Below are 230,686 nucleotides of genomic sequence, written 5' to 3'. Positions count from 1 at the left end.
GCTCGGCTATTGCCAATTGCATTTGGGTGGGTTCTCCTACAATCGCAAAATTCAAAGATCCCAAACGCGGTAAAATTCGCTCCAGTCCGTCTTGTCCCGAGATCTCCTCTTCTGCGGTCGCAGCTAAACACAAATTATATTTTAAATCCGTCTGTTCATAAAAAAAACAAAAGGTCGCAATCAAAGACACCAAACAGCCACCAGCATCATTACTGCCCAAACCATACAGTTTACCATCGAGTAGCTCTGGAGTAAAAGGATCTTTGGTGTAATCGCTATTGGGACGCACGGTATCGTGATGAGAATTCAATAAAATCGTTGGTTTTTCAACATCAAAATGTTTATTAAATGCCCAAATATTATTAAGTTCTCTATGAGTTTTAATTCCTTTTTGCTGCAAGTGTTTTTCAATAATATCAGCCGTTTGATCTTCCTCCTTACTAAAGGAAGGTGTTGCGATCAACTGACCTAACAATTCGATGCTTTCGCCAAATAAAGTTGTTATCATGAGTGAAATTGTATTTGTGTACCAGCATTTACATCTAATAAATCGGTACTTTTCTTTATAATTACGGATTGTACGCCACGTTCTGATGCCAACCAAGCATTGTCTAACTTCGGAATCATCCCTTTAGAAATCACAGACTTTGCAATTAATTCCTCCTTGTCTGTTGCAAGAATGACAGGAATTACAGCATGATCGTCATGAACATCACTTAAGACTCCCTTTTTCTCAAAACAATAAATCAATGAAACGCAATGAGATTTCGACAGAGCAATTGCTAAAGCCGATGCAATACCATCTGCGTTGGTATTCAACAACTGTCCTTGATCATCGTAAGTAATTGCGGAAAAAACGGGGCAAAGTCCCAACTCTAACAATTGGATGATTCGCTTGTCGTTAATCGACGATGCTGTTAAATCACCTACATATCCAAAGTCTATGGGATCCGTTGCTCTCTTCACGGTCTGTATCAAATGGGCATCCGCCCCACTCAAACCCAAAGCATCACACTGATGCTGTTGCAATTCAGCAACTAGATTTTTGTTGATCAAACCAGCATAAACCATCGTAGCCAAGCGCATACTTGCCTGATCGGTAATTCTCCTTCCGTCGACGAACTGTGGTTCAATTCCCAGTTGTAAAGCCAACTCACTAAGGGTCTTACCACCACCATGAACCAATATTTTCTGTCCCTCAATTTGTGCAAAAAGTTGTACAAACTCCGTTAATGCCGCAGCATCATCCAAAACTTGTCCTCCTATTTTAACGATTGTTAGTTTATTCATCTTACCAACTATAAATCTTTCAGTATTCTCTTTAAAACCAATTGTGCTGCACATACTCTATTCGCGGCTTGCTCAATCACTAAGGAATGACTTCCGTCCAAAATATCAGCGCCCAATTCCAAGTCACGACGCACAGGTAAACAATGCATTACCTTGGCTTGATTGGTGCTTTTTAAACGTTGTTCATCAAGCATCCATCCATCTCCGTCTGTAAGCACTTGACCATAGTCTGCATAACTCGACCAATTTTTTACATAAACGAAATCTGCCGCTGATAAGGCTTGATCTTGGTCGGTGGTAATGACTGCTCCATCGGTGAAACTTTCTTTTAACTGGTAACCATCTGGATGTGTGATAACAAATTCCACCAACCCCTCTTTTTGAGCCTGACACATCCATTCTGAAAAGGAATTGGCCACTGCCTGCGGTAGGGGCTTAACATGTGGTGCCCAAGTCAAAACCACTTTCGGTTTTTTATCTTTTGAAGCTTGTTCCATTATCGTTATGATATCCGCCAAACTCTGTAACGGATGCAGCGTAGCGCTTTCCAAACTAACCACAGGCTTTTTGCTGTATGCTTGAAATTTTTTAAACAACTCCTCGCTATAATCCTGTTCAACTTGTTTCAAAGCTGGAAAAGATCGCAAACCCAAAACATCACAATATTCACCCATAACTGCAGCAGCTTCACGAATGTGTTCGACACTTGAACCGTTCATCACCACTCCATCTTGGGTTTCCAAAGCCCAACCCTCCTGATTTAGATTCATTACCATCACCTGCATCCCCAACTGCATCGCTGCTTTTTGCGTACTCATTCTGGTTCGTAAACTCGGGTTGAGGAATACCAGTCCCAAAGTCTTGTGTTTACCTAATTGCTCCTCCGAAAACGGATTGGCTTTTAATTCTAAGGCTTCCTCTACTGCGGAACTTATAGAATCGATATCTTTTACTGAAAAAAATTGTTTCATTTTAAATGCGTTTAATATGCTTTGTTTTTACTTGGAGTAAGGCTCCAATCCTCGCTAACTTATCAGATTAATACTTCTGAATCCGCTTTGAAAAACACTCCAAAAATTGATCTGCATGCTGATAACTCAAATTCAAGGCAGGTAGTAATCGAATCACTTTAGGCCCTGCATTTCCTGTGAAAATCTGATCCTCTATCAACAGGTCTTTTTGCACATTACTCCACTCACTAGGCAGTTCTATTCCAATCATCAAACCCTTACCTCTTACTTCAACAATACGCGGCAGCTTCTTTAATTCGGCTATGATATAGTTTCCTACAGTCTCAGCATGCTGCATGAGTTGTTCTTGCTCCATGACTTCTAAAACCGAAATAGCTGCCACACAGGCTAAATGGTTTCCACCAAAAGTAGTCCCGAGTTGTCCGTGCCACGGTTTTATCTTATCACTTATCGATAGTGCACCAATTGGAAAACCATTACCCATTCCCTTGGCCATGGTATAGATATCCGCTTCTACTCCCGCTTGATCTACGGCGTAAAAAGTTCCGCTACGTCCATAACCACACTGTACCTCATCAGCGATAAACAAGGCGTCATATTGCAGGGTCAAACTTCTTATTTTTTTTAGGAAATCGTCAGTCGCCACACGAATACCACCCACACCTTGAATGCCCTCCACGATTACTGCTGCTATAGTAGGTCCACAGTCAGCAAATTCCTTTTCCAAGGCAGCTACATCATTAAATGGCAGAAAAGTTACCGCTGCATTGTCGTTGATCGGTGCTTGAATTTTCGGATTATCCGTTACTGCTACCGCCAAAGACGTGCGTCCGTGAAAAGCCGCTTTAAAAGCGATGATTTTTTTTCTGCCATTATAAAAAGAAGCCAATTTCAAAGCATTTTCATTGGCTTCAGCACCAGAATTGCATAAAAAGAGCTGGTTGTTCCCCTTCGCTGACAGCACCCCCAGTTTTTCTGCTAGTTGTGACTGAAGCGGAATTTCAATAGAATTGGAGTAAAACCCAATTTTATTCAATTGATCTGCAACGCTCTTTATATAATGTGGATGACTGTGACCTATCGAAATCACAGCATGACCTCCATACATATCCAAATATTTTTTCCCCTCTTTATCATACACGTGAGAACCTTTAGCACTTACGATTTCGATAGGATTTAATGGGTATACATCGTATAATTTCATCTGTCTTTATAATTTGTGATGACTAATTCTAACTTTTTATTTAAAGCAAACAAGTACTTTCTTTAAAAACCAACAGCTTTTAAATTCAATCCAGCGCGCTCATCAAATCCAAACATCAGATTCATATTTTGAACGGCCTGCCCACTTGCCCCTTTAAGCAGATTATCAATAATCGAGATAATCAGTAAATTGTCGTTGTTCTTCTCGAGATAAACCAAAGCCTTATTGGTATTAACAACTTGTTTTAAATCAATCGCGCTTGTGGAAATATGTGTAAAAGGATGTGTTGCGTAATAATCGGTATACAACTGATTGAGCTCCTGTTCGGACAGTGCTGTGGTTACCGTTAGCGCAGAAAATATACCTCTGGTAAATGCTCCTCTCTGCGGAATAAACGTGATTGGCGCTGTAAAATCGGATTGTAAAAAACTTAAACTCTGACTTATTTCACCCAAATGTTGGTGTTCAAATGCTTTATAAACCGATAAATTATTGGCTCTCCAGCTGTGTTGTGTCGTTGTAGACAAACTTTGTCCTGCACCAGTAGAACCGGTCGTTGCCGAAATATGAATCGGACTATGCAGTTGTTGTTGCTGTGCTAAAGGCAGTAAGGCCAATTGAATTGCCGTTGCAAAACACCCCGGGTTAGCAATATACTGAGCTTGCTCGATGTTTTTCTTTTGCAATTCTGGCAATCCATATACAAATGATTGCTCGGTATCCTGCCAACGAAAATCCTGACTTAAATCAATGATTTTCACTTGAGAACCCATTGGATTTTCCGCTAAAAAAACCTTGGAGTCTCCGTGTCCCAAACACAGAAACACCACATCAATATCCGTGGATAAAACAGCGCTAAATTTCAAATTGGTCTCTCCAAACAGGTCGGTATGCACTGCTGATACGGCTTTAGATATTTGACTTTTACTGTGAACAAATGCAATATTTACCAACGGGTGAAAAATCAAAATTCTCAACAATTCTCCGCCAGTGTATCCCGCACCGCCAACAATTCCTACATTGATCTTATTCATCCTTCATGGTTTTTTGGTTTAATGAATACCAGATTTTCATCTGATTACCCAATATTTTAGAGAAACCTTTAACATCATCACCACTCCATCCGTCATTCATTTCTCCATAACTAGCCAATTGATTGTTCATCATATCAAAGGGTGATTCGATTCCAAGTACTACAAAACGGTAAGCGTGTAATTCTAAAAACACCGTTCCGGTAACCGATTGTTGACTGCTGTTTAAAAAGGCCTCTAAATCACGCATAATCGGATCGTGAAATTGACCTTCGTGTAAATTGTTTCCATAAAAAAGCGCTAGTTGTTCTTTCCAACTCAACTGCCACTTAGTCAACGTATGTTTTTCTAAGGCATGATGTGCCTTGATTAGAATAATTGGTGCTGCCGCTTCAAAACCCACTCTACCTTTAATTCCTATAATGGTGTCTCCCACATGTATATCTCTGCCAATTCCAAAGGGTTGCGCTAGTTCTTGTAATTGTTGAATCACTTCAACAGCACTCATTTTCACCTCATTCAAAGCAACGGCTTGTCCCTTTAGAAAGCTAATACTAATTTTCTCAGGGGTAGTCTTGCTAACAGGTGTAGGCCATGCCTCCTCAGGTAAATAGGTATTCGAGCTTAAAGTTTCCTTCCCTCCAACCGAAGTACCCCAAATGCCTTTATTAATCGAATAAACCGCTTTTTCCGCATTGATGATTACCCCATTTTGAGCTAGGTAATCAATCTCTGATTGTCTGCTTAGCTTTAGATCTCTGATTGGAGTAATGATCTTTACCTCAGGAATTAGAATATTAAAAATCAGATCAAAACGAACTTGATCATTGCCCGCTCCCGTACTGCCATGTGCTACTGCTTTTGCGCCAATTTTTTTTACGTATTCGGCTATCGCTGTTGCTTGACATACACGTTCGGCACTTACCGACAAGGGATAGGTGTTGTTTTTCAATACATTACCGAAAATTAAATATTTTATCGTATCTTGATAGAAGGCTGCAGTTTGATCTAAAGCCGTATGAGAACTAACACCTAAGGCATAGGCTTTCTGTTCTATTTCCTTTAACTCTCCTTCTGAAAAACCTCCGGTATTGACTACTACAGTATGGACTTCTAATCCCAATTCTTTTGAAAGATATATGCTGCAAAACGTGGTATCTAAACCACCACTAAAGGCTAAAACTACTTTGTTGTTCATTTTTTTAAATTGTAAGTGTGAAACGTGAATATGATGATGGAAGACCGGCAGTTTATTTTTTAATCAAAGCATCTTGCTTGATCTTAAAAATGGATAACTTGGCTTTCAGTTGTTTAAATCGATCTGGCGATTTACCTACTTGATCTCGTTGCTGCCGAAGTTCTCTTTCTTTCTCTTCCGGATTCCACAGTAAAGCCGTACACAAACAGTTCTTTTTGTCTTTGCTCTGTAGGATGGCAAAATTGACACAGCTTTCACATCCTTTCCAAAAGGTTTCATCTTGGGTTAACTCCGAATACGGTACCGGTCTATATCCCAAATCGGAATTGATTTTCATAACGGCAAAACCCGTGGTTAGTCCGAATATTTTGGCTGTTGGATAAAGCGTTCTAGACAGTTCAAAAATCTTGTTTTTGATTTCCTTAGCCAGACCTTCATTACGAAAGATCGGGTTGACAATTAAGCCTGAATTGGCCACGTAATTTCCGTGACTCCAAGTCTCTATGTAACAAAATCCCGCCCAGGTACCATCGATATGCAAAGCGATAACCGCCTTACCCTCAAGCATCTTTTGGGCAATATACTCGGGGTTTCTACGGGCAATACCCGTACCTCTAGCTTGGGCAGATGCTGCCATTTCTTCGCAAATCTGCAAAGCATATTCTATTTGTGAAGCCTGAGCTTGCGCAACAGTAAAGAGAGCTGAATTCATCTAATAAAAGAATAAGTCGCTAGAATTCAAGAATATAATCGATTAGAATAGATTCTTTTTTTCTAAAAAATAAACAATAAGTTGTATGGATAGTGGTGAAATTTCAATCCAATGAAATTTCTGTAATATGCCGGTAAATCTAGACGATTATGCCCGGTGCCGCAGTGTCCGCGAAATAGAAGAAACCGTTTGTCCCATAGCAGTAGTAGCAACAAAAGAGCTGTTGCTTAACATAGGGTTACGATATAGATGTAGTTTCTTCATAGGGTAATCTCCTTAATCGGAGAACACAAAGTTTTGTAATAAATTTTGAATAAAACTAACAAACAATTGTTAAAAATTTTTAACCGTTTAAAACTCACCACTCAAAACGCTTTAAATCAAGTCGTTGTACAACAAAAATAATTTTCAATCTCTTGGGAAATCCGGCTCTAAATCCGTGTTTTTTAGCAATTTAATAGGACTAAAATCCTTTATTCAAAAAAAACAGGGCCATCGGGCCCTGTTTTTACAAGTATAAATCTACGTTTCTCAACTGAATAATTCTCTAATTTCATTGACATCGAAGGACTTTTTGTCTTCATCTACAGAGATAATACTCGAAGCCACCTTAGTCTTTTTATTTTGTAACATCACTATTTTTTCTTCAATCGTATCCTTACAAATCATTCGGTATGCCATAACATTTTTGGTTTGACCGATTCGATAACAACGGTCAATAGCTTGATTCTCTACTGCTGGATTCCACCAAGGATCGACTATAAAAACATAATCTGCCTCGGTTAAATTTAATCCAGTTCCCCCAGCTTTAAGACTGATTAAGAACACGCGAACATCATCGTTATTTTGAAAATTCTCGACGTTTTCCTGACGATTTCTCGTCTGTCCGTCTAGATACTCATAAGTGATCTGCTCCTCTTCCAAGCGGGTTTTTACAATCTGCAACATTTTGACAAATTGTGAAAAAACCAATATCTTGTGTTTACCCGTTTTTTCTTTGATATTTTCGATAAGGATCTCCAATTTAGCAGAGTAGTTTCCATAATCCTCCTCGTTGTTAATCAACGCGGTGGAGTTACAGATCTGACGTAACTTGGTCAAACCTTCCAACACATACATCTGCGATTTCTCGACTCCATTTTCATCGATTTTATTCAATAAATAGTCGCGATATCTGTTTTTAAAGGAATCGTAAACTTGACGTTGTTCCTTACCCATCTCACAAAAGATCACACTCTCCGTTTTATCTGGTAGCTCTTTAGCGACCTGTTCCTTCGTTCTTCTCAGTATGAAAGGTGAAATGATTTTATTCAATAAATGCGCGGTTTCCACATTTTTTTCCTTATCAATATGATCCGAAAATTGGTTTCTGAAGTGATTCATATTCCCCAATAGTCCAGGATTCAAGAAATTTAACTGAGCATATAAATCAAAGGTATTGTTTTCAATAGGAGTACCGGTCAAGACCAAACGATTGTTGGACTGGAGCAATCTCACTGCTTTATAACGTTTGGAATTAGGATTTTTAATCGCCTGACTCTCATCGAGTATCACGTAATTAAATTTAAATTCTTTAAGCGATTCCACATCGTTTAACAAAGATCCATAAGTCGAGATGATCAAATCGTATTGATTAAAATTCTCTCGGTGTTCCATTCGACTGACACCTGTAAAATTAAGTGCTTTTAACGAAGGACAGAACTTTGCGATTTCATTATTCCAGTTAAAAACCAAAGAAGTAGGCGCAATAATCAACGACGGTAAGGTATTTTTATCCTTTCTTTTCAAATATTCTAAAAAGGCTATGGTTTGCAGGGTTTTACCCAATCCCATATCATCGGCTAAACAGCCACCTATTTGATTTTTATCCAGAAAAGCCAACCAATTAAGCCCGTGTTGTTGGTAGTCTCTCAACGTGGCCTTGATCGTTTTAGGTACGGGTATGACATCGATAGATTCAATGTGCTGTAACCTTCTTTTTTTCTGATATAGTTCCTCGAGAAATTCCGGTTTGGTATGCATTTCCTCATAGAGTTCGTCTATAATTCCAAATTGGAAATTAGACATCTGAATGCTGTTTTTCTTAACATCACCTGTTTTAAAGTAAATGGCGAATTTTTTCATCCATTCTTCTGGTAAGACACCTAGAGTACCATCGCCCAAAACGACATAATTGCTTTTCTTTAGAAATGCTTTTTGCAATTCCTTTAAATCGACTTTTTGATCGCCAAATGAAATTTTGATCTCCATATCAAACCAATCGATATCCGACTTCAAACTGATCGAGATAGACGGTTTATGAATGTTAAACTTAAATGAAGACAATTGATTGGCTCCAAAAACGGCTGCCCCTTGCTGTTTCATTCTATCGATAGCATGTAACATCCAATAGTTTTCAAACAGTTGTTCTGGTTCGAGAAAATAGGGTCCCTCTTGTTTAGCAAATGCCGGATGAAGTCCTACAAAATCTTCTTTAAAATTGTCTTCAAAAGATTGGTTCCTGTCTTTATAGGAACGATTCTCCAAATCACTTTCATTCCAAAGCAATTCTGGGCTATAAATCGGTATCAGTTGCTCCCCGTATTTTACGACGGGTTTAAACACGATATGTTGGCCTCCAACATCGGTAATATAAACTTGTCGCTCGAGAGTTTCTTCGTTTGTTAATGTATTTTCTTTTCTGAAAATCTTCGTCTGAATCTCGTACTTTCTCGACATCGGTTTAATGATGTTTTGATAGACCTGATCCCAATCCTTTTTTAAGTAATTGGCTTCACCATCCGCGGCATAATGCTCTAGTGCCAACGACAAATCAGCCGTATCAATCGGATAAAGCTTGTTTTCTATTTTAACAAATGTCGGTGAAAGCACCACTTTTGATGCGGTGATATTGTATTTTTTATCTTCGACCTCGATCATGGGTTTCAGGTTGTAAAACCACTCACTCTCAGTCAGTTTAAAGAATAACTTAATCGGTTTTTCCTCTACAGTCAAAGGTTCCAAGTTCTTGCGAACTAAGGTGCGTCTGCTATCGGAAAAATAGATATAAGATTGCTGTAAATCGGCAATAATTGTTTTTTGTAGTTCTATAGCACGACCCAAACTCTGCAAGCTGGGCTCTTCCCTATGGTTTTGCAAAAGACGATTGATTTGAAGCACCTTAATCATCAAATTCTGCCTCTTTTCCTCTGGAAAAGTAAGCCAAATTTTATCGATATCGAAAGTATCAATCTGTTCAAAAGAAGAAGATAAATCGGTTTGCGCTTTATTCATTTTAGCCTTTACCGGCACAAAAGCTTCAAAATCCTTCCTTCTTGCTATAAAACAAAAACCCAGCCCTTGATTAGTAACATCAACAGCTTTATAGGGAATCTGTGCTTGAAATTCTGCGATTTCATTTTCGTGAATCGACGCATCGATACTGACCGCAGATTTTATATTTTTAAACTTGGAGGTGACTTTAAGCCCCTCTAAAGTAAGTTCATATTGAAAAATCGACTCGTAATCATCTTTTAAACTCAAACTAAATTGAGCCAGATGCTCTGCAATCTTACTCTGCAAAAAGTTTTTTGCGAAGTAATTGATTCCAAACGTACGTATAATCTTTTTTAAAGCATTGATTCGATGCTCACACATCTTATTGGAAATACTACAAGTACATTCCGTCGTTAGTAATTCTGTTTTAGGATTGTAAGTAAATTGTTGTTTATGTGACTGCCACATCGAAACCTGAGTGATGATTTCCACATCAGTCATCTCTATGATTTTCACCGTATAAAAAGATTCCGCCTCTGGTCCAGATTTTTTTATGGTTTCCCAATTCATGATTCCCTTTGGTAAAACCAATACATTTTTGTTATTGGTAACAGGACCTAAACCATCTTTTCCATCTACACGCAAAATCTCCTTATTGTCTAATCCTGTCTTCAAATCTCTGATTACAGCAATAATGTGCTTACAAAGCCCATTATAATCAAAGGGACAATTGCACGATACATTGGCTATTTTATCTCTAACCAACTCTACAGATACTACATAACGATTCTCATAAGATCCCGTACAACCAAATTCAAAGTAATCCTTTGTATTTGAAATCAACTCGGTATCTAAAAAACGAGCGCGATCTCTTGATGTTACTGTACTATTATTCTTAACGTAAGTATCAAAACTTTCTAAATTCATTTCTTTTTATCCATATCTAATCGCCAACAATGTTCTTAAAAACACTACCGACCATTAATATTGTTAAACCACTGCATATCTAGGCTTTTGATCCCTTTAAATCGAGTATTAAAACTCAAAACCCAACTAGCCTATAAAGTTATTACTAAAGATGGCTGTATACTACTTCCTTCTCAGAGTTTTTGTATCCAGCTTATACCTCTATTATTTATTGTTTCTGTCGACACAAGCCTCATCGAAAATCTTCAATACTTTCGAATTAACTTTCTTCGGTGACTTAATATTTTAACAGGCTCATGACCTGATGGTTTTTTAATTTTTCCCTACCATTTAAGAAAGTAAGTTCCATAAGAAAATTGAATTGTACAATATTGCCCCCCATTTTCTCGACCATCTTACACACGGCTTCTGCTGTGCCTCCCGTTGCTAATACATCATCATGTATCAAAATGTTTTGACCGGGAAGAATTGCATCTGCGTGAATTTCAAGAATATCAGAGCCGTATTCTAAGGCATACTCTTGACTCACTTTATCATACGGTAATTTCCCTGGTTTTCTTACGGGAATAAAACCGGCATTTAGTTCTTGGGCAATAACTGTTCCAAAGAAAAAACCGCGGCTTTCCATTCCCACTACCTTATCAATTTTCTGATTCCCTACCAATTTCAACAATTGCTCCGTGGCGTATCTCATCGCTTGGGGATCATTGAGTAAGGGTGTAATATCTTTAAAAATCACCCCCTTTTTCGGGAAATCGGCTATATTTCGTATATATTTCTCTATATCCATATCATTTCTATTTTAGGCTTTCGGTTAGCTGCTTTTCTATTTCCTACTTAATTAAATAAGGCCAAACCACTTTAAAACCTTCATTTATATCTAAGCGTTCTTCGTTGTAAGAACGGAGTTTATCTTTGATATCACCGTTTCGGGTAAAATAGTTCTCATCACATCTTCATATCCTGGTATCACTTTATTGCCATATACGGATAAGGGTAATAGCGGGTATTGGTTTCTATCGGCTGTTAGGGCATAATCAGCAGGCTGGTTAAAGGGAGCAAAACCGGCATAAGGGTGTGTTCCGCCCCATAAGGTAATTACTTTTTTACCCAACATGGCCGCCAAATGAGCATTTCCAGAATCCATGGATAACATAACATCCAAATGCTGAATTAGCGCTAATTCATCTTGAAGTTTAACCTTACCTACCATGACAATCACTTGTGGGTTGTCTCGCTTTAATTGATTTAAAAGAGCCTGTTCCTTTTCACCTCCGCCAAAAAGAAAAATCTTATTGTCTTCTTTTTCTGCCAAACCATCAATGACCTGTTGCATCAAGTCCAAAGGATACACCTTGGTTGCATATTGAGCAAAGGGAGCAATACCAATCCAGTGTTCCTGTTTTGACCCCGTAATGTTTTTTAAAACTGGACTCATGTGCTCAACGCTTGGAAATTTTGGATTTGTTAAATCAATGGGGAAACCCAATTTACTCAAAGTGATTGCATGATTCTCAAACATGGTTGGCAGCGGTTCAAACACTTTATTCTCTACTCTTGTCAAGGCTTTTTTTCCAGCCCTACCTTTGTCTAGAGCCGCCATTTTAACGCCGGAAATCGCAAAAAGTTTACGTACAATTTGAGAGCGTAAAACGTTGTGAAAATCTGCAAAATAATTGATTTCTAACGCCTTCAAATCGCTATAAAGTCTTAATAAACCCAAAAAGCCTTTATGATGTTTTTTAACATCAACGGCAAAAAAATCTACTCTCGGTATTGATTTAAAAAAAGGTTTAAAAAAAGGTCTTGATACCACGGTCACACGAACTTCGGGATATTGTGCGACTAACGCACGAATCACTGGAACGGTCATAGCAACATCGCCCATGGCCGATAATCTAAAAATAAGAATGTGAGATTTTTTCTTGTTAGTCATGGCTTGATCTTTATTTCTAAAAAAGAAAAGCGTGAAATAAAATCACGCTTTGATATATGGATTACTTCAGTAATTTTATTTTTTATTCTGATACAAAACCGGATTTAGTTCTTCATCATTGTACATTTTCATTTGCTTATACACCTTCATGTACTTTGCACCGCTTTCTATATCCTTTAATAAGTCATCAATTGCAGTGGTCAAGTCTTGTTTTTGTTCTAAAAGCGTATTCAATTTCTCTTGACATTTTGCTCTGTGTTCTTCAGAAGCTTCTACTCTTGTTGCCTCTTCATTCATATGATAAATTTTCAAAGCCAAAATAGAAAGTCTATCTAAAGCCCATGCCGGACTTTCAGAATTGATTTTAGCGCCTTCTTGAACTTTTACATCTTTAAATTTCTGCAAGAAATAACTGTCGATATATTCCACCATATCCGTTCTTTCTTGGTTGGAGGCATCAATCCTTCTTTTTAATGCCAAAGCCGCTACAGGATCGATATTCGGATCTCTAATAATGTCTTCAAAATGCCACTGAACGGTATCAATCCAGTTTTTTAAATATAAAAGATGTTCAATTTTATCCTTAGGATAAGGATTGCTAATTGGTTGATCTACATTGTCGAACTGGTGATAATCACGGATACTTTCTTCGAAAATTGGAAACGCTAATTCTGAAAACATACTAATTATTTTATTTACAAATATAGTTTTTATACTTTTATCGAACTAATACATTTTTAAAGTTATGAAAATTCACTACATCTCAGAGGAAAACAGTCTATTAAATCATTTTCTAGGACAATTAAGAGACGTCGAAACTCAGAAAGATAGTATGCGTTTTCGCAAAAACATAGAACGCATTGGTGAAATCACGGCCTATGAATTAAGTAAAACCCTTCCCTATAAAAACATTGCAATTCAAACACCCTTAGGTATCAAACACACCACTTGTATAGAAGACAATGTCGTATTGTGTTCGATACTCAGAGCGGGTTTAGCCCTACACACGGGTTTTATGAATTTCTTTGACGACGCAGAGAACGGTTTTGTTTCTGCCTACCGCAAACACGCTCAAGGGGGAGAGTCGAGTGAAATTCTAGTCGAATATCAAGCGGCGCCGTCGTTTCAGGATAAAATTTTGATTTTAATCGATCCGATGTTGGCTACCGGTCAATCCTTGGTTGCTGTTTACAACAAACTCCTGACAGAACAAACTCCAAAAGAAATTCATATCGCTGTAGTTATCGCTGCTCCAGAAGGCATAGCATACTTGGAAAAGAGTTTACCTGACCATTGTCACTTATGGGTAGCTACTTTAGACGATCACTTAGACCAAGACAACTATATAGTACCGGGATTGGGTGATGCAGGAGATCTGGCTTACGGTCAGAAACTATAACTGACAGAAAAAGAATATTAACGAAATTACTGCAATACTGGATAAAACCACCTCTTTAAACCAGCGATTGGGGATGCTTTCAATATAATTAGCACCTAAGATCGACAAGGGAAAGAAAGTAAATATCAAAACGCCCTGATTTTTATCGGCAGACAAAACGTATACCGCTACTCCAATTAAGAAAGCAACTAATACTTTCTTATAGGTAGCCTGCATATTAAATGGTTTATTGGTCACCTCTAAGGCTTGAGATATAAAAAACAAAACTGCAATGGAACTAAATATGGCCAAAGCAATGTTTTGATATATATTATCAAAGGTGGTAAAATCAAAATTAAACTCTGTTCGCTGATCTATAAACCTTAATATATCGGTATCCGAAGCCAATATATAAATACTAAAAAATATGGCGACGGTTATAAAAGCGATCACGGGAATAATCCAATTTCGGTAGTCACTTGACACAAAAAACAGGATTGCAAACACCAATAAAATCACGTACAATATACTCCAAAAGTGAAATATAGTAGCGATAAATATCCATAGAGAAGCATCGAAGATCTTGACTTTAGGATCCTTTAAGGAATGCAGTGAGAACAGTTTTCGCAGTGCTAATAAGATGCAATAATTCGCGATAATTAAATTGGTATTGACCAATACTGATGGAAAAAGCACCAGAAAAAGCACAAATAGCAGTGGTGCGTAATTATTATCTTTAGTAAGTCGGTTTTTTTGAGTGATAAAGTGGGTCCAAAAAGTAGACATCAATAAAAGCCCTAGCAACATCACTTTTTTAAAATACTCATATCCAGTCCAATCCAAATTATATTCCGTTCTTTGAAACAGTATATAGAACAAAAATAGAAATATGCCAATTATAAAATAATTAATTGGTTTTGTTTTGCTAAAAAGGCTTGCTAACATGTGGATATTTTATATTTTTGTATTTTACAATTTGCAATTGAAGTTTATTCAAAACCGAAATTACAATTTTTAGAAACTCGAAAGAACATATATTTAATTTAAACGAAATAAAGATGACCTCATTTTTCAACGGAATCGCTTATTTATTCGAAAAAATTCTTTTTATCCCGATGGATTTTTTTAGAGAATTAGAGTTAACCAATTGGTGGACTGCAAATATCATTACTTGGATGTTTATCCTTATTTGTACGGGATCTTTTATTTTTTGGATCAAACAATTAAACTTGTTTCAAAAATCAAAAGAAGACGAACAAGATACTACAGCCCACTCTTTTTTAAAATAAACTAGAGATCGAATCCGATATCTTTTCTATAATACATTTTATCAAAATGTAGCTTGTCTATGTTTTGGTAAGATGTTTTTAGTGCTTGGTCAAAGTCTTCTCCAAAAGAGGTTACCGCCAAGACTCTTCCTCCGTTGCTAACAATTTGCGACTCCTTAAGAGCAGTTCCAGCGTGAAAAACCAACGAATTAGCTACCTGATCCAATCCCGTTATAACCATTCCCTTTTGATATTCTTCTGGATACCCTCCAGAAACCAACATCACAGTTGTTGCAGTACGTGGATCAACCTTCAAAGTTTCTTGTTCTAAAGTCTGATTCGCAACAGCGGTAAATAGTTGTACCAAATCAGATTCGATACGTGGAATAACAACTTCCGTCTCTGGATCACCCATTCTTACGTTATATTCGATAACAAAAGGTTCATTATTCACATTAATCAATCCGATAAATACAAAACCTTTATAATCGATTTGATCCTTTACAAAACCTTCTATCGTCGGTTTTACGATGCGTTCTTCAATTTTCTGTAACAAGACATCATCAGCAAAAGGAACTGGTGAAACAGCACCCATTCCGCCTGTATTCAAACCTTGGTCTCCTTCACCTATACGTTTATAATCTTTTGCAGTTGGTAAAATCTTATACGATTTTCCATCTGTTAAAACGAAGCAACTCAACTCAATACCGTCCAAAAATTCTTCGATAACAACCTTAGTGCTTGCAGCACCAAATTTTGCATCGACTAACATGTTTTTAAGTTCCAATTTAGCCTCCTCTAAGTCAGTCAGAATTAACACACCTTTACCAGCTGCTAATCCATCTGCTTTTAAAACATAAGGAGCCTTTAAGGTTTCTAAAAATGCATAGCCCGCTTCCACATTAGCTGCAGTAAAACTTTGATATGCCGCTGTTGGAATCTGATGTCTAATTAAAAACTCTTTGGCAAATTCTTTACTCCCCTCTAATTGCGCCCCTCGTTGAGATGGTCCAATCACTGGGATATTTTTTAATTCAGCATCATTTTTAAAAAAGTCATAGATACCATTAACCAATGGATCTTCAGGTCCTACCACCACCATTTGGATCTCATTTGCTAAAACCGCCTTTTTTAAAACATCAAAATCATTGGGATTCAAATCCAGGTTATTTGCTATAGCTGCCGTACCAGCATTACCTGGCGCAACAAATAGCTTAGAGCAATTTTTACTCTGAAGCATTTTCCATGCTAAGGCATGTTCTCTACCTCCAGATCCTAACAGTAAAATATTCATGGGTTATGTTGTTTGTAATTAGAGTTCAAAAATAGGTATAAATTAGGGAAATCTAAAAAGTATTGCCACTTACTATCAAGTTTAATAAGCTTTTTTATCACCACTAAATGTATTGATTAGGGTAATAAATATGATTTTCACATCCAATAATAAGGTCCAATTCTGGATATAGAAAATATCGTACTTCACCCGATTTACGATATCGCGTTTATTTTCTACCTCACCGCGGTATCCGTGGGTTTGAGCCATACCCGTAATTCCGGGTTTAATCAAATGACGCATCATAAAGTTTTTGACCTTTTTGGTGTATTCTTGATTGTAGATTAGCGCATGAGGTCGAGGTCCTACTACAGACATGTTTCCAATCAGTACGTTGAAAAATTGAGGTAATTCGTCCAGACTGGTACTCCTTAAAAAACCGCCGACTAGAGTCACCCGACGATCTTTTTTAGTAACGGGTTTATATTCTTCTTCTGTATCTTTCACATAAAGAGAGCGAAATTTATAACAATAAAATTCCCGGTAGTTTAGTCCGTTTCTCTTCTGCTTAAAAAAGATCGGTCCCTTGGAATCCATTCGAATACAAATCGCAATAATGGGAAACAACCACGAAAACACAAACAAGATCATAGATAAAGAAAAAAACACGTCAAATAACCTTTTGCTCATAGCGTTGGATAAGTTATCTAATGGGCTCTGATTCACAGTCATCAGCGGCAAAATTCCATAGAATTGCAAATCCATTTTCCGCAACAGCAGTTCATGATTGTCTGGAATGAACTTGATGGTTTTAAAATTATTATTTGCCAGAGTGAACAACGTTGAAATCTGTTTGGAATCCAAACTCTTTAACGAGCAATAAATTTCATCGATCCCTTTTTGTTGCACATACTTTTGAACTACTTCCAAGTTGATACGATTGGTTACAGCATCGGGAACAATGACCTCTTTTAAATAATAACCGTATTCGGGATTGAACTTAAAAAAATCTACCAATTCAAAACTGGCTTTAGAATTTCCAACGACAATGACATGTCTTTTGTTTCCTCCATAGTGGAGTCTGTATTCTTTTAGTACATGAAAAATCAGCAGCTTGATTCCAAAAAGAGTAAAGCCCAATACTATAAAATAGGTAAAAACAGTCCACTTTTGAAAGGGTATTTCAAAAACCCCAAAAAGGGCAAAGAAACACACTAAGTAAATAAAGTATTGTTTAAAAAAAACTTGAATAATCGAAATAACACTCGTAAATCGATATATTTTATAAAAGGCTGTTTGTCTTGCAATTACAAACCAGCATACTAGTAATAATAGGTATAAATAGGCATCAAGATAAAATTTTAGAAAACCAAAGGAAAAGATAAATATCGTCAAGAAATCCATCGCTATTACGATATACTTGATCCAATGTGAATATCTTCCAATTTTCTTATTCATCGACTTTTACAATTAATAAGCCTTGTCCTCTCCCTTAAAAACGTTATATATCGTTAGATAAATAATTTTTAAATCTAAAAAAACAGACCAATTTTCAATGTAGAAGATATCGTATTTTACGCGATTGATAATATCGCGGTCGTTTTCTACTTCTCCTCTATATCCGTGAGTTTGCGCCATCCCTGTAATTCCTGGTTTTATCAGATGTCTCACCATGAATTTATTTATTTTCTTAGCATACATTTGGGTATGCATCACCATGTGTGGGCGGGGTCCAACCACCGACATATCGCCTAAAAATACATTAAAAAACTGAGGTAATTCATCAATACTTGTTTTTCTAATAAACTTACCCAAACGAGTGATACGCGCATCACCTTTAGAGGCTTGCTGATCGTCGCAGGCTTCATTTCTATACATCGATCGAAATTTATAACAGGTAAATTCTGAGTTGTTCATACCGTTTCTCAATTGTTTGAAGAATACAGGACCGCGAGACTCCAATTTGATCAAAATCGAAATCAACGGAATTAACCACGACAATAGAAAAACAATCACAATACTAGAAAACACTAAATCAAAAGTTCGTTTCACCAATCGATTGTATTGACTATCCAGTGGTATCTTACGCCTCGGAATAATCGGAATCAAATCATAATACTCTGTATTATAATTATCACCAATCAGCTCATCGTCTTTGGGAATGTATTTCAGAACCTTTAAGTTATTGTCGGCAAAATCGACAATTTTGCCAAACGATTTGGTGCTTACCAAATACAGACTGATATAGATTTCATCAATTTTTTCTTGTTCCACATAGTCTAATATATCTTGTATATCAACGGCTTCATCTTTAAAAGTACCTACTAAATGGTAACCGTATTCCGTTTTTTTATTAAAGAAATCTTGTAATTGCTTGACTTCTTTACCCTTCCCAATGATGACTACTCTTCTATAGTTACCGCCATACTGGCTACGGAAAATTTTTAACGAATAGAAGATACTGATTTTAATTACCGAAATCGTAATCATGGTAAACACACCATACAGAATCAGATCCTTAGGCTCTGCAAAACGAGAAAAAAACCCGTTATATGCCGAATATAAAACGAATTGCAATACAAATTGTTTAAAGATTTTTTCAAAAATCTTGACAATTCGAGTAAAACGAAACACATCGTAATACATGGTCACCCAAGAACTTAAAAGCCAACTTAGCGATATGAAAAGGTGAAACCAAATCTTGCCTGAGAATTCAGGCAATAAGTAGTAAGCAAACAGATTTAATATCGTTATATCTATTAGAAGCGTAATCGGCCTAATGAATTTGGAGTATCTTCCTCTAATTTTCTTCACTTAATTTATATATTTTGAAAAATCTTTATGTTCTTCTTTTAATAACTCCTCCTCGCTAAAGGATTTAAAATACTGGTAGGTTCGTCTCATACCTTCTGCACGATCAATCTTGGGCTCCCAACCCAAAATATTTTTCGCTTTAGTAATATCGGGTTGACGTTGCAAGGGATCATTTAAAGGAAGGTCTTTAAAAACCACTTTTTGATTGCGCCCAGTCAACTTCAAAATCTCATCTGCGAAATCCTTTATTGTGATCTCATCCGGATTGCCAATATTAATCGGCAACGCATAATCCGCATGCAAAAGTCTATAAATTCCTTCAACTTGATCATCTATATAACAAAACGATCTGGTTTGCAAACCGTCGCCAAAGATAGTCAAATCTTCTCCTCTTAACGCTTGTCCTATAAATGCTGGAATCACACGGCCATCATTTAAGCGCATTCGCGGTCCATAAGTATTAAAAATTCGAACGATTCTGGTTTCTAAACCGTGAAAAGTGTGGTAGGCCATTGTAATCGATTCCTGAAAACGCTTGGCTTCATCATACACCCCTCTCGGTCCAATGGTATTAACGTTACCATAGTATTCCTCGGTCTGTGGATGCACTAAAGGATCCCCATATACTTCAGAGGTAGAAGCAATTAAAATTCGCGCTTTTTTTACTCGAGCCAAACCCAACAAATTGTGGGTGCCCAAGGAACCTACTTTTAATGTCTGAATCGGTATTTTCAAATAATCAATTGGGCTAGCTGGTGAAGCGAAATGTAATATATAATCCAATTTCCCCGGTACGTTTACAAACTTGGTTACATCGTGGTGATAAAACTCAAAATGCTCCAACTTAAAGAGGTGTTCAATATTTTTTAGATCGCCTGTAATCAGGTTATCCATACCAATTACATGGTACCCTTCTAAGATAAACCGATCGCATAAATGCGACCCCAAAAAACCTGCGGCTCCAGTGATTAAAATTCGTTTCATTTTGTAAAAATAATACTGATTATTAGTAAAAAAAATTATAAGTACTTATTTATTTTAATTTTAGCATTCCTAAAGCAAGTTTAATAAAGAATCTCTAATTTTGTAAAAAAATTAAAATGAGAGTAGTCCATATCGTCGAAGCACTTGGCGGAGGTGTTTATACCTATTTCAAAGACCTTACCAATTTTTTTGGAAACGAGGCGGAAAACCGGAACTTAAAAACTACGGTGATTTACAGCGCCAAAAGAAAGGAAATAGATCCCAACAATATTGCACGCGATTTCTCATCAAAAGTGGACCTTGTTGAAGTGGATATGGAAAAGGAGTTATCGCTATTTAAAGATTTAAAAGCGACTCTACAGCTTCGAAAAGTTTTAAAAGAACTCAATCCCGATGTGATTCATCTGCATTCATCCAAAGCAGGTGTTATTGGAAGATGGGCCAATTTTTTACTCTTTTCAAACAAAAAAGTATTTTATACCCCTCACGGATATTCGTTTATTAGACAAGATATTTCAACAACAAAACAAAAGGTATTTTGGATTATCGAGAAATATACTCAACTTTTGTTTGGCGGTACTACAATCGCCTGTGGAGATACAGAATACGAGATCGCTAAAAGAATGGGGAAAGCTGAATTGGTACGAAATGGAGTAAACTTCAGTGTTTTGGAACCCTTTTACAAAACCATAGAAAATCCTCGCTTAAAAATTGGAATCGTCGGTAGAATCACTGCTCCGAAAAACCCAAAACTTTTTAATGAAATTGCCTTACGATATCCTCAACATGACTTTATCTGGATCGGTGACGGAGAACTTCGTCCCTTACTAACGGCAAAAAATATTCATATATCGGGTTGGTTTTCAGACAATGTAGATTGTTTGCCGCTGTTAAACGAATTAGATATCTATCTACAACCCTCACTTTGGGAAGGACTGCCTATAGCTGTCTTAGAAGCTATGGCTTTGAGAAAACCCATACTTGCCACTAATGTTTTTGGAAATAAAGATGTCGTAGTTCATGGCGTTTCTGGATTCCTATTCGACCAACTTGACGATTTAGATCCTTTTATAAAACAATTAGAAAATGCGGATTTCCGAAAAAAAATCGGTACACAAGCCTATGAACAATGCAAACGTGATTTTGATAAAGACAAAAACTTTCAAAAACTGATTCCTATTTACGAGAAATAGTATGGGAGCCTTGTAAGTAATAGACCACAAAAAGAGACAACCAGAATCCACTAAAAACAATTCCATCGAAGCGAATTAGAAAATCGTCCACTAAGTTCGAGGTAAAAAAGTTAAAGAAGAAGGCCAACATAATTCCACTATGTGTTTTAAATCCCAAATAAGCACTGAGAAAAATATAACAACTTATTGAAAATAGACCTAAAACTCCAAATTTCAATAGGGAATCCAAAAATTGATTGTGTGTAGGGAAAGCATATTTGGCTAAAAATTGCTGATCTGTTTGCTCGTAATAACGTGCCAATTCAGTTTTGGAATCAGACGAACCATATCCGGTTAACAAACTCTTTTGTGACAACTCCCATGCTGCCTTCCAAATAGATAGTCTAGTTACTAAAGCATTAAAAACATTTTTTTCAGGATCCTCAATTTCATCCAGTTTTCCTATTTTATCTATATGAGCAAAGGTTGCCGACGAGTATTTCTCCTTCATATACGGATTAAGTTTTACGAAAAAGAATAGAATTAAGAACATACTAGCAAAAAAAGTCAGACTGCCCATAATTACCTTCTTTGTAGAGTAATACTTAAAAGCTTCTACTATTATTACTATTCCAAAACCTATTACCACATTAAGAAGTGACATTCTGGTGTTGACAATTAATATGAGAAGAATTGAAGTAATCAGGGTCATCCCTTGTAAAACCAGCCACTTCATCGCCGTTTTTTGTTGCAGATATTGTATTAAGAAATAAAAATTAATCACCGCTACAAAGGTTAGGTGCATATTAACTGCTGGAGCATGATTTTTGAAACTGTCTGCAAATTGATAACCCAACTCCCATAAATCGATATGCGCTACATATTTCTGAATCAACTCGGGTTCTATAATTATAAACCGTACTAACAACAGTACGATAATAACTGTAGTCGTTTTTGCATAAGCATTAAGCAGTTTTAAAAAGGGAATGTGTTTGTAATTGGAAACGATGAAGTAGGCAAAAAACAAAAGTGAAATCGATTTTTCAGCTGCTTTCCAACCCAGACGAAACGAATCATTCTTCCAGAAGAATAGAATTTCCAATAAGAAGGGACATGCAACAATAAGACTCAAAACAATGGCCTGTTTTGGAAATCGATTCCGGCGAATAAAAATCAAATTATATACGGCGAAAACAATAATAAGCCAGGTACACAGCTTGCTAAAGAAAAAAGTAGAAGCAATTAATAGCAGTAATAGATTAAAGCCTTTCTGATAATTTTCGTCTGAAATCTTCATAGTATAGGGAAAAATATATTAGAGGGAAAATACCAATTTTATGTCGAACAGCCGATCCTAAATCGGGTTCAAACATACCTTGCGCAATAAAAAAAGCAAATACAAAAAACAACACCCATAGTGCTTCTTTATATTTTTGAGGTTCTTGAAGGCATTTTGATAAGCGCAACATCAACAAAACAGACAAGGTTAACTGCCAAAGAACAAAAGCAATAATCTGTGGTGACTTAATAAATTTTAAACCGTTAACAGGAAGATTCACTGTAAAGAAACCATAAAACATACTGACTACCTCTCCATACCAAGTATCTGGATATATCGGAGACATGATAATACTATTGGTATCGGTATCGCCCGAATTGATTCGCACAAGGTTAACGTTCTCTCGAGAGATCATAGAGAGATAGTCCCCTTTTAGCACTCCGTATGTCAATGAAATAAAGATGATAACTAAAACCCCGTTAAAAATGGCTAAAAACACCTTGTTAGGTATCTTAATAAAAGTGATCGCATACATGCCTATCGAAATAAAGGGGATGAAAATATAATACGGTCTATAAATAATCCCGAATGCGAAAAACGCGCCAAAAGCTAAGGCCAGCAACAACTTAAAACTTATTCCTCTTTGAACTAATATAAAGAGTACCAAAGTAATAAACAGATAAGTGATAAATTCTTTTGATGGTTGTGATATAAATACGGCAATCATCAAAAAAGCCAGATATACTATGACATTCCTAACTGTAAAAACATGGAATTTTTCAGGAATTCCAATTTTCTTTAAAATATAAAATAAAATAGGTAACTGTACTAAAGCTACTATACTATAAGAAACATACGATAAACGCGTAAGATGATAGAACATCATCGTTACGGGATAACTCTCGATCCAACCACGCTGCTTTAATGGATCTGAAACAATTAAATTAGCATCATAATAATATTTACCCGGTAAGATAAAAGGTCCAATAAAACCAATTAGAATACACAAGCCTACTAATAGATAAAAAGTTAGTTTGTTTTTAGTGATATAATACATTTAGTTTTCTTTTAGTCCCGCTATAAGTTCTTTTTCAATTTTACTTATGTTGTATGAATCATCGTAATAATTCTCGAAATTTTGTTGGCAAATATCATAGAACTCCCCGTAATTTATTGGAGCTTGGTTATGAGCATGGATGGTATTTGCCATCGCTTCTAAAGAAGCATCACTGTTAAACTTAATGCTGTACGGCGACAGGTTTAAATTTTCCTCAAAAGAATCAATAACATCCGTATATATAGGCATCAATCCAACGGAAAGATACGAATTCATTTTAGTCGGAGTAGAAACTCGATTTATTATATGCTTTTCTCTAAGGATAAAACCGTATTTGAATTTACTTAATTCTTGTTCCAACTCCTCCAGACTTACATACTTGATCTCATAGTTTTTGATGGCATATTTCCTCAAAACTTCTAATGCCTCCTCTTTCTCTCTAGTAAAAATAGTTAAAGATGCTTGAGGGTTCTTGGTCTCAATCTTTTGATATAAAGCCACTGTTTTCTCAAAACATTGCCAACTAAATAAGGTTCCAGCATATACATAACTCGATTCTTTTTTCAGGTCCGCATTAAAACACATCGGTTTTAGATTCTTGTTGTAACACGGTATGATAAGATGGTTATCTACTGGAATATTATACTTCTCCCTATAATGCTTCCACATACTATCAGAAACCAAGAAATTATAATAACTTTTTCGTAAAACCCATTTTTCTGCCCTGCTAAATGCCCAACTTATAGCCCTTGCACGTAAGGAATAATGGTTTAACATCGCAAACTCTTCTGGCCCAATTCCCTGTTGCCAACTGATTATGGGTATTTTACTATTCTTGAAGTAAACCTTGACAAAATCCCTTACTCTTATTGTCACTATCAGATCAAATTCATTAACATGCTCCACCGTTTGATGCGTGGATACTTCATATCCATTATTTACAAAGGCTCTTTTTATAAGATCCGTATAATAAATAGTTGCGTCGTTAACCGCCTTAGAAGGTAAATAGAACAATATTTTCATTAAAAAAGGATTTTTTTATTAAGTGTTTGTTATTTATTATGCTCAATGCGACAAATTTACTACTAACTTCTATAAGTATGCTTCGCAAACATCCAATTAAATGGATTGCTCTATCGAATTTTAATTAAATCTGCTTTCCTTTATAAAAAGAACAGATTAATTCCGTCTTTACGATAAACATATATAAACACAATTAAATTCCAAAACACCACTGAAAAAGTAAAAGTAATCGCCGCGCCTATGGTTCCATAAAGCGGGATTAGAATTATATTCAGTATAACATTGATGATTAATGTTATAATCAGAATAAACTGAAAAACCAGTGATCTACCAGTCATATTTAAGTACACTGGAACGACCCCAAAAGCAGAGGTAACCAATTGAGATATTATTAATATGTAAAAAGTATCTTGGATCACTACATATTGTTCGCCAAAGAAAGTCAAGATCGTTTTAATAAAGACAATCAGAAAAAATCCAACCACCATATTGGCTTTAAAAGTAAAATTAGCTGTTTTTTTACACAATAATTGTAGGTTTACCTTATCTGACTTAGAGAAAAGCTCACTGATTCGCGGAGAGCAATTGATGTTGATACTCAATATAACCATCGAGAGTATGGTGATTAATTTGATGGCAACGGCATAATAAGCAATCCAATTATCATCATAATATTTTTTCAGCAAAAAGACATCAACCCCCATAAACAGAAAAAGCACTATACTACTAATTCCCATAGGTAAGGAATGTTTTATAATTTCTTTATTGCTGAAAATTAGATTTGCCTGGTCCTGGTGGTCAACTTTCCTAAAACAATACCAAATACTCCATTGACTAACGCAGAATAAAAACAAGAAACCATAGATATAATATTCTGCTATTGAATAAGACAAATCAGTAGTTAAAGCAACGATTAAACCGACAGCTAATGGGCAATATTTAAAAATATTTCTAAAAAGCTCCGATAAAACAGGCCTTTCCAAAGCTCTTAATGTTTCGGTATTTAACAAGGTGATAATATAAAAGGGTAGAAAAAATACAGCCTTTTGAATGATACTGTAAACATCTTGTTGAAAATAGAGATTGACACTGTCCTCTTTTATAAAAATAAAAAAAATTAAATTAAGAGCAACTGCTATAAACAGCACCATCTTAACCATCGAATAATAGGTTTTTTTTAAGGAACTAAAAGAATTATTGCCTCGCAGTTTTCCAGCAAAGTAAATAATAGATACATCGGTACCTACCAAAGAAACGCTACCTAAAATAAGTAAAAATACCCGGATAAATTCATATTGCCCAACGGCTTCTGGAGCAAAACTTCGCGTCATTAAAATGGTGATCGCAAATAAAAATGCCACACCCATGCCGCGTAAACCAAAAGTCACGATACTCTGTTGTAAAAACTTATTTTGAAGACCTTTCTTAATTAGATTAAGCATTCTCAAGCGATTTTATAAAATCTAATATCCGTTTTGTTGCCAGTCCATCTCCATATGGGTTATGCAATTGGCTCATACGCTCCATTTTTAAAGGATTATCAATTAATTCTTGAGTTTCTGCGATTATTTTATCCTTAGCTGTTCCCACCAAAATTACAGTTCCTGCTTCCACTGCTTCAGGTCTTTCGGTAGTTTCTCGCATAACCAATACCGGTTTACCCAGACTCGGAGCTTCCTCTTGAACTCCACCACTATCTGTAATGATGATTTTAGAACGGTTCATCAACCAAATAAACGCTGGATAAGACAAAGGGTGTATCAATTTAATGTTTGATATTTGCCCTAAAATACTGTTTACTGGTACCTGAACATTTGGATTGAGATGAACGGGATAAATCAAAACCATCTTCGGGTTTTTAAGTGCAATTTCTTTTAATGCCTCACAGATTTGTATAAAACCTTCCCCGTGATTTTCTCTGCGGTGGCCTGTGATTAAAATCACTTGCTGTGCTGGTTCGATCAAACCTTTTAACTGTTCAATCTCCGGGTGCTTTAAATCCTTAACAATTTCAACGCTTTCCAAAAGCGCATCAATCACGGTATTCCCTGTTATAATGATCGTTTCTTCCGCTATATTTTCTCTCAACAAATTTTCCTTAGAGGTTGTCGTCGGAGCAAAATGATAATCACTAACAACACTAGTAATTTGTCTGTTGGTCTCTTCTGGAAAAGGCAATCTCTTATTAAACGTTCGCAATCCTGCCTCAACATGAGCTACCTTAGCACCCGAATAAAAAGCGGCTATACTTGCAGCCATAGTTGTCGTGGTGTCGCCATGCACAAATACTATATCGGGTTTAAAAACATCTAAAACCGGCTTCATCTCCAACAATATCTTTGCTGTAATGCTATTTAAGGTTTGGTTGGGTTCCATAATATCCAAATCGAAATCGGGAACGATATTAAAAAAATCCAAAACTTGATCCAACATTTCACGGTGTTGAGCAGTGACACATACTTTGGTATCAAATAACATTTCTGCCTGAAAAGCTTTAACTAAAGGCGCCATTTTAATGGCTTCTGGACGTGTTCCAAAAACAAAAAGTACTTTTTTATTCATAGGGTGTTTTTATATTTCAAAAGTGTTCAAAACACTCTTAAAATTTGGGAATTGATCTTTGCCAACTGTTGGGCACAATTTCAAATATATTTTTTATCTTCTGTTTATCTAATACACTGTAATGGGGTCGTATAGCTAGGGTCGGGAATTCAGAACTAGCAATGGGATCCACTTTAATATCAACGTTATTAACCCGAAATATTTCTAACGCAAATTCATACCAACTGCATTGGCCTTCATTGCTAAAATTATAAATTCCGTAATTTTCACATTTTTTCTTAATCATATCAATAACCACGCCAGCGAGCTCTACCGCATTTGTAGGCGTTCCAATCTGATCATCCACCACTCTGAGTTCTTGACGATTCTGTGCTAACTGCAACATGGTCTTCATGAAATTATGCCCAAATTCCGAATATACCCAAGAGGTTCTTATTATATAAAAATCTTTTAGAAGTCTTATAATGACCTGTTCACCCTCCAATTTGGTTTGTCCATAAATGGATCTCGGATTGGGCTTATCATCTTCTCGATAAGGTCTGTCACTAATTCCGTCAAAGATAAAATCTGTAGACAAATGAACCAAAACAGTCTGGGTTTCCAAGCACACTTCAGCTAAATTTTTAACCCCAATAACATTCACCAAATAAGCCTTTTCAGCTTCTTTCTCAGCCTGGTCGACGGCTGTGTAAGCAGCGGTATTGATGCAGTAGTCTGGTTGATATTGCTTAAAAATTCGCTCGCAATTGGCTTTATCGGTTATATCCAATGTGGCAGAGTCGCAAAAAACAAAATCGATTTCCGTCTGTTTTACTGAAATGGATTGTATGGCTTGCCCCAGTTGTCCCGCAGATCCTGTGACTAATATTACCATATTTTTTTAGCTTGCTGTATTCCTGGTAATTTTAAATCCTTTTCAGAAACTATCAAATCTTTCTCAGGAAGTTGCCAATCAATATTTAAAAAAGCATCGTTGTATAGGATTCCACCCTCGGATTCTGCACAGTAATACTGATCACACTTATAAAAAAATAGTGCTGTATCACTCAAAACCAAAAATCCATGTGCAAAACCTTTAGGAATAAACAGCTGTTTGTGATTGATATCGTTAAGTATTTCAGCATGATATTGTCCATAGGTCTTAGATTCTGGCCGAATATCTACCGCAATATCCAATACACTGCCCTGAAGTACTTGAACCAATTTAGATTGACTGTGTTCTCCTATTTGATAATGTAAGCCTCTTAAAACACCCTTGCTCGAAAATGACTGGTTGTCTTGAACAAATTTAATTTCTAGGCCGCTGATTTCATTAAAGTCTCTTTGGTTAAAAGTCTCCATAAAATATCCTCTAGAATCAAAGAAAACCTTAGGTTCATAAACAAAACATCCTGCTAATCGGGTTGGAGTAATCATCATATTACTGCTGTCTATTTTCTTTAACTACCTTAAATTTCTTCATAAAATTCCTAAGCAATAATGCCGACAAAAAAATCACTAAAAACAAAAAAGGTAAGGTTATCTTTTTCATCTCCCAGAAATTTTCATCAATATTATTCATCATTCTACCAGCGATATATACCACTTGCTCCTGCTCCAATATTTCTTCATCCAACATCACCAAATCATCCATAATGTTGTTTTTGCGATAAAAAAGATTTTCGATTTCCGGAAATTGGGTGATTGTAACACCCTTAGCGTCTAGGGTGCCCTTTTCTGGATTTCCCATACCAATCAAAATCTGATTCATTTGTTGCAACGACAATTCTGTTTCTCGTTTTTTGATCTGATTTTGCACTTTCGCAATCGCCAATTTCTTCAAGTAATACTCTTGTGAGTTCAGCTGCTCAAAGACCTCCTCAACGACACTATCCGTATTTTGATTTCCACTAGTATAGATGCTCAATAAATGATACTTATAGTTTTTACGAGTTGATTTATTGGTTATAAAACTGTTGATATCTCCTCCTTTTTCGCCTAAAGTTTCAAACAGTTCCAAAGCTTGCTTGTTGTTTTTCAACAAGGTATAAATATCCTCAACCGGCTCTATCTTTATTCTTTTTACCTCTTTCAAATTCATCCATTCTTTTGTATCCAACTTGGTCGTAATAAAGGAATTTTTATCAAAAGCCTCATACAGATAATCGGCACTGCCGAAATTGGGAACTACAATAAAATCATGACGTAGTATTCTTCCGTGTTTGCTATCTATATAATAACCCAATGCGATTCCTATGGCTAGTAAAACCACTATTGCGATGATATACTTTTTTATGAGCATTAAAAAATCATAAAAAAACAAGCCGACATTAGTCAAAAATCGACCAAAGGCATGATATATATATACTAAATCAATCTCTTGATTGTGTTGATTTGGATGATTATCCATATTAAATAATATTGAAAATTTGTTCTAATATTTTTATTGTAATCAAATACGTCGGTTTCACCCCAGTAGAACCTAATCCACCTGATGCCAAGGTACTTCCCGTTTCTAAAGGATTATCAGATGCATAATAAGCATATCTGACCTTTACATTTGGTGGAATACTTTTTCTGATCTTTGACGCAGATTGAATCGCTTTCTGATAATGCGCTCCCTCCATTTCTAGACCGATAACACCCCAAGTAGAATCATGGAAAAACTTTAGTAAATCCTTATTCTGTAAAGAGGTTCCCAAAACCGTAACCATAGTACCGGCTACTACAGCTATGTCGTGACCTTCAAACATCGCTGCAGTCAATTCGTTTTCTAAAGGATAATTATCTCCGGTGCCCTCGTTGATATGTGCGAAAGGAATCATGATATCCCCTTTTCCTCCTGTAAGAATTCCAGCTTTTCCCATTATAGAAACGGATTCTACATTCAAAAAAGTATGTTTATGAAACGGTTTTAACAATTCGTCTATGGTTTCGTAGGCTTGTTCTCCAAAAGCATAATCCATCACGATAATCACCGGTTTCTGATCGGCTAACTTCTCCGAAGAAAATGCGGTGTTGGGGAAATCAATTAAAGCAGTATCAAAAATCTGTACATCGATGTTGGTTCCTGAAGTATCTGGCAAAAAGGTCATTCCCTCCATTAGGGCACGTTCATAAACCAATTTACGCAGCTCGCCATTTTCCGATTTACTCAATTCTTCGTATACCTGTAGTTCTGATTGACCCTTTAAATGTGATTTTAGCACGGTACTAGCAAAGATGGAATTCATCACACTGTGCATATTAGCACTGATAATATGAATAGGACGCTCTAGAAGCCCTTGTTTTTTAAGGTGATTCTTGATGTTATCCGACCACATTTCACCATAGATGTGGTGACCTAAACGTTCGCGAAGTATTGGACTAAAAGTTATGGTTCTCTTATTGTTATCCACTACCTCCTCTATGGCAAGTTTACCTAACCAATAGATGACATCTAAAAAGCGATCTGGATTCTCAGCTGTAGCAAATCCATCATACACGGTCAATACTTCAGCAAAAGATCGTCCCAAAACATTCGATAAATGCGAAATAGCAATCTCTTTTTCAACTAGAGACAACGGTTCTTCTGTATTAACCGCATGCTCTATTTTTAACCAATCACGCGTTACCTTTCCATCTTCACCAATCAATACTCGATTCATGATTTTATGCGATTCGACAAAAATAAAAGTCAAATGCGTTAAGACATCATAGATGTCTGATCGCCCACGGGTAATTTCAATATTCATCTGTTCATCGTCTATACGATAACAGTTTCTTCTTCTTTTTGGTGGCACTATCGCTTCAAAGTGAGAGATCGAGTATCCCTCGTCTGAAGTTAAATTGATATACCTACATTGTTCAATGCCTATAGGCAAGCGTTCAATAACATATAACAAACCGTTTAACTCTACTTTCTCTTCTGCAATAGATCCATAAATTTCTGGTCTCAATTCCAATAAAGCCTCTCTTAAAGTGTCTCCCGAAATTCCCATCGGCTTATAAAAACCTCTATTAAACAAGTGGCGCATGGTAATATACATACGCTCCACTGCTGCAGAGGATACCTGTGCTCTTGTTCTAGATATGTTTTTTATCTCTTTCATCTGATTATAATTTTATATGGCGTTTAAATGCTGTTCTTGATGCTCAAAATCATCTGTTTATCAAACCTCCTTTGTCACGGGTATCATAATACCCGATCTATGGTATGTAACAGTATCCTCAAACCAGCTAGATCACCGTTTCTAAACGCTATTTTAAACAATATTTATTATTTAACTCGCAAAGATAACTATTCCTTTGTTATTAGTCGATCAACAATAGCCCGATCGTTACTGAGTCTTGGCAATTTATTTTGTCCGCCCAATTTTCCAATCGATTTCATATAAACCTGAAACCCGTCTTTAGTAACTGTACGAATCTTTAGTCGTTGCAATACATGTCCTTTAATAAGGTCATCATAGTACACATTTTGTTCGCGCATAGCCTGATCTATTTTTTGTGCAAACATTTCTAAATCTTCTGGTTCTTCGCCAAATTCGATAAACCACTCGTGAAAAGGTAGCCCTGAAACGGGAGTAATTTGCGGTGCTACAGTGAATTCATTGACTTGAATTTTCGTGCCTTGCATGGCCAGTTGTAAAGCAGTCTCTACTTCCTTCCCTATGACGTGTTCTCCAAAAGCGGAGATGAAGTGTTTAATTCGCCCGGAAACTATCAATCGATACGGTTTTACAGACGTGAATTGAACGGTATCACCCATATTGTAAGCCCATAATCCGGCATTGGTAGATATAATCATCACGTAATTGACTCCTATTTCAACATGCCCAATGGTCAACCTTGTCGGTTTGACTTCAAAAAACGCATCTGCACGAACAAATTCATAAAAAATTCCAGCATCTAATAACAGCAATAACCCCTTCTCCGATTGAGAATCTTGATAAGCGAAAAAACCTTCAGAAGCCGGAAACAATTCGATAGAAGGCACCTTACGGCCGATTAATTGTTCAAATTTGGCTCGATACGGCTCATAATTAACACCCCCATAGATAAAGAGCTCAAAATGTTTAAAGATATCCCCTACTGCTTTACCTTCTCTTTGATATAACTTCTCAAAATACATCTGCACCCAACTCGGAATTCCCGAAATCACACTTAGATCTTGATCAACCGTCTCTTCAACTATACGATCTACCTTAGTCTCCCAATCTTCTATGCAGTTGGTTTCCCAACTCGGTAGTCTATTGTTTTGCAAATACTTAGGTACATAATGTGCAACGATACCTGAAAGTCTTCCAAAATTAATATTATTTTTAAGTTCTAATACAGGGCTTCCCTGTAAAAAAATCATTTTACCGTCGACAAAATCCGCCTTACCCGTTTCATATATATACTCTAAGATAGCATTGCGTGCCGCTCGAATATGATAAGGCAAGGAATCCTTAGTTAGCGGAATGTATTTAGCACCCGAAGTCGTTCCCGAAGTCTTAGCGAAGTACAAGGGCTTTCCAGGCCATAACACATCAGATTCACCATCTACAACGCGATCAACATAAGTTTTGAGGTCTTCATAGTCTCTAATCGGAACACGCTGTAAAAAATCGTGGTGGTTTTGAATCTCAGCAAACTGATGATCGATACCAAAAGCAGTATTCTTTGCCTTCTGAATTAGTTGGTTAAAAACCCTTTCCTGAGTTTCAATGGGATTCATCACCCATTTTTGGGTTTTATGATGGATGATATTCGCGAATATCTTAGCGGCAAAGGATTTTATAGACATATCTTTTTAATCAAAATCAATAAACATGGTTGGATCAATCGCATAACTGTCTTTCCACAATTCAAAATGTAAATTATTTGAGGCGGTAGCATTACTACTTCCTCCTCCAGCAAGACCAATCGCTTCACCACTTTTAACCGAATCTCCTTGGTTTTTGGTTAACGATGCTGCGTGTTTATACACGGAAACAAGGCCTTCTGCGTGACGTATAATAATGATATAACCGCTCTGGGGTGTCCATTCAGCAAATAACACGGTTCCCGCTGATATAGCTTTAATCGGTGTATTGTTGGGCACCGCAATAGAAACAGCATAATATTTTTGCTTGGGATCGTATTTCTTGACCAGAGTTCCTTTTACTGGAGGAAATAAAACCGTAGCTACTTTGGGTTTTGCTTCCTGAAATACATTGTATTTATCTTCCTGTAATACCAACTCTCTGAGTTTTAAATCCTGCTCACTGACCTTTAAATCACTGCTTTCCAAAAGTGCCGTCTCAATTTTTGTTAACGAATCAATGTTGATTTTAACGGCGTCTACCTCCCCTTTTAAAACTTTTTTCACGGATTGAATATAAGCGTCATTTCGAATAGCCAGCTGTTCTAAAGAATCTGTTTTTAAGGTCAACTCTATGGCTTTTCTCTTCAATTCTGACGAAGAATAACCGGGAATTAATTCTTTCAATGGTGTGAAAACGATCAGTAAAGTAGTCGATATGATCAAAAATAAAAACATCGAAAAACTCGCCCCTATTACGTTGATTAGGTTAATCTTCATCGAAAAGATCTCTTCGAAAGTGTTTTCATTAAAAAGCACTATTCGATTTTTATTGAGAAACCTTTTCTTTAAATGTTGGCGTTTCAGTCCTTTCTTAGACATAACTTCAAAGTTTTTCTCTACAAATATAACAATTAAACCAAAGTTTGAAATTCAATTAGGCTTTTATTCACATCCCCAAGTTGGTGACTGTTAATGTTTTTATCTCGAAGTTAAATAATTCATTTCTATTGAACTGATATCGTTTATTTTATTATATCTTTGCTTTATCTATTGAAAATAAATTATATTATGTATTCATTATCAGTGTTTCTAGGATTAGTTGGACCGTGGCAAATTATTTTAATTGTTGCCATCGTTTTATTGATGTTTGGTGGTAAGAAAATTCCGGAATTAATGAAAGGTCTTGGTTCTGGTATCAAAGAGTTTAAAGATGCCACAAAAGAAGATGACAAATCAACTTCTAAAAAAGATCCTTCCACAGAAGACAAATCTAAAACAGAATAAAAAACTGTTTTTCAATACTTTATATATGCACCAATTTATGTGGTGCATTTTTTTTACAAAAAAATACCTGTTTGTAACAAACAGGTATTTTTCCTCACATAAAACATAATAAAAAACACTACTCTATTTTTGACTTCTATTTAAGGGGTTCCTTTTTTGGACCTTTAGAAGGAATTTCTTTTTTAATAACTTCCGCTTTCGGAGTTTTTTCTTTCTTTACCGGTTCAATCTCCATCTGTTGTGGAGTGATTTTAACCGGAGTTTCACACTGTTTTGTCGTGTCCTGAGGCTCACTTGGAGTAGTTGGAGGCTTTTGTGCAAAACCCCAATTCACCGTAAAAAACAGGACCAATAATAGAACACTTTTCATAGTTTGGCTATTTTTTGCGAACTCCATTTTTTAAGAGTCGTTATTCTACATAAAATAAAGCTGCAAAAAGGAGTCCAAAAAGGAATCAATAGAGTAGGAGTTTTAAAAAAAAGAAATAACACAATAATAATCAACAGTTTAAACAAACAAAGAGCCATAAATAGCTCTTCGGTTGTTTTGGGGAATTGGGGAATTCCCAATAAAATTCTGCCAAAAGTGTGGAATTTTACAGCATAAATTGGTTTATCCCTCCAAAATCATCGACAGTTGAATCCGTTTTTTCAACACATCAATCTCGACCACTCGCACTTCAACATGCTGATGGAGTTTAACTACTTCATTGACATCGGAAACAAAACCAGCCTTTAATTGTGATATATGAACCAAACCACTTTCTTTAATTCCCAGATCGACGAAACAACCAAAATTGGTAATATTGTTGACAATACCCGGAACAATTTTACCAACGCTTAAATCGTTTATAGAAAAAACCGTTGGATCAAATTCAAAAACCTTGGCGGCCTTACGAGGATCCAGACCCGGTTTTTCCAATTCTTTTAAAATATCTTCCAACGAAAATTTCCCGATTGTATCCGTAATATAGTTGTCCAAATTTATCTTTTGAATAGCGGTCTTATTGGAGATCAATTCTTGCACTGAAATACCCAAATCCTTTGCCATACGTTCTACTAGTTTATAGGATTCAGGATGTACAGCCGAATTGTCTAAAGGATTTTTCGCCTGTTGAATACGTACAAAAGCAACGGCTTGTTGATAGGCTTTTTCACCGAAACGGGGCACCTTTTTAAGTTGTTTTCTATCGGTAAATGCTCCATTTTCAGCACGATAACTAACGATATTCTCGGCTAATTTCTCACCGATTCCCGACACGTAACTCAAAAGGGATTTACTAGCTGTATTCAAATTAATTCCAACTGAATTTACACAACGCATTACCACGGTGTCTAATTCCGTCTTGAGCAAAGTCTGATCTACATCGTGTTGATACTGTCCGACACCAATCGATTTGGGATCAATTTTAACCAATTCTGCCAACGGATCCGACAAGCGTCTACCGATCGAAACAGCTCCACGAACCGTAACATCATAATTGGAAAACTCCTCTCTAGCAATTTTAGAAGCAGAGTAAACCGATGCACCGGCTTCGCTGACAATAAATACTTGTACGGGTTTGTCAAAAGCTATTTTTTTAATAAAAAATTCCGTCTCTCGAGATGCCGTTCCATTACCAATAGAAATGGCCTCAATTTTATAGGAATTAACCATCGATCTGATCTTTTTCATTCCCATAGCCGCATCTTTTTGTGGGGGATGAGGAAAAATGGTCTCGTTGTACAAGAGATTGCCATTTTCATCCAAACACACAACTTTACAACCCGATTTATAACCGGGATCTATAGCCAAGATTCTTTTTTCTCCTAATGGAGGTGCTAACAGTAATTGAGATAAATTGTCCGCAAAAACACCGATCGAATTGAGATCCGCTTTGAGTTTTGCCTCTTGTAGTACTTCATTGGATAAAGCGGGTTCCAATAATCTTTTATAACTATCTGCAACCGCTTTCTTTAAATGCTCAGTACTCTCCGTATTATGTTTGATCAGATGATGCTCCATCATCGAGATCAATTCTTCCTTATCTACCTGTACATTTAATTTGATAAACCCTTCATTTACAGCTCTACATATCGCTAAAAGACGATGGGAAGGTATTTTATATAAGGGCTCTGACCATTCGAAATATTGTTCGAATTTTTGTGCCTTTTCCTCGTCTTTCTGTGACTTTATCACTTTGGTATCTAAAGTCGATTTGGTTTGAAATTGCCTTCTTAGACTCTTTCGTATATACATATTCTCATTGATCCATTCTGCAATAATATCTCGAGCACCTTGAAAAGCCTCTTCCGAAGTCGTGATCTTTCCATTGATAAAACGCGTTGCTACAACAGCTAGATCGTTAGCATTCTGAGCCATGATTTGCTTGGCCAAAGGTTCTAAGCCCTGCTCACGAGCAACATCTGCTCTTGTTTTTCGCTTCTTTTTATACGGCAAATACAAATCTTCTAAATCTATCAAATCAAAACTTGCCTTGATTTTTTTAGACAGTTCCTCTGTCAAAGCACCTTGAGCTTCAATTGTACTTAATATCGACTCCTTTCTCTTTACAATTTGGAGATACAATTCATGGTATTTTGCAATTTTTTCAATATACACTTCATCCAGATTCCCCGTTTGATCCTTACGGTATCTAGCGATAAATGGAATAGTACAATCTTCTCCTAATAGAGAAAGCGTATTTTGAATATTTTTAGGGGTCGTATCAACAGCCTGTTGTATAAATTCAAGAGCAGTCATAAGTATTATGCTAAATTAGAAAGGCTAAAATACTACCTTTGACGCAATATTGAAACCCTTATTACATCGGATTGACGCCTTTTTTAAGTCACTTCATTCAAGGACATGTCCTTGAATTATAGAAATTCCAAACTAATTTCGGCTCCTAATCTTTTTGTTGTTAATTTTACCGATCAAGAAATTTTAGATTAAAAAAGACAATTGCTGAGTAATTTTCATATACTGTAACGCACAGCGTGCTACTGTAGACCCATATTATCCCATGAAATATTTATTTTTTTACCTTTTAGTGGTCAATTATCTCGCTTTCGCTTTATTTGCTTATGACAAAGAGAAAGCTCAGAAAAAGGGTAGGAGAGTGCCCGAAAAAAACTTGTTGATGTTGTGTTTTATTGGCGGTTCTTTCGGTGGGTGGGTTGCGATGAATAAATTGAGACATAAGACATCCAAATCCTCTTTTAAAATGCAATTTTACGCGATTATTATCGTGCAACTGCTGTTGTTGGTCTTTGTATTCAGAAGATAAAAAAAGCCATCAAATAGACGGCTGTTTCTGGTATACCAATGAATTAGAAGGTTTTTAAAAGCCTAAATTCATCGTTGAAAATATCTTTATCTAACAACTTATTTTATCTACTCTAGTAGCATGTCTACCCCCTTCAAAAGCGGTTTCTAAAAAGGTTTTTACCATTTCTACGGCCTGTTCTATAGAAGTAAAACGCGCTGGAATACTAATAATATTGGCGTTGTTATGCTGACGCGATAGAGAAGCTATCTCTTTTGTCCAACACAACGCACAACGCACACCCTGATGTTTGTTTGCTGTCATTGCAATACCGTTACCGCTTCCACAAATCAAAATTCCGAAATCCGCTTTTTTCAATTCAACATCTGCGGCTACTTGATGACCAAAGTCTGGATAATCCACAGAGGCAAAATCATCGGTTCCATAATTGGTTACCTCATGACCTTGATCTTCTAAAAATTGAACGATCGCCTTTTTATATGCTGGACCTGCATGGTCGTTACCAATGGATAGTTTCATAATTTGCTTTTATCGGTTATTACTTGACAAAGGTATGACAAAGTATGAAAAATAAAAAAACAGCCCGAACTAAGTTTAGGATTTTTAAACTGTTTCCTACAAATATTTACCGATACTCACTGCACGGACAACCCAAAAATATGAATTTGTCAAACAACAACCCCAATGCGGATTCGCTATTAGATAAATCCAGTTTCTTTTAGCCAAGGCTTATCCAAAAAAGGCTTTATTTATATTTTTACCAGAAAAGTATTATATTTGTACTATAATTTACTTCATAAATAATTGTAATAGTTTCTAATTACATGGACTTGATATCTTAACCTTCTGATTAAAAAAGTCTTAAATTAATCCTTCACCAACAAAGAAATAATTATAAACGTTATATTTTATTTAATTTTTTAAAATACAAAATCTCTTCTCCTACTATTTTGTACATTTAAACCAGTTAAGTGAAATTTCGTTAAAAAATAGTTTAGAACTTAATCTAAAAACAAGATTATAATGCGTAAAAAAATAAATCAAAAAAAAAATAAACTTCAAGATTTTTCAGCAAAAATCCTGAAACTACTATCTAATAATTCTTCCAAGACCTATAATTACAAACAAATAGCAGCATCAATGGATATCATTGATACTCAAGGAAGAAATGATATAATCAAAGAATTAAAATATCTTTTATCCAAAGAAAAAATCAAAGAAATAGAACCGGGTAAATTTCAAATCATTCCTACGATGGATTACTTCGAAGGAACTATTGACATGACCAGTAGAAAGACGGCTTATTTCGTATGCAGTGAATTGGAAGAAGACGTTTTTATTCCAACCAACAACTTGAATAAAGCTTTAGACAAAGACTTAGTAAAAGTTTATATCTACAACAAACGTAAAGGTAAAAAACCGGAGGGTGAGGTTGTCGAAATTATTAAAAGGCATAAAACGGAATTTGTTGGAGTTATCGAGATTCAAAAGAATTTTGCTTTCGTTACAAGTGCCAATGCCAAAATGTATACCGATATTTTTATTTCAAAAGACAAAATCGGAAATGCTAAAGACGGCGATGTCGTTTTAGTAAATATTGAAGATTGGCCAGATCGAGCCGACAGTCCATTTGGTCGTATACTTAAAGTTTTGGGTAAACAAGGCGAACACAATACGGAAATGCATGCTATATTGGCCGAATACGGTTTACCGAATGATTTCCCCGTTGAAGTAGAAGCTTTTGCGCAAAAAATAGATACGAGTATACAGCAAAGTGAAATTGACAAACGTCGCGATATGCGCGATGTATTGACCTTTACTATAGATCCAAAGGATGCCAAGGATTTTGATGATGCCCTTTCGTTTAGACAACTCGAAAACGGTCGTTACGAAATAGGTGTTCACATAGCCGACGTTTCCCATTATGTTCAAGAGGGAACCATTTTAGATGCGGAAGCCTATCAAAGAGCTACCTCGGTATATTTGGTAGATCGAGTAGTACCGATGCTGCCCGAAGTCTTATCTAACTTTGCGTGTTCCTTAAGACCAAACGAAGAAAAATATACGTTTTCAGCTGTTTTTCAATTAAATGAAAAAGCAGAGATCGTCGATCAGTGGTTTGGAAGAACCGTAACCTATTCCGATAAGAGAATGGCTTATGAAGAGGCCCAACAAATCATCGAAACCGGCAAAGGATTTATTCCAGAAAACATTTCAATAAGTGGTGTTGTACAAGAAATTGAGCAACCTATAGTTGATGGAGTACTTAAAATGAATGAATTAGCTAAAATCATGCGTCAAAAGAGAATGAGCGATGGTGCCATTTCATTTGACAAAGTAGAGGTGAAGTTTCACTTAAACGAAAACGACGAACCGGTTGGAGTGTATTTTAAAGTTTCCAAAGATGCCAACCACTTGATTGAAGAATTTATGTTGTTGGCCAATAAAAAAGTATCTGAATACGTCGGTAAACAGAAAAAAACCTTTGTATACCGTATACACGATGAGCCCGATCAAGACAAATTATTTAACCTTCAAGGTATCATTTCAAAATTTGGCTATTCGATTAACTTTAAATCCAAAGCCTCCATTTCGAGTTCCTTAAATACGTTACTTTCACAAGTACAAGGTAAAAAAGAGCAAAATTTGGTAGATACCTTAACCATCAGAAGTATGAGTAAAGCCAGTTATTCCACGGAAAATATTGGACATTACGGATTGGCTTTTGAATATTACTCGCATTTTACATCGCCAATACGTCGATATCCAGATATAATGGCCCATCGTTTGCTACAGCATTATTTGGATCAAGGTGCATCGGTTAATGAAGAGGAGATGGAAGTTAAATGTTTGCACTGTTCACAGATGGAGAGTTTAGCAGCCAATGCAGAAAGAGACAGTGTGAAATACATGCAAGTCAAATTTATGCAAGATCAAAAAGGCAAAGAATTTGTCGGTGTTATTTCCGGTGTTACCGAGTGGGGGATCTACGTTGAACTCGTGGATAACAAATGTGAAGGAATGGTTCGAATTCGCGAAATTAAGGATGACTATTACATCTTCGACGACAAACAATACGCTTTGGTAGGACAGTCGACAAACAACGTGATTCAGTTAGGAGATGAAGTGATTGTAACGGTTAAAAACGCCGATTTGATTAAAAAACAATTGGATTTCAACTATATAAGAAAAAACCAACAATAGCCTTATAAAGGAGTTATCACCGGGTTTTAAACTATGAATTCCCTTTAATAACTCCCTATTATTAAACTATAAAAGCAACAAATAGAAACTATGCGAAAAATAATTTTAGTGACCTTTATTTTGGTGGCTCAATTGGGAATAGCTCAAACGATCAAACAAGTTGGTGAGTTTACTTCTCTAAAAGTGTTTGATAAAATCAATGCCACTTTAGTTCCTTCGGACGAATACAAAGTAGAACTGAGTGGAACTGATGCTGGTAATGTCGAGATTGTCAACAAAAATGGTAGTCTTCGAATTAAAATGGCTTTGAGTAAAACCTTACAAGGTGACGATGTAAAAGCCATCGTATACTATAAAAACCTTGATGCAATTGAAGTAAATGAAGGAGCTAGTGTCAAATCAGACGCGACCTTAGATGATGTGTCTTTAACTATAAATGTTAAAACGGGTGGAAAGATCCACCTAAAGGTCCAGGTGGAACGATTGAATGTCAAAGCCAACACTGGGGGTATAACAACGATCAAGGGTAAAGCTAAAATGCAAGATATCATTGCAAATTCAGGAGCTATGGTCTATCACAAAGACTTGGAATCAGAACAAACTGATGTAACGGTAAATGCAGGAGGAGAAGCAGAAGTACGAGCAACAAAGTTAGTAGATGCTAAAACAAGGGCAGGAGGTAAAATTACCGTCTATGGGGAACCAAAAACGCTGAACGAAAAAATAATTGCGGGGGGAACCATCAAAAAAGTAAAAAAATAAAGCTATTATATTGGCTTATTATTTTTTAACTTGCAAAACATTTCAATAAATGCCAATTCTTTCTATTGGCATTTTTATTTTACTACAATGATTGACAACTTATTAACAGGAATTTCGTTAGGATTTTTTCTGAGTTTTATGATTGGGCCTGTTTTTTTTATTTTAATTGAAACAAGTATCACCAAAGGCTTTCGCGCTGCGATGTCGTTTGATTTTGGAGTAATTTTAGCTGATATTGTATTCATTGCTATCGCGTATTTCAGTAGTTTTAGACTGATTAACAGCATTAAAGACGAACCGGCATTATACCTTTTTGGAGGTGTAATCATGATTACCTATGGGGTCATTTCATTCCTTAAACTCAAAAAAACATCTATAGAAGTCATAAAATTAGAATCCCTTAAAATAAAAAGAGACTATTTTAATCTCTTTGTCAAAGGTTTTCTATTGAATTTTATCAATGTCGGGGTACTGGGATTTTGGTTGGCAATCATCATCACCTTAGGTCCTGAAATGGAAATGGAACCCAATCGGATGTTGTTCTTTTTTAGTTGTGTAATCGTAGCTTATTTTATTACCGACTTATTTAAAATATTACTAGCCAAACAACTGCGAAAAAAACTGATCCCGGAAAACATCTTAAAAATTAAAAAGGTCAGTAGTATATTGTTGATTGTTTTTGGATTGGTGATTATGTCTAGGGGAGTATTCCCTAAGGAAGAAAAGTTACTTGAAAACAGTTTTATATTTTCGAATAAAAAATAAAAAAGGAGATCTAATAGATCTCCTTTTTGTTGAGGCATCGAGCGGATTCGAACCGCTGTTGACGGTTTTGCAGACCGCTGCCTAGCCACTCGGCCACGATGCCCTCTGTGTTATGGATGGCAAACTTACTAATAATTTTTGAAAATCAAAGCGATTCAAATCTTCTTTTTGAAAATAAAAAAGACATTACGCTCTAAATTCCTCCATTTCAACCGTTACCATTTCTACATCACCGCCAATCGGAGGGTTTATTTTTGATACACCAACCGTAACGTGGACGATTACCGGAATTTCATGCAATACTCGATTGAGAATTCGTTGACACACATGTTCCAAAAGTTTGGATCGGATATCCATTTCTTCTACCACAATTTTATTCAAATGCACATAATCTACAGCCATAGCCAAATCATCCGATTCTGCTGCTTTTAAAAAATCCGCTTTTGCCGTTAAATCGATACGGTAATCCGAACCGATCTTTCCTTCCTCTTCTAAACATCCGTGAAAAGAAAAAGTTCTAATATTTTTTAATTTGATAAGTCCCATAAAGCGAGTTTAATTAGTAAAAGAAGTTAAAAATACAACATTTTTAGTCTTATTGGGCGTTTCAAAAGCAAATAAAAAATCAAACCATTAAAGGGAATGTCTAACTTTTTGATACCTTTGCTTATATAATAATATATCTATGTCAACAAAAGAAAAATCATTGAATTTTATTGAACAAATCATTGAAGAAGATTTAAAAAATGGTTTGCCAAATGATAAATTACATTTTCGTTTTCCACCAGAGCCCAATGGATATCTTCACATTGGACATGCGAGTTCGATTTGTTTAAATTTTGGTTTAGGTATAGATTACAACGCACCGGTAAACTTGCGTTTTGACGATACCAATCCAGCAAAAGAAGAACAAGAATTTGTAGATGCCATCAAAAATGATGTGGAATGGTTGGGTTATAAATGGAGCGAAGAAGTATATGCCTCAGATTATTTTCAGCAATTATATGATTGGGCGGTAGCCTTGATCAAAAATGGCAAAGCCTATGTAGACAATCAGTCTTCCGAAGAAATGGCTAAGCAAAAAGGAACTCCAACCCAACCCGGTGTTGAAGGACCAAATAGAAATAGAAGTGTCGAAGAGAATCTCGATTTGTTTGAGCGTATGAAAAATGGCGAATTCGAAGAGGGTTCCCATATCTTACGAGCAAAAATTGACATGACCTCTTCCAATATGTTGATGCGTGATCCTATTATTTATAGAATCATCAAGAAATCACATCATAGAACAGGGACGGATTGGTGTATCTTTCCAATGTATGACTGGGCACATGGAGAAAGCGATTATATCGAACAAATCTCTCACTCTTTCTGTACTTTAGAATTCTTACCTCACCGCGAATTATACGATTGGTTTTTAGATCAAATTGTAGATCCTACTAAAATTAGACCTAAACAACGCGAATTTGCACGTCGAAATTTGTCACATACTGTAGTTAGTAAGCGAAAATTATTGCAATTGGTTCAGGATGGACACGTAACGGCATGGGATGATCCAAGAATGTCTACGATTTCTGGAATGAGAAGAAGAGGGTATACTCCAACTGCGATTCGCAATTTTGCCAATACCATAGGAATAGCCAAACGCGATAACCTTATTGATGTCTCTTTATTGGAATTCTGCGTAAGGGAAGACCTCAATAAAATCACGCCAAGAGTAATGGCTGTGTTAGATCCGGTTAAACTGATTATTACCAATTATCCGGAAAATGAAGTAGAATGGTTGGAAGCTGAAAACAATCCGGAAGAAGAAGTCATGACTTTTAGAAAAGTGCCGTTCTCCAGAGAACTGTATATCGAAAGAGACGACTTTATGGAAAATGCCAACAGCAAATATTTCCGTCTGACCTTAGGCAAAGAAGTTCGTTTAAAGAATGGCTATATCATACAAGGCGAAAGCGTGGTCAAAGATGAGAATGGTAACATTCTTGAAATTCACGCCACTTATGACCCGGAAACGCGTAGCGGAAGTGGAAGTGAAGCTAGTAAACGCAAAGTAAAAGGTACGATTCATTGGGTTTCTGTTCCTCATGCCATTGAAGCGGAAATCAGAATTTACGATCGTTTATTTACCCATGAAAACCCCGATGGTAATAAAGAGGTTGATTTTAAAGACTATATCAATCCAGATTCACTAAATGTAATCAAAGGGTATCTGGAACCGAGTTTGGCAGCAGCTCAAGCTGGTGATAAATTCCAATTTCAACGTTTGGGATATTTCTGTGTAGATCAGGATTCGACTGAAAACCGTTTGGTAATCAATAAAACTGTAGGGCTTCGAGATACTTGGGCAAAATTAGATAGTAAATAAATACAATCGTATTTTAAGTATTTTACCGTTGAATTCGTTCTTTAACCAATATGTTTTGTTTTTTTAACTAGTAGTTAACACTAAAATTGAAAGATTCTGTTTAGATTTATAATATTATTAATCAAAAAAACAAATTGTTATGTCAAATCAATTAGGAAATACATTTATTGCAGTACTAGCTGGTGCCGCAGTTGGAGCTGGATTAGGAATGTTGTTTGCTCCTGAAGAAGGAACAAAAATGAGAAAAAAACTTAAAAAAGGTTTTAGCCAATCTAAAGATGGTTTGTCTGATAAAATTGACGAACTAAAAAAACAAGTAAAAGGTGTAGTTGAAAGAAAAAAACACGATTTCGAAGAGGGTTTTGAAGAATTGGTTTCAACGACAGGAAAAAAATCTGAAGATGTTATCTCGGCTTTAGAGAAAAAACTAGCTGAATTAAAAAAAGAAGCTAGCAAAGCAGCTAACGCTAAATAATAACAATTGATATGGCATTTGACGAAGTAAAAGAAGACATCAGGGATATTAAGAGCAATGCAAAAGCATTTCTTGATAGTAACATTGAATTTTACCAATTGTGGGGATTCAAGGTTATTACTAAGGCTACGAGCTTTATGCTTAAAGTCTTTTTATTGAGCTTATTCTCTATGCTAACCCTTTTGTTTATTTCCATTGCTGCCGCTTTTGCTATTGGTAAGGCGCTTGAAAGTTTTACTCTAGGTTTTTTAATTGTTGGAGGTGTTTATTTACTATTGAGTTTTGTAATTTACTATTACAAAAATGTCATTATTGAAAAACCCTTAATTAGAAAATTCTCAGATATTTTCTTTAACGACTAAACCATACTGATGAAAAAACAATTTAATTCTATAGAAGAGATCAATCACGAATTAAAAATTCTTGATGTACAAAGAGAATTGGAATTCCACCGAGTGGTTCAATCCATTGATGATTTAAAAGACGCGTTCACGCCGATGAAAATCATTAGGAATACCTTTGGCTCCGTAGCTTCTATAGTTTCAAACTCTAATGGAGTGCAAACGTTTCTTCTAACTACCTTGTTAAAATTTATTTTTAAGAGAAAAAGTTAAGATTAAAAATTTACAATCCAACTTAAATACAAAAAACGCCTCGAATATCGAGGCGTTTTTTATGTTTTAAGCGCATTTAAGCTACTTTTGACTTATATCTATAAACTATCTTCAGAGGAATCTTTTTTCTTCTTAGGGGCTCTTTTCATGGCTTCGCCAACTTGATTACTCGCTGTGAAAGATGCCACCATATTATTAAGCATATCACTACCCGCCTGTGGAGAGTTTGGTAATAAGATTAAATTCGAGTTATTATCCGCTCCGATAGCTTGTAAAGTATCGTAATGTTGTGTTACAACAATTAAAGCAGATGCCTCTTGTGAATTGATCCCCACCTTATTCAAAACGTCAACACTCTCTACTAAACCTCTAGCGATTTCTCTACGTTGATCGGCGATACCTTGTCCTTGCAATCGCTTAGATTCCGCTTCGGCCTTAGCTTTAGCTACAATTCTAATTCTACTTGCTTCAGCTTCATATTCCGCAGCTGTTTTTTCACGATCAGCAGCATTAATCCTATTCATCGCATTTTTAACCTGTATATCTGGATCAATATCCGTAATCAATGTATTGATAATATCATAACCGTAGGTAGTCATAGCTTCATTTAATTCTCTCTTCACAGCTACAGCAACATCGTCTTTACGCTCGAATACATCGTCCAACTTCAATTTTGGAACCTCTGCACGAACCACATCAAATACATAAGAAGTAATTTGATCATGCGGATATTCCAATTTATAATAAGCTTCATAAACCTTATCCTGTATCACTTTAAACTGAACCGATACCTTCAACTTAACAAATACATTATCCTTTGTTTTGGTTTCAATAATAACATCCAATTGCTGAATACGAAGGTTAACTTTACCAGCAATTCTATCGATGATTGGTATTTTAAAATGTAAACCGGAATGTCTGATGCTTTTAAACTTCCCAAAACGTTCTACCAAAGCTGACGACTGTTGTTTGACAGTAAAAAAGGAAGTTAAAATAATTACTAAAAGGAAAAATCCTAAAATGGGTAAAAACATAATATAGAGCAGTTATTAAAGATTAATATGTGCAAAGTATAAAAAAAAATCCCGCTTACGCAGGATTTTTTTTTTATTTAACTAATTTTAAGTCGGCTTTCATTCCTTTTATTATTAAAGGTGAAAGTTCCGGCATCAAGAGATCAACCAATGCTTTATACTTATAAACATCGATTTCGATGATCATGCTATTTGACGTAATCTCTGTTACATTTGCTTCAATTTCAATTCCCATGATTGGAATTACAATGACATTACCATTTTCCTTCCATGCTTGTGTCTGTTTAGTAACTTCACAAGTTTCACTATGTGAGGTATAAATTCCTTGATACGAAGCCAATAATTCAACCATATCCTTATCGCATTTCGCTTGGTGTGGGTATGCTAAAACGCCTCCAGGAACAGGAACACCATTAAAATTTACGGTGATGTCTTGTGGAGTCCATTTTCCCAAAAACTTACTGCTTGATCCTGGCTCTGGCTCTGTTATTACATTCTCAGTAACCGATATCGAAACGGTATTACTATTGTTGGAATTCGCTTTTTTCGCAACCACCCGATAAACACCAACAGTTCTAAAAGTATGTTCATAACCCGATTTGGCATCATTTACATATATATCAGCATCTGTTACCTCCTTACCGTCAACCGTAACGGTAAACTTTACGATTTCACCAGTAACTATCCCCGTATTATCAGCTGTTAACACCAGGTCTTTAATTGAATCCACCGGATTACTATCATCACTACTACTGCATGACACCAGTGATACAAAAGTAAATAGCATAGTGATTAATAAAATTTTCTTCATTTATAATAATTTTTTTATGTTAATACAAGGCTAATATAAAAAAAATAAATTATGAAAAAGTTAATTTTTAGCTATTGCATTGTTTATTCTATAAATAGTTTCGGATTTTCCTAACATTTCAATAATATCAAACAAGTGCGGTCCCTTTAATTCTCCTACCAAACTCAATCGTAATGGCTGCATAACTTTACCCATTCCAATCTCCTGAGCCGTTAACCATTCTTTCACCGTGCTTTCGATATGAGCAGAAGTAAAATCGTCAATTTTATCTAAAACAGCTATAGTTTTTTGCATTAAAGTAGCTGTATCTTCTTTCCAATTTTTTAAAGCTTTAGCATCATAAGTTGTCGGTGCAACAAAAAAGAAATCACTCAACTCATAAAAATCACTAACAAATGTGGCTCTTTCTTTAATCAAACCCACCACTTTCTCAACATACTCATCTGCAGCTGTGATTTGCTTTTCAACCAATACCTTTTGAAATTCTTGCGTCAAACTACTATCGGATTGCAATTTCAAATAATGCTGGTTAAACCATTTATTTTTTTCTGGATCAAATTTAGCTCCTGCTTTATGTACTCTTGATAAATCAAATTTTTCAATCAATTCATCTAGTGAAAAAATTTCTTGATCTGTACCGTCATTCCATCCCAGTAGTGCCAAAAAATTTAAGACGGTTTCAGGATAAAATCCCTTTTCTCTATAACCCGATGATTGTTCACCAGACACAGGATCAGTCCAATTTAATGGAAATACAGGAAATCCAAGCTTATCACCATCTCTCTTAGATAATTTACCGTTACCAACCGGTTTTAAAATCAAGGGCAGATGTGCAAACTTTGGAGCTTGCCATCCGAAGGCCGTATACAACAATTCATGTAGGGGTAGGGAAGGTAACCACTCTTCACCGCGAATCACATGCGATGTTTCCATCAAATGATCATCTACTATATTAGCCAAATGGTAAGTAGGCATACCATCACTTTTAAACAATACTTTATCGTCTAATAAATTGGTTTCAAACTTGATGTCTCCGCGAATCAAATCATTCAAATGCAAAGTCTGATCTGTCGGCGTTTTAAAACGAATAACAAATTCATCACCTGCTTGAATTTTAGCAGCAACTTCCTCAGCGCTTAGACGCAAAGAAGTTTCTAAAATTTCTCTGTTGGTATGATTATATATAAAAGTATTTCCAGCTTCTTCCGTTTCTTTTCTCAACTGATCTAAGGCTGCCGCTGTATCAAAAGCATAATATGCCCATCCGCTTTGAATCAATTGATCCGCATACTCTTTATATAAGGCCTTTCTTTCACTCTGTCTATAAGGTCCAAATTTTTCATTTTTTCCAATAGTTTCATCTGGTGAAATTCCCAACCATTCTAGTGCTTCTAAAATATAAGCTTCAGCACCTGGAACAAATCTATTTTGATCGGTGTCTTCGATTCGAAGATAAAAGGTACCCTTATTTTTTTTTGCAAATAAATAATTAAATAAAGCGGTTCTTACACCTCCTATATGTAAAGGTCCTGTAGGACTTGGTGCAAAACGCACTCGTACATTATTTGACATGGTCTTGATAATTTTTTACAAATATACGATTAACAATCTTGGCAGTAAATGGATTTTTTAATTTTCAATTTTCCTTCCTCTTAAAAGGTAACTTAAAGGCTATTTGACTTTTAAAAAATATAAAACACTATAAATCAATACTATACATCACTTATAAAAAGCTCAAAAAACCAATGTTAATTCAAATCACTAAGAGCTTAACCCTCAGTTAATTATATGTTAACATTAAATGTTGATAAGTTTGGATAGAATTCAACAAGGTTTTTTTGTTTATTCAGAAAAAAAACCTAATCCAAATCGTGATTTAGAATTCCAAATTTAGTTTCTAAAATTTGTTGTTTTGTTATGAGTTCTAAAATGGAAGTTATCAACAGTTATCAACAACAATACTTATTAAAATTTCACTATTAAAAATAATATATGTAATTGTTGATAACTACAACACTTCACTTAAAACCAACGAGATACTTTTTTAAATAATGTGTATAAGTAATGACAAGTCAGTAACGACTACTTTCATCAAAAAGTTATTGTAGCTATTAACACACAATAAGAAGAAGAAATAAATTTAAATTTTAAAAAATATTTTTTTTCTATTATATATAGATGTTGATAACAATTATAAAACAGAAATTAAAATAAATCTTCACAGTGGTTAAAACGAATGTTTGAATGAAAAATTAGATCTTCGAATCAATTTTAATTTTGAAAATTATTATGCTTATTCAAAGTTCGCAATAATAAATTAGCTGGGATACTATAGGTTGGTAATACTTGTTAGAACGGTTTACTTGTAAAAAGTGTAGGTTGTTAGAAAGATTTTTGATTGAATGGATCCTTTATGGCTGTGTATCTTTAAGGCAATACTTAACTGAAAGATAGGCTTGGTAGGTAGTGGTAAATAAAAACGTTAGGATAGCAGTACTGCATGCAACAGTTGTAATTTGTAATCTAATTTAAGTTATCAACCTTAAGTTTGTTGAAAACCTTTACTGGTGTTGGTAAATATTTTTAGGTGTAGCTAATCTTTTGCGTTATAATCTACTTGTGAAAGCAATTGAACCTCTATTTTTTTATATTTTGAGCTGTAAACGGTATTTAGTTGAGTTATATATGTTTAAAATACTGATTATTAATATATTAGATAGTTTTTAATTTAAGTTTTTTTTTTATTTTTGGTTTCCTTTAATTTTATTTTTCATCGTAACTTTGTCGGCTTTACGTTTACTATTTAACTCCCTGTGTATGATTACTTTTAATTATGAGTGTGAATTCAAATTGGATGATGAGATTGTTTATTCCTCTTGGATAGAGCAGTTGGTTTTATCTGAAGGTTTAGTTGTCGGTGATATCAATTATATTTTTTGTGACGATGCTTATTTGCATCAGATCAATGTGACGTATTTGGATCACGATACGTTGACAGATATCATTAGTTTTGATTATTGTTCGGGTGATGTTGTATCGGGAGATATGTTTATTTCTATAGAGCGTGTTCGGGATAATGCATCGGATTACGAGGTATTATTTTTAGATGAGTTGCGTCGTGTGATGGCACATGGTGTTTTACATTATTGCGGTTATAAAGACAAGACGGAGAGTGATGAAATAATTATGCGTCAAAAGGAAAATGAAAAAATGTCGATGTTCCACGTGGAACAATAGACCACTTTTTTTAAATTATTAATTAAATGTTCCACGTGAAACAATGAGTTTATTTGAAGATATATATGATGTAATCGTAGTAGGTGGAGGACACGCCGGTTCGGAAGCAGCAGCAGCGGCAGCGAACATGGGATCCAAAACTTTGTTGGTTACGATGAGTTTACAAAACATTGCACAAATGTCTTGTAATCCTGCAATGGGAGGAATTGCAAAAGGTCAGATTGTTCGTGAAATTGATGCGTTAGGTGGTTATTCAGGAATTGTTTCTGATCAAACTGCGATTCAATTTAAGATGTTGAATAAATCAAAAGGTCCGGCAATGTGGTCGCCACGCGTTCAAAGTGATCGTATGCGATTTGCTGAAACCTGGAGATTGATGTTGGAGGGAACGGAGAATTTAGATTTTTATCAGGAAATGATTTCTGGTATTATCGTAGAAAATCACAAGATCGTCGGTGTGAAAACTTCTTTGGGAATTGTGATTAAAGCAAAATCTGTAGTACTGACCAACGGTACTTTTTTAAATGGTTTGATTCATATTGGAGAAAAACAATTTGGAGGAGGTAGAGCTGGTGAGAGTGCTTCATTTGGAATAACAGAAGATTTGGTAAAAATGGGATTCACTTCTGGTAGAATGAAAACGGGAACCCCGCCACGTGTTGACGGACGTTCACTTGATTTTTCTAGAATGGAACCGCAACCGGGAGATGTTAATCCAGCAAAATTTTCTTACTTGGATATAACAAAACCTTTGGTAGAACAACGCGATTGTCACATGACCTATACTTCGCCAGAAGTACATGATTTGTTGCGTGAAGGTTTTGATCGTTCACCGATGTTTAACGGGCGTATCAAAAGTTTGGGTCCTAGATATTGTCCTTCGATAGAAGATAAAATCAATAGATTTGCCGATAAAGATCGTCATCAGATTTTTGTAGAACCTGAAGGATGGAAAACCTGTGAGTATTATATCAACGGTTTTTCGACTTCTTTGCCAGAAGATGTACAGTTTAAAGCTTTGCGTTCGGTAGTTGGTTTTGAGAAAGTGAAGTTTTTTAGACCAGGTTATGCTATCGAATATGATTACTTTCCGCCTACACAATTAAAGCATACGTTAGAAACCAAGTTGGTTGAAGGTTTATATTTCGCTGGACAGATTAATGGAACGACCGGATATGAGGAAGCGGCTTCTCAAGGATTGATGGCTGGTATCAATGCACACTTAAAAGTTAATGAGCGTGAGCCATTTATTTTAAAGAGAAATGAAGCATATATCGGAGTATTGATTGATGATCTAATTACAAAAGGTACAGAGGAACCGTATAGAATGTTTACATCAAGAGCGGAATATCGTACTTTGTTAAGACAAGATAATGCTGATTTTAGATTAACACCGATGTCACATGCATTAGGTTTGGCTTCTGACGAACGTTTAAAAAGAATGCAAATCAAGCAAAATGCATCTGAAGCTTTTGTCGAATTCTTTAAAGAAACCAGTGTAAAGATGGAGGAGGCTAATCCTATACTTTTGGAGAAAGGTTCTGCACCGATGGTTCAAGCGGATAAAATGTTTAAGGTATTCTCACGTCCACAATTGGAATTGGAAGATATGTTGAAGTTTGCTAAGGTGCGGGCTTATGTTGATGAGCACGAGTTAGACCAGGAAATTATCGAACAAGCGGAAATTCAAGTGAAGTATTCCGGCTATATAGAGAAGGAAAAGAATAATGCAGATAAACTGACTCGTTTAGAAGATGTACGTATTCCTGAGAATTTTGATTATGATAAGATCAAGTCTTTGTCTTATGAATCCTGTGAAAAATTAAAGAAGATAAGACCAGTTAGTATTTCACAAGCTTCTAGAATTAGTGGAGTAACTCCTACTGATATATCGATTTTATTAATTCATATGGGGCGTTAATGTTCCACGTGAAACAATATATAATTTTAAAAAGTGTAAAAGGTAATTTTACACTTTTTGAATTTAAAAAAGTTTAGAAAATGAAACAAAAAGATTCTAATATATACCTATCGGTAAAAGATAATTCGGTGTCGAAAGAATCTTTTGACTTGATGATAGAAGAAGAATTTGGTATTTTAAAAACGATTCCGCAACCGAATAAAGCAGATCTTGATCGTTATTACGAGAGTGAAGATTATATTTCGCATACCGATAGTAAACGAAATTGGTTTGAAAAAATATATCATCTGGTCAAAAAGAAAGCGATTAGCGACAAAATAAAACTGATCAGTAGTGATAAAAAAGTTACTGGAAAATTGTTAGACATCGGAGCGGGAACAGGAGATTTTCTTGTGGCAGCTAAAAATAGGGGTTGGGAAACTTTAGGTTTTGAACCCAATTCAAACGCACAAAAAATTCTATTAGAAAAAAAAATTAGTACGATAGATTCTTTAGACGATATTCCAAATCATTCGATAGATGTGATTACCATGTGGCATGTATTAGAACACGTATATGATCTCGAAATTCAAGTGCAGTCCTTATATCGAATTCTAAAAAAGGATGGTATTTTGATTATTGCTGTTCCAAATTATCAGTCTTTCGACGCTCAGTATTACAAAGAATTTTGGGCTGCTTATGATGTACCTCGACATCTTTGGCATTTTTCACAAGAGGCGATGTTGAAGTTAATGGGAAAATATGACTTAAAAATTGTAAAGAAACACCCTATGTATTTTGATAGTTTTTATGTTTCACTGTTATCTGAAAAATATAAAACTGGAAAAATGAATTTTATTCGTGCATTTCTTATTGGATTAAAATCCAATTGGAAAGCAAAAAAAGACTTTCAATATTCTTCGATTATCTATCAGATCGCGAAAAAATAAACAGCTATTGTAAATCATGATACAGTACAAAAACTCGAATTAATACTAATTCGAGTTTTTTTTATTCATCTCTATAAAGTCAACATTGATTTCAAATATGAGATGTGTACGTAAAAAGATGAATTTTCAAGATATTATTTTCCGGCTAAATTTTAAAGGTGAACTATTAGGACGATCGAAAAAAAACTAAATTTTATAACCTCGGTTATTACTGCATATTATTTATTAGAATAGTAAATATGGCATTTAGTTTTTAAAAGAAGTTTTTGATTTTTATATATTATGTTTTCAGATTGCTGTCGTTTATTTATTATAAAAATACTACCACACTTAAGACTGTTGATTCAAAATAGTAATACTTATATAAAATGCAAAGTTTATATATTTTTTATTATCCTTCCAATTTAGGTTTTTAGAGAAAGTAAAAAAATGCATGATAAGGATTCGTTAATCAAAAAGTTTTAAATATTTGGAAAATTACTTTTTTAGATGATCGATGTAGGGTAGTGGCTTGCATCCTACAATTTTTAGCTTTTATAAGTCGATTTTAAAGCCAAAAATCGAAATAAGACTATTGGTTAAATGAATTATGGTTCAAATGTGAATGTATATTCAGAAATTTAGAAAGTAGCTTAAAACGCTTTAAAATAAGCCATTTTTAATAGTAAATTTCTATTTCGAACGCTTTAATCATTGGTATTAGTTATGATGTTTTAGTAGAGAGAAAAATTAATTTAATTAGATAAAAAGTTTTTATTACATTTACCAAGTAAATAAAATTAAAAAAGAAATGAAAAAAAGTATTTTAGTATTGGGCATGGTTGCGACATTACTTTCATGTACCGATAAAGGAACTACTACTACCGTTAGTGAAAACAAAACGGCTTACATCGATACACAAAAATTGATGAAGGAATATGAAGAGACGAAAGATATTGAAGCCAAATATAAAATTAAGTCTGACGAGATGGGAAAAGAACTAGAAGGGGACATTTCTAGATTTCAATCAGACGCACAAAATTTTCAAAGAGATGCACAAGCAAAAGGAATGGCTTGGGCACAACAAAAAGGCGCAGAGTTGCAAAAGAGAGAGCAAGAGTTGACGATGAAACAACAGTCGATGGTTCAAACATTGCAAATGGAAAGCGGAAAAGAAATGGACTCTGTAGTTAAAAAGATCAAGAGTTTTGTACAGGACTACGGTAAGAAAAATGGATATGCTTATATCTATGGTACTGAAGATGCCTCTACTATTTTATACGCTAAAGAAGAATTTGATTTGACTGAAAAGATCGTCAAAGATTTGAATTCAAAATATAAAGGTACGGCTACTGCTTCGGAATCTAAAGAAGAAAAAAAGACCGAAACTAAAAAATAATTTTTATATTTAAAACCTCCAAATATTGGAGGTTTTATTTTTTTAGTACCTTTTTTAGAGGGTAATTTGTAGGCTCAATACCAAGGCAAAATGAAAAGGATATCTGCAGAAGCGAAATATGCATTACAATTTATCAATCAAACCAATCGTTCTATATTTTTAACGGGAAAGGCTGGTACGGGTAAGACTACTTTGCTCAAACAAATCATTGACACTACGCATAAAAATGCTGTTGTAGTTGCACCTACTGGTATTGCAGCTCTAAATGCAGGTGGTGTTACCATACATTCCTTTTTTCATTTACCCTTTGCCGCTTTTATACCCGATTCCAAATCGGTTCCGATATTCTCCGATACGGTTAAATTTGAAAATCAAGTTTCTCTACGTCGACATCTGTTGATGAATAATACTCGAAAAGCACTTTTTCTGAATTTGGAATTGCTGATTATTGACGAAGTCAGTATGGTGCGGGCTGATGTCATGGATGCCATGGACTTTATGCTGCGTAGAATACGGCGTAATGAACAACCTTATGGCGGAGTACAAGTGTTGTTTATTGGCGATTTATTGCAATTACCACCCGTAGTTAAACAAGTTGAATGGGAGATATTAAAACAATACTATCGCGGTAATTTCTTTTTTCATTCTCATGTTATTCAGAAAAATCCACCCCTGTATATTGAACTGGATAAAATATACCGTCAAAGTGATGATCGCTTTATTGACGTTTTAAACAATTTGAGAAACAATCAAGTCACTTCAAAAGATGTTGATCTGCTCAATGAATTTGTACAACCGGAATTCGATTTAAAAAAACATAAAGGATATATTACCCTGACTACGCATAATGCCAAAGCAGATGCTATAAATTCAGAAGCGCTTCAAGAACTGCCTAACAAAATCTATACGTATTACCCGGAATTAGTAGGTGATTTTCCGGAAAAAATATTTCCATTAGAGGCAAAGATGACGCTTAAGGTGGGGTCGCAAATCATTTTTATAAAAAATGATCTGTCTTTTGAAAAGAATTTTTTTAATGGAAAGATGGGGATTATTCAATCACTATCACCCAATGAAGTATTTGTACATTTTCCCGAAGAAAACAAAACCATAGAGGTCGAAAAATACGAGTGGCAAAATATTAAATATACCGTTGATAGCAATACCAAAGAAATCAAAGAGCAAATTTTAGGAACCTATACGCAGTATCCCATCAAACTCGCTTGGGCAATTACGGTACACAAGAGTCAAGGCTTGACCTTTGACCGCGCTGTATTGGATGTATCACGCGTTTTCTTACCCGGACAAGCATACGTTGCTTTATCGCGTTTACGTTCCTTAGAAGGGCTTATTTTGCTTAATCCAATTCAGATGAATGGATTGCAAAATGACGTTGACGTCATGGAATATGCCAATCAAAAAGCCGATTCCGAACGACTCGAAAAAGAACTTCATACTTCAACGCGATTTTTTATATATAAATATTTGGTCCAGACGTTTTCGTGGTTTGATTTATCGACTCAATGGCGTCAACATTTACAAACCTATATCGCTGAAACAGATCGCAGTAAGAAAAAACAATTTCAAGGTTGGGCGCAAATGCAATCTCAAAATATGGATACCCTTTTGGTACACTCCGAAAAGTTTGTCAATCAGCTGCATCAATTGTTCCACGCTGAACCCTATGATTTTGATTTTGTAAAAGAGCGTTTTGACAAGGCTTATGCATATTTTTTTCCAAAAATGGACCGTCTTGTTTTTGAAATATTATTCACCGTTACCCGCGTGAAGAAGATGAAAAAGATGAAGGCTTTTTACGAAGAGCTTTCCGATTTAGAAAACAGTTATATCAAGGCAATTTTGCAAATGATGAAGGCACAATTATTAATCAAAGCCCTGGAGGAAGGTAAAGAGATTAGTAAAGAAAATTTATCGTCTTTGACCATTGGTGAATACCGTATTAATCATTTAGTAGCTATCGCTGAAATTTTACGCACTGGAAACTTAGATTTGGAAGATGACGAAGAAGAAGATTCGTATTACGAAAAACCCGAGAAACAAAAGAAAAGCAGTAAAAAACAGACCACTGAAATTACCTTAGAAATGTGGAAGGATGCCAATACTATTTCCGAAATAGCGGAAATGCGTAAGTTGACCGAACAGACCATTTATGGGCATATGGCCAAATTGATCGCACAGAAAAGTGTTGAAATCCAAGAGATATTACCCGCATCTCGTATTCAACAATTAAAAGTAATATTGGATAGTAATACAGAATTGAGCCTCTCTGAAATAAAAGAGAAGGTAGGAAATGCCTTTAGCTGGGAAGAGTTGCGATTGTTTAAAGCCTCTATATCCCAATAATACTTAGGTCTCGATAGATGCTCGTATACGGCTTTTTATAAATAAGATCCAGCTAGAAAAGATTAGTTTAAGAAATACACTGCTAGTAGCGCGGGTATCATATAGATGACAATTGTTTTGGCACCTTCGTAGTCTTTGGCCATGCGCTGTCCAAAGAGCAAGAATAAAAAAGTAATCGTTGCCAAAACCGATGCTAAAAAAGCAAAAATGACCGAAGAGAAAACAATTAAATCAAACAAACCAATCAAGCTGACTAAGCCGGTAAACAACTCTAAAAAAGTTATAATACCCAAAGCGACCGGTACTTGATTTTCAAAAACGGTTTCCTTAAAATGGGGCGTTAACCATGCTAAATTTCCTTTCCAATCCATCAGTTTATCCAAACCGGATTGAATGAAAATAATTACAAAATAAGCCGTTATCAACATACCAAAAACAACCGTACTATCCATAAAAAATCGTTTCTAAATTAATTTTACCCCCTAGTTAGAACGATGTTTTTATACCGTTTTATCACCGATTAAATATATTATTAAAATTGGTACTATTGAGTATTTTTTTGGTGATGACTACATTTTTAAAGATATTCGATTTTAAGGTTGCTAAACAACCTATAATTAGTCTATTACTCTTATAAAATCCACGCCAATTCTAAATTTACAGAGTAAGTTAGTACTAACAAGATACTGCGTTAATTTTAAAAAAACAAAAAAATCGATGTATTACATCAAAAAGGATCACATTAATCAGGGAATAGCCCTAAAAGAGGTAAGGTATCCACTAAATTAAAAAAGCAAAAACCAGCTATTTTTGGTGGATCAAACGAGTCAGTTTAATCGATAGATCTGTAAAAATCATCTTCGGATTTCCATTGCGTTCAATGTGGTAGATGGCATCAGATAATTCGTTGAATATTTCGTTGATATTGGAATTATTGACATAGGGTGCAAAGTTTTCCAATTTGAATTTTTCGACGGTGGTTTGATAAAAAACCAATTGCGGTGCTTGATAATTAATTAACAAAGCCTGTCTAAACATTTCGATACAGAATTCTAAAAATTGCTTTTGCGATTCTCTTCCCAAAGCGGCCAGTTCTTCACTCCAAAGAATGAGATCTTGAATTACTGCGGCATTGCCCTTGGCTCGAAATGCAGCTCGTACCCATTGTACAAACCAATTTTCAAAGGGTAAATCGTCTTGTTTATTTCTAAGTAAATGCAAGGCTTTATTGTAATTTCCTTGAGCTTGTCTTGAAATTAATGCGGCGGCAGATGGGTCTGACTGTTCTCTTTCAATTAAAGCCGTTTCAATTTCAACAGCGGTTAATGCTGGAAATTTCAATATTTGACAACGCGATAAAATAGTTTGTATAATCGATTTTTCGTTTTCAGCGATTAAGATAAAAACGGTTTTGGCAGGTGGCTCTTCCAGGAGTTTTAAAAGTTTATTCGAGGCCTCGACATTCAGTTTGTCGGCCATCCAAATAATCATGACTTTATAACCGCCTTCATAGGATTTAAGTGCCAGTTTTTTTAGAACTTCATGTGCTTCATCCACACCAATTTGACCTTGTTTGTTTTGAATATCGATATGATTGTACCAATCAAAAAGATTTCCGTACGGATTATCGGTTACAAATTTTCTCCAAGTTTCCATAAAACTATCGCTAGTTGCATTTTTCTTGACCGCATCGGTTGTTGCTACAGGAAAGGCAAAATGGAGATCGGGATGACCCAATGACTTAAACTTTAAATTGCACGCATCAGAGCCACCCGTATTTTCGGTTCCAGTATTTTTGCACAATAAATACTGGGCATAGGCTATTGCAATAGGCAAAGTACCTGAACCATCAGGACCAATAAACAATTGTGCATGAGGAATACGACCTGAAGAGGCACTTTGAATCAAATGATTCTTGAGATGTTGTTGACCGATTATTTCTGAAAACTGCATAGGACAAATATAATTGAAATTACCGATTTAGAAAAGGGATAATAACCGAAGTTTTAGGCTTTAAATATGTTGGTATTTAAGAGTTTTTCCATTTGATTTTTTGCAAAGGATTGCGGCAAATTTCTAAAAAAACTATTTCGAATTCGACATAATATAGGTGATTCAAGTTGCGCGATGATACCTACTTGTTTGGACTTGACCGTTACAGAACGCGTGCGTTTTAGACGTTTGCGTTCGAATTTTTTAAAGGCACTGATCACATCGGTTTCCAATTTTAATTCGTGAATCAATACAGCGACATCTTCAATGGCCATACAAGCCCCTTGACCCATATTTGGTGTGGTTGCATGAGCCGCATCACCCAATAGTAAAATCCGTTCAAAGGCAAATTGTTTGAGCGGTTTAATGTCTAAAATATCACTTTGGATTAAATCTTTGTCGGCTGTATTTGAAATGATATGAGGGACTTCTTTATAAAAATCCTTAAAAATCGATTTTAATTCTTTAATGCCGTAAGCTTTAATTGTAGCGTAATTCTCCGTAGTTGTGTTGATACAGACATACCAGTAAATGAGATTGCCCCTTAGAGGAACAAAGCCAAAACGACCGGATTGATCCCAAATTTCCGTTCCATCTTGCACGTCGATATTGGGATTGGGCGTTATAGCCCGCCAACAAGTATAACCCGCATATTGCGGTGTAGACTTGGGCAGCAATGTTTGTCGCACCACTGATCCAACACCATCACATCCAATTAAATAATCGGCAACCGCTTGAGTACCATCGGAAAAAGTAACTTCAACTTGACGATCATTTTGACTTACTGCTACTAACTTTTTAGATACCTCGGTATCCTCAGTACTGAGTTTATCAAACAAATACTTTATCAAGACTTTGCGGTGAATACTGAAGTTATCAGCAGTTCCGTTTTTAACCAATTCGGTGTCGGCTTGAAAAATCGGAATTCCATGTGCGTCCTTAATGGTCAAGGAACTCAACATATTGCCCAACGGTATTAGTTCTTCTGCCAAATCTAAATAATCAAGGGCTTTCATCGCATTGGCAGCGAGTCCCAATCCGGCTCCTAAACCTAAGATATCGGGTTTGGATTCAAAAACCTTGACGCTATGTCCCAATTTTTTTAAGCTAATGGCTGTAGCGAGTCCTGCAATCCCTCCACCAATGATGATAAAGTGTTTAGACATATCATAAATTTAGAGGATAAATGTAAGCCAAATATTTGAAAAGTACTGGGAATTAAAACCAGATCAGCAGGGAAAAGGTACTTTTATAAAGCCAAAATAAAATCTTTCCAATTGGTGATATCGCAGGATTATGAGGTTGATTTCATCAAAATAAAGGTTATTTAGAAGTAAAATCCATAAACATTTTTTTAAATCTTAAAAAAACCTTAAAACCTTAAAATTCAGTTATTCTGTTCTCGGATGGGTTTAAATCAGTTTTTTAAAAACTAAAAAAGTTTATATTTGTGAAATTTCTATAACTGAACCCCATTAAATTATATAATGAAAACCATTAACGATTTTAATTTTAAAGATAAAAAAGTACTGATAAGAGTTGATTTTAATGTGCCGTTAGACGCTGATTTCGCGGTGACTGATGCCAATAGGATCGAGGCCGCCAAACCAACCATACTCAAGGTTATTGAAGGGGGAGGTACTGCCATTTTGATGTCGCATTTAGGAAGACCAAAAGGAGTGGAAGATCAAGACTCTTTAAGACATATCGTATCAAAAACGCAAGAGGTTTTGGGTATGCCGGTTACTTTTGTACCTGATTGTGTGGGTAGTGAAGTAGAGGATGTAGTAAAAAATAGTAAATCGGGTTCCATACTATTATTGGAAAACCTGCGTTTTCATCCAGAAGAGGAAAAGGGAACGGTATCTTTCGCAGAGCAATTGGCGAAATTAGGAGATATCTATATCAATGATGCCTTTGGAACAGCGCATAGAGCACATGCGTCCACAACCGTTATTGCTCAGTTTTTTCCAGAGAATAAAACTTTTGGTTATTTATTAGCCAAAGAAATTGAAAGTATACATAAAGTTTTAAATAGTACAGATAAACCGGTAACGGCTGTATTAGGCGGTTCAAAGGTGTCTTCTAAAATAACGATTATCGAAAATATTTTAGATAAAATCGATCATATGATTATTGGTGGAGGTATGACTTTTACGTTTATTAAAGCCTTAGGCGGTAAAATAGGAAGTTCTATCTGTGAGGATGACAAAATGGAATTGGCATTGGAAATTATTAGAAAAGCCAAGGAAAAAAATGTTCAGATTCACTTGCCAGTTGATGTAATTGCAGCAGATGCATTTTCAAATACTGCGAATATTAAAATTGTCGATGTCAATGATATTCCTGACGGATGGCAGGGATTAGATGTGGGCCCAAAAACCTTAGAGCTTTTAAAGCCAGTTATTAAAGAATCGAAAATTATTTTGTGGAATGGACCTTTAGGGGTTTTTGAACTAGAAAAATTTTCGAACGGAACCATTTCCTTAGGAAATTATATTGCGGAAGCAACCCAATCAGGAACATTCTCTTTAGTTGGAGGAGGGGATTCTGTAGCCGCAGTAAAGCAATTTGGTCTTGAATCAAAAATGAGTTATGTCTCTACAGGTGGAGGAGCTATGTTGGAAATGTTGGAAGGAAAAACATTGCCGGGTATAGCAGCCATCGAAAACAATTAAAAAATTCATAATAGAGCAGGGATTAACGACACCCTGCTCTATTTCAAAAAGTTAAGCATGAATACCAAAGTATCAACCCTTCTATTAAGCTTGTTTTCTATCGGAGCTTTCGCTCAGATTTCGTCGGAAAGCAATAACAACAATGCAGAAAGCACCATTTCGTATTTAGATTCCATTAAAAATTCATTTGTCAATCATTCGATGAGTAGTTGTATCGAAGAACGCATGACCAAAGAGTTAGTAAATCTTGATTTATTCGAAGAAATGGAGTCAGACATCAGTAATATCTACAGAGATGAAGACGTGAGTTTCGATGAGTTACCCACAGAATTATTGAAAAGCCGACTTAAATTACTCGATCAAAAATCACCATTTAAAATTGAATATAACGAATCTTTAGAACGGGTTATTAAATCCTTTTTAAAGAATAGAAAGAAATCCTATGCTCGATTAATGGGCTTGGCCGATTATTATTTTCCGATGTTTGAAGAACACTTAGCAAAATATGATGTTCCATTGGAAGTGAAGTATTTAGCTATAGTGGAATCTGCTTTGAATCCAGCAGCTCGCTCTCGAGTAGGTGCCACAGGTTTATGGCAATTTATGTATCCTACAGGTAAGCAATACGGATTGGAAGTGAATTCCTTTGTCGATGAACGTTCAGATCCTTTAAAGTCATCAGAGGCAGCAGCTAAATACCTATCGGATTTATACGCTATTTTTGGAGATTGGGATTTGGTATTGGCTTCTTATAATGCCGGACCAGGAAATGTTTCCAAAGCGATACGTCGTTCAAGTGGTTATACAAACTACTGGAATATTCGCAAAAACCTGCCTAAAGAAACGCAAGGTTATTTACCGGCTTTCTTTGCTACCATGTATATTTTTGAATATGGAAAAGAACACGGTATTGTTGCAAATAATTCACCAGCCGTTCTAGCTCAAACCGATACGATCGCTGTAAAAAAAAGAATGACATTTGATCAAATTTCGTCGCTTTTGGATATCTCATCACATGAAATTGAATTTTTAAACCCAACTTATAAGCTGAAAGAGATTCCGTATGTATCGGGTAAAAATCATTTTGTCAGATTGCCGATTAACAAAGTCGGACTCTTCGCGTCAAATGAAGATAAGATCTATGCCTATATCGATCATGAAAACGATAAAGTTGAAAAGCCTATTTTCACTTTAGAATCTAATTCTGCCTTGGTTACTAACGATACTAAACCAACCTATCACACCGTGAGAAATGGGGAAAGTTTGGGAGTAGTTGCCAATAAATATGGAATAACTGTAGCGCAAATCAAAAAGTGGAATAATATGAATTCCAACGCGATTCACCCAGGTAAAAAATTAAAAGTAGGAGCTATAGTGGCTAATATCGCTAATACCAAGTCGGCAAAATCTGAAAAAACATATACGGTTAGAAGCGGTGACTCTCTCTATTCTATTTCTAAAAAACATCCTGGTATTTCGATCGGGCAGTTGAAAAAAATCAATAATTTAAAAGAAGGTCAAAACATTCATCCCGGGATGAAGTTACGTATTGACGGATAAAACCATTAAAGTCAAGTGAAAAAAATTCTGATTGTCTGTCTTGCTCTATTGGTTTTGGCCTGTAAGGAAGATCGAATTAAACATCCTGGGAGATTACCCGATTCCGTTGGAAAATACAATCACTTGACTTTAATTATGAACGATTCGCTATGGATCGGAAGTTCGGGAGATAGTATTCGAAAGTATTTGGCAGCACCGCTAGATGGGTTGCCACAAGAAGAACCGCAGTTCAGTATAGTGCAATTCTCTCCACGAATATTTGTCGATAAAAACAGACTTTCTCGTAATATTATCGTTTTCTCTGACAAGTCCAATTGCCTCTTTACTTTAGAGCGCAGTAAATATGCGACACCGCAAAATATCTTTACCATCAATGCCCCATCAGCTTCAGAGTTAATCGACGAGTTTCGATTTAATGTGGATTCGATAGTGTCGACCATAAAAAAATTAGAACTCAATGAAATGCAACACGCCATCAGTAGGGGATCTAAAATAAATATGGAACGCATTACCGATCTTTTTGGAGTCAAAATGATGATACCTTCGGATTATAAATACGTATTTGAAGAGGACGATTTTATTTGGCTTAAAAAAGAGGTAGCTTCCGGCAATAGTAATCTGTTGTTTTATGAGGTACCGATATCGAGAATTGACAATAAAAACGACAAGATAAGCAACATCATTCAAGTCAAAGATTCCATCGGTAAAACTTATATCCACGGTACCGTTCCCAATTCTTTTATGAAAACCGACGAAGGTTATTCACCCTTTATAAAAAAGATTGTACTCGACCAAATGGAAGTCAAAGAGTTGCGCGGAACTTGGGACATGATCAATAACTTTATGAACGGACCGTATATTTGTTACGTATTTAAAGACGAATATTACAACAGGTATCTCTTTGTAGAAGGCTTTACCTATTATCCTTCCAATTCCAAACGCGACCTGCTTTTTGAGCTTGAAGCGATAATCAAAACCATCAAATTTCATGAATAAAGATTTTAGAATCGAAATAAAGCCTTTTAACGCACTAACTCCGATGGAGGTTTATCAATTGCTGCAACTGAGGTGTGAGGTGTTTATCGTTGAGCAAAACTGTGCCTATATGGATATTGACAGCAAAGACTTCGACGCGGAACACGTGATGATTTGGAACGGGGATGATTTAGCCGCCTATGCTCGAATTTTTAAAGAAGGAGTTTATTTTGATAACGCCGCTTCGATTGGCAGGGTGATCGTCAGTCCTAAATTTAGAAGTTATGGATTGGGACACCAATTGATCAAGCAGTGCTTGGAACATATAGAAACGGAATACCAAACTAGGACAATCGACATTTCTGCACAGGAATACCTTAAGTCCTTTTATGAAAAACACGGTTTTGTAAAAACTTCGGAAATGTATTTGGAAGATGACATTCCGCATATTCATATGCGTTGTGTAATTCGTGAGTCGTAATTCGTGAGTCGTAATTCGTGAGTCGTAATTCGTGAGTCGTAATTCGTGAGTCGTGAGTCGAAAATCGAATCGGATGCTTATTTCGTGATAAGAACTTCAACTCTTCGATCTAAATCAGGAGTCAAATTCAGGGGATATTCATTGCCACAGCCAAAGTGTTTTAAGCGGTCTTTAGGCACTTTGAGTTGTATGAGAAACAAATAGACGTTTTTAGCTCGATTTGACGACAATTCGCGTTTATGAGTACTCTTGTCAAAGGTTTCCTTATACCGTTTCGGCGTACAGCAAATATGTCCGTGAATTTCAAAATTAAAATCTTTTTGTGCTTTCATCTTTTTAGCGATCTCGCGCAATTCCTTTTTGGCTTTAGGGGTCAATTTGCTATGTCCCTGTTCGAAGTACACATTTTGTAAAATAATCCGATCCCCTTCGACCAAGCTATCCTTAAATTCGGTGTAGATACCCGGTTGTTTTTCAAACGGAATTTGCTTGAAATTCAGCAGCAAGTCCACACGTCTGTTTTTCTGACGTAGTTTAGTCAAATCCTTAGAGAAATCTTGGTCAATCATCACTCGGCCTTTGCCTTCTATAGTGACTACGACCTTGTTTCGAATTCCTTGATCCAAGATAACTTTTTGGATCGCATAAGCCCTTTTCTCCGAAAGCTTAAAATTGTAATCGTCTTTGCCTCTGTCGTCACAATATCCAAAGATCTCGATGGTTTCTATAGCGACAGTATCGAGATCTTTGATAAATGCTAAGAGCAGTTGCTGTTCTTTGTTTTTAATCTGATATTGATCAAAATCAAAATAAACGGAATGGATGTTTTCCTCTTGTGCTGTAGCGCTAAAACTCAGCAAATAAGCGATAAATAAACAAACACAACTGTAATACCTCATCCGTTTCTATTTTCTGCGAATCAGCGGAATATCAGGTGTTGGACGGATGATCATCGGATAATATTCAATTTTCACCGAACTGCTATCTAAACCAAAAGCTTTTTCTTCTGATAAGCTGATTTTTTTAATTAAATCGTATAAATCTAAGATAATTCTTTCATTTACGGGCAAATCATTGTCATAAGACACTAATTTTTCAATTAAAACAAATTTAAAATCACCCAAGATATTATTTCTATTCAGTGAGGCATATCGGCTGGATAGGTCAACTTCACCCGATTCCATCATGTCTTTGACCACTTTTCTAAACATCAAATTAATCTTCGGAGCGATTCGAAAGCCCAAATAGAAATCGATTCGAATCAGGTTGTCGTGTAGGAGTTCCTTGACGCGGTACTCCATTTGATAAGGTTCATCGGTTACATTGACGTGCAACAACCAATAATTATCCGCGCGCTTAGGCCTTTTCTGTAAAATCGAATACATGATTTTTTCCTCGACCTCTTCGGAATTTTGGGCATTGGTTAAGTAAATTAAATTCGTCGCATATTTCGGGATGGTCGGATCCTTACTGATTTCGGATAAGACGGTTTTATATTTGTCAATACTGGTGAATTCCGTGTAATTTTTTCGGATGCGTTTACCCAAAAAGCAAATGGTCATGGTCAACGCTAGTATACCTGCAATACCTACAGAAACGTAACCTCCATGAGAGAATTTTTGTATGTTGGCAATAAAGAATGAAATTTCAATACTCAAATAAACCAATAAAATTAATACGATAAAGATGGGGTTATAACGCTTTAGTACCATATAATACCCTAAAAGGATGGTGGTCATAATCATACACATCACTATGGCAAGTCCATACGCAGCCTCCATATTTCCGGATTCTTTGAAGTGTAATACTACAAAACAACATCCGAAAAACAACAACCAGTTTATAGAAGGGATATACAATTGCCCCTTGATATCGGTCGGAAACTTGACGCGAACTTTAGGCCAAAAATTTAAGCGCATCGCTTCATTGATTAACGTAAACGAACCACTGATTAAGGCTTGAGAAGCGATAACCGCAGCTATAGTAGCAATGGTAATTCCGATGGGTAAAAACCATTCAGGCATAATCAAGTAGAACGGATTTCCTGGATTGTCCGGGTTGGCTGATAAAAAACTTAAGGTTTTACCGGAATGTTCAATTAGATAAGCTCCTTGTCCAAAATAGTTTAATACCAACATAATTTTTACAAAAGCCCAGCTGATTCGGATATTCTTAATACCACAATGTCCCAAGTCACTATAAAGCGCTTCAGCACCCGTAGTACATAAAAATACAAATCCTAAGACGTAATATCCGTCGGAATGTATCGACAATAAATGAAAGGCATAGTAAGGGTTTAAAGCTTTGAGGACATAGAAACTACCCATCATTTGGCTAACACCTAAGATACCCAGCATTACAAACCAGATTAACATCATCGGACCAAAGAACTTTCCGATGAATTTAGTTCCAAATTGTTGAATAAAAAACAAACCGAACAAAATTCCTAAAACCAAGGGTATGGTTTGCAGATCCGGTTGGTAAATCTTAATCCCTTCCAAGGCAGAAGAAATCGAAATAGGTGGGGTAATAATACCGTCCGCTAATAGAGCACTACCACCGATGATGGCGGGAACAATCAGCCACCTTTTATGCAGCCTTTTTACCAGAGTATACAAAGAGAAAATCCCACCTTCACCCTTGTTATCTGCTTTTAGAGTTAGAAAGACATACTTAAAAGTAGTTTGTAGGGTCAGTGTCCAAAAAACACAGGAAATAGCCCCTAGAACGATAGCTTCTTGAATTACTTCTTTGCCCATGATGGCTTTCATCACATATAAGGGCGAAGTCCCGATGTCGCCAAAAATAATTCCTAGGGTAACTAAAAGCGTTCCCACGGAAACTTTATTAATGGAATTGGGCGAGGTTTTGGATAGTGTGCTCAAGATGCAGTATTTAAAATTATAATTGAGTTATTGTTCTTTATCTATTTGTGATTTTTGCCTTCTTTTCCAGATTCTTTTACGAATCAATACAAACAATAGGGCAGTGATAATCAAATAAGGCCATAGGGTTAATAAGCCCAGGATAAACCCAGAGAGGGAGTTAAAACCAGAAACGACAGCGTGACCCATTTTGGATAAATACGATTCTGTGATTCCAGAACCCGTCGCAGCGGTATGATAAATTTCTATGGTAAGCGTACTAAAAGACACTTGATTTTTTAAATAATTCAATCGGCCTTGCACCGATTCGATTTCCTCGCGTATAGTGGACAAGGATTTTTCTATTTCGAGGATCTCAGAAATTTGCTGGGTTTTACCCAACAGCTCTAAATACCTGTTTTCTAACTTTTTTTTGTTTAACAAACGCGCTTCGATATCGATAAACTCTTCTGTAACATCTGTAGCGGTGATGGTTTTGTTGTCAAAGTAAGCGACATCCTGACTGATCTGTGCGAGTAATTTATCGAAGTTTTTACTTGGAACACGTATGGTAAGGTAGCGATAAGTAGTATTGTATTGATTGCCCGAATTGTCGTTTTGAATATATCCTCCGTTAGATTTAATCTGTTGACTTAAGCGTTCAAAAGAGGTATTGAGATCCTTAACTTCATAACGAATAGTTCCGGTTTTGATAATTTTGGATTCGGTTTCGACGGTATCCTCGGAACTGGGTTTTTCAACAGCAGCTTCATCTAAGGTTAGGTCACTCGATGACATACCACCAGCAGCTTCTGCTGCATACTCCACAGCCGTGCTTTCTTGACCACAGCCCATAGGTAATATCAGTAACGCAAGTGATAATAAAAAATAGCGCATATACGTAATGGATTTAAGATTCTTTGGAATCATTGGCAATAGCTATTATAAATTTATGAAATAATTGAATCGTTTTTTCATTTATTTCCTCGAATGACAACCGATCTTTGGTTTGATAGAAAAACATAATAGCATACGGTCGGTCTAAATGGCTTAAAAGCAGGTCTTGATTTAAGCGATAGGTTTCCCGTAATACCCTTTTAAAGTAATTGCGGTCTACTGCCTTCTTAAAGTTTTTCTTGGATACCGAAACACCCATCTTGATTTTCTCACTTTGTTCAGAAGCATCCATGGGCACATAGACCAAACGCAACGGATATTTGCTTACAGATTTTCCTTCTGTAAACAGGGATGCAATGGTAATATGGCTTTTTAATCTCTCTTTTTTCGGGTAATTCAATTTCATGGATTGGGTTTCTTCTACGCTACAAAGGTAAAAAAAGCTTGCATACAATATCGAAATAAAAAAAGCCCCCTTTTGGAGGGGACTTTTAAAGCGTTTATTTCTTATAAACGTTGTTTTTTTGATCGATATCGGCCATGAATTGACTTGGGTCAATGATGATGGTTTTAATCTTTTTTCTCGGTTGATCAATCGTAAAACTGTAGTTTGGTTTACCCCAGCCCCAACCAGTCAGTACCGTACGTTTGATTTCGGGATACGGATTGGGTTTGATCCAATGCATCGAAGTATTTGGGATATAAAAACTCTCCATGGATTCGTCTTCGTATTCCACCAAGATGTCTAAAGGCATTGGTATTCTGCCAATGCGTTGTAGGGTTACCTTGGTTTTATTGGTGCCTGCATCTTCAACAAACTGAATACCGTAATCGATCGTATTTGTAGTTTGTGTCCAATCGATCATATACCAGTCCAAAATCGCTCCGCTTACTCGTTCAGCAGTTCGTTTAAAATCATTCGGTGTCGGATGCGTGAATTTGTAGTCTTTGTAATACTGTTTTAAGGTTTTCATGGTATTTTCCATACCGATGATATAGGATAACTGCGTCAAAAATACCGAACCTTTTACATAAGCAGAAATACTGTAAGCGCTGTTGAGATCATAACGATCAGCATGCGTGGTTAAGGGTTGTTCGATTCCCTTATTAACCAAATAATAATAATTTTTGTAAGAGCTGCCAAATGGGTTAGCATCTTCTTGATCGGTAGTGTCCATTATAGATAATACCGCCAAATCCGAAATAAAGGAAGTAAAGCCCTCATCCATCCATTCGTGTTTGGTTTCATTGGTAGCTAGGGCGTGTTGAAACCAGCTGTGAGCCATTTCGTGAGCGGTAACTCCCACCAAACTCGCCATATCACGTTCTCCAGTAATTAACGTACACATCGAATATTCCATTCCTCCATCACCACCCTGAATCACAGAATACTGATCGTATGGATAAGATCCGACGGTGCGGTTGAAAAACTCAAACAAGGCCGCAGTACGCGGTTGTAACAACTTCCAGTTGTCGATGATTTTAGGATTGTTTTTGTATAAAAAGTGTAGCGTTAAACCGTTTGGACCAGGATATTTATCATGTATATAATTGTCGTCCGCAGCCCAAGTGAAATCCAAGACATTTTTGGCGTTAAAGTGCCAGGTTAAGTTCTTGGTTTTTTTAGGATGGTTGACTACGGTATCCTCGTCTTGATAGCCGTGACCGATTTCATTGTTGTTTTGTAAATTTCCAGTTGCGCCAACTGTATAGTCCTTATCGATAGTCAGTTTGACATCAAAGTCTCCCCAAACACTATGGAATTCTCTTCCTAGATATTGTTCCACATGCCAACCTTCAAAATCATACTCAGCCATTTTGGGATACCATTGAGCCATAGATAACGCGACTCCTTCTGCAGATTTTCGTCCAGCGCGGCGAATCATAACAGGAGCTTGCCCGTCAAAATTCATTGTAAAGACTGTCGAAGCACCAGGAAGTAACGGTTGACTTAACGAAACTTCCAGCACGGTTCCCACCAGGTTGCTTTTTAGATCAACACCATCTTGTTTTAAATTCTTAACTTTTAAATAACCGATCTCATCCGGTTTTAATAAGCTGATTTTACTCTCATAAGTCTTTTTACCTGCTTTGTCAAGGGTATTTACCATGCGCTTGTCTGGATCGGCAATCGACTTTAAGCGTTCATCCATATCACTTCCCGGTTGAAAGGCATTGTAAAACAAATGAAAGAATACGCGTTTCAACGTATCGGGTGAATGATTGGTATAAGTGAGTTTCTGTACACCTTGATATTGCGATTTTTTAACATCCATGGACACTTCCATTTTGTAATCAACATGTTGTTGCCAATATCCAGGATTAGGGTTTTTTTGAGCTTGTGCCCCAAAAAAAGCAAAAGAAACGGTGATCGAAAGTAATATCTTTTTCATAATCTGATCGTAAAAGAACAAGTCCACTAGCTTTCCGGTATAATTGATATAATTAGGAGAAACTAGTGAACTTGTAGGTTATAAAATTTAAGCTTTTCTATTTTTTGCCTTTGGATACTTTATCGGCTAATAGAATGGCATTGTAGGCGTTAACAATTTTACCTGAGGTAGAAATGGCTTTAAAGTTTCTTACATCAGCCGAATTTCCTCCTAAAATAACTTCTTTGTCAATAGCAATTCCAGAATCCATCAAGATCTTTTTCACTTGACCGGCACTTAACTTAGGATAGTATGCACGTACCAAAGCCGCTACACCAGCCACATTTGGTGAAGCCATGGAAGTTCCTTGTAGGAAGTCGTAAGAATTGTTTGGGATGGTCGCGTAGATCTTAACTCCAGGAGCAAATACATCGACGTCATAATGACCGTAATTCGAGAATGGAGCGATTAATTTTTCGCTAAATTCCGGGTTTAAAGCACCTACAACTAGGAAGTTATCGGAGATTTCAGCACCCATTTTTTGATTGTCGTTTGGAAAACGATCCACACCGCCATCTTTGTTTAAATCTAAGGCGTCATTTCCTGCTGCTACTACGATTAAAACATCTTTTTCAGCTGCATAGATGATGGCATCACGAACCCATTGAGAATGGGTTTCAAAGTATTTACCAAAACTACCGTTGATCACTTTAGCACCGTTGTCTACCGCATATCGGATAGCTAAGGCGATATCCTTATCATATTCATCTCCGTCTGGCACAGCGCGAACAGCCATGATTTCAACCACATCAGAGGCCACACCGTCTCCACCTAAATTGTTATGACGTTGTTGTGCAATAATACCCGATACGTGAGTACCGTGCATCGCTTCATCGCGGTCTGGTCCCAATACGTTATTGTCTCCATAATTAACGTCTTGTATGTCATCTGGATTGTCTCCAGTTAAGGCTCTTCCGTCAAATTCCAAATTCAATTGGTATTTTAACTTGCTGTCCACTTGTTTTTTATATTTATCTAAGATGGATAGATCATTACCTCTGCTCATGATACCAAACATGATATTTTTTGCATTAACAACCTTAGAATCTGCAGTAGCCGTAATTGTTTCTAGATCCTTAACCGTATAAGTATCGGCTTTAAAATAGTCCAACAAAGTTTTGTTGGCATTGACTAGAATATCAACACGAGTTTTGCTCTCCGCTGCTTCTGCTAATTCTTCACGGTGTTTGGCAACGGCTTTTTTATATTGTGCTGTACCGTTATCTCCCATTTTTACAATACGGGTATACTCTAGGTTTTCATGAACCGCTTTACCTAAAAAGTTCCATCCGTGAATATCGTCTATATAACCGTTATTATCGTCATCAATACCGTTTGCAGCTTTTTCCTTTGGATTGGTCCAAATAGCCTTTTTTAAATCGTCGTGTTCGATTTCTACTCCCGAATCAATGACTCCAACAACCACCTTAGTTGCTTTTTTACCTTTTAGTAATTCGTTATAAGCACGGTCAACAGACATTCCTGGTACGGTATCACGAACTAAATCTAAATGACTCCATCTCTTTAATTGCTCATCTGTTAATGCAGTTGTTCTTTTTGGTAAATGATCAACGCCACTGATAGGGGTGTAATTAGCGAATTTTGTTCCTCCACAACTCGCTAGCACTAGGGCTAAAGTTGCAGATAAATAAACCGGTTTTAATAAACGCATCTGGTATTTTTTAATAGGTTATAATTTATTTCCAAGGTCGAATTTAGTGATTTACGATTAAATAACAATTCTTTTAACTCAAACCGCCTTTAGAAAAGTGCAAAAGACTTATTGCGTTGTCCTCGTCGTACAAATTACGCAAACTATATTTTCATCTGAAAGAAAAACACTACGAATTTTTGTAAACCTTTGAAATTTAGCGTTTTTAATGATTTTTAGCTTTTAGCTTGTTTCGTGTCGAAATCTCTTAAACTTATTTATAAGTTCTTGTTTTAATATTATAAAGTATGTTAATTATACATTTTAAATTATTTCAATTTCTTTTTTTAACTTTTTATGATTAATAAAGTTAACATAATTAGTATTAATGTTAAGATTTTATTTTATATGTTTATAAAAAGAATTATCTATTTATAATTATGTTATTAACATTTTAAATGAAAAAATTATGATTCAGTTATTTAAAACAAACAAGCAAAAACGATCGAGTTGGCCTTATTTTCAGCAATTGAAACTAGTGGGTATCTTATCGATCTTACTCGCTACGATGGCAAGTTGTAGTTCTGATGAATCCACAACGAACTTAAATAAAGAGTTAAGCGTAGAAACTGATTTAACAGAATATGAAATCAGTGTTTTGGGCCAGGTGTTTAACAAAAAGCATCATATTAGTGTGAAAGAGGCACAAAATGAAGTAGAAAATTTTGTCAACACAGAAATTAAAAGTGGAGGTAAAACGAATCAACGGACTATTAAATCCTTGGAAGTAATGCTTTTAAATGATGAGATAAAAAAGAATTATTCAAAAACAACTCTTCCAGATACTTTAGCTTATGTATTTAATTTTTCGGATGAGTTGGGATATGTAATTTTTGCAGCAGATAATAGAGTCTCTAATCCTATTATGAATTTTGTAGAGAAAGGTTATTATGATGGAAAAACCGATAATCCCGGTTTGTTACTTTTTCTCGAAACGGCCGAGAATAAGATTGCTACAGATATTGGTTTTGCTCAAAAAAACAGAGATTCGTTAGCTGAAGTTATAACGAGAAAATTGGAGAAGCAATTCGATAAAAATGGTAAGAGTGGAAGCGCAACTACGGACTATAAAGCCGCTGGATTTGCGAAGTCATATACTATTACTGTGCGTAGAACAGAAATTGGACCTTGGTATATGACAGAAAATGTGGAACCATTGATTCCTGTGGAGTGGGGTCAGGGATATCCTTTTAATTCCTTAGTAAGATATAAAAATGGCTGTTCTAATGCCCCAGCAGGCTGTGTAGCTACGGCTACGGGGCAGATTATGGCATATTGGAAATATCCCTATCATTTAGATGGTTATTATTTTAACTGGGATGAATTTATAACTTATGGGGATTTAACCGCTTATACTACTCCAAATATCTATAAAACACAAGTTGCTGAATTAATGGAACGCATCGGATTTTATTCTCAAATGAATTATGGTTGTAACGCAAGTGGAGCCAAAACACATCTTGCTACGGCTTTCTTACGAAACAAATGTTATTATTCTGGTGGGCATAAAGAAGGTTATTCATTTAATAGAACACTTCAATCTTTAAAGCTTAGACAGCCTGTATTGATAGAAGGATTTACTGCTAAAACCAATAATACTGCTAGTGTAGGACATGCTTGGGTTGTAGATGGCTATAGATTGTTTACTCGTGAAGTTAAGGAGATAGTTGAATATAGAGATGCAATTACCGGAAACTTGGTGAGTGGAAGTTTTTACATTTGGTACGATCATTATAACTACTTGGGTAATAATTGGGGATGGAATGGCTCAGGTAATGGATGGTACGAAGCAGGTGTTTTTTCTGTATATGGTTCAAACTTTCAGAACAGTATAAGTATATTTCCGTTTATCAAACGTTAATTCGTAAAGTAAAGCAATTATTGGAATCAGTCAGTTTTTTTGATTGTTTTTAAGTGACCTGTTTTGAGGTTTTTTTGATTCTTTTTAACGCTCCAAACAATAATTTTACTGATGTCAATCATTAGTGTGTATTAAGCGTTTTTATTTTTAAAGATTGTCTTAAATATCACGCATTATTGAAGGGTAGAGTTTAATGACCCATAAAAATAGGGCGCTCCGGAATTTTTGGAGCGCCTTTATTGTGTGATAGATAATAAGTTAGAAACATCGCTTGAAAAAGACGTTATTTAAAGCCTTTACATAAGATACAGATGTTTAACCGCCTTAAAATTTTAAAAAATATCTTCACAACGCAAAACCTCGTTGAGGCGAACGCCTTTGTCGGTGTTTTGTACCGTGATGATTTGGTTGTGTGCATCGTGACCTAATAGCAGGTAGTAATTTTCATCTGCTGCGGTTTTTAAGAATTTTTCCTTTTCTTTTAATGTTAGTAGCGGTCTGGTGTCATAACCCATCACATAAGGCAAGGGGATATGACCGGCTGTAGGAAGTAAATCTGCTACATAAGCTATTTTTTTTCCTTGATAGTCGATCAACGGAATCATTTGCTTTTCAGTGTGTCCATCGGCAAAAAAGATTCCAAAATCCAATTCCGACTTATCAAGCAGATCGCCTTCAGGTCTTGTGATAAAATCCAACTGCCCACTCTCTTGTATCGGTAATAAGTTTTCTTTGAGGAAAGAGGCTTTTTCTCGGTCGTTTGGATTAACAGCCCAGTCCCAATGTTTGTCGTTGGACCAGTATTTGGCATTTTTAAAAGCCGTAACATAACCCGTACGATCCGCATTCCAATTGATGGCCCCTCCAGAGTGGTCAAAGTGCAGATGCGTCATAAATACATCGGTGATATCATCGCGGTGAAAACCGTGCTGCGCCAATGATTTATCGATAGAATGATCGCCCCAAAGCGAATAATATCCGAAAAACTTATCCGATTGTTTGTTGCCCATACCGGTGTCGATTAAAATCAAACGGTTTCCTTCTTCTATCAATAGTAAACGAGCTGCAATATCAATTAAATTGTTGGAATCAGCGGGATTGGTACGGTTCCAGATGGTTTTGGGTACTACGCCAAACATCGCGCCTCCGTCCAATTTAAAATTCCCGCTTTCTATAGCATATAACTTCATGATTGTCTTTATTTTTGTCAGTGGCAAATTAATCAATTTTGGTGAATACTACAATTTTATTCGTGACTCAGCATTAGGGATTCGCCGCTCTTGACCTGCCAAACGGCTAAAGGATAAATAACGAATTAAATTAAAAAAACATGATAACCGTCATGTTTGTGTATTATGCTTGTTAAATAGGGTGTTTTTTGTAGTTTTTCACATCCGAATGATGGTTTTTGCGTAGGTAAATGCAAACCGTATCAAGCGGTTAAGTTTCTCATTATTATGAGATTAACGCAATAGATTCTATCTATGATGCCATTCGTTATAAAAATGTTATTCCTTATAGGAAACCGCATTTTTTATAATATCTTTGCAATAGTTTTAGAACTAATCCAAATAAACCTATGATAAAAGTTTCAGATACAGCAAGTAAGCGCGTGGCGCTACTAATGGAAGATGAGGGATTTGACGTAACTAAAGATTATGTTCGAGTGGGCGTAAAAAGTGGCGGATGTTCCGGACTTTCCTATGATTTAAAGTTTGACCATAATTCGGGAGAAGAAGATAAAGTTTTTGTAGACAACGGTGTAACCATCGCTGTGGATAAAAAAAGTTTTTTATATCTCGTAGGAACGACCTTAGAATTTGAGGGCGGCTTGAATGGAAAGGGATTTCAATTCAACAACCCCAATGCGAACAGAACCTGTGGTTGCGGCGAGAGTTTTTCTCTGTAGTACAGCGTTAACGTAATCGTCTTAGACAAAAGAAAACGAAGACAGGTTTTTAAGCCTGTTTTCTCTATTAAAAGAAATTTTATTTATTGAACGAAGACCGGGTTAAGAATAACTAAGGTTTTTAGATTTAAAAAAAAATATGAGCAAATATACCGAAGAAGAACTTAAAAAAGAACTGGAAACCAAGGAGTACGAATATGGTTTTTATACCGATATCGAATCGGAAACTTTTCCTATTGGATTAAACGAAGCGATTGTTCGTGCGATATCTCTTAAAAAGGAAGAACCGGAATGGATGACAGAATGGAGACTGGAAGCTTTTCGTGCTTGGCAAGAAATGATTGAACCAGAATGGGCTAATGTTCATTACCAAAAACCTGATTTCCAAGCGATTTCTTATTATTCAGCTCCAAAGACAAAGCCGAAATACGACAGTATTGATGAGGTTGATCCGGAATTGTTGGACACGTTTAACAAGTTGGGGATTTCTTTGGAAGAACAAAAACGTTTAGCAGGAGTAGCCATAGATATCGTGATTGACTCGGTATCGGTAGCGACGACCTTTAAAAAGACCTTGGCTGAGAAGGGAATTATCTTCTGTTCGATTTCAGAAGCGATTCGCGAGCATTCCGAATTGGTAAAGAAATACTTAGGATCTGTAGTTCCTCGAAAAGACAATTTCTATGCAGCTTTAAATTCAGCGGTTTTTTCTGATGGATCATTCTGCTATATCCCTAAGGGCGTACGTTGTCCGATGGAGCTATCGACTTATTTCCGAATCAATCAGGCCGGAACCGGACAGTTTGAAAGAACTTTGGTTATAGCCGATGAAGGGAGTTATGTGAGTTATTTAGAAGGATGTACAGCGCCGTCAAGAGATGAAAACCAACTGCATGCCGCAGTGGTGGAATTGATTGCTTTGGATGATGCTGAAATAAAATATTCTACCGTTCAAAACTGGTTCCCAGGAAACAAAGAAGGTAAGGGTGGGGTATATAATTTTGTAACCAAAAGAGGTTTGTGTGAGACTAGAGCTAAAATCTCTTGGACACAGGTTGAAACCGGTTCTGCTGTAACCTGGAAATATCCATCATGTATATTAAAAGGAGATCATTCAATTGGAGAATTTTATTCGATTGCAGTAACTAATAATTACCAGCAAGCCGATACGGGAACCAAGATGATCCATTTGGGTAAAAACACTCGTTCGACGATTATTTCGAAAGGTATTTCTGCCGGAAAATCTCAAAACAGTTACCGTGGATTGGTTCAAATAGGAGCGCGTGCAGATAATGCTCGTAACTTTACTCAATGTGATTCGCTTTTGATGGGCGACCAATGTGGTGCGCATACTTTCCCTTATATCGAGGTTAAGAACAGTACTGCACAATTGGAGCACGAAGCAACGACGAGTAAAATCGGTGAAGACCAAGTATTCTATTGCAACCAAAGGGGAATTCCTACAGAAAAGGCCATTGCCTTGATTGTAAATGGATTCTCTAAAGAGGTATTAAACAAACTTCCGATGGAATTTGCTGTAGAAGCACAAAAATTATTAGAGATTTCCCTAGAGGGAAGTGTCGGATAATTGACAGAGAACTTATAGATAAAACATATAATAAAACAACAGAGTTTTGCAATTGCAGATGATCATCTAGAATTTCAAATCTCAAATTCAAAATTAAAGCATGTTACAAATTAAGAATTTACACGCTAGCGTAGAAGATAAAGAAATATTAAAGGGAATTAACTTGGTAGTTAATGCCGGAGAAGTTCACGCGATTATGGGCCCGAATGGTGCTGGTAAAAGTACCTTATCTTCCGTAATTGCTGGAAATGAAAATTTCGAAGTTACTCAAGGAGAGATCCTTCTTGAAGGAGAAGATATCAAGGAAATGGCACCAGAGGAAAGAGCGCATAAAGGGGTTTTCCTTTCGTTTCAGTATCCGGTTGAGATTCCAGGAGTATCGGTAACGAACTTTATGAAAACGGCTATTAACGAATCTAGAAAAGCACAAGGTTTGGAAGAAATGCCGGCTAATGTGATGTTGAAAAAGATTCGTGAGAAATCGGAAATGTTGGAAATCGACCGTAAATTTCTTTCCCGTTCATTAAACGAAGGTTTTTCTGGAGGAGAGAAAAAGAGAAATGAAATTTTCCAAATGGCCATGTTAGAACCGAAGCTGGCGATATTGGATGAAACGGATTCCGGTTTGGATATCGATGCTTTGCGTATCGTTGCTAGTGGAGTTAATAAATTAAAAAGCCAAGACAATGCGGTAATCTTGATTACGCATTACCAAAGATTGTTAGAATATATCGTTCCAGACTTTGTTCACGTTTTATACGATGGTAAAATTGTAAAAACAGGAGGAAAAGAATTGGCATTAGAATTAGAAGAAAAAGGTTACGATTGGATTAAGAATGAAATCGAGTAATTCGATCGACTGCTTAAAACAATTATCAATCTAATTTAGAACTGCACATTATGGAATTGAAAGATAAATTAATATCCTCTTTTATCGCTTTTGAACAAAGAGTTGATGTCAACAGTGAGTTGCACAACCTGCGTTTAGACGCTTTAAAAACCTTTGAAAACCAAGGCTTCCCGACTAAAAAGGACGAGGCTTGGAAATATACTTCTTTAAACGCCTTGCTAAAAAACGATTTTAGTGTTTTGCCTAAAAGCGAAACGGCTATCGATTTTAAAGACGTTAAAAAATATTTTCTAAACGACGTGGATACCTACAAATTGGTATTCGTCAACGGCGTATTTAGTTCGTATTTGTCATCGACTACACATGATGGAATCGATGTTTGTTTGATGTCGTCGGCCTTAAACAAACCCAAATATAAAATGATTATCGACACCTATTTCAATACGGCTGCCGATAAAACAGATAGCTTAACGGCATTGAATACAGCATTTTCTTTGGAAGGCGCTTATATCAATATTCCGAAAAGTAAAGTAGTTGACAAGCCTATAGAAATTATTAACTTTTCAACAGCTAATAGTGAACAAGCCCTTTTTACACAACCACGTAACTTGGTGATTGTAGGCGAAAACGCTCATGTTCAGATCATCGAACGCCATCAGAGTTTAAGCGATAATACCGTTTTGACCAATAGTGTTACGGAAGTTTTTGCTCATAAACGCGCGATCGTTGATTATTACAAATTGCAAAACGACAACCAAACGGCTAACTTGATAGACAATACCTTTATCAAACAGAAGCAAGAAAGTGTAGTCAGTGTACATACTTTCTCTTTTGGAGGGAAATTGACCCGTAACAACCTGAATTTTTCACAAGACGGAGAACGTATTGATAGCACCTTAAAGGGTATTACCATTATAGGCGACAAGCAACATGTGGATCATTATACCTTGGTTTCTCATAATCAACCGAATTGTGAAAGCCACCAAAATTATAAGGGAATTTATGACGGTGCTTCAGAAGGAGTTTTCAACGGTAAGATCTATGTAGATCGCTTGGCGCAAAAAACCGATGCTTTCCAACAAAACAACAACGTATTGTTGACGGATAAGGCTACGGTAAACTCCAAACCTCAGTTAGAGATATTTGCAGACGATGTGAAGTGTTCTCACGGATGTACGATTGGACAATTGGATCACGATGCGATGTTTTATATGCAACAACGCGGTATTCCTAAGAAAGAAGCTCGTGCTTTGTTGATGTATGCTTTTACCAATGAAGTATTGTCTAGTGTGAAAATACCGGATTTAAAAGAAAAAGTATCCAAACTCATCGCTACCAAATTGGGTGTCGAAATGGGATTTGAAATCTAAAATACGATTCGATAATCGCAATAAAGAAACCAGAACTATTACAGTTCTGGTTTTTTGCGTTTAAAGCGATTTTACAAGCAGTTGACTAGATGTTATAGCGTGTCCGCTTTCCGGGCTTAATCAGCCCCTATAAGCGGTCAGGCTGTCCGCTATATCTTTGGCTGCGCTTCGCGTTGCCCAAGGATGTCGCTTCCATCCTTCACGCGGGACTTCGAGAGATATAATCAGATTAGATAATCGTATTGCTGTAATTCTGATGGGTCTTTTAGCGGATAGAGACAACATTTTTGAAGCACATATAGCTTATTGCACAAATCCAAAACCGACTGATAATGGTGATCAACCAGAATGATGCCTTTATGGCAACGGGCCTTTAGGATGTTTTTTTCTACGCGCTCAATAACAAGCGGAGCCAATCCTTGGAACGGTTCATCAAGCAAACTGAATTTCGTAGGAGCATTTAGTATCAGATTGATTTCCAAATACCTTAAGTCACCAAAGGAGAGCTCGTGAATTTTTTGACGTTTAATAGCTTGTATCATCTCATCTTCTAGAATATGCTGCTGTTCCGGCTCGTCCAAGAATAGTGAAATCGCTTTAGCAACCGAAAAATAAGGCGGTATAAATCGATGTTGGGGTAAATAATTGATCGTCTTTGGTACGGAATACAGCCGATTGATTTTTATGTGATCCACTGCCAAATATTTGTTTTCGCAATCCAGAGTGCCATAAATGATGTTGAGCAAGCTGGTCTTCCCTGATCCATTTCTTCCTAATAGTCCGATAACATCACCCGTTTTGCAGCTCAAAGCAATATCGGATAGCAGCATCTGATGATTGAAATGTTTGACAATACTCTCAGCAACTAATTGGTGTACCATAACATAAAGGAATATAGAGTTATTGCGATGATTATATTTAAAAAGGAGGCTACTACAATCAGTTGACGCTTCGTAATACCGCAATTGTGATAGTAATAGTAATCGAAATTTCTATAAATTTTAAAATACAGCAGTATCAATGCAAAACCCAGCGTACAAAAAAAGACCAATACAGAGATAACTTGAAATTTAAAAATAAACAACAACAGCGAGAGTGGTGCATTAAGTATAAATATCTGCTTATAGTATTCTAAAAATAATCGGAGTTCTCTCAATCTAATCATGCTTGTCCGGGTAGATGTTGTCCATTTCGTATTCATTTGTTTTACTTGTACCTATCATCTTCAACGGACCCCCGCACTGGGATCAGTTGTTGAAAATTAAAGCTTACCAAAGTTAGTAAACGCTTATATATCAGTTATATTATATATAAACAGCTCATTTCTGTAGTTGCAAACGATTTTAAAGACTTATCGATTTATAAAAATGGGGTTGTCGGCTATCAATCACAAGTTATGACAACCGTAACTTATAAAGATACGAATACTAGTTCATTCGCAGCTGTTTAACGCGCAATCAGTCAAACTAAAACTCTAATAATATTCTAATTTTCATTTCCAAAACCCCATCATTCTTTTAGTTATTTTTGCTCCGTGATAAAGAAAATGTATTTTAATGCCTTGATTATATAGTGTATAAGCGAAAAGGATTCATAAAACATCATTTTCTTAAGTGTATGAATTGAATGTAAATCCGCGGTGCATTTGCCGCTAAATTTTAGAGTTGTGAATGTTTACTTTTTTAAACCTGAAACTTGGAAATCGCCACCAGACTATAGGTGGAATCGATCTACTCATACCTTAGTTGAACATCATTTTCAATACCAGTTCAACGAACCTCCTTCGAGGTAGTAATTCCGCAATCCTTTAAAAAACTTTTTTGGATTTGATCTTATGCTCTTCGTCATTATTGATTCTGAAGCCAGTGTTTGTATGTCTTTTTTTGACGAAGAGCAGCGGAATTACCAACGAAAAATCTCTTTAAAATTTAAGCAAAAGCAGTAGTTATCAAGTTGATGTTGCTGGTCACCTATTTGGTAATCAAGTAGGAGTTCAGGACAAAATTTTTTGACTAAGGAAATAATAAAGTAAGTATATGAAAAACAACACCAATAAATTTTCTGAAACGAAGGAATTTTTAATTACATCGAAAGCCGTTAATAACATTGATGAGTGCTTTCAAATCTTTAATACCTCTGAAAAAGGTTTAAGCAGTATAGAGGCAGAACGTCGGTTAGATGTTTATGGAAAAAATGAGATTGTGCATCAAAAAGCACCTAAGGCTATTTGGCAATTGCTTATGGCGTATAAGAACCCCTTTATTTTTGTTTTGGGTGTATTGGCGATCATTAGTTTTTTCATGGATTTCTGGTTGCCCTATCGTCAGGGGGAGCCTACTGAATTAGCTGGAGTCATTATTATAGTGGTGATGATTACCATTAGTGGGTTATTGCGTTTTTGGCAGGAGTACAGAACGAATAAGGCGGCAGAATCCCTCAATTCGTTAGTTAAAACTACCGCTACAGTACGTCGTAGAACGGATAGCAATGCGGGAAGTCTTATCTATGAAATCAATGTTGAAGAATTGGTTCCTGGCGATATCGTACAGCTTTCCGCCGGTGATTTGGTACCGGCAGACATTCGGTTGTTTACCTCACGGGATTTATTTGTTAGCGAGGCAGCCTTGACTGGTGAGGCGATGCCTGTTGAAAAATATGATATACCTGGTGACTATGAGGATGAATTGGATTCCGATGATTCATCGCCTCGCCACGATTTATTGCGATTGAATCACATCTGTCTGATGGGAACGAATGTTACAAGTGGAACGGCTTCTGGTATGGTCTTTTCAACCGGTTCAGATACCTATTTCGGCTCTTTGGCGCGTTCTATCGTAGGTAAAAGACCGGAAACCTCTTTTGACAAAGGAGTCAATAGTGTCAGTTGGTTATTGATTCGTTTTATGATGGTGATGGTTCCGGTGGTTTTTTTGGTAAATGGATTGATCAAAGGCAATTGGATGGATTCGGTGTTATTTGCACTGGCTGTTGCAGTCGGACTCACTCCAGAGATGCTACCGATGATAGTCAGCGCCAATTTAGCCAAAGGCGCCGTCAATATGTCTAAGAGAAAAGTTATTGTCAAACGATTGAATGCCATACAGAATTTAGGTGCGATGGATATCTTGTGTACCGATAAAACAGGTACACTAACACAGGATGAGATCGTTTTAGATCGCTATATTAATCTCAGTGGGGACGACGACGAGCGCATATTACAATGGGCTTGGTTAAACAGTTTTCATCAAAGTGGCGTCAAGAATCTGATGGATCGTGCCGTGGTCAAATTTACGGAAGATCGTGACGATTTTGAGGCGATTAAATACCATGCTAAAGTAGACGAATTACCGTTTGATTTTGAGAGACGCAGGCTATCTGTTATTGTAAGCGATGCGTCAGATAATCATATCCTGATCTGTAAAGGTGCAGTCGAAGAGTTGTTGGATATTGCTACTCACATACGACTCAAAGATGAATTTATACCGATGGATGATCAGGTCCGTATGCACATACTTGATAAGGCAACAGCCTTTAATAAAGCGGGATACCGCGTTTTGTTGGTAGGAATTCGCGAGATTCCAGAGGTTTTTACGGAAACGCATTATACCCTGGAGGTCGAACAACAACTAATTATCGAAGGTTTTCTAACCTTTTTGGATCCGCCAAAACCCTCCACAGCACCTGCAATTAAAGCCCTTATGGACAACGGTATTCAAGTTAAAGTGTTGACGGGTGATAATGCTGAGATAACTCGAAAAATTTGTCGTGAAGTGGGTATAGACGATGCGAAGTGGTTGGTTGGTAGTGATATCGAACGCATGAATACGCAGGAACTGAGCGAAGCTGTTGAAAAGTATTCCATATTCGCCAAATTATCTCCAATACAAAAAAATACGGTGTTAAAGAGTTTACAGCAAAATGGACATACCGTAGGATTTTTGGGTGATGGTATCAATGATGCACCAGCCTTACGCGACGCCGATGTAGGGATTTCTGTGGATTCCGGAACCGATATTGCCAAGGAGTCTGCGGATATTATCTTACTGGAAAAGGATTTGATGGTTTTGGATGAGGGAATTTTAATCGGTAGACAAACCTTTGGAAACATAATTAAATACTTGAATATGACAGCGAGCTCCAATTTTGGAAACGTATTTTCGGTAATTGTCGCCAGTGCATTTATTCCTTTTCTTCCGATGCTGGCCATACATCTGTTGCTACAGAACTTAATTTACGACTTTTCTCAATTGGCATTACCTTGGGATCGTATGGATCGTGATTTTCTGAAAAAACCACGCAAATGGGACTCTAAGAATATCGGGAGATTTATGGTATGGATCGGACCGACCTCCTCACTGTTCGACATTACAACCTTTGCCATGTTGTGGTACATTATAGGTGCTAATAGTGTGGAACACCAAGCTCTCTTTCAATCGGGTTGGTTTGTAGAAGGTTTATTGTCTCAAACACTGGTTGTTCATTTGCTGCGAACCCAAAAAATCCCCTTCATTCAGAGTACAGCTACTTTACCAGTACTGTTATTAACGGGTTTGGTGATGTGCCTAGGACTGTATATTCCCTTTTCTCCTTTAGGTAATTATGTTGGTTTAGTACCGCTGCCTTGGTCTTATTTCCCTTGGCTGGTTGCTATATTGTTGAGTTATTTTGTCGTAGTACAGCTCTTTAAAAGAATATACATTCGACGATTTGGACAATGGTTTTAAGAATCATAAAAAATGCGATAACCCGAGAAGGTTATCGCATTTTTTTATAGTTACAGTAGGTATTAAATGTCTTGATCTTTATTGAGCTGTTCGATGAAATAAGACGGTTTAAGACCGGTTCTAGCAATAAAAGCATTCGTGAAACTTCGCGTGTTTGTAAAGCCCAATTCACTAGCTATAGCGGTAACCTTATACGAACGAATCACCAGATCATTCTTTAATAGTTGCAAGCCATAATCGATGCGTAAATCATTGACATACTGGTTGAAATTCTTATTCTTTTGAGTATTTATAATTTTTGAAAGGTAGGAAGTATTGGTTTTCCATTGTTCCGCCAGTTGTGATTGGGTAATATTGGGTTTTAAAAATTCTTTATCAGACTCAAATTCCTTGAGTTTAACTAATATTTGCTGAACGAGATCTTCGTGAATATCGACGTTTTTCGGAAAGGGAATAGGCTGTTCATCCGATTCACTCTCGCTTGCAGGTTTCGAAATACTTAAGGTTTCTGTTTTTTGTTGCGGATGAAGTAAGGCTTCATATTTTTTGCGATATAGTCGTTGTTTGCGGTAATAGATAACCGTTGTTACACCAATTCCTAGTATGATGATAGATCCCATCAAATACAAATAGAAAGAACGTCGTTTGTTGCGCTCTATTTGCATTTCCAAATCTAATTTATTTTGAAATAGATTTTTGTTGTCGTATTCGGTGTGTAGATAGTTGTTGAGATAACGGTAATCTTCACGCAACAGATTATCTATTTGTATTAATGTATTGGTGTAGTATAATTGTTTTTCGAGATTTTTTTTGTCTTTATAGTATTCAATTAGAAATACATAGGCTTGTCGAAGATCGAGGTTGGTGATCTTTTTTTTCTGATATAATTCATCGATACTTTCAAAATATTCTAAGGCTTTTTCTCTTTGGTTGAGATCCCAATAATTCTTACCTAAAAACAGATAAGTGAGGTGTTCGTTGGTATAGTCTTTATTTTTCTTTATTCCGTCAAGTGAGCCTTCTAAAAGCGATACAGATTGTTCATGGTTTTTTAAAGAATACTGCACAATGCCTTCAGATTGGCGAAAATACAATTCCTCATCATTTTGAATGGTCGGAATTTTGATCTTTTGGCAGGATTGTAATCCTAAGATATTGTATTGGCTCGCTTGTTGATAATCGCCGAGTTGATAATAACATTTACTAATCGATCGGATGGAATTGATATAACCCAATAAGTTGTTGATATCGTCTTTATTGGAATAATAGGTCGCACAATCTTGGTAGATCTTTAGAGCCTCATCAAAGGAGCCCAAATAGTATTTAACATCTGCAATACTGTATCTGATTTTATGCAGGGTATAGAGGTCGTTAGTCTTGATGATATACTCCTCAGCCTTAAGACTATTTTCAACGGAAACCTTATAGTTTTTTTGAATAAAGTAGATCGTACCATAGGTTTGGTAGGCTATACTAATTAATTTGTTATCTTTAGATTTAACAGCAATGTTATAGATACTATCTGCATAGACTAAATGTTGCGTTTCAGGAGCGCGAAATAATTTTTTGCGATAGGCCTCAACTAATTCACTTTGATTTTTTTCCTGCTTGGCTTTATCCAAATAAGCGTTCAAATAAGCTAGTTGCAAAGAACTATTTATCTCTTGAGAATCGATTAATTCGGCTAGTTGGGCAAAAGTTTTTTTGGAAAAGTTTTTGGTTTGAGCGTGTAAAAATGAACCATTTAAGAGCATAATCATGCTCAAAAATATAAGTTGGAGGTGATTATTTCTACAGATTATTCGCATTTATGGTTTGTTTTTAGCAAAGCTACAATAATTTATGCTTGATTTAAAAATCTTAAAATCAAATATATGTATTTTTTATTTAGTGCATATTTATAAATATGCACTATAAATGTTTGTATGGATGATTTTATACCACTAGTTTTGAAAAAGTTATGAGTGTGAATCTAGCGTTTCATTTAATCTTTATAGAACCATGAAAAAATTTTTAGTAATGTCGGTTTCTTTATCCATGCTTTTAACAGCATGCTCGGTAAACTCCGATTCAGAAAATATTGCGCAAAACAAGGAGCAATACCTTACTCAGAATTCGGTTTCTGAACTAGCGAATGCTTCTTTAGATTTGGAGCAAATTTACAGTTCAGTAGGTGGGAGTAATGCTTCTATTTCTGAAGTGATTGATCTTGCTCAAAATTTGGCGATGTCTCCAGAATTTATCAATAATCACGCTTTAGACACTAATGGATATGTTCCAGTTGCTGCGGTAGCGGTTCAGGGTATTCTATCTTTAGACGAGAGTGCAATTCAGCAGTCTTCTCATTCGAATGCTTTCAAAAATCATGCTTTAAATATCATAAACGGTCAACAAAATATTCAAAGTTTTCGTGAAATAGTTATGGGTGATGATCGTTTGCTTATATCTGATAAAAAGGTTTTGCTAGATGCGATTGATTTTAGTCTTATTTCTAGTGAACACGGAGTGGATGATGAGTGGAGAAAAAGAAAATTTATGGGTTACGTTGTAGCTCAACAAGTGAGTAGTTTAAATGTGGTTATTACCGCAACTGTTTTGAATATTGCTATGAAACAGTAAATTGTTGTTTCCCTTACTAAGTAGTCCGGACTACTTAGTAACAACAACAACATATTTGATCGAATTTAAGATTTTTTATTCAAGTTAATGTTTTTCTCTTTTTTAATGGGTGTATTAAAAAAGAAGGTTTTTCAAAGCGGAAGAAAGCAATCATTGTCGTTATGATTGCTTCTTTTCCGACGATGTTAACATTGAGTAAGTTTTTTTACATATTTTGCAAAGAACAAGGCCGTATTAGTGATTAAATACGGCCTTTTTTGTGTTTTAATGGATCGCCTTAAGAATGATGTAGTTAGAGCAACCGCACACGGAGGACGAAGGTAAGTTAATGCAAAACGCTTATAAGGAATTCAATTCCGTATAAGCGTTTTTTAGTTAAAGTAGTAGACCATTGAATGAATAGGCTACATGTCTTATGAATAGTCGTCTAAATTATTGGAAATTCAGAGCGTAGAAATAATGTAAAGACTATCAAGATTTCAATTGGAACTCGATTAGGATTCGCAGCTGCTACAATTGACCAAGTTAGTCACCATTTCTTTAGAGACACTTTGACTGCGTTGGTAGTAAAGTGTTTTTACACCGAGTTTCCATGCCTCAATCATCAAGCGGTTAACCTCTTTGATCGCTAATCCCGAAGGAATGTTGAGGTTTAAACTCTGAGCTTGATCTACAAACTTTTGTCTAATAGAAGCCTGTTGTATGATTTCTAATTGACTGATTTCTTTAAAAGTTTTAAAAACAGCTTTTTCCTCTTCTGTCAATTCGGTTAACTGTTGCACGCTACCGCCGCTCAGCATAATACTGCGCCACGTGTCTTCATTATCCAATCCTTTTTTCTCCAGTAATATTTTCAAGTATTTATTTTTACGCATAAAATTACCTTTGGATAAGCCTGCTTTATAGTAGTTACTACTGAAAGGTTCTATTCCTGGGGATGTTTGGCCCAGTATGGCTGAGGATGAAGTGGTTGGTGCAATAGCCATGGTGGTGGTATTTCTTCTGCCATAACCTTTTAATATCTCGGGCTCTCCATATATTCTAGCCAGTTCTTGGGTTGCTTTATCAGCGCGTTGTTGGATTCTCTGGAAGATTTCTGTGGTTAACATCTTGGCTTCTAAACCTTCAAACGGTATGTTGTTCTTTTGTAAATAGGAATGCCATCCCAATACACCCAATCCTAAAGCACGATGTCTTTTTGCAAAGCGATTTGCTGATGCTAAATAGTAATTCCCCTCTGTTTTTTCTATAAACTCCTGCAAAACAGCATCGAGAAAAAAGATAGCGAGTTTCACAGCTTCAGTATCTTTCCATTCGTCATACAGTTCGAGATTCATCGATGATAAACAGCAGATAAACGATTCATCATTCGTTGAAGGAAGCATGATTTCAGAGCATAGATTACTCGAATTAATGCGCATATTGAGGTCTTTATAAACTTGTGGTTTATTGCGGTTGACATTATCGGAGAAAAACAGGTATGGCATTCCTTTTTGCTGACGGCTTTCGAGAATTTTTGCCCATAACTGTCGTTTTTCAGGGTTTCCATCGATCATTTCTTGCATCCAGTAGTCGGGGATGGATACGCCATAAAAGAGATTCTGTATCGGATTTCCGATATTTCTGATTTGAATAAACTCCTCACAATCGGGGTGATCGATATCCAAATATGCGGCGAATGCACCACGGCGAACACCGCCTTGGGAAATCGTATCCATAGCCGTGTCAAAAAGTTTCATAAAGCTTACCGCTCCACTACTTTTTCCATTATCTGTCACGGCACTACCGCGCTCACGCAGGTTTCCAAAATATCCCGAGGTTCCACCTCCAATCTTGGTTTGCATAATAACCTCGCCGAGTTTGTGGGTGATGTCTTCGATACTGTCAGGTACATGTACGTTAAAGCACGAAATAGGTAAGCCCCTTTCCGTACCCATATTGGCCCATATCGGTGAGCTTAAACTCATCCATCCGCGTTCGATCATTTCGACAAAAGAGTCTTTCAATTCGGGCTTATACAAACGTCTGGCCGCAGCGGTACAAATTCGGTCAATAGCCCCTTCAACGGTTTCGCCTTTAAGGAGATAACCGCGATTTAATATTTGTTCACTTTCCGAATTTTTCCACCACAGCTTCTCTCTAAGGTGAACGGATTCGTCGGTTTGTAGTGGTAATTCGTTATAGGATGTATTCATTTTCTCTTTTTCTTACAGTTGGCAATTTTTTAAAATAAGTCGTCGGCAGTGATGCTTTTATCGTGCTTGGTATAATCGACAGGTCGTTTGGCAAAGAAATCGTCCAAACTGTTAGCAAAAACTTCTTCTTCAAACCAAGCCATCGGTTTATATTCTTCTGCCGTGATTCCGTAGATGTCTTTTAAGCCGATTTTACGCATGCTTTCATCAACGCGAAATTTCATAAAGTTTAAAAGATCTTCCTTAGTTACGATTTCTATTTCCCCGTTTTCGAAGATCCATTCGAGTATGTTTTTTTCTATCTCGATAGAATGTTTAACCACATCTTGAATGTGATGCACTAATTCCTCATCAAAGAAATCGGGAAACTCCTCGCGGATGGCGTTGATGATGTAAATACCTGCATTGGCATGAACCTGTTCGTCTATAGAGGTCCAGGCAATTATATTACTGACATTCTTCATCAGCCCTCTAAAACGGGTAAATGAAAGGATAATCGCAAATTGACTAAACAGTGAAACGTTTTCAATCAATAGCGAGAATAAAATCAGCGAAACCACATATTTTTTGCGGTCGTCGGAATTCGCATTCTCTAGAACAGTAGATAAATAATCAACGCGTTCTTTGATTACTGGAATCGTTAAAAGGTCTTCAAACTCATCATTGTACCCCAATACCTCTAAAAGGCGAGAATAAGCCTCTGAATGGCGAAATTCGCACTCTGCGAAGGTGCTGCCCAAGCCGTTAAACTCCGGTTTCGGAAAATGATGATACAAATTGCCCCAAAACGATTTAACTGCCACCTCAATTTGAGCGATCGCCAGTAAACTGTGCTTGATAGCGATCTGCTCGCCCTTGGTTAAATGCGAATGAAAATCTTGGGTGTCGGCAGTGAAATCCACTTCGCTGTGTACCCAATACGATTTGTTAATAGCCTCGGTAAACTGATAGACACCCGGATACTCGAAAGGTTTGTAATTAATTCTTTTATCAAAAATGGACATGCTTAAAAAAATTTTAGATTAAACCATAGAAACTGATTTCGTTTTTCTTCTAAAAATTTTTATTTTTATTCTGATTTATTCAGTAAATAGTGAGTTTGTTTAGCGAGATAAACAATTTAAAAATAAAAATTCGGATTGAAATAACAAATCGAGAATACTCTTTATTCAAATCAAAGCTACAATATAAAAGCTTCTTTTTCAATATTTTGAAAATAACTTTCGCTTTTGTTATCAACATTTGTTTGATAAGATTTTACAAAAAAAGCCCTTCTAAAATTGGATATTTCAAATATCTTTTTTTAAAAGGGCTTTATCGTTGGCAATCGCAATAAATCGGTAAAAGTGTCTAATTTTTTACGGTTGCTTTTTCAATAGGAGTATCGCTTTTTACCACTATAAAATTGGAAAGGGCATAAAAAGCTTGTTTGTTTTCGGCTGGCGATTGCATATTATTAACCCAAGGTTCGAAATAGTATTCAAATACGAAAGAGGTACCTGCTTTTGGATTTTTTAAGACATCGATACGGGTTGGAACAGCCATTCCCGGACACCATCCCGCGCGATCGGGTTTCCAGTTTCCGCGCTGATCTTTTATCGGGTTGTCTGCACAACCTATAGGGCCTAAAATATGTTGAAAGGTGTTTTGTCCATCAATCTTGATTTGATGTGTTCTAAAACACCATTCTGCACAGCCTCTACCACCAACATCATTAGGTGTTGCATGACCCCAGCCGGAAATAATCGAACGAATATGGGCGCTCTCTGCGTTTTTAGGTATAGTAATGGTTTTCTCTAAATCAAAAGCATGTGATTCACCATAAGGAACTCCTTTCAAAGAATTTTCGTTGTATTGTAAAATGGGGGTGATTGCGCTGTATTTGAAATCGGGTTTTCCGTAGATGTAGTCAAAGTCCACACTGACCAACCAACCATCACTTCCCCAAACTTCTGTGAAAATTCGCAGTTCTGTTGTGCCAGTTAATATGGATTTAAAATCGGTAACGTCAAATTCCAAACCTCTTGCCAGTGGTGACGAGTCTTTTCCATAGGGCGTAATATACCTTCCGATTTCGTACCATTCATTGGTTTTGGGATCCTTGGCCTGTATATTGGCATACATATCCCAAATATTACAAGGACAACCGAACTGTACATACATTTTGATGGATTGAACTTGATCGATATCTTTTGGAAATTCAACGGTTTTATCAGCCGTTTGACTATAACCTGTTCCGAAGGCCAGATGTTGTTTTTCAAAGGTCTTATAATTGTAAGTTCCCTCTTTTTGTGGTTCTGCAGGTGGTGGTGGATCAACAATCACTTTGGGGTCTTTACCTGGACCATCGTCTTTGCTGTTGCAATTATAAGCGCTTGTTAAAGCTGCCAAGGCAATAAAATAGAGTATAAGTTTTTTTTTCATGTTATAAGTTTTTGTGTTGTATTAAAAATAGCTCGCTATTCGGATGTTCTGAATATTTTGTTAATAGGGAGTCCTTTTAATAGCGCCTAATATTGGTAAGTTGTAGGTAAAAATAGCTATTTAATTAGAAAACTATAATATAAAACACAAAAAAAAGCGGTAGTCTAATTAAAGAATACCGCTTTTTGCAAAAAATAGTAAGATAGATGATTAAGATAAAGAAGCAACAAGTTCTTTCCAACTGGTTAGTTCAGGAATTCCCGGTTTTCTCTTACCGAAGAATTGTACGATAATCTCACCCATTTCATTGAAAACTTCTATGGATGTAACTTCTCCATCTTCAGTAGGTTTTCTGACAATCCAGGTCTGAGCAACTTTACTCATGTCCAGGTGCATATTAAAGTCTGGATCCAAAATGTTGTACCAGTTTTCATGCCACATGGTTTTCTTGATTTCACCCGTGTGGATCTGAATGTTACCCTTATTTCCGACAAACACCATAATTGGAATTTGTTTGCTTGCTGCAGTTTCTAATAAGGTTACGATAGCGTCCTTTTCAATGGACTTTGCATAGTATTCACTCGGCGCTAAACGCAAGGCTTGCGTTCTTGTGATACTGTATTTTTTTAATAAACCAAAGAAATTATGGGTGTCTTGTAAGTTCTCCCAATCACTTTGGAAACCTTGCACATCAATTTCATCATCCATTCTTTCATCGTGATGAACCTCTGTTTTGGTGGTTGGTTGTACAGGAGATTGATCGTCGGATTTAAACTTAGCGACTAAAGTGTCAAAAGCAGCTTCATCGCTTGCTGGTGTCAAATAAATTTTGTGAATGGCTTCACCGTCTTTTCCGAAGAATTGAAGACTTTTACGCTCCATTTTATCGCTCTTTTCAATCACGGCAAAACCGCTTGCCCATTGACCGATAAAAATTCGTAAATCGATATCTTCATTAACAAACAAACCGGCATGTGGTGAACTAAAATCCGGGTTTAAATAAACGCCTTTTCTCTCGTGCACACATTCATTATTGCGCGTTAAACCCATTACTTTTCCAAGGGTTTGTACTTCCGATAATATCGCCGTGAAATCATTAGTCAATCGAATCGTGCTTTCAGGAATTTGAGTTGCAAGAAGTTCTACTTCACTGACTTCAAGTTCTTGTGCGGCGTTTCTAATTCTTAAATGTGGCCTTTCACTTTTTAAAAGGTCCCATTTTTCTTTTAAAGAAGATGTTGCTGTATTCATGTTGAGTTTTTTTTAGGTTCCAAATATAATCAAAGGGTTTTTGTTTACGGGATTAACGCAAACAGTGCAGGGAAAGTTGTACACGGAACTGATTATTTCACGTGTTAATACCTTCTCGGGAATATCATAACTGACTTTCTCACCCTTCTTTAATAACAGTATTTTGTCTGAAAATTGTGCTGCTAGGTTTAAGTCGTGCAGTACGACTATGGCTGTATTGCCTCTTTGAGTAAATTGCTTGATGAGATTTAGAATCTTATGCTGATGCAAAACATCTAAATTATTCAACGGCTCATCCAAAAATAAGACTTTCTCATCAATTTCGTTTTCGAGTTGCGATAAAACCCTTGCCAAATGTACCCGTTGTTTTTCACCACCTGATAAGCTGTTGTAAGCCCGGTCTTGCAGTTGAGCTACATCGGTTTGTTGCATATGCTGCTGAATGGCTTCTTCGTCTCGCTTTGATGGGTTACTGTCAAAATATGGATACCGCCCCATCATCACAATTTCTCTAACATTCAAAGGGATGTCGGCATTGTTTTGCTGCGAAAACTTCGCTTTGTGCTTCGGAAGTTCTTTGCTTGACCACTTTGGATAGGGCGTCGACTTGAGTTCGATATCGTTTTTGTTTTGACAAATCTCATTGGCTAACAAACTGAGTAAGGTCGATTTTCCCGCACCATTTGGACCAAGTATACTAATCAACTGGCCCTTCTCTGCTGAAAAATCAATATTTTTTAAAATGGAAACACCACTTTTTACCTTATAATCAATCCGTGCAACTTTAATCATCTTATAAAGATTTTTTAAATCTAATTAATATGGCAATAAATACAGGAGCTCCCATTATGGCTGTTAAAATTCCTATTGGAACTTCAGAAGGAGCCACGATAGTCCTACTTATTGTGTCTGCGGTTAGTAAAAGGATACTTCCCAACACTGCGGATAGGGGTAAAATCAAATAGTAATTTGATTTGAAAATCAAGCGCAATATATAAGGTACAATTAATCCTACAAAACCTATAGTTCCGGCAAAAGCAACAGCAGTTCCTACGGTTAAAGCTGAGAATATGACAATTCTACGTTTGATTCGCTCTACGGGTATCCCCAGATGTTCGGCATCTTTCTCCCCCAACATCATCGCGTTTAACGCCTTGCCTTTATTGATTAAGAACGAAAAGGAAATCAAGATCACGATGGCCATGATCAAATTCTTAGTCCAATTTGCTCCTGCCAAACTACCGAGAGTCCAAAACGTCAAATCTCTGAGTTCTTCTTCGGTAGATAAATAGATCAATAAACCAGTAGCTGCTCCTGTCAATGCGGTAATAGCTACTCCAGATAGCAATAAAACAACGATGTTTGTTCGTCCATCTACTGTTGACATTTTATAAACGAAACTCATCGTGATTAGTGCGCCAATAAAACTCATTATACTCAAAAGAGAATAATGTAATCCCTCGGGAATATACGCTTTGATCGTGCTACCTAATACTATGGTAACTGCGGCGAACAGTACTGCTCCTGAGGTAATTCCTATTAAATCAGGAGATGCCAAAGGATTTTTAAACATGCCCTGAAGGCAAGTTCCCGATACAGCAAGACCGCTGCCAATTAAAATAGCTAAAACTATTCGAGGTAATCGGATATTATAAAATACATAATAATCGCTGGTATTTACGCTTTGGTTTTTAAATATCAAATCGTAAATCGCTCTAAAGTCGTTGCCCTCAAATTGATAAACACCTATAAATAGGGACCCAATTGACAGTAATAACAACAGAATTAGTAGTAGTACAAGATAAACCGTTAACCTTCTTTGCATTATTTATTAGTCAAAAGTTGGTTTAACTCTATAGCTGCTTGTCCTAGACGTGGTCCAAAACCAGATAGAAGTTCACCATCCATAGCAATAATTCTCTTGTTTTTACCCGCTTTAGTTGCGCTGATTCCGTCTACCTTTAATAAGCCATCAACTCCATTTAAACTTTGAAGTCCTGTTGTAAACAATAAGATTACATCCGGATTTCCTTTGATTAAAGATTCTGGTGTAAGTGGTTTGTAATCGCTAAATTCCGTTACTGCATTTTGACCTCCAGCTAGAGCAATCATCTTTTCAACAGGAGTGTCTGTACCAGCAACCATCAAAGTTCCAGCACCTCTAGCATAAATAAATAATACCGTTGGTTTTGGTTCTATCGGTTTTAATTGTGCTAAGTCACTTTTTATTTTTTCTGATAGGTGTTTGTAATCCGTTTTCCCAAGTTTTTTAGCAACTTGTTCAATCATTTGTTCTGTACCTTTTTCAGAATATTCTTGTTTAACCAATTCCAATTGAATACCAGAAGCTGTAATTTTTGCTTTTAGATCGTCGTTTAAATCTTTGTCAGAAGCAAAAATAAGTGTGGGTTGTAAGGCAATTATAGATTCCAAAGAAAGGGAGCGAACGTGACCCAAGTCTTTTGCTTTGGTTTTGATATCTTCTGGGTATGTACTGGTAACATCTACACCTACGATGTTAGATGATTCTCCAAGTGCTGCTAAGATTTCGGTTACTGCACCGTTAAGAGAAATGATTTTCTCTGTCTTTACTTCTTGGGTGATTTCGGTTACTTCCTCCTTTTTTGTTTTGTCTTGGCAGGAAATAAATAGCACTGTAGCAAGCGCTAAGGTAAAAATGTTTTTCATGGGGCTCTATTTGAATTAAATCTAAATAAAGGCAAATCTATATTTTTTTATTGAGTTATAAAATATAATTAGATTAATTTTAAATTAAAATTTTAATTTATAGTTTGGGGAATAGTTATCTTTGCTATAAAATTTAGTAGGTGTGATTACAAACACTAACTTTGCATAAAACTTGAAAATATGATGTTAAACATTCAATCCATAAGAGCAGATTTTCCCATACTTACACAACAAGTTAACGGTAAAGATCTGGTCTATTTTGACAATGGGGCAACAGCACAAAAACCCCGCGTGGTACTAGAAGCAATCGAGGAATACTACAGTACGATCAATGCGAATATACACCGAGGTGTACATACTTTAAGTCAATTAGCTACAGATGCCTATGAGGCATCTCGTATAAAAATACAAAAACACATTAATGCTAAAAAGGAGTGCGAAGTACTTTTTACTTCAGGAACGACCTTTGGAATCAACTTGGTAGCTCATGGTTTTGGTTCCCTACTAAAGCCTGGAGATGAGGTTTTAATTTCGGCAATGGAACACCATTCGAACATTGTGCCTTGGCAATTTTTATGTGAAAGAACGGGAGCAGTGTTGAAAGTGATTCCGATGAATGACAAAGGAGAATTAATATTAGAAGAATTTGACCGTTTACTGACTTCGAATACCAAAATAGTGGCGGTAGTACATGTTTCTAATGCCTTAGGTACGGTAAATCCGATTAAATATATGATTGATGCAGCACATCGAGTTGGTGCAGCTGTTTTGATTGATGGAGCACAAGCAACACCACATATTAAACCCGATGTTCAAGCCTTGGACTGTGATTTTTATGTTTTTTCAGGACATAAGATTTTTGGACCAACGGGAACGGGGATCTTATATGGTAAAGAAGAATGGTTAAATAAATTGCCTCCTTATCAAGGTGGTGGTGAAATGATAAAAGAGGTTACGTTTGAGAAAACAACCTATGCTTGTTTGCCTCATAAATTTGAAGCGGGAACTCCAAACATTGCTGGCGGAATTGTTATGGGTGTTGCTGTTGATTATATGAATAGCATTGGATTTGATCAGATCGCAGCCTATGAAAAAGAATTGTTAGCTTATGGAACCGAGCAGTTATTGCAGATTGACGGACTTCATATTGTCGGTACAGCTGCGGAAAAAGCCTCGGTAATTTCATTCAACATAGAGGGAATTCACCCTTACGATATTGGAGTTATCGTTGATAAATTAGGTATTGCTGTCAGAACAGGGCATCACTGTACACAACCGGTTATGGACTTCTTTGGTATACCGGGAACAGTACGGGCTTCTCTTAGTTTTTATAACACCAAAGAAGAAATCGATGTTTTGGTTGAAGCCGTAAAAAAAGCAAAGGCAATGTTGTCATAACAAAAAGTGTTATTAAGATGTCTATAGAAGAAATACAAGCAGAAATAGTTGACGAATTCGCGATGTTCGAGGATTGGATGCAACGTTATGAATATATGATTGAATTGGGTAAGAGTTTACCAATTATAGAAGAGAAATACCAAACCGACGATAATTTGATTAAGGGCTGTCAGTCCAAAGTTTGGCTACATGCTGAATATAAAGATGGTAAGGTATATTTTACTGCAAACAGTGATGCGATCTTGACTAAGGGAATTATTGCTATTTTAATTCGAGCTTTTTCAGGTCAATCGCCCGAGGAAATCTTTAATGCAAAGATGGACTTTATAGATGAAATTGGGTTGAAAGAACACCTTTCGCCTACACGTGCCAATGGATTGGTGTCGATGATTAAACAAATAAAAATGTATTCAGTAGCATTTCAAGCAAACAAATAAAAATGGAAAACGAAATTAATGTACAAGAGTTGGGAGAGCGTATCGTTCGTGTTTTAAAAACGATTTTTGATCCCGAGATTCCTGTTGATATATATGAATTAGGGTTGATTTATGACGTATTCGTCAATGAAAATTACGATGTAAAGATTCTGATGACCTTGACTTCCCCAAATTGTCCTGTAGCGGAAACCCTACCGAGAGAAGTAGAAGAGAAAGTGCGATCTATAGAAAATGTGAAAGCCGTGGAGGTCGAATTGACTTTTGATCCGTCTTGGACTAAAGACCTGATGAGTGAAGAAGCCAAATTGGAATTGGGTATGCTGTAATTATGGAAGGAGAAATTGTAAATAAAGTGGCTAATAGTGCCTTGATGGTATTTGATATGGAAGATCTCTATCCGTCAAATCCACGCTTGGAATTAGATATAGCACAATGGCTGTATGAAGGTTTTATCCTGCGCGAAAAGGATTTTCGTGCACACTTAAAGGATTTTGACTGGAGCACTTACACAGATGCTTATGTGGCGCTATATTGCTCTACAGATGCGATTCTACCTGCTTGGGCATTTATGTTGGTTACCAGTTATCTACAACCCGTAGCCAAGAAGGTTTATTTGGGAGATAAAAAAGCTTTGGAGCGCGCTATTTTTCAAGATTTACTAGAAGAGGTGGATTATTCAATCTATGACGGAAAGGCTACAATTATCAAAGGTTGCTCGAAACACGATATACCCGAAGAAGCTTATATTTTATCAACGCAGAAATTGATGAAACACGCTCGCTCTGTGATGTTTGGAGAAGCTTGTTCGGCGGTTCCTATTTTTAAGAAAAAAGTTTAATTCAAAAGAAATTTGTTTGTTTTATAAGAAAATACTAGATTTGATTATAAAAAACTCAAGAAAATGAAAAAAATTACATTTAGTTTGATGATGCTCTTCGCAACGCTTGGAGCTAACGCTCAAGAAGTTGTATCAGATTCTCAAGTCGGACCGTGGACTTCTAAAGGAACCTTTTCCTTATTGGGTAATCAGTCTAGTTTTACCAATTGGCAAGCAGGTGGAGACAATAACTTCGCCGGAACCTTAGGGATTAATTACGATATTAATTACAAAAGTGAAGAGTGGAATTGGGATAATAAAATTCAAGTCAACTACGGTATTTCGAAAATCAAGGGTAGTGATTCTCAAAAGACAGATGACCGCTTTGAATTTAATTCATTAGTCGGAAAAAAAGCCGCAGGTTATTGGTTTTACTCTGCATTCTTGAACTTTAAAACTCAAATGGATGCGGGTATGGATCCAAAAGATAAAGAGGTCAGAAATTCGCATTTCTTTTCACCGGCTTATTTACAAATCGGTCCCGGTATGTTGTGGAAGAAATCAGATAATTTAAAAGTAAATTTTGCTCCGGCAACTTCTAAATTTATTTTTGTTCATGATCACTTTACAGAATTTGGTCCTGCCTTCGGTGTGGAACAAGGAGATAATATGAGATATGAGTTAGGAGCATCGATCTCCGGGTATTACAAAGCTACTTTAATGGAGAATGTGAGCATTGAAAATATACTTAATCTATATTCTAATTATTTAGAAGATCCTCAAAATGTAGATATCGATTATCAATTGAATGTCGTTTTGAAAATCAACAAATACCTATCTACCAATTTTTCCGTGCAGACGATTTATGATGACAATTCTTACCAAGGATTTCAGATCAGACAAGCTGTTGGAGTTGGTTTAAATTATACTTTTTAATCCGTATCTGGATAGAAATAGAAAAGGGGCATACGCCCCTTTTTTTATTCTTCTTCAGTATCCCATTCGATATCTTTAAAATCTGGATATAACAAGTTGTTATACGGAAAGCGTGTGATGTGAATCTTACGAACCGTTTCATAAACCTTTTCCTTAAATTCCTCGAAATTTTCTTTATTGGTTGCCGATATAAAAATAGCGTTGTCGGCACCAACTCTTGACATCCAAGTCTTTTTCCAATCCTCTATACTGTTGTGTTTTGAGGTTCTTTCTGTCATTAAATCATCTTCCTCAATAACTTCGGGATGATAAGCGTCGATTTTATTGAAAATCATAATAATTGGCTTATTATCACTTTTGATGTCTTTTAAAATTTGATTCACCGACTCGATGTGGTTTTCAAAATCGTGGTGAGAAATATCGACCACGTGAAGCAGCAAATCCGCTTCTCGAACTTCGTCCAGAGTACTTTTAAACGACTCTACCAATTGCGTCGGCAATTTTCGAATAAAACCAACCGTATCAGATAGTAAAAATGGTAAGTTGCCAATGACCACTTTTCGAACGGTGGTATCCAGGGTGGCAAATAATTTGTTCTCAACGAAAACTTCACTTTTTCCAATGGCATTCATCAAAGTGGACTTGCCAACGTTGGTATATCCTACTAAGGCTACACGTACCATAGCACCGCGATTACCTCGTTGTATAGACATTTGCTTGTCGATAACTTTGATCTTGTCTTTTAATAGCGCAATACGATCTCTGACAATACGTCTATCCGTTTCAATCTCTGTTTCTCCTGGACCACGCATACCAATTCCTCCACGTTGTCGCTCTAAGTGGGTCCACATTCCTGACAGTCGAGGTAGTATGTATTGAAATTGAGCGAGTTCAACCTGTGTTCTAGCATAAGAGGTCTGCGCTCGCTGTGCGAAAATATCCAAGATTAAATTGGTCCGGTCCAAAACCTTACAGTCGATTATTTTGGAAATATTTTTTTGTTGCGCAGGGGTCAATTCATCATCAAAAATAAGCGTACTAATATCGTTTTCTAGAATATAAGTGTGTATTTCTTCCATCTTTCCCGTACCAACAAAAGTCTTTGGGTTCGGTTGTTCCATCTTCTGAGTAAAGCGTTTGATCACTTTTCCACCAGCAGTATAGGTTAAAAACTCTAATTCTTCTAAATATTCATTCAAAGTTTCCTCATCTTGATTTTGGGTGATGATTCCAACAATTACGGATCTTTCAAAATTTATTTCTTCTTTGTCTAACATAGTCTGAGTTTGTATTACAAAAGTAATGAAAATTAGGTTCAAAATGTTTTATTCTTTAGCTCGTAAAGCAACAACGGGCCAAACAGTATTTCTATTCCAATTACCTGCTTTATAAATATAAAGATAATTTTTTAGGATAAAAAGTTAATTATGTATTATAGTTATACTAACAATTGGGATTCTTTGATTTAAAGACTGTTAAAAACCTCTAGATAAATACGCGTTAATTTTATCTTGAATGGTTCTAATCAAGCAGTTAGCAATCGGTTTGTAACAAAACTGTTAAGGTGTGGTTAAATTAAAAGTATATATTTGGCGTTACATCCAAAAACACGCTTATAGTATTATGAAAAAATGGTTATTATTTTTTCTGCTGTTATTCTTTAGCATTATCATGTATGCAACAACAGCAGAAAGCAAGTTCACTTCTTTGTTCCATGGCAGTAATAAACTCCTTTCGGAGGTAAAACATTGGAGCGAAAAGAACATTATGGAACGCTTAGATCCCAAACGACAGGAGCAAAAGCCATCTCATAATGTGAAACAGTTAAAGGCGGTATGTGCTGCATATACTTTGCCGTTTAAAGAAGGTTTTAATAGCGCTTCGACTAGTTTTGATTGTTGGACGATTATTGACGCTAACAACGATGCTCCAACAACAACGGGCAACAACATCTGGAAACAATCGAGCAGTAGTCCTCAAGAGGGCGATCGAACCATGCAATTTCAAGGGTCTGGTGCCGGTACGAAACACGATGACTGGTTAATTTCACCGACATTTAAAATGGCCGGAGGAATTTATGCCATCACGTATCATTACAAGACGAATGCAGCAGCTGCAAATGAATTTGAAATACTGCTTTCAACTCAAGGTATTGCCGTAGATCAGTTTACCACTCCAGTATTGGACAAGGCGACTTATAGAAACGGTGACTACATTAAAAAAACCGTTTATGTACAGAATATCACTGCAGATGTTAATATAGCATGGCATGTGGTTTCTACCGGACCTACTATGGTTTTTATAGATAATCTGACGGTAGAGAAAGTGGGTTGCTTCGCACCACAAGATGATGTAGTAGTCAGTGATATCGCTAAGGATCAAGTTAAAGTAACATGGAAAGACGATATCAATTCCAATTGGGAATACTATGTACAGGCTGCTGCAGGTGGTGATCCGGTAGGAGCAGGAAATCTGTCAGCAACTAAATCGACAACAATAACTCGATTGAGTGGACAAGGTGGAAATTTGCAACCCAATACAGAATATGAAATTTTTATCCGTTCCAATTGTGGACAAGGCGGTGTTAGTGTATGGGTAGGTCCCATTAGATTTAAAACAGCTTGTTTGGAAGTAAAAACCCCATTCTGGGAGGGTTTTAATAAAAACTCCACCTCATTGGCTTGTTGGACTATATTAGATGGAAATAAAGATGCCACCACTGCAGTTGGAAATAACATCTGGTCTCCAAATTTTGATAGTTTTGAAGGAGATCAAGCCCTGTATTTCTCGGGATCGGGTGCTGCAACGAAACACGACGATTGGTTGGTTTCTCCTGCTATAGTGCTGGATCCAAACAAAGTATATCGATTGAGATATCACTATAAAGCAGCGCTTGCGACCACCAATGAATTTGAAGTAGTAGCGTCTAATAAGGGTACAGACAAAGTAAATTTTACTAAAGTAATCGTTGCCGCGACTACAAATCGAAATGCTACATATATTGAAAAAACGGCTTTCATCAGTGATTTTAGCGGTACTGTAAATATTGCCTGGCATGTGATCAGTACGGGGGCCACAACCATCCGTGTCGATAATGTTTTTATTGAAGAGGTGGTTTCATGTCCAGAGCCATTAGATTTGGGAATCGACAACCCACAACAAGCTCAGGTTGATTTGACCTGGAGCGATGAATTCAAAGCCTCCAATTGGGAGTACTATGTTCAGATTCCAGGAGTGGGAAAAGGTCAACCAACGGGTAGTGGCACCGCTACAACAAAAAAGCAGACACCGATAACACAAGATAATGCTGGTGTGGCCTTACAACCCAATACACAATATGAGTACTATGTGCGTACGGTTTGTGGTAACGGGCAGTTTAGCCTTTGGTCCGGACCTTTTAGGTTTATGACCGCCTGTAATATCTTTAAAACACCAATGTGGGAAGGTTTTAATGTCGGTTCAAACACCATGCGTTGCTGGACCGTGTTGGATAATAACAAGGATGCGGTAATCGGTTCAAACGACAATATTTGGAGTGGAAATTCAACCAATTATGAAGGAGGACAATCGTTTAATTTTAAAGGAACAGCGGGTAAAACACACGATGACTGGGCAGTAACTCCGACCATCACTTTTGATGCGAATAAAACGTACCGTTTAAAATATCATTATAAAGTAGAACCTTCCAATTCCAATGATTTCGAAGTGGTTTTGTCCAATTCCGGTATAGATCCATCCAAATTCACAAAAACTATAGTTGCTGTCAAACCGTATAAAAATTCGGAATGGACAGCGGAATACGTCTTTATTTCTGGAATCAGTGGTGATGTTAATATTGCTTGGCATGTTAAGGCTGTAGGAGCAACAAATATTTATATTGACAATGTCTTTGTGGAAGAGGTTTTTGGTTGCCCTGAACCTTTAAATTTAGCAGTAAAGGACATTGAAAGCACTCAGGTCTCTTTGAGTTGGACAGATGATTTTAAGGCCACTTCTTGGGAGTATTACGTACAAGAAAAAGGTTTAGGAATGCCTAAAACCAAGGGTGCTATCACGTCAAATAAAGACAATGTTGCCACTGTTGCAAATAATACGGGTAAGGCTTTAGCTCCAAATACCGATTATGAATTTTATGTGCGCACGATCTGTGGTGACGGTTCTACCAGTATCTGGTCGGGGCCAATTCGCTTTATAACAGCCTGTTCCATTTATGAAGCTCCATTCTGGGAAGGATTCAATCTCGATTCTAAATCGATCCGTTGTTGGACGATCATTGATGGGAATTATAAAGCGGGAGCACAAAATGATATGTGGCAAATATCTACCAGCAGTCCATATGAAGGAAACCGAGCAATGATGCTTAATATGTACGACTTTAATGATATTATCGTCAACGACGATTGGTTGATTTCACCGATGATTAAGTTGGACGGAGGTAATTATGTATTAAAGTACCGCTATAAGAGTAATGCAACGGCTAAAACTAATTTTGAGGTCCTTTTATCAACAGAGGGTGTCGATGTAACCAAGTTTAAAAAAACGGTGGTGAGTTCGAAAACGTATCTCAACGCGACTTACATTGAAGAAGTTGTTGTTATTAGTGGGGTGACGGGCAATGTAAATATTGCTTGGCACGCTTTGTCTAAAGGAACAACCATAGTTACGATTGATGATGTGTTGATTCGGAAAGAATTGGCGTGTCCAGAGCCCTATTATGTAACAGTAACGGGACAAGGCGCCAATTCGGTGGATATTGAATGGCAACAAGATGGTGGAATTACCAATTGGGAGGTCATCGTTGTCGAATATAAGGCCGATGCAACTACTGGAAATCCTGCGAATACCATCAAGGTAAGCGGTACTCCTAAGACGCATTTAAGCGGACTAAAATCTGGAAAAGTGTATACGGTATATGTTCGCGCAATATGTTCAGATGCCAATTCGAAAAGTGACTGGTCAACGGGGGCTGACACTGCAACCCAAATCGGGGCTAATGACAGCTGTGCCGGGCCTATAGAGATTCCGGTAAATAGCGGCTTGGATTGCGATCAAGTGGTGTCGGGTTCGTTTTTAGGAGCTAATGCTTCTGTGATTAAAGAGCCGAGCTGTCAATCGAGTTCGACCGCTCGTACTGATGTTTGGTTTGAGTTTACCGCTACATCAACCATACATATGTTGAGTTTGAAAAACGTATTGAGTAAGGTGGATTTGCCGTATCTATACGGTTCGATATTTGAAGTAGATTGTACAGCTATGGTACCAGTGGGCGGTGCAGCAGCTCAAGTGGTTAAAGAGTGTTTTACTTTGGGTAGCCCGTCGTATTCGAGAATTATGAGCAATCTGATACCAGGTAAAAAATACTTAATTCGCTTAGCGACGACAACAAAAAATCCCGACTATCTTTTTAATGCGTGTATAACGAGTGGTAACCCGCTTGAGGTAAGCCCTAGTGGGGATAAATATACCGTTGAAGAACTGGTAAAGGACGTGTTGATTAGCTCCAATTGCGATTTGGTGTCCAACATCAAATACCGAGCAGGTGAGAATAGTGCCATCAATACCTTGGGCTATTTTAATAAAGGCAAATCTGATTTTCCTTTTGAGGAAGGGATTGTCTTAACCACTCATAACGTTAAATACGTACCAGGACCTTATGCAACACCAAATGCAACTAGAGAAAAGGTACCAGAATGGACCGGTGATGCCGATCTGAATGAGGTGATCAAACAAGTGGGTGGTGCTGGTTTTGGTGATAAGAAATTCGTATCTGTATTGGAATTTGATTTTATTCCGATTAAAGACTCGATCCAATTTGAGTATTTATTTGCATCGGAGAGTTATTCGAAGAACTGTAAATTTGTGTGTACGGCTGGAGGTGCATTATTTGCTGCATGGTTAACAGAAGTAGCAACGGGTGATGGTCAGAATCTGGCTCTAATCCCGGGTGTTAAGGAACCTATAGCTTTATCGACTATTCGTGATTCCGATAAATCTGGTGCTGCTTGTAAAAGTGAAAATCCAGAATATTATGGAAAACACTTTGCTGAAAACAACGACGCTCCTCTGGGTGCGGCTATTAGTTATATCGGGATGACCGTTCCGATGAGTTCTGAAATGGTTGCGGTAAAAGCGGGTAAAAAGTACCGTATTAAACTGGCTATTGCTGATTTTTGCGATACCCCTAGCCATACCTCTGCTGTGTTTTTTAATGCGGGAAGTTTTGATTTAGGAACACTTGACTTGGGAGCCGATTTATTAGTCGAAACCAATAATGCCTTATGCGATGGCGGTAGCCAATGGATTAAGTCGGGTATAAGTATTGCCGATAATCAAGTCATTGAATGGACCAAAGACGGCGTAGTAATCCCCGGTGAAAATACGCCTGATTTGGAAGTGAAGGAAAGTGGAACCTATAAAATTTCAGCCAAATATAGCGATGTGAATTGTGAGGCGACTGGATCGATAAAAGTCGAAATATATCCTCCAATTTCGGCAATTGTAGCCAGACCAGTAACATTGGAGGTATGCAGATATTCGTTAAACGCCCAAATTGTGGATCTGACTACAGTAGAAGAAGGCATGTTTAAAAAGGCTGGAAAAGAAGCTTATCAAGTTGCTTATTTTACCTCGGTGGAGGCAGCTAATGCCAATGAGAACCCGATTTCAAACGCGGATAAATTTGAAATGGAATTACCACTTGAACAGCGAAATCTATATATCCGTGTGGAATATTTGAAAACGGGATGTCACGAAGTATTTGTGTTACCTATTAAATTGTCCAAAGGATTGATTCCTGAAGCCAGAGAAAATGTGGTGGTCTGCGCGAGTTATGTATTCCCAGCATTAGAGCCCGATCAATACTATTATACCAAAGCTGGAGCAACTGGCGAGAATTATAGTGCAGGAGATATTTTGACTCACGTTGGTAAAAACGAAATTTTTGTATTCCAAGACAATGGAAAAGGCTGTTTCGAAGAAATCTCCTACCAGGTTAGTATAACGGAAGCGGTTAGCGCGGCCATTTTTGATGATGAGGTTTTAGAATGTAAACTTTATGAGTTAAAAGAATTGCCGCTATATAATAAGTACTTTACTCAAACCGGCGGTGAAGGAATGGAATTGGCTGTAGGCAGTATGTTGACGCAGTCTCAGACAATTTTTGTTTATGCGGCGTCGGAAGACGGATTGTGTACCGATGAAAGTAGTTTTAAAATTAGTTTTAATGATTGTCCTATTCCAAAGGGAATTTCACCGAATGGCGATGGTTTAAATGATCGATTTGATTTGTCGATGCACGGGGTAACCAGCATCGTTATTTACAATAGATACGGAGCAGAAGTATATGCTTTTCACGGCTCGTATACCGATCAATGGGAAGGACAAGGTAAAGGCGGTAAGCTATTGCCTGACGGTACCTATTATTATGTAGTCATTGCTCACGGTAAAACCAAAACGGGATGGGTGCAGATCAATAAATAAGCAAGCATCAATTTAAAGCTTTTTTAAGGTGATGGAAACAGCAGTGAACAGGCGTTCGCTGCTGTTTTTTTATGCTTTTTTCAGTAATATTAATACAAATTTTAAGGGAATCTTTGAAAATTCATTGCTGTCATGGTGGCTATGCCAGTCCGGGGTATGTTCAAAAAAAGGAATAATGTTGCCAGACGGAACGTATTACTATCTGGTAATCGCCGATGGAAAAACCCGAACCGGCTGGGTTCAGATTAATAGATAATGTACTATTTAAACACCAGTAACAACAGTTGCTGGTGTTTTTTTTTAAATCAAGGTCTTGTCTTTAGGTTCATTTTAAAGACGGGGCCTTTTTTTTTAACATAAGGGATCTGTTGTCTCGCGGGTTTTTTTAGCAGTGTCCTGAATAAAAACGAAAACAATTAACGTCATTACCTTAAATAGTAAATCAGCTGTGTTAATTTATATTTTTAACATTTTTGGCAAAGTTACTTTTGTCTAAAAACATATATTTGGGTATTAGTTAGTTAAAAAAACATAATATTTGATGATTATGAATCAAAGAATACTTTTGCTGTTGTTTATTGTTATGATTTTCGGTAAAGTGGGGGCCAAACCTGCGGTTAAGGCATCACCAAATCTGGACAAGGTCAGTTGGCACTTCAAGTCTTATGCGCCAGAATTGCTACTTAAACCCCCTTATTTTTTTAGATATTTAAACGGTTTTAAGAACAGTCCTTGCGCACAACAAACCCTGCCTTTTTGGGAGGGCTTTAATTCAAATTCAACCTCTTCGGTGTGTTGGACTACTATCGATGGCGATCATCCGCAAAGTACAAGTGGTTGGCAAATTTTGAATAACCTACCTTATGAAGGAGATCAGAATATGGTATTTAATGGTGGTCCGACTACAAATAGTTGGTTGATATCGCCCAGCTTCCAGATCGACAGCACCAAAACGTATAAGTTGCGCTATTATTATCGAACGTATACGGGTTATGATTTCGATATGGAAGTTCTAGCTTCAAAGCACGGATCCGGATTAGGGAATTTCACTCAAGTACTAAAATCGAATCAGAACTACAGCAATGACTATTGGCTGGAGCAAGTGATTTATATCCGTCATTGGGGAGGTGATCTTAATTTGGCTTGGCGCATCGCGTCGACAAAATATACCTCTTTAGCTGTAGATCACATTTTTCTTGAAGAAGTGGCTTGTACAGAACCACAAGATTTGAACAGCTCTGAGATCAAATCTAATGAAGCTACGCTGAGTTGGAGTGATGCTGTTAACAGTTCGTGGGAGTATTATGTTCAATTAGCCGATTCTGGTTTTCCCACCGGAGCAGGTACGCTGACCAATACAACGGAAGTGACCGTTGGTGAAATGCAAAACACGGACAACTTAATAGCGAGAACTGCCTATGAATTTTTTGTTCGAGCAAAGTGTAGTAACGGTGTGTTTGGGGAATGGATCGGCCCTTTTGCTTTTAAGACTGATTGCAAGGTGTTAAACATACCCTTTACAGAAGGCTTTAATCGAAATTCCGCTGATTATGGCTGTTGGAAACAAAATGATGTTTTAGGAGATCAGGGTAGTAATGGAAATAATGCCTGGAGGAGAACTGGAACGGGACAATTAGAGGGAGATAGAGCCATGTATTTTAGAGGAGATCGTGGAGTTGCACAACACGACGACTGGTTGATTTCTCCTAAAGTCGCCATGAACGGTGGGGTATATGCAATAACATATCACTATAAAACGCAAGGAGCGATTTCGCTGGATAATGAATTTGAAGTCTTGCTCTCAGAAAGTGGTACTTCAACTGTCGCATTTACAAGAGTATTGGAGCCGGCGATCAAACGGAATAGTAGTAATTATGTCAAACGAGTTTTATATGTACAAGGCATAACGGCAGATGTAAGCATCGCTTGGCGCGTTGTCGCTAGAGGTGAGATCGGTTTGTATATTGACCTGGTTTCTATCGAGAAAGTCGATTGCATGGGGCCAGATAATGAGGTAATCAATACCTTATTAGAAAAGGATCGCGCCAAATTTGTTTGGACAGATGATATCAATTCAAGCTGGGAATATTATGTACAACCGGCCAATGGCAGTGTGCCAGTGGGTAGTGGTTTGATAAGTGCTCAGAAAGAGGTCACCGTGTCGCGAATCAGTGGTACAGGAGGTGTGAATCTCCAACCCAACACCTCATATGAATTCTTCGTACGATCAAATTGTGGCCCGGGTAAAAATAGTTTGTGGTTGGGACCGATTCCATTTAAAACTAAATGTGATGTCTTAGCTTTACCTTTCTGGGAGGGCTTTGGTGTTAATTCTGCTACTGTGGATTGTTGGGATGTGGTTGATAACAATAACGATGGCGATCCACTCTATAAAAGCAATTTGTGGAATCTAAATACTGACGAGTATTTTGTCAGCAGGCAATCTATGGGTTTTAAAGGAACAAATACCAACGTCGATCATGATGACTGGCTGATTTCTCCAATATTTAAAGTAGATGCTACGAAGGTTTATAAATTAAAATATCATTTTAAATCCAATGCTACTGACCAAGTAGATTTTAAAGTATTGCTATCGAATCACGGTACAGATTTAAACAATTTCACCAATGTATTGACGACAAAAACGATCTATATCAACGATTCATGGAAAGAGGAAGTCCTGTTTTTTACTGGATTCAATGGAGATATAAACCTTGCTTGGCAGATCAATAGTAAACAAAAGCAAACCGCACTGTATATAGACAATGTATTTTTAGAAGAAATTGTAGGCTGCCCTGAACCAATCCATATAACATCGAATGAAGTACAAACAAACCGCATCACAATCGGATGGGATGATAATTTTGGAAGTGATTGGGAGTATGTGATCCAGAATTCAGGGATGTCACCCCCGACAACCAATGGTACAAAAGTCAACAAAAAGGAAGTTACAGCTTCTAAGGATACAGCTGGAGTGGATTTAGAACCCGATACCGAATATGATTTTTACGTGCGCACCATTTGTAAAATTGGAGGTTATAGCGTTTGGTCTGGTCCTTTTAAGTTTAAAACTGCTTGTGAGGACTTTAAGCCTCCTTTTTGGGAGGGGTTTAACATCAACTCAAAAACTGTGGGTTGTTGGAACATCGTCAATCGTTTTGGAATAAATAGTGCCCCAAAATTTGGAGGTTTTAATGTAATAAATAATGAATGGCACCCATATCGAGATTACTATGAAGGCACGCATTCGATGTTCTTTGTTAAAAATGATCTCACCGTTAATAGTGATGATTGGTTGTTGTCTCCAACTTTTGAATTTGATTTGAATAAAACATATCGGATCAAATATAATTATAAAGTAAGCAGGTATACTGGGGGCGTTACAGTGAAGTTTTTAGCGTCCAATACGGGTTTTAATCCGAGTAATTTCACTAAGGAATTAGACGTTTTCTCAGATAATGTTAGAATGTATACACAGAGAACTTTATTTGTTAAAGATTTTGGCGGTCGCATTAATTTTGCGTGGCATGTTAAGGGTATGGGGAGGATGGATTTTGCTGTTGATAATTTCTTTGTAGAAGAGGTGGTGGGGTGCCCAGAGCCGATACAGTTAGATATTAAAGACTTACTTACAAATCAAGTGACTTTAACTTGGGAAGACGAAACGGGAGCTACAAATTGGGAGTATCACTTACAAGAAGCGGGCAGTGGTGTACCGACTGCTAATGGGGTTGTAACCAGTCAAAAAGAAAATCTTGTTGTACAAGATCACTCGGGCAGTAATTTGTTAAGTAATACCCAGTATGAATGGTATGTGCGTACGGTGTGTGGCAATGGGGAACACAGTATTTGGCAAGGTCCTTATACGTTTTGGACACTTTGCGAAAGTTACGCAACACCATTCTGGGAAGGATTTAATACCGACTCCCGATCTGTGCGTTGCTGGACCATGGTAGAAAAATACGATGGAGAAATACCGATGGAAAGTAAACTATCAGACAACAGCCAAATTGAAGTTTTTGAAGGCGATCGTTCCGTCAGTATTTTGGCTTTTGGAGGATCGGAAAGGATAGTAAACGATTGGTTAATTTCACCGAGTATCACTACTACTGGTGGTAATTATGTGTTGAAATACCATTTTATGACCTCAGGTCGATCTAGTTCACATGATGAATTTGGAGTTTATTTGTCAACAGAAGGAAAAGATATTACTAAATTTAATCAGACCGTTATTCCTTCTCAACGTTATATAGTAGACAAATATACCGAGCAAGTTGTGTTTATTGATAATTTAATGGGAGACATAAATTTAGCTTGGCATTTGGGTTCTGATGTAGCAACCATGTCTTCACTTCTATTGGATAATATACATTTTAAAAAAGTGGTCAATTGTAGGGAACCCTACTATGTCACAAGCGCAGATTATACGGCCAATTCTATTGATATCAGCTGGGAGCAGGATGAGTCTACTGTAACGCAATGGGAGGTTGTGGTGATGAAGTATGGAGATAAGGAAACAGCGACCCCTTTGCAAACAATTGTTGTTCAAGGGACTCCCAATGCTACTATAAACGGATTGCAGGCTGGAACCGCATACTCCATCTATGTTCGAGCGCGTTGTGATGGAGCTCAAAGCTTTAGTGATTGGTCTACAGTACACCATACAGGTACTGCTGCTGGGGCTAATAATAATTGTGCTGGTGCAGTTAATATTCCGGTAAATAGCGACTCGAACTGCACTAAAATGGTGTCGGGATCCTTTATAGGTGCTACTTTATCAACAACCGTATTACCCGATTGTTCCTATGGTGACTTGATGAGTGATCTTTGGTTTGAGTTTACAGCAACAGCGCCCTATCATCAATTAAAACTGTTGGACTTCTACAGCTTTGAGGAGTCAACGATGTTTTTAAATTTAGAAGTCATTCTTTATGAAGAAGACTGTAGTTTGATCAGCAGCAGTTCTAAAGCGTGTTTTATACTAGGAGATGAAGAAGATCTTTCTTTTGATATACTATTTGACTTGACAGTTGGACGAAAATACTATTTGAGATTGGCCCTAGAGGAGCAAGAGTCTTCAAATGTACTTTTTAATGTCTGTATTAGCACGGCCGAATTCAGTCCTGTTGAAATCAGTCCAAGTGATGATGTCTATACTGTAGAACAATTGATTACCGATGTGTTAGTTCAGTCCAGTTGTAATTTGGTTTCCAATGTAAAATACCAAAATGGAGATGGAAGTGCACCGACCAAAACCTATAATACTTTGGGATACTTTAATAAGGGACAATCCAACTTTCCTTTCGCAGAAGGCATTGTGTTGTCGACTAATGAAGTCGATTATATTTCAAGACCTTATATGGGATATTCGGAATTTAGAGGGCGTAATGCACATCGTTGGGTTGGTGACAAAGACATCAATGATGCGATTAAAGATGCAGGTGGTGGTCCTACAGATGACAAAAGAGTGACTCAAGTAGAATTCGATTTTATTCCGATTAAAGATTCGATTGATTTTGAATATCTCTTTGCCTCCAATAGTTATCACAAATTTTGTGGAGATGCTTGTAATACAGGCGCTATGTTTGCCGCATGGTTGATCGATAGTGTTACAGGAGAAGGACAAAATTTGGCCAAAGTTCCCAATACAGATTTACCGATAGCGATCAATACCATCCGAGATGCCATTAAATCCGGGGTGGGATGTGAGAGTGTCAATCCCATTTGGTATGGAGGGCACCATGCTAATGGGCAACTAAACGCTATCGATGCCCCATTTGATTTTGTAGGATATACCAAACCTTTAAAATCGGAAACAATACCGGTTGTTATCGGTCGAAAATATCATATTAAGTTAGCGGTTATCGATTTTTGTACCAATGTCGATCATTCTACTGCTGTTTTCTTTAATTCGGGAAGTTTTGATTTGGGTCATATTGACCTCGGAGCAGATTTGCTCGTAGAAACGGGTAATGCGCTCTGTGAGAGAGATTCGAAGATACTCTATTCGGGATTGGAAGGAGATGTCTACGATATTCAATGGTATAAGGATGAGGTTGCTGTGTTGGGGGCTACCCAGCCAGACTTTGAAGTTACCGAAGCGGGAACTTACAGTATAATTGCACAATTCCACCAACTGGATTGTAAGTTAGAAGGGAAGATACAGGTCGAAATGCTTCCAGCTTTATCGGCGCGCATAGTTGCACCCCAGGCTCTTGATATTTGCCGACAATTTTTAAGCGATTTGACTCTTGATTTAACTACAGTTGAACATGAAATGCTGGTTCACGTAGAGCGTAGTCATTATGATATGGTATTTTACCATACTCGAGAAGATGCTGAGGAAGGTGAAAATCCAATTATAGACCCTCAAAACTATAAGTTAGAAATTCAAGGTGTAGACATTACTGTCTTTATACATGTTGAAGATGTGCGCACGGGGTGTACGGAAATTTTCCCATGGACTTTAAAAGCGGTTGTTGGAGAAAAACCGCAGACGAGAACAGTTGAAAACGTATGTGGTAGTTATACCTTACCAACACTTGAACAGGATCAATACTATTACAGCCAATCTCGTGCTGAGGGTATTTCGTATGAGGTTGGAGAAATATTGACTGCCGTTGGTGAGCACGAAATATTCGTCTTCCAAGATAATGGAGGAAATTGTTTCGAGGAAATTTCCTATAAAGTGACTATAACGGAACCCGTTGCCGCAAAGGTGTTTGACGATCAGCTAATAGAATGCGACTGGTATACATTAAAAGAATTACCAAAATACAATCGTTATTTTACAGAACCCCACGGTCAAGGAAAAGAATTGCTTGCTGGAACGGAACTTTCGGTTGCACAAACCGTTTATGTTTATGCCATTTCTGATAATCAAGTATGTATAGATGAAAGTAGTTTCATAATTGCGTATAACGATTGTCCTATTCCTAAAGGGATATCCCCAAATGGTGACGGTTATAACGATCGTTTTGACTTGTCAAAACACGGTATAACGGCAATGAAAATTTATAATCGTTATGGTGGTGAGGTGTATGCCTATAGCGGCGTGTATACCGATCAATGGTATGGACAAAACAATCAGGGAAAACTCCTGCCAGACGGAACCTATTACTATGTGGTAATCGCCCATGGGAAAACGAGGACCGGTTGGGTTCAGATCAACAAATAAAAGCATTGTAAAGACACCAGTAATAATAGTTACTGGTGTTTTTTTTTACTAACTCTTTGTTTTTTAGTGTGTTTTCTTTGTTTACGGTTTGTTTTATTAACATAATGGATCGGTAGTCTCTTGCAATTTTAAGTAGGTTACTATGTGAAATTTAAAATTTTTAACGTTGATCTTTTAAATATTTACGCACTAATGTTAATTTTTATTTTTAACAATTTTAGTAAATTTAATTTAGCATAAAAATATATATTTGACTGTTACTCGGTTAAAACATATAATATTTTATGATTATGAGTAGAAAAATATTGATTGTTTTGTTTGTGGTTATTGGGTTTGTTAAGATAGATCTCTTGGCGAGGGAAACCGATAATTGCAATAAGATGTTATGGCAATTCAAGTCTTATGCTCCGGAATTGTCGATAGGACCAGATTATTTACTTAAATATCTAAATGTTTTTAATACCAATTCTTGTAATCGGCAATCTATGCCTTTTTGGGAGGGGTTTAATTCGGGCTCAACGACTTTGAGTTGTTGGACTACCATAGATGTCCATAACAATCCAAGTCCCCCTGGCGGTAGAATATTTAGGCCTCAAACTTACGGCCCTTTTGAAGGTGATCAGTCGATGTATTTTTCGGGAAATGCTAATAATGACAGTTGGTTGATCTCTCCAATTCTTGAACTCGATTCCACCAAAGTTTATAAATTGCGATACCATTATAAAACCCGAAGTTTTCATACCAACGATTTTGAGGTGCTCGCCTCCAATCAAGGTATTATCTTATCCAACTTCACACGTGTTCTAGTGCCGAAGAGCAGTTATTTGAATGACGATTGGTTAGAGCAAATCGCTTTTATTAGTGGATTGGGAGGCGATACGCATATCGCGTGGCGTGTACATAGCCCCACTAGGGCTGTGGTCTTTATTGATCATGTATTTGTCGAAGAGATTCCGTGTATGGAACCACAAAATCTTGATGTTAAAGAGATACAACGCCAACAAGTAACCTTGTCATGGAACGATGATTTAAACCAATCTTGGGAATATTATGTACAGGCTCAGGGAAATGGTGCTCCTATGGGTGCTGGTGTCCCTACTACCACTACAGAGGTAGTGGTTAATTCCGATTACAATCAAACGGTCTTGCAATCCAACACCGCTTATGAATATTATGTAAGAGCGGTATGCAGCAGTGGAGATCTAGGTGACTGGATAGGGCCCTTTGCTTTTATAACCGCTTGTGAAATTTTGCCCCTACCGTTTCAAGAAGGGTTTAATACCTCCTCTACATCGTTGAATTGCTGGACAATAGTAGATCAAAATCAGGATAGGGTTGCCGGTGGAAATGTATGGGAAATGCATCGGGGATCACCCTTTGAAGGTGATGGGGCCATGTATTTTTTCGGACAAATGTCGGCGGATAGGCACGATGATTGGTTGATTTCGCCAACGGTAAGCATGACCGGCGGTATTTATGCGATTACGTACTACTACAAGACCATCGGATATGCTGGTTTTGATAATGATTTTGAAGTGTTGCTCTCGACTAATGGTACAGCTACTTCAAATTTCACCACTATACTCGAAGCGAGTACTAAGCGTAATACCGAGTATTATACTAAAAAAACACACTATGTACAGGGCATAACTGCTGATGTCAATATTGCTTGGCACGTCATAGCTTCAGCAGAGGCACATGTCTATATCGATATGGTAAGCATAGAGGCGGTGAGTTGCAGTGGTCCGGCTGATGAGGTTTTCGTTTCGGACTTACAAAAAGATCGGGCCACATTTACTTGGAGTGATACCCTAAATACAAATTGGGAATATTATGTTCAGTCGATGGGATCTTCGGGATTACCGGTAGGAAGTGGTACTCTTTCAACTACCAATTCGGTTACGGTGACCCAAACTACTGGTGTGGGTGGCGTTAATTTGCAACCCAACAGTTGGTATGAATTTTTTGTTCGAGCCAGCTGCAGTCCAACAGTACAAAGTTTATGGGTAGGTCCTATCGCTTTTAAAACTCCCTGTGATTTTATGGCATTACCCTTTTGGGAAGGATTTAATGCCAATTCGACAACGGCGGATTGCTGGTTTATAGTGGATCGTAATAAAGACGGTACCACAGCACCGATTCGAAACAAATGGGCCTCGAACAGTTTGCAGTGGCATGAAGGGGATCAATCGATTTATTTTGAGGGGACACCTACGACAACACTACACGATGACTGGCTGATTTCACCGACTTTTAACCTAGATGCAACGAAATTTTATCGATTGAAATTTCATCGTAAAACCAATAGTTTTTTAAAAGTCGACTTCGAAGTATTGTTGTCAAATAACGGCATTGCTCCCGAAGATTTTACGCAAAAACTGCTACAGTATGACGAATATAGTGACGATACATGGAAGGAAGAAGTGACCTTTTTTTCGGGTATAGGTGGAGCAACAACCTTGGCTTGGCACATCAATACGCAGAAAAAGGGATGTTTGTTATACCTGGATAATGTGTTCTTGGAAGAGGTAATCGGTTGCCCAGAACCCTTGTCTTTGGATGCTGAAAACTTAGAAAAAGATCGGGCAAACATATTGTGGACTGATCAATACGGACAAAATTGGGAGTATGTGGTCCAAGCGAGTGGTGGTGGAACACCAAGTGGATCTGGAATCTTTACCGATCAAAGCGTAAATAATGTTACGGTGGATCACTCTGGAAAACAACTACAACCCAATAGTGACTACGATTTTTATGTGCGAACCGTTTGTGGCAACAATGTCTTTAGCTCCTGGTCCGGGCCTTTTACATTTCGTACCGCTTGCAAGATTTACGATACACCCTATTGGGAGGGTTTTAACGGCAACTCTGTAAATCTGAATTGCTGGACATTAATAACGGCCGATGGCGGTATTAGCAACCCGACCTTTCAAGACGATATCCCCCCTTTTGGTTTTGATAAATGGGTGTTGTTTAATAGGATGCGATATGAAGGCACTCACGGGATGGCTTTTAGCAAGACGAACATGTTTTCGGTAAGTGACGATTGGTTGATATCACCGAGTTTTCATTTTAATATAAATAAAACCTATAGACTGAAATATCATTTTTATGCAGCCAGTGATAATCCGGAGGGAGAGTTTGATCTATTGGCGTCGAACACCGGTATAAGCCCTGCTAATTTTACTAGAACACTGTTGCAAGGACAGAAAAAAAATCGGGCATTCGAGCAAAAAACCATCTTTATTAGCCATTTAGATGGCGTAGTAAATCTAGCTTGGCGAATTAGCGGCAGTGGTGCTAAGGAAGTGTATATCGATCACGTCTTTGTTGAGGAAGTTGATAATTGTCCGGAACCCTTACATTTAGAGGTTAAGGATATCGAAAAAGATCAGTTCACCATAAAGTGGACGGATGATTTTGGAGCGACAAATTGGGAATATATGATCGATCTTGCAGGGAACGGTATGCCAATCGGTAGCGGTACTCGCACCAATCATAAACAAAATCTCGTCACTGAAGATAGCAAGGGAAATCCTTTGCAACCCAATACCGATTATGATGTCTATGTTCGTACAATCTGTGATCAGGGAGGATATAGTATCTGGCAAGGACCAATCCGCTTTCACACCCTTTGTGGTCTTTATCAAACACCCTTTTGGGAGGGCTTTAATACGGATTCTAAAACCGCGCGCTGTTGGACGTTGATCGACAAATCTCGCTCTGAAATCCCAATACAAAGTACCTTGACCAATCGCTATCCCAACGGGCAGGCTGTCTATGAAGGCGATCGCGCGGTTCAGGTTTCCCTAACTGCGTCCGATCGAACTCACGACGATTGGCTGATCTCGCCGGAAGTAGAATTAGACGGAGGTATGTATGTCTTGAAATACCACTATAAAACGACAGCCAGTCTCACTGCAGATAACGAATTTGAAGTCCTACTATCCCAACATGGAAAAGACACCAGTCAATTCAATACCGTATTGCGCGCATCGCAAGTCTATAGACAGGGCAATTATACAGAGGAAGTGATCCTGATCAATGGCATAGACGGACCCGTTCATATCGCTTGGCACATCAATTCTAAAAATACCCTTTCAAGTATTTTTTACTTAGACAATGTATGGCTTAAAAAAGTGGAAAACTGCCCGGAACCCTATGAGATAAAAGCGACCCAAATTACGAACAATTCAATAGACATTAATTGGCAACAACAAGGAGGTATAACCTCATGGGAGGTGTTGGTTGTAAACTATGGTGAAGATCAAAATAGCACTTCCATCGTTTTTCAGCAAACGGTCACCAGTGCGGATACTACGATTACTGGATTGGATGCCGGTCATGTCTATACGATTTATGTTCGGGCAAAATGCTTAGACGGTACCACCTTTAGTGATTGGTCTACACCGTATTACCAAGGAACTTTATTGGGTGGAAACGACGATTGTGCAGGTGCACGCACGATTCCAGTTAATACGAGTTTAGACTGTTTACAATCGTTGACTGTCAATTTGAAAAACGCGACACCATCTGCTGTCGCACCGGCTTTTTGTCAATACGGTTTTGAAGTGGTTGACGATCTTTGGTTTGAATTTACCGCCTTGGCAAACATCCATTTGCTAACTATAAGCAATCTTAAGAGTCTGTCGAGTAACACCGGTTTTCCAACGGTTTATGCCGTTTTGTACGACGCAGATTGCAGTAGCATGGACTATAGGGTCATGGAATGTTACCGATTTAATCCCAATGAAACCGAAGCCGCGTTAATGGGGCTGATTCCAAACCAAAAGTACTATTTGCGCATCGGAGCAAGATCTGAAATTACACACGATTACATTTTTAATTTGTGTTTGACAACCTCCGATTTAAGACCGATTGAGGTAAGCCCGAGTGGAGAGGTTTATAGTGTAGAAGAATTAATCCAAGAAGTCTTTATACAGTCAGATTGTGATTTGGTTTCTAACATCCGTTATCAGAATGGCGACGGAAGTACACCGACTCAACAATATAATACATTGGGATATTTTAATAGAGGAGCGGCGGATTTCCCATTTGAAGAGGGAATCGTTTTATCAACTAACGAAGTGCAATATGTAGCCAGACCCTATATGGGCTACTACGGATTTCGAGGGAATAACGATTATCGTTGGGTTGGAGATCAAGACATCAACGATGCAATTAATGATGCCGGTGGTGGGCCTTCATTGGATAAAAGAGTCACACAAATCGAATTTGATTTTATTCCAATCAAAGATTCAATTAAGTTCGAATATGTCTTTGCTTCGGTCAGTTATCACAAGGATTGTGGGGAAGTTTGTAATGCCGGTGCTTTATTTGCTGCGTGGTTGGTGGATAGCAGTACGGGTGAAGGCAGGAATTTAGCTAAAGTTCCTGGAACAGCTTATCCCATAAGTATCAATACCATTCGCGATGCTAATAAGTCCGGAGCACCTTGCGAAAGTATACATCCAGAATGGTATGGAAAGCATTTCGATCATTTCGACAACCTGATTGATGCACCTATAGACTTTGTGGGCTTGACCCAGCCGATGGAATCGGAAACCGTAGCGGTAACCGTCGGCCGAAAGTATCATATCAAACTCGCAGTTATGGACTTCTGTCCGACTATAGGTCATTCCTCTGCGGTATTTTTTAATGCGAAGAGTTTTGATTTGGGCAATATCGATTTGGGTCAGGATATGCTTATTGAAGACAATAACGCACTTTGTCAAGGCGATTGTGTGCAGATTCATTCGAAATTGGCCGCAGATGGTGCCCAAATTCAGTGGTATAAGGATGAAGTTGCCCTAGTTGGTGCTCATGGGACAGATCTGGAAATCTGCGAAGCCGGAACTTATAAAGTTGTTGCGAGCTACGATGAGATCCATTGCGAAATAAGCGGGTCTATAGTCGTTGAAATTTACCCACTGTTGTCGACGACAATGCCTGCACCAGAACCGCTAACTGTATGTAGGTATTCTTTGGTACCAACGATACTAGATCTAACGGATGTAGAAGAACAACTACTCATTGCTGTAGATGATAACGATGCGTATGACTTCATGTATTATCATTCCCGAACAGATGCCGTTTTAGGTGTGAATGCTATAGAAACACCCGAAGAATACAAACTGTCTTTAACAGTTGCTCAGACGATAATTTATATTAAAGTAACCAACGAAATAACGGGCTGCTCGGAAATCTTCGAATACCCAATTAGGCTGGTAAAAGGAGATATTGCTGCAGATCGCGAAGCTGTTAAAATTTGTTCAAGTTATGTGTTTCCAGACTTAGAGACGAACCAATTCTACTACACCGAGTCGGGGGCTAAAGGCCATTCCTATCAACCGGGAGATGTTTTAAACGAATCCGGATCGCATACCATTTTTGTTTTTCAAGACAATGGTGGTGGGTGTTATGAGGAAATTTCTTATCGCATTACCATTACCGAAGCAGTACAAGTCGCAGCAGTTAAAGACGAAGTAGTAGAATGTCAGTTATACATATTGAAAGACCTGCCCAAGGGCAATAAATACTATACCCAACCTCATGCTCAAGGTGTAGAGTTAACAGCAGGTAGTGTGGTGATTGAAGATCAAACCATCTATATATACGCCAGCTCGGATGATGGTGTTTGCGTTGAGGAAAGTAGTTTTACCATTCAATATAACGATTGTCCGATACCTAAGGGTATCTCGCCAAATGGAGACGGGGCAAACGACTATTTTGATTTGTCAGATCACGGTATTACTAGTATAAAGATCTTTAATAGATACGGTACCGAAGTATATGCTTTTACGGGTAACTATACCAATCAATGGTACGGGCAAGACAAAAAAGGACGAGTGCTACCAGACGGAACTTATTATTACGTGGTAATTGCTCACAACAAAACCAGAACCGGCTGGGTTCAGATTAACAAATAATAAATTTTTAGGTCGACAGTCGATGTACTGTCGGCTCTTAAACTTTTTTAAATGGAATACTTATGAAAAAATTAGTAATACTGTTTTTTATGTTGTTCTTCTTTTTAATAGAAGTTCAAGCACAACAAGCGCCCCATTATACACAATATATGTATAATATGAGTGTGCTCAATCCTGCCTATGCAGGCTCTAAAGAATCCTTGTCTTTGGGTTTATTATACCGTAAACAATGGGTAGGGCTTGATGGTGCACCGCAGACGGGAACCCTATTTGGGCATACGCGCGTTGGAAAAAAAGTCGGACTTGGATTATCCGTTATTACAGATAAAATTGGACCAGTTACAGAAAATAATATTTATGGAGATTTCTCCTATACCTTAGATCTGGGACAGAAACATAAATTAGCATTAGGCTTAAAAGCCGGTGCAACCCTGCATGATATTCGACTCTTCTCTGATATTGGTAGCACGGGTTATATCGATGATAACGATCCTGCCTTCGCTGAAGATACCAGCAAAACCTTGTTCAATATGGGAACGGGTGCTTTTTATTATACAGATAACTATTATGTAGGATTAAGTGTTCCCAATATGTTAAAAGGTCGGTTCTTAGATTATGACGGTAAGCAATTTGGTAGCCAGGTCTTACACGTTTTTCTAACTGGAGGTTATGTGTTCGAGCTACCGCGAACAGATTTGAAATTAAAACCGCATTTTATGGTCAAATACGCTAAGGACGCACCGGTATCAGCGGATGTATCGGTGAATCTGATGTATCTAAACAAATTCGAAATCGGCGGCACCTACCGGACAGTAGATGCGATTGGGGGTATGGTAAACTATAAAATCACACCCAATCTTAGGGTGGGTTACGCCTATGATCACATCATGTCTGACTTAAAATTAAAAACCAGAGCATCACATGAATTTATTTTGTTATACGATATTTTTATCCTCGACAAAGTTTCGAGCTCCCCAAGGTACTTTTAGTTAAAAACTAAAATTTAGCGTATTTTTTTAATAAATACTATCCTTAAGATTTATTGTCATAAATAAAATCAATAATAGATTGTTTTTTTTAATTTGATGTGTTTTTTATAGAAATATTTTGTAATTTAACATATATCTGAGGTGTATTATTGTTTTTTGCGAATTAATAATCGGAGCTGTTGTGCTCAAAGTTTGAGCGAGATGAGAAATAAGGTATATATTTACGGCTTTAATCAGTCTAAATAAATGCCAGAAATGAAGAAGATTTATTTTATCTTTTCTACTGCTCTTGTTGTGATGCTGTGTTTATTGCAGCAGTCCGTTTATGCAAACATCAGAACAGCGAACAACTCAAACGACCCAATTTACTGGGTAAACCAATCGTATGCCCCTGAATTATATCTACAACCGTATTTTGATATTAAGACCTATGGTTTTTTAGCAGATACGGATTGTGGGGTGATAAACACACCCTTTTCTGAAGGGTTTAATACCACTTCCGACACCTATAATTGCTGGACGATTTTGGATAATAATCAAGATCAATTGCCTGCGGGAACAAATGCGTGGAGGCAATTTCAAGTTCTGCCCTATGAAGGTGACCGCGCTATGTTTTTTCAAAGTCCCGCTGCAACTTTAGTTAACGACGATTGGTTGATCTCTCCGACTATTAAAATGAATGGAGGACTTTATGCAGTGACGTATTACTATAAAACCACAGCCGCAAATGATAACGATTTCGAAGTTGTTTTTTCAACCGCTGGGACAGATCCAGCGAGTTTTACAAACCAACTCGAGCCGGCAGTAAAGCGAAATACAACGACTTATATCAAAAAAGTGCTTTATGTTGAAAATATTAAGGGTGATGTAAACATCGCTTGGCATGTAATATCTAAAGGAATTACCAACGTATATATAGATCTGGTTTCCATAGTAGAGGTATCGTGTTATGCTCCTGAGGAGAATGTGATCATCAGTGGCTTAGACAAGGATAAAGTTACCTTTGAATGGACAGATCCAAAAAATAGCAGTTGGGAGTATTTTGTTCAACCGATGGGAAATGGAGCGGCACCGGTAGGTAGCGGACTCATAGCACCAACCAATAAAATCACGGTTTCCAAAACCAATGGAGTTGGAGGCGCTAATTTACAACCGAATACCTGGTATGAGTTTTTTGTCAAATCGAGTTGTGGAGTTGGAAAGACCAGTCTTTGGGTGGGACCTATCCGTTTTAAAACGCTTTGTAACGAATCAAATATACCATTTTGGGAAGGATTCAATAAAGATTCTAAAACCATAGCATGTTGGACGATAGTCGATAATAATAAAGACGCGACCTCCGCAGTAAGCACCAACATCTTTAGACCTTATAATGTCGGAATGTTTGAAGGCGATCAATCTATGTATTTTTACGGGAACTCACTCAATACCAAACACGATGATTGGTTGATTTCACCGACTTTTGTGCTTGATGCATCAAAGATTTATCGCTTGAAATATCATTACAAAACCCAGGCAACAACCAAAAATGATTTTGAAGTTGTCCTGTCTAATAAAGGCATTGATTTAAGCAGTTTTACGAAAAACCTAATCACGAAAAAAGCATATAGCAATGCTAATTGGGTCGAAGAAACCGTTATTATCGGTAATACGGCTGGAAAAGTCAATATCGCATGGCACGTCACTACAGAAAATAGTCTTACGTATTTGTCTGTGGATAATGTTTTCCTAGAAGAAGTAATCGGTTGTCCCGAACCGATGAAGTTAGGCGTTAAGGACGAAAAAGAAACTGCAGCAACGATTTTTTGGACGGATGATTATGGAAAGGATTGGGAATATGTCGTTCAAAAATCGGGAGGTACTGTACCTACTGGAAAAGGGGTGGCTACTACGACTAAGGAAGTAACCATTACCCAAGAGCAGTCTGGAAGCAAACTGCGTGAAAACACCGAATACGAATTCTATGTACGTATGTTGTGTGGCAATGGAGGATACAGTATTTGGAGAGGACCTTATACCTTTAAAACGGCATGTGGTATTTATACTACTCCGTTTTGGGAAGGCTTTAATTTCAGTTCTCCATCCTTGGATTGCTGGACGGTAATCGATGCAAATAACGACGCGACCTTGGCGGTGAACTCTCCAAATATCTGGAAAGCTACGACACAAAGGTATGAGGGTACTCACGGAATGTTTTTTAATGGATCCAATACCGATAAAACCAAATTACCCAATGACGATTGGTTGATCTCACCGAGAATTCAATTTGATGCAACCAAAAATTACCGATTAAAATACCACTACAAAACAGATACACCAACGGCAAATGAATATGAATTTGCGGTACTAGGCTCTAATTCGGGAATCGATCCTAAAAACTTCACCAAACAAATAGTCGCCAAAAAGAAATACGCGCCAAGTGCGCAATGGAAAGAAGAATATGTGCTTATTTCCAATTTCAGCGGTGCGGTTAATATCGCTTGGCAGGTTACGGGTTCATCCACCTACACCACTTTGTATATCGATAATGTTTTTATAGAAGAGATAGTAGGATGTCCAGAACCAATGGAATTAGGCGTTAAGGACATAGAAACGGATCAGGTAATCATTACTTGGACAGACGATTTTAAAGCGGCGAATTGGGAATATGTTTTCCAACCTCTAGGAGCGGGAAAACCGACTACTAGCGGTATAGCGACAGCTAAAAAAGACAATATCATTACAAAAGACCAGGCGGGTAATGCTTTACAACCCAATACGGACTATGAATTTTATGTGCGTACCGTTTGTGGAAATGGTGCCTATAGCATATGGTCGGGTCCGTTTTCATTGGCTACGGGTTGTGATATCTATGGTGTGCCATTCGTCGAAAGTTTTAATACCAACTCTAAAACTGCTCGTTGTTGGACGATTGTCGATAAAAATAAAAGTGTGATCCCAGTGGGAACCTCTTGGAGAAATACGGCGGATGCCTATCAAGGGGATCAAGCGATATTTTTTAACCTGTTTAACGGACCTAATGAATCGTTTGACGATTGGTTAATATCTCCGACAATTACCTTAGATGGGGGAATGTATGTTTTAAAATATTATTACAAAACCATAGTAGAAACAGAAAACAACCAATTTGAAGTATTGTTGTCTACACAGGGGAAAGATGTCAGTAAGTTTACTACAGTATTGTTGCCTTCACAGAAGTACAGTCTAAATAAATACACCGAAAAAGTGGTGTTTATTAACGGTGTAAAAGGAGATGTAAATATTGGATGGCACGTCAATTCCAAAAATGCTACGGTTTCCTATTTGTATTTGGATCATGTTAGTTTGGAAAAAGTAGTGGGGTGTGAAGAACCTTATTACATTAAAGTCAGCAATCAAACTACCACATCTATGGATGTCGAATGGACACAGAACGGTTCTTCGAATCAGTGGGAAGTGATTGTCGTAAATTATGGAGACGATGAAACGGCTGTACCTGTTAAAACGATTCCGGTATCAGGAGCTCCAAAGACCACTATAAGCGGTTTGGATCCGGGTAAGGGATATACGATTTATATTAGAACAGTCTGTGCAGATGGAGAGACCCAAGGAAATTGGTCTACAGCTGTTGTGGATGGGACTATAATTGGTGCCAATGATAATTGCGGCGGAGCTATAAACATACCGGTTAACCCTTCGGAAACTTGTGTAGTGAAAATAGGCGCTTCTTTATTTGGATCGACCAAATCAACGACTCCAGTTCCGACTTGTGCGACCAACTTGATCAACGATGGTTGGTTTGAGTTTACAGCGATCGCTACAAATCATTTGTTGAGTTTAAAAGACATGGCCAGTATTTCCAAAGATAAAGCGTCTTTGTTTGTAGCAGGGGCCTTATACGATCAGCCTTGTGCAGCTATGTCTACAGCGCTATCGTGTTTTACATTTACGCCAACTGCTACGGAAAACATTTTAATGGGATTAACCCCCGGCACAAAATACTATATCCGTTTGGGTGGACCGCTGATTTACAAACAAGATCTGGTCTTTAACTTGTGTATCACGACTTCCACTACGCCACCGATTACGGTAAGCCCGAGTGGAGATAAATATACGGTAGAAGAATTGGTCAAGGAAGTCTTGGTCAAATCCAATTGTGATTTGGTTTCCAATGTGAAATATCAGGTTGGAAATGGTAGTGCTGCTGCGCAAGCAGTCAATACGCTGGGTTATTTTAATAAAAACGGTTCTATCTTTCCGTTTGATGAGGGAATTGTATTAAGCACCAATGAGGTGAAATTTGTACCCGGACCGCATCGTGGATCCTATGGTGCACGAGGCACCAATACCAATCGTTGGACGGGGGATAAAGATATAAATGATGCGATCTATGATGCTGGAGGCGGGCCTTTGGCGGATAAACGCGTAACACAATTGGAATTTGATTTTATTCCGGTCAAAGAAACCCTGAAATTTGAATACCTATTTGCTTCAAACAGTTATGTCAACGGTTGTACCTATATGTGTGACACGGGGGCTTTATTTGCAGCTTGGCTGGTGGATTCAACCACTGGAGAAGGACAAAACTTGGCAAAAATCAAAAACACCAATACGCCAATTGCTTTAAATACCATACGCGATGCGAGTAAATCGGGTGTTTTCTGTGGAAGTGTTAATCCGGAATACTACTGGAAACATTACGACAACGGTCAAGATAGTCCGCTAGAGGCGCCTATTGATTTTGTCGGAATGACTAAGGCTATGGAATCTGAAACCGTACGGGTAGTGCCAGGACGTAAATACCATATCAAATTAGCTATAATGGACTTCTGTACGGTGAATTCCCACAGTTCTGCGGTGTTTTTCAATGCGGGTAGTTTTGATCTGGGGGAACTCGATTTGGGTGCTGATATGCTTATTGAAAACAACAATGCCCTTTGCCAAGGTGAAGCTGTTGTTATCAAATCTGGACTGGGAATAGCAGATGTAGCTATACAATGGTATAAAGATGATCAAGTTATTCCTGGGGCGACTGCAACGGACTTAGAAGTTACTGAAACGGGACTCTACAAAGTCGTCGGTTCCTATACGGCGATCAATTGTGAAGTTAATGGAGCGATTCGAGTAGAGTTGTACCCGAGAATTTCAACTGTGGTCCATGCGCCAGAAACCCTGCTGATCTGCCGTAATTCATTAAATCCACTAACGATAGACTTAACTTCGGTAGAAGCACAAATGTTGTCAAAAGCAAAACCTACAGACTATGAATTGGCGTATTATAAAACCAAGTCTGATGCAGAAAAAGACGTCGATGTGATTTCCAATCCAAAATCATATCCATTGGCAGCGGTAGGTATAGAAATGGATCTATTCATCAAACTAAAAAACACACAATCGGGATGTACGGAGATTTTTGTTTTACCGATAAGAGCAGTTGCGGGAAATATTCCTGCAACGCGTGAGAATGTTAAGGTTTGTGCGACTTATACCTTAGGAGCATTGGAAGAACATCAACAGTATTATTCCGGACCGGCTGCAACGGGAACAACGTATCAAGCGGGCGATATTTTGGAAGCGGGATTCTATACGATTTATGTTTTCCAGAGAAACGACGCGACGGATTGTTATGAGGAAATCTCGTTTACGGTTAGTGTAACCGATCCTGTAAAGGCTGAGGTTTTTGAAGATATAGAAGTGCAGTGCAAGGTATTTGTGTTAGCACCATTGCCGGCAAACAACAAGTACTTTACACAATCTGACGGTCAGGGTGTGGAATTAGCGGTGGGTAGTTCGGTATTTCAAGCGCAAAGAATTTATGTCTATGCCTCTTCAAAAGATGGTTTGTGTACAGATCAAAGCAGCTTTGAAGTCACTTATGCGGATTGTCCGATTCCAAAGGGAATATCACCGAATGGCGACGGTCTAAATGACAACTTCGATCTGTCAAACCACGGTATCAGCAGTTTGATTATTTACAACCGCTACGGTGCTGAGGTTTATGCTTATCAAGGAACTTATACCGATCAATGGTATGGACAAGACAAAGGTGGTAAATCGCTTCCTGATGGCACTTACTATTATGTGGCGGTAAGCCATGGTAAAACCAAGACGGGATGGGTTCAAATCAATAAATAGTTAATTGAGTAAAACAACAGCTCGCTTAGCGAGCTGTTGTTTTTTTGGCGGTATAAATTCAAAATCCCAACTGTGAAAGCTTGGGATTTTTTTGTTTAAAAATCATTTTGTAATCGATTATTGAGAAGCGTAAACCAGTGATTTTGTGTGCTGAAAACAACTTTTTTAAGTGGTTTTTTTTCTGGATATTTAGGTAGGTTTATGGGGATTATTGAAGTATTATCTTATATATTCCAATAAAGTTGGCTTTTTGATTGTAGGTGAAATCAGGATGTATTGTGTAAAAATGCATTTTTTTAGTTTAAAATTTAAGTATATTAAACAGGTGTCGTGGTGCTACAGATTTGGAACTATTATTGTTGTCCTGATTTTAAATTAACGATTAGTAGTGTGTATTGTTTGTTTTTGAGTTAAATAATTTAATAAAAATTATTAAATTCTTCATATAGCTTAAATATACGACGGTAAATTTATAAATCTACCACGAATTAAGAATTTATTTAAATGCAATATTTGTAATAATACGTTTTAAAAAAAGTTTAAATTGATATAAAACTAAATTTGTTTAACATTTAAAGATATTTTTTTTAACTAAAAATAAAGTTAATTTTTTAGAGTTCGATCTGAAATACTTGGCTTTGTAATTGGTCTATAAAATCATTTTTTGGATGAGGATAATCAGTTAGTTTAAAATTCTATGATGAAAACTTTATTTCTTCCCGTATTATTAAGTTTTTTTTTGTTGATTCCGAGCGATTCGGTTGGGCAAAAAAAATTCAAGGATTCATTTCGAAACATTTGGGTCAAGAGTATCGGCACTTCTGCTGAACAAAAAGGAACCCTTAATTACCATATACCGATTCGATGGAGAGGCGACTATCCTGTCTTGAATAAGAAGTATGAATCGTCAACCTATACTTATGTTTATTATGTACTCAAAACGGAAGAAGCGTCTGAAAAGATTTTTTCGCTATACCACGCTGGAGATTTGCATAGCTTTTATACGGACAGTATAAAATCTATTCGAAATCATGCGGTAGATATGGGTTTATTGACTTCGGGGGCCATGGTTAATTTTAATTTTTACAACAAGGATTTTAAAAAGAAAGGTGAGGGGATTTTATATTTAGAGAATGATGTGGAATCGAAATCCGACTTGTTTGAGGTATTGGTTTGTAGCAATTGCAGCGATGCCAAAGTAAGAACACAAATACAGACGTACTTGGCAGTTAAGTATGGCATCACTTTAGCACAGAAAGACAAATATTACAGCAGTGATAACCGTAAGGTCTGGGATGAAAAATTGGATAAAGCTTATAACAATCGTATAATGGGTATCGCTCGTGACGATTATTTCGGTCTGGATCTAGAAGCGAGTTATAGCAATACCGATACCGCCTTTGTCGTGTCTAAATCGAAAAATATAGGCATACTGCCTTCGACCAATATGACTTATGTACTGGCTGGCGACAATAATGGTGAAAAGACGTTCGATACTAAATCCGGTATATAGAAACGACGATGGTTGGTACAAAACAAAGGGGAAGCGGATGTGAAAATTGATTTGAATTGGAAAATCACACCCGACAAAGAATCGGAATATTATTTATATAACAGCCAAAGTACAGAAGTTCAAAATGACTTAACGGATACCCTTCGATTGCGTTTTAAAGACATTGAAATTAAAAGAAATCAGTACTACTACTTTACTTTGGAGCAGAGAAAGCCACTAAAAGTAAAGGTATTTGAAGATGAAAAAGGTTTAAATAAAAAATACTTTATAGGGATTAATGAGGTTGGAAAAGCCCCTTTTTACATCACGGCAACAGATTCCAATACCCAACAGGAATATTATTTTGTCAGTGAGGGTTCATCATATGATTTAGAAAGCTTACCTAACTCAACTTATGCTTTTACGGTAAGAGATGTCAACGGTCATCAAGCGGAATTGCACAACATTGCTATAAATATACCAACTACTAGTTTGGTCAGTATGGCGGAGAATTGGGTTTTAGAGGGCACAAAAATGCTAGAGATAAAACCGACTTATGCCACAGCCAGTCTCGACAAGCAGTTGAAGTACGAATGGTATTTTCAGGACAAATTGATTTCGAGTTCACCACGTTTGTTTGTTAATTATTCCGGAGCGTTCGCTCTGGTAGTTTCCGATGCTCAAGGCAAAAAAGAACATTTTGGCTTTACGGTCAGTGGAAACCTTCAAAAGCAAAGCGCATTGGAATCTCAGTGGGTCGTAAGTCCGAATCCGGTGAATCGCGGGGAGGAATTTACGGTTACTTACAGCTTTGATTCTCCGAAGAAAGTGGATTTCTACATTTATACCATCGACGGTAAATTCATACTCCGCAAAGAATTGGGTACGGTTGAAAGTGCCAGTTATAAATATACCCTTCAGGGAGCAACGACCTATTTAATCATTCCTATTATCAATTCGAAAGCATCAATTCAAAAGTTGATTGTAAAATAATTGCCTTAGCCTTACTACTATGAAATTTTTTAATTCTTATAAAAGAGAGTTTTCGACTCTTTTACTATTAGCCTTTTTACACGGATTTGTCGTCGAAGCCTTTGCGGTGACTACCAAACCGATTAGCCGTATGATTTTCCCGGCTGTTCGTACTTACGACAGCAGTGCTGAATTACTGGAACAAGATCTGTTAACAGCTGCTGTCGCACAGCAAGATCTGGAGTCAGAGCAAGGCGCTACGGCTAAGGCGCATCCTCACCAACGGGCTACAAATGCTTCGTCGCAATTGGAGGCTTCGACGGTGTTTTATGGTGCAGATCTAGCCCTTGGGGAGATCGGGAGAAGTGAAAGAACTACTTTTGATTCACCAGAAGACAACTTGTTTAAAATTGAAATCAAAGAAGACATTGATCTTAAAGCGACCTACTCCTTAACCTATGAAGTCTATGGTATTGCCAATGCATCGGGTGTTACCAAAAGCGTCAATACAGCTACGAGTACTGGAGGATTTTTTATCGAAAAAAAGACAACGTGGACACGAGTTTCGGAATTTTTATCACCTTTCGACTTAAAAAGGGGAACCAATACCGTATTGTTTACCAGTGATCTGACTAAGGATTTTGGATATTTGGTTCGAAATGTACAATTTGAAAAGACAAAAGCAGCAACAAACGATTTCTTGTTGATTAATGAAGCGGTTAAAGCAACAGCCACTAACGAGGTATATATAAATGGGGTGGTAACGATCACTGATCCAGCAGTGCGGTTGTTTTTAGACAATAAAGAAGTTGCGGTTAAAAACCACACTTTTGAAAGCCTGGTGGCCCTTGATGCCACTTCAAAAAAGGAATTGGTCTTTGAATTGAGAAAAGACAACCAACCCCTAGAGAAAAAGAGTGTGGCTCTATCGCAAATCAAAGCAATAGACCAAACCAAAGCATTGGATGTTCCATTTGATAAAGCGATGTATAAGATGGTGGCAAGTGAAGCCAAATTATATGAATTAGACCATATCGCTATAGAATTGCCAGAAGCGAGTTATCCGTCTGATTTTACCTTATCTATTCAGGAACTAAGAGCTAGTGATTATGCCCCTACGGGTATGGCATTAAAGAACGTTACTAAAAATATGGCGGCTTATCGTTTTCTACCAGACGGTATTAAATTTGAAAAAGACGTAAAAGTCAAAATCAAATGTGATATCAACGCATTGCCAAAGGGATATGGACTAAAAGATGTTCAGGTCTTTTATTTTGACACCACTGTCAAACAATGGACCAAGGTTAAAGTTATCGAAGTTTTAGAAGAAACGGGAGAGGTAGTCGCTTTGACCAATCACTTTACAGATTATTTAGCTGGTGTCATCCAAGAACCGGAGAGCCCCGAGACCAATGCGTTTGCTCCAACTACGATTAGTGGGATTCAAGCGGCTAATCCAACGGAAAATATTCCAATGGTCAGTGTACCTCAAATTAACGATAGAGGAGATGCGTCACTTAGTTTTCCATTGTTGATTCCACAAGGAAGACAAGGAATGACTCCGGATCTTTCAATTAACTACAGTAGTGGTAGTGATGAAGGTGACTTTGGATTGGGTTGGAGTTTGTCTGTTAAATCGATCGATATTGATACCCGCTGGGGAGTTCCAATTTTTGATTCTACTAAAGAAACCGAATCCTATCTGTTAAATGGAGAAGAGCTATTATTGGTTAAAAGTGATAACACTTTATATGCGCCACATAAAGACGCACTAATACCGAGAGGGGCAAATGTGAAATTTAATAAATTAGTACATGATCCCTCTATAGAAATTATGCGTATTGGAAATAATGTCAGTAATTATACTTGGACTGTCCGAGATAACAAGAGTGGTTGGGTTTATACTTATGGAATATCTTCAGGAGGAAAATGGTATTTAACTCTGATTAAAGATCCTTTCAATAATTCAATAGAATATGAATATGATCAGACAAGTTTAAAAGGAAATTATCAATTGAAGAAGATTGCTTATAACCATAATCGCAATTATTTTCAAAATGGAACTGCTGGAGATAGACATGTTTTTTATATAGAAATATTTAGAAAACAGCAATTGGATAACCCTTCCATACAACGAAAAGACAGAAAAATCAATAACCGATTGGGATTTGAATCCGAGAGCGTACACTTAATTGATAAAATTGTTGTTAAAACAGGAACTCGGGCTACAGTTTATAGTGAACCCGGAACAAGTGGTATATTATCTACCGAAAGTGCCATGCACAACGAATATTCATTTGTATATAAAGAAGGGCAATTTGGGCGCAGTTTATTGGAGAAGATAGTCAATAAGAACTATAATAATCATACAGCGGATGATTTTTATTCGCAGAGAGATCGAACAATCCTTCCTGTGATTCAACAATATGTTTTTGATTACCATGATGATATAGGAACGGGCTCTTTGTTTGAGAGCAACGGACAGACTTATAAGACCTACAAGGACTATAAAACCGACTATGATAATTTTAAAGTTTTTCTTTCTGCCTTAGGGGGTGGCGAGGGAAAATCCACAAGTTTTGGAGGAGGAGGATCGGCCGGAGCAGTACTTCCTTTTTTCCTTGCATCTTGGTTGCCTTTTAGTAGAGCTGCAACTATAGGAGCAAACTTTACTTGGGGCTCCTCTAATTCACAAACCAAGACATTATTGACCGATATAGATGGCGATGGTCTACCTGATAAAGTCTTTAAGGGAGGAAATAATTTCTTTTACCGTAAAAATTTGGGAAATAAGTTCTCATCGGAAACCTATCCAATTAAAAATTTACCCAATTTAAATTATTCAAGTTCAAATAGTACAGATGAATCTTTTAGCATCAATATCATGGTCGGGAGTGCCAGTAAATCGAATTCTGAAAGCGTGTCGAGCACGTATAGTTATACGACAGATGTGAATGGCGATGGACTGTTGGATGTGGTTGACAATGAGCGGGTATATTTCGGCTATATAGATCCGGTTACCAAAGAGCCGACTTTTAATTTTGATAGCTCTTTAACTCCTGCTATCGTTATTAAAGAAGAAGATATGGCTCCGATTTTAAATCCGATGCCACAGTTGAATTTAACTAACGGTTTGATGGATGTGGTTATGGTTTGGCGTGCTCCTAAAGATGGAACAATAAAAATCGACGGTACCATAACTAAAGAGCATATTGCGCTTCAAAGTGGAGTGAAGTTTTCTATTGAAAAACTACACGAAACCAATATGGAAAAGGCCGCTTTTATCTATGGACCTTATTTGATGTTGTCTAGTTCGAAAACACATACACAAACACTAAATGTGGTCAAGGGTGATTTAATCTTTTTTAGAACCCATTCCAATCAAGTCCCTGTTAAAGAGCTCGGAGTTACTTGGAATCCTAAAGTAACTTACTTGACACAAAATTTTGAATCTGCTACCGGAGAACCGAAATATTCCTCTGATTTTCAAGAAAGTATGATAGTCGGAACAAATTATGAACACACCTTTATGAAGGCAGGACGTTATCGACTAGAATGGCCTTCTTTTAATTTTAATACTGGCGATGATGTTACCATTAAGGTCTCGCATTATATAAAAGGAGCTAACGGTGGAGCTATTGTTGCAGCTACAGGTAATAACGTGGTCGTATATGAAAAAAAGACTACTATTAATGGAATTACTACTTTCTCTTCTCCGAATTTGACCTTGAATATGACTTCAATCAACAATAATTCAGCTACTTTTCAATATGTTAAAGTGGAGGTGTTGAGTGATACGGAAGTGAATTGGAAAGATATAGATGCTAAATTCAAACCCAAATTGGTTTCATTAGATGGTCAAGAACATGTTTTTGCAGTTCCGTACTATTCCAATTACAGCAATGTTCATACTAGTTATGCCTATTCAGATTTTACTAATTATTTTACCGGGACTAAACTTAGTATTAATCATGATTTCTCTCTTCCAAATTGTACAAAGAATATTTGTGAGGATCGGTATATTTATTTAATTCTTAAACGGACAGATGGTAAATTAGCTCCATTAAATACAGGCACTACCTTACAGTATGCAAAATTTAGATATAAAATTAATGCGAGTGGCGCTGTTGTGGCACGACAAAGGTTCGATGTGACTGCTAATAATTACGTCGCAGTAGCTAACACAACTACATATTTTTTAGAAAATTTAGCTGGCGGCAAAGTGTTTTTTGAATATTATACTGCTGATAAGGCAATTGCGGAAAGATTAAAAACCTATCAAAATACCGGTTCCAATTATTTAGTGCGACTAAATAATCTAGCTCCCAAAACAGATTATATAGAAGGAGGGGATAATGGAGGTTTATTCAAAGCCAATATTTATTCATCTGAGTTGACTACTGCATGGGGTAATATGTATCGAAATTGGGGACAATTTGCTTATAAAGGAGTCGATGCTGCGGAGAAATTTACCTCTATAATTGGGGATCATATTCATGTTTATAATCCAAATAAAACCAATAGTGCAGGTCAGAACAGTACCGACATTTTTGAAAATCCAAATTTAACTCTAGAGGAGGTAGAAGCCAGTTTCGATCAGATATTAAGTCTAAGCGGAAATGTGACCAATCAGTTTGCTGTATTGATGCCAAATAAACAACTTAATCGTTGGGAAAGTCACGAGCATTTGTATGTGTCGGCAACGGGAGTTGTTAGTCCATATACTCGATTTTTGACCGATGAGATTCCCGAATTAAAACCACCGACGGTACCCGTGCACGATTTTGGTGCAGCGGGGGTTACTAAATACTCTAAATTTGACAACAGCAGTACCAATTTGTCTCTGGGATTTTTAGGAATCAATGTTGGGAAAACCAAAACAAAGGGATCCAGTTCGTTATTAAATGATTTTATCGATATCAATGGCGATGGTTTCCCCGATATTATTGGAACTAAAATACAATTGACCGCAAAACGAGGCGGGCTTTCAAGTAAAATTTTAAATGAAGATTTGAATTCGAGAACCTCTATTGAAGGATCGGGTAAATTAGCTGGAGGAAGTAATTCGGGTATCAAAGGAAGCGCAGCCATAGGATCTACTAGTGGAAATCTCAATTTGGTGGTTGGAAATCAAGGAAGTGCTTCTGTTAGTGGTAGTTCCTTTACAACAACCAATAAAGTAGACCGTTTTTATGTAGATATCAACGGTGATGGCTTGATTGACATTGTTCAAAATAACGGCAAGGTATTGTTAAACTACGGAGGTACTTTCTTAGCGAGTACAGCTTGGAGTTCAACTTTGCCCTTTCAAGAGAGTCAGACCTTAACTATAGGAGCCGGTGCCGGTGGTGGTTTTTCGGGAATTTCCAATATGGATATTGCAGCTGGACTTAGTATTTCTGGAAGTACCTCTAAAGACAAGATCACTTATATGGATGTTAATGGAGATGGATTGCCGGAGAAAATAATCAACGAAACCACCTATTATATTAATTTGGGAACTGGTTTTGAAACTATAGAGCGAACATTGCCAGGTGCACAGGCACAAAAATCCACGGAGGTCGGTATAAATGCAAATGTAACCATCTGTTTTTATTTTCCAACCATCTGGTTAGTTGGACCTAAGTTCTGTGGTGCAGTTGTAGGAAGTAAAGGAAAGAGTATATCAAGTGAAGAAGCGCGATATATGGATTTTGATGGCGACGGTTTTACCGATTATGTCACTTCGGATAATGATGAGAGTTTAACGGTTTATGGTTCTCGTATCAAACGCACCAACTTATTAAAAACGGTTATCCAATCTACTGGTTCAAAAATCGAATTGGATTACGATATCGTTAATCCAATTGATAAATCTGTGATTGGATCAACCTATAAGATGCCTTATAAAAAATGGGCATTGACCAAAGTATCCGTGTCCGATGGTTTTGTCGGTGATGGGCAAAATATCAGCCGTTATGCCTATGAATATTTTAATGGATATAAAGATAGAAAAGAACGCAGTTTCTTGGGCTTTGGAATGACAAAGGCACATATACTCGACAGAACAGGTGTGGTATACCGCACTACAGTAACGGAATATTTGAATAACGACATGACCGAAGATCAGTTGTATCGCCCGGGAACGAGTTCCGATTTAAAACAGTTTTTATATAAAAAGGGTTTACCAAAACGCAGTTATACATTGGATCGAACCAAACGTATGTTAAACGAAACGGCGTATACCTATAAGTTCTATGATACAGCCAAATTACTGACCGATATCAATACAACTACAGCTAACAATGCAGCAGAGGTAAAGGTATATTCAGAGAAATTATCAGTGTTACCATTGGTAACTACTATTAAAAATAAGGTGGTGAATTTCGATGAAGATGCGCAGAACAGTTCGTTTACACAAAATACCGAGCAACAATTTATCATCTATGATAAATTTGGGAATGTCAAGAAATTTTCGGATGTCAACCGAGGACTCACAGTTGATATTGAATATCAAATAGGTGTTAAAACCCTATCGACTAGCCATCGTGTTAGTACAACTAGTGGTAATCAAATGTTGCGATTAACTAAGGCGTTTAGTAATGATGGATTAAAAATACATCGAGTACAGAAATATTCAACGCCTACCATTTTTTATGATACAAATTATGAATACGATCGATTGGGGAATCTAACGAGAAAAATATTTACTAATGGATTCTTTTATTTTTATGATTACGGTGATTTAACCGGTTTTCATGGAAATTACTTCAAGATCGTTCCTGCTAAAATCAGAGATGGTTTTGGCAATGAAACAAAAATGTTGGTGAATCCATTTGGACAACCAATTAAGACAACCGATGTGTATGGTGAAGTGGTCACTTATAAATATGATCGGTTCAATCGATTGATGGAAATGAAAGGGCCCTACGAGTCTGAATGGACGATAAGAAACGAATATATCAGCAATCGTATTGCTATTAGTCAGCACAATTTGGGGCAGGGTAATATATTACATACCAGTATGATTAATGATGGATTGGGAAGAACAGTTCAGGTTAAAAAAGAAATCTTAGCTACGGATGCATCTCCGAGATGTGGAGGACAAATTCCAAAAGTGCGTTTGGCGGTTTCAGGGGATATGATTTATGATGAGTTTGGACGAGTGGTAGAGAATTATTTAGCAGAAGAACAACTTGATTGTAATAGTGGGGCTCAATTGCGAAACTTATTGACCACCTATTATCAAGGACCGCGTTTGGATGAAAAAAAAGTTGCTAGGTTATATGATAATAAAGACCGGGTCGTCGAGGAATTGATTTTTGGTACCGATGCCAAAACCAAAACTAAATATTCATTTGGTACAGATAACAAGGGGAAAACGGTTTTTACTCAAGAGGTTACATTACCGGAGGGAAATAAGAGTATTTCTTATACCGATGAATTGGGGTTGCAAACCGGTCAAAAACAAATAGGAAGTGAAGACTTATGGACGAGTTTTACTTATGACCTTTTGGGGCTGCCTAAAACAGTTACTAATGCCATGGGGCATGAAACGGCTTATAACTATGATAACCTTGGGCGGGTAACTAATAAGACATTGGCTGCTTCGGGTATTACTAAATACAAATATGACTTTTTGAGTAATGTCATTGAAAAAGAAGATGCTAATGGAACTATAATAACCTATAATTACCAGTTTAATCGTTTGTTGGGAGTAGTTAATCCTACTATACAAACCACATTTACTTATGAGCCAGGTGGTCGATTGAAAAAAATGGAGGACAGTTCCGGCTACCAGGAATTTAGATACGGAAAGTTAGGCGAGGTAATTGAAGACAATAAGATGTTAATCGATATTAATGGAGATTCTCAATTCTTCAAAACCAAATACAAGTACGATTCTTGGGGACGAATATTAGAGATGATTTATCCAGATGGAGAGAAGGTTCTTTATCAATACAATCGCGTAGGGCAGTTGACGGGAATTCGTGGTGAAGAAAATATCATTTTTTTGAGGAATGTAAAATATACTCACTTTGATCAGCCCTATTATATGAAGTATGGAAATAATGTAGTGACGCATCAGGAATTTGATTTGACGGAAAGACTGAGGGCTTCACAACTATCAAGTAGCGATTTGCTTAATCCTTTGATTTCTAAAGTGTTTTCGAGAAATGTGTATGGATTTGATAAAAACAATAATATTACGGGGCAAGTAAATGATTTCAGTCAGCATCAGAGTATTGTTGTAGGAGGAACCTCTAGAAAAATGTATACTTATGATGAATTTAATCGTTTAAAAAGTGCTAAAGGACAATGGGATGGTTTGTTGGAAGCTCATAATTACGATTTGGAAATGAAATACACCAAGGATCACTCTATTTCTGTAAAAGATCAAAACCACCTTATTAGAGATAAGAATTCAGGTGGAGTTGAGCATTCGCAAAACTCCTTAGTCAGAAATTATAAATATAATGATTCGAGTAAGCCTAGGGTAGGTTCAATCATTGGTGTTGATAGAAATGGTCAACAATTAGAACAACAACTTGATTATTTTGAGAATGGTAATATCAAAAGCATACACAATGAATTCCAGACGGATTCATTTGTGGATCGGCTATTTGAGTGGGATGCGAATAATAATATTACTAAAATTGAGGATAATGGAAGAGATGGACATGTTCTTAATCAATATATCTATGACGGAAAAGGAGAGCGAGTGATTAAGAGATTGCAAGGAGGGAATTCTCTATCTGTCAATGGAAGTAATCCGCAAAATGGTATGTATGGAGCCCATGAAGTATTGTATCCAGGTGGTCATTTGGTTTACAATCGCAGTGTGTATACCAAGCATTATTACGCGAATGGAAAGCGAATCGCTTCCAAGATTATGGATGTCACAGATTTAAAAGATTTTAAAAATAGAAATCTGAATTCGGTAAGAACTTCGCCTCATGAGGGAATGCAACAAAGAGGGATAGCACAAAATGGAGAAGGGCAAAGTTCAATAGATAGACTAGATAATGGTTTAATAGCGCCCTTACCTCCCGATGTAGCTATTGTTCCTCCTATTTCATGGGTGGTTACAATATGCAAAGATCAAGTGAATATTTTACTGGACGTCTTGTATAATACTGCCGAAACGATCGACTGTAAAAATGATATTCTGAATATATTGGAGCTACATAAATTATATTTGTATAGATGTGTGAATAATCCAGATGGGACGATTGGGACATGCGATAAAATATTTTATGATTTTGATTATTGTAAAGCTTTAGAAGAGATAAACAAGCTAGTTTGTATCAAACGAACACCAAATGGCGACATCATTGATCCCGGAACCGGCTATATTTATGATCCGGTAACGGGAATTCCAAAAGATCCAATAACTGGTTTACCAATTGATAACGGAACAGGTAACGATTATGATCGTTTGGAATTGGATTGTTACAATAAGTTTATTAATTTTATAGACTATTATAAAGACAAACCCAATAAACCGGCCGAATATTATTTGTTTCTAAAGTATTTGAGGTGTTTTAATGACAATACCGATGAGTGTTTTGGCATTGGTATTGAAGGCACACCGGGAGGACCTGGTCAGACTCCGGTTGTAGAGTGGGATAAAGATCGAAAGATTAGAATACGATTCTGTGATTTGATCATTCCTGACCTTCCGGTTGATCCGGGATTACCGCCTGTGGATGATCCAGTGTTTCCAGATGAAACCCTGAGTCCGGGTATAAATGGAGGGACGTGGACGAATAATCCACCCCCACGGATACCAATTATTGCTGATCCGATGAAGCAAGAATCTCCGGTTTGGTGGTATCACAGTGATCATTTGGGAAGTTCGTCGTATATTACCGACATTTCTGGAAAACCTTGTCAGTATATAGAGTATTTGCCTTTCGGAGAAGTCATGGTACAGCAAAGTACCAATAACATCTTTGAAAATGTCTATAAATTCAATGGTAAAGAACTCGATGAGTCGACAGGTTATTATTATTACGGCGCGCGTTATTATGATCCGGGAGCTAGTATATTTTTGAGCGTAGACCCGTTAGTAGAGCAAACCATGGAACCGTATTCGTACGTGGGAAACAACCCGATTAACTTTACTGACCCGACGGGGATGAGTAAGGAATGTGAGGGTTGTAAAGGCTTTGTGCTTTCAGTTGTAGACAATATTTTTGGAAGTAATCTACGGAATACTTATGCAACAGATTCTCAAAAATATCGGAATGGTGTTTCTACGGGGAATGCTGCTTCATTACTTGCTAGCGCAGTTTTATTAGTAGACGGTGTTTCCAGTATAGGAACTGGAGGTGTTGGGTTAGTAGCTTCGGGTGCAGCGACTGCAACAGGAGTTGGCGCAGTTGTTGGTGTGCCGGGAGCAGTTTTGAGTGGAGCATCAATTGCTAAAGGGACAGTTGAAATTGCTGTTGGAACTATTATTGGAGTTAATGCTATGAAGAATATGGAGAGCGATAATGCTTCTTCACATGGAGGAGGTAGAGGTTCTAATAATAGGACTGCTGATCCAAATGCGGTTGGAGATCATACTGTTATAAATGAAAATGGACATACAACGTATAAGGTTAATAATAAAAATCCTAATAAAAACAATAATGGTCTTGGGTTTGAAACTGAAAAAAGAGTTGATTATAAAGGGGCAGCGCATATAAATAAAAAAACGAAAGAAACTGTCAATACTCCACACGTTCAAGAGAATGGATCTGTTAGACCAGCTAGACCTGGAATTGATATGCCAAATAAATAAAATATAAATATGATAAAATGGTTACAAGATTGGTACAGCTCTAACTGTGATGGAGAATGGGAACATGAAAACTTGGTTAGAATACAGTCATTAGATAATCCAGGCTGGCTTTTAGAAATAGAAATTCTAAATATTACTTCTATAATACCTATTAAAAAATGGGAGCTATTTGAAGTTTCAGAACAAAACTGGATAGGGTATGATGTTGAGGAACATAAGTTTACGGCTTCTGGAGATTCAACTAAACTCGAGGCTTTGATTAAGATTTTTAAAGTTTTAATAGAAAAGGGAGAAGTCGATAGCGATTATATTTATGAACATTTATTATCTTGAGTTTTCCCTGATGGTGCGCCAGTATTAAAAATCTCCGGATACGCTACCGCACGAATCCTTTCCCACGCTACCGCGCGAGTCCTCTCGCGTGGTCTTTATTAAACACAAAAACTCTCAATCCTATTGGGAGTTTTGTTTTTAAAAAGGTAGTTTATCGATAAAAGTAGGTCTTCCAACTTTGTAAAAACAGCATTCGGTTTCTTTGTATATTACTTGCGTTTTAAGAGAGGATATTAGCATATAGAGTATTTGCCTTTTGGAGAAGTCATGGTACAGCAAAGTACCAACAACATCTTTGAAAATGTATATAAATTCAATGACTTTGGAGGTAAAAGCGGATGAGCTTTTGTCGAACAAATCGCCCGTAGGGCAGAGTTCGATGAGTCGACAGGTTATTATTATTATGGTGCGCGTTATTATGATCCGGGAGCGAGTATATTTTTAAGCGTGGATCCGTTAGCGGAGCAGTTCCCAAACTGGACGCCGTACCACTATGTACACAACAATCCTATTAATATGATTGACCCGACAGGGATGAGTGCGGAGGATCCTGGGTGGATAGAACATTCTACAAATAAAGGTGACAAACTGCTTACCTATGATGCGGAAATTAATACTAAACAAGAGGCAAAAGATAAAGGATATAGAAATGTAGAAACGGTATCAGAATCATTGTCTTATAATGGAACTAGTGGTTTTGAATCTTATAATCTAAATAAAGATGGTTCGGTATCAGATAATCTCTCAGGTAGTACTACTGATGTAGGTTTTAGTCCAATGAGAACTGGTGATGATTATTATATAAGTGAAAATAATCCATTAAAATCATTCGCTTCCGGATTGCAAAATGCAGGGGATGCTTCAACATACACAGGTTTATCTTTTTCTATTACAGGTGTTGGAGCTCCTGTAGGTGCTGCTTTGATGGCTATTGGTGGTGGGATGAGTTTGATTGGTACTGGAATTGAATCGCTATTTTTAGCTGGGCAAGGGCAGGAGAAAAAAGCAATGGCTAAATTTGGAATATCTTTATTTTTTGCGCGTAGTGGTAATTATGGTATAAAGGCTACAGAAAGAGCAATTGGAAAAGGTTTAGATAAAGGAAGTACTACATTAATTAATGGTATTAATCTAACTCTAGATAAAACTATAGGGGCAGATACAGAAAAGATGTTGACAAAATAGAGAAAATAGTATGGGATATATAATCATTTATCTAATTATGATAATAATAGGTTTAAGAGGGATATTAAAAACTAAAATACCAAAATTCAAAGGTGGAGCTCGTTTTCCTATAGAAACAAATTATTATTTGAGTAACTTTCTTTTGTTTTTTGTCGGAATTATTTTTTTGATTATAAAAATAAAGAGTTATTTTTAAAAAGATAGAAAGAGCAACTTTCTTCCGCCACCGCACGAATCCTTTCATGTCCTATGGCAAGAATATTTTCATGTGGTACCTCGAATTATTAAAAGTATTCGTCTACGCTACCGCGCGAGTCCTCTCGCGTGGTCTATAGTACATACAAAACGCTCAATCAAATTGGGCGTTTTGTGTTTACTAAGGCAGTTTATCAATAGAAGGAAGTCTTCTAACTTTGTCAAAATAGCATTCGGTTTCTTTGTATATTACTTGAGGTTTAGGAGCGCAATATTAGTATAATGAATTTTGCTAGACTAAAGGATTCGTGCGTCAGCGGGGAATAATATAGAATGTTTGGCACTGTGAAGGATTGACTTCGTCGAATTTCATTTCGTGCGGCAGCGGGGGAATAGTATAAACACAATTAACTCTTTTAAAAAAATTGAGCAAGGACACAATGTGTATTTTAATAGTTATTCTATATATGGTACAGTGAACGGATATATGGATTTTGGAAAAGCGATAAAAAGTAGTAAAAAATGATATTTTTATATAAAGCACAAATAGATTATTTATTGATTGTTTTTCTAATTTCGATAGGATTAATAATGGATTATGTTATAGGTTATGAGTATTTTGTTTTGGTTTCTATGGTTGTTTTTTTTTCAGGCGTAAATTTTTTTTATAGTGATATTGAGCTTAAAGTAGATAGTGAAAATAGACGATTAGAATACAGATATTTTAAATTAGGTTCAATTAGAACGAAGGTTTTTCAATTAGATGAATTGAGCTATGATTATAAAAAAGTTATCACTAGTGGAGGGATTTATGATAGATTTTATTTAAAGGCAGGAAATACTTTTATTATAAAACCTAGAGCAAACGTATACTGTTTTAATGTAGAGCAGATAAAAGATTTAGTTGAAAAGCTTAAGAAATTTGGAGTGCAAGGGGAGGATAAAACATAGATTTTATTAAATAATAAAACTTGATAATTATGAATAAAGATAGGTTTAAAGTTATTGTAGGGGCTTCTTTTTCGGGTATATGTTTTGCGACATATTTATTGTACAGTAGGCGGGGTGGTTATTTAGCAACAAATGATTATTTATCTTTAGTTGTTCTAGTCGTATTTGTAATGTGTTTTTTAGTTTATTTGAAGAAGAAAAAGTTTTGAATTATTAGTGTCAATAACGATGCCTACTGCCGTACGAAATCCTCTGCTAGTGCACGAAATGAAATCCCCGCACCCCGCTACCGCACGAATCCTTTCGTGTGGTACGGCACGAATATTTTCGTGTGGTGATTATTAAAAGTATTCGTCTACGCTACCGCGCGAGTCCTCTTGCGTGGTCTTTATTAAACACAAAAACTCTCAATCATTTTGGGAGTTTTGTTTTTAAAACGGTAGTTTATCGATAAAAGCTAATCTTCCATTTTTGTTAAAATAGCATTCGGTTTCTTTGTATATTACTTGCGTTTTAAGAGAGGATATTAGTATATTGAGTATTTGCCTTTTGGAGAAGTCATGGTACAGCAAAGTACCAACAACATCTTTGAAAATGTCTATAAATTCAATGACTTTGGAGGTAAAAGCGGATGAGCTTTTGTCGAACAAATCGCCCGTAGGGCAGAGTTCGATGAGTCGACAGGCTATTATTACTATGGTGCGCGTTATTATGATCCGGGAGCTAGTATATTTTTGAGTGTAGACCCGTTGGCGGAGCAGTTCCCAGGATGGACTCCATACCATTATGTTCACAACAATCCAATAAATATGACTGATCCTACTGGGATGAGTGCGGAGTCTTCTGGTCCGGGAAAGAAAAAACAATCTACTGCCGAAATGGTTTATAATCATACAGGATTTAAAAGGGCCGTGGATTGGGTTAGTGATCTTTTTACTCCTGCAGAACCTCAAAAGTTACTAAGATTTACAAAAGATGTAGAAACAACAATGGTTATGAAGAATGGAGGGGGGCAAAATGATAGAACTACTGGAACGTCGGGAGGAGAAACTAATGTGGATAAAGTTACTGACGCTTCTCCAAGTTTTAAGCCCTCTACTAAAGGCAAAGGTATTGTTGAGATTGTAGGCGACCTAATTGGAGGTTATCAAGCAGGAGCAGGAGCAGGGGAAGCTGTTGATGAGATAACTATAGAAAACACCAAGCGTACTTATATATCTGATGTTCGAAATGATGGTAGTGTACAATTAAAAGTTTCTAGTGAAGAAAGAACTGATACGGTTGTTTCGCGTAAGGAAGAAGCAAATGTCAGACATCATATTTATAAAAGAGAGGGGGCAGCGCAAGAAACAGCCAGAAAAAACACTAAGATTAATTGATGAGAAAATTTTTTATTTTGATAATCGTTTTTTCTTTATATTCATGTAAAGAGGATTCGAAATTAAATCGTTCAGAAAAAAGCTTAAAAAAAGCGGAATTGGTAATTAGTAAAAGTGCCGATACTTTGATTTCAGATAGAATAAATTTTATAAGCTATTTATACGATTCGGAATATCAGAATTACGAAATAAATAAAAACCGTTTTATTAAAATATACTATATAATTCAAGATTCAGTTTATAATAAAAGAATTGAAGACCTCAGCAATTATGATTATGAAGCTTTTGAAAATGTTCTGACAAATGATACATTGAAAATTAAAAGTTTTGGTCATGTAGGGGATAAGGTGATAACTTTTATCTTTTTAGATGTGGTAGAAATAGCTCAAGGAGATAGTATTAGATTTAAATATATAGAAACAAAATTTACACATAAAACATTTGTAAAATGATTATGTAAATTAGGTTACTTTAAGAACCTTATTCTGTTCCCCCGCTACCGCACGAATCCTTTCGTGTGGTCTATATTACATACAAAAACGCTAAATTATATTGGAAGATTTGCGTTTACAAAGGCACTTTATCGATAAAAGCTAATCTTCCATTTTTGTTAAAATATAATGAGGTTTCTTTGTATATTAACTGCGGTTTAAGAGAGGAATATTAGTATAATGAATTTTGCTAGACTAAAGGATTTACTCCGTCGAATTTCATTTCGTGCGGCAGCGGGGTTGGTTGATAAAGTAGTGGTGTATGAATCTTATAGTTAAGAAAACTTCTAACGTAAAGTAATATTGTGCAGAGAGTGTTTTTTATTAAGTATTGTTGAGGTGCATGTGCCACACGAAAGGATTGACTTCGTCGAATTTCATTTCGTGCGGCAGCGGGGAATCAACTAAAGTGTTAACTAAGTAAAAAAACAGGTTTGACTAAGAAAATAAAAATATTTGTTTTATATGTGTTAGTTATTTACTCATGTAATGATAATAAACTTCGAAAAGAATATTATAGTACGGGTGAGTTAAAGAAGGAATATATACTAAGAGATGGAGTAGTTATAAGTGATAAGTGGTACCACAAAAACGGTCAGCTACAATATATTTTTGAAATCAAAGATGATTTAAAACGAGATACCTTATTTGAGTATTATGAAAATAATCAAGTTAAAAACTATATTACTCAATTGCATTACCCATATATCTTCTACAAAGGATTTGATGAAAATGGTGATTTGAGTATAGAGGGGAGACTTTTTAATAAGCGAAAGACAGGATGGTGGAATTATTATAAATCAACAATTTTAGAAAAGCAGGTTTATTATATGATAGAAAAAGACACCTCATTTGTTGCTCAATTAAAATTTTTTGATTCTGAAGGTAATGTAGATGAAAGTAAGAGCGATTATGTTAAATTTATAATTCCCGATACCTTGTATGTAGGAAAATCTACTGGAACTATTGTTTACAGAAAAAAACTCGGGGAATTTAGTCAAGAAAATGTTTGTATAGGATATGGTTTAAAGCCAGACTACAGTAATATTGTTAAGACTAGAGTAGATACCTTCTATAGTGGAACAAATAGTGGTTTTTTTGCAGTTGACTTTGTTAAAACAGGTAAGCAAAACATTAAAGGGTTTATATACGAGGTTTTAGTAGATAAAAAATCAGATTATTTAGTTGAAATTCAGACAACTATGACGTATTTTGACAAGGATTTCTTTATAGTTGATAGGCCTGCTTCTGTGCCAAAGGATAAGGTCATACATTATCATGAAAAAATTAAGTTTTCTTCATCTGATAACTAAGTGTATTACTAGGTTTTCCTCCCCCGCTACCGCGCGAGTCCTCCCATAAATCCGCAACTGACTGTTAATGAAAAAGGTAAATATTTAATAGTCAATTCTTTGCGTTCTTAATGTAATCACCTAAATTGGTGATACTTAATAAGCAGATATGAAAATATTGAATTCCAATGGGATTTCGGCCTTTGGCGGCTTGAATTTTGTTATTGCAGAACTCGATAATAAAGAGATTGGAAAGACTCTTAATGAAACCCTGCCCAAATTGGGAGCCCAAAGTAAATATAATTGGAGAGATTTACTCTATAGTTATTGGTCTGTATTCTTTTGTGGTGGTGACTGTGCAGAAGATTTGTCAAGTAACTTTAAACCTAACTTTTCTCAATCGCCAAAGCTTAAAATTCCCAGCCCCGACAGGGTTTTGAACCGCTTAAAAGAACTTGCTGAACCTACTACTGAATTTGCTACTGGTCGGGGTGAGCACTTACATCAATTTGCCATTAATGAGAAACTGACTCAATTAAACCTTGAGATCCTTAAAAGGATAACAAAATTCACCGACACGATGGTTGATTTAGACTATGACAATACCGTCTGTTATACCGAAAAAGAAGATGCGCAAATCACCTATAAAAAATGCTATGGATATGTTCCAGGAGTTGCGTTAGTAGGATCAAATGTTGTTTATGTAGAAAACAGAAATGGAAGAAGCAATGCGGGAATTTTGCAGTCCGAAACACTTGAAAGAATGTTTAGGCATCTTGAGAATCATAATATTAAAACAGATCGATTTAGGGCAGATAGTGCTTCGTATGAGTTTCGAACTATAAGAACCATTGAAAAGCATACGAACAGATTTTATGTCAAGGCGAGAATGTCCTCAACAATGGATACCGTCATTTCATCGGTTAAAGAATGGGAGGTTGTAGGCGACAAAGAAGACGGAATCTTTAGAGGCGAAGTATACTATACGCCTTTTAAGAGAGCTGCCAAAGATTATAAGCTGCAAGATGATCTCCACGAGTATAGGTTTATTGTAACCAAAGAAAAAAGAAAGGATGGTCAGATAAATACCTTTACTGGAGAAGCCTGTGTTTACTCGATCATCATCACCAATGATCAACAAAGTAAGCCTGACGACATTGTTTTTTATTACAATCAAAGAGGAACGATTGAAAAGGAGTTTGATGTTCTAAAAAATGACTTTGGATGGCAAAAATTGCCTTTTTCTACATTGGAACAAAATCAAGTCTATTTACAAATCATGGCCATTTGCAGAAATATTTACCATTATATCATAAACCTCTTCTCTAAAAAAGTAAAAGGTCTACAGCCAAATTATAGAATCAAAAAATTTATTTTTAGATTTATTGCTATTCCTGCAAAGTGGGTTTACCGTTCCAGACAATGGCATCTGAAAATTTATGGAACTATTCATTGGTACACCTGACCACTTTTTATATAGTATCTTTCAAAAAGTTCTTCAACATATTAAAATAAAAATAGAAAGAATAAATCCTTTACAGGGGAAAATATGCTCTTTAGGCAACCTAAATAATTACTTAAGATACTTTTCTTCATCCTTAGTAGTTATAAATGATAAAATATCAACTTCTGGTATAGAGTTGCGGATTTATGGGTCCTCTCGCGTGGTCTATAATAAAAACAAAACGCTCAATCCTATTGGGGTTTTGTGTTTATAAAGGTAGTTTATCGATAAAAGCTAATCTTCCATTTTTGTTAAAATAGCATTCGGTTTCTTTGTATATTAACTGCGGTTTAATCGAGGGATATTAGTAATGAATTTCTGAACATAAAAGTGTTGACTGCGTTGAATTTCATTTCTTGCTGTAAGGAGGTATAAAACACAACATAATTACGAAAACATTTTAAACTATTTTGAAACAGAATTTGATTAGTTTTGCAAATGAAATACTTTTATAAATAATTACTATAACAATAAAATAAATGAGATCTGAAATTTGTACTTGCCAAGGCTTAAATAGTAATTGTAAAAAATGTTTTGGAAGTGGATTTGTTTCTACTGAAACGGTAAATAAATCGGCTTCTAAATCTGCGGACTACAAAAAGGGAAAGAAACAACAACAAGTTGAATCGCTTTTTCCTGAAAATTTAGATCTTTTATCAAAAAATGAGGTTGAAGAAATTGCGATTAAAATCATTGGAGGTTTGGATCTAAAATCAAAAAAACAAATGCAAATTCTAAACGCGATTCCTTTTAATACCACTACTTTTCGCAGAGATTTTGGTGATAAATTCGAATTGCTTGGTGTAATAGAAGCTGAAAAACAACATTTGAGAAATGAACTTTTAATTGTTGATCAGGAAATTATGTTGAAAAATTATAAAAGTAATTTCAAGTTTAAGCATTTTCTATCAGATAAGGATGTGGACGTCACTTCTAATCGACAGCTAAAAGAATTAATTCGGGAATATAAAAAATTGAAAAACAAGTAAAGTATTCTTGATATTGTAGTTTAAAAAACACTTATAAATATAAGTGTTATGTGTTTTATTGGAATGGCTTACTTGTTTAATAAGCTAAGTTAGATCAAAAAAACCACTCGCTCCAGCATGATGCTGGTATGCACAAAATAGAGTACTTACTATCATCATACTGTTGATTGCAACAAAAAATCCCAACCCAAAAAAGTTGGGATTTTTTGTTAAAAGTATGTTCTGGTTGCATGGGGATACTTAAAACAAGCTAGGGAAGCGAACGGCTGTTTTTGTTTCAAAACGTGAATAATATCTTAATTATTCGCGATTTATTTGCGTATTGCGAAAATAATATTTTTCGGATTAAATATTTAGCGGTAATTTGTTTGTAGAATTGTCAAATCGCATTATTATGGGGTAAATTATCGGTATATATGGTTGTATTAACATTTGATGTTAATGTTTGGTTAAATAAAATTGATATATTTGAAAGGAAACCAGCAAAACATTAAATTATGAGAAAACAACTATTATTCTTTTTACTTCTATTTCTGGGTATCTTTATGTATGCCTCGAAGGTGGAAAACAGTATGAGTTCCTTGTTTACTTCGACTAAAGAATTTCTTTCACACATCGGAAGCCTCGGTGACAAAGAAAGTGTAAACTCTGGAATTATCGAATACAATAATCTTGCAGAGCAGGAATTGAAAACCTTATTGGCTGCCTGTAATGTGCAGACGTTACCTTTTAAAGAAGGTTTTAATCAGTCATCGACTACGTTCAGCTGTTGGACTATAGTGGATGGGAACAACGATTCGACCTCACCGACGGGTACCAATATTTGGAGGCAATCGAACCTCTCACCACAAGAGGGGGATCGGACCATGCAATTCTCGGGCTCTGGTACGGGTAAAAAACACGACGATTGGTTGATTTCTCCGACCTTAAAAATGAGTGGCGCTATCTATGCAATTACCTTTTACATTAAAACCATTGCTTCTTACAACAATGAGTTGGAAATCCTGATGTCAACGACGGGCACTTCAGTGGCTGATTTTACGACTACCATACAGGAAAAAACGTCATATAATAATGCGGATTACGTCAAAAAGGTAGTTTATGTTCAAGGGACAACAGCCGATGCAAATATAGCGTGGCGGGTGGTCTCTACGGGATCTACGATGATATATATCGACAATATCAGTGTTGAAAAAGTAGACTGTATTGCTCCAAATGATGAGATCGCGATCAGTGGTTTGGAAAAGGACAAACTAACTGTTACCATAGTGGATACTTTAAATTCGTCCTGGGAGTATTTTGTACAATTGCCTGCGGGTCCCGAACCGGTGGGCAGTGGAACGGTCTCTAACAGTAAAACCATGGCGATTAATCGGATCAATGGTGGCGGGAATCTACAACCCAATACCGAGTATGAAATTTATATTAAGTCGAGTTGCGGACAGGGAAAAACCAGTAAGTGGATTGGACCATACCTCTTTAGAACCTTATGTGATGATATGGTGTTGCCGTTTTGGGAGGGATTTAATAAGGTTTCTACAAACCTGAACTGTTGGACCTTCTTTGATGGAAATAAAGATTCAACCGGTCCTACCAGTAGTAATATTTGGAAATTACAAACTTCAGCCTTGGCTTATGAAGGCGATCAACACGCGTATTTCTTTGGTTCAGGTACGGGTAAAGTACACGACGATTGGTTGATTTCTCCGAATTTTAATTTCTTACCGAATAAAATTTACCGTTTAAAGTACCATTATAAAACTACTGCGAGTAACGATAATGAATTCGAAGTTTTGGCTTCTAATGCGGGTATTGATCCGGTAAAATTTACCAAAGTAGTCGTTGGTAAGAAAACCTATAAAAACGATACGTATCTCGAAGAGGTAGCCTTTATTTCAGGACTTAGCGGTAAGGTAAACATAGCCTGGCATGTCGTGTCTACGGGGACCACTACAGTATATATCGACAATGTCTTTGTAGAAGAAGTTTTGGATTGTCCGGAGCCTATAAAAATCGATGCGACAAATATCGGGATTGATAAAGCGACCCTAACATGGGTCGATGAATTTCAAGCCACCGATTGGGAGTATGTGGTTCAGGTTCCAGGTACGGGTATGCCGCTTGCTAAGGGAACAGCGACTAAAACTAAAACCAATCCTATTACTAAAGACAGTGCTGGAAAAAACTTGGAAGCCAATACGGAATATGAGGTCTATGTACGCACCGTTTGTGGAAATGGGAAATACAGTATTTGGTCGGGCCCTTTTAGCTTTAAAACCAATTGCAGCATATTTACAACCCCATTCTGGGAAGGTTTTAACGTGAATTCCAAAACCCTGCGTTGTTGGACGGTTTTAAACAACAACAACGACTTGTATTCTTGGAAAACCAGTACTTCCAATTATGAAGGAGGGCAATCGATGTATTTCTACGGTTATGGAACGGGTAATTTTGTTCACGACGACTGGTTGGTAAGTCCGGTAATCACTTTTGCCGCCAATAAGATTTATCGACTAAAATACCATTACCGCGCTAGTGAATACGACAACGAGTTTGAAGTACTGTTGTCGAACTCGGGTATGGCTATTGCCAATTTTACTAAGGTGGTAGTTGCTAAAGATAAATATAGAAATGGTGGTTTTTTAGAGGAAATTACCTTTATCAGTGGAGTCAGTGGTGATATTAACCTGGCTTTTCACGTCACTACAAAAGGCATTTCTTACCTCTATATCGATAATGTGTTTATCGAAGAGGTTGTGGGATGTCCAGAACCCTTAAAATTGGAGGTTTCTAAAGTAGAAAAGGACAAGGCGACTTTATCTTGGACGGAATCGACAGTTTTTAATGGAACGGGTTGGGAATATGTGGTACAAAAAGCGGGGGAGGGAATTCCTCTAGCTGCGGGGACTCATACCACGGTAAAAGAAAATGCGATTACGAAAGATCAGCTGGGTCAAAATTTACTACCCAATACGGAATATGAGTTTTATGTTAGAGCGGTCTGTGGTGGTGGAGATTTTAGTATTTGGAGTGGTCCTGTAAAGTTTTTCACGAGTTGCGATGTTTATCAAATCCCGTTTGAGGAGGGTTTTAATACCGATTCCAAAACATTGAGATGTTGGACTATAGTCGATGTTAATAAAGACGGGAATGCTCCGACACAAAATATGTGGGGAACTACAACGGACGGTTCTTATGAAGGCGATCAGGCTATGAAATATTTTGGATTAAGTTCGCGATCTGATGATTGGTTGATATCGCCTATGTTAGAATTGGATGGGGGTTCTTATGTTTTAAAATACTATTATTTAACCGATTCAGAGCCCGTTTTTAACAACGAATTTGAGGTAATGCTTTCGACAGAGGGCGTGGCTGTTGACAAGTTTAAACAAACGCTGGTCGCTCGCAAGAAATACTTAAATAAAGCTTGGGTAGAAGAGGTGGTTTTTATCAATAATATCCAAGGAGTGGTCAATATTGGCTGGCATGCGGTCTCTTCTACCGGCATCAGGACCTTAGTCAGTATAGATAAGATGAGTATCAAAAAAATAATAGGATGTCCAGAACCGTATTATGTCAAGACCACTGCGGTTACTAACAATAGTATCGATATTGAGTGGCAGCAAGATGGAGGAATAACAAATTGGGAAGTGGAAATCGTCGGATATGGAAGCCAGCCAACGGGCTTGGCAGCCAATATTAAAAAAGTAACAGGAAATCCGAAAACAACTTTAATTGGTTTGAGTGAAGGCAAAGCATATTCCGTTTTTGTAAGAGCTGTTTGTTCGGATAATGTTACGACCAGTGATTGGTCTACGCCCTTGAATACCGCAATCAAAGTGGGGTTAAACGATGAATGTTCGGGGGCATTAACCATACCGGTAAACAGCGGTTTGGAATGTGAGAAAACCATATCGGCAACTTTCTCTGGGGCAAATATTTCGAAAATATCGGAACCGTTTTGCCATGCAACAGGAGTTAAGACAGATGTGTGGTTTGAATTTACCGCTACTTCAACGCAACACATGTTGAAGATGACGGATATATATAGCAATCAAGAAAGCAATGGAAGTTCGTCATCGACCATGTATATTGCGATTTATGATCAGGATTGCGCTACTATTGTAAATACGGCGATAAGTTGTTTCTCGTTTAACAATATGGGGCGTGACGGTATTATTATGGGATTGGTTCCGGGTAAAAAATATCTTCTAAGGGTGGCTACCACGGTTAAAAATCCCGATTTTATCTTTAGTTTGTGTATAACTACATCGCAATTCTCTAGTTTGGAAGTGAGTCCGAGTGGGGATAAATACAGTGTAGAAGAATTGGTTAAAGACGTTTTGATTAAATCAAATTGTGATTTGGTATCCAATATCAAATATCAGGCAGGGGATAACAGTGCGATCAATACCTTGGGCTACTTTAATAAGGCTACTGCCGACTTTCCATTTGAGGAAGGAATTGTGTTGGCAACGCATGCGGTCAAATATACTCCAGGACCTCATCATTATGTTCCGTCGAAGGACAAGGTTCCGAAGTGGACAGGTGATGCTGATTTGAATGAGGTCATTAAGCAGGTAGGAGGTGTTGGATTTGGCGATGATAAATATGTCTCGGTTTTGGAATTTGACTTTATACCGATCAAGGATTCGTTGAATTTTGAATACCTCTTTGCCTCGGAAAGTTATGATCGTGGCTGTACCTATGTCTGTAAAGAGGGAGGTGCTTTGTTTGCGGCATGGTTGACGGAAATTGCAACGGGTGAGGGGCAAAATTTGGCTTTAGTTCCGGGTACTACAGAACCTATTGCCTTGTCGACCATACGCGATTCCAATAAGTCGGGAGCGGCTTGTAGAAGTATGAATCCTACGTTTTTCTCGAAATACTATGATAACATTCAGGACAGTAAATTGGATGCTCCGGTTAATTACGTGGGGCTAACCGTGCCGATGAGCTCTGAGAAGATTCCTGTAAAAGCTGGTAAAAAATACCGCATTAAATTGGCTGTCGCCGATTTTTGTCCCAATGTTTTACATACCTCTGCCGTGTTTTTTAACGCAGCGAGTTTCGATTTGGGCAGTGTGGACTTAGGTGTAGATATGTTGGTAGAAACCAACAATGCCCTTTGCGATGGAGAATCGAAAACGATCAAATCGGGTTTAAGTTCAGATCCTGCGGCAGTGGATATCCGATGGTTTAGAGACGAGGTTTTGATTCCGAATGAAAAGGGTCCGGATTTAGAGGTCACTGTAAGTGGAACCTATAAAATTATGGCAAAATACCTAGAAGTGAATTGTGAAACGAGTGGTTCGGTTAAAGTCGAGATCTTTCCTGCCATTTCTAAGGTTTTGGCTAAACCGGAGATTTTGACCATTTGTCGAACGTCATTAAAGGATTTGGAGATCGACCTGACTCAGGTAGAGAAAAGAATGCTGGGTACGGCAGATCCAATGAGGTATGCCTTTACCTATTTCGAAACTAAAGCAGCGGCCGAAATCGGTGAAAATGCCGTTGCGAATCCTAAGGCATATGTGGTCAAAGTCACCGCATTTGATGTCAAGGTCTATCAATTGGTGGAAGACTTATATACCGGTTGTACGGAGATTTTTGAAATCACCTTAAAATCTACGGCGGGAAGCATGCCAGCGGCTCGTGAAGACGTTAAGGTGTGTGCAACGTATACCTTTCCTGCTTTGGAAAGCAATCAGGCATATTATACGCTAGCCGCCGCTCAGGGTGATCAATATAAACCGGGTGATGTATTAGATAGTGCTGGATTATATAAAATATACGTTTTTCAGGATAATGGCGCGGGTTGCTATGAGGAGACGGCATATCATATAGCCATCACCGAGGCGGTAAAAGCCGATGTTTTCGCTGATCTAAATTTGAAATGCGAGTTTCATGAACTCAAGGCGCTATCAGAACACAACCGCTATTTTACTCAAAGTGGTGGGCGGGGAACGGAATTGGCTGTCGGAACGATTATTCTGGATACGCAAAGAATCTATGTCTATGCCTCGTCGCCCGATGGATTGTGTATTGATGAAAGTAGTTTCGAAGTACGTTTTGAAGAATGTCCTATTCCCAAAGGAATATCTCCAAATGGCGACGGGTTTAATGATGCTTTTGATTTGTCCAAACACGGAGCTACCAGTGTGGTGATTTACAACCGCTATGGTACAGAGGTGTTTTCATATCAAGGTGTTTATACCAATCAATGGGTTGGACAAAATAAAAGTGGAAAATTGCTTCCCGATGGCACTTATTACTATGTGGTGATTGCACATGGAAAGACGAGAACGGGTTGGGTGCAAATCAATAAATAGCATGGGGTAAACGGTCTGAGTCCATAACTATGTCGCACGGACTTAGCGGTTTATTTCGGGTTACAAAAACGGGGTTATCTCACAGGAGATAGCCCCGTTTTTTTTAGATCAGCGCGAAACAAGAAATTGAAGTCGAAGTCAATGGTCTAATTGGATAGTGAAATCAGCGATTGATGTCGACTAATTAGCGTAATGTTTTGTTAGTTAGCTTTTTAAATAGCAGTTGTTACTGCTGTTTTTGCTTTTCGTTAACATAAAGAAACGGCTTTTTAACAATATATTTAAGAGGGTATTGAGTTGGTTGTAAGTTTTTTAATTAAATATTTTTAAGGTTTGTAGTTTAATTGTTAATTCGTTTTTTTAACATTTTTAGTAAAATAAATATGTCATTAATGTATATATTTGAAATAATGAGCGTTAAATAACTAAATAATATAGAATTATGAATAAATTAAACCTTTTATTTTCATTTTTCATTTTTTTTCTTGGTTTTCTGTTTACAAATACTAAAAGTTACGGTGCCGGGTTAAGAACAGAAATTTATGAAGAGCCTGTCTTATGGCAAGCAAGAGCGTTTGCCCCAGAGCTGTATTTACAGCCCTGCTTTATATTTGAATCCTTAGCTGTTTTAAAAACAACCAATCCGGCCAATGTTGTTTTTAGCGACGATTTTGATGGAGTGGTCAAATGGACTTTTTTTAATGATACGTATAACGGCTGGTATATTGGTACAGCAGTTAATAATGGGGGTGCTAAATCGATGTACATCTCAGATGATAGCGGTGTATCCAATACTTATTCAGGTAGCGCCGCGGTTTCTCATGCGGTGAGTCAAGCGATTCCGATTGCAGCTAATACCAGTGAGTATTTGTTGAGTTTTGATTGGCGATTAGCTGGGGAAAAAATTACGAGCGTATACGATTATATGAACGTGTGGGTGATACCTACAACATTTACCCCAACTGCAGGTAGTAGAATATCGGTCACTAGCAGTGGTGGAGTCAAGGTAAAAGAGCACATGTGTGAGCAAGTTGCTTTTGTGGAGGAAAAAATAGTAGTTGATCTCACGCAATATGCTGGACAACAAGTGAAAATAGTCTTCGAGTGGATTAACGACAGTTCCGTTTTTAATCAACCTCCAGCCGCGGTTGATAATGTAGAATTGTCTAAAGTCAGTTGTCCTGGTCCCAAAAACCTCGTACAGAGCCAGGTGCAAACCACAAGTGCTGTGTTGGCGTGGACAGCTCCTTCGGGCAGTACTGCGGATAATTATGAGGTTTACTTAAGTACTGACAATACAGCGCCTACCGGCAATCAGACCCCGGTAATTACGGTCACCAATGCATTAACTACAACGTTAACTAATCTAACGCCCAATCAAAATTATTTTGTATGGGTAAGAAAGGTTTGTGCAGCTACTGACAAGAGTATATGGGTGGGCCCCGTTAATTTTAGGACTTTGTGTATGGCTTTTAGTTTGCCGTTTTGGGAGGGTTTTAATTCCGATTCAACAACTCAATCTTGTTGGAAAATTGTCGACCAAAATAAAGATTCCACCTCACCTACTGGAAGTAATATTTGGAGGCCCTATAATTTTGGGACATTTCAAGGCAATGGATGTATGTATTTCTACGGCGGTCCGCGTAATGATGATTGGTTGATTTCACCGCAATTTACAGTCGATTCCACCAAAACTTATAAACTGCGTTATCACTACAAAACAAGTACTTCGTACGACAACGAATTTGAGGTTTTAGCGTCAACAAATGGTTTTGACATCAGCGATTTTACTAGGGTAGTAGTACCGAAAAAGATTGACCGCAATGGAGATTGGAGAGAAGAGATTGTCTATCTGGATAATTTACATGGATCCGTATATTTTGCCTGGCACGTGACCACTCAGAGTTATACCTATCTTTATATCGATCATGTGTTTGTCGATGAATTAGAGTGTATAGAACCTCAAAATTTGGAGTTTTCGAATATCTTAACATCGCAGGCTACCGTATCGTGGCAAGACAGCATCAATAACTCTTGGGAGTATTATGTCGATGAACTCAATGGTAACGGACCGATGGGGGCGGGAGTACCTACAACCACTACGCAAGTGGTGCTTACCAATGATTTCAACAACAGTCCGCTTACAGCAAACACCATCTATGATTTTTATGTTCGCGCTAAATGTGTCAACGGTATTTTTGGAGAATGGATAGGACCTTTTAATTTTAGGACCGATTGTCTACCGATGGTTCTTCCGTATTCAGAAGGATTTAATACAACCTCAAATACTTATGCTTGTTGGACCATAATTGACCATAATAATGATCGCATGAGCAATGGTGCTAATGCGTGGAGACAACATAATTCTTCGGTGCATGAAGGGGATAGAACGATGTATTTTGATGGGCGTAATTCATCGACAACCCACGATGATTATTTGATTTCTCCCGAAATTGAAATGAATGGCGGTATTTATGCCATAACATATTATTATCGAACGTCGACTTCATATTCCAATGAATTTGAGGTATTGCTTTCTACCACCGGTAAAGCCCCTGCTAACTTTACAACGGTTTTGCAGCCTGCGGAAAAGCGGAACAACGCTACTTACATAAAAAAAACGCTGTTTGTTCAAAATGTTACAGGGATTGTTCATCTCGCTTGGCATGTCGTTGCTACAGGAACTGCGGATGTCTATATCGATTTGGTGTCGATTAAGAAGATTGATTGTTACGGGCCAGATGAAGAAGTGGAAGTAACGGATATAAAAAAGGATGAAGCGACCTTTGAATGGAAAGACAGTGTGAATGCCAACTGGGAATATTATGTGCAACTGCCGTCGGGCGTGCAACCCGTAGGTAGTGGTGCTTTAACAAAAACAAAAAAGCAAAAGGTCAATAGAACATCGGGATCGGGGTCTGTCAATTTACAACCCGATACCTGGTATGAGTTTTATGTTCGATCGAGTTGTGGCCCGGGTAAAAACAGTCCGTGGGTGGGACCAATTCTCTTTAAAACGAGCTGTGATGCGTTGCCATTGCCGTACTGGGAAGGTTTTAATACAACGAGTCCTTCTATACAATGTTGGCGTATTATTGATGCGAATAACGATGCAACCTCGCCAACCGGCTCTAATATCTGGACTACTAGTGGTTCATTTGATAGTTATGAGGGGAATCGGGCCATGAGTTTTTATGGACAGTCAAACCGAACACACGATGATTGGTTGATCAGCCCTGCTTTTAATATTAATGCCTCTAAAATATATCGACTAAAATATCATTTTAAAACAAGTACTTCTTACTCGAATGACTTTCGGGTTATGCTGTCAACGAATGGCAATGCTGTAAATGATTTTAACACGGTTTTAGCTGTCGAAAATGGGCATAGAAACTCAAGTTATCTAGAAAGAAAAATGTTTGTAGACAATATCACTGCTGAGATCAATATTGCTTGGCAGGTTACTACCCAAAATAGTGCGACCTATCTTTATCTAGATAATGTTTTCTTTGAAGAAGTGCTGACTTGTCCGGAACCTTTAGCGTTAAATACTAAAGACGAAAAATACAATGAGGTTACGCTGTTGTGGAGTGATAAGTACGGCAGCAGCTGGGAATATGTGGTACAGCAACCCGGAGGCAGCGTACCGACGACCGCAGGAATTGCAACGAATAGTAAAGAAACCATAGTGACTCAGGATTTTACGGGCAATGCCTTTCAACCCAATTCGCCCTATGAATTTTATGTTAGAACGAGTTGTGGCAATGGGGAGTACAGTGAGTGGTCTGGACCATTTGATTTCAGAACCGGTTGCATTGACTATCCGACGCCATTTTGGGAGGGCTTTAATGCGGATTCGAAATCCTTAATTTGCTGGACTGTTGTTGATGAAAATGGAGATGTTACGCCGAACGGTAATTCTAATATTTGGAGGCTTTCGACAACGCGATATGAAGGTACTCATGCGGCCTATTTTGACGGCTTTTCTTCAGGTAGTGATACTTTGAAATTACCGCATAATGACTGGTTGATATCTCCTAAAATTGTAATGGAACAAAATAAGTTCTATCGTTTAAAATATCATTATAGAACAGCCTCAAGTACTACTTACGACTACGAATTCGAAGTGTTAGCATCTAATTTGGGGGTAGATACTAAAAACTTCACCAAAGTAGTGGTGCCCAAAAAGAAGTACGACCCAATCACCCAATGGAGGCAGGAGTATGTTTTTATTTCTGGAATCACCGGCGCTGTGAATATAGCATGGCATGTTACCTCGTCATCACGTTATACCGATATTTATGTGGATAATGTTTTTATAGAAGAGGTTACGGGTTGTCCCGAGCCCTTGAAATTGGGAGTGACTGCGGTCGGAAAACGAGAAGTGACCATGAGTTGGACCGATGATTTTAATGCGAATTCTTGGGAATATTATATACAAAAAGAAGGAGGTGGGCCTCCGGTTTCCAATGGTTTGCTAACCAATCAAAAACAGACAACCGCGACGCTGGATCATTTAGGGGTATTGTTGGAACACAATACCGACTACGAATATTATGTGCGTACGGTTTGTGGTAATGGAGCATACAGTATATGGAATGGACCTTTTAAATTTGTGACTCTATGTGATTATTACGAGTCGCCTTTTTGGGAAGGATTTAATTCAAATACAAACACTATTCGATGTTGGACGAGCTTTAATAAAGACAAAGAAGAGATTGGATTAGGATCTATTTGGAGAACCACGACAAGCAATGTTTATGAGGGCAATCAAGCCATGTATTATTCGGGTGTTAAACCTTATGACGATTGGTTAATCTCCCCAAATTTTAGGTTAGATGGTGGTCTATATATGTTAAAATACCATTATAGAACCTCGACGGGCAATGATAACAATTTCGAGGTGCGCTTGTCGACACAAGGCGCTGATGTGACCAAATTCGATTCGATCTTAGTACCCGCAAAAACCTATCGATTGGGTGATTATGTCGAAGAGGTCGTTTTTGTAGATAAGATACAGGCCGATGTGTATATTGGTTGGCATGTGGGTATGGTGAGTAATAATAATTCGTATTTATATCTAGATAACATCCATCTTAAAAAAGTGATCAATTGTCCAGAACCGTATTATGTTAAAATCGTTGATCAGACGGATACTACTGTCGATTTAGAATGGCAGCAATACGGATCGACTAGCCAATGGGAGGTTTTGGTTGTTGATTACGGTCAGGATGAGACGGCAACGCCAATTTCAATAACTTCAGTTTCGGGTAATCCGCAAACCACGATAACGGGATTGCAATCGGGTAGGGCTTATACCTTCTATGTTAGAGCCAAATGCCAAGATGGACAAACAACTAGTGATTGGTCAACTAGCCGTGATGGAATGACGGTGGTTAACGAAAACAACGGTTGTGAAGGAGCCATAACGATTCCGGTTAGTGAAGGCTTCGAATGTGAACAAGTGGTTTCTGCCTCTACCTTAAATATGGAGACAGCCACAGTGGTGCGGCCGAGCTGTGAAAATAATACCACTGTAAAACGCGATATCTGGTTTGAATTTACCGCTAAGTATAAACAACAAGAATTGAAGCTGAAAGATTGGAAAGGATCGTCAAGACCTACTTTGTATGCAGCTTTATATGGTCAATCTTGTGATTCGATCACCAATACAGCTATTGAGTGCTTTACGCTGACGTCTAGCATAACATCTAAATCATTTAATAATCTAACTCCGGGACAAAAGTATTACGTCCGATTAGCTACCACCAGTGCAAATCTGAAAGCGATGTTTAACCTCTGTATCATTTCTCCACATTATTTGGAAGTGAGTCCGAGTGGAGAAGACTACACCTTGGAGGAATTGGTAAAAGATGTGCTGATTAAGTCCAATTGTGATTTGGTGTCCAATGTGCGATATCAAAATGGCGATGGCAGTCCAAAGGCAATGTCTTATAATACGGTCGGTTACTTTAATAAAGGTCAAACGGATTTTCCTTTTGAGGAAGGAATAGTACTGTCGACAAATGAAGTTCAATACGTGCCAGGTCCAGCCCAAAATAGTTCCTTTGATAGACGGGGAGCTAATGATGAAAGGTGGCTCGGGGATAAGGATATCAATGATGCCATTGCAGATGCAGGAGGAGGTCCGGTTAACATACCAAAGAAACGGGTAACTCAGATCGAGTTTGATTTCTTCTCGATAAAAGACTCGATTAAATTTGAATATCTATTTGCATCCAACAGTTACCATTCCGATTGTACTAATGTGGGTTGTGCTGCAGGAGCTTTATTTGCCGCTTGGTTGATTGACGAAACCACCGGGGAAGGAGTGAATTTGGCAAAGATCAAAGGAACGGATGTTCCAATTGCATTGCATACCATTACCGATACTTCTAAAACAGGAAAAAATTGTCCGAGCTCGTATCCAGAACTCTATTGGAAACATTATGCCAATAATGTTGATAATCCTTATTATGGATATATTGATTTCGTAGGATTAACCAGACCTATGGAATCGGAGACTGTGCACGTGATTCCAGGACGTAAATACCGCATCAAATTGGCGGTGATTGATTTTTGCAGTACGGTGGCACATTCCTCGGCGGTGTTTTTTAACGCCGGTAGTTTTAATCTGGGGAATCTTGATCTCGGGGCGGATTTACTCGTGTCTCAAGGGACGGCGCTATGTGATACCGAATGTGTGACCATACATTCTGGACTGGGAATTGACAATGTGGGTATACAATGGTTTAAAGACGGTCAATTGATCGTTGGAGCAGATCAGCCCGATCTAGAAGTTTGTGAGAGTGGGGTTTATAAGGTAATTGGCGAATATACGGAAATCGGTTGTATGGTAGAAGGGGAACGAATCATCGAGATTTTTCCACCTATCTCGACAGTGATGCAAGCACCGGAAACTTTGGATTTCTGTCGAAAATCTGTAGTTCCGATAGTTTTAGACTTGACCCAGATCGAAGCGCAGATGTTGTCTGGAGCCACTGCAGAGGATTACCAATTCGCTTATTATCAGATGCCAGAGGAAATGGAAATTGTCAATCCACAGGAATTCTTGATTGAAAATCCTGAAATAAACAAAACAATTCAGATTAGAGTGGACGACCTAAGAACGGGCTGTGTCGAGAGTTTTAACTGGCTTTTGCGAACAAATACTGGAATCATTCCCGAAGATCGAGAGGATATTCATATCTGTGGAGCTTATCTATTTCCTGATCTGGAAGCGGGGCAGCATTATTATACTAAATCGGCAAAAGCCGGTCAAGAATATAAATCTGGAGACTTACTAAGTGAACCGGGTGTACATACGATTTTTGTACTCCAAGATAATGGAGGGGACTGTTATGAGGAAGTTTCCTATCAGGTTTCGATTACTGCAGAGGTTATAGCAGATGTCTTTGATGACAAAACCTTAGAATGTGAAAATTATATACTAGAACCGCTTACAGGAAACAACCGATATTTCACCCAGGCTGGAGGTCAAGGTCAAGAATTGGTATCCGGTACGGTAATTAGATTTACTCAGACCATTTATGTTTATGCGAAGTCTGATGACGGTTTGTGTATCGATGAAAGTGATTTTACTTTAACCTTCAATGAATGCCCAATTCCAAGGGGGATTTCTCCAAATGGCGATGGTAAAAACGATCGTTTTGACTTATCCAATCACGGGATATCTGGTATTAAGATTTACAACCGCTACGGAGCTGAAGTATTCTCGTTTGACGGTCATTATACCGATCAATGGGCGGGTCAAAATAAAAACGGCAAAATGCTACCCGATGGAACCTACTACTACGTAGTGATTGCCCATGGTAAAACCAGAACGGGATGGGTTCAGATCAATAGGTAGTTGAAGCGAATAACATTCCTATAGTCAGAATACATGACTAAATCTATAAAAGACAGCAGTAAACAGAAGTTTGCTGCTGTCTTCTGTTTTTACGGATACGAAATGTTAAAATTGAGGCGGGAAACCAGTGAGGGAATCCGTATTCGAAATTTAGTATTATCTAGGTTGTATAGGGGTTTTGTGTTGTTTTTGATTTTTTTTGTCGTTGTTTTTTGCTTAATTAATGTTTGTGTCTGATAAAAGAACCTGTTGTAATTGTTAATCTTAGTATAAAAAAAATGTATATTTGAAACAGTAACTAACCAAATTATTAGGCATGAAAAGAATTACTTTATTTTTTTCTGCTTTCTTAGTTTCTGTATTTTTGTTATTAAGCAGTACCTTGTATGCTAATAAGCGGAGTGTAGAAACTATAGAAAGCAGTTTTCTATGGCTGAATAAATCGTATGCACCGATGCTCGATTTACAGCCGTATTTTAACTTTAAACACCAAAATTTAGCGGCCGCTGCCGCTGCTTGTGTTGCACAATCGCTACCGTTCTTCGAGGGCTTTGATACGGGGTCAACCTCACTGGCCTGTTGGACCATAGTAGACGAAAATAAAGATTCAACTTCTCCGACGGGCAGTTATATCTGGAGACCTTATGAATACGGGTTTTTTGAAGGTACACATTCGATGTATTTTTCAGGAAATTCCAAAAATGATGATTGGTTGATTTCCCCGACTTTTAAATTGGATGCCACTAAGTTTTACAAATTAAAATACCGCTACAGAACGACCACTTCATACGTCAATGAATTTGAGGTCTTAGCTTCTAATAGCGGTGTTGCAATAACAAATTTTACTAAAGCAATAGTACCGAAAAGGAACTATAGTAACGGTGATTGGGTAGAGGAAACCGCTTTCATCAGTAATTTTGCAGGTGATGTTAATATCGCTTGGCATGTGACTACCCAAACCTACACTACTGTGTATATTGATAGTGTGATTTTGGAAGAGGTTACTTGTGTGGAGCCTTTGGGACTGGGTGTTAAAGGAGTGAAAACGGATCAGGCTACCATTTTTTGGAATGATCCAGTAGGTGCTTCGTGGGAATATCATGTAGAGGCTGCAGGCGGTGTAGGTCCAGTAGGTGCAGGTACAGCTAGTACCACGACGGAAGCCTTAATTACTAAGGATTACCTAAACAAAAATTTGACGCAAAACACCGCTTATGAATATTATGTAAGAACCAAATGTGCCAATGGTGCTTTTGGAGAGTGGTCAGGGCCATTCAAATTTCATACAGCTTGTTTAGCGATCACAGTGCCGTTTACGGACGGTTTTAATACCAATTCTACGACCATTAACTGTTGGAAAATTGTGGATAACAACAAAGATGCTACTTCCCCAACGGGCAATAACATCTTTAAGCAATCCAGTAGCACGCCGCAGGAAGGAGATCGAGTGATGTATTTTTACGGATCTGGTTCAAACACTCATGACGATTGGTTGATCTCTCCAACATTAAAAATGAATGGTGGGGTATATGCAATCAGTTATTACTATAAAACGTCTACCTACTATGATAATGAATTCGAGGTCGTTTTATCAAAAGACGGACAAGCGCCGACTGATTTCAAAATGAAGCTTGAAGCTCCAAAAAAACGAAGTACAGATACTTATACTAAAAAGACCTTGTATGTAAATAACATTACTGGAGATGTAAACATCGCTTGGCATGTCGTTGCCAAGGGGACTGCGTATTTGTATATTGACATGGTTACCATCGAAGAGGTTTCTTGTATGGCTCCAAATGATGATGTAAAAGCGGTTAAAATTGAAAAAAACAGTGCTGAATTTTCATGGACAGATCCGAATAACAGCAGTTGGGAGTATTTTGTGCAACCGATGGGTTCGGGTGCTGCTCCGGTGGGTAGTGGATCTATAGCAAATTCAGACTCGGCGATTTTTTCCAAAACCTCTGGATCAGCAGGAACTAATTTGCAACCAAATACCTATTATGAGTTTTTTGTTAGAGCAAGTTGTGGACCTGGGAAAACCAGCCCTTGGGTAGGACCAGTTGTGTTTAAAACACCTTGTGATAGCGTTAATTTACCATTCTGGGAAGGTTTTAATACAGGTTCTACAAGCATGGATTGTTGGAGCATAGTAGATAATAATAAAGATGCAACTACGTATGATAATATCTGGAAACAATATCAATATGGAGGCTCTGAAGGCGATAAATCAATGTACTTTAGTGGAAGTGATAAGGCGCACGACGACTGGTTGATTTCGCCTACGATCAAATTCGTTGCAACGAAGTTTTATAGATTGAAATTTGACTATAAAACAAGTAATTATAGTAAAACGGATTTCGAAGTGCGACTCTCTAATAAGGGATTGGCTTTGGGTGGCTTTACGACTGTGCTGCATACGGCAAAAGCAGATATGACAGGCGATTATAAGCAGGTTACCGCAATTATTGGTAATGTTGGCGGTGATGTCAATATCGCTTGGTACGTTAACAACCTCCAGGGAAGTCCTAGTTTATATGTGGATAATGTGTTTGTAGAAGAAGTAGTCGGATGTCCAGAACCAACAAATTTGGGGGCAAAAGATGAAAAAGAAAATGCAGCGACGATCAATTGGGTCGATAATTATGGAAAAGATTGGGAGTATGTAGTACAGAAATTAGGAGGTAAAGCTCCTACCACTGCTGGAACAGCTACCAAGACTAAAGAAAACATCGTTACCAAAGATCAAGCGGGTACTACGTTACAACCCAATACAGAATACGAATTCTATGTGCGTACGGGTTGTGGTCTAGGCGAGTTTAGTATATGGTCAGGGCCGTTTAAATTTAAAACGGCTTGTGGGCTGTTTACCGCGCCATTTTGGGAAGGTTTTAATTCCAATTCTAAATCTTTGGGATGTTGGACTATAATAGACGAAAACAAAGATTCTACATCCCCAACGGGAAGTAATATTTGGCATACCTATGATTACGGACAATATGAAGGTAATCAGATGATGTATTTCTATGGATACCAAAGTGATAAGGCGAAATTGCCGCACAACGACTGGTTGATTTCCCCGAAGATAAAATTTGATGCGGGCAAAATGTACCGTTTAAAATACCATTATAAAGTGTCGAGCTCCACTTCTAATGACTATGAATTTGAAGTGTTGACGTCTACTGCTGGATTGGATACCAAAAGTTTTACAAAAGTGGTTATCCCTAAAAAGAAATACCCGGCGAGTTCGGATTGGAAAGAGGAATATGTATTTATTACGGCAACTAGCGGTGATGTGAATATCGCTTGGCATTTGACTTCTGCTACTGTCGGGACCTACTTATACTTAGACAACGTGTTTGTAGAAGAGGTTACAGGCTGTCCGGAGCCATTGAAATTAGAAGCCAAGGATCTGGAAACGGATAAGGCAACTATTTCTTGGGCCGATGAATTTGCTGCAACGAGCTGGCAGTATTATGTACAGGAATCTGGAAAACCAGCACCTGCTGTTGCAACTGCAGGAACAGCAACTGCAGCCAAATCAAATACGGTTACTAAGGAACAATCGGGTAAAAAATTAAGTGCCAATACCGATTATGAATTTTACGTTCGTACGGTTTGTGGAAATGGACAATACAGTATATGGAGTGGACCATTTAAGTTTGTGACGCTTTGTGGTGTGAATACTGTTCCATTCTGGGAAGGTTTTAACAAGGATTCTAAAACAAGCAGATGTTGGGTGAATCTAGATAAAAAAGGAATGATCTCACCTTTAGGAGGCAACTGGAAAACAACTACTAGTGTGTATGAAGGGGATCAAGCGATCTATACCTCTGTATTCGATTCTAAGAAAGAACCGTATAACGATTATTTGGTGTCGCCTACAGTTACTATGGATGGAGGTATGTATGTCTTGAAATTCCATTATAAAACCAATACTTCAGCCACCAATAATAACGATTTTGAAGTATTGATTTCTACTCAGGGTGTCGATGCTACTAAATTTACAACGAAGGTATTGCCTTCGGCCAATCACCGTATTGGGAATTATGTGGAGCAGGTAGTGTTTATCAATAATGTCAAAGGTGATGTAAATATTGCTTGGCATATGCTGGCGACCAATACGTCGTACTCCTATTTATACTTGGATAATATTCATTTGAAAAAAGTCGAAAACTGTCCAGAGCCGTATTATGTGAAGGTATCCAATCCAACGAGTTCTAGTTTGGATGTGGAATGGACGCAAGACGGGGGTATTACAAACTGGGAGGTAATCGTACTTAACTATGGAGACGACGAAACGGCGACTCCTATAAAAACGGTACCGGTAAGCGGAACACCTAAAACGACGATTTCAGGATTGGATCCTAACAAAATGTACACAGTTTATGTACGAGCAAAATGTGTTGATGGAAAGTCAAATAGCGATTGGTCTACGGCGGTATTTGGCGGTACCAAAGTGGGGGCGAATGACGATTGTAGTGGAGCGATCAATATTCCAGTTAACAAAGGGATTGATTGTGAAATAAATGTTAAAGCTAGTTTCTTTGGATCGACTGTTTCAACAACACCAGAACCGCAATGTTTAGGTAACAATATACCACCTAGAAAAGATATTTGGTTTGAGTTCACTGCAACCAACATCGAACACATGTTGAGTGTTTCGGATTATTCAAGCGCTTCAAATGTAGGCTTCTCAACGATTTATGCAGCAATTTACGATCAAAATTGCGCATCGATAAGCAATGTTGCTGTTGATTGTTTTAATTTGACTTCGGATGCTCCTTTTGGGATCATGAAGAATTTAGTAGTAGGCAAGAAATATTATCTGCGATTAACTACTTTGGTGGTGACCCCTGATTTTTATTTCTCACTTTGTATTAATGTTCCGGCCTTTTTAAAAATAAGTCCTTCAGGAGCAAAATATACCGTTGAACAATTGGTTAAGGAGGTATTGGTAGTTGCGGACTGTGATTTGGTTTCTAACATCACCTACCGTACCGGAACTAATTATCCAGGAGAACCCAATGGTATTGGTTATTTTGATGGAAACAAATCTCGTTTCGGTTTTGAAGATGGAATTATATTGGCGACCAACGGTGTAGAAACATCTATGGGGCCATCTAAACGTAGTCCATCTCAATCAAACGGCACTAATAAGTGGTTGGGTGATAATGATATACGAGACCTAATATTATCGGTTGGTGGGGACGACGGAGCTAATTTTAACGCTTCAGTGATTGAATTTGATTTTATTCCAATTACCGACACCATCAAATTTGATTTTATCTTTGCTTCTAATGAATATGGTGGTTTTCAATGTACCTTCTCCGATGCATTTGGATTTTTCTTGACGGATTTGGAAACGGATGAAACGGTAAATTTGGCAGTGGTTCCTGGAACGGATACCCCGGTTTCCGTTACGACGATTCGAGATTTTAAATATAACAATGTTTGTTCAAGTGTTAATGAGACCTATTTTGATAAGTATTATGGAGATATTGGTGAGCTTCACAGGGAAAATGAGACAAACTATCTGGGACGAACGGTGCCTTTGACGGCTATGTCTGCGGTGAAACCCGGAAAAAAATACCATATCAAATTGGCTATTGCCGATAATAAGGACTCTAGTTTTAACTCGGCGGTTTTTCTAGCAGGAGGAAGTTTTGATTTGGGGCGTATTAACCTCGGTAACGACTTGCTGGTTGAGAATGGAACAGCACTTTGTAGTGGAGAATCTCGATTTATTAAATCAGGTGTGCCTACTGACGGTGTCGTTATAAAATGGTATAAAGATGAGGTGTTAATCGCTGGAGCTGATAAGCCAGACTTGGAAGTTCTTGAGACAGGGATTTATAAGATTACGGTAAAATATCTCGATTTGGGATGTGAAACGACAGGATCGGTAAAAGTAGAAATTTTCCCAGCTATTTCTGCAGTAGTTGCGCAACCGAAACCGTTACCAATTTGTCGCACGGCTTTAACGGCATTGGAGTTAGATTTAACTGAAGTGGAAGAAGCCATGCTAGCCAAGGTAGATCCGGTTAACTATTCGATGACCTATTATAAATCAAAAGAAGATGCTGTAGCAAAAATAGGTGCTATTGCAGATCCGGAAAATTATGGTGTAGAAACTAAAGGAGTCGATGTGGTGCTTTACATTTATGTAGAGGATGTGCGAACCGGTTGTTCTGAAATATTTGAATGGATTTTAAGAGCGACAAAAGGTGTTATTCCCGAAGCACGTGAAAATGTTAAGGTATGTGCCACTTATACTTTGCCAGCGCTAGAAACCGATCAACACTATTATACGCAATCGGCTGCTAAAGGGATAGAATACCAAGCAGGAGATGTTTTAACAGAGGCTAAAGAACACACTATTTATGTTTTACAAGACAATGGAGGTGGTTGTTACGAAGAGATTTCGTTTAAAGTAACCATTACAGCTGCTGTTAAAGCCGATGTTTTTGGCGATGTAGAATTGGAGTGTGCTTTACATCCATTGGCTGCGTTGAGTGAACATAATAAATATTTTACTCAAGCAGGTGGTCAAGGTATCGAGTTGGCTGTGGGGAGTTTAGTTCCACACGCGCAAACCATTTATGTATATGCGGCTTCTGACGATGGATTATGTGTTGATGAGAGCAGCTTTAAAGTGAGTTATTTGGATTGTCCAATTCAAAAGGGTATTTCGCCTAATGGCGATGGTAAAAACGATCGTTTTGATCTTTCGCAGCACGGGGTGAATAGCATAGTGATTTACAACCGCTACGGAGCGGAGGTGTTCGCTTTCCAAGGGGCTTATACCGATCAGTGGTATGGCCAAGATAAAGGCGGGAAGTCACTTCCTGACGGTACGTACTATTATGTTGTTATTGCCCATGGTAAAACCAAAACAGGATGGGTTCAAATCAATAAATAAATTTATAAGCATTACAATAAAAAAGTCGGCAGTATTTACTGCCGACTTTTTACATTTTACTAGGATGAAGAACCCGTATTGCTATCAAAGTAGTTTGGGCAAGAACGGTTCTTAGGTTTTTATTTAAAGCTCCAGAAAACATTCGTTTTCTGGAGCTTTTTTTTATAGTTGTCTGATGCAAACTCCACACTCAGCAAATCGCACTCGATGGTAATTTAGGCCATGCAAGAGAATATATATTGTTTTTTAGATGTTAATAATGCCTTAATGGATTGATAATTAACTATTAAGTCTTCTTTTTTGACATCCATAAGTCTTAATGAATTGGATATTAATGAAGGTTTTGACAGAATTATTTTTTTGTTTTAACAACTTTTAACATTTTGTTTTTTTGTCTCAAGGTGAAATAGTTAATTTTTATTTTTAACGTTTTTAGGAAATATAAAATACTTTACTTGTGTTTATTTATATAATAAGTTTAAAACAAATAATTAATATACCATTATGTTTAGAATTTTATGTTTTTTATATTTTATGCTCTTCGGGATTTCTTTATTCAGTATGGAACCAAATTCCAATTCGGATCGCAACAGGACGAAATGGGTGTTTTTTCAGTGGGAAAGTAAATCTTATGCAGCGGATTTGTATATGATGCCCTATTTTAAAATGTCCTATGGGTATGCCAAACAGCACCCAAATACCATCTTTGACGACGATTTTGAAGGGGCGCTTAAATGGACTTTAATCAATTCCTCTATTAACCAGTGGCATATCGGGAGCGCCGTTAGTAACGGAGGTCTTAAATCACTGTATATAAGCGATGATCAAGGAGTCAAGAATAATTATAGTGGTTCACCTACTTGCTCTCATGCAGTGAGTGAAGAAATTACCCTTAGCGGAGGAAATGCTAATTATGTTTTGAGTTTTGACTGGAGGGCAGAAGGCGAGAGATCAGCATTTACCCTATATGATTTTCTGGCAGTTTGGATAGTACCAGCAAGTTATGTACCACAAGCTGGAATACGTATCACAAGCGCTAATAGTGGTGGAATTGCAGTGAGTCAAGAGCTCGGACAGCAAGCTGTTTTTAGAAAAAGTAATTTTGAGCTAGATTTGAGTGACTTTGCCAACCAAAAAGTGAAAATTGTATTCCAATGGGTTAATGATGGTTCTATTCAAAATCAACCTCCTGCGGCGATTGATCAGGTTAATTTATCTTTGATTACTTGTGATGTGCCAACGGATATGGTGATCAGTAATGTTGGTATTAATGCCGCTTCAGCTCAATGGAGTGCGCCTGTAAATGGTGGTGTGACGGATTTTGAAATTTATATCAGTGACGTTGAAGTATGGCCTTTATATAATCCACCGTCAGTTATAGCGGTTAACAACAACAGCGTTAATTTTAATAATTTAGTAGCCAATCAGGCGTATTATGTGTGGTATCGTAGCCTTTGTAGCGCAACAAATAAAAGTTACTGGCAAGGTCCTGTGAGTTTTAGAACGCCCTGTGTGGCACTAGATCTACCGTTCGGAGAAACCTTTAATAATGACTCTAATACCTACTATTGTTGGGCTGTAGTCGATGCAAATGACGATGCAATTGCGCCCTATAATCGCAATATATGGAGACTGCATATTGTAGACGAGATCGGAACGAGACAGATGTATTTTAGAGGTGGCCCTGATAACGACGATTGGTTGATCTCACCAACCTTTCACATGGATGCTACCAAAACTTATAGATTGCGCTATTTCTACAAGACGAATAACTACGATCAAAATGAATTTGAAGTATTAGCCTCTAATCAAGGCGATTCTATAAGTAGTTTTAACCGTGTCATAGTTGCTAAGAAAACCTACCAAAATGTTGACTGGAAAGAGCAAATTTCGTATCTTAATAATATAGGAGGTACAGTGAATTTTGCCTGGCATATTACAGCAGTTGATCTTTCAGAATTGATGCTTGACAATGTTTCTTTGGAAGAGATAGAGTGTATAGAACCGCAAGAGTTAAGCGTGGAGAATGTCATGACAACAGAGGTCACTTTGAATTGGAATGATACCACGAATACTTCTTGGCAGTATTTTATACAAGGTATTGATGATGTGTCCCCGATGAGCTCTGGAGTGACAACGACGACTACCGAAGTGGTTGCTACAAAAGATTTTAAAAACGATCCATTAACACCGGATACGCAATACGAATACTATGTCCGTGCATTGTGTACTTCGGGCAATTTCGGTGCTTGGGTAGGTCCGTTCTATTTTAAAACCGATTGTGTTAGTGTCAATCTACCCTTGACAGAAGGTTTTAATAGTATGTCGACGACAGTGGATTGCTGGACGTTATTAGATGCCAATAAAGACGGTACACTATCGGGTATTAATAGGTGGAATATCACCGATTCCGGACAATATGAAGGCGATAAAGCGATGCGCTTTACTAGCGTTTCCAGTGCGGGAGATCATGATGATTGGTTGATATCTCCCACATTCAAGATGAACGGGGGAATCTATTCCATTTCATATTATTATAGAACGTCTAATTATAGCACCGGCGAATTTGAATTGCTATTAGCTAAGGATCAGTTTAAAAAATCAGATTTTTCTACTGTGGTGTTAGCTAAGGAGCAATATACCAATACACAGTATTTAAAGAAAACCGTATATGTGGAAAATGTTGTTGCAGATGTAAAATTAGCTTGGCATGTTGAAGGTAGTGGAGCGGCTGATTTGTATATAGATCTGATTACAATTCAAAAGGTAGACTGTGTTGCACCAGAGGACACGCTTCTAATATCGCAAGTGGGTAGTAATACGGCAACCTTGTCGTGGACCGATGAAACCAATACAAATTGGGAGTACTATGTTCAACTTCAAGGATCTAATGGACCACCAGTGTCTAGTGGTTCTCTGACTCAGCATAAATCAGTTGTTATTTCGCGTACTAATGGATCTGGAGGAGCAAACCTACAACCCGACACTTGGTATGAATGTTATGTGCGTTCGAGTTGTGGTCCTGGCAAAAACAGCTTATGGATAGGACCAATTGCTTTTAAAACCCAATGCGGTACAGTCGCATTACCATTTTGGGAAGGTTTTAATTCAGGTTCTACCACCGTGGGTTGTTGGTCGATTGTCGATAATAATAATGATTTCGATGATAGTGGCTGGAGGCCTATTAATGGTTGGGTAATAGATTATTTCGGGGCTTTCGAAGGAAATCAATATATGTTTTTTTATGGTGATGATCGGTCTCCTCAACATGATGATTGGTTGATATCACCTACTTTTTCAATAGATGTTAATAAATATTATAGGTTGAGGTATCATTACAGAACCTCTGAATATGCACAAAATGATTTTAAGGTGCTGTTGTCTAATAGTGGCGTTGAGATCGATAAATTTACTACAACACTCGTCGATAAGAAAAAGGATAAAACGAGCGCATGGACACAAGCTATAACATTTGTTGGCAAAATAGGGGGGTCAATAAATATCGCTTGGCAAGTAAATTCTGATGAAGGAAGAACTTATATGTCTTTAGATAACGTGTTTTTTGAAGAAATAACCGGCTGTCCAGAACCCCTTGAGCTCGGTGTCAAAGATCAAAATAAAGATGCAACCACCATCCATTGGGATGATGTATTTGGTTCTGATTGGGAATACATCGTTCAAAAAAAGGGCGGGCCAATTCCAACGACTGGTGGTGTTCTAACCAGTAAAAAAGAGAATATAGTAACCGCAGATCGATCTGGAGCTGCTTTTGTACCCAATTCCGAATATGAATTTTACGTGCGAACGGTTTGTGACAATGGACAACACAGCCTTTGGTCAGGACCATTTGTGTTTCGAACGGCTTGTGATGTTTTTGTAACGCCACTTTGGGAAGGATTTAATACTAATTCCTTGTCTAAATATTGTTGGACCTTACGAGACAGTGAGGGGGAGGTACAAAGATTAGCTACTGGTCTGCCCTTGAAACCTAACAGTTGGAATCACAGCGATATTGCGGTGTATGAAGGCAGTCATACCATGTATTTCTATAAAGGATATGATGATATTGACAGCGATGCCTGGTTGATTTCTCCTACTTTAAAATTTGACAACAATAAAATTTATCGCTTAAAATACCATGTTAGAGTTCCAGTGTTATTTGACGAGCCTGCTTATGAGGTATTAATCTCTAATTCGGGTATAGAACCAACGGATTTCACTAAGAAATTACATGAAGGGGATCAGAGTTCATACAACTACTATGAAAAAAAGACTTTTATATTGAATAGTAGTGGAGATGTCAATATCGCTTGGCACGTGAAAGGATCAGAATCCAATATAGTCTATATTGATAATGTGTTTGTGGAAGAGGTAATCGGTTGTCCTGAACCTTTAGCGTTGGATGTTGAAAATATAGAAGTTAAAAAAGCCACCCTGTTGTGGAGTGATGATTTTAACGCGACGAGTTGGGAATATGTTGTTCAGCTTGAAGGGGAAGGGATACCGCAGACCAACGGTATATTGACTGCTTTAAAGCAAAATGACGTAACTGTTGATCATAGCGGTAAAAATTTGGAACCCAATACGGATTATGAATTCTATGTGCGTACGGTTTGTGCAAATGGGGCTTACAGTGTTTGGGCGGGGCCGTTTCCATTTCAAACCTTGTGCGATCGGTATACAGTCCCATTTTGGGAAGGTTTTAATACCGATACCAAAACAGTTAGATGTTGGACTACTGTCGATGCGAACTATGAAGATGGTGGTTATTCTTCACCGCGCTTATGGAGTGTGAGCCAATATGAATTTTATGAAGGGGATCAATCGATGAGTGTTTCGGTTTGGGATTGGACTGGAGAAGAGCAATTCAATTCGTGGTTGATTTCACCCAATATCGTTATGGATAGTAGTCAATATGTTTTAAAATATCACTACAGTACGACGTATAATTATGGCGGCAGTTTTGAGGTATTACTGTCTTCTACAGGTGTGGATTTGGAGTCGTTTGACACGGTTATTGTACCGTTAGTTGACTATAATACCGACCAAGCGTGGCAGGAGCAAGTGGTTTTCTTCAATGGTGTCAATGCTACGATTAATTTAGCTTGGCATATGGATGTCTTAGGCTCTTCAGGAGTAAATCTGGATAACATCTTTCTGAAAAAAATCGAAACCTGTCCCGAACCTTACTACCTGAGGACAAGTAATCCTACCACAACTAGTCTCGATCTGATGTGGGATCAGCTAGGGGCTGTTACGGAGTGGGAAGTTATCGTGGTGCAATTTGACGAAGATGAGACGGCCATTCCTGTAGTTTCAAAAATAGTTAGAGGACTTCCTAAAACTACCATTACAGGTTTGGATTCGGGAAAACCCTATAAAGTATATGTTCGCGCTAAGTGTGAGGATGGGAAATCCTATAGCGATTGGTCGACGGTTACTTTAGGCGCAACACGCATTGGAGCTAATGATGATTGCCACGGTGCGATTGCTATCCCCGTAAATACCGGCCAATATTGTGATAAGTATGTTCTTGTTTCATTCTTAGGAGCGAATGTGTCAAACAAACCTGAACCAGATTGTAGTTATACTACATATCCGAAAAAGGATGTATGGTTGGAGTTTACCGCGAGTCACAGCAAGCATATTTTAACATTATTTGATTTTTTTAGTTTATCTAATACGAATTTCCCCAATATATCGATAGCGATCTATGATCAGGATTGTTCTGTCATTCAGGATCAGGCATTGGATTGTTATTCCATTTGGAGGGATGAATCGTATAACATACTGGATGATTTAATTATTAATCAAAAGTATTATTTGAGGTTGGCGATTGATTTAGATACAGCAGATGATTTTTTGGTTAAGGCTTGTATCAGTACTACTGATTTTATTCACGTGGATGCAGCGGGAAGTCAATATAGTGTGGAGGAACTAATAAAAGAGGTATTGGTCCGCACGGATTGTGATTTGGTTTCTAATATTCGTTACCGAACGGGGGTCAATTTTAATAATCCCAATGGAATCGGTTATTTTGAAAGCAACAATTCTATTTTTCCATTTGAAAACGGAATTATACTAGCTACAAATGGGGTTGAAACCGCAGTCGGACCTAGTGATCAAGATCAATCGGATGGGGATATGACTTGGTTGGGTGATGATGACCTACAAGATTTGTTAAATCAAAATGGGCAGACAGATCAGAATTATAATGCCTCCGTCATTGAATTTGATTTTATCCCCGTAACCGATACCATTAAGTTCGATTTTATTTTTGCATCCAATGAATATGGCACTTTTCAATGCGGATATACCGATGTTTTTGCTTTTTTTCTGACGGATTTACAAACCGATGTGATGACCAATTTGGCGGTGGTTCCCGGAACGCAAATTCCAATTTCAGTGACCACCATTCGAGATAGTAAATATCTAGATAGATGTGAAAGTGAGAACGCAGAGTATTTTGATACCTTTTATGGTGCCTCTGGCGAACCTCATAAAAATAACCCTATCAATTACTTTGGTTACACCGTTCCAATGACCGCTATGTCGGCCGTGGAATACGGTAAAAAATACCGCATCAAATTAGCGATAGCAGATTATAGTGATCAATATTATAATTCAGCGGTATTTATAAAAGGAGGCAGTTTTGATTTGGGTAAAATTGATTTAGGTCCTGATTTATTAGTAGAAACGGGCAATGCTTTATGTAGCAGTGAAACTAAGATTCTCAAAACAGGGGTCAGTATAAATGACGATGTTTCAATTAGTTGGTTTAAAGATGAAGTGCTTATTCCAGATGCCGTAGAGCCCGATCTAGAAGTGTATGAAAGTGGTTTATATACTGTGTTGGTGCACTATAGAACGCTAAATTGTGAAGGAACTGGGACGGTCGAGGTAGAAATTTACCCACCTATTTCGGTTGTGGTTCAAGAGCCGATTGACCGAGTGCTTTGCCGTTATGTCATCAGACCGCTAATACTTGATTTGACAGCAGTAGCATCGCAGATGTTATCTGAAGTTCGGATAAAGGACGTTTATGCAATATCATATTACCATACAAGAGAAGATGCGGAAGTAGCCGAAAATGAGATTGCTGAAGCCCAGCAATATCATTTTGATGTAACGAAAGGATCTCAAAAAATATATATCCTTGTAGAAGACTTACAAACCGGTTGTACGGAAATTTTTGAATGGAATTTAACGGTTCAAGCAGGAGCGCTTCCAGAGACTAGAGATGATGTGCGTGTTTGTGCCAGTTATACCTTTCCGAATTTGGCTTCTAACCAGTATTATTATACCGAAACGGCTGCGGCTGGTGTGGCTTATCAAGAAGGCGATGTCCTTAACGATGTGGGAGCGCATACCATTTATGTTTTCCAAGATAATGGAGGAGGATGTTATGAAGAAATTTCTTATCGGGTTGTCATAACTGAAGCTGTCAAAGCCGAGGTATTTGCAGATGTTGAATTAGAATGTGAATTCTATCAATTAAAACCGCTACCAGCACTGAATCGTTATTTTACAGCGCCAAATGCACAAGGTGTGGAGTTGATCGCGGGAACTACTGTGTCAGATGCTCAAACGATTTACGTTTATGCGTCGTCTGAAGATGGAATTTGTATCGATGAAAGTAGTTTTCATGTCAGCTACCGCGATTGTCCAATACCCAAAGGTATTTCACCAAATGGCGATGGAAAGAATGATCGCTTTGATTTGTCTAACCACGGTATATCGAGTTTGGTAATATACAACCGTTACGGAACTGAGGTATACTCCTTTCAAGGGCACTATACCGATCAGTGGTATGGGCAAAATAAAGGGGGTAAACAACTGCCAGACGGAACGTATTATTATGTGGTCGTAGCACATAATAAAACACGGACTGGATGGGTGCAGATCAATAAATAATACAATCTGTTTTAGCGTTTAAGGAATTAATGACTCGCATAGATTAAAAATGCGCGCCTTTTATGCTAAAAAAAAATAGAGTGCCAGACAAGAGGCTGTTCAGAAAAAGACAGCCTCTTTTTTTTGTTTTAAACCAGTGCGTGTTTGTTAAAATTAAAAAACAAAAGCAACTGTTTTGTGTTTATTTTATGTTTTTTACTTCTGTTTAATTTGAAAAAATCGGTATAAAATTCTATTTTAATCGATATAATGATATATTTGTTATTAATTAACCAATTAAATTATTAGAAATGAAAAAAAATGGTTTGTTTTTTTCTGCAGCTGTGATTGCTTTTTTTGTATTTTTTAACAGTTTGTTGTATGCGAAAAAAGAAAAAGTAACAGAAGTAGAACTTAGTTTTAGCTGGCAGCAGAAGTCTTATGCTCCAGAATTAGATATACAACCTTATTTTGATTTCAGTTTGCGGCGGGCTTTGAAAGAGTTGCTGTGTGATCCGCAAACTATTCCTTTTGCAGAAGGATTTAATAGTGATTCAACCACGTTCGCTTGTTGGACTATAGTAGACGAAGATAAGGACTTGAATTTTTGGGCATTAGATCCCTATTTACCATTTGAAGGCGATCGTGAAATTTATATACGCGGAGCTCGTAAAAGCAAAGATTGGTTAATCTCTCCAAAGCTTAAAATGGATAAAACCAAAACTTACAAATTAACATATTCTCATAAAACCTTCGCCTATAATGAGAGCGAAATGGAAGTTCTGGCTTCAAGTAATGGGGTGGCAACGGCTAATTTTACTAAAGTAATCGTGCCTAAACGTGTTTATAATAATGACAGTTGGGAAGTGGAAACCGCTTATATTACTAATTTAGGAGGTGATGTTAACTTGGGATGGAAGTTAACTGCGGGTATAACTCCTCCCGCTAATGTGATACAATATTTAGATCATGTGATTGTGCAAGAAGTAGCTTGTATAGAACCTATAGATTTGGGAGTGAAATTGATAAAAAATAATCAGGCAACTATTTTTTGGAATGATAAGTTAAATACAGCCTGGGAATATTACATAGACACGGCAGGTGGAAAAGGTGTTGTGAGTGCGGGAACTGCAACGAGCTCTTCTGAAGTGGTGGTTACTAAAGATCACAATAATGTGAATTTAGCGGCGGGTCAGTCTTATGACTTCTATGTTCGTGCCAAGTGTGGAAATGGACAATACGGTGAATGGGTTGGTCCCTATAATTTTACAGTACAATGTGATGCTCTAACATTGCCTTTTATTGAGCGCTTTAATAGCAATTCGACAAGCTTTAATTGTTGGAGACTTTTGGATGCCGATAGCAATAAAACATCTCAGAACGTTAATAGCTGGGTACGTAGCGGAGGCGGTCAGTACGAAGGTGATCTTGGCTTGTTTTTCCGTAGTAAGGCGCCGGCTATAAGCGCAGATGATTGGCTGATGTCACCCAAACTAAAATTGAATGGCGGTATTTATGCGATAACCTATTATTATATCACTGACGGTTTGAACAGCAATGATTTTGAAGTGGTTCTCTCGACTACAGGGACTGAGCCGTCTGATTTTAGCACGGTATTAGAGGCACGAGAGAGGCGCAATACTGCGACTTACGTAAAGAAAGTGCTTTATATAAAGAATATTAAGGCAGATGTTCATATTGCCTGGCACGTTGTGGCCAAGGGAGCTGCAAATGTGAAAATTGATTTCATCACTGTCGAAGAAATAAGTTGTATCGCTCCAGAAGAGAAGGTGGTTGTTAGTGATCTGGGAATTGACAGCGCAAAACTCACTTGGGCAGATCCAAACAATACAAATTGGGAATATGTGGTTCAGCCCGCAGGTGGTGGAGTTCCTGTAAGTAGCGGTATCGTATCTAAAACTACCGTTTTAACGGTAAACAAAGTCACAGGTGTAGGCGGGGCAAATCTACAGCCCAATACAGATTATGAATTTTTTGTTAGAGCGTCTTGTGGACTGGGTAAAACCAGTTTTTGGATTGGACCGATTGCCTTTAGAACGCTTTGTGTACCTGTGAGTATACCGTTTTGGGAGGGTTTTAATACAAAATCCCAAACGGCTAGTTGTTGGACCAAAGTGGATAATTCAAAATTAATGACTACGGTAGATAGCTGGTCGGTGAACATTGGGACAGGAAGCTTTGAAGGCAATGGAAAGATGAATTATTCCAGTGCCGCTGTACCCGGTAAACACGACGATTGGTTGATCTCTCCAACCTTTAATTTAGATCCAACCAAGTTTTATAGGTTGAGGTATCATTACAAAACTTTAGCTGGTAAAACCACCGATTTTGAGGTTAAGTCGTCTAATAAAGGGGTTGGTGTGGAGCATTTTGCTAAAACGCTACTGGTTAGAAAAGGATACAGCAACGATGTTTGGAGAGAAGAGGTAGTGGTGATTAAAGGCGTGTCAGGGGATTTTAATTTTGCTTGGCATATTACGACCGAAAATACCGCTACAAGCCTGTATATCGATAATGTTTTCTTGGAAGAATTAAAGGGATGTCCAGAGGCATACGGTTTGGATACCAAAGACGAGACAGTGAATAGCGCGACAATATACTGGATAGATGACTTTGGGAAAAATTGGGAGTACGTAGTTCAGAGAGCTGGAGGAATAATGCCAACTGGAAATGTGGTAACGACCAATCAGAAAGAACATCTAATCACTCAAGATAAGACGGGCAATCATTTAAAAGCAAATACAGACTATGAGTTTTATGTCCGTACCATTTGTGGACCTGGAGACGAGAGTGTTTGGATGGGGCCGTATCACTTTAGAACAAACTGTGGTGTATTTGATACCCCTTTTTGGGAGGGTTTTAATACCGGTTCCCAAGCCATCGGTTGTTGGATTACTAGAGATGCGAATAGGGATGCTGTTGATACCTATCTCGGGTACCAGTGGAATGTATGGCGAAATGAAAAGATGGATCATTATGAAGGCAATCAATCCATGTACTATACCACAACCAATAATTCAGGACAAGACAGTGATGATTGGTTAATAAGCCCGAATATTAAATTTGAAAAAAGCAAAACGTATCGCCTCAAATACCATTTTAAGACGGAAGTACAAAATGGCAATACAGCATTTGAAGTTTTGGCATCCAATACCGGTAGCGAAGTGCAAGACTTTACTAAGGTGGTGGTGCAAAACCAATTTTATAAAGTTGCTGACTACCAAGAGAAAGTGAGCTTTATTCGAGATTTAGTAGGGGAAGTTAATTTGGCCTGGCATGTTGGTGGATACGGACCCAAAAATCTTTATATAGAAAATGTCTTTGTCGAAGAGGTGGTAGGTTGTCCGGAACCGATAGAATTAGGGATCAAAGATCAGAGTGCAAAGAAATCAACGATTTACTGGACCGATGAAATGGGGGGTAAAAATTGGGAGTATTATGTGCAAGATTTGCGTCAAGGCGTGCCAACAAAGTCGGGTACGGCGGTCAATAAAAAAGAGAGTACGGTGTCTCAAGATCAGTCTGGTAAAAATTTAATACCCAATACCGAATATGAATTTTATGTCAGAACGGTGTGTGGTGATGGTACTTATAGTATTTGGTCGGGACCTTTTGAGTTCCGTGTTCCGTGTGATATCTATAAAACGCCGTTCTGGGAAGGCTTTAATACAAACTCAGAAACATTGAGCTGTTGGACTATCGTGGATGCTAATAAAGATGAATTCAAGGAATTTGGAATCAATATATGGGCACCATTAAAATTTTATTACTATGAAGGTGATCAGGCGATGACTGTGGTGTCTTTGGATTTCACGGGCGAAGGATTGGGTACTGATGATTGGGTGATTTCTCCTGATATCGAAATGCATAACGGCGATTATGTGTTGAAGTATCATTATAAAACCGATGGCATGATGGGGGCCACTTTTGATGTATCACTTTCCAACCAAGGAGTTGCTTTGGATAAATTTACCACTAAAATTGTGGGATCAGCAGCTTATAGCAATGCTACTTGGAAAGAAGAAGTAAAATTCTTTAAAGGAGTTCCAGGTGTTGTAAATATTGCGTGGCACAATAATACTCCAGGAGGCTCAGAGCTCGGATTAGATAATATCACTCTAAAAAAGATAGAAACTTGTCCTGAACCTTATTATTTAACGATCAGCAATCAGACCAGTTCAACAATGGATGTGGAGTGGCAGCAAAATGGTGGTGTTAATGAATGGGAGCTTTTGGTCATGAATTATGGCGATAAGGTCACGGACACTCCAGTTCAAAAAATTAACATAACGGTAAATCCGAAAGTTACTATAAGTGGATTGACTTCCGGGAAGGTATATGCTATTTTTGTTAGAGCTAAATGTACTGATGGGAAAACCAATAGCGACTGGTCAACACCGCTGTATTCCGGAACTACTGTGGGGCTAAATGACGATTGTGCAGGAGCTGTAAATGTACCAGTAAACAATACTTTAGACTGTGTTAAGTTTGTTCCGGGCTCTTTGATTGGAGCTACTCAATCGATGACGCCTTTGGCGAATTGTTATATGGATAACACAATTAAAGATGTTTGGTTTGAGTTTACAGCGACCACAAAGACACATCTATTGAGTTTGAAAGACCTTAAGAGTGTGTCGGGTGTGGTTCCGATCTTTTTACAGGGAACCTTATACGATGATGCTTGTGCGGTTATGACTAAGACTTCACTGGGTTGTTTTTTGTTTTCATTAGAGAATAATCAGACCCTGTTGATGAATTTGGTTCCGGGTAAAAAATATTACTACCGTTTAGGTACTCCAGAAATGGCTCCAGATTATATCTTTAATATATGTATAACTACCTCAACTTATACGCCTGTGGAAGTCAGTCCAAGTGGTGATAAATATACGGTTGAGCAATTGGTCAAAGATGTATTGGTGAAATCCAACTGCGATTTGGTTTCTAATGTAAAATATCAAGTAGGTGACGGAAGTGCAGTAACACAATCGGTCAATACCTTGGGGTATTTCAGCAAAGGAGGTTCTGTATTTCCATTTGATGACGGTATAGTACTGTCAACCAATGAAGTTAAATATGTACCGGGTCCACACATCGGTGCAGACAATCCAAGAGGACAAAATCCACACCGTTGGATAGGAGATAAAGATATTAATGATGCCATCAATGCAGCAGGAGGAGGACCAACTCCCGACAAGCGCGTAACGCAGCTGGAGTTTGATTTTACACCTATTAAAGAAGAAATTAATTTTGATTTCTTATTTGCGTCAAATAGTTATAAAAAAGGATGTGGTTCAGATTGCGATACGGGTGCTTTGTTTGCAGCTTGGTTGGTGGATACCACCACAGGTGAAGGCCAAAACCTAGCCAAAATTAAAGGGACGAATACTCCAATTGCTCTAAATACGATCAGAGATGCGAAGAGATCAGGTATCACGTGCAACAGTATGAATCCTGAATATTATTGGAAACATTATGACAACCATCAAGACAATCCATTTGATGCGCCGATTGATTTTGTAGGGATGACCAAGGCGATGCAGTCAGAGACCGTTAAGGTTGTGCCCGGTCGTACCTATCATATCAAATTAGCTGTGATGGATTTTTGTCCTAATGATAATCATTCTTCTGCGGTATTTTTTAAAGCGGGTAGTTTTGATTTAGGGAATATAGATTTAGGCGAAGATTTGTTGGTTGAAAACGGAAACGCCTTATGTGGTGGTGAATCTAAAACAATTAAGTCAGGGTTGGGTGAAGAAGATGTACTAATACAGTGGTATAAGGATGAAGTGATAATTCCAGGTGCAGATACTCCAGATTTGGAGGTGACGGAAAGCGGTACTTACAAAGTAGTAGCGAAATACGCGATGATGAATTGCGAGGTAATAGGTCAGGTGAAAGTCGAAATTTTCCCTGCGATCTCTACGGCTGTATTGACTCCCAAAACCATGGAAGTTTGCAGGTATTCATTTAAACCAATCGTGCTTGATTTATCTGATGCTGAAATATTTATGTTTAGTAAGGTGGGAAAGGAAAATTATAAAACGACCTATTTTAAAGATAAAGCGGAAGCCGCTTCAGGAACAAATCCTATAGGCACTGCTTATGAAGTAAATGCCGAACAGGGAAATAGAGATTTGTATGTACGAGTAGAGGATATACGAACGGGCTGTTCTGAGGTTTTTGTTTTATCGATTAAGATTTCGATTGGTTCAATTCCATTACAAAGGGAGGATGTTACTGTATGTGAACGGTATGTATTTCCAGAGTTGGAAAACAATCAATATTACTATACGGAATCGGGTGGAAAAGGAACTGCTTATAAAGCTGGTGATGTTTTGAGCGTGTCTGAAACTCAAACGATTTATGTGTTGCAAGATAATGGTGCGAGTTGTTATGAGGAAATCTCTTATAAAGTAAGTATCACAGCTGCAGTACATGCTATGGTTTTTGAAGATGTGGAATTGGAATGTACTTTGCATGTGTTAGCTCCTTTACCTGTTCACAATAAGTACTTTACTCAAGCAGCTGGTCAGGGAATCGAATTAACAGATGGGAGTTTGGTACCAAATGCTCAGACAATTTATGTATTTGCAGCATCAGAAGACGGGCTGTGTACCGACGAAAGTAGTTTTAAAGTTAGTTATAGAGAATGTCCGATTCAGAAAGGTATTTCGCCTAACGGAGATGGACTAAATGACCGCTTTGACTTAGCGGTCCATGGAGTGAGTAGCTTGGTGATTTATAACCGTTATGGTGCGGAGGTTTTTTCTTTTGAAGGAAATTATATTGACCAGTGGTATGGACAAGAAAAAGGGGGCAAATTGCTTCCTGATGGAACCTATTATTATGTAATTATAGCACGAGGAAATACCAGAACCGGCTGGGTGCAAATAAATAAGTAACCACGAGAATGGCGCTTTTTTAAAAGGAATAGAGAAGGTATTTGCTTGTAATAATAGCGGGTGTTTTATTTTTAATACATTTAATTGACATTAAAGGCGGGTAGTTCTGTAGGGAATTACCTGCCTTTTTTAGTAAAAATCTGCGGTAGGTTCTGTGAAAACGATGAAATAGCTGCGGTAAATAAGCTCATTTTTTTTTTGGCTAAATCATATAATTATGAAGTATTTGTGTCTAAAAATTTAAGATACATTTTGTTAATGGTAATTCTAAAATTTATATATTTGATAAGAACTAACCATAATAATTATTAGATATGAAAAGAAGTATACTTTTTATTCGTATTCTTTCATTGGTACTTTTGCTTTCCTGTAACGGGGCGGCTTTTGCAAACGGAGATATTAAGAAGAATATAGAGCGCGATTTCAGTTGGCTTGAGAAGGTTTACGCGCCAGAGTTGAATTTACAGCCCTACTTTAACTTTAAAGAATTGACTGCGTTGCCAGCGCCATGCGCCGTGCAAGTATTACCTTTCTGGGAGGGTTTTAATACGGATTCTACAACGTTTACGTGTTGGACAATAGTCGATAATAATAAGGATAAATACAATTGGACAACGGATGATGATGATTTTTCTGAGGGTGATCAGTCGATGTATTTTTATGGGAATTCAAAAAATGATGACTGGTTGATCTCTCCCATTTTAAAATTAGATGCAACAAAAACCTACAAACTAAAATATCATTATATGACCGATACTTATGGCAATAATGAATTTGAAGTGGTTGCCTCGAATAAAGGGATTGCCGTTGCGGATTTTACCAAAGTGGTGGTAGCGAGTAAAATTTATAAAAGCGCTGATTGGATCGAGGAGACTGCTTTTATTACCAATTTTGGGGGTGATGTAAATCTGGCTTGGCATATTACTGCTAAATCTAATGCAAGTGTTAACATAGATGCTATATCCATAGAGGAAGTTGCCTGTGTAGAGCCTCAGAATTTAGCTGTTAAAAATTTAAAAATAGATCAGGTCACAGTTTATTGGAAAGATCTAGTGAATACTTCATGGGAATATTATGTGGAGGATACTGGAGGCAATGGGCCTACAGCAGCAGGAACTTCCATTACTACTGCTGAAGTTAATGTCACTAAAGATCATAACAATAAAAGCTTGATAGCAGGAACTATTTATGATTTTTATACAAGAGCCAAATGTGTCAACGGTACTTTTGGAGAATGGATAGGTCCCTTTAGCTTTAAAACTTTATGTAAAGCGATTAATGCCCCTTTCGTAGAGGGATTTAATAGCACTTCTGCCACCTATGGATGTTGGTTGATATTTGATAATAATAAAGATGCAGCTTCTGCGACAGACAGTAAAATTTGGAAACAATACAACAGCGATACCTTTGAAGGTGATCGTGTAATGTATTTTAATGGGGCAAGCAGTGCAGGGACTCATGATGATTGGTTGATTTCGCCGAGTATTAAAATGAATGGCGGCCTTTATGCTATTATTTATTATTATAAAACTTCGAATTCATACGGTAATGAATTCGAAGTAGTTCTTTCTAAAAATGGGGTCAATACAACAGAATTTACAATGCAATTGGAGGCTAGCGAAAAGCGCAACACAAACATCTATAAAAAGAAAACACTATATGTTCAAAACATTACGGGGGATGTTAACATCGCTTGGCATATAATGGGTAAGGCAGAATCAAAAGTTTATGTTGATTTGGTTTCTGTGCAGGAGGTGTCCTGTTACGCGCCTGAAGAGGAGATGACTGTTAGTAAATTAGAAAAAGACAAGGCTACTGTTTCGTGGACCGATACAAAAAATACGAGTTGGGAGTATTATGTACAGTTGGACGGTTCGGGACCTGCTCCGGTAGGTAGTGGATTGATAGCGAATAAGCCCACTACCGATGTGACAAAAACTACGGGTGTAGGTGGTGCAAATTTGCAACCCAATACGTGGTATGAATTTTTTGTACGAGCCAGTTGTGGTGCAGGTAAGACCAGTTTATGGGTTGGTCCCATTAGATTTAAAACCCCTTGTGCTATTGGTACTTTGCCTTTTTGGGAGGGTTTTAATAGCGATTCAAAAGATTTGGATTGTTGGACTATTGTTGACAATAATAACGATGGCGGTGACTATAATAAAATTTGGATGGTAGACGATTTTCAGAAATTTGAAGGGGACCAATCGATGCATTTTTCGGGTAGTTGGGATAGTGAAGAACACGACGATTGGTTGATCTCGCCTACTTTTAAGCTAGACCCTAGCAAAGTATATCGATTAAAGTATCATTATAAGACAAGTCCATCCGAAAAAACCGATTTTGACGTGCTACTTTCAAATAAGGGCATTGCTCTTAGTGATTTTACGACAAATTTAATGTCTAAAAAGGGTTATACTAACGGTAATTGGCAGGAGAAAACACATATTTTAAGAAACATATCTGGAAATATTAATATGGCTTGGCATGTTAGTACACAAAGTAGTTATACGGATTTGTATATTGACAACGTGTTTATTGAAGAGGTAATTGGTTGTCCCGAACCGGTAGATTTAGACAGTAAAGACCATAAGGAAAATGCGGCTACGATATTCTGGGCTGATGAAGTTGGTAAGAACTGGGAATTTGTCGTCCAAAAATTGGGGGGCAAAGCACCTGTAGCCGCTGGAACAGCAACGGTCAAAAAAGAAAATGTGATTACCAAAGATCAATCGGGCAACAACTTGCTCCCGAACACGGAATATGAATATTACGTCAGATCGGATTGTGGTAATGGAAGCTTTAGTATTTGGTCTGGACCATTTAAGTTTAGAACGGCCTGCGGTGTCATTGGACTGCCTTTTTGGGAAGGTTTTAATTCCAATTCAACGGCGATCTATTGTTGGACGTTTATTGACGGAAATGGAGATGGAAGTACGGGTAGTGGTGAATGGATCAAAACAACCTACAACCAATACGAGGGAAGTGATGGTATGGCATTCGAAGTCGATGATTATGATGAGGCAATTGAAACTGACGATTGGATGATTAGTCCAGTCTTTAAGTTCGATAAAAATAAAATCTACAGATTGAAATATCATTATAAAGTGGGCAGATATGCTGATGCGAGTGATTTTGAGGTTTTAGCTTCCAATTCGGGTATAAAACCAGTAGATTTTAAAAAGGAAATAGTTAAAAATCAGGTTTATAGTTCAAATACTTATCAACAAAAAATCGTTTTTATCACGAACTTGGATGGCAATGTTAACTTGGCGTGGCATATTAAGGGTGTCGGATCGAAAGAGGTCTATGTCGATAATGTATTTGTCGAGGAAGTGATCGGTTGTCCGGAGCCATTGAGTTTAGATGTTAAGGATGTAGAGGCCAAAAAAGCGACTATTTCCTGGACAGATGATTTTAAAGCAACAAGCTGGGAGTATTTTGTCCAAGCTGCAGGTACTGGGGTTCCAACTACTGGAGGAACGGTTACCACTAAAAAAGAAAATATTGTTTTAAAAGATCAGGCTGGTAAAAACATAGAACCGAATACCGACTATGAGTATTATGTTCGTACGGTGTGTGGTAATGGTTCGTTTAGTATTTGGGCAGGACCTTTCAAATTTGTAACGCTTTGTGATGTATATGTAGCACCTTTCTGGGAGGGTTTTAATACCGATTCGAAAACTATAAGATGCTGGGAGATACTAGATGGCAATAACGATGGTGATCCAGATTGGGGAGGAAATATGTGGGCAACTGATAAATACTCTGTATATGAAGGTAATCGAGCGATGGCTATTGATGTTTCGGATTGGGGCGGAGATGCCATCAGCGATGATTGGCTGATCTCTCCGGATTTAGTGATGGAAAACAGCATGTATGTCTTAAAATATCATTACAAGGTTTCTCCTTGGGATGGCGGAAGCTTTGAAGTGCTTTTGTCTAATGGTGGTAAGACGGTAGATAAGTTTACCAAGACCATTGTTGCTCCTAGCGAATATAGCAATTCGAATTGGGTTGAGGAAGTGAAATTCTTTACGGCTGTTGCCGGTACGAATAATTTGGCGTGGCACGTTGATGCTGAGGGGGCTCTAGGGGTTTATATCGATAACGTTATTCTAAAGAAGGTAACGACTTGTCCAGAACCTTACTTTGTTAAGGTAACTAATCAAACAACTAATAGCTTTGATGTGACCTGGAAGCAGGATGGTGGAATTACTTCTTGGGAAGTAATAGTACTCAATTATGGAGATGATATAACGGCGACTCCTGTGAAAACGGCAAACGTTACTGTAAATCCAAAAACGACGATTAATGGATTGGATCCGGGTAAAAAGTATACCGTATATGTTAGAACCAAGTGTCCGGACGGCAAGTCAAATAGTGATTGGTCGTCGCCAGTAAATACTGGAACAAAAATAGGTGTTAACATCGACTGTAATGGGGCCTTAAACATACCCGTTAATTTGGATGCACAATGTATAAAAAATGTGCAGGGGACTTTATTTGGTTCCAAGGTTTCAGCAAAATTAGAGCCTAGTTGCGGAACAAAAGATGTAAAAAAAGATGCTTGGTTTGAATTTACAGCGACCAATACTACACATATGTTGAATATTTCGGATTTCTTCAGTATTTCAGGTGCTGGATTCCCAACGATATATGTTTCTGTTTATGATCAAGATTGTTCAACTATTGGTAATACAGCTTTGATGTGTTTTGATTTGGAAAATTTCATGAAATACTACCTAATGGAAAATTTGGTTGTCGGTAAAAAGTACTATGTGCGTTTGGCTACAACAGAAGAATTTCCAGATTTTTATTTTACCTTATGTATCAACTCGCCGTCCTATATTGATGTAAGTCCTTCGGGAACGAAGTATACGGTAGAACAATTGGTTAAAGAGGTATTGGTAGTAGCTGACTGTGATTTGGTTTCTAACGTTACCTATCATACCGGAACTAATTATGCAAGTGAACCGAATGGTATTGGTTATTTTGAAAAGAATAAGTCCTCGTTCTCGTTCAAGGATGGAATTGTATTGGCAACAAATGGGGTTGAAACCGCAAAAGGACCTGGCGACTATCAGAATCAAACAGACGGTTCCATGAGCTGGTTGGGTGATAAAGATTTGCAAAACCTTTTATTTCAAAACGGACAACCCGATGAGAATTTTAACGCATCAGTGATAGAATTTGATTTTATTCCAATCACAGATAGCATAAAATTCGACTTTATATTTGCATCGAATGAATATGGGCCATCATACCAATGCGATTACTCGGATGTGTTTGCCTTTTTCCTTACCGATATTGAAACCAATGAAATGACCAATTTAGCGGTAATTCCAAATACGGATATCCCAGTTTCTGTAACGACTATTCACGATGAAAAATATCAAGGTGACTTAACTTGTGGTAGTCTTAATGAACAGTATTTTGATAAGTACTACGATGGTGAAATTGGGTTGCCTTTACAAGATAATCCAATTAATTACTCAGGTATGACCGTACCGATGACAGCAGTATCTGCTGTTAAGCCAGGAAAGAAATATCATATCAAACTGGCGATTGCAGACTATCGCGATTCCGGTTATAACTCAGCGGTATTTTTAAGAGGAGGAAGTTTTGATTTGGGAAAAATTGACCTGGGTAATGATTTACTGGTAGAGACAGGTAATGCGCTCTGCAGTGGAGAATCTAGAATCATCAAATCTGGTGTAATGACTGAAGGTGTTGTTATAAAATGGTATAAAGATGATGTTTTAATTCCGGGTGCAGATCAACCAGATTTAGAGGTCTTTGAAACGGGAACTTATAAAATAACGGTGAAATTCTTAGATTTAAATTGTGAATCAACAGGTTCGGTAAAAATCGAGATCTATCCGGCTATCTCAACAGTGGTTGCCGCTCCTAAGTCTCTTCCTATTTGTCGAAAAGCGACAGCGCCGATTGTGTTAGATTTAACTGAGGTTGAGCCTGCAATGTTGTCTAAAGTAGATGTGATAAATTATAAGATGTCCTATTATGAAACGAAAGAAGATGCTGTTGCTGGTGTAGCTGCTATAGTCGATCCGACCTCTTATGGAGTAGAAACAATCGGAACAGATGTAATACTGTTTATTAAAGTTGTTGACCAACGTACATCCTGCTCTGAAATCTTTGAATGGACATTAAAAGCTACCAAAGGAATAATTCCTGAAACTAGAGAGCATGTGAAAGTTTGTGCGTCTTATACCTTGCCAGATTTAGGAGTAAACCAGTATTATTACTCGGAATCAGCCGGAAAAGGAACCACCTATAAGGTCGGAGATATTCTAAACGAAGCGGGTGAGCACACTATTTATGTGTTACAAGATAATGGCAACGGTTGTTATGAGGAAATTTCTTACAAAGTGACGATCACAGCGGCAGTAAAAGCTGACATCGTTGCCGATGTAGAATTGGAATGTTCATTGCACATATTAGCGCCGCTATCCGTTCATAACAAGTATTTTACTCAAGCTGGTGGTCAAGGAATGGAATTGGTAGTGGGGAGCTTAGTGCCGCATACGCAAACCATCTATATTTATGCTTCTTCTGATGACGGTCTGTGTGTCGATGAAAGTAGCTTTAAGGTTAGTTATAGAGATTGTCCGATTCCAAAAGGGGTTTCTCCTAATGGCGATGGATTTAACGATCGCTTTGACCTTAAAGAATATGGGGTAACCAGTATGGTGATTTACAACCGATATGGTGCAGAAGTTTATTCGTTTCAAGGGGATTATATCGATCAATGGTATGGTCAGGATAAAGGCGAAAAACAACTCCCTGACGGTACATACTACTATGTAGTTATAGCTCATGGAAAAACCAGAACTGGATGGGTTCAAATCAATAAATAATTGTATACACACAGCTGTAAAAGGTCTGTGTTTGTACGTCTCATTGCATATAAGGGCTGTCTTTTAGATAGCCCTTATTGTTTTTGGTATGTAATCCTCAGCTATAAGGCAAAATTGAACCAACGATTATCGATGTAGTTAAATAGGATAATTGTTGCCTCAGTAGCAGTTTTTGCTGTATTTTTTGACATAATGTTTTGTTAACTAGTGCGTCTTGTTTTTTATTTTATAAAATAATTATATTAAAATATTAGCAATATCTCTAAAAAGAATATATTTGATGCGGATTAACCAATTAATACATTAGTCATGAAGAAAAATATTTTATTTTTCACAACTTTATTGGCAACGCTATTTCTATTATGTGGAAGTGCTGTGTATGCGAATAAGAATGGAGAAAAAACGGATACGAGTTGGTTCACTTGGCTCGACAGATCATACGCCCCAGAATTGGTATTGCAACCCTATTTTAATCTCAAATCCGTACTTGTTTTAAAGGTACCCGTTTGTAATGTATTGGGATTGCCTTTTTGGGAAGGGTTTAATATGGATTCTGACAATCTCGCTTGTTGGACCATCATCGATGCCAATAAAGACGCGACCGCTCCAATGGCAACCAATATTTGGAGAGTCAATGTAGATGACTTCTTAGAGGGAGATCAGTCTATGTACATTAAAGGAAATTCAAAAAATGACGATTGGTTGATATCACCGACTATAAAAATGGATGCGACTAAAGCATATAAGTTGAAATATCATTACATGACTGATAGCTGGTATGAGAATGAGTTTGAAGTGCTGGCTTCTAATAAGGGAGTGGGAGTTGCTAATTTTACAAAAGAATTGGTTGCTAAGAAAACCTATTATAATGACGATTGGGTAGAGAAGATGGTTTATATAACCAATTTTGGAGGCGATGTTAATTTAGGATGGCATGTTACGGGTACTTATCTGAATTATGTATATCTAGATAATGTTTCTATAGAGGAACTCGCTTGTATGGAGCCTATGGATTTAGATGTAAAGGATATACAGATTGATAAGGCGACAATTTATTGGAAAGATGTGGTTAATTCGGCTTGGGAATACTATGTAGAAGAAGAAGATGGGGGCGGGCCTTCAGGGGCAGGTACGGCTGTTGCTAAATCGGAGGTTACGGTTTCTAAGGACAGTAACAACAAGAATTTTTTACCTAACACCGTTTATGATTACTATGTTCGCGCAAAGTGTGTCAGTGGTAAATTTGGTGAATGGATAGGGCCTTTTAGTTTTAGAACAGCTTGTAAGGTGATCAGTGCTCCTTTTACAGAAGGTTTTAATGTCAGTTCTAAAACGTTTACGTGTTGGTCGATCATTGACAATAATAAGGATCAGTACGAGAGTGGAGAAAACGGTTGGTTACAAAACGATAATTCGACACATGAGGGAGATATGGCTATGTCCTTCTATGGAGGAGATTCTTTTACTACGCATGACGATTGGTTAATCTCGCCGGCGATTAAAATGAATGGTGGCATTTACGCGGTTAGTTACTACTATAAAACAAATGCCTCTTATGACAACGAATTTGAGGTCTTACTTTCAAATAAGGGTACGCGACTCACTAATTTTACGGAAGTATTACAAACAAAAGCAACGCATAAAAACAATGCATTTAAAAAGAAAATCTTATATGTTAGTGGAGAAACGGGTGAAATAAATATCGCTTGGCACATCACTGCAAAAGGCAGGGTTGCTGTCAATATTGACTTGGTTACGATTGAAGAAGTATCGTGTATGGGCCCCGATAATGAGGTCGTAATTGATGCCTTACAAAAAGATTCGGCAGCTATTACCTGGACGGATACTAACAACAGCAAATGGGAATATTTTGTACAACCTGAGGGAGCAGGACCAGCTCCGGTAGGTAGTGGTTTGTTGGCAAATAGTAATAAAATTACGGTTACTAAGACGAGTAGTGGTGTAGGTGGTGTGAACTTGCAACCCAATACCGAATATGAGTTTTTTGTAAGAGCAAGTTGTGGCGCAGGTAAAAACAGTCTTTGGATTGGACCTGTCAAATTCAAAACACTTTGTGAATTTGGTATATTGCCTTATTGGGAAGGCTTTAATGCCAATTCAGCCACAGCCAGTTGTTGGACTGTGGTAGATAATAATATGGATGCCGATACCTATAGTAATATATGGAGAGTTAATGATTATAATTATTTCGAAGGTGACCAAGGGATGTATTTCTATGGTTATACCGAGGGGGCTATGAACGACGATTGGCTGATTTCGCCAAGGTTTAAATTTGATGTAAAAAAGTTTTATAGATTAAAATATCATTTTAAAACAGACGCGTTTAATAAAAATGATTTTCAAGTTGCTTTGTCTAACAAGGGAGCTGGCCTAGCCAATTTTACTCAGATTTTAGCAACAAAAAAAGGACATAGTAGTGATGTATGGGAAGAGGAAACCCTTATAATTGCATCTACTGCAGGCGACGTTAATATTGGTTGGCACGTAACTACTGACGGAGGTGAATCAACTAGTTTGTATGTCGATAATGTTTTTATTGAAGAAGTAAAAGACTGTCCTGAACCATTAAATTTGGGGACTAAAGATTTAAAGCAAACCACTGTGACCCTGTTGTGGGACGATGCTTATGGTAAAAATTGGGAATATGTAGTTCAAGATCAGGGAGGTACGGCACCTGTGGGGAATGGAACTACAAGTTCCAAAAAGGAAAATCTGGTTACTAAGGATCAGGCGGGTAAGAATTTAAACCCAAACACGGCTTATGAGTTTTATGCGCGTACGGTTTGTGGTGATGGAACTTTTAGTCTTTGGAGCGGACCATATAAATTCAGAACCCTGTGTAATATTATTCCAGTACCTTTTAAAGAAGGATTTAATTCTAATTCCACCAGCGTTTATTGTTGGACGATTATAGATGAAAATAAGGATGCTACTTCTCCAGCGGGAGAAAACATTTGGAGCATTACAGATTATGACCCATTTGAAGGCTCTCACGGCATTTATTATTATTCGTATAATAATGATGATCAGGAAAGTAACGATTGGTTGATTTCTCCGACATTTTCATTAAGTAAAGCGAAGATCTATAGATTGAAATATTATTTTAAAACGGAGATGTCTTCAGACAATAACGAATTTGAGGTTTTACTTTCTAATTCTGGAATTAACCCGACTGACTTTAAGAACGAATTAATTAAAAATCAATCCTATAAGTCGATTAATTATCAGTCAAAAACCGCCTTTATTACCGGTTTTGACGGAAATGTTAACTTAGCTTGGCATACTAAGGGCTTGGGTTCCATAGATATTTTTATCGATGATGTTGTTCTTGAGGAAGTGGCAACCTGTCCTGAACCCATAGATTTGGGTGTTAAAGATGTTACAAAAAACAAGGCAACGGTTACTTGGACCGATGATTTCAAGGCGACCAATTGGGAATATGTTTTGCAAGAAGCGGGCAAAGGAGTTCCAGCGGGAAGTGGAACTTTGGTTAGTAAAAAGGAAAATATCCTTACTAAAGAAAGTTCGGGGGTTAATTTAGTGCCTAATACGGATTATGAATTCTATGTTCGTACGGTTTGCGGCAATGGAACCTATAGTATTTGGTCAGGGCCATTTAACTTTTCTACCTTATGTGATATTTATAGTACGCCTTTTTGGGAAGGCTTTAATAGCAGTTCAAAAACCTTGAGATGTTGGACGATCATTGATGGAAATGACGATGGTGATCCAATATGGGGAGGAAATTTATGGGGACCTGGTGTCTTTACTAAATATGAAGGTAATCAAGCAATGAATATTGGGGTGTGGGATTGGCTTGGCGAAGTGATTTCTGATGATTGGTTGATATCGCCAGATTTAAAAATGGACAACGGGAGTTATATCTTGAAGTACCATTATTGGACATCGGATGATGGAGCGAAATTTGGAGTCTCCTTATCGAACGCAGGAGTGGATGTAGATCAATTTACAACACCGCTCGTTGCTGAGGCGGTATTTAATACCGGTAACTGGAAGGAAGAAGTAGTCTTTTTTAACAGTACTCAAGGTACTTCAAATATAGGTTGGCATTTAACTTCAGTCGGTTCAGCAGAGTTGTCAATCGATAATGTAGTGGTTAAAAAAATTGAAACTTGTCCTGAACCGTATTATGTAACTACGTCAAATCAGACCAGTAATAGTGTGGATGTAGAATGGCAACAACTGGGTGGAATAACTAGTTGGGAAGTTCTTGTAGTGGATTTTGGTGGTGATGAAACGGCTATACCGGTAAAATCACTTACGGTAAACGGAGCTCCAAAAGCAACCATAGCTGGCTTAAGTCCGGGTGAGCCTTATACCATTTACGTAAGGGCTAAATGTACCGGTGGAAAAACCAACAGTGACTGGTCTACTCCAGTTAATACTTCAACCAAAGTTGGGCTTAATGATGAATGTAATGGAGCCTTTAATGTTCCGGTTAATTCCGGGTTAGCGTGTTTAAAAAGTACTCCGGCTAGTGTACTCGCAGCGACAAAATCTTCCAATGTCACGCCATTTTGTAGCTCGGGTATTGTTTATGATGTTTGGTTTGAATTTACAGCAACGGCTATTGTTCATCTTTTGACGATCAAGGATTTACAAAGTATTTCTGGAAACATCAGTAGCCTTGGGATAGAAGGAGCTTTATACGATCAGCCTTGTGCTGCTATTACTAATACACCCTTAGCTTGCTTCGTTTTTATTCCAGAGGAAAATAGTGCCGTTATGAACAAACTTGTGCCGGGTAAAAAGTATTATTTGCGTTTAGGGGTCGAGGATATAAGTCAGACTGATTTTATCTTTAATGTGTGTATTACTACTGGAAATTTCACACCCTTAGAGGTGAGTCCGAGTGGAGATAAATACACTGTTGAAGAGCTGGTTGAAGACATTTTGGTGAAATCCAATTGCGACTTGGTGTCCAATGTAAGATATCAGAATGGTGATGGTGGAGCTAAAGCCATGACCTATAATACGGTGGGATATTTTAATAAAGCAGGATCTGATTTCCCATTTAAGGAAGGAATTGTATTGGGAACCAATGAAGTGGAATATATTCCAGGTCCGTATAAAGGGTATTACGTAGATCGCGGTGGTAATGAAGAGCGTTGGGTAGGAGATAAGGATATTAATGATGCCATTGATGATGCGGGTGGTGGTCCTTATCCCGACAAACGTGTAACACAGATTGAGTTTGATTTTATTCCGATTAAGGAAGAAATAAAATTTGATTACCTGTTTGCTTCAAATAGCTATGATGAAAGTTGCGGAGAAGTGTGTAATGTTGGAGCGATGTTTGCCGCTTGGTTAGTAGATAGTACTACGGGTGAAGGTCAAAACTTAGCGAAAATATCGGGAACTAAAATCCCTATTGCTATCAATACTATTCGCGATGTAGAGAAATCGAAAGCGCCTTGTACTAGTGTTAATCCAGAATGGTTTTGGAAGTACTTTAGAGATATAGACAGCCCGTTAGAGGCCTCTATCGACTTAGTAGGACTTACCAAGGCGATGAGTTCAGAAACAGTAACCGTTATTCCAGGGCGTAAATATCATATTAAATTAGCCGTAATGGATTTCTGTCCTAATGTTCAACATACCTCTGCTGTTTTCTTTAATGCAGGAAGTTTTGACTTGGGTAATTTGGATTTAGGTGCAGATATGCTTGTAGAAAATGGCAATGCGATATGTGGTGGAGAATCAAGGATTTTAAAATCTGGATTAGGTACAGAAGGAGTGGTGATAAAATGGTATAAAGACAACATAGTAATACCGGGGGCAATTAGCCCGGATTTAGAAGTTTTTGAAACCGGACAATATAAGGTCGTTGGTAAATATAGTGCTATTGACTGTGAGGTTGTAGGAAGTATAAAAGTGGAGATTTATCCAGATATATCAACAGTCGTTGCTGCTCCTAAGGTGCTTCCGATTTGTCGAAAAACTTTAAATACTTTGACAGTCGACCTAACTTCGGTAGAAGCGGATATGTTGATCAAGGTGGATCCTATTAATTATAAGATGTTTTATTACAAAACCAAGCAAGATGCTGTTGCCGGTGTCGGTGCTATAGCGGATCCAACTTCTTATGATGTAGAAACCAAAGGAACAGATGTCGTGTTGTATATTAAAGTTATTGACCAGCGTACGGGCTGTTCAGAAATCTTTGAATGGACCTTAAGAGCGACCAAAGGAATAATTCCAGCAGCTCGAGAGCAGGTGAAAATCTGTGCAACGTATACGCTGCCCGATTTAGAGGCAAATCAGTATTACTATTCTGAATCTGCAGCTAAGGGTATTGCTTATAAAGCAGGTGATATTTTAACTGAAGCATCAGAGCACACGATCTATGTTTTACAAGACAATGGCAACGGTTGTTATGAGGAAATTTCTTATAAAGTTATCATTACCGCTGCTGTAAAAGCCGACATCGTTGCCGATGTAGAATTGGAGTGTTCCTTGCATATACTAGCTCCGCTATCGGCTCATAACAAGTATTTTACTCAAGCTGGTGGACAGGGAATGGAGTTGGCTGTGGGTAGCTTGTTACCGCATACACAAACCGTCTACATTTATGCTTCGTCTAATGACGGTCTGTGTGTTGAGGAGAGTAGCTTTAAGGTCAGTTATAAGGATTGTCCGATTCCAAAGGGAATTTCTCCTAATGGCGATGGATTAAACGATCGCTTTGATCTAAAAGAACACGGGGTGAGCAGTATGGTGATATATAACCGTTATGGCGCAGAAGTTTATTCGTTCCAAGGTGCTTATACTGACCAATGGTATGGGCAGGAAAAAGGAGATAAACTATTGCCTGATGGTACGTATTACTACGTGGTTATAGCGCATGGCAAGACCAGAACCGGATGGGTTCAAATCAATAAATAATGCTAGAGAAGGTTGATGTTTATATCAATTAGGATATGAATTAAACCATTTTTTGGTGATATATAAGAAAAGGGGCTAACTCAAGTTATGAGATAGCCCCTTTTGCTATGTGTAATTTTAAAAGAAATAAGGGAGGCTTTCGATGGCTGCTTTTTAGGTTTTTATGACATGGATTGCTGTGGAAATAGCGTCAATAGGTCCCGAGAAATGGAATTATAGACCAGTTGCATCGATTTTTTTTTAAAATGATACCATCGAAAAGTTATTTCATAATTGCCTTTTTTATGCCTAATTGTTATTTTTTATTCACACTTTTAAGAAATAATAACCCAGCTAGTATAACTGTAAATGCTGGTTTTTTTTACTTATTTTAAAGAAAAAGACAGTTTAATTTCGGCTATAAATTGCCGGATAGCAGTATTAAAACAGTAGGTTTGGTTATTGATTAAACTTTGTAAAAACAATTATTTTATTGATTATTTGTTAAGTTTGCCAAATATTTATTGCATTTAATATTGATAAAAGTCCATTTTAATTGAATTTTATTCATGTAATAATTTACTAATTGTGATGTATTTGTTAAAGAAAGCGATACATTTGAAACCAATTAACCAAGTAAATTATTAGGGATGAAAAAAATTACTTTTCTTTTCTCGGTCTTTTTTGTTGTTATAATGCTTTTTGTAAACGATTCGGTTTATGCAAACAAAAAAGAAGTAGAAATTGTTAGGACCAATATTAATTGGCTTAACAAGTCTTATGCTCCAAAGTTATACTTGCAACCCTATTTTAATCTCACGGGATTAAATGCTGTGAAAGCAGCGGCATGTAGCGTACAAGTTTTACCATTTTGGGAGGGATTTAATAAAAATTCGGGGACTCTAAGTTGTTGGACGATTTTAGATGTTAATGCAGATGCGACAACCTCATCCAATATTTGGAAAGTCAGCACCACGAAGATGGAAGGGGATCAGTCGATGTATTTCTATGGAACAACGGGAAAAACCCATGATGATTGGTTGATAACACCAGATTTGAGCTTTGACGCTACCAAGGTTTATCGATTGAAATACAATTATCGAACAACTGTAGCCAATTACAACCACGAAATAGAAGTGTTATTGTCTACGACTGGAGTAAGTTCGGCGAATTTTACCAAATCGGTCATACCTAAAAAGATGTATGGAAATAGTGCAGAATGGCAACAAGAAGTCGCGTTTATTTCCGGAGTAAGTGGTCTTGTTAATATCGGTTTTCACGTGGTTTCCACAGGAGTAACTTATCTCTATATAGATAACTTATCTATAGAAGAGGTAGCGACTTGTCCAGAGCCTTTAAACTTAAATATTAAGTCGTTAAAAAAGGATCAGGTAAGTTTGCTTTGGGACGATAATTTTGCGGCCACAAATTGGGAATATTTTATACAAAAACCCACTGGAGTTGTTCCGACTACTGCTGGAATAGCGACCAGTTCTAAAACCGGCACGCTAGCAACCAAAGACGGTTTAGGCGCAAATTTAGTAGCTGGTACTACTTACGAATACTACGTCAGAACGGTTTGTAGTGCAGCGGCATACAGTGTGTGGTCTGGACCATTTTTATTTACGACACCTTGTGCCGAAACGAGTTTGCCCTTTTGGGAAGGATTTAACCTAGCTTCAACTACTTTTAATTGTTGGAATATAGTCGATGCTAATAAAGACTCTTCATCTCCTACAGGCAGTTATATTTGGCGCTTATACAGTACCCTTTCAGGCGTGTTTGAAGGAGATCGCTGTATGTATTTTACGGGAACATCTAAAAATGATGATTATTTGATTTCACCCATTTTTAAATTTGACGCAACCAAAACATATAAGCTGACGTATCATTATAAAACCAGTACGGCTGTTAATGAATTTGAAGTGCTTGCTTCTAATAACGGTACGGCAATCGACGATTTCACCACGGTTATTCTGGCAAAAAAAATCTACAGTAGTGCAACTTGGGCAGAAGAAACCATTTATGTAACCAATTTAGGAGGCGATGTTAGTTTTGCATGGCACGTGACAAATCCTACCTCAGCTACAGTGTATTTAGACAATGTTTTCATTGAAGAGGCCAGCTGTGTTGTGCCGCTAGATTTGGCAGTGAAAGACATCAAACCAACAGAAGTAACTTTGTTGTGGAATGATAAAGTTAATAAGGTTTGGGAGTACTATGTACAAAGTGCAGGAGGAGCTCTACCAGTCGGTTCGGGAACCTCAACTCAGACAACAGAGCTTGTGGTGACCAAAGACAATAGCAACAATAATTTAACAGCTCGAAAGGATTATGAGTTTTACATAAGAGCAAAATGCGTGGATGGCAAGTTTGGAGATTGGGTAGGTCCGTTTGTATTTACTACAGCCTGTAATCCCGTAAATCTACCGCTATCAGAAGGGTTTAATGTTAATTCTCCTAGCTTTAGTTGTTGGAAGGTTACAGATAATAACGACGATGTCTTATCGACAGGGAACAACAGTTGGAGGCAGTACGCGACCGGACCTTATGAAGGGGATCGTTCGATGTATTTTTACAGCAGTATAGCAGCTACAACACACGATGATTGGTTGATTTCGCCAACGGTTAAAATGACGGGAGGCATATATGCGATCACCTATTATTACAAAACCTCTGCTTCTAATAGCAATGATTTTGAAGTGGTGTTGTCTAAAGATGGGGTGAAACCAGTTGATTTTAAAATGATTATTGAGCCTAGCGAAAAACGCAATACCACGGCTTACGTCAAGAAAATACTATATGTCAAAGATATCATCGGAGACGTAAATATCGCATGGCATGTTAAGTCTTCGGGAATTACTACAGTCTATGTCGACTTAGCATCCATCGAAAAAATTGATTGTATAGCTCCAGATCAAAATGTGGTTTTGACTGCTTTAGATAAAGGAAAAGCGACATTCACTTGGACAGATACCAATAATGCGAATTGGGAGGTTTTTACGCAATTGCAAGGTACTGGAACCATGCCGGTAGGCAGTGGATCAGTAGCTCCAAAACCTACATTTGATGTGACAAAGACAAACGGTGCTGGTGCAACAAACTTATTACCGGATACTTGGTACGAGTTTTTCGTCAGATCGAGTTGTGGTGCTGGAAAAAACAGCCAATGGGTTGGTCCAATTGCTTTTAAAACACCTTGTGATTTTGCAAGCTTACCGTATTGGGAGGGCTTTAATAAAAATTCAACCAACTTGAGCTGTTGGACAATTGTAGATAATAATAAAGATGCAACTAGTTTGACGTCTTCCGGTATCTGGAAAACGATTTCAACCAATCAAGAAGGTGACCAGTCGATGTATTTTTATGCAACGAGCTCCCCACAACACGATGACTGGTTGATATCTCCAGGATTTAAGTTAGATGCCACGAAATACTATAGGTTAAAATACTATTATAGAACATCGACAACCTATAAAAATGATTTCGAAGTTGTCTTGTCCAATAAGGGCATCCTATTAACGGATTTTACGCAGGTTTTACAAACCAAAAAAGCGGTGAGTAGTAATGATTGGGTCGAAGAAACCATTATTATCGGTAAAGTTGGTGGCGATGTTAATATTGCATGGCATGTAAATACAGCGGGAACTGCTACATATCTGTATGTCGATGCGGTATCTCTGGAAGAGATAAAAGGCTGTCCAGAGCCAATGAACTTGGGTAGTAAAGATGTAAAGGAAACTACAGCCAACATTTTTTGGACGGAAAATTACGGGAGTAGTTGGGAATACTTCGTACAGGAAGCAGGTGCTCCATCGCCAGTAGGAAATGGAACAGTAACCACAAATAAAGAGGCGGCTCTTACCAAAGAGCAATCGGGTAAAAACTTACTTGCTAATACGGAATATGAGTTTTATGTGCGTTCTGTTTGTGGTAATGGAGAGTTTAGCGTGTGGTCTGGACCTTTTTTATTTAGAACGGCCTGCAGTGTTTACACTACGCCTTTCTGGGAAGGATTTAACAGCTCGGATAAGAGTGTGAATTGTTGGACAATTATTGATGAGAACAAGGATGCTACCACAGCTACGGGTAGTAATATTTGGAAAACAGTAACGACGAAATTCGAAGGAAGTCACTCGATGTATTTCTATGGAAGTAATGCTGACGTGACTAAAATACCGCATAATGATTGGTTGGTTTCTCCAAAAATTAAGTTTGAACCAACGAAGACTTACCGTCTAAAATATCATTATAGAACAACGACAACACTGACATATGATTATGAGTTTGAAGTGCTTTTGTCAACGGCTGGATTAGATACGAAAAACTTCACTACAGTGGTTGTGCCTAAAAGCAAATACGCTCCAAGTACGGTTTGGACAGAAGAATATGTTTTTATCACAGGAGTTAGTGGGGAGGTTAATATTGCTTGGCACGTAACCGCTTCCTCTCAATATACCTATCTTTATGTGGATAATGTATTTGTCGAAGAGGTCACTGGCTGTCCAGAACCGCTGAATATGGCAGTAAAAGATATAGCAACCCAAAAGGCAACCATCAATTGGACAGATAATTTTGGTGCTACAAAGTGGGAATACTATGTTCAAGAAGCGGGTAAAGGATTGCCAACAGGAGCCGGAACTGCAACTACCCAAAAAGAAAATGTACTTACTAAAATGCAATCGGGTAAAAATCTAGAGGCAAATACAGACTATGAATTTTACGTTCGTACAGTTTGTGGCAATGGAGCTTTCAGTATCTGGCGAGGGCCTGTTGCTTTTGCTACAATCTGTGAGATTTATCCAGCTCCATTCTGGGAGGGCTTTAACAAGGACTCAAAAACGACCAGATGTTGGACGGTCCTAGACAAAACCGGATTGATCATACCTATGGGGACGACTTGGAAAACCAATACAAGTTCTTATGAAGGCGATCAAGCCATGTATTATTACCTCTATGATGCGGATAAGGTTCCGAATGATGATTATTTGATTTCTCCTACTATTACTTTGGACGGTGGCGCTTATATTTTGAAATACCATTATAAGACCAGCACTACAGCAACCTATAACAATGAGTTCGAAGTATTGTTGTCAACCCAAGGAATTGAAACCAATAAGTTTACAACAACCCTTTTGGGTTTAAAAAATTACTATGAAGGTAATTATGTAGAAGAAGTTATTTTCTTAGATAATATAAAAGGGAATGTCAATATAGCTTGGCATGGAAAGTCAAAAAATACCACAGCGACCTATTTGTATTTGGACAATATAACTCTAAAGAAAATAGAAAGCTGTCCAGAACCGCACTATGTTCAAACTTCTAATCATACCAGCACAAGCATGGATGTAGTGTGGAAGCAAACCGGAGGAATTACTTCTTGGGAAGTGATAGTGGTTGGTGTTAGTGATGACCATACGGCAATTCCTGTTAAATCTATTAATGTGGTGGGAACCCCTGCAGTCACGATAAATGGATTGGATTCCGCGAAGGGATACAAAATCTATGTAAGAGCAAAATGTCTAGATGGCAAATCTTTTAGTGATTGGTCTACTGCATCAAATGGTGGGACGCTACTGGATAAAAATGATGAGTGTTCTGGAGCAGTAAATATCCCGGTTAACACGAGTTTGGAATGCGTAAAAATAGCATCAGGTTCGTTGTTTGGAGCTACTAAATCGGCTACAGCAACAGTACCTATTCAATTTCCAACACCGAGTTGTTCGGCTTCTATTGTAAACGACGCTTGGTTTGAATTTACTGCTGTGGCGGCCAGTCATTCGCTGAGTATAAAAGATTTGGTTAGCGTTTCAGGAAAAACAGCTTCTCCATTAATTTATTTCGCTTTATATGATCAACCTTGTGGATCTATTACTGCGGCAGCTTTACAGTGTTTTTCGCTGTCTAGAACCAGCAATAATAAATTGTTGACGAACTTAATACCGGGGCAGAAATATTATTTGCGACTAGGTGTTTCTGCAACGACGGCTAGTGATTTAGTCTTTAACTTGTGTCTGGTTACTTCAAAATACACTCCCTTAGAGGTGAGTCCTAGTGGGGATAAATATAATGTAGACGAATTGATTAAAGACGTTTTCGTAAAATCCAATTGTGATTTGGTATCTAATGTAACCTATCAAGTAGGTGATGGAGGACCTTTGACAAAAGCCATTAATACCGTGGGGTATTTTAGTAAAGCGGGTTCTAATTTTCCTTTTGAGGAAGGAATTGTTTTAGGAACTAGTGAAATTAAGTACGTAGCAGGGCCTCATATTGGAGCCAATAGCGCCAGAGGTAGTAATCCCCATCGTTGGGCAGGTGACAAGGATATTAACGATGCAATTAAAGATGCTGGTGGAGGTCCTCTACCGCAAAAAAGGGTTACTCAAATAGAGTTCGATTTTATTCCAATTAAAGATGCTATCAAGTTTGAATACTTGTTTGCTTCTAATAGTTATATTAATGGATGTACGTATGATTGCAATACAGGAGCCTTATTTGCGGCTTGGTTGATCGATTCTACTACGGGAGAAGGTCAGAATTTGGCTAAAATTAAAGGAACCCAAACACCGATATCCCTAAACACCATTAGAGATGCGACCAAATCGGGGATAGATTGTGGTAGTGTCAATCCAGAGTATTACTGGAAACACTTTGATAACAATCAGGATCATCCAATTGATGCGCCCATTGATTTTGTCGGTTTAACCAAGGCTATGGAATCTGAAACCGTGGTAGTTGTTCCAGGGCGTAAGTATCATATTAAGTTGGCAGTTATGGATTTTTGTACCAATAATGCTCATACTTCAGCAGTATTCTTTAATGCAGGGAGTTTTGATTTGGGCGATTTGGACTTGGGAGCAGATATGCTTGTGGAAGAAGGTAACGCACTTTGTAATGGAGAATGTGTAACCATTAAATCCGGTTTAGGTACTGAAGAGACTACAATTACTTGGTATAAAGATGATGTGGTGATAGCGGGAGCAAACAAACCAGATTTGCAGGTTTGCGAAAGCGGGGAATATAAGGTTGTAGGGAAATATAATGCGATTAACTGTGAAGTTAAGGGAGTCAAACGCATTGAGATTTATCCTGCGATATCCAAGGTTATTGCAACTCCAGATGTTTTGTCTATTTGTCGTACTGCTTTAGCAGCCTTGACTTTAGATCTTACAGAAGTGGAAACGGCGATGCTTGCAAAGGTAGATCCATTGAATTATAAGTTTGTCTATTTCACATCTAAAGAAGATGCTGTGGCAAAATTGAATTCGATTCCGAATCCAAAAGAGTATCAGTTGGAGACCAAAGGGGTAAACAGCATGCTGTATATTTATGTGGAAGATGTAAGAACGGGTTGTTCCGAAATATTCGAATGGACGTTAAAAGCTACAGCGGGAATTATTCCAACAGCTCGTGAAGATGTTCGAATCTGCGGTAGTTACACGTTTCCTGCTCTGGAATCGGGGCAGCATTATTACACGGCTACAAAGGCAACAGGCGTGGAGTATAAAGGAGCTGATGTTTTGAATGTTCCTGGGACTTATACCTTTTTTGTCTTCCAAGATAACGGAGGTGGTTGTTATGAAGAGATATCCTTTAAGCTCGACATTACAGCGCCAGTCAAAGCAGCTGTTTTTGGTGATGTAGAATTAGAATGCCATTTGCATGCATTAGCTGCTTTACCTGCAAATAATAAATACTTTAGTCAAGCGGGTGGACAAGGAATGGAGTTGGCTGTAGGTAGTTTAGTTCCTCTGGCACAAACGATCTACGTATACGCTTCCTCCGACGATGGACTTTGTCTTGACGAGAGTAGCTTTAAGGTGAGTTATATTGACTGTCCAATTCCAAAAGGAGTTTCTCCAAATGGCGATGGATTAAACGATCGCTTTGACCTAAAAGAACACGGGGTGACCAGTATGGTGATTTACAACCGATATGGTGCGGAAGTTTACTCGTTCCAAGGTGCTTATACAGACCAATGGTATGGGCAAGAAAAAGGAGATAAACTGTTGCCCGACGGTACGTATTACTATGTGGTTATAGCACATGGAAAAACCAGAACAGGATGGGTTCAGATCAATAAATAATCAAACAAAAAAAAACCGGAAGTGAAAACTTCCGGTTTTTTTTGTTTTTAAGAGTTTTATAACGATTTAATTTTTTTAAATGTGGTTTAACGGTTATCTCAAAAAGTAGCGATACACCCTGTATGTGGTAGGCTTTCGGTGTTTTAATGTTTCGTAAAAGACTTATAGAGTGTAAAATTTTTAATAATTTTTAACTTAATTATGAGTTAAAATTATATATTTACTAATAACTAACCAAATATTTTATTAGATATGAGTAAAATTACCTCATTTATTTCTGTTTTTTGTATATATGGGCTGCTGTTCTTAAGTGCCTCAGCCAATGCGAAACAGGATAATCTAGACAATTACCGTAGTAGTGATTTGTGGCACTATAAATCCTTTGCGCCAGATCTGAATCTACAGCCCTATTTTAGTTTTGCACCAGTAAAACTTTTAGCGGCAGCACCCTGTACGATACAATCGTTGCCTTTTTGGGAGGGATTTAATTCAGACTCAACAACCTTTGCATGTTGGAGTATTGTTGATAACAATAAAGATTCCAACTCACCAACGGGCAATAATATTTGGAAAGCCTACACTAGCTCGCCTTTTGAAGGTGATCGATCCATGTATTTTACGAGCACTGCAAAGAGTGATGATTGGTTGATTTCGCCTACCTTCAAATTAGATGCAACAAAGACGTATAAACTAAAATATCGCTATAAAAGCACCACGGGCAATAATGAGTTCGAGGTAGTAGCATCAAATAAGGGGGTTGTTCTGACTGATTTTACCCAAACAATAGTTGCTACGAGAGTTTATAAAAACTCAAATTGGAGGGAAGAAACCGTTTTTATAACAAAATATGGAGGCGATGTTAATTTGGCATGGCATATAGCAACCCAGTCTAGTACCACAGTATATATAGATAATGTGTCACTTGAAGAGGTGGCTTGTGTAGAGCCATTGAATTTAGAAGCTACGAAGATTAAGACCGATGAGGTAACGCTTTCTTGGACAGATACGGTAAATACAAATTGGGAATATTTTATAGAAAAGGCAGGAGGCAATGGGCCGATTGCAGCGGGTACTTTAGCTGTTGCTAATGAAGTAGTGGCAACTAAAGATCACACGAATAAAAACCTAGAAGCCGGTACTGAATATGAATATTTTGTGAGGTCTAAATGTGCTAATGGAAGTCTAGGAGATTGGATGGGTCCAGTTAGTTTCAGAACTTTATGTAAGGCAGTAAGTACAACTTTGGTTGAAGGATTTAATGTCAATTCTACAAATTTTAAATGTTGGAAAATACTCGATAATAATAAGGATGCTACAGCTCCAACAGGAGATAATATTTGGAAACAATATAGCAGTTCGCCTTATGAAGGCGATCGCAGCATGTTTTTCTATGGGGCAAATTCATCAACAACTCATGACGATTGGTTGATTTCTCCAATGGTTAAAATGAATGGAGGCCTTTATGCAATTACGTTCTATTACAAAACAAGCAGTTCGTATAGTAATGATTTTGAGGTCTTGTTATCGAGAGACGGAATCAATCCAGTGGATTTTAAAAAGTCGTTATCATCTCCTAAAAAACGCAATACTTCAACTTTTGTTAAGGAAACCCTTTATGTCAACGGTGAAGTAGGTGATATCAATATTGCCTGGCACGTTGTGGCTAAAGGATATGCTTATGTATATATCGACCTGGTGACCATTCAAGAAGTGTCGTGTTATGCGCCGGCTGAGGAAATCGTTATTGGAGATTTAGAGAAGGATAGTGCTAAAATATCTTGGACGGATCCAAACAATACGAGTTGGGAGTATTTTGTTCAACCGATGGGGGCAGGTCCTGCGCCGATTGGAAGTGGGGTGATCTCTAAAATAGATAACATAAAAGTACTTAAAACCAGTGGAACTAGTGGGGCTAACTTACAACCGAATACCTGGTATGAATTCTTTGTTAGATCCAGTTGTGGTGCAGGAAAGAATAGTATTTGGGTAGGTCCTGTAAAATTTAAAACCCCTTGTGATTTAACTGTTTTGCCGCTTTGGGAGGGATTTAATGTGAATTCGACAGGATTGACTTGTTGGAAAATTGTTGACAATAATAACGACGGAGATACTTATAGTAATATTTGGAGAACAATTAATTACGATCAATTTGAGGGAGATCAAACCATGTATTACTACGGTTATACTTCATCGCCTAAGCATGATGATTGGTTAATTTCAACGGGCTTTAAGCTTGATGCCACTAAGTATTATAGATTGAAGTATCATTATAAAACGAGTAGTTTTAACAAAACCGATTTCGAAGTCTTACTTTCTACTAAGGGCACTTCTGTATCCGATTTTACGAGAAGTTTAATAACTAAAACAGGGATTAGTACGGACGTTTGGGCTGAAGAATCTCTTATCATTGGCGCTACTGCGGGTACCGTTAATCTAGCGTGGCATGTTAATAGTCCTGGTAATAGTTCAACCTACTTGTATATAGACAATGTCTTTGTAGAGGAAATTGTAGGTTGTCCGGAGCCGATGGGCTTGGGTAGTAAAGATTCCAAAGAAAACAGCGCTTCAATTTTTTGGAGTGATGACTTTGGTAAGGATTGGGAGTATGTGGTTCAGAAAGCAGGTGGGAAAGCACCAACAAGTAACGGTACCGCGACTACTAAAAAAGATAATATCGTAACTAAGGATCAATCGGGAGGGAATTTAGAGGAGAATACGGCCTATGAGTTTTATGTAAGAACGACCTGTGGCGACGGAACCTTTAGTATTTGGAAAGGACCTTTTAATTTTAGAACTGGTTGTTCCGCATTTGCGGCTCCATTCTGGGAAGGGTTTAATGCGAATTCTATTGGAATCTATTGTTGGACAATACTTGATGAAAACAAGGACGCTACTTCATCTTCGGGACGTGGCATTTGGAGTAGAGCGAATTCTGGACAATATGAGGGCAGTCATGCGATGTTTTTCTATACATATAATGGAGAAAATGAAATAAGTGACGATTGGTTAATTTCGCCAGTGATTAAACTGGAGAAGAATAAAATTTATAGATTGAAATACCATTTTGTCACGGATACCTATAACGATGATAATGAGTTTGAGGTTTTGGCTTCTAATACGGGAAACAAGCCTGCGGATTTTAAAAAGGAAATTGTAAAAAGTAAGACTTATAAAATTGGAAATTACCAACAAAGAACGGCATATATTGCAGATTTTGATGGTAATGTAAATCTGGCTTGGCATATTAAAGGTGGTGGATCAAAAAGGGTTTATATCGATAATGTTTTTGTAGAAGAAGTATTGACTTGTCCGGAACCTATATTGCTAGATGCGAAGGATATCGAACAAAGAAAAGCGACCATTACCTGGACTGATGATTTTAAGGCAACCAATTGGGAGTATGTTTTACAAGAAGCTGGAAAGGGAGCTCCAACGGGCAATGGAACCCTTACTACTAAAAAAGAAAATACACTGACACAGGATCAAACGGGTAAAGCCATTGAGCCTAATACGGATTATGAGTATTATGTACGTACTATTTGTAGCGCTGGAGTGTATAGTATTTGGTCGGGACCTTTTAATTTTACCACCCTATGTGATCTTTATGCGGTTCCATTCTGGGAAGGTTTTAATACCGATTCTAGGACTACTAAATGTTGGACAATAGTGGATGCTGTAGCAGACGGCGGAGATGTATGGAATATTTATAATTACGGTAGTTATGAAGGTAATGGCTCAATGGCTATATCGGTGTGGGATTGGACGGATGAAGAAGAAAGTGATGATTGGTTGATCTCTCCGGATATCGATATGGAAAATAGTGATTATGTTTTGAAATATCATTATAAGGCTGGAGACTATGATGCGGGAAGATTGGAAGTGTTGTTATCAAATACGGGGCTTGCCTTGGATCAATTTAAGACAAAATTGGTTGCCGCTGCAGATTTTACCGATGTAATATGGAAAGAAAAAGTAGTGTTTTTTAAAGGTGTAAAAGGAAGAAGTAATCTGGCGTGGCGCACGAAAACCGTTGGTTCTGTAGAGGTTCATATTGATAATATATTTATTAAAAAGGTCATTGGGTGTCCTGAACCTTTTTATCTGGTATCAAACAAGCAAACGGCTTCGACTTTAGATGTGGAATGGCAACAAACTGGTGGAGTTACCTCTTGGGAGCTTATTGTAGTTGAATATGGGAAGGATGTAAACAGTGCTCCGATTAAATCGCTAGTGGTTAATGGAAACCCAAAAACAACGATTAGTGGACTAGATCAGAGTAAGGCTTATACGATTTATGTCAGAGCGAAATGTACAGACGGCAAATCAAATAGTGATTGGTCAAGTCCTTTAAATACAGGAACGACGGTAGGGGCGAATGACGAGTGTGTAGGAGCAGTTCAGCTTCCTGTTAATGCCACTTTAGATTGTGTTAAATCACTAGATGTTTCTTTGATGTCAGCTACCAAGTCGACTCTTCCGACTCCAGCATGTGCAAATGCTTCTGCTATATCTAAAGATGCTTGGTTTGAATTTACTGCAACATCAAAGGTGCATTTGCTAACTATGAGAGATTTGATTAGTATTTCTGGAAGTTCAGCTTATTCCTATGTATATGTGGTTTTATATGACCAGCCATGTAATTTGATTACAACTACTTCCTTGGGATGTTACGATATGAATGCCTCGGATAATGAGGCCGTTTTGAGAAATTTAACTCCCGGTAATAAGTATTATATCCGTATCGGTGTCGATGCTAGTGATTTTACGGGATATCTGTTTAATTTGTGCCTCACGACATCTCCCAACTTTACTCCGATTGAAGTGAGTCCAAGTGGTGATAAATACACTGTTGAGGAATTGGTGAAAGATGTATTGGTCAAATCGAATTGTGATTTGGTATCCAATGTGAAATATCAAAATGGAGATGGAGGAACTGCTTCTCAAAAATATAATACGGTTGGATATTTTAATAAAGCAGGTTCGGACTTCCCATTTAAGGAAGGAATCGTTTTGGCGACTAATGAGTTACAGTATGTGGCTGGACCATATATGGGGTATTCTTCGTTCCGTGGCGCAAATAATGAACGTTGGGTTGGTGACAAGGATATTAATGACGCTATTGAAGATGCTGGAGGAGCAAACTATCCGAAGAAAAGGGTAACTCAAATCGAGTTTGATTTTATTCCGATTAAAGAAGAAATAAAATTCGATTATCTATTTGCTTCTAATAGTTATCATCAAAGCTGTGGAGAGGTTTGTAAAGTGGGGGCTTTGTTTGCAGCTTGGTTAGTGGATTCTACTACGGGAGAAGGACAGAATCTAGCGAAAGTCTCTGGAACAGAAACTCCGATATCGATAAATACTATTAGAGATGCTGATAAATCTGGAGCGAGTTGTGGAAGTGAGAATCCGGAATGGTTTTGGAAATATTACGACAAAGTAGATAATGCTTTGGAGGCTTCAATTGACTTTGTTGGATTAACTAAGGCAATGAGTTCTGAATCGGTTAAAGTGGTACCGGGACGTAAATACCATATCAAATTGGCCGTAATTGATTTTTGTCCTACGCAAAGTCATACCTCTGCAGTATATTTTAATGCGGGAAGTTTTGATTTGGGTAATCTTGATTTAGGAGCTGATATGTTGGTGGAAAATGGCAGTGCGCTTTGTAATGGCGAATCCCGTATAATAAGTTCCGGGTTAGGTACTGATGGTGTTTCTATCAAATGGTATAGAGATGGTGTGTTGATTCCTGAAGCTGTTTTACCGGATTTAGAAGTTTTTGAAACAGGAGATTATAAAGTAGTTGGTAAATATCTAGCGATTAACTGTGAGGTAAGCGGGTCGGTCAAAGTTGAAATTTATCCAGCGATATCCACGGTGTTAACAGCGCCAACTACCCTACCGATCTGTCGAAAGGTGTTAACGGCACTCACCTTAGATTTAACAGAAGTTGAAGTGGGAATGCTGGCTAAAGTAGATCCGGTTAATTATAGATTTACCTACTATAAAACCAAGGCTGATGCGGAGACCAAGAAAGATAGTATTGTTGATCCAAAGGCTTATCAATTAGAGACCACAGCAACGGATGTGCAATTGTATGTTTATGTAGAAGATGTCAGAACGGGTTGTTGGGAAATCTTTGAATGGACTTTACGTGCCACTAAAGGAATTATACCTGATACGCGTGACAATGTTAAGATATGTGCTACATATATGTTACCGGAATTGGAAAAAGATCAATATTATTATACTGAATCCGCTGCTAAGGGAATCAATTACAAAGCAGGAGATGTGTTGACGGAGCCTAAAGAGCATAATATTTATGTTTTACAAGACAATGGCAACGGCTGTTATGAGGAAATCTCTTATAAAGTAACGATTACTGCAGCTGTAAAAGCCGATGTTTTTGCCGATGTAGAATTGGAGTGTTCGTTGCATGTACTAGCTCCTTTGTCGGCTCATAACAAGTATTTTACTCAAGCTGGTGGTCAAGGAATGGAATTGATTGTGGGTAGTTTAGTGCCGTTTGCACAAATCATCTATGTTTATGCTGCATCTGATGACGGTCTATGTCTCGGTGAAAGCAGCTTCAGAGTGAGTTATAAAGACTGTCCGATTGTAAAGGGAATTTCTCCTAATGGTGATGGATTAAATGATCGTTTCGATTTAAAAGAACACGGTGTAAGTAGTATTGTGATATATAACCGTTATGGTGCGGAGGTATATTCGTTTCAAGGGGCTTATACCGATCAATGGTCTGGTCAGGATAAAGCAAATAAGCAGCTTCCTGATGGAACATACTATTATGTTGTTATCGCTCACGGAAAAACCAGAACGGGTTGGGTTCAAATCAATAAATAAGTAACTAACCAAAATGTTTAAAACTGCCTCCAAAAGGGGCAGTTTTTTTTTGCTTAAAAAATACATTTTGATTTTGTTGATACGGTGTCTGGTTAACTGCGGTTGAAAGCAGATCGTATTTGGAGTTATTAGATTATTTTGTCCATTGGATTAGGAGCGTTTTTATGGATAAATAAACAAAGTTCACTTTCTAAAAAACCGCAGAGTTGTCTGCAATTCTAATGAAGTGGAATCGCGGTATTTGTTGAAAAAACCGCAGTAGCGATGGGTGGCGCTAAAGGATGTGTTGTTTTAAAGTATTAATAGTTTTTGTGTTGTTTTTATGAGTTTTATTAGCACTGATGCGTGTTTGCTTGATTTTACTTCACCCAGCCGAAGCTTTTCTAATTATTTTTTAAAAAATTATTAACAAACCATATAGACATTGTTGTGAAAAATGATATATTTGAGATATCAACTAACCAATAAATTATTAGGTATGAAAAAAATTACTTTCTTTTTCTCTACCTTCTTTTTTGCTATACTGTTTTTAGTGAACGGTTTTACTTATGCAAGAGGAGAAGATAGAGACATTACAGTAAGCAATATAAACTGGCAGGATAAATCCTACGCGCCAGAGTTATATTTGCAACCCTATTTTAATCTCACGGGCTTAGATATGGCGGCAGCCGCTGCTGCTTGTACTGCTCAAGTACTGCCTTTCTCCGAAGGTTTTAACAAGAATTCAACGACTTTAAGTTGTTGGACTATTGTCGATGCCAATAAAGATGAAACCACAGCCGCAAATATTTGGCGAGCATCTTCAACATTCTTAGAAGGCGATCAGTCTATGTATTTTTATGGATTAACAGGCAAAACACATAATGATTGGTTAATCAGTCCTGATATAAAATTAGATGCGTCAAAGACTTATCGATTAAAATATAATTACCGTACCACTTCTACATCAACTTATGTAAACGAATTAGAAGTTTTGATGTCTAGCAGTGGTATTGCGACTGCCGACTTTACAAAAACCATAGTGCCTAAAAAAGTGTATCCCAATACGGTAGATTGGCAAGAAGAGCGCGTGATCTTCACTGGTGTTACTGGTGATGTTAATTTGGCTTGGCATGTGGTATCGACTGGAGTGACTTATTTTTACATTGATAGTGTAGTTATTGAAGAAGTAGCGACCTGCCCCGAACCACTACAAGGTACGGTACGAGAAATACGCAGCGATAAGGTAACTTTAGCTTGGGAAGACAACTTTAGTGCTACTAGTTGGGAATACTATATACAAAAACCGGCTAAAGGAGTTCCTACAGCCAATGGGACAGTTACGAGTTCTAAAACAGCGACGGTTGCCACAAAAGAGGGTTCAGGTGCTAATTTAGTAGCTAGTACGGCTTATGAATATTATGTAAGAACGGTTTGTAGTGACGGACAATACAGTATTTGGAACGGACCATTCAAATTTACAACGCCTTGTGCAAATGCTACACTGCCGTTTTTCGAAACCTATAATACGGATTCCACTACGCTTAAATGCTGGTCTATTATCGATGCCAATAAAGATTCTACTTCTCCTACGGGAAGTAATATTTGGAGACTCAATGAATATAGTGCTTTTGAGGGCTCTCACATGATGTATTTTTACGGAGGTCCTAAAAATGACGATTGGTTAATCTCTACAACTTTTAAATTGGATGCGACCAAGATTTATAAGTTAAAATACATGTATAAAACCACGACTTCTTATATCAATGAATTTGAAGTGTTGGCCTCTAACACCGGAGCTGATTTGAGCGCTTTTACTAAAACGATAATCCCAAAACGGAATTATAGTAGCGGAGATTGGGTGGAAGAAACAGCTTTTATCACCAATTATGGAGGAGATGTTAATCTGGCTTGGCATGTTACTACCCAAACCTACTCCTATGTTTATCTTGATAACGTTTCCTTATCGGAAGTAGAGTGTGTTGAACCTTTGGAACTAGGTGTTAAGGAAGTCAAAACAGACGAAGCAACTATCTTATGGAAAGATCCATTCGCTACTTCATGGGAATATTACTTAGAAGGAACAGGTGGTACAGGACCTGTGGGTGCTGGTACGGCAACTACTAAAACCGAAGCAAAGGTTATTGTTGATCACAATAATAAAAACTTAGTGCAAAATACAGCTTATGATTTATATGTGCGATCTAAATGTGCTAATGGTAAATTTGGTGAGTGGTCTGGCCCTTTTACTTTTAATACTGCCTGTAACCCCGTTGCAGTTCCTTTTACAGAGGGATTCAATACCAGCTCGACCACATTCAATTGCTGGACGATTTTGGATGGCAATAAAGATGCTACTTCCCCGACTGGAAATAATATTTTCAAACGGTATGCTTCAACTCCACAAGAGGGTGATAGAGCAATATATTTCTACGGATCAACTTCTACTACTACGCATGATGATTGGTTGATTTCACCAACGATAAAAATGAATGGTGAGATTTATGCGATTACTTATTATTATAAAACTTCAGGTTCTTACGATAATGAATTTGAAGTGGCCCTTTCAAAAAACGGAACGAATCCGACTAGTTTTACAACTATTTTGGAAGGAAGAACCAAACGTAATGCAGTTAATTACGTCAAAAAAACATTATATGTCAGAGATATTATTGGCGATGTAAATATTGGGTGGCACATGGTTGCCAAAGGTTATGCATACTTGTATTTGGATGCGATTTCCATCGAAAAAGTAGACTGTATAGCTCCACAAGATAATTTAGTGGTAAGTGCTTTAGAAAAGGACAAAGCTACTGTAACTTGGACGGATACAAACAGTAGTAGCTGGGAGTTTTTTGTACAAGCTGCGGGTTCTGGACCTGCTCCGGTAGGTAGTGGAAGTATAGCCAAAGTACCTACAGCTTCTTTTTCAAAAACATCGGGATCTGGAGGTGCTAATTTACAACCCAATACCGAATATGAATTTTTTGTTAGAGGAACTTGTGCTCCTGGTAAGAACAGTTCTTGGGTTGGGCCTATCAAATTTAAGACGCCCTGTGATAGTTCGGTTTTACCATTTTGGGAGGGCTTTAATACAAATTCTAACACCGCAGGATGTTGGACAATTATTGATAATAACAAAGATTCTTCGACTGCTTCCTCTAATATCTGGTATCTGTATAATTACAGTATGTTTGAAGGCGATCGTGGAATGTATTTTTATGGAGGGTCTAGTACCACTAAAAACGACGATTGGTTGATTTCACCGAGTTTTAAACTCGATGCAACGAAGTATTATCGTTTAAAATATCATTACAAAACAACGACATCTTATAAAAATGATTTTGAAGTGTTGCTTTCTAATAAAGGCACAGCTGTAACGGATTTCACAACAACTTTGCTGGATAAAAAAGGGCAGAGTAGTTCGGTTTTTGCAGAGGATAAAGCCATTATTGGCGGTATTGGTGGTAATGTTAATATTGCATGGCGTGTTACAACCGATAAGAGTTACACCTACGTATATGTGGATAATGTATTCGTGGAAGAAATTATAGGTTGTCCAGAACCAATGAGTTTAAATGTTAAAAATGAAAAAGAGACCAGTGTTACAATCGAGTGGTCGGATGCTTTTGGTAAAGAATGGGAATATGTTGTTCAACCTGCTGGAGGAAAAGCACCTACAGCTAAAGGAACCGTTACCAAAACAAAAGAGAATGTAATCACCCAAGATCAATCGGGCAAAGCGCTTACCGCCAATACGGAATATGAGTTTTATGTACGTACGGTATGTGGAACTGAAGGACATAGTATTTGGGAAGGGCCTTTTAAATTCAAAACGGCTTGTGGTCTGTTTACAACCCCTTTCTGGGAAGGTTTCAATGCCGATTCTCAAAGCTTAGGCTGTTGGACTATAATTGATGAAAATAAAGATTCTACCTCGCCGACGGGAAGTAATATCTGGCGTCCTTATAATTATGGTCAATATGAAGGTAGCCAAATGATGTATTTTTATGGTTATCAGAGTGAAAAAACAAAAATGCCTCATAACGATTGGTTAATTTCGCCAAGAGTGAAATTTGATGCCAATAAAATTTACCGCTTAAAATATCATTATAAAGTAACTACGACAACTTCCTACGATTACGAGTTTGAAGTAGTACTATCTAATTCTGGAACTGACACTAAAAAATTCACTAAAGTCGTGGTTCCTAAAAAGAAATATGATCCGAGTTCTGAATGGATGGAAGAGTATGTTTATATTACCGGAACCTCGGGAGAAGTGAATATCGCTTGGCATGTTAGTGCCGAAACTACGGGTACCTACCTTTATGTGGATAATGTATTTATCGAAGAGGTAACCGGATGTCCAGAACCTTTAAAACCAAATGTAAAAGACATTCAACCGAGAAAAGCAAGCCTTACGTGGGAAGATGCTTTTGGTGCAACAAGTTGGGAATATTACGTGCAGAAAAAAGGTAAAGGAATTCCAGTTGCTGGGGGAACAGCAACTACTAAAAAAGACAACCCTATTACTCAAGAACAGTCTGGTATAGGCTTAGAACCGAATACGGATTATGAATATTACGTTCGTACCGTTTGTGGTACTGGAGGACATAGTATTTGGAGAGGACCTTTTGTGTTTGCTACGGCCTGTGATGTGTATGCATCGCCATTCTGGGAAGGTTTTAATACGGATTCGGAAACAACCAGATGTTGGACTATAGTTGATCGAAAAGGATCCATAATTCCAGCAGGTACAACTTGGAGAGCCACAACCAGCACATACGAGGGGAATCAAGCCATGTATTTTTACTTGTATGATGCCAATAAGGAACCCTTTAACGACTGGTTTATTTCCCCAACAGTTAACTTAGATGGAGGGATGTATATTTTGAAGTATCATTATAAAACAACATCAACCACTAGTTACAATAATGATTTTGAAGTCAAGTTATCTACACAAGGTGCGGATATCACTAAATTTTCAACTGTCTTGATACCAATGAAGAACCCACGTCTTGTCAATTATGTGGAAGATGTGGCGTTTATTAATAATATAAAAGGGGATGTAAATATTGGATGGCACATTAAGGCTGAGAATACCAATGCTGCCTACTTGTATTTGGATAATATCACTTTGAAAAAAGTGGAGACTTGTCCAGAGCCATACTATTTGAAATCAACAAATCCTACTACTACTAGTGTTGATGTAGAGTGGCAGCAAGATGGAGGTGTGACTTCATGGGAGGCTATTGTCGTTAATTATGGCGAAGATGCTAAGGCTAATCCTATAAAAACGGTAGCAGTAACCACTAATCCGAAAACGACTATAAGTGGACTGGATTCTGGTAAAGGTTATACCGTATATGTAAGGGCTAATTGTATAGATGGAAAATCGAATAGCGACTGGTCTACACCGATTAATGTAGGTACAAAAGTGGGTGCAAATGATGATTGTTCAGGAGCGATAAACATACCGGTTAACGTTGGTTTGGATTGTGTTAAAACAGTCTCAGGTTCCTTGTTTAGTGCTACCAGATCAGCAACAATAGCAACACCTCCTGTATTTCCTTTGCCGACTTGTAGTCCAAACATAGTGAATGATGTATGGTTTGAATTTACGGCTACCTCATCGGTTCACTTGTTAACACTTAAAGATTTAATAAGTATCTCAGGTGCTACAACATATCCTTATGTCTATGGAGCTTTATATGATCAGCCTTGTGCGTCTATAACGGCAACCTCCTTAGGATGTTTTTCTTTTTATCCAGGCGAGGAGAATGCGATATTTAGTAAATTGACGCCAGGAAAGAAATACTATTTCCGTTTAGGTGTTCAGGCTACTTATAGTCCGAGTGATTATATCTTTAAACTATGTATTACAACTTCCGAGTTTACTGCTTTAGAGGTGAGTCCAAGTGGACAAGATTACACAGTAGAAGAATTGGTCAAAGATGTTTTGGTGAAATCTAATTGTGACTTGGTGTCGAATGTAAAATATCAGAATGGTGATGGTAGCGCTAAAGCAATGTCTTATAATACACTTGGTTATTTTAATAAGTCAGGATCTAACTTCCCGTTTAAAGAAGGAATTGTTTTAGGGACTAATGAGATGCAATACATTCCTGGGCCTTACACCGGTTATTATAACGCTAATCGTGGCGCAAATAATGAGCGATGGGATGGAGATAAAGATATCAATGATGCTATTAAGGATGCAGGTGGCGGTCCATATCCTAAAAAACGTGTGACTCAGATTGAGTTTGATTTTATTCCGATTAAGGAGGAAATTAAATTTGAGTATCTATTCGCATCAAATAGTTATCACAATTTGTGCGGGGAAGTTTGTAATGTTGGTGCTATGTTTGCAGCTTGGCTTGTGGATAGTACTACGGATGAAGGTAAAAATTTGGCTAAAGTGACAGGGACTGATTTGCCAATTGCGATCAACACCATCAGAGATGCATCAAAATCAGGTGTTACTTGTGGTAGCGCTAATGAAGAATATTTCTGGAAATACTATGATGGAAATAAGGACAACCCAATTGATGCCTCGGTAGATTTTGCAGGATTGACTAAAGCAATGAGTTCTGAAACGGTTAAAGTGGTTCCCGGACGTAAATATCATATCAAACTAGCAGTCATTGATTTCTGTCCTACGGGAAGTCATACATCGGCCGTTTTCTTTAATGCGGGTAGTTTTGATTTAGGTAATCTGGATTTGGGTGCCGATATGTTGGTTGACAATGGTAATGCACTTTGTAATGGAGAATCTAGAACTATAAAATCTGGATTGGGTACTGAAGATATTACTATAAAATGGTATAAAGATGATGTATTGATTGCAGGGGCTAACACACCGGAATTAGAAGTTTTTGAGACTGGAAAATATAAAGTTGTTGGTAAATATGGAGCTATTAACTGTGAAGTTATGGGAGATATCAAAATAGAAATATATCCAATCATCTCTTCTGTAGTGGCTCAACCAAAACCATTGCCAATTTGCCGTACGGCTCTAAATGTCTTAAACTTAGATTTAACCCAAGTAGAAGAAGCGATGTTGGCTAAGGTGGATCCAGCTCATTATAAAATGATCTATTACAAAAGTAAAGAAGATGCTGAAGCAGGTATAGGTTCTATTGCGGATCCTACCACTTATAGTGTCGAAACTACGGGTGTTGACATATTGCTGTATATTTATGTAGAGGATTTGAGAACCGGTTGTTCTGAAATCTTTGAATGGACTTTAAGGGCGACAAAAGGTACTGTTCCTGAAGCACGCGAAAATGTTAAGATTTGTGCAGCCTATACGTTACCAGCGCTAGAGGCCGGTCAACATTATTATGCAGAATCTGCTGCAAAAGGTGTGGCGTATAAAGTAGGAGATGTGTTGACAGAGCCTAAAGAACATACCATTTATGTTTTACAAGACAATGGCGGTGGTTGTTACGAAGAGATTTCGTTTAAAGTAACCATTACAGCTGCTGTTAAAGCCGATGTTTTTGGCGATGTAGAATTGGAATGTGCGTTACATCCATTGGCTGCGTTATCTGCTCACAATAAATATTTTACTCAAGCAGGTGGTCAAGGTATTGAATTGGCCGTGGGAAGTTTAATTCCACACGCGCAAACCGTTTATGTATATGCGGCCTCTGAAGATGGATTATGTGTCGATGAAAGCAGTTTTAAAGTAAGTTACTTAGATTGTCCTATTCAAAAGGGGATCTCGCCTAATGGAGATGGTAAAAACGATCGTTTTGATCTGTCGAAACACGGCGTGAATAGCATCGTCATTTACAACCGATATGGAGCGGAGGTTTTTGCTTTCCAGGGTGCTTATACCGACCAATGGTATGGGCAAGATAAAGGCGGAAAATCACTGCCTGATGGAACTTACTATTATGTGGTCATTGCACATGGTAAAACCAAAACGGGATGGGTTCAAATCAATAAATAATAATTAGCGGATTCGCAAAATTTGCGAATCCGCATAAATAATAATCTATGAAAAAGATATGCTCGCTTGCTTTAATCGCTTTTTGCTTTATAAGTGAAGGTTATGCGCAACAAGCTCCTCATTACACGCAATATATGTATAATATGAGCGTGGTCAATCCGGCTTATGCAGGTTCTCAGGAGTCGCTGTCCATGGGGCTGTTATACCGCCAACAATGGGCAGGTCTTGATGGGGCTCCTCAAACGGGGACTCTATTTGGTCACACCCGTGTCGGTAAAAAAGTGGGACTAGGCCTTTCGGTGATCAGCGATAAAATCGGTCCAGTTAAAGAAAATAATATTTATGGAGACTTCTCTTATACCTTAGATTTAGGTGGGGAGCATAAATTAGCCTTGGGTCTTAAAGCAGGGGTAACCTTGCATGACATTGGTCTTTTTACTGATATTGGAAGCGAGAGTTATATGGATGCTAACGACCCTTCCTTTGCAGAAGACTCGAAAAGCACGCTTTTCAATGTAGGAGCAGGAGCTTTTTATTACACTCAAAACTACTATGTCGGTTTGGGAGTTCCCAATATGCTTAAAGGACGTTATTTGGATTATGACGGTAAAAAATACGGTAGTCAAGTGATGCACGCCTTTTTAACTGGGGGATATGTTTTTGAGCTGAATCAAGATTTTAAATTAAAGCCGTATTTTATGGTTAAATATGCTGCAGATGCACCAGTATCGGCAGATTTGTCGGTGAACCTGATGTATATCAATAAATTCGAAATCGGAGCAAACTATAGAATTGACGATGCTATAGGTGGTATGGTAAATTATAGAATCACACCGAATTTGCGGATTGGTTATGCTTATGACCACGTGATGTCTGATTTAAAGGTTAAAGCCAAAGCATCGCATGAGTTTATTTTATTGTACGATATTTATTTTTCGAAAAGAGTATCGAGTTCTCCGAGATATTTTTAAACCAGTAAATTTGCAATAAGTTAGTTCAGAAAAATAATTTGTCAAAAAGCAGTAGTATACGAAAGTTTACTACTGCTTTTTGTTTTTATAGAATTTTATGGGTTTGTTTTATAGGAATAGCAGAAATGATCGTGTTGATGAAATAAGTTGTAAAAATTGCATTTTTGTTAAATTCCATTTCTATTGCTTTGGTTTTTAGGAGGTTTTGTAGATGAAGATCGGTTTGTTTCTGTGAAAATTAACAAAAAAAAATAAATGGCTTTGATAAAAACTATATATTTGAAGCCTAACTAACCAAATAATATTAGGTATGAAAAAAATTACTAACCTTTTTTATACTTCTATCGTTCTTCTGCTGATTTTCTTTGGCAATACTTTACAGGCGGGCAATAGAGGTATCAATAGCAATAGGAGTTTGTTCGATTGGGAAGCCAGATCTTACGCTCCGGAGTTGTATTTACAACCCTATTTCGATCTAAATGGTCGTGATATAGCAGCCAAAGCACTCCCTGATCCCAACATTGTTTTTGAAGATGACTTTGAAGGCGCCACTTCCAAATGGACTTTTGTCAATGCAACAAATAATGCTTGGTATATCGGTTCTGCTGTAAATAATGGGGGAAGCAAATCCATGTATATTTCTGATGATAAGGGAGTGTCTAATGCGTATTCAGGTGCAACAGCAGTTTCACATGCTATTAGCGAGGTAATTGATATTCCTACAGGTTCTAAAAATTATTCTTTAAGTTTTGATTGGCGCGCTAGGGGCGAGGGTACTTCGATCCTTTATGATCATTTGGCCGTGTGGATTGTACCGTCGACTTTTACACCAGCCGTTAACGTTAAAATGACAGTGGCAAATTCTGGAGGAATCTTGTTAAATGATGGATTAAATCTACAAGATACTTTTAAGAAAAGTCTTTTTAATCTGGATCTAAGCAGTTTTGCTGGTAAAAAAATAAAGATCATTTTCCAATGGGGTAATGATAATAGTCTTTTTAATATGCCACCAGCAGCTGTCGATAATGTCGAATTTGTAAAATTAGATTGTGATTCGCTAAAGAATATTACCGTGACTAATGTTACTGCTTCGGCAGCAACACTTAATTGGGTCGCACCTACAGGGGTGACTTCAATGAGTTATGAAATTTATAAATCAGATTTTAACGTTATTCCTAAATATACAGATAATGGTGTTTTAGTAAATAATGTGACTACTTATAGTTTTACCACTTTAACTCCTGCTAAGAATTATTATGTGTGGATACGTACTGTTTGTAGTGCGACAGAAAAGGGTTTTTGGATAGCGGCACCTTCCGTTATAAAAACGGCTTGTGGAGTTATGCAGGTTCCTTTCTGGGAAGGTTTTAATGCAGACTCGCCATCACTGGCGTGTTGGAAAATAGTCGACGCCAACGCAGACTCTACGAGTCCGACAGGGAATAATATTTGGAAAACAAGTACAACAAATTTCGAGGGAACCCATTCCATGTATTTTTATGGATCTTCAACCGCCGCTAAGGTGCCGCATGATGATTGGATGATTTCACCGCCTATAAAATTTGATGCAACTAAAAAATACAGATTAAAATACAAATATAGAACCACTACGACCGCTTCGAATGAGTATGAATTTGAAGTTTTGATGTCTAGTACCGGTTCAGATAAGGTCAATAAATTTACGCAAACAATAGTTCCAAAAGCCAAATACGAGGCAACTTCTACATGGAATGAAGCTTATGCCGTAATAGGTGGAATAAATGCTGATATCAATTTGGCTTGGCACGTGACTTCGTCAAGTCTGTCTACTACAGTGTATATAGACGACGTGTCGGTCGAAGAATTAATAGGTTGCGCTGAACCTATGAGTTTGGGCGTTAAAAACATTGGTGCTGATAAAGCGACAATTTCTTGGACAGATGCTTTAGGTGCAGTCGACTTTGAATACTATGTTCAAAAAGCGGGCGGAACTAAACCAGCAACTGGAGGAACGGCAACAACGTTAAAGGACAATATCATTACAAAAGATTTTACTGGAGTTGCTCTAGGGGGGAATACTAAATATGAATTCTATGTTCGTACGATTTGTAGTGCGGGATCAAACAGTATTTGGCAAGGACCGATATATTTTACAACATTATGTACAACATTCCCGATCCCATTTTTTGAAGGTTTTAATACAGATACGAACAATATCGCGTGTTGGACAATTATTAATAACAATAAAGATTCCAATACTTGGAGTACTTCAACAGTTTTGCAAGAGGGTACTCATTCCATGTATTTTTATGGACCTTCTTCAACTGCGCCGCACGATGATTATCTGGTGTCGCCTACTTTTGAATTGGATTCCACCAAAATCTATAAACTAAGTTATTTTTTTAGAACGAATGCTTCTTATAATAATAGTTTTGAGGTACTAGTTTCTCAAAATGGTCCGAATGTTAGTGGTTTTACTCGCACATTGACGTCTAAAATACATAAAAGCGCCACTTGGGAAGAGGATATGCTGTTTATCGGAGGCGTTCAAGGGCCTGTTAATATAGCTTGGAGGGTGAATACCCCGGCCTCGACTACTTATTTGTATCTTGATAACGTTAGAATTGAAGAAGTAGATTGTAGTCAACCAAGCAATTTAGGCGTAAAAGATGTAGAGGCTAACGCCGCTACCTTAATTTGGGAAGATAATTTTAATAAATCTTGGGAATATGTAATTCAGCCTAAAGGTGATGGCGATCCTGTTGGTGCTGGTACTGTAAATGCGAAAGATGAAGTCACGGTTACTAAAACCACTAAAGGAGCCAATTTACTGGGAAATACAGAATATGAATTCTATGTTCGCTCGAAATGTACTGGAAACAAAATGAGCGACTGGTCTGGGCCATTTGTATTCAGAACGGCATGTAGTATTTTGACCCTTCCTTACTTGGAAGGTTATGAAGCGGTTTCTAAAACCAAAAATTGCTGGACGGTATTGGATGTTAATAACGACGGTACATCAACTTCTAATATGTGGAATGAGTATTCTGGAGCTAGTTCTGCCCAGGAGGGAACCATGAGTATGCGTTTTTATGGTACAGGTACGGATAAAGTCCATGACGATTGGTTGATTAGCCCTGCTGTTAATATGGTAGCTACAGATATTTATGAACTGTCTTATTATTACAGAACCAATTCGAGCTATGTTAATGAATTTGAGGTATCGCTATCGGTAAATGGACTAGATCCTACGGAGTTTAAAAAACCGCTAGTAGTTAAGGAAGGTTATAAAAACGGGGCTTACGAAAAGAAAACGGTTTATATTACCGGAGTCGTAGGTAAGGCTTATATCGGATGGCATGTAACCGCTTTAGCAACCTCTTATGTATATCTCGATCAAATCGCTATTAAAAAGGTGGATTGTATAGGTCCAGAAGATCCTAAGGTAACTAAAGTGGATTCCGGTTCGGTGACCTTTGAATGGGAAGATAAAGTAAACACAAATTGGGAATATTTTATACAAGCAGCTGGAGGTGCATTGCCTGTGGGTAGTGGAAGTCTGTCGAAAACTAAAAAAGTGGTTACTTCTAAGACAAATGGAGCTGGAGCAGGAAATCTATTGCCAAATACCGAGTATGAGTATTATTTGCGTTCTAGTTGTGGTGTTGGAAAAAATAGTGAGTGGATAGGACCGTTTAAATTCAGAACTTTATGTAGTACTCAAGTCCTGCCATTTTTAGAAGGATTTAATAAAAACTCTACTACTTGGGCGTGTTGGACGGTAGTAGATGCCAATGGAGATTCAAGTAGCGCTACATCTAATTTATGGCATCTCAATACTCCTGCTTTTGAAGGAGATCAATCAGCAAGATTTTATGGATCTGGTAGCAAAGCAACTTTACCGCATAACGATTGGTTGATTTCGCCTACATTTAATTTTAATGCAACCAAAATATATAGATTAAAGTACCATTATAGAACAAGTTCATCATCTTCAAGCTCCTATAGTTACGAGTTCGCTGTATTGCTGTCTAAGACAGGAACAGAGATTAGTAAATTTACGGAGGTAGTTGTTCCCAAGAAAAATTACGAGGCATCTAATGATTGGAAGCAAGAGACTACCTTCATTACTTCAGTCGGAGGTGATGTAAACCTATCTTGGCAGGTTACTTCACCGAGTGAGTACTCGTATATTTACATTGATAATGTGATCCTGGAGGAGGTTACTTGTCCAGAACCTTTAAATCTCGGTGTAAAGGATGAAAAGGATTCTAGTGCCACAATTTTCTGGAGTGATAAATTCGGTTCTAATTGGGAATATGTAGTTCAAAAAGATGGAGGAGCGATACCTATTGCTATCACCACTGGATCTGCGACTAAAACTAAGGAGACCATCGTAGCTGTCGATAAAGATGGTAAGGCATTGGAACAAAATACCGAATACGAATTCTATGTACGTACGGATTGTGGTAATGGTGATTCTAGTGATTGGTCTGGTCCGTTTAAATTTAGAACGGCTTGTGGAGTGTATAAGACACCATTCAAAGCAGGATTTGATACGAGTGATCAATCGTTGATTTGCTGGACGATCATTGATGGTAATGCCGATGCTGTTTCGCCTACAGGAACGGGTATTTGGAAAACGAGTACGGTTAAATTTGAGGGAACACATTCGATGTATTTTACCGGAGCCAAAGACAAAGCACCTCATAATGATTGGTTGATTTCACCGAAACTAAATTTTGAAACTGGTAAATCTTACCGATTAAAATATAAATACAGAACTGCAGTAGGCACTGCAAACATCAACGAATTTGAAGTCATGTTATCGAATACGGGCATTGCTCCGGCAAGCTTTACGCATACCGTAGTTCCAAAAGCCGAGTATACAGGTAGCACAGATTGGATAGAAGAGTATGTCTTTATTCAAGGAGTTAGTGGAGTAGTTAACATCGGGTGGCATGTAACCTCGGCAACTACGGCGGTCAATTTATATATTGATAGTGTTGTAGTGGAAGAAGTTAAAGGGTGTTTTGAGCCACTGCCTTCTGTTATCGACTCTAAAGATTATCAAAGCAACCAAGCAACCCTATTTTGGGATGATAAATCGGGGGCTACCAATTGGGAGTATTTTGTTCAAGAAGCGGGAAGTAAGTATCCTACTAAGAATGGAACTCCAACAGTTAAAAAAGAGAATATCGTTACGAATATAACTTCGGGGGCTGCTTTAAAACCGAATACGGATTATGAGTATTACGTTCGTACAATTTGTAGTGTTGGAGGATATAGTATCTGGCAAGGACCGTTTTATTTCACAACCACATGTGGTGTTTATACAACACCATTCTGGGAAGGATTTAATTTGAGTGATAAATCTTATAGATGTTGGTCGGTAATTGACGCTAATGCAGATGCTACAGGAACTTCAACAACGAATCGATGGGCAATGGTAACTACTGCCGCCGGTATTTTTGAAGGGACACATTCGATGTATTTCTACGGAACTAGTGGTAAAACGCATGATGATTGGTTGATTACTCCTCCGATTACTCTAGATGGTGGAATGTATGTACTAAAATACCATTACAAAGCAACGGCTTTGAATGATAATAAATTAGAGGTTCTATTGTCTACAGCGGGTATTGATCCTAAGGATTTTACTACTACAGTAGTGACTTCTAGAACCAATATTAATGCAAATTTTGTAGAAGAAGTTGCGTTTATTAATGGAATTAAAGGAAATGTCAATCTCGCTTGGCATGTGCCTTCAGTTGGAGTTACAAATCTATATGTGGATAACGTAAGCTTGAAGAAAGTTGAAAATTGTCCAGAACCGTATTATGTGAAATTAAGTAATGAAACCACTTCATCAATAGATGTCAGCTGGACTCAAGACGGTGGAATCACCTCGTGGGAAGTTGTAGTAATGGACTATAAGGATGATGCTACAGGAACTCCGCTTAAAACAGTTCCAGTGACAGGTGCTCCGAGTACGACAATTACGGGTCTACCGTCAGGTAAGGGGTATACCATTTATGTTAGAGCAAAATGTTCTGATAATATGACTAGTAGTGACTGGTCAACGGCAATTGATGGATTTACTTTAGTGGGTACCAATAACAACTGCGGCGGCGCTATTGTGGTTCCAATAAACACAGGTTTAGATTGTAGTAAAGCGGTTTCGGCTACTTTCTCGGGAGCTGCACAATCTACTATATCTGAACCAAGTTGTGCTACGATTCCTCAAACTACTCCGCCAACTAATACTTCAAGAAAGGATATTTGGTTTGAGTTTACAGCAACCCAAGCTACACATCTGTTTAAAATTTTGGATTGGGTGAGTCCTTCAGGAAGTTCTTACGGCACGGTATACGGAGCCTTATATGATGTGCCTTGTACTGCGATATCTAGTACAGTAGCTAGTACAGCAGTCGAGTGCTTTACTTTGACAAGCACATTATCTAGTAGGGCGTTTAATAATTTAGTTCCAGGTAATAAGTACTATATCCGCTTAGGTTTGCCAGCTACTACAGCAACGACTTATAGAGATATTTTTAAGGTTTGTATTAACACACCATCGTATTTAGAAGTCAGTCCAAGTGGTACCAAATACACACCGGAAGAGTTAGTTAAGGATGTATTAGTGGTTTCCAACTGTGACCTTGTTACCAATGTGCATTACCAAGTTGGTGACGGTAGTTTGGCGACAAAATCGGTCAATACAT

The 230,686-nt window shown here is 37.6% G+C and carries 115 protein-coding genes and 1 tRNA gene (2 of these 116 only partly in view); 61 read left to right on the top strand and 55 right to left on the bottom strand.

The window, feature by feature from the left end; genetic code table 11:
• From L1275_RS04740 to L1275_RS04690, 11 genes are all read right to left on the bottom strand, one after another.
• On the bottom strand, positions 1–508 hold the start of the coding sequence (locus L1275_RS04740) for a M20 family metallo-hydrolase (RefSeq protein WP_253470349.1). It extends 551 nt beyond the left edge of the window; 508 of the gene's 1,059 nt are visible here — the first part of the coding sequence; it begins with the start codon at positions 506–508; its stop codon lies beyond the left edge, outside the window.
• Entirely contained in the window at positions 505–1,290 is a 786-nt protein-coding gene (gene argB, locus L1275_RS04735) for an acetylglutamate kinase (RefSeq protein WP_253470348.1), read from the bottom strand. Before argB ends, L1275_RS04740 begins: the two co-directional genes overlap by 4 nt.
• A gap of 8 nt (positions 1,291–1,298) precedes the next feature.
• The gene (locus L1275_RS04730) at positions 1,299–2,261 is read right to left on the bottom strand and encodes an acetylornithine carbamoyltransferase (RefSeq protein ID WP_253470347.1); all 963 of its coding nucleotides are present in this window, start codon (positions 2,259–2,261) and stop codon (positions 1,299–1,301) included.
• A 67-nt stretch (positions 2,262–2,328) separates the two neighbouring features.
• The gene (locus tag L1275_RS04725; protein ID WP_253470346.1) at positions 2,329–3,465 is read right to left on the bottom strand and encodes an aspartate aminotransferase family protein; all 1,137 of its coding nucleotides are present in this window, start codon (positions 3,463–3,465) and stop codon (positions 2,329–2,331) included.
• Between the two features lie 62 nt (positions 3,466–3,527).
• Positions 3,528–4,499, bottom strand: coding sequence for an N-acetyl-gamma-glutamyl-phosphate reductase (gene argC / locus L1275_RS04720; protein ID WP_253470345.1), 972 nt, complete (start codon positions 4,497–4,499; stop codon positions 3,528–3,530).
• Entirely contained in the window at positions 4,492–5,694 is a 1,203-nt protein-coding gene (argG, locus tag L1275_RS04715; RefSeq protein ID WP_253470344.1) for an argininosuccinate synthase, read from the bottom strand. The genes argC and argG overlap by 8 nt, the downstream gene beginning before the upstream one ends.
• A 52-nt stretch (positions 5,695–5,746) precedes the next feature.
• Entirely contained in the window at positions 5,747–6,406 is a 660-nt protein-coding gene (locus L1275_RS04710; RefSeq protein WP_253470342.1) for a GNAT family N-acetyltransferase, read from the bottom strand.
• Positions 6,407–6,937: 531 nt separating this feature from the next.
• Positions 6,938–10,588 carry a DEAD/DEAH box helicase gene (locus L1275_RS04705; protein WP_253470341.1) on the bottom strand — a complete coding sequence of 1,217 codons (3,651 nt, stop codon included), beginning with the start codon at positions 10,586–10,588 and terminating at the stop codon, positions 6,938–6,940.
• A gap of 277 nt (positions 10,589–10,865) precedes the next feature.
• Complete coding sequence (locus L1275_RS04700; protein WP_253470339.1) at positions 10,866–11,378, bottom strand: adenine phosphoribosyltransferase; 513 nt, start codon at positions 11,376–11,378, stop codon at positions 10,866–10,868.
• 90 nt (positions 11,379–11,468) lie between these two features.
• Complete coding sequence (locus L1275_RS04695; RefSeq protein ID WP_253470337.1) at positions 11,469–12,524, bottom strand: glycosyltransferase family 9 protein; 1,056 nt, start codon at positions 12,522–12,524, stop codon at positions 11,469–11,471.
• 75 nt (positions 12,525–12,599) lie between these two features.
• Positions 12,600–13,205: a DUF4254 domain-containing protein gene (locus L1275_RS04690; protein WP_253470335.1), complete on the bottom strand. Its 606-nt coding sequence runs from the start codon at positions 13,203–13,205 to the stop codon at positions 12,600–12,602.
• A gap of 64 nt (positions 13,206–13,269) precedes the next feature.
• On the opposite strand from L1275_RS04690, the gene upp reads away from it, so the two are divergent.
• Complete coding sequence (gene upp / locus L1275_RS04685) at positions 13,270–13,923, top strand: uracil phosphoribosyltransferase (RefSeq protein ID WP_253470333.1); 654 nt, start codon at positions 13,270–13,272, stop codon at positions 13,921–13,923.
• Here the strand turns inward: upp and L1275_RS04680 are convergent.
• Positions 13,918–14,847: a DUF6427 family protein gene (locus tag L1275_RS04680; protein WP_253470331.1), complete on the bottom strand. Its 930-nt coding sequence runs from the start codon at positions 14,845–14,847 to the stop codon at positions 13,918–13,920. The two genes, upp and L1275_RS04680, sit on opposite strands and share 6 nt — an antisense overlap.
• Before the next feature lie 113 nt (positions 14,848–14,960).
• On the opposite strand from L1275_RS04680, the gene L1275_RS04675 reads away from it, so the two are divergent.
• Positions 14,961–15,191, top strand: a complete 231-nt coding sequence (locus L1275_RS04675) for a uracil phosphoribosyltransferase (protein ID WP_253470323.1) — start codon at positions 14,961–14,963, stop codon at positions 15,189–15,191.
• 1 nt (position 15,192) lies between these two features.
• On the opposite strand, the gene purD is transcribed toward L1275_RS04675, so the two are convergent.
• The 4 genes from purD to L1275_RS04655 all read right to left on the bottom strand — a co-directional run bounded on the left by purD (position 15,193) and on the right by L1275_RS04655 (position 20,241).
• Entirely contained in the window at positions 15,193–16,464 is a 1,272-nt protein-coding gene (purD, locus tag L1275_RS04670) for a phosphoribosylamine--glycine ligase (RefSeq protein ID WP_253470321.1), read from the bottom strand.
• Between the two features lie 81 nt (positions 16,465–16,545).
• Complete coding sequence (locus L1275_RS04665) at positions 16,546–17,901, bottom strand: exopolysaccharide biosynthesis polyprenyl glycosylphosphotransferase (RefSeq protein WP_253470320.1); 1,356 nt, start codon at positions 17,899–17,901, stop codon at positions 16,546–16,548.
• A gap of 12 nt (positions 17,902–17,913) precedes the next feature.
• On the bottom strand, positions 17,914–19,257 hold the full coding sequence (locus tag L1275_RS04660; protein WP_253470309.1) for an exopolysaccharide biosynthesis polyprenyl glycosylphosphotransferase: 1,344 nt from the start codon (positions 19,255–19,257) through the stop codon (positions 17,914–17,916).
• Entirely contained in the window at positions 19,258–20,241 is a 984-nt protein-coding gene (locus L1275_RS04655) for a UDP-glucuronic acid decarboxylase family protein (protein WP_253470299.1), read from the bottom strand.
• Positions 20,242–20,357: 116 nt separating this feature from the next.
• Between L1275_RS04655 and L1275_RS04650 the strand changes: the two genes are divergently transcribed.
• A complete protein-coding gene (locus tag L1275_RS04650) occupies positions 20,358–21,434 on the top strand; it encodes a glycosyltransferase (RefSeq protein ID WP_253470297.1) in 1,077 nt (358 codons plus the stop codon).
• On the opposite strand, the gene L1275_RS04645 is transcribed toward L1275_RS04650, so the two are convergent.
• The 11 genes from L1275_RS04645 to L1275_RS04595 all read right to left on the bottom strand — a co-directional run bounded on the left by L1275_RS04645 (position 21,418) and on the right by L1275_RS04595 (position 33,962).
• Positions 21,418–22,710 (bottom strand): O-antigen ligase, encoded by a 1,293-nt coding sequence (locus L1275_RS04645; RefSeq protein ID WP_253470295.1) that lies wholly within the window; start codon positions 22,708–22,710, stop codon positions 21,418–21,420. The two genes, L1275_RS04650 and L1275_RS04645, sit on opposite strands and share 17 nt — an antisense overlap.
• Entirely contained in the window at positions 22,673–23,749 is a 1,077-nt protein-coding gene (locus L1275_RS04640; protein WP_253470293.1) for a hypothetical protein, read from the bottom strand. The genes L1275_RS04645 and L1275_RS04640 overlap by 38 nt, the downstream gene beginning before the upstream one ends.
• Positions 23,750–24,772 carry a hypothetical protein gene (locus L1275_RS04635; protein WP_253470292.1) on the bottom strand — a complete coding sequence of 341 codons (1,023 nt, stop codon included), beginning with the start codon at positions 24,770–24,772 and terminating at the stop codon, positions 23,750–23,752.
• A 140-nt stretch (positions 24,773–24,912) separates the two neighbouring features.
• Positions 24,913–26,214, bottom strand: coding sequence for an MATE family efflux transporter (locus L1275_RS04630; RefSeq protein WP_253470290.1), 1,302 nt, complete (start codon positions 26,212–26,214; stop codon positions 24,913–24,915).
• Positions 26,207–27,334 carry a non-hydrolyzing UDP-N-acetylglucosamine 2-epimerase gene (gene wecB / locus L1275_RS04625; protein WP_253470289.1) on the bottom strand — a complete coding sequence of 376 codons (1,128 nt, stop codon included), beginning with the start codon at positions 27,332–27,334 and terminating at the stop codon, positions 26,207–26,209. The genes L1275_RS04630 and wecB overlap by 8 nt, the downstream gene beginning before the upstream one ends.
• Before the next feature lie 37 nt (positions 27,335–27,371).
• Positions 27,372–28,208 (bottom strand): dTDP-4-dehydrorhamnose reductase, encoded by an 837-nt coding sequence (gene rfbD, locus L1275_RS04620; RefSeq protein WP_253470288.1) that lies wholly within the window; start codon positions 28,206–28,208, stop codon positions 27,372–27,374.
• Complete coding sequence (gene rfbC / locus L1275_RS04615; protein ID WP_253470287.1) at positions 28,202–28,753, bottom strand: dTDP-4-dehydrorhamnose 3,5-epimerase; 552 nt, start codon at positions 28,751–28,753, stop codon at positions 28,202–28,204. Before rfbC ends, rfbD begins: the two co-directional genes overlap by 7 nt.
• A gap of 1 nt (position 28,754) precedes the next feature.
• Complete coding sequence (locus tag L1275_RS04610; RefSeq protein WP_253470286.1) at positions 28,755–29,723, bottom strand: hypothetical protein; 969 nt, start codon at positions 29,721–29,723, stop codon at positions 28,755–28,757.
• Between the two features lies 1 nt (position 29,724).
• Positions 29,725–31,404 (bottom strand): hypothetical protein, encoded by a 1,680-nt coding sequence (locus L1275_RS04605; RefSeq protein ID WP_253470285.1) that lies wholly within the window; start codon positions 31,402–31,404, stop codon positions 29,725–29,727.
• Between the two features lie 188 nt (positions 31,405–31,592).
• The gene (locus tag L1275_RS04600) at positions 31,593–33,083 is read right to left on the bottom strand and encodes a GH3 auxin-responsive promoter family protein (RefSeq protein ID WP_253470284.1); all 1,491 of its coding nucleotides are present in this window, start codon (positions 33,081–33,083) and stop codon (positions 31,593–31,595) included.
• 6 nt (positions 33,084–33,089) lie between these two features.
• Complete coding sequence (locus L1275_RS04595; protein WP_253470283.1) at positions 33,090–33,962, bottom strand: murein hydrolase activator EnvC; 873 nt, start codon at positions 33,960–33,962, stop codon at positions 33,090–33,092.
• 189 nt (positions 33,963–34,151) lie between these two features.
• Between L1275_RS04595 and L1275_RS04590 the strand changes: the two genes are divergently transcribed.
• Entirely contained in the window at positions 34,152–34,367 is a 216-nt protein-coding gene (locus tag L1275_RS04590) for a twin-arginine translocase TatA/TatE family subunit (RefSeq protein WP_253470282.1), read from the top strand.
• 136 nt (positions 34,368–34,503) lie between these two features.
• Here the strand turns inward: L1275_RS04590 and L1275_RS04585 are convergent, their stop codons facing one another.
• Positions 34,504–34,737 (bottom strand): hypothetical protein, encoded by a 234-nt coding sequence (locus tag L1275_RS04585; protein ID WP_253470281.1) that lies wholly within the window; start codon positions 34,735–34,737, stop codon positions 34,504–34,506.
• Positions 34,738–34,980: 243 nt separating this feature from the next.
• Positions 34,981–37,110: a Tex family protein gene (locus L1275_RS04580; RefSeq protein WP_253470280.1), complete on the bottom strand. Its 2,130-nt coding sequence runs from the start codon at positions 37,108–37,110 to the stop codon at positions 34,981–34,983.
• Between the two features lie 262 nt (positions 37,111–37,372).
• On the opposite strand from L1275_RS04580, the gene L1275_RS04575 reads away from it, so the two are divergent.
• Positions 37,373–37,636 (top strand): DUF1294 domain-containing protein, encoded by a 264-nt coding sequence (locus L1275_RS04575; protein WP_253470279.1) that lies wholly within the window; start codon positions 37,373–37,375, stop codon positions 37,634–37,636.
• Positions 37,637–37,726: 90 nt separating this feature from the next.
• Here the strand turns inward: L1275_RS04575 and rpiB are convergent, their stop codons facing one another.
• Positions 37,727–38,155 (bottom strand): ribose 5-phosphate isomerase B, encoded by a 429-nt coding sequence (gene rpiB / locus L1275_RS04570; protein WP_253470278.1) that lies wholly within the window; start codon positions 38,153–38,155, stop codon positions 37,727–37,729.
• 504 nt (positions 38,156–38,659) lie between these two features.
• Here rpiB and rnr point away from each other — a divergent pair.
• The 3 genes from rnr to L1275_RS04555 all read left to right on the top strand — a co-directional run bounded on the left by rnr (position 38,660) and on the right by L1275_RS04555 (position 42,367).
• On the top strand, positions 38,660–40,840 hold the full coding sequence (rnr, locus tag L1275_RS04565) for a ribonuclease R (protein ID WP_253470277.1): 2,181 nt from the start codon (positions 38,660–38,662) through the stop codon (positions 40,838–40,840).
• A gap of 90 nt (positions 40,841–40,930) precedes the next feature.
• Complete coding sequence (locus L1275_RS04560; RefSeq protein WP_253470276.1) at positions 40,931–41,602, top strand: head GIN domain-containing protein; 672 nt, start codon at positions 40,931–40,933, stop codon at positions 41,600–41,602.
• Positions 41,603–41,689: 87 nt separating this feature from the next.
• Entirely contained in the window at positions 41,690–42,367 is a 678-nt protein-coding gene (locus L1275_RS04555; protein ID WP_253470275.1) for a LysE family translocator, read from the top strand.
• 32 nt (positions 42,368–42,399) lie between these two features.
• Here the strand turns inward: L1275_RS04555 and L1275_RS04550 are convergent.
• Both L1275_RS04550 and folB read right to left on the bottom strand, forming a co-directional pair.
• Positions 42,400–42,470: transfer RNA gene (locus tag L1275_RS04550), tRNA-Cys, on the bottom strand.
• Positions 42,471–42,553: 83 nt separating this feature from the next.
• A complete protein-coding gene (folB, locus tag L1275_RS04545; RefSeq protein WP_253470274.1) occupies positions 42,554–42,913 on the bottom strand; it encodes a dihydroneopterin aldolase in 360 nt (119 codons plus the stop codon).
• A 139-nt stretch (positions 42,914–43,052) separates the two neighbouring features.
• Here folB and L1275_RS04540 point away from each other — a divergent pair, with 139 nt between their 5' ends.
• The 4 genes from L1275_RS04540 (at position 43,053) to L1275_RS04525 (ending at position 45,824) form a co-directional block, all read left to right on the top strand.
• The gene (locus tag L1275_RS04540; protein WP_253470273.1) at positions 43,053–44,735 is read left to right on the top strand and encodes a glutamine--tRNA ligase/YqeY domain fusion protein; all 1,683 of its coding nucleotides are present in this window, start codon (positions 43,053–43,055) and stop codon (positions 44,733–44,735) included.
• A 139-nt stretch (positions 44,736–44,874) separates the two neighbouring features.
• Positions 44,875–45,210: a YtxH domain-containing protein gene (locus L1275_RS04535; RefSeq protein ID WP_253470272.1), complete on the top strand. Its 336-nt coding sequence runs from the start codon at positions 44,875–44,877 to the stop codon at positions 45,208–45,210.
• Positions 45,211–45,221: 11 nt separating this feature from the next.
• Positions 45,222–45,572, top strand: coding sequence for a competence protein (locus tag L1275_RS04530; RefSeq protein ID WP_253470271.1), 351 nt, complete (start codon positions 45,222–45,224; stop codon positions 45,570–45,572).
• A gap of 9 nt (positions 45,573–45,581) precedes the next feature.
• Positions 45,582–45,824 carry a DUF6327 family protein gene (locus L1275_RS04525; protein ID WP_253470270.1) on the top strand — a complete coding sequence of 81 codons (243 nt, stop codon included), beginning with the start codon at positions 45,582–45,584 and terminating at the stop codon, positions 45,822–45,824.
• Positions 45,825–45,922: 98 nt separating this feature from the next.
• Here L1275_RS04525 and L1275_RS04520 read toward each other — a convergent pair whose 3' ends face one another.
• From L1275_RS04520 to gltX, 3 genes are all read right to left on the bottom strand, one after another.
• Complete coding sequence (locus L1275_RS04520) at positions 45,923–46,858, bottom strand: SPFH domain-containing protein (RefSeq protein WP_253470269.1); 936 nt, start codon at positions 46,856–46,858, stop codon at positions 45,923–45,925.
• Positions 46,859–46,931: 73 nt separating this feature from the next.
• Positions 46,932–47,669, bottom strand: coding sequence for a hypothetical protein (locus L1275_RS04515; RefSeq protein ID WP_253470268.1), 738 nt, complete (start codon positions 47,667–47,669; stop codon positions 46,932–46,934).
• Between the two features lie 60 nt (positions 47,670–47,729).
• Entirely contained in the window at positions 47,730–49,241 is a 1,512-nt protein-coding gene (gltX, locus tag L1275_RS04510; RefSeq protein WP_253470267.1) for a glutamate--tRNA ligase, read from the bottom strand.
• A gap of 1,245 nt (positions 49,242–50,486) precedes the next feature.
• Here gltX and ybeY point away from each other — a divergent pair.
• From ybeY to L1275_RS04485, 5 genes are all read left to right on the top strand, one after another.
• Positions 50,487–50,906 (top strand): rRNA maturation RNase YbeY, encoded by a 420-nt coding sequence (gene ybeY / locus L1275_RS04505; protein ID WP_253470266.1) that lies wholly within the window; start codon positions 50,487–50,489, stop codon positions 50,904–50,906.
• Positions 50,907–50,949: 43 nt separating this feature from the next.
• Positions 50,950–52,827, top strand: coding sequence for a tRNA uridine-5-carboxymethylaminomethyl(34) synthesis enzyme MnmG (gene mnmG, locus L1275_RS04500; RefSeq protein WP_253470265.1), 1,878 nt, complete (start codon positions 50,950–50,952; stop codon positions 52,825–52,827).
• A gap of 80 nt (positions 52,828–52,907) precedes the next feature.
• A complete protein-coding gene (locus tag L1275_RS04495; RefSeq protein WP_253470263.1) occupies positions 52,908–53,756 on the top strand; it encodes a class I SAM-dependent methyltransferase in 849 nt (282 codons plus the stop codon).
• 790 nt (positions 53,757–54,546) lie between these two features.
• On the top strand, positions 54,547–55,134 hold the full coding sequence (locus L1275_RS04490; RefSeq protein WP_253470261.1) for an OmpH family outer membrane protein: 588 nt from the start codon (positions 54,547–54,549) through the stop codon (positions 55,132–55,134).
• 90 nt (positions 55,135–55,224) lie between these two features.
• Complete coding sequence (locus L1275_RS04485) at positions 55,225–57,498, top strand: helix-turn-helix domain-containing protein (protein WP_253470259.1); 2,274 nt, start codon at positions 55,225–55,227, stop codon at positions 57,496–57,498.
• Between the two features lie 62 nt (positions 57,499–57,560).
• On the opposite strand, the gene L1275_RS04480 is transcribed toward L1275_RS04485, so the two are convergent.
• From L1275_RS04480 to L1275_RS04470, 3 genes are all read right to left on the bottom strand, one after another.
• Positions 57,561–57,950 (bottom strand): DoxX family protein, encoded by a 390-nt coding sequence (locus tag L1275_RS04480; RefSeq protein WP_253470257.1) that lies wholly within the window; start codon positions 57,948–57,950, stop codon positions 57,561–57,563.
• A 352-nt stretch (positions 57,951–58,302) separates the two neighbouring features.
• Positions 58,303–59,451: a DNA polymerase III subunit delta' gene (locus L1275_RS04475; RefSeq protein ID WP_253470255.1), complete on the bottom strand. Its 1,149-nt coding sequence runs from the start codon at positions 59,449–59,451 to the stop codon at positions 58,303–58,305.
• A gap of 53 nt (positions 59,452–59,504) precedes the next feature.
• On the bottom strand, positions 59,505–60,656 hold the full coding sequence (locus L1275_RS04470; RefSeq protein ID WP_253470253.1) for an FAD-dependent oxidoreductase: 1,152 nt from the start codon (positions 60,654–60,656) through the stop codon (positions 59,505–59,507).
• Positions 60,657–60,977: 321 nt separating this feature from the next.
• Here L1275_RS04470 and pgk point away from each other — a divergent pair, with 321 nt between their 5' ends.
• The 4 genes from pgk to L1275_RS04450 are packed head-to-tail and all read left to right on the top strand — an operon-like array spanning position 60,978 to position 65,184.
• On the top strand, positions 60,978–62,168 hold the full coding sequence (pgk, locus tag L1275_RS04465) for a phosphoglycerate kinase (protein ID WP_253470251.1): 1,191 nt from the start codon (positions 60,978–60,980) through the stop codon (positions 62,166–62,168).
• Between the two features lie 57 nt (positions 62,169–62,225).
• A complete protein-coding gene (locus tag L1275_RS04460) occupies positions 62,226–63,728 on the top strand; it encodes a lytic transglycosylase domain-containing protein (RefSeq protein ID WP_253470249.1) in 1,503 nt (500 codons plus the stop codon).
• Positions 63,729–63,743: 15 nt separating this feature from the next.
• On the top strand, positions 63,744–64,724 hold the full coding sequence (locus L1275_RS04455; protein ID WP_253470247.1) for a DUF4837 family protein: 981 nt from the start codon (positions 63,744–63,746) through the stop codon (positions 64,722–64,724).
• Positions 64,717–65,184 carry a GNAT family N-acetyltransferase gene (locus tag L1275_RS04450; RefSeq protein ID WP_253470245.1) on the top strand — a complete coding sequence of 156 codons (468 nt, stop codon included), beginning with the start codon at positions 64,717–64,719 and terminating at the stop codon, positions 65,182–65,184. Before L1275_RS04455 ends, L1275_RS04450 begins: the two co-directional genes overlap by 8 nt.
• 77 nt (positions 65,185–65,261) lie before the next feature.
• On the opposite strand, the gene L1275_RS04445 is transcribed toward L1275_RS04450, so the two are convergent.
• The 6 genes from L1275_RS04445 to L1275_RS04420 form a co-directional block, all read right to left on the bottom strand.
• Positions 65,262–66,083 carry an OmpA family protein gene (locus L1275_RS04445; protein WP_253470243.1) on the bottom strand — a complete coding sequence of 274 codons (822 nt, stop codon included), beginning with the start codon at positions 66,081–66,083 and terminating at the stop codon, positions 65,262–65,264.
• 6 nt (positions 66,084–66,089) lie between these two features.
• The gene (locus L1275_RS04440; protein ID WP_253470241.1) at positions 66,090–68,069 is read right to left on the bottom strand and encodes a KUP/HAK/KT family potassium transporter; all 1,980 of its coding nucleotides are present in this window, start codon (positions 68,067–68,069) and stop codon (positions 66,090–66,092) included.
• Positions 68,070–68,096: 27 nt separating this feature from the next.
• Complete coding sequence (locus tag L1275_RS04435; RefSeq protein ID WP_253470239.1) at positions 68,097–68,978, bottom strand: DUF4349 domain-containing protein; 882 nt, start codon at positions 68,976–68,978, stop codon at positions 68,097–68,099.
• The gene (rnpA, locus tag L1275_RS04430) at positions 68,959–69,351 is read right to left on the bottom strand and encodes a ribonuclease P protein component (RefSeq protein WP_253470237.1); all 393 of its coding nucleotides are present in this window, start codon (positions 69,349–69,351) and stop codon (positions 68,959–68,961) included. The genes L1275_RS04435 and rnpA overlap by 20 nt, the downstream gene beginning before the upstream one ends.
• Before the next feature lie 94 nt (positions 69,352–69,445).
• The gene (locus L1275_RS04425; RefSeq protein WP_253470235.1) at positions 69,446–71,338 is read right to left on the bottom strand and encodes a M1 family metallopeptidase; all 1,893 of its coding nucleotides are present in this window, start codon (positions 71,336–71,338) and stop codon (positions 69,446–69,448) included.
• Between the two features lie 97 nt (positions 71,339–71,435).
• Positions 71,436–73,049, bottom strand: a complete 1,614-nt coding sequence (locus tag L1275_RS04420) for a S8 family peptidase (protein ID WP_253470233.1) — start codon at positions 73,047–73,049, stop codon at positions 71,436–71,438.
• Between the two features lie 448 nt (positions 73,050–73,497).
• Here L1275_RS04420 and L1275_RS04415 point away from each other — a divergent pair, with 448 nt between their 5' ends.
• On the top strand, positions 73,498–74,949 hold the full coding sequence (locus tag L1275_RS04415) for a C10 family peptidase (RefSeq protein ID WP_253470231.1): 1,452 nt from the start codon (positions 73,498–73,500) through the stop codon (positions 74,947–74,949).
• A 332-nt stretch (positions 74,950–75,281) separates the two neighbouring features.
• Here L1275_RS04415 and L1275_RS04410 read toward each other — a convergent pair whose 3' ends face one another.
• Positions 75,282–76,139 (bottom strand): MBL fold metallo-hydrolase, encoded by an 858-nt coding sequence (locus L1275_RS04410; RefSeq protein WP_253470229.1) that lies wholly within the window; start codon positions 76,137–76,139, stop codon positions 75,282–75,284.
• A 389-nt stretch (positions 76,140–76,528) separates the two neighbouring features.
• On the opposite strand from L1275_RS04410, the gene L1275_RS04405 reads away from it, so the two are divergent.
• The 4 genes from L1275_RS04405 to sufD all read left to right on the top strand — a co-directional run bounded on the left by L1275_RS04405 (position 76,529) and on the right by sufD (position 80,666).
• Entirely contained in the window at positions 76,529–76,858 is a 330-nt protein-coding gene (locus L1275_RS04405; RefSeq protein WP_253470227.1) for an iron-sulfur cluster assembly accessory protein, read from the top strand.
• 139 nt (positions 76,859–76,997) lie between these two features.
• Positions 76,998–78,446: a Fe-S cluster assembly protein SufB gene (gene sufB, locus L1275_RS04400; RefSeq protein ID WP_253470225.1), complete on the top strand. Its 1,449-nt coding sequence runs from the start codon at positions 76,998–77,000 to the stop codon at positions 78,444–78,446.
• 100 nt (positions 78,447–78,546) lie between these two features.
• Positions 78,547–79,296, top strand: coding sequence for a Fe-S cluster assembly ATPase SufC (gene sufC, locus L1275_RS04395; protein WP_253470223.1), 750 nt, complete (start codon positions 78,547–78,549; stop codon positions 79,294–79,296).
• 50 nt (positions 79,297–79,346) lie between these two features.
• Complete coding sequence (gene sufD / locus L1275_RS04390; protein ID WP_253470221.1) at positions 79,347–80,666, top strand: Fe-S cluster assembly protein SufD; 1,320 nt, start codon at positions 79,347–79,349, stop codon at positions 80,664–80,666.
• 224 nt (positions 80,667–80,890) lie between these two features.
• On the opposite strand, the gene L1275_RS04385 is transcribed toward sufD, so the two are convergent.
• The gene (locus tag L1275_RS04385) at positions 80,891–81,547 is read right to left on the bottom strand and encodes an ATP-binding cassette domain-containing protein (protein ID WP_253470219.1); all 657 of its coding nucleotides are present in this window, start codon (positions 81,545–81,547) and stop codon (positions 80,891–80,893) included.
• Between the two features lie 1,155 nt (positions 81,548–82,702).
• Here L1275_RS04385 and mgtA point away from each other — a divergent pair.
• Positions 82,703–85,390 carry a magnesium-translocating P-type ATPase gene (gene mgtA / locus L1275_RS04380; protein ID WP_253470218.1) on the top strand — a complete coding sequence of 896 codons (2,688 nt, stop codon included), beginning with the start codon at positions 82,703–82,705 and terminating at the stop codon, positions 85,388–85,390.
• Between the two features lie 62 nt (positions 85,391–85,452).
• Here mgtA and L1275_RS04375 read toward each other — a convergent pair whose 3' ends face one another.
• Entirely contained in the window at positions 85,453–87,150 is a 1,698-nt protein-coding gene (locus tag L1275_RS04375; RefSeq protein WP_253470216.1) for an AraC family transcriptional regulator, read from the bottom strand.
• 259 nt (positions 87,151–87,409) lie between these two features.
• On the opposite strand from L1275_RS04375, the gene L1275_RS04370 reads away from it, so the two are divergent.
• Positions 87,410–88,009: a hypothetical protein gene (locus L1275_RS04370; protein WP_253470214.1), complete on the top strand. Its 600-nt coding sequence runs from the start codon at positions 87,410–87,412 to the stop codon at positions 88,007–88,009.
• A gap of 494 nt (positions 88,010–88,503) precedes the next feature.
• Here the strand turns inward: L1275_RS04370 and L1275_RS04365 are convergent, their stop codons facing one another.
• From L1275_RS04365 to L1275_RS04335, 7 genes are all read right to left on the bottom strand, one after another.
• Positions 88,504–90,204: a ribonucleoside-diphosphate reductase subunit alpha gene (locus L1275_RS04365; protein ID WP_253470212.1), complete on the bottom strand. Its 1,701-nt coding sequence runs from the start codon at positions 90,202–90,204 to the stop codon at positions 88,504–88,506.
• A 29-nt stretch (positions 90,205–90,233) separates the two neighbouring features.
• On the bottom strand, positions 90,234–91,208 hold the full coding sequence (locus L1275_RS04360) for a ribonucleotide-diphosphate reductase subunit beta (RefSeq protein WP_253470210.1): 975 nt from the start codon (positions 91,206–91,208) through the stop codon (positions 90,234–90,236).
• Between the two features lie 346 nt (positions 91,209–91,554).
• Positions 91,555–92,628, bottom strand: coding sequence for a peptide-N-glycosidase F-related protein (locus tag L1275_RS04355; RefSeq protein WP_253470208.1), 1,074 nt, complete (start codon positions 92,626–92,628; stop codon positions 91,555–91,557).
• 210 nt (positions 92,629–92,838) lie between these two features.
• Positions 92,839–93,879 carry a hemin-degrading factor gene (locus tag L1275_RS04350; protein WP_253470206.1) on the bottom strand — a complete coding sequence of 347 codons (1,041 nt, stop codon included), beginning with the start codon at positions 93,877–93,879 and terminating at the stop codon, positions 92,839–92,841.
• Positions 93,880–93,891: 12 nt separating this feature from the next.
• Positions 93,892–94,671: a heme ABC transporter ATP-binding protein gene (locus L1275_RS04345; protein WP_253470204.1), complete on the bottom strand. Its 780-nt coding sequence runs from the start codon at positions 94,669–94,671 to the stop codon at positions 93,892–93,894.
• A gap of 1 nt (position 94,672) precedes the next feature.
• Entirely contained in the window at positions 94,673–95,704 is a 1,032-nt protein-coding gene (locus L1275_RS04340; RefSeq protein ID WP_253470202.1) for an iron ABC transporter permease, read from the bottom strand.
• Complete coding sequence (locus L1275_RS04335) at positions 95,704–96,567, bottom strand: hemin ABC transporter substrate-binding protein (protein WP_253470200.1); 864 nt, start codon at positions 96,565–96,567, stop codon at positions 95,704–95,706. The genes L1275_RS04340 and L1275_RS04335 overlap by 1 nt, the downstream gene beginning before the upstream one ends.
• Before the next feature lie 183 nt (positions 96,568–96,750).
• Between L1275_RS04335 and L1275_RS04330 the strand changes: the two genes are divergently transcribed.
• The 5 genes from L1275_RS04330 (at position 96,751) to L1275_RS04310 (ending at position 100,155) form a co-directional block, all read left to right on the top strand.
• On the top strand, positions 96,751–97,965 hold the full coding sequence (locus L1275_RS04330; protein WP_253470413.1) for an aminotransferase class V-fold PLP-dependent enzyme: 1,215 nt from the start codon (positions 96,751–96,753) through the stop codon (positions 97,963–97,965).
• A gap of 17 nt (positions 97,966–97,982) precedes the next feature.
• Positions 97,983–98,402 (top strand): SufE family protein, encoded by a 420-nt coding sequence (locus tag L1275_RS04325; protein WP_253470191.1) that lies wholly within the window; start codon positions 97,983–97,985, stop codon positions 98,400–98,402.
• 2 nt (positions 98,403–98,404) lie between these two features.
• Positions 98,405–98,728 (top strand): DUF59 domain-containing protein, encoded by a 324-nt coding sequence (locus L1275_RS04320; RefSeq protein ID WP_253470189.1) that lies wholly within the window; start codon positions 98,405–98,407, stop codon positions 98,726–98,728.
• A 2-nt stretch (positions 98,729–98,730) separates the two neighbouring features.
• Positions 98,731–99,240: a DUF2480 family protein gene (locus L1275_RS04315; RefSeq protein WP_253470181.1), complete on the top strand. Its 510-nt coding sequence runs from the start codon at positions 98,731–98,733 to the stop codon at positions 99,238–99,240.
• A 63-nt stretch (positions 99,241–99,303) separates the two neighbouring features.
• On the top strand, positions 99,304–100,155 hold the full coding sequence (locus tag L1275_RS04310) for a DUF3078 domain-containing protein (RefSeq protein ID WP_253470180.1): 852 nt from the start codon (positions 99,304–99,306) through the stop codon (positions 100,153–100,155).
• A gap of 44 nt (positions 100,156–100,199) precedes the next feature.
• Here the strand turns inward: L1275_RS04310 and hflX are convergent, their stop codons facing one another.
• Complete coding sequence (gene hflX / locus L1275_RS04305) at positions 100,200–101,432, bottom strand: GTPase HflX (RefSeq protein ID WP_253470179.1); 1,233 nt, start codon at positions 101,430–101,432, stop codon at positions 100,200–100,202.
• Positions 101,433–101,778: 346 nt separating this feature from the next.
• Here hflX and L1275_RS04300 point away from each other — a divergent pair, with 346 nt between their 5' ends.
• The 28 genes from L1275_RS04300 to L1275_RS04165 all read left to right on the top strand — a co-directional run.
• On the top strand, positions 101,779–107,634 hold the full coding sequence (locus L1275_RS04300; RefSeq protein WP_253470178.1) for a choice-of-anchor J domain-containing protein: 5,856 nt from the start codon (positions 101,779–101,781) through the stop codon (positions 107,632–107,634).
• Between the two features lie 547 nt (positions 107,635–108,181).
• Positions 108,182–114,811, top strand: a complete 6,630-nt coding sequence (locus L1275_RS04295; protein WP_253470177.1) for a choice-of-anchor J domain-containing protein — start codon at positions 108,182–108,184, stop codon at positions 114,809–114,811.
• Between the two features lie 290 nt (positions 114,812–115,101).
• Entirely contained in the window at positions 115,102–121,740 is a 6,639-nt protein-coding gene (locus L1275_RS04290) for a choice-of-anchor J domain-containing protein (protein ID WP_253470175.1), read from the top strand.
• 62 nt (positions 121,741–121,802) lie between these two features.
• Positions 121,803–122,729: a type IX secretion system membrane protein PorP/SprF gene (locus L1275_RS04285; RefSeq protein WP_253470174.1), complete on the top strand. Its 927-nt coding sequence runs from the start codon at positions 121,803–121,805 to the stop codon at positions 122,727–122,729.
• 255 nt (positions 122,730–122,984) lie between these two features.
• Positions 122,985–128,843, top strand: coding sequence for a choice-of-anchor J domain-containing protein (locus L1275_RS04280; RefSeq protein WP_253470173.1), 5,859 nt, complete (start codon positions 122,985–122,987; stop codon positions 128,841–128,843).
• Between the two features lie 700 nt (positions 128,844–129,543).
• Entirely contained in the window at positions 129,544–130,356 is an 813-nt protein-coding gene (locus L1275_RS04275) for a hypothetical protein (RefSeq protein ID WP_253470172.1), read from the top strand.
• A gap of 12 nt (positions 130,357–130,368) precedes the next feature.
• Positions 130,369–131,328 carry a hypothetical protein gene (locus tag L1275_RS04270; protein WP_253470171.1) on the top strand — a complete coding sequence of 320 codons (960 nt, stop codon included), beginning with the start codon at positions 130,369–130,371 and terminating at the stop codon, positions 131,326–131,328.
• A gap of 19 nt (positions 131,329–131,347) precedes the next feature.
• Positions 131,348–142,075, top strand: a complete 10,728-nt coding sequence (locus L1275_RS04265; RefSeq protein ID WP_253470170.1) for an RHS repeat-associated core domain-containing protein — start codon at positions 131,348–131,350, stop codon at positions 142,073–142,075.
• A 9-nt stretch (positions 142,076–142,084) separates the two neighbouring features.
• Entirely contained in the window at positions 142,085–142,408 is a 324-nt protein-coding gene (locus L1275_RS04260; RefSeq protein ID WP_253470168.1) for an immunity 53 family protein, read from the top strand.
• Positions 142,409–142,765: 357 nt separating this feature from the next.
• Complete coding sequence (locus tag L1275_RS16570; RefSeq protein WP_253470411.1) at positions 142,766–143,593, top strand: RHS repeat-associated core domain-containing protein; 828 nt, start codon at positions 142,766–142,768, stop codon at positions 143,591–143,593.
• A 717-nt stretch (positions 143,594–144,310) separates the two neighbouring features.
• Complete coding sequence (locus L1275_RS04250) at positions 144,311–144,739, top strand: hypothetical protein (RefSeq protein WP_253470166.1); 429 nt, start codon at positions 144,311–144,313, stop codon at positions 144,737–144,739.
• A gap of 650 nt (positions 144,740–145,389) precedes the next feature.
• On the top strand, positions 145,390–146,118 hold the full coding sequence (locus L1275_RS16565; RefSeq protein ID WP_371923419.1) for an RHS repeat-associated core domain-containing protein: 729 nt from the start codon (positions 145,390–145,392) through the stop codon (positions 146,116–146,118).
• The gene (locus tag L1275_RS04240) at positions 146,118–146,570 is read left to right on the top strand and encodes a hypothetical protein (RefSeq protein WP_253470164.1); all 453 of its coding nucleotides are present in this window, start codon (positions 146,118–146,120) and stop codon (positions 146,568–146,570) included. The genes L1275_RS16565 and L1275_RS04240 overlap by 1 nt, the downstream gene beginning before the upstream one ends.
• Before the next feature lie 473 nt (positions 146,571–147,043).
• Positions 147,044–147,922 carry a hypothetical protein gene (locus tag L1275_RS04235; protein WP_253470162.1) on the top strand — a complete coding sequence of 293 codons (879 nt, stop codon included), beginning with the start codon at positions 147,044–147,046 and terminating at the stop codon, positions 147,920–147,922.
• Between the two features lie 148 nt (positions 147,923–148,070).
• Positions 148,071–149,366, top strand: coding sequence for an IS1380 family transposase (locus L1275_RS04230; protein ID WP_253470160.1), 1,296 nt, complete (start codon positions 148,071–148,073; stop codon positions 149,364–149,366).
• A 518-nt stretch (positions 149,367–149,884) separates the two neighbouring features.
• Positions 149,885–150,394, top strand: coding sequence for a hypothetical protein (locus L1275_RS04225; protein ID WP_253470158.1), 510 nt, complete (start codon positions 149,885–149,887; stop codon positions 150,392–150,394).
• Positions 150,395–150,891: 497 nt separating this feature from the next.
• The gene (locus tag L1275_RS04220) at positions 150,892–156,726 is read left to right on the top strand and encodes a choice-of-anchor J domain-containing protein (protein ID WP_253470156.1); all 5,835 of its coding nucleotides are present in this window, start codon (positions 150,892–150,894) and stop codon (positions 156,724–156,726) included.
• Positions 156,727–157,168: 442 nt separating this feature from the next.
• Complete coding sequence (locus L1275_RS04215) at positions 157,169–164,596, top strand: choice-of-anchor J domain-containing protein (protein WP_253470148.1); 7,428 nt, start codon at positions 157,169–157,171, stop codon at positions 164,594–164,596.
• Between the two features lie 316 nt (positions 164,597–164,912).
• A complete protein-coding gene (locus L1275_RS04210; protein ID WP_253470146.1) occupies positions 164,913–171,518 on the top strand; it encodes a choice-of-anchor J domain-containing protein in 6,606 nt (2,201 codons plus the stop codon).
• A 504-nt stretch (positions 171,519–172,022) separates the two neighbouring features.
• Positions 172,023–179,432 (top strand): choice-of-anchor J domain-containing protein, encoded by a 7,410-nt coding sequence (locus L1275_RS04205; protein WP_253470144.1) that lies wholly within the window; start codon positions 172,023–172,025, stop codon positions 179,430–179,432.
• A 290-nt stretch (positions 179,433–179,722) separates the two neighbouring features.
• Positions 179,723–186,334, top strand: a complete 6,612-nt coding sequence (locus L1275_RS04200; RefSeq protein ID WP_253470137.1) for a choice-of-anchor J domain-containing protein — start codon at positions 179,723–179,725, stop codon at positions 186,332–186,334.
• 314 nt (positions 186,335–186,648) lie between these two features.
• A complete protein-coding gene (locus tag L1275_RS04195; protein WP_253470135.1) occupies positions 186,649–193,215 on the top strand; it encodes a choice-of-anchor J domain-containing protein in 6,567 nt (2,188 codons plus the stop codon).
• Between the two features lie 309 nt (positions 193,216–193,524).
• The gene (locus tag L1275_RS04190; protein ID WP_253470133.1) at positions 193,525–200,142 is read left to right on the top strand and encodes a choice-of-anchor J domain-containing protein; all 6,618 of its coding nucleotides are present in this window, start codon (positions 193,525–193,527) and stop codon (positions 200,140–200,142) included.
• 629 nt (positions 200,143–200,771) lie between these two features.
• Positions 200,772–208,211, top strand: a complete 7,440-nt coding sequence (locus tag L1275_RS04185; RefSeq protein ID WP_253470131.1) for a choice-of-anchor J domain-containing protein — start codon at positions 200,772–200,774, stop codon at positions 208,209–208,211.
• 252 nt (positions 208,212–208,463) lie between these two features.
• On the top strand, positions 208,464–215,075 hold the full coding sequence (locus tag L1275_RS04180) for a choice-of-anchor J domain-containing protein (RefSeq protein ID WP_253470129.1): 6,612 nt from the start codon (positions 208,464–208,466) through the stop codon (positions 215,073–215,075).
• Between the two features lie 478 nt (positions 215,076–215,553).
• Positions 215,554–223,011 carry a choice-of-anchor J domain-containing protein gene (locus tag L1275_RS04175; protein WP_253470128.1) on the top strand — a complete coding sequence of 2,486 codons (7,458 nt, stop codon included), beginning with the start codon at positions 215,554–215,556 and terminating at the stop codon, positions 223,009–223,011.
• 47 nt (positions 223,012–223,058) lie between these two features.
• Entirely contained in the window at positions 223,059–223,982 is a 924-nt protein-coding gene (locus L1275_RS04170; RefSeq protein ID WP_253470126.1) for a type IX secretion system membrane protein PorP/SprF, read from the top strand.
• 310 nt (positions 223,983–224,292) lie between these two features.
• Positions 224,293–230,686, top strand: the 5' portion of a protein-coding gene (locus L1275_RS04165; RefSeq protein ID WP_253470124.1) for a choice-of-anchor J domain-containing protein. Its footprint extends 1,910 nt past the window's final position; 6,394 of the gene's 8,304 nt are visible here — the first part of the coding sequence; its start codon is at positions 224,293–224,295; its stop codon lies beyond the right edge, outside the window.

It is taken from the genome of Flavobacterium sp. HSC-61S13 (assembly GCF_024171535.1).
In the GTDB taxonomy this organism is placed as follows: domain Bacteria; phylum Bacteroidota; class Bacteroidia; order Flavobacteriales; family Flavobacteriaceae; genus Flavobacterium.
The sequence above is the reverse complement of the archived record's forward strand: the minus strand, read 5'-3'. Positions and strand labels throughout refer to the sequence as shown.

Excerpts from the sequence above, each read along its gene's own strand:
- argB (WP_253470348.1), bottom strand. The coding sequence starts at position 1,290 with ATGAATAAACTAACAATCGTTAAAATAGGAGGACAAGTTTTGGATGAT.
- L1275_RS04730 (WP_253470347.1), bottom strand. The coding sequence starts at position 2,261 with ATGAAACAATTTTTTTCAGTAAAAGATATCGATTCTATAAGTTCCGCA.
- L1275_RS04725 (WP_253470346.1), bottom strand. The coding sequence starts at position 3,465 with ATGAAATTATACGATGTATACCCATTAAATCCTATCGAAATCGTAAGT.
- argC (WP_253470345.1), bottom strand. The coding sequence starts at position 4,499 with ATGAATAAGATCAATGTAGGAATTGTTGGCGGTGCGGGATACACTGGC.
- argG (WP_253470344.1), bottom strand. The coding sequence starts at position 5,694 with ATGAACAACAAAGTAGTTTTAGCCTTTAGTGGTGGTTTAGATACCACG.
- L1275_RS04710 (WP_253470342.1), bottom strand. The coding sequence starts at position 6,406 with ATGAATTCAGCTCTCTTTACTGTTGCGCAAGCTCAGGCTTCACAAATA.
- L1275_RS04705 (WP_253470341.1), bottom strand. The coding sequence starts at position 10,588 with ATGAATTTAGAAAGTTTTGATACTTACGTTAAGAATAATAGTACAGTA.
- L1275_RS04700 (WP_253470339.1), bottom strand. The coding sequence starts at position 11,378 with ATGGATATAGAGAAATATATACGAAATATAGCCGATTTCCCGAAAAAG.
- L1275_RS04695 (WP_253470337.1), bottom strand. The coding sequence starts at position 12,524 with ATGACTAACAAGAAAAAATCTCACATTCTTATTTTTAGATTATCGGCC.
- L1275_RS04690 (WP_253470335.1), bottom strand. The coding sequence starts at position 13,205 with ATGTTTTCAGAATTAGCGTTTCCAATTTTCGAAGAAAGTATCCGTGAT.
- upp (WP_253470333.1), top strand. The coding sequence starts at position 13,270 with ATGAAAATTCACTACATCTCAGAGGAAAACAGTCTATTAAATCATTTT.
- L1275_RS04680 (WP_253470331.1), bottom strand. The coding sequence starts at position 14,847 with ATGTTAGCAAGCCTTTTTAGCAAAACAAAACCAATTAATTATTTTATA.
- L1275_RS04675 (WP_253470323.1), top strand. The coding sequence starts at position 14,961 with ATGACCTCATTTTTCAACGGAATCGCTTATTTATTCGAAAAAATTCTT.
- purD (WP_253470321.1), bottom strand. The coding sequence starts at position 16,464 with ATGAATATTTTACTGTTAGGATCTGGAGGTAGAGAACATGCCTTAGCA.
- L1275_RS04665 (WP_253470320.1), bottom strand. The coding sequence starts at position 17,901 with ATGAATAAGAAAATTGGAAGATATTCACATTGGATCAAGTATATCGTA.
- L1275_RS04655 (WP_253470299.1), bottom strand. The coding sequence starts at position 20,241 with ATGAAACGAATTTTAATCACTGGAGCCGCAGGTTTTTTGGGGTCGCAT.
- L1275_RS04650 (WP_253470297.1), top strand. The coding sequence starts at position 20,358 with ATGAGAGTAGTCCATATCGTCGAAGCACTTGGCGGAGGTGTTTATACC.
- L1275_RS04645 (WP_253470295.1), bottom strand. The coding sequence starts at position 22,710 with ATGAAGATTTCAGACGAAAATTATCAGAAAGGCTTTAATCTATTACTG.
- L1275_RS04640 (WP_253470293.1), bottom strand. The coding sequence starts at position 23,749 with ATGTATTATATCACTAAAAACAAACTAACTTTTTATCTATTAGTAGGC.
- L1275_RS04635 (WP_253470292.1), bottom strand. The coding sequence starts at position 24,772 with ATGAAAATATTGTTCTATTTACCTTCTAAGGCGGTTAACGACGCAACT.
- L1275_RS04630 (WP_253470290.1), bottom strand. The coding sequence starts at position 26,214 with ATGCTTAATCTAATTAAGAAAGGTCTTCAAAATAAGTTTTTACAACAG.
- wecB (WP_253470289.1), bottom strand. The coding sequence starts at position 27,334 with ATGAATAAAAAAGTACTTTTTGTTTTTGGAACACGTCCAGAAGCCATT.
- rfbD (WP_253470288.1), bottom strand. The coding sequence starts at position 28,208 with ATGGTAATATTAGTCACAGGATCTGCGGGACAACTGGGGCAAGCCATA.
- rfbC (WP_253470287.1), bottom strand. The coding sequence starts at position 28,753 with ATGATGATTACTCCAACCCGATTAGCAGGATGTTTTGTTTATGAACCT.
- L1275_RS04610 (WP_253470286.1), bottom strand. The coding sequence starts at position 29,723 with ATGGATAATCATCCAAATCAACACAATCAAGAGATTGATTTAGTATAT.
- L1275_RS04605 (WP_253470285.1), bottom strand. The coding sequence starts at position 31,404 with ATGAAAGAGATAAAAAACATATCTAGAACAAGAGCACAGGTATCCTCT.
- L1275_RS04600 (WP_253470284.1), bottom strand. The coding sequence starts at position 33,083 with ATGTCTATAAAATCCTTTGCCGCTAAGATATTCGCGAATATCATCCAT.
- L1275_RS04595 (WP_253470283.1), bottom strand. The coding sequence starts at position 33,962 with ATGTCTAAGAAAGGACTGAAACGCCAACATTTAAAGAAAAGGTTTCTC.
- L1275_RS04590 (WP_253470282.1), top strand. The coding sequence starts at position 34,152 with ATGTATTCATTATCAGTGTTTCTAGGATTAGTTGGACCGTGGCAAATT.
- L1275_RS04585 (WP_253470281.1), bottom strand. The coding sequence starts at position 34,737 with ATGAAAAGTGTTCTATTATTGGTCCTGTTTTTTACGGTGAATTGGGGT.
- L1275_RS04580 (WP_253470280.1), bottom strand. The coding sequence starts at position 37,110 with ATGACTGCTCTTGAATTTATACAACAGGCTGTTGATACGACCCCTAAA.
- L1275_RS04575 (WP_253470279.1), top strand. The coding sequence starts at position 37,373 with ATGAAATATTTATTTTTTTACCTTTTAGTGGTCAATTATCTCGCTTTC.
- rpiB (WP_253470278.1), bottom strand. The coding sequence starts at position 38,155 with ATGAAACTATCCATTGGTAACGACCATGCAGGTCCAGCATATAAAAAG.
- rnr (WP_253470277.1), top strand. The coding sequence starts at position 38,660 with ATGCGTAAAAAAATAAATCAAAAAAAAAATAAACTTCAAGATTTTTCA.
- L1275_RS04560 (WP_253470276.1), top strand. The coding sequence starts at position 40,931 with ATGCGAAAAATAATTTTAGTGACCTTTATTTTGGTGGCTCAATTGGGA.
- L1275_RS04555 (WP_253470275.1), top strand. The coding sequence starts at position 41,690 with ATGATTGACAACTTATTAACAGGAATTTCGTTAGGATTTTTTCTGAGT.
- folB (WP_253470274.1), bottom strand. The coding sequence starts at position 42,913 with ATGGGACTTATCAAATTAAAAAATATTAGAACTTTTTCTTTTCACGGA.
- L1275_RS04540 (WP_253470273.1), top strand. The coding sequence starts at position 43,053 with ATGTCAACAAAAGAAAAATCATTGAATTTTATTGAACAAATCATTGAA.
- L1275_RS04535 (WP_253470272.1), top strand. The coding sequence starts at position 44,875 with ATGTCAAATCAATTAGGAAATACATTTATTGCAGTACTAGCTGGTGCC.
- L1275_RS04530 (WP_253470271.1), top strand. The coding sequence starts at position 45,222 with ATGGCATTTGACGAAGTAAAAGAAGACATCAGGGATATTAAGAGCAAT.
- L1275_RS04525 (WP_253470270.1), top strand. The coding sequence starts at position 45,582 with ATGAAAAAACAATTTAATTCTATAGAAGAGATCAATCACGAATTAAAA.
- L1275_RS04520 (WP_253470269.1), bottom strand. The coding sequence starts at position 46,858 with ATGTTTTTACCCATTTTAGGATTTTTCCTTTTAGTAATTATTTTAACT.
- L1275_RS04515 (WP_253470268.1), bottom strand. The coding sequence starts at position 47,669 with ATGAAGAAAATTTTATTAATCACTATGCTATTTACTTTTGTATCACTG.
- gltX (WP_253470267.1), bottom strand. The coding sequence starts at position 49,241 with ATGTCAAATAATGTACGAGTGCGTTTTGCACCAAGTCCTACAGGACCT.
- ybeY (WP_253470266.1), top strand. The coding sequence starts at position 50,487 with ATGATTACTTTTAATTATGAGTGTGAATTCAAATTGGATGATGAGATT.
- mnmG (WP_253470265.1), top strand. The coding sequence starts at position 50,950 with ATGAGTTTATTTGAAGATATATATGATGTAATCGTAGTAGGTGGAGGA.
- L1275_RS04495 (WP_253470263.1), top strand. The coding sequence starts at position 52,908 with ATGAAACAAAAAGATTCTAATATATACCTATCGGTAAAAGATAATTCG.
- L1275_RS04490 (WP_253470261.1), top strand. The coding sequence starts at position 54,547 with ATGAAAAAAAGTATTTTAGTATTGGGCATGGTTGCGACATTACTTTCA.
- L1275_RS04485 (WP_253470259.1), top strand. The coding sequence starts at position 55,225 with ATGAAAAGGATATCTGCAGAAGCGAAATATGCATTACAATTTATCAAT.
- L1275_RS04480 (WP_253470257.1), bottom strand. The coding sequence starts at position 57,950 with ATGGATAGTACGGTTGTTTTTGGTATGTTGATAACGGCTTATTTTGTA.
- L1275_RS04475 (WP_253470255.1), bottom strand. The coding sequence starts at position 59,451 with ATGCAGTTTTCAGAAATAATCGGTCAACAACATCTCAAGAATCATTTG.
- L1275_RS04470 (WP_253470253.1), bottom strand. The coding sequence starts at position 60,656 with ATGTCTAAACACTTTATCATCATTGGTGGAGGGATTGCAGGACTCGCT.
- pgk (WP_253470251.1), top strand. The coding sequence starts at position 60,978 with ATGAAAACCATTAACGATTTTAATTTTAAAGATAAAAAAGTACTGATA.
- L1275_RS04460 (WP_253470249.1), top strand. The coding sequence starts at position 62,226 with ATGAATACCAAAGTATCAACCCTTCTATTAAGCTTGTTTTCTATCGGA.
- L1275_RS04450 (WP_253470245.1), top strand. The coding sequence starts at position 64,717 with ATGAATAAAGATTTTAGAATCGAAATAAAGCCTTTTAACGCACTAACT.
- L1275_RS04445 (WP_253470243.1), bottom strand. The coding sequence starts at position 66,083 with ATGAGGTATTACAGTTGTGTTTGTTTATTTATCGCTTATTTGCTGAGT.
- L1275_RS04435 (WP_253470239.1), bottom strand. The coding sequence starts at position 68,978 with ATGATTCCAAAGAATCTTAAATCCATTACGTATATGCGCTATTTTTTA.
- rnpA (WP_253470237.1), bottom strand. The coding sequence starts at position 69,351 with ATGAAATTGAATTACCCGAAAAAAGAGAGATTAAAAAGCCATATTACC.
- L1275_RS04425 (WP_253470235.1), bottom strand. The coding sequence starts at position 71,338 with ATGAAAAAGATATTACTTTCGATCACCGTTTCTTTTGCTTTTTTTGGG.
- L1275_RS04420 (WP_253470233.1), bottom strand. The coding sequence starts at position 73,049 with ATGCGTTTATTAAAACCGGTTTATTTATCTGCAACTTTAGCCCTAGTG.
- L1275_RS04415 (WP_253470231.1), top strand. The coding sequence starts at position 73,498 with ATGATTCAGTTATTTAAAACAAACAAGCAAAAACGATCGAGTTGGCCT.
- L1275_RS04410 (WP_253470229.1), bottom strand. The coding sequence starts at position 76,139 with ATGAAGTTATATGCTATAGAAAGCGGGAATTTTAAATTGGACGGAGGC.
- L1275_RS04405 (WP_253470227.1), top strand. The coding sequence starts at position 76,529 with ATGATAAAAGTTTCAGATACAGCAAGTAAGCGCGTGGCGCTACTAATG.
- sufB (WP_253470225.1), top strand. The coding sequence starts at position 76,998 with ATGAGCAAATATACCGAAGAAGAACTTAAAAAAGAACTGGAAACCAAG.
- sufC (WP_253470223.1), top strand. The coding sequence starts at position 78,547 with ATGTTACAAATTAAGAATTTACACGCTAGCGTAGAAGATAAAGAAATA.
- sufD (WP_253470221.1), top strand. The coding sequence starts at position 79,347 with ATGGAATTGAAAGATAAATTAATATCCTCTTTTATCGCTTTTGAACAA.
- L1275_RS04385 (WP_253470219.1), bottom strand. The coding sequence starts at position 81,547 with ATGGTACACCAATTAGTTGCTGAGAGTATTGTCAAACATTTCAATCAT.
- mgtA (WP_253470218.1), top strand. The coding sequence starts at position 82,703 with ATGAAAAACAACACCAATAAATTTTCTGAAACGAAGGAATTTTTAATT.
- L1275_RS04375 (WP_253470216.1), bottom strand. The coding sequence starts at position 87,150 with ATGATTATGCTCTTAAATGGTTCATTTTTACACGCTCAAACCAAAAAC.
- L1275_RS04370 (WP_253470214.1), top strand. The coding sequence starts at position 87,410 with ATGTCGGTTTCTTTATCCATGCTTTTAACAGCATGCTCGGTAAACTCC.
- L1275_RS04365 (WP_253470212.1), bottom strand. The coding sequence starts at position 90,204 with ATGAATACATCCTATAACGAATTACCACTACAAACCGACGAATCCGTT.
- L1275_RS04360 (WP_253470210.1), bottom strand. The coding sequence starts at position 91,208 with ATGTCCATTTTTGATAAAAGAATTAATTACAAACCTTTCGAGTATCCG.
- L1275_RS04355 (WP_253470208.1), bottom strand. The coding sequence starts at position 92,628 with ATGAAAAAAAAACTTATACTCTATTTTATTGCCTTGGCAGCTTTAACA.
- L1275_RS04350 (WP_253470206.1), bottom strand. The coding sequence starts at position 93,879 with ATGAATACAGCAACATCTTCTTTAAAAGAAAAATGGGACCTTTTAAAA.
- L1275_RS04345 (WP_253470204.1), bottom strand. The coding sequence starts at position 94,671 with ATGATTAAAGTTGCACGGATTGATTATAAGGTAAAAAGTGGTGTTTCC.
- L1275_RS04340 (WP_253470202.1), bottom strand. The coding sequence starts at position 95,704 with ATGCAAAGAAGGTTAACGGTTTATCTTGTACTACTACTAATTCTGTTG.
- L1275_RS04335 (WP_253470200.1), bottom strand. The coding sequence starts at position 96,567 with ATGAAAAACATTTTTACCTTAGCGCTTGCTACAGTGCTATTTATTTCC.
- L1275_RS04330 (WP_253470413.1), top strand. The coding sequence starts at position 96,751 with ATGTTAAACATTCAATCCATAAGAGCAGATTTTCCCATACTTACACAA.
- L1275_RS04325 (WP_253470191.1), top strand. The coding sequence starts at position 97,983 with ATGTCTATAGAAGAAATACAAGCAGAAATAGTTGACGAATTCGCGATG.
- L1275_RS04320 (WP_253470189.1), top strand. The coding sequence starts at position 98,405 with ATGGAAAACGAAATTAATGTACAAGAGTTGGGAGAGCGTATCGTTCGT.
- L1275_RS04315 (WP_253470181.1), top strand. The coding sequence starts at position 98,731 with ATGGAAGGAGAAATTGTAAATAAAGTGGCTAATAGTGCCTTGATGGTA.
- L1275_RS04310 (WP_253470180.1), top strand. The coding sequence starts at position 99,304 with ATGAAAAAAATTACATTTAGTTTGATGATGCTCTTCGCAACGCTTGGA.
- hflX (WP_253470179.1), bottom strand. The coding sequence starts at position 101,432 with ATGTTAGACAAAGAAGAAATAAATTTTGAAAGATCCGTAATTGTTGGA.
- L1275_RS04300 (WP_253470178.1), top strand. The coding sequence starts at position 101,779 with ATGAAAAAATGGTTATTATTTTTTCTGCTGTTATTCTTTAGCATTATC.
- L1275_RS04295 (WP_253470177.1), top strand. The coding sequence starts at position 108,182 with ATGAATCAAAGAATACTTTTGCTGTTGTTTATTGTTATGATTTTCGGT.
- L1275_RS04290 (WP_253470175.1), top strand. The coding sequence starts at position 115,102 with ATGAGTAGAAAAATATTGATTGTTTTGTTTGTGGTTATTGGGTTTGTT.
- L1275_RS04285 (WP_253470174.1), top strand. The coding sequence starts at position 121,803 with ATGAAAAAATTAGTAATACTGTTTTTTATGTTGTTCTTCTTTTTAATA.
- L1275_RS04280 (WP_253470173.1), top strand. The coding sequence starts at position 122,985 with ATGAAGAAGATTTATTTTATCTTTTCTACTGCTCTTGTTGTGATGCTG.
- L1275_RS04275 (WP_253470172.1), top strand. The coding sequence starts at position 129,544 with ATGAAAACTTTATTTCTTCCCGTATTATTAAGTTTTTTTTTGTTGATT.
- L1275_RS04265 (WP_253470170.1), top strand. The coding sequence starts at position 131,348 with ATGAAATTTTTTAATTCTTATAAAAGAGAGTTTTCGACTCTTTTACTA.
- L1275_RS04260 (WP_253470168.1), top strand. The coding sequence starts at position 142,085 with ATGATAAAATGGTTACAAGATTGGTACAGCTCTAACTGTGATGGAGAA.
- L1275_RS04250 (WP_253470166.1), top strand. The coding sequence starts at position 144,311 with ATGATATTTTTATATAAAGCACAAATAGATTATTTATTGATTGTTTTT.
- L1275_RS04240 (WP_253470164.1), top strand. The coding sequence starts at position 146,118 with ATGAGAAAATTTTTTATTTTGATAATCGTTTTTTCTTTATATTCATGT.
- L1275_RS04230 (WP_253470160.1), top strand. The coding sequence starts at position 148,071 with ATGAAAATATTGAATTCCAATGGGATTTCGGCCTTTGGCGGCTTGAAT.
- L1275_RS04225 (WP_253470158.1), top strand. The coding sequence starts at position 149,885 with ATGAGATCTGAAATTTGTACTTGCCAAGGCTTAAATAGTAATTGTAAA.
- L1275_RS04220 (WP_253470156.1), top strand. The coding sequence starts at position 150,892 with ATGAGAAAACAACTATTATTCTTTTTACTTCTATTTCTGGGTATCTTT.
- L1275_RS04215 (WP_253470148.1), top strand. The coding sequence starts at position 157,169 with ATGAATAAATTAAACCTTTTATTTTCATTTTTCATTTTTTTTCTTGGT.
- L1275_RS04210 (WP_253470146.1), top strand. The coding sequence starts at position 164,913 with ATGAAAAGAATTACTTTATTTTTTTCTGCTTTCTTAGTTTCTGTATTT.
- L1275_RS04205 (WP_253470144.1), top strand. The coding sequence starts at position 172,023 with ATGTTTAGAATTTTATGTTTTTTATATTTTATGCTCTTCGGGATTTCT.
- L1275_RS04200 (WP_253470137.1), top strand. The coding sequence starts at position 179,723 with ATGAAAAAAAATGGTTTGTTTTTTTCTGCAGCTGTGATTGCTTTTTTT.
- L1275_RS04195 (WP_253470135.1), top strand. The coding sequence starts at position 186,649 with ATGAAAAGAAGTATACTTTTTATTCGTATTCTTTCATTGGTACTTTTG.
- L1275_RS04190 (WP_253470133.1), top strand. The coding sequence starts at position 193,525 with ATGAAGAAAAATATTTTATTTTTCACAACTTTATTGGCAACGCTATTT.
- L1275_RS04185 (WP_253470131.1), top strand. The coding sequence starts at position 200,772 with ATGAAAAAAATTACTTTTCTTTTCTCGGTCTTTTTTGTTGTTATAATG.
- L1275_RS04180 (WP_253470129.1), top strand. The coding sequence starts at position 208,464 with ATGAGTAAAATTACCTCATTTATTTCTGTTTTTTGTATATATGGGCTG.
- L1275_RS04175 (WP_253470128.1), top strand. The coding sequence starts at position 215,554 with ATGAAAAAAATTACTTTCTTTTTCTCTACCTTCTTTTTTGCTATACTG.
- L1275_RS04170 (WP_253470126.1), top strand. The coding sequence starts at position 223,059 with ATGAAAAAGATATGCTCGCTTGCTTTAATCGCTTTTTGCTTTATAAGT.